At 36.0% G+C, this 230686-nt stretch carries 250 protein-coding genes, 11 tRNA genes and 2 pseudogenes (2 of these 263 running past the window's edge); 111 read left to right on the top strand and 152 right to left on the bottom strand.

From position 1 onward, the window contains the following. The 3 genes in view from CM19_RS06040 to CM19_RS06030 are tightly spaced (at most 6 nt apart) and all read right to left on the bottom strand, a layout consistent with a single transcriptional unit that may run on beyond the window. Window positions 1-1378: the 5' portion of an ATP synthase subunit A gene (locus tag CM19_RS06040; protein ID WP_048099518.1), read on the bottom strand. Its footprint begins 398 nt before the window's first position; only the first 1378 of its 1776 coding nucleotides appear in the window; it begins with the start codon at window positions 1376-1378; its stop codon lies beyond the left edge, outside the window. Further along, window positions 1379-1954, bottom strand: coding sequence for a V-type ATP synthase subunit E (locus tag CM19_RS06035; protein ID WP_048099517.1), 576 nt, complete (start codon window positions 1952-1954; stop codon window positions 1379-1381). Between the two features lie 6 nt (window positions 1955-1960). Further along, window positions 1961-2263 (bottom strand): V-type ATP synthase subunit F, encoded by a 303-nt coding sequence (locus CM19_RS06030; protein WP_048099516.1) that lies wholly within the window; start codon window positions 2261-2263, stop codon window positions 1961-1963. A gap of 61 nt (window positions 2264-2324) precedes the next feature. On the opposite strand from CM19_RS06030, the gene CM19_RS06025 reads away from it, so the two are divergent. Beyond that, window positions 2325-4487: a V-type ATP synthase subunit I gene (locus tag CM19_RS06025; RefSeq protein WP_081801222.1), complete on the top strand. Its 2163-nt coding sequence runs from the start codon at window positions 2325-2327 to the stop codon at window positions 4485-4487. Here the strand turns inward: CM19_RS06025 and metG are convergent. Then, window positions 4476-6191 carry a methionine--tRNA ligase gene (gene metG / locus CM19_RS06020; RefSeq protein WP_048099515.1) on the bottom strand — a complete coding sequence of 572 codons (1716 nt, stop codon included), beginning with the start codon at window positions 6189-6191 and terminating at the stop codon, window positions 4476-4478. The genes CM19_RS06025 and metG overlap by 12 nt on opposite strands. 51 nt (window positions 6192-6242) lie before the next feature. Between metG and CM19_RS06015 the strand changes: the two genes are divergently transcribed. Next, the gene (locus tag CM19_RS06015) at window positions 6243-7160 is read left to right on the top strand and encodes a hypothetical protein (RefSeq protein WP_052349465.1); all 918 of its coding nucleotides are present in this window, start codon (window positions 6243-6245) and stop codon (window positions 7158-7160) included. Here CM19_RS06015 and pgsA read toward each other — a convergent pair. Continuing rightward, window positions 7130-7705, bottom strand: coding sequence for an archaetidylinositol phosphate synthase (pgsA, locus tag CM19_RS06010; protein ID WP_048099513.1), 576 nt, complete (start codon window positions 7703-7705; stop codon window positions 7130-7132). The two genes, CM19_RS06015 and pgsA, sit on opposite strands and share 31 nt — an antisense overlap. A gap of 543 nt (window positions 7706-8248) precedes the next feature. Between pgsA and CM19_RS06005 the strand changes: the two genes are divergently transcribed. Genes CM19_RS06005 through CM19_RS05995 form a run of 3 tightly spaced genes read left to right on the top strand, consistent with a single transcriptional unit; the run spans window position 8249 to window position 9515 of the window. Next, the gene (locus CM19_RS06005) at window positions 8249-8563 is read left to right on the top strand and encodes a hypothetical protein (RefSeq protein WP_048099512.1); all 315 of its coding nucleotides are present in this window, start codon (window positions 8249-8251) and stop codon (window positions 8561-8563) included. Between the two features lie 23 nt (window positions 8564-8586). Continuing rightward, the gene (locus tag CM19_RS06000) at window positions 8587-9072 is read left to right on the top strand and encodes a protein-lysine N-methyltransferase (protein ID WP_048099511.1); all 486 of its coding nucleotides are present in this window, start codon (window positions 8587-8589) and stop codon (window positions 9070-9072) included. After that, window positions 9069-9515 (top strand): DUF2286 domain-containing protein, encoded by a 447-nt coding sequence (locus tag CM19_RS05995; RefSeq protein ID WP_048099510.1) that lies wholly within the window; start codon window positions 9069-9071, stop codon window positions 9513-9515. Before CM19_RS06000 ends, CM19_RS05995 begins: the two co-directional genes overlap by 4 nt. Before the next feature lie 943 nt (window positions 9516-10458). Here CM19_RS05995 and CM19_RS05990 read toward each other — a convergent pair. Beyond that, window positions 10459-13080, bottom strand: coding sequence for a DNA-directed DNA polymerase I (locus CM19_RS05990; RefSeq protein WP_048099509.1), 2622 nt, complete (start codon window positions 13078-13080; stop codon window positions 10459-10461). A gap of 1307 nt (window positions 13081-14387) precedes the next feature. On the opposite strand from CM19_RS05990, the gene CM19_RS05980 reads away from it, so the two are divergent. After that, window positions 14388-14462, top strand: a tRNA-Arg gene (locus CM19_RS05980). Window positions 14463-14495: 33 nt separating this feature from the next. On the opposite strand, the pseudogene CM19_RS12755 reads toward CM19_RS05980, so the two are convergent. After that, window positions 14496-14654 (bottom strand): annotated as a pseudogene (locus tag CM19_RS12755) (putative integrase); the annotation flags it as partial. Window positions 14655-15007: 353 nt separating this feature from the next. On the opposite strand from CM19_RS12755, the gene CM19_RS05975 reads away from it, so the two are divergent. Further along, window positions 15008-17317, top strand: coding sequence for a hypothetical protein (locus tag CM19_RS05975; RefSeq protein WP_048099507.1), 2310 nt, complete (start codon window positions 15008-15010; stop codon window positions 17315-17317). A gap of 832 nt (window positions 17318-18149) precedes the next feature. Here the strand turns inward: CM19_RS05975 and CM19_RS05970 are convergent. The 12 genes from CM19_RS05970 to CM19_RS05915 form a co-directional block, all read right to left on the bottom strand. Beyond that, window positions 18150-19202 (bottom strand): inositol-3-phosphate synthase, encoded by a 1053-nt coding sequence (locus tag CM19_RS05970; protein WP_048099506.1) that lies wholly within the window; start codon window positions 19200-19202, stop codon window positions 18150-18152. Next, on the bottom strand, window positions 19199-20584 hold the full coding sequence (gene nuoN / locus CM19_RS05965) for an NADH-quinone oxidoreductase subunit NuoN (protein WP_048099505.1): 1386 nt from the start codon (window positions 20582-20584) through the stop codon (window positions 19199-19201). Before nuoN ends, CM19_RS05970 begins: the two co-directional genes overlap by 4 nt. Further along, window positions 20585-23992, bottom strand: coding sequence for a proton-conducting transporter transmembrane domain-containing protein (locus CM19_RS05960; protein WP_048099647.1), 3408 nt, complete (start codon window positions 23990-23992; stop codon window positions 20585-20587). A 22-nt stretch (window positions 23993-24014) separates the two neighbouring features. Then, window positions 24015-24302 carry an NADH-quinone oxidoreductase subunit NuoK gene (locus tag CM19_RS05955; RefSeq protein WP_048099504.1) on the bottom strand — a complete coding sequence of 96 codons (288 nt, stop codon included), beginning with the start codon at window positions 24300-24302 and terminating at the stop codon, window positions 24015-24017. 2 nt (window positions 24303-24304) lie between these two features. Next, window positions 24305-24805, bottom strand: a complete 501-nt coding sequence (locus CM19_RS05950) for an NADH-quinone oxidoreductase subunit J family protein (RefSeq protein ID WP_048099503.1) — start codon at window positions 24803-24805, stop codon at window positions 24305-24307. Beyond that, complete coding sequence (gene nuoI / locus CM19_RS05945) at window positions 24789-25295, bottom strand: NADH-quinone oxidoreductase subunit NuoI (RefSeq protein ID WP_048099502.1); 507 nt, start codon at window positions 25293-25295, stop codon at window positions 24789-24791. The genes CM19_RS05950 and nuoI overlap by 17 nt, the downstream gene beginning before the upstream one ends. Then, the gene (gene nuoH / locus CM19_RS05940) at window positions 25283-26341 is read right to left on the bottom strand and encodes an NADH-quinone oxidoreductase subunit NuoH (protein WP_048099501.1); all 1059 of its coding nucleotides are present in this window, start codon (window positions 26339-26341) and stop codon (window positions 25283-25285) included. Before nuoH ends, nuoI begins: the two co-directional genes overlap by 13 nt. Next, entirely contained in the window at window positions 26341-27519 is a 1179-nt protein-coding gene (locus CM19_RS05935) for an NADH-quinone oxidoreductase subunit D (protein WP_048099646.1), read from the bottom strand. The genes nuoH and CM19_RS05935 overlap by 1 nt, the downstream gene beginning before the upstream one ends. A gap of 4 nt (window positions 27520-27523) precedes the next feature. Continuing rightward, window positions 27524-28006: an NADH-quinone oxidoreductase subunit C gene (locus CM19_RS05930; protein ID WP_048099500.1), complete on the bottom strand. Its 483-nt coding sequence runs from the start codon at window positions 28004-28006 to the stop codon at window positions 27524-27526. Next, complete coding sequence (locus CM19_RS05925; protein WP_048099499.1) at window positions 28003-28392, bottom strand: NADH dehydrogenase subunit 3; 390 nt, start codon at window positions 28390-28392, stop codon at window positions 28003-28005. Before CM19_RS05925 ends, CM19_RS05930 begins: the two co-directional genes overlap by 4 nt. Before the next feature lie 219 nt (window positions 28393-28611). Then, window positions 28612-29370: an FAD-dependent thymidylate synthase gene (gene thyX / locus CM19_RS05920; protein WP_048099498.1), complete on the bottom strand. Its 759-nt coding sequence runs from the start codon at window positions 29368-29370 to the stop codon at window positions 28612-28614. A gap of 47 nt (window positions 29371-29417) precedes the next feature. Continuing rightward, window positions 29418-29753, bottom strand: a complete 336-nt coding sequence (locus CM19_RS05915; protein ID WP_048099645.1) for a DUF2175 family protein — start codon at window positions 29751-29753, stop codon at window positions 29418-29420. Between the two features lie 44 nt (window positions 29754-29797). Here CM19_RS05915 and CM19_RS05910 point away from each other — a divergent pair, with 44 nt between their 5' ends. Then, window positions 29798-30946: a hypothetical protein gene (locus tag CM19_RS05910; protein ID WP_048099497.1), complete on the top strand. Its 1149-nt coding sequence runs from the start codon at window positions 29798-29800 to the stop codon at window positions 30944-30946. Here CM19_RS05910 and CM19_RS05905 read toward each other — a convergent pair. Genes CM19_RS05905 through CM19_RS05895 form a run of 3 tightly spaced genes read right to left on the bottom strand, consistent with a single transcriptional unit; the run spans window position 30936 to window position 33356 of the window. Beyond that, on the bottom strand, window positions 30936-31616 hold the full coding sequence (locus tag CM19_RS05905) for a Rossmann-like domain-containing protein (RefSeq protein WP_048099496.1): 681 nt from the start codon (window positions 31614-31616) through the stop codon (window positions 30936-30938). The genes CM19_RS05910 and CM19_RS05905 overlap by 11 nt on opposite strands. Further along, window positions 31613-32692: a nucleotidyltransferase family protein gene (locus tag CM19_RS05900; protein ID WP_048099495.1), complete on the bottom strand. Its 1080-nt coding sequence runs from the start codon at window positions 32690-32692 to the stop codon at window positions 31613-31615. The genes CM19_RS05905 and CM19_RS05900 overlap by 4 nt, the downstream gene beginning before the upstream one ends. A gap of 31 nt (window positions 32693-32723) precedes the next feature. Further along, complete coding sequence (locus tag CM19_RS05895; RefSeq protein ID WP_048099494.1) at window positions 32724-33356, bottom strand: superoxide dismutase; 633 nt, start codon at window positions 33354-33356, stop codon at window positions 32724-32726. 428 nt (window positions 33357-33784) lie between these two features. Here CM19_RS05895 and CM19_RS13455 point away from each other — a divergent pair. Both CM19_RS13455 and CM19_RS05890 read left to right on the top strand, forming a co-directional pair. Continuing rightward, window positions 33785-33935 (top strand): annotated as a pseudogene (locus tag CM19_RS13455) (DUF4322 domain-containing protein); the annotation flags it as partial. 240 nt (window positions 33936-34175) lie between these two features. Then, window positions 34176-36023: a hypothetical protein gene (locus tag CM19_RS05890; protein ID WP_048099493.1), complete on the top strand. Its 1848-nt coding sequence runs from the start codon at window positions 34176-34178 to the stop codon at window positions 36021-36023. Here CM19_RS05890 and CM19_RS05885 read toward each other — a convergent pair. The 4 genes from CM19_RS05885 to CM19_RS05870 form a co-directional block, all read right to left on the bottom strand. Further along, complete coding sequence (locus CM19_RS05885) at window positions 36015-36236, bottom strand: sulfurtransferase TusA family protein (protein ID WP_048099492.1); 222 nt, start codon at window positions 36234-36236, stop codon at window positions 36015-36017. The two genes, CM19_RS05890 and CM19_RS05885, sit on opposite strands and share 9 nt — an antisense overlap. A gap of 94 nt (window positions 36237-36330) precedes the next feature. Continuing rightward, window positions 36331-37113 carry a thioredoxin family protein gene (locus CM19_RS05880; protein ID WP_048099491.1) on the bottom strand — a complete coding sequence of 261 codons (783 nt, stop codon included), beginning with the start codon at window positions 37111-37113 and terminating at the stop codon, window positions 36331-36333. A gap of 1 nt (window position 37114) precedes the next feature. After that, complete coding sequence (locus tag CM19_RS05875; protein WP_048099490.1) at window positions 37115-38731, bottom strand: helicase C-terminal domain-containing protein; 1617 nt, start codon at window positions 38729-38731, stop codon at window positions 37115-37117. After that, on the bottom strand, window positions 38722-39009 hold the full coding sequence (locus CM19_RS05870; RefSeq protein WP_048099644.1) for a hypothetical protein: 288 nt from the start codon (window positions 39007-39009) through the stop codon (window positions 38722-38724). Before CM19_RS05870 ends, CM19_RS05875 begins: the two co-directional genes overlap by 10 nt. A gap of 743 nt (window positions 39010-39752) precedes the next feature. Between CM19_RS05870 and CM19_RS13090 the strand changes: the two genes are divergently transcribed. The 3 genes from CM19_RS13090 to CM19_RS05865 all read left to right on the top strand — a co-directional run bounded on the left by CM19_RS13090 (window position 39753) and on the right by CM19_RS05865 (window position 40776). After that, on the top strand, window positions 39753-39899 hold the full coding sequence (locus CM19_RS13090; RefSeq protein WP_160164871.1) for a hypothetical protein: 147 nt from the start codon (window positions 39753-39755) through the stop codon (window positions 39897-39899). Window positions 39900-40135: 236 nt separating this feature from the next. Next, the gene (locus CM19_RS13085; RefSeq protein WP_160164870.1) at window positions 40136-40279 is read left to right on the top strand and encodes a hypothetical protein; all 144 of its coding nucleotides are present in this window, start codon (window positions 40136-40138) and stop codon (window positions 40277-40279) included. 215 nt (window positions 40280-40494) lie between these two features. After that, window positions 40495-40776 (top strand): Rieske (2Fe-2S) protein, encoded by a 282-nt coding sequence (locus CM19_RS05865; protein ID WP_171714783.1) that lies wholly within the window; start codon window positions 40495-40497, stop codon window positions 40774-40776. On the opposite strand, the gene CM19_RS05860 is transcribed toward CM19_RS05865, so the two are convergent. From CM19_RS05860 to CM19_RS05815, 10 genes are read right to left on the bottom strand one after another with little or no spacing between them, the layout of a single operon-like run. Next, a complete protein-coding gene (locus CM19_RS05860; RefSeq protein WP_048099489.1) occupies window positions 40763-41389 on the bottom strand; it encodes a type I 3-dehydroquinate dehydratase in 627 nt (208 codons plus the stop codon). The two genes, CM19_RS05865 and CM19_RS05860, sit on opposite strands and share 14 nt — an antisense overlap. After that, window positions 41386-42558 (bottom strand): 3-phosphoshikimate 1-carboxyvinyltransferase, encoded by a 1173-nt coding sequence (locus CM19_RS05855; RefSeq protein WP_048099488.1) that lies wholly within the window; start codon window positions 42556-42558, stop codon window positions 41386-41388. The genes CM19_RS05860 and CM19_RS05855 overlap by 4 nt, the downstream gene beginning before the upstream one ends. Further along, a complete protein-coding gene (locus CM19_RS05850) occupies window positions 42548-43318 on the bottom strand; it encodes a shikimate kinase (RefSeq protein ID WP_048099487.1) in 771 nt (256 codons plus the stop codon). The genes CM19_RS05855 and CM19_RS05850 overlap by 11 nt, the downstream gene beginning before the upstream one ends. Next, complete coding sequence (gene aroC / locus CM19_RS05845) at window positions 43291-44463, bottom strand: chorismate synthase (RefSeq protein ID WP_048099486.1); 1173 nt, start codon at window positions 44461-44463, stop codon at window positions 43291-43293. The genes CM19_RS05850 and aroC overlap by 28 nt, the downstream gene beginning before the upstream one ends. Continuing rightward, window positions 44441-45232: a shikimate dehydrogenase family protein gene (locus tag CM19_RS05840; RefSeq protein ID WP_048099485.1), complete on the bottom strand. Its 792-nt coding sequence runs from the start codon at window positions 45230-45232 to the stop codon at window positions 44441-44443. Before CM19_RS05840 ends, aroC begins: the two co-directional genes overlap by 23 nt. Continuing rightward, entirely contained in the window at window positions 45223-46263 is a 1041-nt protein-coding gene (aroB, locus tag CM19_RS05835) for a 3-dehydroquinate synthase (RefSeq protein WP_048099484.1), read from the bottom strand. The genes CM19_RS05840 and aroB overlap by 10 nt, the downstream gene beginning before the upstream one ends. After that, window positions 46260-47249 carry a 3-deoxy-7-phosphoheptulonate synthase gene (gene aroF, locus CM19_RS05830; RefSeq protein WP_048099483.1) on the bottom strand — a complete coding sequence of 330 codons (990 nt, stop codon included), beginning with the start codon at window positions 47247-47249 and terminating at the stop codon, window positions 46260-46262. The genes aroB and aroF overlap by 4 nt, the downstream gene beginning before the upstream one ends. Continuing rightward, window positions 47224-48285, bottom strand: a complete 1062-nt coding sequence (locus CM19_RS05825) for a chorismate mutase (RefSeq protein WP_048099482.1) — start codon at window positions 48283-48285, stop codon at window positions 47224-47226. The genes aroF and CM19_RS05825 overlap by 26 nt, the downstream gene beginning before the upstream one ends. Then, window positions 48282-49220, bottom strand: coding sequence for a transketolase family protein (locus tag CM19_RS05820; protein WP_048099481.1), 939 nt, complete (start codon window positions 49218-49220; stop codon window positions 48282-48284). Before CM19_RS05820 ends, CM19_RS05825 begins: the two co-directional genes overlap by 4 nt. Further along, window positions 49189-50004, bottom strand: coding sequence for a transketolase (locus CM19_RS05815; RefSeq protein WP_048099480.1), 816 nt, complete (start codon window positions 50002-50004; stop codon window positions 49189-49191). Before CM19_RS05815 ends, CM19_RS05820 begins: the two co-directional genes overlap by 32 nt. 65 nt (window positions 50005-50069) lie before the next feature. On the opposite strand from CM19_RS05815, the gene CM19_RS05810 reads away from it, so the two are divergent. The 11 genes from CM19_RS05810 to CM19_RS05760 all read left to right on the top strand — a co-directional run bounded on the left by CM19_RS05810 (window position 50070) and on the right by CM19_RS05760 (window position 56229). Next, complete coding sequence (locus tag CM19_RS05810) at window positions 50070-50936, top strand: HesA/MoeB/ThiF family protein (protein ID WP_048099479.1); 867 nt, start codon at window positions 50070-50072, stop codon at window positions 50934-50936. Beyond that, window positions 50937-51881 carry a lysylphosphatidylglycerol synthase domain-containing protein gene (locus CM19_RS05805; RefSeq protein WP_052349464.1) on the top strand — a complete coding sequence of 315 codons (945 nt, stop codon included), beginning with the start codon at window positions 50937-50939 and terminating at the stop codon, window positions 51879-51881. After that, window positions 51850-52863: an SSO0295 family DNA-binding domain-containing protein gene (locus CM19_RS05800; protein ID WP_048099478.1), complete on the top strand. Its 1014-nt coding sequence runs from the start codon at window positions 51850-51852 to the stop codon at window positions 52861-52863. The genes CM19_RS05805 and CM19_RS05800 overlap by 32 nt, the downstream gene beginning before the upstream one ends. Further along, entirely contained in the window at window positions 52853-53131 is a 279-nt protein-coding gene (locus CM19_RS05795; RefSeq protein ID WP_048099477.1) for a KEOPS complex subunit Pcc1, read from the top strand. The genes CM19_RS05800 and CM19_RS05795 overlap by 11 nt, the downstream gene beginning before the upstream one ends. A 2-nt stretch (window positions 53132-53133) precedes the next feature. Continuing rightward, window positions 53134-53664 (top strand): 50S ribosomal protein L16, encoded by a 531-nt coding sequence (locus tag CM19_RS05790; protein ID WP_048099476.1) that lies wholly within the window; start codon window positions 53134-53136, stop codon window positions 53662-53664. Further along, on the top strand, window positions 53661-54659 hold the full coding sequence (gene dph2, locus CM19_RS05785) for a diphthamide biosynthesis enzyme Dph2 (RefSeq protein WP_048099475.1): 999 nt from the start codon (window positions 53661-53663) through the stop codon (window positions 54657-54659). The genes CM19_RS05790 and dph2 overlap by 4 nt, the downstream gene beginning before the upstream one ends. A 2-nt stretch (window positions 54660-54661) precedes the next feature. After that, window positions 54662-55228 carry an exosome complex RNA-binding protein Csl4 gene (locus CM19_RS05780; RefSeq protein ID WP_048099474.1) on the top strand — a complete coding sequence of 189 codons (567 nt, stop codon included), beginning with the start codon at window positions 54662-54664 and terminating at the stop codon, window positions 55226-55228. Continuing rightward, window positions 55218-55490: a DNA-directed RNA polymerase subunit L gene (locus CM19_RS05775; protein WP_048099473.1), complete on the top strand. Its 273-nt coding sequence runs from the start codon at window positions 55218-55220 to the stop codon at window positions 55488-55490. The genes CM19_RS05780 and CM19_RS05775 overlap by 11 nt, the downstream gene beginning before the upstream one ends. Then, window positions 55487-55732: a hypothetical protein gene (locus CM19_RS05770; protein WP_048099472.1), complete on the top strand. Its 246-nt coding sequence runs from the start codon at window positions 55487-55489 to the stop codon at window positions 55730-55732. The genes CM19_RS05775 and CM19_RS05770 overlap by 4 nt, the downstream gene beginning before the upstream one ends. 25 nt (window positions 55733-55757) lie before the next feature. Next, window positions 55758-56096: a transcription factor S gene (locus CM19_RS05765; protein WP_048099471.1), complete on the top strand. Its 339-nt coding sequence runs from the start codon at window positions 55758-55760 to the stop codon at window positions 56094-56096. Between the two features lie 44 nt (window positions 56097-56140). Continuing rightward, window positions 56141-56229 (top strand) — tRNA-Arg (locus CM19_RS05760). Between the two features lie 500 nt (window positions 56230-56729). On the opposite strand, the gene CM19_RS13080 is transcribed toward CM19_RS05760, so the two are convergent. The 4 genes from CM19_RS13080 to CM19_RS05740 form a co-directional block, all read right to left on the bottom strand. Further along, window positions 56730-56894, bottom strand: a complete 165-nt coding sequence (locus CM19_RS13080) for a hypothetical protein (RefSeq protein WP_160164869.1) — start codon at window positions 56892-56894, stop codon at window positions 56730-56732. 852 nt (window positions 56895-57746) lie between these two features. Further along, complete coding sequence (locus CM19_RS05750) at window positions 57747-59696, bottom strand: class II glutamine amidotransferase (RefSeq protein WP_048099469.1); 1950 nt, start codon at window positions 59694-59696, stop codon at window positions 57747-57749. Then, a complete protein-coding gene (locus CM19_RS05745) occupies window positions 59693-61825 on the bottom strand; it encodes a glutamate synthase-related protein (RefSeq protein ID WP_235185630.1) in 2133 nt (710 codons plus the stop codon). The genes CM19_RS05750 and CM19_RS05745 overlap by 4 nt, the downstream gene beginning before the upstream one ends. Window positions 61826-62297: 472 nt before the next feature. Beyond that, window positions 62298-62373 (bottom strand) — tRNA-Gly (locus tag CM19_RS05740). 415 nt (window positions 62374-62788) lie between these two features. On the opposite strand from CM19_RS05740, the gene CM19_RS05735 reads away from it, so the two are divergent. Next, window positions 62789-62875: transfer RNA gene (locus tag CM19_RS05735), tRNA-Ile, on the top strand. 59 nt (window positions 62876-62934) lie between these two features. Further along, the gene (locus CM19_RS05730; RefSeq protein ID WP_048099467.1) at window positions 62935-65214 is read left to right on the top strand and encodes an STT3 domain-containing protein; all 2280 of its coding nucleotides are present in this window, start codon (window positions 62935-62937) and stop codon (window positions 65212-65214) included. Here the strand turns inward: CM19_RS05730 and CM19_RS05725 are convergent. The 8 genes from CM19_RS05725 to CM19_RS05690 form a co-directional block, all read right to left on the bottom strand. Beyond that, window positions 65211-65381 (bottom strand): RNA-protein complex protein Nop10, encoded by a 171-nt coding sequence (locus CM19_RS05725; protein WP_048099466.1) that lies wholly within the window; start codon window positions 65379-65381, stop codon window positions 65211-65213. The genes CM19_RS05730 and CM19_RS05725 overlap by 4 nt on opposite strands. Beyond that, the gene (locus CM19_RS05720; RefSeq protein ID WP_048099465.1) at window positions 65381-66163 is read right to left on the bottom strand and encodes a translation initiation factor IF-2 subunit alpha; all 783 of its coding nucleotides are present in this window, start codon (window positions 66161-66163) and stop codon (window positions 65381-65383) included. Before CM19_RS05720 ends, CM19_RS05725 begins: the two co-directional genes overlap by 1 nt. 2 nt (window positions 66164-66165) lie before the next feature. Continuing rightward, a complete protein-coding gene (locus tag CM19_RS05715) occupies window positions 66166-66363 on the bottom strand; it encodes a 30S ribosomal protein S27e (RefSeq protein WP_048099464.1) in 198 nt (65 codons plus the stop codon). Beyond that, window positions 66360-66647 carry a 50S ribosomal protein L44e gene (locus tag CM19_RS05710; protein WP_048099463.1) on the bottom strand — a complete coding sequence of 96 codons (288 nt, stop codon included), beginning with the start codon at window positions 66645-66647 and terminating at the stop codon, window positions 66360-66362. The genes CM19_RS05715 and CM19_RS05710 overlap by 4 nt, the downstream gene beginning before the upstream one ends. Window positions 66648-66653: 6 nt before the next feature. Then, on the bottom strand, window positions 66654-67052 hold the full coding sequence (gene gins15 / locus CM19_RS05705; RefSeq protein ID WP_052349463.1) for a DNA replication protein Gins15: 399 nt from the start codon (window positions 67050-67052) through the stop codon (window positions 66654-66656). Window positions 67053-67086: 34 nt separating this feature from the next. Then, window positions 67087-68067 (bottom strand): DNA primase small subunit PriS, encoded by a 981-nt coding sequence (gene priS, locus CM19_RS05700; protein WP_235185629.1) that lies wholly within the window; start codon window positions 68065-68067, stop codon window positions 67087-67089. Beyond that, entirely contained in the window at window positions 68036-68770 is a 735-nt protein-coding gene (locus CM19_RS05695) for a DNA polymerase sliding clamp (RefSeq protein WP_048099460.1), read from the bottom strand. The genes priS and CM19_RS05695 overlap by 32 nt, the downstream gene beginning before the upstream one ends. 355 nt (window positions 68771-69125) lie before the next feature. Next, window positions 69126-69887 (bottom strand): ATP/GTP-binding protein, encoded by a 762-nt coding sequence (locus CM19_RS05690; RefSeq protein WP_048099459.1) that lies wholly within the window; start codon window positions 69885-69887, stop codon window positions 69126-69128. 52 nt (window positions 69888-69939) lie between these two features. Here CM19_RS05690 and CM19_RS05685 point away from each other — a divergent pair, with 52 nt between their 5' ends. Further along, window positions 69940-70815: a ribose-phosphate diphosphokinase gene (locus CM19_RS05685; RefSeq protein WP_048099458.1), complete on the top strand. Its 876-nt coding sequence runs from the start codon at window positions 69940-69942 to the stop codon at window positions 70813-70815. Window positions 70816-70891: 76 nt separating this feature from the next. Here the strand turns inward: CM19_RS05685 and CM19_RS13305 are convergent, their stop codons facing one another. Continuing rightward, window positions 70892-71068, bottom strand: a complete 177-nt coding sequence (locus tag CM19_RS13305) for a hypothetical protein (RefSeq protein ID WP_235185628.1) — start codon at window positions 71066-71068, stop codon at window positions 70892-70894. On the opposite strand from CM19_RS13305, the gene CM19_RS05680 reads away from it, so the two are divergent. Both CM19_RS05680 and CM19_RS05675 read left to right on the top strand, forming a co-directional pair. Next, window positions 71055-71738, top strand: a complete 684-nt coding sequence (locus tag CM19_RS05680; protein WP_235185627.1) for a TRM11 family SAM-dependent methyltransferase — start codon at window positions 71055-71057, stop codon at window positions 71736-71738. The genes CM19_RS13305 and CM19_RS05680 overlap by 14 nt on opposite strands. Then, the gene (locus tag CM19_RS05675) at window positions 71735-72601 is read left to right on the top strand and encodes a ribonuclease Z (RefSeq protein ID WP_048099456.1); all 867 of its coding nucleotides are present in this window, start codon (window positions 71735-71737) and stop codon (window positions 72599-72601) included. Before CM19_RS05680 ends, CM19_RS05675 begins: the two co-directional genes overlap by 4 nt. Here CM19_RS05675 and CM19_RS05670 read toward each other — a convergent pair. Further along, the gene (locus CM19_RS05670) at window positions 72598-73032 is read right to left on the bottom strand and encodes an RNA-binding domain-containing protein (RefSeq protein WP_048099455.1); all 435 of its coding nucleotides are present in this window, start codon (window positions 73030-73032) and stop codon (window positions 72598-72600) included. The genes CM19_RS05675 and CM19_RS05670 overlap by 4 nt on opposite strands. Next, entirely contained in the window at window positions 73029-73553 is a 525-nt protein-coding gene (locus tag CM19_RS05665; protein ID WP_268744936.1) for an AAA family ATPase, read from the bottom strand. Before CM19_RS05665 ends, CM19_RS05670 begins: the two co-directional genes overlap by 4 nt. A 39-nt stretch (window positions 73554-73592) precedes the next feature. On the opposite strand from CM19_RS05665, the gene thpR reads away from it, so the two are divergent. Genes thpR through CM19_RS05650 form a run of 3 tightly spaced genes read left to right on the top strand, consistent with a single transcriptional unit; the run spans window position 73593 to window position 75980 of the window. Further along, window positions 73593-74144 (top strand): RNA 2',3'-cyclic phosphodiesterase, encoded by a 552-nt coding sequence (thpR, locus tag CM19_RS05660; protein ID WP_048099453.1) that lies wholly within the window; start codon window positions 73593-73595, stop codon window positions 74142-74144. Continuing rightward, window positions 74137-75381 carry a CCA tRNA nucleotidyltransferase gene (gene cca / locus CM19_RS05655; RefSeq protein ID WP_081801220.1) on the top strand — a complete coding sequence of 415 codons (1245 nt, stop codon included), beginning with the start codon at window positions 74137-74139 and terminating at the stop codon, window positions 75379-75381. The genes thpR and cca overlap by 8 nt, the downstream gene beginning before the upstream one ends. Further along, window positions 75369-75980 carry a serine/threonine protein kinase gene (locus CM19_RS05650; protein ID WP_048099452.1) on the top strand — a complete coding sequence of 204 codons (612 nt, stop codon included), beginning with the start codon at window positions 75369-75371 and terminating at the stop codon, window positions 75978-75980. Before cca ends, CM19_RS05650 begins: the two co-directional genes overlap by 13 nt. Here the strand turns inward: CM19_RS05650 and CM19_RS12750 are convergent. Beyond that, entirely contained in the window at window positions 75945-76157 is a 213-nt protein-coding gene (locus CM19_RS12750; RefSeq protein WP_081801233.1) for a hypothetical protein, read from the bottom strand. The two genes, CM19_RS05650 and CM19_RS12750, sit on opposite strands and share 36 nt — an antisense overlap. Before the next feature lie 175 nt (window positions 76158-76332). On the opposite strand from CM19_RS12750, the gene CM19_RS05645 reads away from it, so the two are divergent. Then, window positions 76333-76429 (top strand) — tRNA-Pro (locus CM19_RS05645). 688 nt (window positions 76430-77117) lie between these two features. Here the strand turns inward: CM19_RS05645 and CM19_RS05640 are convergent. From CM19_RS05640 to CM19_RS05630, 3 genes are read right to left on the bottom strand one after another with little or no spacing between them, the layout of a single operon-like run. Next, window positions 77118-77894, bottom strand: coding sequence for an ABC transporter permease (locus tag CM19_RS05640; RefSeq protein ID WP_048099451.1), 777 nt, complete (start codon window positions 77892-77894; stop codon window positions 77118-77120). 12 nt (window positions 77895-77906) lie between these two features. Then, a complete protein-coding gene (locus CM19_RS05635) occupies window positions 77907-78959 on the bottom strand; it encodes an extracellular solute-binding protein (RefSeq protein WP_048099450.1) in 1053 nt (350 codons plus the stop codon). 41 nt (window positions 78960-79000) lie between these two features. Continuing rightward, window positions 79001-79735, bottom strand: coding sequence for an SDR family NAD(P)-dependent oxidoreductase (locus CM19_RS05630; RefSeq protein WP_048099449.1), 735 nt, complete (start codon window positions 79733-79735; stop codon window positions 79001-79003). A 644-nt stretch (window positions 79736-80379) separates the two neighbouring features. Here CM19_RS05630 and CM19_RS05625 point away from each other — a divergent pair. From CM19_RS05625 to CM19_RS05610, 4 genes are all read left to right on the top strand, one after another. Next, on the top strand, window positions 80380-81114 hold the full coding sequence (locus CM19_RS05625; protein WP_048099448.1) for a hypothetical protein: 735 nt from the start codon (window positions 80380-80382) through the stop codon (window positions 81112-81114). A 290-nt stretch (window positions 81115-81404) separates the two neighbouring features. Further along, complete coding sequence (locus CM19_RS05620) at window positions 81405-82619, top strand: phosphoglycerate kinase (RefSeq protein WP_048099447.1); 1215 nt, start codon at window positions 81405-81407, stop codon at window positions 82617-82619. Beyond that, the gene (locus CM19_RS05615; RefSeq protein ID WP_048099446.1) at window positions 82616-83638 is read left to right on the top strand and encodes a phosphorylating glyceraldehyde-3-phosphate dehydrogenase; all 1023 of its coding nucleotides are present in this window, start codon (window positions 82616-82618) and stop codon (window positions 83636-83638) included. The genes CM19_RS05620 and CM19_RS05615 overlap by 4 nt, the downstream gene beginning before the upstream one ends. Beyond that, complete coding sequence (locus CM19_RS05610) at window positions 83635-84045, top strand: universal stress protein (protein WP_048099445.1); 411 nt, start codon at window positions 83635-83637, stop codon at window positions 84043-84045. The genes CM19_RS05615 and CM19_RS05610 overlap by 4 nt, the downstream gene beginning before the upstream one ends. On the opposite strand, the gene glyA is transcribed toward CM19_RS05610, so the two are convergent. From glyA to speD, 6 genes are all read right to left on the bottom strand, one after another. Next, a complete protein-coding gene (gene glyA, locus CM19_RS05605; RefSeq protein ID WP_048099444.1) occupies window positions 84038-85333 on the bottom strand; it encodes a serine hydroxymethyltransferase in 1296 nt (431 codons plus the stop codon). The genes CM19_RS05610 and glyA overlap by 8 nt on opposite strands. Before the next feature lie 26 nt (window positions 85334-85359). Then, window positions 85360-86601 (bottom strand): hydroxymethylglutaryl-CoA reductase (NADPH), encoded by a 1242-nt coding sequence (gene hmgA, locus CM19_RS05600; RefSeq protein ID WP_048099443.1) that lies wholly within the window; start codon window positions 86599-86601, stop codon window positions 85360-85362. Then, on the bottom strand, window positions 86588-86995 hold the full coding sequence (locus CM19_RS05595; protein WP_048099640.1) for a Zn-ribbon domain-containing OB-fold protein: 408 nt from the start codon (window positions 86993-86995) through the stop codon (window positions 86588-86590). The genes hmgA and CM19_RS05595 overlap by 14 nt, the downstream gene beginning before the upstream one ends. A 5-nt stretch (window positions 86996-87000) precedes the next feature. Continuing rightward, on the bottom strand, window positions 87001-88086 hold the full coding sequence (locus CM19_RS05590) for a thiolase family protein (RefSeq protein ID WP_048099442.1): 1086 nt from the start codon (window positions 88084-88086) through the stop codon (window positions 87001-87003). After that, window positions 88086-89132: a hydroxymethylglutaryl-CoA synthase gene (locus CM19_RS05585; protein ID WP_048099441.1), complete on the bottom strand. Its 1047-nt coding sequence runs from the start codon at window positions 89130-89132 to the stop codon at window positions 88086-88088. The genes CM19_RS05590 and CM19_RS05585 overlap by 1 nt, the downstream gene beginning before the upstream one ends. A gap of 94 nt (window positions 89133-89226) precedes the next feature. Continuing rightward, complete coding sequence (speD, locus tag CM19_RS05580) at window positions 89227-89613, bottom strand: adenosylmethionine decarboxylase (protein ID WP_048099440.1); 387 nt, start codon at window positions 89611-89613, stop codon at window positions 89227-89229. A 747-nt stretch (window positions 89614-90360) separates the two neighbouring features. On the opposite strand from speD, the gene CM19_RS05575 reads away from it, so the two are divergent. Continuing rightward, window positions 90361-90449, top strand: a tRNA-Arg gene (locus CM19_RS05575). A gap of 6 nt (window positions 90450-90455) precedes the next feature. Here CM19_RS05575 and CM19_RS05570 read toward each other — a convergent pair. From CM19_RS05570 to CM19_RS05495, 16 genes are all read right to left on the bottom strand, one after another. Beyond that, window positions 90456-91079, bottom strand: a complete 624-nt coding sequence (locus tag CM19_RS05570; protein WP_048099439.1) for a DUF434 domain-containing protein — start codon at window positions 91077-91079, stop codon at window positions 90456-90458. Next, complete coding sequence (gene alaS / locus CM19_RS05565) at window positions 91045-93762, bottom strand: alanine--tRNA ligase (RefSeq protein WP_048099438.1); 2718 nt, start codon at window positions 93760-93762, stop codon at window positions 91045-91047. The genes CM19_RS05570 and alaS overlap by 35 nt, the downstream gene beginning before the upstream one ends. Before the next feature lie 78 nt (window positions 93763-93840). Continuing rightward, complete coding sequence (rpl12p, locus tag CM19_RS05560) at window positions 93841-94152, bottom strand: 50S ribosomal protein P1 (protein WP_048099437.1); 312 nt, start codon at window positions 94150-94152, stop codon at window positions 93841-93843. A gap of 42 nt (window positions 94153-94194) precedes the next feature. Next, a complete protein-coding gene (locus CM19_RS05555) occupies window positions 94195-95187 on the bottom strand; it encodes a 50S ribosomal protein L10 (RefSeq protein WP_048099436.1) in 993 nt (330 codons plus the stop codon). 6 nt (window positions 95188-95193) lie between these two features. Continuing rightward, a complete protein-coding gene (locus CM19_RS05550; RefSeq protein WP_048099435.1) occupies window positions 95194-95850 on the bottom strand; it encodes a 50S ribosomal protein L1 in 657 nt (218 codons plus the stop codon). Next, window positions 95850-96362, bottom strand: a complete 513-nt coding sequence (locus CM19_RS05545; RefSeq protein WP_048099434.1) for a 50S ribosomal protein L11 — start codon at window positions 96360-96362, stop codon at window positions 95850-95852. Before CM19_RS05545 ends, CM19_RS05550 begins: the two co-directional genes overlap by 1 nt. Window positions 96363-96372: 10 nt before the next feature. Beyond that, window positions 96373-96828, bottom strand: a complete 456-nt coding sequence (locus CM19_RS05540; RefSeq protein ID WP_081801232.1) for a transcription elongation factor Spt5 — start codon at window positions 96826-96828, stop codon at window positions 96373-96375. Window positions 96829-96833: 5 nt separating this feature from the next. Then, window positions 96834-97019 (bottom strand): protein translocase SEC61 complex subunit gamma, encoded by a 186-nt coding sequence (locus tag CM19_RS05535; protein ID WP_048099432.1) that lies wholly within the window; start codon window positions 97017-97019, stop codon window positions 96834-96836. A gap of 30 nt (window positions 97020-97049) precedes the next feature. Then, window positions 97050-98012: a signal recognition particle-docking protein FtsY gene (ftsY, locus tag CM19_RS05530; RefSeq protein WP_048099431.1), complete on the bottom strand. Its 963-nt coding sequence runs from the start codon at window positions 98010-98012 to the stop codon at window positions 97050-97052. 122 nt (window positions 98013-98134) lie between these two features. After that, window positions 98135-98587, bottom strand: a complete 453-nt coding sequence (pfdA, locus tag CM19_RS05525; RefSeq protein WP_048099639.1) for a prefoldin subunit alpha — start codon at window positions 98585-98587, stop codon at window positions 98135-98137. A 5-nt stretch (window positions 98588-98592) separates the two neighbouring features. Continuing rightward, window positions 98593-98853, bottom strand: a complete 261-nt coding sequence (gene rpl18a / locus CM19_RS05520; protein ID WP_048099430.1) for a 50S ribosomal protein L18Ae — start codon at window positions 98851-98853, stop codon at window positions 98593-98595. Window positions 98854-98858: 5 nt separating this feature from the next. Next, complete coding sequence (locus CM19_RS05515) at window positions 98859-99527, bottom strand: translation initiation factor IF-6 (RefSeq protein ID WP_048099429.1); 669 nt, start codon at window positions 99525-99527, stop codon at window positions 98859-98861. Next, a complete protein-coding gene (locus CM19_RS05510) occupies window positions 99524-99790 on the bottom strand; it encodes a 50S ribosomal protein L31e (RefSeq protein ID WP_048099428.1) in 267 nt (88 codons plus the stop codon). Before CM19_RS05510 ends, CM19_RS05515 begins: the two co-directional genes overlap by 4 nt. A gap of 3 nt (window positions 99791-99793) precedes the next feature. Then, window positions 99794-99949 carry a 50S ribosomal protein L39e gene (locus CM19_RS05505; RefSeq protein ID WP_048099638.1) on the bottom strand — a complete coding sequence of 52 codons (156 nt, stop codon included), beginning with the start codon at window positions 99947-99949 and terminating at the stop codon, window positions 99794-99796. Then, the gene (locus tag CM19_RS05500; RefSeq protein WP_048099427.1) at window positions 99946-100299 is read right to left on the bottom strand and encodes a DNA-binding protein; all 354 of its coding nucleotides are present in this window, start codon (window positions 100297-100299) and stop codon (window positions 99946-99948) included. Before CM19_RS05500 ends, CM19_RS05505 begins: the two co-directional genes overlap by 4 nt. Before the next feature lie 7 nt (window positions 100300-100306). Further along, the gene (locus CM19_RS05495; protein ID WP_048099426.1) at window positions 100307-100765 is read right to left on the bottom strand and encodes a 30S ribosomal protein S19e; all 459 of its coding nucleotides are present in this window, start codon (window positions 100763-100765) and stop codon (window positions 100307-100309) included. A gap of 54 nt (window positions 100766-100819) precedes the next feature. Here CM19_RS05495 and CM19_RS05490 point away from each other — a divergent pair, with 54 nt between their 5' ends. Next, window positions 100820-101980 (top strand): nicotinate phosphoribosyltransferase, encoded by a 1161-nt coding sequence (locus tag CM19_RS05490; protein WP_048099425.1) that lies wholly within the window; start codon window positions 100820-100822, stop codon window positions 101978-101980. Here the strand turns inward: CM19_RS05490 and CM19_RS05485 are convergent. Both CM19_RS05485 and CM19_RS05480 read right to left on the bottom strand, forming a co-directional pair. Beyond that, entirely contained in the window at window positions 101967-103016 is a 1050-nt protein-coding gene (locus CM19_RS05485; protein ID WP_048099424.1) for a phosphate signaling complex PhoU family protein, read from the bottom strand. The genes CM19_RS05490 and CM19_RS05485 overlap by 14 nt on opposite strands. A 50-nt stretch (window positions 103017-103066) precedes the next feature. Next, window positions 103067-104062 carry a DUF711 family protein gene (locus tag CM19_RS05480; RefSeq protein WP_150111391.1) on the bottom strand — a complete coding sequence of 332 codons (996 nt, stop codon included), beginning with the start codon at window positions 104060-104062 and terminating at the stop codon, window positions 103067-103069. A gap of 61 nt (window positions 104063-104123) precedes the next feature. Here CM19_RS05480 and CM19_RS05475 point away from each other — a divergent pair, with 61 nt between their 5' ends. The 4 genes from CM19_RS05475 to CM19_RS05460 all read left to right on the top strand — a co-directional run bounded on the left by CM19_RS05475 (window position 104124) and on the right by CM19_RS05460 (window position 106382). Beyond that, window positions 104124-104525 (top strand): DsrE family protein, encoded by a 402-nt coding sequence (locus tag CM19_RS05475; RefSeq protein ID WP_048099422.1) that lies wholly within the window; start codon window positions 104124-104126, stop codon window positions 104523-104525. Next, window positions 104522-104743, top strand: a complete 222-nt coding sequence (locus tag CM19_RS05470; RefSeq protein ID WP_048099421.1) for a sulfurtransferase TusA family protein — start codon at window positions 104522-104524, stop codon at window positions 104741-104743. Before CM19_RS05475 ends, CM19_RS05470 begins: the two co-directional genes overlap by 4 nt. 89 nt (window positions 104744-104832) lie before the next feature. After that, on the top strand, window positions 104833-105714 hold the full coding sequence (locus CM19_RS05465; RefSeq protein ID WP_048099420.1) for a pyridoxal-phosphate dependent enzyme: 882 nt from the start codon (window positions 104833-104835) through the stop codon (window positions 105712-105714). Continuing rightward, window positions 105711-106382 (top strand): BUD32 family EKC/KEOPS complex subunit, encoded by a 672-nt coding sequence (locus CM19_RS05460; protein ID WP_052349462.1) that lies wholly within the window; start codon window positions 105711-105713, stop codon window positions 106380-106382. Before CM19_RS05465 ends, CM19_RS05460 begins: the two co-directional genes overlap by 4 nt. On the opposite strand, the gene CM19_RS05455 is transcribed toward CM19_RS05460, so the two are convergent. Beyond that, the gene (locus CM19_RS05455; RefSeq protein WP_048099636.1) at window positions 106362-106550 is read right to left on the bottom strand and encodes a hypothetical protein; all 189 of its coding nucleotides are present in this window, start codon (window positions 106548-106550) and stop codon (window positions 106362-106364) included. The two genes, CM19_RS05460 and CM19_RS05455, sit on opposite strands and share 21 nt — an antisense overlap. Window positions 106551-106584: 34 nt before the next feature. Here CM19_RS05455 and moaA point away from each other — a divergent pair, with 34 nt between their 5' ends. The 4 genes from moaA (at window position 106585) to CM19_RS05435 (ending at window position 110372) form a co-directional block, all read left to right on the top strand. Next, a complete protein-coding gene (gene moaA, locus CM19_RS05450; RefSeq protein ID WP_048099419.1) occupies window positions 106585-107547 on the top strand; it encodes a GTP 3',8-cyclase MoaA in 963 nt (320 codons plus the stop codon). After that, on the top strand, window positions 107507-108568 hold the full coding sequence (locus CM19_RS05445; RefSeq protein ID WP_048099418.1) for an aminopeptidase P family protein: 1062 nt from the start codon (window positions 107507-107509) through the stop codon (window positions 108566-108568). Before moaA ends, CM19_RS05445 begins: the two co-directional genes overlap by 41 nt. 253 nt (window positions 108569-108821) lie before the next feature. Beyond that, window positions 108822-109454: a GTP cyclohydrolase I gene (gene folE / locus CM19_RS05440; RefSeq protein ID WP_048099417.1), complete on the top strand. Its 633-nt coding sequence runs from the start codon at window positions 108822-108824 to the stop codon at window positions 109452-109454. A gap of 21 nt (window positions 109455-109475) precedes the next feature. Next, window positions 109476-110372 carry a MarR family transcriptional regulator gene (locus tag CM19_RS05435; protein WP_048099416.1) on the top strand — a complete coding sequence of 299 codons (897 nt, stop codon included), beginning with the start codon at window positions 109476-109478 and terminating at the stop codon, window positions 110370-110372. Here CM19_RS05435 and glnA read toward each other — a convergent pair. The 4 genes from glnA to CM19_RS05415 form a co-directional block, all read right to left on the bottom strand. Continuing rightward, on the bottom strand, window positions 110369-111784 hold the full coding sequence (gene glnA, locus CM19_RS05430; protein WP_048099415.1) for a type I glutamate--ammonia ligase: 1416 nt from the start codon (window positions 111782-111784) through the stop codon (window positions 110369-110371). The two genes, CM19_RS05435 and glnA, sit on opposite strands and share 4 nt — an antisense overlap. Before the next feature lie 120 nt (window positions 111785-111904). Next, on the bottom strand, window positions 111905-112510 hold the full coding sequence (locus CM19_RS05425) for an ATP-binding cassette domain-containing protein (protein WP_048099414.1): 606 nt from the start codon (window positions 112508-112510) through the stop codon (window positions 111905-111907). Beyond that, complete coding sequence (gene trxA / locus CM19_RS05420; RefSeq protein WP_048099635.1) at window positions 112507-112902, bottom strand: thioredoxin; 396 nt, start codon at window positions 112900-112902, stop codon at window positions 112507-112509. The genes CM19_RS05425 and trxA overlap by 4 nt, the downstream gene beginning before the upstream one ends. Continuing rightward, window positions 112895-114256: a class I adenylate-forming enzyme family protein gene (locus tag CM19_RS05415; protein WP_048099413.1), complete on the bottom strand. Its 1362-nt coding sequence runs from the start codon at window positions 114254-114256 to the stop codon at window positions 112895-112897. Before CM19_RS05415 ends, trxA begins: the two co-directional genes overlap by 8 nt. 34 nt (window positions 114257-114290) lie before the next feature. On the opposite strand from CM19_RS05415, the gene CM19_RS05410 reads away from it, so the two are divergent. The 4 genes from CM19_RS05410 to CM19_RS05395 are packed head-to-tail and all read left to right on the top strand — an operon-like array spanning window position 114291 to window position 117662. Next, window positions 114291-115151 (top strand): beta-ribofuranosylaminobenzene 5'-phosphate synthase family protein, encoded by an 861-nt coding sequence (locus CM19_RS05410; protein WP_048099412.1) that lies wholly within the window; start codon window positions 114291-114293, stop codon window positions 115149-115151. Window positions 115152-115177: 26 nt separating this feature from the next. After that, window positions 115178-116179, top strand: coding sequence for an RsmB/NOP family class I SAM-dependent RNA methyltransferase (locus CM19_RS05405; protein ID WP_048099634.1), 1002 nt, complete (start codon window positions 115178-115180; stop codon window positions 116177-116179). A 2-nt stretch (window positions 116180-116181) separates the two neighbouring features. Continuing rightward, window positions 116182-116697 carry a gamma carbonic anhydrase family protein gene (locus CM19_RS05400; RefSeq protein WP_048099411.1) on the top strand — a complete coding sequence of 172 codons (516 nt, stop codon included), beginning with the start codon at window positions 116182-116184 and terminating at the stop codon, window positions 116695-116697. Beyond that, on the top strand, window positions 116694-117662 hold the full coding sequence (locus tag CM19_RS05395) for a radical SAM/SPASM domain-containing protein (RefSeq protein WP_048099410.1): 969 nt from the start codon (window positions 116694-116696) through the stop codon (window positions 117660-117662). Before CM19_RS05400 ends, CM19_RS05395 begins: the two co-directional genes overlap by 4 nt. A 3-nt stretch (window positions 117663-117665) precedes the next feature. Here the strand turns inward: CM19_RS05395 and xerA are convergent, their stop codons facing one another. The 4 genes from xerA to CM19_RS13415 form a co-directional block, all read right to left on the bottom strand. Next, window positions 117666-118493 carry a site-specific tyrosine recombinase/integron integrase gene (xerA, locus tag CM19_RS05390; protein ID WP_048099409.1) on the bottom strand — a complete coding sequence of 276 codons (828 nt, stop codon included), beginning with the start codon at window positions 118491-118493 and terminating at the stop codon, window positions 117666-117668. 47 nt (window positions 118494-118540) lie between these two features. Beyond that, a complete protein-coding gene (locus CM19_RS05385) occupies window positions 118541-119308 on the bottom strand; it encodes an oxygen-binding di-iron domain-containing protein (RefSeq protein WP_048099408.1) in 768 nt (255 codons plus the stop codon). 25 nt (window positions 119309-119333) lie between these two features. Next, a complete protein-coding gene (locus CM19_RS05380) occupies window positions 119334-120107 on the bottom strand; it encodes a hypothetical protein (protein ID WP_048099407.1) in 774 nt (257 codons plus the stop codon). Window positions 120108-120364: 257 nt separating this feature from the next. Further along, window positions 120365-120709, bottom strand: coding sequence for a zinc ribbon domain-containing protein (locus CM19_RS13415; RefSeq protein WP_081801217.1), 345 nt, complete (start codon window positions 120707-120709; stop codon window positions 120365-120367). Window positions 120710-120796: 87 nt separating this feature from the next. On the opposite strand from CM19_RS13415, the gene CM19_RS05370 reads away from it, so the two are divergent. After that, window positions 120797-121699, top strand: a complete 903-nt coding sequence (locus CM19_RS05370; protein WP_048099406.1) for an ornithine cyclodeaminase family protein — start codon at window positions 120797-120799, stop codon at window positions 121697-121699. 140 nt (window positions 121700-121839) lie between these two features. On the opposite strand, the gene CM19_RS05365 is transcribed toward CM19_RS05370, so the two are convergent. Beyond that, window positions 121840-122358: a cob(I)yrinic acid a,c-diamide adenosyltransferase gene (locus CM19_RS05365; RefSeq protein WP_048099632.1), complete on the bottom strand. Its 519-nt coding sequence runs from the start codon at window positions 122356-122358 to the stop codon at window positions 121840-121842. Between the two features lie 45 nt (window positions 122359-122403). Between CM19_RS05365 and CM19_RS05360 the strand changes: the two genes are divergently transcribed. Beyond that, the gene (locus CM19_RS05360) at window positions 122404-123240 is read left to right on the top strand and encodes a TatD family hydrolase (RefSeq protein WP_081801216.1); all 837 of its coding nucleotides are present in this window, start codon (window positions 122404-122406) and stop codon (window positions 123238-123240) included. A 769-nt stretch (window positions 123241-124009) separates the two neighbouring features. Then, window positions 124010-124082, top strand: a tRNA-Gln gene (locus CM19_RS05355). Between the two features lie 779 nt (window positions 124083-124861). On the opposite strand, the gene CM19_RS05350 is transcribed toward CM19_RS05355, so the two are convergent. The 11 genes from CM19_RS05350 to gcvT all read right to left on the bottom strand — a co-directional run bounded on the left by CM19_RS05350 (window position 124862) and on the right by gcvT (window position 132621). Then, window positions 124862-124947: transfer RNA gene (locus CM19_RS05350), tRNA-Thr, on the bottom strand. A gap of 258 nt (window positions 124948-125205) precedes the next feature. After that, window positions 125206-125293 (bottom strand) — tRNA-Met (locus CM19_RS05345). Window positions 125294-125333: 40 nt separating this feature from the next. Beyond that, the gene (locus tag CM19_RS05340) at window positions 125334-125459 is read right to left on the bottom strand and encodes an aCcr1 family cell cycle regulator (protein WP_048099405.1); all 126 of its coding nucleotides are present in this window, start codon (window positions 125457-125459) and stop codon (window positions 125334-125336) included. A gap of 78 nt (window positions 125460-125537) precedes the next feature. Further along, window positions 125538-126671, bottom strand: coding sequence for a SufD family Fe-S cluster assembly protein (locus CM19_RS05335; protein WP_048099404.1), 1134 nt, complete (start codon window positions 126669-126671; stop codon window positions 125538-125540). After that, a complete protein-coding gene (sufB, locus tag CM19_RS05330; protein ID WP_048099403.1) occupies window positions 126672-128111 on the bottom strand; it encodes a Fe-S cluster assembly protein SufB in 1440 nt (479 codons plus the stop codon). A gap of 100 nt (window positions 128112-128211) precedes the next feature. Beyond that, window positions 128212-128952, bottom strand: coding sequence for a Fe-S cluster assembly ATPase SufC (gene sufC, locus CM19_RS05325; RefSeq protein WP_048099402.1), 741 nt, complete (start codon window positions 128950-128952; stop codon window positions 128212-128214). Between the two features lie 21 nt (window positions 128953-128973). Continuing rightward, entirely contained in the window at window positions 128974-129972 is a 999-nt protein-coding gene (locus CM19_RS05320) for an AbrB/MazE/SpoVT family DNA-binding domain-containing protein (RefSeq protein WP_048099401.1), read from the bottom strand. A gap of 79 nt (window positions 129973-130051) precedes the next feature. Further along, the gene (locus CM19_RS05315; RefSeq protein WP_048099400.1) at window positions 130052-130411 is read right to left on the bottom strand and encodes a hypothetical protein; all 360 of its coding nucleotides are present in this window, start codon (window positions 130409-130411) and stop codon (window positions 130052-130054) included. A 5-nt stretch (window positions 130412-130416) separates the two neighbouring features. Beyond that, window positions 130417-131163, bottom strand: a complete 747-nt coding sequence (locus CM19_RS05310) for a proteasome assembly chaperone family protein (RefSeq protein WP_048099399.1) — start codon at window positions 131161-131163, stop codon at window positions 130417-130419. Further along, complete coding sequence (gcvH, locus tag CM19_RS05305; protein ID WP_048099398.1) at window positions 131164-131574, bottom strand: glycine cleavage system protein GcvH; 411 nt, start codon at window positions 131572-131574, stop codon at window positions 131164-131166. It abuts the gene before it with no gap. A 9-nt stretch (window positions 131575-131583) separates the two neighbouring features. Continuing rightward, the gene (gene gcvT / locus CM19_RS05300) at window positions 131584-132621 is read right to left on the bottom strand and encodes a glycine cleavage system aminomethyltransferase GcvT (RefSeq protein ID WP_048099397.1); all 1038 of its coding nucleotides are present in this window, start codon (window positions 132619-132621) and stop codon (window positions 131584-131586) included. A 39-nt stretch (window positions 132622-132660) separates the two neighbouring features. On the opposite strand from gcvT, the gene gcvPA reads away from it, so the two are divergent. Together gcvPA and gcvPB are read left to right on the top strand one after the other, a co-directional pair. Next, complete coding sequence (gcvPA, locus tag CM19_RS05295; RefSeq protein ID WP_048099396.1) at window positions 132661-133998, top strand: aminomethyl-transferring glycine dehydrogenase subunit GcvPA; 1338 nt, start codon at window positions 132661-132663, stop codon at window positions 133996-133998. A 2-nt stretch (window positions 133999-134000) separates the two neighbouring features. After that, window positions 134001-135488 (top strand): aminomethyl-transferring glycine dehydrogenase subunit GcvPB, encoded by a 1488-nt coding sequence (gene gcvPB / locus CM19_RS05290; RefSeq protein ID WP_048099395.1) that lies wholly within the window; start codon window positions 134001-134003, stop codon window positions 135486-135488. On the opposite strand, the gene CM19_RS05285 is transcribed toward gcvPB, so the two are convergent. From CM19_RS05285 to CM19_RS05275, 3 genes are read right to left on the bottom strand one after another with little or no spacing between them, the layout of a single operon-like run. Then, on the bottom strand, window positions 135481-135906 hold the full coding sequence (locus CM19_RS05285; RefSeq protein ID WP_048099630.1) for a signal peptidase I: 426 nt from the start codon (window positions 135904-135906) through the stop codon (window positions 135481-135483). The genes gcvPB and CM19_RS05285 overlap by 8 nt on opposite strands. Continuing rightward, window positions 135887-136231 (bottom strand): hypothetical protein, encoded by a 345-nt coding sequence (locus CM19_RS05280; RefSeq protein ID WP_048099394.1) that lies wholly within the window; start codon window positions 136229-136231, stop codon window positions 135887-135889. The genes CM19_RS05285 and CM19_RS05280 overlap by 20 nt, the downstream gene beginning before the upstream one ends. A 21-nt stretch (window positions 136232-136252) precedes the next feature. Further along, window positions 136253-136537 (bottom strand): hypothetical protein, encoded by a 285-nt coding sequence (locus CM19_RS05275; RefSeq protein WP_048099393.1) that lies wholly within the window; start codon window positions 136535-136537, stop codon window positions 136253-136255. Between the two features lie 37 nt (window positions 136538-136574). On the opposite strand from CM19_RS05275, the gene eno reads away from it, so the two are divergent. Further along, window positions 136575-137822 carry a phosphopyruvate hydratase gene (gene eno, locus CM19_RS05270; protein ID WP_048099392.1) on the top strand — a complete coding sequence of 416 codons (1248 nt, stop codon included), beginning with the start codon at window positions 136575-136577 and terminating at the stop codon, window positions 137820-137822. On the opposite strand, the gene CM19_RS05265 is transcribed toward eno, so the two are convergent. Further along, complete coding sequence (locus CM19_RS05265; protein ID WP_150111390.1) at window positions 137819-138070, bottom strand: hypothetical protein; 252 nt, start codon at window positions 138068-138070, stop codon at window positions 137819-137821. The genes eno and CM19_RS05265 overlap by 4 nt on opposite strands. Before the next feature lie 163 nt (window positions 138071-138233). On the opposite strand from CM19_RS05265, the gene cdvA reads away from it, so the two are divergent. Genes cdvA through cdvC form a run of 3 tightly spaced genes read left to right on the top strand, consistent with a single transcriptional unit; the run spans window position 138234 to window position 140856 of the window. Next, a complete protein-coding gene (gene cdvA / locus CM19_RS05260) occupies window positions 138234-138950 on the top strand; it encodes a cell division protein CdvA (RefSeq protein WP_048099390.1) in 717 nt (238 codons plus the stop codon). An 18-nt stretch (window positions 138951-138968) separates the two neighbouring features. After that, window positions 138969-139742, top strand: a complete 774-nt coding sequence (gene cdvB, locus CM19_RS05255; protein WP_048099389.1) for a cell division protein CdvB — start codon at window positions 138969-138971, stop codon at window positions 139740-139742. A gap of 4 nt (window positions 139743-139746) precedes the next feature. Then, entirely contained in the window at window positions 139747-140856 is a 1110-nt protein-coding gene (gene cdvC / locus CM19_RS05250) for a cell division protein CdvC (protein WP_048099388.1), read from the top strand. A 26-nt stretch (window positions 140857-140882) separates the two neighbouring features. Here the strand turns inward: cdvC and CM19_RS05245 are convergent, their stop codons facing one another. From CM19_RS05245 to CM19_RS05220, 6 genes are all read right to left on the bottom strand, one after another. Next, complete coding sequence (locus CM19_RS05245) at window positions 140883-142883, bottom strand: DNA topoisomerase I (protein ID WP_235185624.1); 2001 nt, start codon at window positions 142881-142883, stop codon at window positions 140883-140885. Beyond that, window positions 142880-143158, bottom strand: a complete 279-nt coding sequence (locus CM19_RS05240) for a DNA-directed RNA polymerase subunit K (RefSeq protein WP_048099387.1) — start codon at window positions 143156-143158, stop codon at window positions 142880-142882. The genes CM19_RS05245 and CM19_RS05240 overlap by 4 nt, the downstream gene beginning before the upstream one ends. A gap of 114 nt (window positions 143159-143272) precedes the next feature. Continuing rightward, the gene (locus tag CM19_RS05235; RefSeq protein ID WP_048099386.1) at window positions 143273-144388 is read right to left on the bottom strand and encodes a pyridoxal-phosphate-dependent aminotransferase family protein; all 1116 of its coding nucleotides are present in this window, start codon (window positions 144386-144388) and stop codon (window positions 143273-143275) included. Next, window positions 144385-145356 carry a D-2-hydroxyacid dehydrogenase gene (locus CM19_RS05230; RefSeq protein WP_048099385.1) on the bottom strand — a complete coding sequence of 324 codons (972 nt, stop codon included), beginning with the start codon at window positions 145354-145356 and terminating at the stop codon, window positions 144385-144387. The genes CM19_RS05235 and CM19_RS05230 overlap by 4 nt, the downstream gene beginning before the upstream one ends. A gap of 189 nt (window positions 145357-145545) precedes the next feature. Further along, complete coding sequence (locus tag CM19_RS05225; RefSeq protein ID WP_048099384.1) at window positions 145546-146154, bottom strand: N-glycosylase/DNA lyase; 609 nt, start codon at window positions 146152-146154, stop codon at window positions 145546-145548. Continuing rightward, window positions 146087-146608 carry a hypothetical protein gene (locus CM19_RS05220; RefSeq protein ID WP_048099383.1) on the bottom strand — a complete coding sequence of 174 codons (522 nt, stop codon included), beginning with the start codon at window positions 146606-146608 and terminating at the stop codon, window positions 146087-146089. Before CM19_RS05220 ends, CM19_RS05225 begins: the two co-directional genes overlap by 68 nt. A gap of 307 nt (window positions 146609-146915) precedes the next feature. Here CM19_RS05220 and CM19_RS05215 point away from each other — a divergent pair, with 307 nt between their 5' ends. Then, window positions 146916-147134, top strand: a complete 219-nt coding sequence (locus CM19_RS05215) for a hypothetical protein (protein WP_048099382.1) — start codon at window positions 146916-146918, stop codon at window positions 147132-147134. Next, window positions 147131-147424, top strand: coding sequence for a hypothetical protein (locus tag CM19_RS05210; RefSeq protein ID WP_048099381.1), 294 nt, complete (start codon window positions 147131-147133; stop codon window positions 147422-147424). The genes CM19_RS05215 and CM19_RS05210 overlap by 4 nt, the downstream gene beginning before the upstream one ends. Here CM19_RS05210 and CM19_RS05205 read toward each other — a convergent pair. From CM19_RS05205 to CM19_RS05195, 3 genes are read right to left on the bottom strand one after another with little or no spacing between them, the layout of a single operon-like run. Continuing rightward, entirely contained in the window at window positions 147385-147693 is a 309-nt protein-coding gene (locus CM19_RS05205) for a hypothetical protein (protein ID WP_048099380.1), read from the bottom strand. The genes CM19_RS05210 and CM19_RS05205 overlap by 40 nt on opposite strands. A 2-nt stretch (window positions 147694-147695) precedes the next feature. Continuing rightward, entirely contained in the window at window positions 147696-148073 is a 378-nt protein-coding gene (locus CM19_RS05200; protein WP_081801215.1) for a hypothetical protein, read from the bottom strand. After that, on the bottom strand, window positions 148054-149031 hold the full coding sequence (locus CM19_RS05195) for a geranylgeranyl reductase family protein (RefSeq protein ID WP_048099379.1): 978 nt from the start codon (window positions 149029-149031) through the stop codon (window positions 148054-148056). Before CM19_RS05195 ends, CM19_RS05200 begins: the two co-directional genes overlap by 20 nt. A gap of 107 nt (window positions 149032-149138) precedes the next feature. On the opposite strand from CM19_RS05195, the gene CM19_RS05190 reads away from it, so the two are divergent. Continuing rightward, window positions 149139-151544, top strand: a complete 2406-nt coding sequence (locus CM19_RS05190; protein WP_081801214.1) for a valine--tRNA ligase — start codon at window positions 149139-149141, stop codon at window positions 151542-151544. 27 nt (window positions 151545-151571) lie between these two features. Here CM19_RS05190 and CM19_RS05185 read toward each other — a convergent pair whose 3' ends face one another. From CM19_RS05185 to CM19_RS05145, 9 genes are read right to left on the bottom strand one after another with little or no spacing between them, the layout of a single operon-like run. After that, window positions 151572-152762 carry a pyridoxal phosphate-dependent aminotransferase gene (locus CM19_RS05185; protein WP_048099377.1) on the bottom strand — a complete coding sequence of 397 codons (1191 nt, stop codon included), beginning with the start codon at window positions 152760-152762 and terminating at the stop codon, window positions 151572-151574. 14 nt (window positions 152763-152776) lie between these two features. Next, window positions 152777-153523, bottom strand: coding sequence for an indole-3-glycerol phosphate synthase TrpC (trpC, locus tag CM19_RS05180; protein WP_048099376.1), 747 nt, complete (start codon window positions 153521-153523; stop codon window positions 152777-152779). Between the two features lie 4 nt (window positions 153524-153527). Continuing rightward, window positions 153528-154112, bottom strand: coding sequence for an anthranilate synthase component II (locus CM19_RS05175; RefSeq protein ID WP_048099627.1), 585 nt, complete (start codon window positions 154110-154112; stop codon window positions 153528-153530). Between the two features lies 1 nt (window position 154113). After that, the gene (locus tag CM19_RS05170; protein ID WP_048099375.1) at window positions 154114-155367 is read right to left on the bottom strand and encodes an anthranilate synthase component I; all 1254 of its coding nucleotides are present in this window, start codon (window positions 155365-155367) and stop codon (window positions 154114-154116) included. Next, complete coding sequence (locus tag CM19_RS05165) at window positions 155364-155957, bottom strand: phosphoribosylanthranilate isomerase (RefSeq protein WP_048099374.1); 594 nt, start codon at window positions 155955-155957, stop codon at window positions 155364-155366. The genes CM19_RS05170 and CM19_RS05165 overlap by 4 nt, the downstream gene beginning before the upstream one ends. Next, the gene (gene trpD, locus CM19_RS05160; RefSeq protein ID WP_048099373.1) at window positions 155954-156988 is read right to left on the bottom strand and encodes an anthranilate phosphoribosyltransferase; all 1035 of its coding nucleotides are present in this window, start codon (window positions 156986-156988) and stop codon (window positions 155954-155956) included. The genes CM19_RS05165 and trpD overlap by 4 nt, the downstream gene beginning before the upstream one ends. Further along, a complete protein-coding gene (gene trpA / locus CM19_RS05155; protein WP_150111389.1) occupies window positions 156978-157715 on the bottom strand; it encodes a tryptophan synthase subunit alpha in 738 nt (245 codons plus the stop codon). Before trpA ends, trpD begins: the two co-directional genes overlap by 11 nt. Then, on the bottom strand, window positions 157706-158983 hold the full coding sequence (locus CM19_RS05150; protein WP_048099626.1) for a TrpB-like pyridoxal phosphate-dependent enzyme: 1278 nt from the start codon (window positions 158981-158983) through the stop codon (window positions 157706-157708). Before CM19_RS05150 ends, trpA begins: the two co-directional genes overlap by 10 nt. Before the next feature lie 47 nt (window positions 158984-159030). Further along, window positions 159031-159303: an acylphosphatase gene (locus CM19_RS05145; RefSeq protein ID WP_048099371.1), complete on the bottom strand. Its 273-nt coding sequence runs from the start codon at window positions 159301-159303 to the stop codon at window positions 159031-159033. A gap of 93 nt (window positions 159304-159396) precedes the next feature. Between CM19_RS05145 and CM19_RS05140 the strand changes: the two genes are divergently transcribed. Together CM19_RS05140 and CM19_RS13410 are read left to right on the top strand one after the other, a co-directional pair. After that, on the top strand, window positions 159397-160476 hold the full coding sequence (locus CM19_RS05140; protein WP_048099370.1) for an inositol-3-phosphate synthase: 1080 nt from the start codon (window positions 159397-159399) through the stop codon (window positions 160474-160476). Beyond that, window positions 160473-160604, top strand: a complete 132-nt coding sequence (locus CM19_RS13410; RefSeq protein WP_268744930.1) for a hypothetical protein — start codon at window positions 160473-160475, stop codon at window positions 160602-160604. Before CM19_RS05140 ends, CM19_RS13410 begins: the two co-directional genes overlap by 4 nt. Window positions 160605-160697: 93 nt before the next feature. On the opposite strand, the gene ppsA is transcribed toward CM19_RS13410, so the two are convergent. Then, the gene (gene ppsA / locus CM19_RS05135; protein ID WP_048099369.1) at window positions 160698-163043 is read right to left on the bottom strand and encodes a pyruvate, water dikinase; all 2346 of its coding nucleotides are present in this window, start codon (window positions 163041-163043) and stop codon (window positions 160698-160700) included. A gap of 85 nt (window positions 163044-163128) precedes the next feature. Next, window positions 163129-163788 carry a cell division protein CdvB1/B2 gene (gene cdvB1/B2 / locus CM19_RS05130; protein ID WP_048099368.1) on the bottom strand — a complete coding sequence of 220 codons (660 nt, stop codon included), beginning with the start codon at window positions 163786-163788 and terminating at the stop codon, window positions 163129-163131. 75 nt (window positions 163789-163863) lie between these two features. Here cdvB1/B2 and CM19_RS05125 point away from each other — a divergent pair, with 75 nt between their 5' ends. Then, window positions 163864-164139 carry a hypothetical protein gene (locus CM19_RS05125; RefSeq protein WP_048099367.1) on the top strand — a complete coding sequence of 92 codons (276 nt, stop codon included), beginning with the start codon at window positions 163864-163866 and terminating at the stop codon, window positions 164137-164139. Here CM19_RS05125 and CM19_RS05120 read toward each other — a convergent pair. Further along, window positions 164114-165556 (bottom strand): UbiD family decarboxylase, encoded by a 1443-nt coding sequence (locus CM19_RS05120; RefSeq protein WP_048099366.1) that lies wholly within the window; start codon window positions 165554-165556, stop codon window positions 164114-164116. The genes CM19_RS05125 and CM19_RS05120 overlap by 26 nt on opposite strands. Before the next feature lie 95 nt (window positions 165557-165651). On the opposite strand from CM19_RS05120, the gene thrC reads away from it, so the two are divergent. Genes thrC through CM19_RS05095 form a run of 5 tightly spaced genes read left to right on the top strand, consistent with a single transcriptional unit; the run spans window position 165652 to window position 171031 of the window. Further along, entirely contained in the window at window positions 165652-166836 is a 1185-nt protein-coding gene (gene thrC, locus CM19_RS05115) for a threonine synthase (protein ID WP_048099365.1), read from the top strand. Next, window positions 166823-168157, top strand: coding sequence for an aspartate kinase (locus CM19_RS05110; protein WP_048099364.1), 1335 nt, complete (start codon window positions 166823-166825; stop codon window positions 168155-168157). Before thrC ends, CM19_RS05110 begins: the two co-directional genes overlap by 14 nt. Continuing rightward, complete coding sequence (gene asd, locus CM19_RS05105; RefSeq protein ID WP_048099363.1) at window positions 168145-169188, top strand: aspartate-semialdehyde dehydrogenase; 1044 nt, start codon at window positions 168145-168147, stop codon at window positions 169186-169188. Before CM19_RS05110 ends, asd begins: the two co-directional genes overlap by 13 nt. Further along, complete coding sequence (locus CM19_RS05100) at window positions 169185-169799, top strand: PHP-associated domain-containing protein (protein WP_048099362.1); 615 nt, start codon at window positions 169185-169187, stop codon at window positions 169797-169799. Before asd ends, CM19_RS05100 begins: the two co-directional genes overlap by 4 nt. Continuing rightward, a complete protein-coding gene (locus CM19_RS05095) occupies window positions 169796-171031 on the top strand; it encodes an Nre family DNA repair protein (RefSeq protein WP_048099361.1) in 1236 nt (411 codons plus the stop codon). Before CM19_RS05100 ends, CM19_RS05095 begins: the two co-directional genes overlap by 4 nt. Here the strand turns inward: CM19_RS05095 and argF are convergent. Then, window positions 171008-171931 (bottom strand): ornithine carbamoyltransferase, encoded by a 924-nt coding sequence (gene argF, locus CM19_RS05090; protein ID WP_048099360.1) that lies wholly within the window; start codon window positions 171929-171931, stop codon window positions 171008-171010. The genes CM19_RS05095 and argF overlap by 24 nt on opposite strands. Window positions 171932-171961: 30 nt before the next feature. Here argF and CM19_RS05085 point away from each other — a divergent pair, with 30 nt between their 5' ends. The 5 genes from CM19_RS05085 to CM19_RS05065 all read left to right on the top strand — a co-directional run bounded on the left by CM19_RS05085 (window position 171962) and on the right by CM19_RS05065 (window position 175744). After that, window positions 171962-172567, top strand: a complete 606-nt coding sequence (locus tag CM19_RS05085) for a DUF4443 domain-containing protein (protein WP_048099359.1) — start codon at window positions 171962-171964, stop codon at window positions 172565-172567. Between the two features lies 1 nt (window position 172568). After that, window positions 172569-173633, top strand: coding sequence for an ATP-NAD kinase family protein (locus CM19_RS05080; RefSeq protein ID WP_150111388.1), 1065 nt, complete (start codon window positions 172569-172571; stop codon window positions 173631-173633). A gap of 135 nt (window positions 173634-173768) precedes the next feature. After that, window positions 173769-174404, top strand: coding sequence for a helix-turn-helix domain-containing protein (locus CM19_RS05075; protein WP_216604150.1), 636 nt, complete (start codon window positions 173769-173771; stop codon window positions 174402-174404). Between the two features lie 184 nt (window positions 174405-174588). Beyond that, window positions 174589-174927 (top strand): hypothetical protein, encoded by a 339-nt coding sequence (locus CM19_RS05070; protein WP_048099357.1) that lies wholly within the window; start codon window positions 174589-174591, stop codon window positions 174925-174927. 19 nt (window positions 174928-174946) lie between these two features. Then, window positions 174947-175744: a hypothetical protein gene (locus CM19_RS05065; protein ID WP_048099624.1), complete on the top strand. Its 798-nt coding sequence runs from the start codon at window positions 174947-174949 to the stop codon at window positions 175742-175744. Here CM19_RS05065 and CM19_RS05060 read toward each other — a convergent pair. Then, the gene (locus tag CM19_RS05060) at window positions 175686-176282 is read right to left on the bottom strand and encodes a ubiquitin family protein (protein ID WP_150111387.1); all 597 of its coding nucleotides are present in this window, start codon (window positions 176280-176282) and stop codon (window positions 175686-175688) included. The genes CM19_RS05065 and CM19_RS05060 overlap by 59 nt on opposite strands. Before the next feature lie 221 nt (window positions 176283-176503). Here CM19_RS05060 and thsA point away from each other — a divergent pair, with 221 nt between their 5' ends. Further along, entirely contained in the window at window positions 176504-178198 is a 1695-nt protein-coding gene (gene thsA / locus CM19_RS05055; RefSeq protein WP_048099355.1) for a thermosome subunit alpha, read from the top strand. 9 nt (window positions 178199-178207) lie between these two features. On the opposite strand, the gene CM19_RS05050 is transcribed toward thsA, so the two are convergent. Beyond that, window positions 178208-178567 carry a hypothetical protein gene (locus CM19_RS05050; RefSeq protein WP_048099354.1) on the bottom strand — a complete coding sequence of 120 codons (360 nt, stop codon included), beginning with the start codon at window positions 178565-178567 and terminating at the stop codon, window positions 178208-178210. A 108-nt stretch (window positions 178568-178675) separates the two neighbouring features. On the opposite strand from CM19_RS05050, the gene CM19_RS05045 reads away from it, so the two are divergent. Continuing rightward, complete coding sequence (locus tag CM19_RS05045; protein WP_048099353.1) at window positions 178676-178975, top strand: regulatory protein RecX; 300 nt, start codon at window positions 178676-178678, stop codon at window positions 178973-178975. A gap of 2 nt (window positions 178976-178977) precedes the next feature. Here the strand turns inward: CM19_RS05045 and CM19_RS05040 are convergent, their stop codons facing one another. Continuing rightward, a complete protein-coding gene (locus CM19_RS05040; RefSeq protein WP_048099623.1) occupies window positions 178978-179364 on the bottom strand; it encodes a hypothetical protein in 387 nt (128 codons plus the stop codon). Next, on the bottom strand, window positions 179351-179545 hold the full coding sequence (locus CM19_RS05035; protein WP_048099352.1) for a hypothetical protein: 195 nt from the start codon (window positions 179543-179545) through the stop codon (window positions 179351-179353). The genes CM19_RS05040 and CM19_RS05035 overlap by 14 nt, the downstream gene beginning before the upstream one ends. A 54-nt stretch (window positions 179546-179599) precedes the next feature. On the opposite strand from CM19_RS05035, the gene CM19_RS05030 reads away from it, so the two are divergent. The 4 genes from CM19_RS05030 (at window position 179600) to CM19_RS05015 (ending at window position 184915) form a co-directional block, all read left to right on the top strand. Next, entirely contained in the window at window positions 179600-181456 is a 1857-nt protein-coding gene (locus tag CM19_RS05030) for an arginine--tRNA ligase (RefSeq protein ID WP_048099351.1), read from the top strand. Between the two features lie 10 nt (window positions 181457-181466). After that, a tRNA-Arg gene (locus tag CM19_RS05025) sits at window positions 181467-181541 on the top strand. Between the two features lie 480 nt (window positions 181542-182021). After that, window positions 182022-184502: an adenosylcobalamin-dependent ribonucleoside-diphosphate reductase gene (locus tag CM19_RS05020; protein WP_048099350.1), complete on the top strand. Its 2481-nt coding sequence runs from the start codon at window positions 182022-182024 to the stop codon at window positions 184500-184502. 47 nt (window positions 184503-184549) lie between these two features. Continuing rightward, window positions 184550-184915, top strand: a complete 366-nt coding sequence (locus CM19_RS05015) for a transcriptional regulator (protein WP_048099349.1) — start codon at window positions 184550-184552, stop codon at window positions 184913-184915. Here CM19_RS05015 and CM19_RS05010 read toward each other — a convergent pair. The 5 genes from CM19_RS05010 to CM19_RS04990 all read right to left on the bottom strand — a co-directional run bounded on the left by CM19_RS05010 (window position 184905) and on the right by CM19_RS04990 (window position 189337). Then, a complete protein-coding gene (locus CM19_RS05010; protein WP_048099348.1) occupies window positions 184905-185306 on the bottom strand; it encodes a hypothetical protein in 402 nt (133 codons plus the stop codon). The two genes, CM19_RS05015 and CM19_RS05010, sit on opposite strands and share 11 nt — an antisense overlap. A gap of 128 nt (window positions 185307-185434) precedes the next feature. After that, window positions 185435-185902 carry a hypothetical protein gene (locus CM19_RS05005; RefSeq protein WP_150111385.1) on the bottom strand — a complete coding sequence of 156 codons (468 nt, stop codon included), beginning with the start codon at window positions 185900-185902 and terminating at the stop codon, window positions 185435-185437. Window positions 185903-185943: 41 nt separating this feature from the next. Then, window positions 185944-187842 (bottom strand): Glu-tRNA(Gln) amidotransferase subunit GatE, encoded by a 1899-nt coding sequence (gene gatE, locus CM19_RS05000; protein WP_048099346.1) that lies wholly within the window; start codon window positions 187840-187842, stop codon window positions 185944-185946. Continuing rightward, window positions 187829-189148: a Glu-tRNA(Gln) amidotransferase subunit GatD gene (gene gatD, locus CM19_RS04995; protein ID WP_048099345.1), complete on the bottom strand. Its 1320-nt coding sequence runs from the start codon at window positions 189146-189148 to the stop codon at window positions 187829-187831. Before gatD ends, gatE begins: the two co-directional genes overlap by 14 nt. Window positions 189149-189181: 33 nt before the next feature. Then, window positions 189182-189337: a 30S ribosomal protein S30e gene (locus CM19_RS04990; protein ID WP_048099344.1), complete on the bottom strand. Its 156-nt coding sequence runs from the start codon at window positions 189335-189337 to the stop codon at window positions 189182-189184. 65 nt (window positions 189338-189402) lie between these two features. On the opposite strand from CM19_RS04990, the gene CM19_RS04985 reads away from it, so the two are divergent. The 5 genes from CM19_RS04985 to CM19_RS04965 are packed head-to-tail and all read left to right on the top strand — an operon-like array spanning window position 189403 to window position 193809. Then, a complete protein-coding gene (locus tag CM19_RS04985) occupies window positions 189403-190647 on the top strand; it encodes a C/D box methylation guide ribonucleoprotein complex aNOP56 subunit (RefSeq protein WP_171714464.1) in 1245 nt (414 codons plus the stop codon). Window positions 190648-190681: 34 nt separating this feature from the next. Then, complete coding sequence (locus tag CM19_RS04980; RefSeq protein WP_048099342.1) at window positions 190682-191380, top strand: fibrillarin-like rRNA/tRNA 2'-O-methyltransferase; 699 nt, start codon at window positions 190682-190684, stop codon at window positions 191378-191380. Next, window positions 191380-191793 carry a DUF61 family protein gene (locus CM19_RS04975; protein ID WP_048099341.1) on the top strand — a complete coding sequence of 138 codons (414 nt, stop codon included), beginning with the start codon at window positions 191380-191382 and terminating at the stop codon, window positions 191791-191793. Before CM19_RS04980 ends, CM19_RS04975 begins: the two co-directional genes overlap by 1 nt. A 2-nt stretch (window positions 191794-191795) precedes the next feature. Further along, window positions 191796-192743: a helix-turn-helix domain-containing protein gene (locus CM19_RS04970; protein WP_048099340.1), complete on the top strand. Its 948-nt coding sequence runs from the start codon at window positions 191796-191798 to the stop codon at window positions 192741-192743. Beyond that, on the top strand, window positions 192679-193809 hold the full coding sequence (locus CM19_RS04965; RefSeq protein WP_048099339.1) for a tRNA (guanine(10)-N(2))-dimethyltransferase: 1131 nt from the start codon (window positions 192679-192681) through the stop codon (window positions 193807-193809). Before CM19_RS04970 ends, CM19_RS04965 begins: the two co-directional genes overlap by 65 nt. Here the strand turns inward: CM19_RS04965 and CM19_RS04960 are convergent. The 3 genes from CM19_RS04960 to CM19_RS04950 form a co-directional block, all read right to left on the bottom strand. Next, window positions 193795-194163: a transcription factor TFIIIC gene (locus tag CM19_RS04960; protein WP_048099622.1), complete on the bottom strand. Its 369-nt coding sequence runs from the start codon at window positions 194161-194163 to the stop codon at window positions 193795-193797. The genes CM19_RS04965 and CM19_RS04960 overlap by 15 nt on opposite strands. Before the next feature lie 71 nt (window positions 194164-194234). After that, complete coding sequence (locus CM19_RS04955; protein WP_048099338.1) at window positions 194235-195113, bottom strand: transcription initiation factor IIB; 879 nt, start codon at window positions 195111-195113, stop codon at window positions 194235-194237. After that, complete coding sequence (locus CM19_RS04950) at window positions 195110-195394, bottom strand: H/ACA ribonucleoprotein complex subunit GAR1 (protein ID WP_048099337.1); 285 nt, start codon at window positions 195392-195394, stop codon at window positions 195110-195112. Before CM19_RS04950 ends, CM19_RS04955 begins: the two co-directional genes overlap by 4 nt. A 189-nt stretch (window positions 195395-195583) precedes the next feature. On the opposite strand from CM19_RS04950, the gene CM19_RS04945 reads away from it, so the two are divergent. Together CM19_RS04945 and CM19_RS04940 are read left to right on the top strand one after the other, a co-directional pair. After that, window positions 195584-196489, top strand: a complete 906-nt coding sequence (locus CM19_RS04945) for a coiled-coil protein (protein ID WP_048099336.1) — start codon at window positions 195584-195586, stop codon at window positions 196487-196489. Next, the gene (locus CM19_RS04940; RefSeq protein ID WP_048099621.1) at window positions 196461-197516 is read left to right on the top strand and encodes a DUF373 family protein; all 1056 of its coding nucleotides are present in this window, start codon (window positions 196461-196463) and stop codon (window positions 197514-197516) included. Before CM19_RS04945 ends, CM19_RS04940 begins: the two co-directional genes overlap by 29 nt. On the opposite strand, the gene CM19_RS04935 is transcribed toward CM19_RS04940, so the two are convergent. From CM19_RS04935 to CM19_RS04925, 3 genes are all read right to left on the bottom strand, one after another. Continuing rightward, window positions 197511-197720, bottom strand: a complete 210-nt coding sequence (locus CM19_RS04935) for a DUF5622 domain-containing protein (RefSeq protein ID WP_048099335.1) — start codon at window positions 197718-197720, stop codon at window positions 197511-197513. The genes CM19_RS04940 and CM19_RS04935 overlap by 6 nt on opposite strands. Before the next feature lie 31 nt (window positions 197721-197751). After that, a complete protein-coding gene (locus tag CM19_RS04930) occupies window positions 197752-198318 on the bottom strand; it encodes a TATA-box-binding protein (protein ID WP_268744935.1) in 567 nt (188 codons plus the stop codon). Between the two features lie 127 nt (window positions 198319-198445). After that, complete coding sequence (locus tag CM19_RS04925; RefSeq protein ID WP_048099333.1) at window positions 198446-199192, bottom strand: metallophosphoesterase; 747 nt, start codon at window positions 199190-199192, stop codon at window positions 198446-198448. A 39-nt stretch (window positions 199193-199231) separates the two neighbouring features. On the opposite strand from CM19_RS04925, the gene dph5 reads away from it, so the two are divergent. Together dph5 and CM19_RS04915 are read left to right on the top strand one after the other, a co-directional pair. Then, window positions 199232-199993 (top strand): diphthine synthase, encoded by a 762-nt coding sequence (dph5, locus tag CM19_RS04920; RefSeq protein WP_048099332.1) that lies wholly within the window; start codon window positions 199232-199234, stop codon window positions 199991-199993. Beyond that, the gene (locus CM19_RS04915; RefSeq protein WP_048099331.1) at window positions 199981-200649 is read left to right on the top strand and encodes a DUF357 domain-containing protein; all 669 of its coding nucleotides are present in this window, start codon (window positions 199981-199983) and stop codon (window positions 200647-200649) included. Before dph5 ends, CM19_RS04915 begins: the two co-directional genes overlap by 13 nt. Here CM19_RS04915 and CM19_RS04910 read toward each other — a convergent pair. The 4 genes from CM19_RS04910 to gatC are packed head-to-tail and all read right to left on the bottom strand — an operon-like array spanning window position 200646 to window position 204122. Continuing rightward, window positions 200646-201305, bottom strand: coding sequence for a DUF120 domain-containing protein (locus CM19_RS04910; RefSeq protein WP_150111398.1), 660 nt, complete (start codon window positions 201303-201305; stop codon window positions 200646-200648). The genes CM19_RS04915 and CM19_RS04910 overlap by 4 nt on opposite strands. Next, window positions 201305-202378, bottom strand: coding sequence for a 4-demethylwyosine synthase TYW1 (twy1, locus tag CM19_RS04905; RefSeq protein ID WP_048099330.1), 1074 nt, complete (start codon window positions 202376-202378; stop codon window positions 201305-201307). The genes CM19_RS04910 and twy1 overlap by 1 nt, the downstream gene beginning before the upstream one ends. Window positions 202379-202413: 35 nt before the next feature. After that, on the bottom strand, window positions 202414-203829 hold the full coding sequence (gene gatA, locus CM19_RS04900) for an Asp-tRNA(Asn)/Glu-tRNA(Gln) amidotransferase subunit GatA (protein WP_048099329.1): 1416 nt from the start codon (window positions 203827-203829) through the stop codon (window positions 202414-202416). A gap of 2 nt (window positions 203830-203831) precedes the next feature. Further along, a complete protein-coding gene (gene gatC, locus CM19_RS04895; protein ID WP_048099328.1) occupies window positions 203832-204122 on the bottom strand; it encodes an Asp-tRNA(Asn) amidotransferase subunit GatC in 291 nt (96 codons plus the stop codon). Between the two features lie 86 nt (window positions 204123-204208). Here gatC and CM19_RS04890 point away from each other — a divergent pair, with 86 nt between their 5' ends. Together CM19_RS04890 and CM19_RS04885 are read left to right on the top strand one after the other, a co-directional pair. Continuing rightward, window positions 204209-204583 (top strand): hypothetical protein, encoded by a 375-nt coding sequence (locus CM19_RS04890; protein WP_048099327.1) that lies wholly within the window; start codon window positions 204209-204211, stop codon window positions 204581-204583. Next, entirely contained in the window at window positions 204543-206174 is a 1632-nt protein-coding gene (locus CM19_RS04885; RefSeq protein WP_048099326.1) for a DEAD/DEAH box helicase, read from the top strand. Before CM19_RS04890 ends, CM19_RS04885 begins: the two co-directional genes overlap by 41 nt. On the opposite strand, the gene CM19_RS04880 is transcribed toward CM19_RS04885, so the two are convergent. From CM19_RS04880 to albA, 3 genes are all read right to left on the bottom strand, one after another. After that, complete coding sequence (locus CM19_RS04880) at window positions 206141-206626, bottom strand: hypothetical protein (protein ID WP_048099325.1); 486 nt, start codon at window positions 206624-206626, stop codon at window positions 206141-206143. The two genes, CM19_RS04885 and CM19_RS04880, sit on opposite strands and share 34 nt — an antisense overlap. Window positions 206627-207073: 447 nt before the next feature. Beyond that, entirely contained in the window at window positions 207074-207394 is a 321-nt protein-coding gene (locus CM19_RS04870; protein WP_048099619.1) for a hypothetical protein, read from the bottom strand. 76 nt (window positions 207395-207470) lie between these two features. Beyond that, window positions 207471-207764 carry a DNA-binding protein Alba gene (gene albA, locus CM19_RS04865; protein WP_048099618.1) on the bottom strand — a complete coding sequence of 98 codons (294 nt, stop codon included), beginning with the start codon at window positions 207762-207764 and terminating at the stop codon, window positions 207471-207473. Between the two features lie 116 nt (window positions 207765-207880). Here albA and rgy point away from each other — a divergent pair, with 116 nt between their 5' ends. After that, the gene (gene rgy / locus CM19_RS04860) at window positions 207881-211324 is read left to right on the top strand and encodes a reverse gyrase (protein ID WP_048099323.1); all 3444 of its coding nucleotides are present in this window, start codon (window positions 207881-207883) and stop codon (window positions 211322-211324) included. Here the strand turns inward: rgy and CM19_RS04855 are convergent. Then, window positions 211289-211558 (bottom strand): ribonuclease P subunit p25 family protein, encoded by a 270-nt coding sequence (locus CM19_RS04855; RefSeq protein WP_048099322.1) that lies wholly within the window; start codon window positions 211556-211558, stop codon window positions 211289-211291. The two genes, rgy and CM19_RS04855, sit on opposite strands and share 36 nt — an antisense overlap. Before the next feature lie 97 nt (window positions 211559-211655). After that, window positions 211656-214412 (bottom strand): DEAD/DEAH box helicase, encoded by a 2757-nt coding sequence (locus CM19_RS04850; protein WP_048099617.1) that lies wholly within the window; start codon window positions 214410-214412, stop codon window positions 211656-211658. 85 nt (window positions 214413-214497) lie between these two features. On the opposite strand from CM19_RS04850, the gene CM19_RS04845 reads away from it, so the two are divergent. From CM19_RS04845 to CM19_RS04825, 5 genes are all read left to right on the top strand, one after another. Continuing rightward, window positions 214498-214737, top strand: coding sequence for a hypothetical protein (locus tag CM19_RS04845; RefSeq protein WP_048099321.1), 240 nt, complete (start codon window positions 214498-214500; stop codon window positions 214735-214737). 372 nt (window positions 214738-215109) lie between these two features. Beyond that, window positions 215110-216558: an RtcB family protein gene (locus CM19_RS04840; RefSeq protein ID WP_048099616.1), complete on the top strand. Its 1449-nt coding sequence runs from the start codon at window positions 215110-215112 to the stop codon at window positions 216556-216558. Continuing rightward, window positions 216555-217490, top strand: a complete 936-nt coding sequence (locus tag CM19_RS04835) for a deoxyhypusine synthase (RefSeq protein WP_048099320.1) — start codon at window positions 216555-216557, stop codon at window positions 217488-217490. The genes CM19_RS04840 and CM19_RS04835 overlap by 4 nt, the downstream gene beginning before the upstream one ends. A gap of 29 nt (window positions 217491-217519) precedes the next feature. Further along, window positions 217520-219106, top strand: a complete 1587-nt coding sequence (locus CM19_RS04830; protein WP_048099319.1) for a DNA topoisomerase VI subunit B — start codon at window positions 217520-217522, stop codon at window positions 219104-219106. Then, complete coding sequence (locus tag CM19_RS04825) at window positions 219103-220263, top strand: DNA topoisomerase IV subunit A (RefSeq protein ID WP_048099318.1); 1161 nt, start codon at window positions 219103-219105, stop codon at window positions 220261-220263. The genes CM19_RS04830 and CM19_RS04825 overlap by 4 nt, the downstream gene beginning before the upstream one ends. Before the next feature lie 44 nt (window positions 220264-220307). Here the strand turns inward: CM19_RS04825 and CM19_RS13205 are convergent, their stop codons facing one another. Then, on the bottom strand, window positions 220308-220457 hold the full coding sequence (locus CM19_RS13205; protein WP_171714668.1) for a hypothetical protein: 150 nt from the start codon (window positions 220455-220457) through the stop codon (window positions 220308-220310). Window positions 220458-220585: 128 nt separating this feature from the next. Between CM19_RS13205 and CM19_RS04820 the strand changes: the two genes are divergently transcribed. From CM19_RS04820 to CM19_RS04805, 4 genes are read left to right on the top strand one after another with little or no spacing between them, the layout of a single operon-like run. Then, complete coding sequence (locus tag CM19_RS04820) at window positions 220586-220981, top strand: translation initiation factor IF-5A (RefSeq protein WP_048099317.1); 396 nt, start codon at window positions 220586-220588, stop codon at window positions 220979-220981. Then, window positions 220982-222331 (top strand): signal recognition particle protein Srp54, encoded by a 1350-nt coding sequence (locus CM19_RS04815; RefSeq protein ID WP_048099316.1) that lies wholly within the window; start codon window positions 220982-220984, stop codon window positions 222329-222331. Beyond that, a complete protein-coding gene (locus CM19_RS04810; protein ID WP_048099315.1) occupies window positions 222315-223343 on the top strand; it encodes a pseudouridylate synthase in 1029 nt (342 codons plus the stop codon). Before CM19_RS04815 ends, CM19_RS04810 begins: the two co-directional genes overlap by 17 nt. A gap of 2 nt (window positions 223344-223345) precedes the next feature. Then, the gene (locus CM19_RS04805) at window positions 223346-224218 is read left to right on the top strand and encodes an NAD(P)-dependent oxidoreductase (RefSeq protein WP_048099314.1); all 873 of its coding nucleotides are present in this window, start codon (window positions 223346-223348) and stop codon (window positions 224216-224218) included. Here CM19_RS04805 and CM19_RS04800 read toward each other — a convergent pair. Continuing rightward, window positions 224184-225224, bottom strand: coding sequence for a glycosyltransferase (locus CM19_RS04800; protein WP_048099313.1), 1041 nt, complete (start codon window positions 225222-225224; stop codon window positions 224184-224186). The two genes, CM19_RS04805 and CM19_RS04800, sit on opposite strands and share 35 nt — an antisense overlap. A 26-nt stretch (window positions 225225-225250) precedes the next feature. On the opposite strand from CM19_RS04800, the gene CM19_RS04795 reads away from it, so the two are divergent. The 8 genes from CM19_RS04795 to CM19_RS04760 form a co-directional block, all read left to right on the top strand. After that, entirely contained in the window at window positions 225251-226021 is a 771-nt protein-coding gene (locus CM19_RS04795) for an SDR family NAD(P)-dependent oxidoreductase (RefSeq protein ID WP_048099312.1), read from the top strand. A gap of 108 nt (window positions 226022-226129) precedes the next feature. Next, window positions 226130-226309, top strand: a complete 180-nt coding sequence (locus CM19_RS04790) for a chromatin protein Cren7 (protein WP_048099311.1) — start codon at window positions 226130-226132, stop codon at window positions 226307-226309. A 30-nt stretch (window positions 226310-226339) separates the two neighbouring features. Continuing rightward, window positions 226340-227011 (top strand): UMP kinase, encoded by a 672-nt coding sequence (gene pyrH, locus CM19_RS04785; RefSeq protein ID WP_048099310.1) that lies wholly within the window; start codon window positions 226340-226342, stop codon window positions 227009-227011. Continuing rightward, window positions 227008-227292, top strand: coding sequence for a hypothetical protein (locus tag CM19_RS04780; protein WP_048099309.1), 285 nt, complete (start codon window positions 227008-227010; stop codon window positions 227290-227292). The genes pyrH and CM19_RS04780 overlap by 4 nt, the downstream gene beginning before the upstream one ends. 75 nt (window positions 227293-227367) lie before the next feature. Next, a complete protein-coding gene (gene lysS / locus CM19_RS04775; protein ID WP_048099308.1) occupies window positions 227368-228750 on the top strand; it encodes a homocitrate synthase in 1383 nt (460 codons plus the stop codon). Between the two features lie 33 nt (window positions 228751-228783). Continuing rightward, window positions 228784-228877: transfer RNA gene (locus CM19_RS04770), tRNA-Leu, on the top strand. 336 nt (window positions 228878-229213) lie between these two features. After that, a complete protein-coding gene (locus CM19_RS04765) occupies window positions 229214-229495 on the top strand; it encodes a DUF4898 domain-containing protein (protein WP_048099307.1) in 282 nt (93 codons plus the stop codon). Between the two features lie 890 nt (window positions 229496-230385). Beyond that, window positions 230386-230686, top strand: the 5' portion of a protein-coding gene (locus CM19_RS04760) for a hypothetical protein (RefSeq protein ID WP_048099306.1). 227 nt of this gene lie beyond the right edge of the window; the window shows 301 of its 528 coding nt (coding positions 1-301); the start codon lies at window positions 230386-230388; the stop codon falls past the right edge of the window.

Below are 230686 nucleotides of genomic sequence, written 5' to 3'. Positions count from 1 at the left end.
CTCTAATTTCCTTCCATTGAGGATTCACGTTTTGATCCCACCACTTACTTACTAGATCCGTATAAGCGGAGAAACCTTGAAGCCAATTAACTGCAGGGAAATGCCTAGCATGAGCTAAAGATACATCCAGAGGCCAAAAGACCTTTACAAATCTTAGAGTATTGCTAGTTACTGGTTCTGTAAAGTCTCCACCAGGAGGAGATACTGCAGAAGCTAATGTAACTGAGCCAAATCTATCTAAATTACCTAACGTTCTAACCTTTCCTGCTCTTTCATAATACTCCGCTAATCTCGATGGCAAATAACTAGGAAATCCTTCTTCTGCTGGCATTTCTTCCATTCTTCCTCCTAAATCTCTTAATGCTTCTGCCCAACGAGTCGTAGAGTCTGCTACTACTAAAACATCGTATCCTTGATCTCTGAAGTATTCTCCTATTGTAACTCCCATGTATATACTTGTTTCCCTTGCAGCCACCGGCATATTGCTTGTGTTCGCAACCAATATAGTCCTTTCTAGCAATGGCCTTCCTGTCCACGGATCCTTTAAGGTTGGGAAAGCTCTGAGCTCATCAGTGAGCTCGTTTCCGCGCTCCCCGCAACCAACGTAGATTACGATCTTAGCGGAACTCCATTTTGCTAGGCTTTGCAATGTAACAGTTTTTCCAGCGCCGAAAGGACCTGGGATCGCAGCAGTACCTCCCTTTGCCAAAGGAAATATAGTATCTAAAACCCTTACACCAGTTAAGAGTGGCTCACTAGGCTCAAGTTTTTCCTTAAATGGCCTCGGAATTCTAGCCGGCCACTTTTGTATCATCGAGACAGGTACTTCATCCCCGTTCATATTAACTATACCAATATTTTCCTCTACAGTATATTCCCCTTCGCTTGCAACTTCCTTTAGAGTACCTTGAACATTTGGAGGTACAATAATTCTATGCTCTATAAGCTGAGTCTCTTGAACTGTTCCTAAAATATCCCCAGGATAAACCTTATCTCCTTTCTTAACCTTAGGGACAAAGTGCCACTTTTTCTGTCTATCTAAAGAAGGAACTTTAACGCCTCTTTGAATAAACGGGCTTTCACTGATTTCCGCTATACGCCCTAACGGTCTCTCTAAACCATCAACTATTTGCCCAAGGAGTCCAGGGCCTAGCTCTGCTGACAAAGGCGCTCCCGTGCCTAAAACTGGCTCACCAGGCTTTATCCCGCTAGTATCCTCATAAACTTGAATGTAAGCCCTATCTCCCTCAATTCTAGTTATTTCCCCAATTAGTCCTAGATCTCCTACTTCTACTACCTCAAACATTTGAGAGGCTTTCATTCCCTCTGCTACAACTAGTGGGCCATTTACTCTTAATATTCTCCCTTTTGTTGGCATTTAGTCCTCACCAAATAAAATTGAAACTATTTTAGGCTTAACAGATTCAAAAACTTGATCTAAAATTAAGTTTAAGGAATAATCCATTGTCAGTCCCTGATCAGGGTAAGTTATTTTTATCCCACCAATCACTGAATTGTCTATTTGGATATTTGCCTTAATTTTAGCCGACTTTACTAAGCTTCTTATAAGGTCTTGATCTCCACTGTTGCAGTAAATAATAGAACTATCCTTAGCCTTATCAGAGATTATTTTCCTGATACCTTCTGTATATTCTGAGGAAGATGTAATATCTCTAGCTCTTTTTAACACTTCACCATATACTTTCTTTATCCAAAAATCTTGCTCATTCAGTAAAGTTCTCTTATTTTCAACCTCTATTTTTGCTTTTTCTCCCCCTATTTCCTCTTCTCTTTTTGAGATCTGTTCTTTTATTTTATCTGAGTACTGAGAGAGAATGTCATTGTATTTTTTATCTAAATAAGAATTTGCCTCCTCAACTCCCTTAGATAGATCACTCTTTATTTGTTGAAATATATCTTCTATTTGATATTCAAGTAATTGTTCAAACTCCACTTTTTATCACCCAAAACCTAAAGCTCTTAAAACCATTTTCCTTACATCCATTGGAGCTGATTCACTATATGGAGAAGGAATTACTGTAATTAAAGGTTTTGTTTGACCACTTATAACAGGATCTACCTTTTCCCTTACAGGATCATAGATATCCTTTGTAACAAGAACTAGATCAACATCTTCTCTTTTTTTCAAAGAGATCAGGGAGTTCTCGAGTTGATATGGATCTTCAAGTATTATCCCCTCAGCTCCCATTATTTCAAATAATGAAACAGTATACTTATCCCCTACTAGTACTATTTTACCCATTGGGAATTCGTAATGTAGATTAAAATTTTAAGCGTTTGTGACTATCATAGAACGATATATAGTGATCTTTCCAGAGAATATGGTTAAGGCCGAAATATTCTTTCAGAAAGAAAAAATAGACGACATAGTAACTAGTATTCTAAAATTTGGAAAACTCGAGCCAATAGAGGCAAACAGCTCAATACAAGGAAGAATGGAGGAAGCTAGAAAGGAATTAGGTACAGTTCAAGAACATGTAAACAAAATTAAGATCATCATGGATATAGGAAAAGTGATAATAGAACCTAAGGGAAAACTTACAATTTCTGGAACATGGATAGACATGGCAAAGAAAGTTAATGAGAAAGCTACAGAGTTAGAGGGGAAATATAGGTTCCTTCTTGAAGAGATCGGAAGAATTAGAAGTGAGATAGAAATTCTAAGAGCCCAAGAGAAGGAAATTCTGCCTTTCAAGGAGATAACTGTAGATCTAAGCTCTCTATACTCTCTAGAGCTTTTTGATGTTCTGCTAGGGACAGTTAATGAAACAAAAATAGATAAGCTTAGACAAGAAATAGCTGTAGTAATATCAAGTAAGATAGATCAAAACAAGTACGCTGTAATGCTTATAGACAAAAAAGGAAAGATTAACAAAGAGAAAATCCAAAGAGAATACGGAGTAAGGATATTAGAGTTACCTGAGAATAACTCGCCACATGAGATCTATGTCGATATAGAAAAGAGAATATCGGAATTACAAGATATTCTAGAAAGGAGTAGAACAAAATTAGCAAAAAGTTTACAGGAGTCCCAAAACGAAATTAAGGAAGTATACGGACAATTATTAACCATAAGAGACGCATTAACCGTAATGTCAAAGGCAAAACTTTCTGATTATTATGGTGAAATTCAAGGATACGTACCAGAGAAAGACATAAAGAATCTTAAGGGACTACTTGGAGATAAGGCTTTTCTTAGTTATAGAAGACCTAAATATGGAGAGAAAGAAGAACCTCCAACTTATATAAAGCTTCCTAAAAGAATGAAAAGTATAGAATCAATTATCGAACTCTATGGTTCTCCTTCTTATTGGGAAATCTCGCCTATGATTTTCCTTGTATTTACATTTCCATTCCTGTTTGGCTTAATGTTCCCCGATTTTGGAAATGCTTTGGTTCTTTTAATTTTCGCTATATGGTTCTTCAAATATGGAAAGAAAAAAGGAAGCCTAAACACAATTAATCTATCGTTAGTATTAATATATTCTAGCATCGCTGCTATGATAACTGGACTATTAGCCAGAGAGTTCTTCGGACCTCTTCTAGTTGGTGGACCTAGGGAAATATTAAATAGCAACGCTTATCCTGTAGGACCTCTGTACTACGTTTGGCCAGTTCCAGTAAGTGTATCAAACGCATTAAAATACATTCTACCATTTGGGCACTACACTGTACTTTCAACAGAAATTGAGAATGCAATGATACTATCAATTCTTCTTGGTGCAATCCTCCTTTTTGCAAGTTCCTTAATAGGGGTAATTGACGCAGTAAAGAAAAAAGATAGAGAATTCATTTATTTTGAGAAGCTTCCGCTTGTTATACTTTACACAGTTCCACTAATTATATTCGGATACGGCATAACTAACTTTTCCAACTACTTTGGACAAGTTGAGAATCTGCTGGGAGCTATATTGTACAATCTCTTTCATTCCTTTTCACCAAATCTTTCTACACCTACCTACGCCTTAGCTTACATTTTACTGTTATGGGTTGAAATAGGACTGATTTACAACTGGGGAGCAAAGACTTTACTTGCAAAGAGACATGGCGGAGTAAGCTTAGGCGGGGCTGTAGGTATAGGCTTTGTAGAGGGAGGATTTGAGGCTGGAATTTTATTGCTTTCAAATACGATATCCTTCATAAGGGTCTTAGTATTCGCGCTGTCTCACTACTACATTTTATACGCTTTCTCATATATGGGACTTCTAGTGTTCTCATATAAGGGATTACCATTTGCAGTCGACGCAATTATTGGAGGTATAATAGTTGTGTTAGGAAACTTGCTTGCAATCGCACTAGAAGGATTAATTGTCTTTATACAAGACATGAGGCTTCACTTCTATGAAATGTTTAGCAAATTCTATGAAGGGAGAGGAAAGAAATTTGAACCAGTCGCAGCTTACGTTGTTCTTGAAGAAGGAGCTGAAAAACAAAAACTTGAAGTTCCAGTAGTTCTATCTCAATAAAGTTGGTCTTGTTTTTTCCAATTCCTTTCTTATACTACTTAGTTTCTCTTGAACTTGCTTCTCAAAATCCAAGTCTATCTTTTTGAAGAGCGGAGAGGCCTTTCTCACCTTATGTCCAGGTTGCAATGACAGAGAGAATATATTATCCCACATTTCTTCTTCAATGTTAGTCAAATTCAGATGCGAGTAGATAATCTTGGCATAAGATGGGATTATTGGATAAAGCATTATAGCTAATTCTCTAATTAAATTTATACCTATATATAAGGTATTTTCTGCAATTTCTTTTCTATCTTTCACCCTATCCCAGGGCGCTTTTAGGTTAAGGTATGCGTTTCCCTCCCTAGCTAGTTCAAGAATATAATCGGTCCCAGATTTTAACCTTCCTCTTTCAAACTCTAGTGACACCTTGGATGGAGTATCTCGCATTAAAGCAAGGAGTTTCTTGTCATGTTCATCCTCAAGTTCAACGTGATATCCAGGAACAACTCCTGAAAAATAACGATTTATCATACTTAAAATTCTATTTTCGAAGTTTCCAATATCATCATTAAGTTCAGTATTAATTATCCTTAATGTTTCTCTCCAGAGGAAGTTAGTATCCTTCTCTTCTGGTCTTAATCTTACTAATACAAATCTCCAGTACTCAACATCCATAATTTGAGGCGCCTCGTCTATCCAGATACCAATTTTCCTGCTTTTGCTAAACTTCTGTCCTTCATACATTAAGTATTCAGTTGCGCTGATAACTGAAGGAAGAACGTAGTTCTTTTCCGACGCTAATAACATAGCTGGAAAGATAACAGCGTGAAACGGTATGTTGTCTTTTCCTATGAAGTAAAAGCTCTTTACGTTTCCAAACCAGTAATCTGACCACTTCTCATTATTTCCATTATTCTCAAAATATTCTATAGTTGCGGATACATAGCCTAATAGAGCCTCAAACCAAACATAAATTGTCTTTCCTTCCGATCCCTCGAATGGAGCTTGAATTCCCCATGAAGTATCTCTAGTTAAACTCCTTGGTTTTAGACCTTCTTGAATCCAACTTAGGGCCACTGATTTCACATTTTCAGGCATTGTCTTTGAAAGGCTTAACCAGTCCTTCAGTTTTTCACTGAACTGAGATAAATCAAAGAACCAATGTTTAGTTTTCTTATAAATTGGTTTACTTCCACATATGGCGCATTTAGGATTTATTAGTAATTCAGGTGAAAGGAGCCTTCCACATCTGTCGCACTGATCTCCTCTCGCATCTTCAAACCCGCAATACGGACAAGTTCCCTTTATAAACCTATCTGGTAAGAATATTTTATCATTCTCACAGTACGGTAATACTTCTTCCTTTACTTTTATATATTTCTGAATGGAGAGAAGAAACTCTGAAACAAACTTCTTATGTACTTCCGATTCTGTTCTAGTATAGTTGTCAAAACTAATTTCCCACGTATCCAAAAACAACTTTTTAACGTATTCGTGAGCTTGGCTAGTAAGTTCTTTTGGGTTAACTTTCCTCTTAATAGCTTCTATCTCAATTGGAGTTCCATGTTCATCGCTTCCGCTTACAAATAAGACGTTTTCCTTGCCATATTTTAACCTCGCATATCTAGCAAATACATCAGCCGAAAGTATAGATCCTATGAGGTTTCCGAGATGAGGAACTGTCTCAACATATGGCCAGGCTGAGGCAACAAGGACTTTCATACTGAGGTTATGGTAGTAGCGGATATATAAAGAGTAACCTAAATTATATCTGTGATTAATCCCTCAAAATACCCTTTTCTGGTTCCAATAGAGAAGGTACTAAAAGATCAGGGAGGTATTAGTATTTTCGATATAATATCTGTTGATGGAGATTCTTTGAAGTCTGCTAAGGAAAGAATTTCATTAATAATAGAAAATAAGAGACCTATACCATCCTACAACTCATATAGAAATCCTAACTTAGTGTTCTATTCTTTACTTCTAATCCTATCCGTACTTTACGACAGAAGACTAATGAAAAGAATAATCCAAGAAGAAAGCGAAATGTTTGTAGCTGAATTAAAAAAGGAGAGTGAGGATGATTTACTTTCAATGGCAAGTTACTTGGGAGTAAAAGTAGAAAGGAGGGAAATATCTTATTGGGAAAAAAATAGAAAGAAGATTTTGTCATTTACATTACCTTTCTTAAATTACATAAGAGATTTACCTAAAAACATCGAAGATCTTAGGTTATGCAACCAGATCGTAAAAGATGGATATGTTTATATTGATAAGGTAAGATTAGTGGAATTATTAAAAACCAAAATTCAAGAAAAAATCCTCTCATTAGTTAAGCCTATATCTCTATCTAAGATACCCGACAGCATAAGGGATATACTTTCTCTTAAAGGCGGAAAAACGCCACCCTGTATTGAAGTTATCATGAGAAAAAAGGAACGAAATCCTGAAGAAGTAAGAACTTTAGTAGTGTATATGATTGATATAGGAATAGACAGAAGTACTATTTCTTCCACAATTAAAGACAACATTGAAAATCCAGACGAGTTCATTAATTCATTCCTTAAAAGAAAGGAAAAATTTATAATTTATTCATGCAAAAAAATGAAAGAATTAGGGCTTTGTATAGATGACTGTAATGTAAAAAATCCATTACAACTTTACTTCGGAAGAGCCGAAAGGACTAGTTGAAACCTTTGAATAACGGTCACTATTGATAAAATGATAAAGATGTAAAACATGTATTGAGCCAAGTATGGAATAATTATTAGCATAAGAAGTAGTATAACCACAAAAATTAGCCTTTCCCCTCTCTCTATAATACCTCTTCCCTCAGCTCTAATTCCTAGAGATTCAGCCTTTGCCCTTAAGTAAGGTATAGTCAAAGATATTCCTACAAGTAATGCCACGAGAATTGGACTGAAGTAAAGACTTAAGGGAGATATAAATAGTGCGTCTTCTAATCTATCAAAAGAGGAATCAAGAAAAGCTCCTCTAGACCCAGCTTTATGGGTAATTCTGGCTACTTCTCCATCTAGAGCGTCTGATAGGGAAGAAAGTATCATTAAAATTAAAGCTATCAATATATCTCGTGTAAAGTAAAATAATACAAAATATGCAATAGAAAGTAAAAGACCTACTGTGGTCAACGCATTACCGGTTAGACCAAATTTAGCGAGACCTAGGGCTAAAGGAGTTAAAATACGCTTAGATTCTTTTCTAAGTCTAGTGATCAACTTTTTCCAATACGGTAAAAGTTATTCAGAGTTTAATATTTTCCCGTGACGTCCTAACACAACTGAAGTGTGATGGAACTCATTCTGAGTGAGGTTACGAGAATCGGTGTCACTATCTCATCACACCAACTTATGTCCTTCAAGGGCATAACAGGTAGATCCTGCAAGAAGCAGAATTTAAAGTGGAAAGAAAACTCCGCAGGTGATCTAGGATTTTTTGTAAAATACCACGTCGTTGTTAGGATAGAAAAGAAAGAGAGTAGTAGTTCCCTTAGATCTTTTCGTCTATTTTCTTTAACTCTTTATAGGAGTCGAATTCAGCATCAGTTGCATTAAAATTGTGTGTAACAATGATTTTAGTTGGCTTAGTTAAGAGAATCATTATATTTATTATATATAGAGAAATAGTCAAAATTTTTGCGTTAAATTATACCTCCTCTGGAGGGGGATTCTTGACGGATAATCCTAAAATCTCTGATGTTTTCATTTAACCTCAACCACTACTGTTTTTAACTAGGTAAGATAGTGTGAATTAGAGCCCATATGAAGGCAAAAAAGTTGATACTTGTGACATCAGAAGCTCATCCAATGAATAAGGCATTCATAAATATTACCGAAGAGTTATCCAAAGAAATAGGAGTTGAAAAAGAAGTCAGGAATGAGGATTATGCATTCTTATCAGACTATGGAGAAAAGGATGAGTTCGGTATGTCTTGGCTACCTCAATTGTTTCTTGTTTTAGATGATAATAGAGTATATCCAATATTAACGCAGATGCCACTTGGACCAGACTTAAAGGCTGATCCTGAAAAAGGTAAAAAAGAAGCTCTTGATAAAATTAAAAGTCTTGTATCCTAACAAAAATAAGAAGTGATGAAAAAGTGAGTTATATTCCACACGTACCATACGTTCCTACACCAGAAAGAGTAGTAAGGAAAATGCTCGAAATCGCGAAGGCTGGTCCTGAAGACGTTATTTACGATTTAGGATGCGGAGATGGAAGAATAGTAGTCACGGCAGCTAAGGACTTTAACGTTAAGAAGGCTGTTGGAATAGACATTAATGATGAAAGAATAAAGGAAGCTACAGATAATGCAAAAAATAACGGTGTAGAAGGCAAGGTTAAGATACTTAAAGCAAACTTCTTTGAAACCGATCTTTCTGAGGCTACAGTGGTTACGATGTTCCTTCTAACTAACGTAAATGAAATGCTTAAGCCAAAACTAGAGAAAGAGCTTAAACCTGGGACTAGAGTTGTTTCCCATGAATTCGAGATGAGAGGATGGACTCCAAAAGAAGTTATTAAAGTAGAAGATGGGAACATGAATCATATAGTTTATCTATACATTATAGGTGAGCATAAGTGACTAGCGTAATTGTTCTTAGAAGTGAAAGCGGGAAAGTAACATCGGAAAAGGTAATAGAAGGGGATATTGGCGACGTAGTTCGTAATACAGCAGCACAAGCGTTGAAGGAATGGAATGACATGATATCTGACTTCATAATCATGAAGGACTCACAGGAATGGAGAGTCCCCTTACCACTTAAACCCAACGACTATGAAAGATTAAAGAACTTCTTGAGCGGAAAAGAGAAAAACGAGGCCATATTAAAGTTGCCCATCTATATAATTAGCTTTGACAATCAATGGTCAGGAGAAGATTTTCAGGATAAGAAGGTTTACGTTGTTTCCTATTATCTGGATGATGAAATGAAGAAAGAATTAACAACTTACGCTATAGATGTAACATCAGAGAATAAGGGAGAAAACGAAGGAGAAGAAAGTGAAGAAGGAGAGGAGGAAGAATAGAAATTAATTAGATTAAAAATAAAATTAATAAGAAAAGATTATTCTCCTTATCTATTTACGCATTCTATTATTGCGTAGTTTATTTACTCTATTAGGTTAAGGATAGACAGCCTACTTGTAGAAAGCGCGGAAATTTTTCCTGCAATAATTATATGTTGATTGTATCACTCTGTTTCGAACTTATGTAGGTGAACATGATGTTAAAAGCAAAGCTGAAGTTAACTTGTGAGATTTATAACATACTGTTGAAGGTATCGCTTCTATGAAGGGAAAAAGCTAAAACAGGAAGAGTTAATCTAGCTAGTTTTTCCCACTCTTGTTTAACTTGACAGAACTAGTTTTACCTTATATTGAGAAATTTCTAACGTCTCCTTAACTTGAATTTCTCCAATAGGGAGGTATAACCTTAATCTTCCTAAAATGATTTATTAATCTACATGATAGAAAGAGAAATTCGCCTTTTTCCTTAGGAATCTAACCACTCTTTAAAAACCTCTCTAATTTATGAGAGCTATAAGCCAAATGCTTTGAACAAACTGAGAGCGGAGTTGTTAATTCCTTGTCTTGTTTTTTGTTTAAAGTTACTGGACTTTCTTAGTGAAACATGCGTTTCCTCAAATAGAAAAAGGAATTTTGCTACTCTCTAATTTCTACTGTGGTTGCGTTCCTAATTGTTCAATGTACAGTATTGTCAAGGGAGAATAACATGAATTAAACAAAGATCTCAACATACGCGTAGTAAGGGAGCTAAAAATTATCGTTTTGAACCTTAAGGAAAAGAAGTAAGCCAAATCCTTTTAACTTTTCTTGAGTCATTTAGTAAATCTAAATTCAGTAAAGCTCTTATATTTTGATATTTTTGCTATACCAAGTTTTAGTCTAAGGTCATTGATAAGAACTCTCAATCATAATCTCTCCTTCAGATATAGAAAGAAAAAGAACTTCAACTCTTTGCTTGAAAATAGGACTCTATTGAAGTAGTTGATTCGATTTCGTCCCAACTTATTCCTAATGACTTAAGCATCTGTTCAAATGTACTTCTTACCGCATCGTAATATTTATCTACGTCAATCCCATCTAGTCTAGCAAGCTGTACAGGCTTTACTCCTTCTTTACTTTTCACTTTTACAAAGCTTACTATGTCTCTTGGTAAGACTTGAATTCCCAACGAGGCTAACTGTTTTGCAGCCTTTACATGTTGAGGAGTATTCTTATCATACGAAGATATATCCTTAGATAGCATAACTCTAAAGGCTAGTTCGTCTAGGTTATATTCCTTGTTCCTTAGCTTTTCATAGATTTCCTTTACCTTGTCCATAACGCTTTTCTTAGCTTTTTCCACATCTTCTGGACTATTTATAGTCCCCATTAGATCCCTTACTTCCTTAAACGCTTTCTTAAGGAATTCTGGAGTATTTCTCTTCTTTGCTAACATACCTTTTATATCAAATTTAGAATCAGTAAATACTCCGAAGTAATTTTTCTTCAGACCAGAAAATGCTACAAACCTATAACTCTTATCTAACTCTAGATCTAATCTGAACTTCTCTTTTACCCAGTTAACTACCTGGTCTAACTGTTCCTTTGTTGGATTGTAAATAAATAAGGAGTCAGTATCACCATAGAGCACCGTTAACCCCAACTCTCTGGCTCTCTTAACAGTATTGGTAATAACGAACCTCCCTAACGCCGTTACGCTTTCAGCAACAGCAGGGGCATAAAGTGGGAAACTTTCTGCTCCAAACACTCCATAAGTGGCATTTATAAACACTTTCATACCTCTCTGTACCACATCATATAGCATTTTACGTTCCTCATCACTAGCCTGTTTCGCCTTCTTCTTGTATATCTTTACTCTAAAGTCTCTTAGTAATCCTGTTATAACTGCAGTAATTCCTGGTTTTTCCATACATACCTGATGAAGTTTTTCACCTGTTTCATCATTTATATTCGCAAATTTTTTACATTCCTTAATATCTACAGTCTCATAGCTTAGATTCCAGTTTCTAATTATTGATGGATACAGGGAGGCAAAATCTAGTACAGTCACATTAAAAAATAAACCGACAGGAGGATCAATAACAACCGCCCCTTTATATCCCTTGCCTTTAATTATGGCTGCAGTCTTCAAGGCTGAAGATCTCTGAGAGATATCCTCCTTTAGAGGAATTAACCAATTTCTCCTTCTATGTTCCCAGTAATATAAGTTCTTCACCCATGCAGATATCTCTGTCCTAGTCATTTCCTCTATACCTAGCTTAGAAATCCTAGCAAATAGAATTATTAGCTTCCACGTCAGATCATTATTAAAAGTAGTTAATTTTAGAGTTATTTCAGAATCTCTGAAGTTATATTGTATTAGCTTACTCACATCTAAATCGCTAATCGTTGAATCAACCTTTACCTTTGACATACCTAGTATAGCTTGTGCAACAGCATCAAGGCTATATTCGCTGTACTTACCTTCGAAGGCGTAATTCCTTACCGCTTTATTAAAGAAGAACCTGTAAAGATCTACATGTATTCCAGGGAGAAAAGTAGTTGAACTTTCTCCTTGCTGGAAAGGTATCTCCTCTGGAGAAAAACCGAGTTTATAAGCTCTTATTATCAGATAAGGTATATCAAAGTCATCTCCGTTAAACGTTAAAAGCAGTGGATAGTCCTTAATTTCTTCAAAAAAGGATCTCAGCAATAATGTTTCAGAATCATAATATTGAACTAATATTCCTTCATTTTTTACACTACCTAAATCTACATCTGGCCTCTTTAATACGTAAACTTTCTTCTCGCCATCACTTCCAGCCAAGGCTATACTTATAACAGGAAATTCAGCTTTTTTTGGGTCAGGAACTCTTCCCTGCATAGGAGTAAAAACCTCAATATCGATAGCAGCTCTCTTTATTCGTGGTATATCGCTCTCAAAGAGTGGTGCCCAAGCTATTGCCATTTCCTTTGTCATCTCGTCAGATTCGGAAAATGCCTTCTTTACTTCATCTACCTCTACCTCAGGAGTAACAGGAATAAGCCTTCCCTTGGAAACTTTGTAAGGCATTCCTGGGATTAGACCTAGGTCATAAATATAATTGTTAAAATACTTAATATGAGCTTCATATGCCTTTGGAACGTGATCTCTCATCCTCCTTACAGCTAGAGGATCCTTAACCACAATTTTAGTCAAAGTAATCTGCTTTCCAGAATAAGGATCAATTTTAGGTACTGTTTCCAGGTGATCAAAGGATTGATCCTTGATCACCTTATTTATTTTCCTAACTTTTTCCGGTTCAATATCTACGAGAAAGTAAGGTTTATGCCCAGTTTTATCATAATATACAGCAAACTCATGTTTATCTGGGTCGTAAAGTTTAAGTATGGCTTTATTGGACTTACCGTCATAGTCAGCGGATAGTAGAAAATAAGTCCTTCCCTCAACCGCTTCAGTAACCCATTCCTTTTTCTTCATTTTCCTTTCTGGCTCTGTGACTTGAATTTTTTCTTCGTCCTTTTGTTGCTTGTTAGTTGATTGTGATGGTGCAGAAAAATCAAAGAGAGTAACTTGCTTAGCCACGTTTTATATTTATATAAACGATCTGCTATAAGCGTTAGGGTTATGAATGCGTAAAATAAATAGTAAACGAGATACTATAGCCAAGTGAGATATTTCCAGAATGAACTATCTCAGCTATTGAAAGCAGTTTCACTTAAATTGTAACTTTTTTAAGTATTTCATGATTTTCCCCTTTTTAAAATACTTATATTTTTAAAACACAAATTAATTTGTCTCATGGAAGAATATTGTAGACCTGAAGGGACTACAAAGGAGTAAAGGATTAGAAACTAAAGTATGCGGTTTTCCGACAGTTGCTTCAATGATGTAGGTTTGGGTTATTCAGCTAATGGATCGTGATGATGGGAACAGAACATGGTGAAGCCCAAAGGTTTTATGAACAAAACAATAAATGTCCGTAAAACCCGAACCCCCGTTTTTCTAACAGTTGCTTCACTTGAATGTCCTTTCTCGTTAGAGTATCATATTTTCACCAAAGTATTCTCCTAACTTGAACTACGGATTTTTACTGAACTCCTTAATTAGCATAAAGCTTGCGATCTTCGACCTTGTCGGCTCAAAGCTCTTTGAAATCTCCTTCTTGGAGAGAGATTATTGGATCCAATTAAATCTCTTTAATATTCTCTCGTATATTCTAGAGTTTTCTACGTGTTCACTATCAGAGGTTATGATCAGTCTATATACATTTATATCTATACTTAGGACTTTACCTGTCTTTCTGTAGAAGGGAACCTATGGTCATCTAAGAAAACCGCATAGGTTTTCTCATTTGTTTAACTTGACAGAACTAGTTTTACATTATTCAAACGTCTCCTTAACTCTAATTTCTCTAAGGGAGAGGTATAACCTTGATCTTCCTAAATACTAATTTACATAGTAGAAAGGGAAATTCACCTTTTTCTCTAATTTATGAGAGCTATAAGCAATGCTTTGAACAAACTGAGAGCGGAGTTGTAAATTCCTTGTCTTGTTTTTTGATCAGATTTAGCTGTCTTAACTATATTCCTGTTTTAGCTTTTTCCCTTCATAGAAGCGATACCTTCAACAGTATGTTATAAATCTCACAAGTTAACTTCAGCTTTGCTTTTAACATTATGTTCACCTACATAAGTTCGAAACAGAGTGATACAATCAACATATAATTATTGCAGGAAAAATTTCCGCGCTTTCTATAAGCGGTTCATCCTTCTGATAGGGCCATTTTACCCCCTTAAAAATAAACATGAGTTGATAGGAATATTTGATGTTAATTCCTGATAGGAAGAGAATGAGTGGACTTTTAATCGTAACATTAATTAATAGTGTATGGATCCGTAGCTCAGCCAGGACAGAGCGCTGGCTTGCGGAGCCAGTGGTCCCGGGTTCGAATCCCGGCGGGTCCGTTCTGGGAGATACCCCCAGACCCCAGATTCCATTTTCAATTTTTCGTAAGATTTTATTACGTCAATTAAGGGAGCGACGTAAGTCTCCCTTTCATCAGCATTTACATTCTCTAGCTTACAGACATAATACCGACCTTTCTTTTGACGGATTATTATGCCTTCAAAATTATAATACGTCTTCTTTTCCGTCATTTTAAGATATAGTTACCGACTTAGATTTATAAGAACTGGCAATACGTCAAAAATTACCGACTTTTACGGCGTAAGTAACGTTAGCCGGTAAAAATTCCACACGTGTGTATAAAAAACTTGACGTACAAACTGGTAATAACTTAAGGGTACTCGACATTATATCAATCTATTTTACCGCTTTTTATTGTGGGGATTTGTCTTGGAGCCCCTTAAAAACAAACTGGAAATACACGTAGGATTTAGGAAGTTAGGACAAGAGAAAGATACGTAAAAGTAAAAATCTCAAAATCATAAAAACGAAAATTTGGGTAAATGCTTATAAATACAAGATAATCACCTATGAACGAAGGAAAATGGCAGATACAAAAATAATAGGTTTTGCAATAATTATAATTGTCCTTCTAGTTGCAGCAGCAATAGGTTTTTATGAGTATGCCTCCGTCTCATCAAAATACACAGGTCTTGAGAGCTCTTACTCTTCTTTAAGCAGTAGTTACTCCTCATTAAACAGCAGCTACTCCTCTCTCTCAGCGGACCTGAAGCAAGCGCAATCCAATGCTTCTTTATACATGAAACTTGCAGAATCTAATTACTCGGAGTATCAGAGTCTATTAACAAAGTACATGACCTTAGAATCAATGTATAAAGAGCTAGAACAAAATTACTCTCAGTTGCTCTCACAGAAGGTTCCTGAACAGTATAAGGAGGGGTCTTCTCTTGATACTGCTTACTTAGTGTGGGATGGAATAGCGATAGAATCACCTAACGATGTTACCCCTTACTTGGCTCCTAACTTTACAGCAGAAATAAAAGGAGTTCCGTTCCCTGGAAGCTACAACTACCAGACATTTAACAGTACTTGGTTATCCAACTTCTTCTCAGAATATGAGACTGTATACTTCTATACTACAGCATTACCGACTGTAACCTCATTAGGGGGAAATACTTATATGATATCAGCTGTGTTACAATACTTTGTCGCACCGACTGACGACCCAATATATCTTCAAGTATTTAATTCATCAGTGCAAATCACAGTCCAAATAATAAATGGAAAGCCTCTCATAACATCAATGATATGGAATGGAAATGAAGTACCTCCGTCTGCAGTTATATCTGGATATCCATCTCAACACTCCCTTCAAGCAAATCAAGTTTCTAGTGAAATACTCTCTGAAATAAATGGCTTAGGAGCAGAATTTCCAAATTCTACTATTGCACAATACTTTAGTCCCAACGCACAATTATCTATATCTGGCCCGTTACCTGGTATCCTTAAGAATGGAACTTATTCTGGAATAAGCAATATAGAGCACTTCTTCTCTAACTGGGATACCTACTTCATATTCGTAGCAGAGTACTCACAAAACCTTCTACCTAGTGGAGTAGCTGTACCACCATCAATATCTGTTACTCTAACCCCAAATATGACATCAGCAATGGTAGTAGCAAATGTAACACCGTTTATAGGATTTGTAAACCAAGGAGAACCAGGATTTCCAGCCATATACGACATTCACGTAAATATGGTAGCATATCTTCAGTATAACGCTACTGTATCATCATGGCAGATAACCAAGGAAACATGGAACGTATCTACCATACCTATTATGCAAGATACAATGTTCTATAACTTAAATCAACCAATATTCAAGGTAATTAATGAGACTACAGTAACGGTAAATGCTTCACAGGGTGCAGTTCTACAAGCTGGAAATATAGTAAGTATCATTCAACCAGGAACTTACGCTGAGCTTCCAAACGGAAGCTTAGAATCAATATATAACTTTTCGCTAGTGGTATTTAGCGTCCAAGCAGTATTCCCTCCAGCTGAAGACTTCTATAACTTAACTCCGAGCTACGCATTCGCGTTTGCAATCAACGGACATATATCCCCTCTTTACTCGATGGTTACAGCAAGTAAACTAGCCTCTCCTGCAATAACTATAGTCTATGGTTCTGATACGTGGACTTCATGGACCTGGTTCGGTGGTACATTTAATGGCACGGCGTATATAGGAGGAAGCTATAAATTTGCAGATAATTGGATATACGGAAACAACGTTTTAGTAAATTATCAATTCTTCAAACCAGTTCTATGGATATTTGAGAACTCGCAAAGTCCGATAAAAGCACCTCCATCTCCTGTTAACGTAAGTGTTTCCCAAGCCTATGGTCTAACACCAGTAAACGCATACTCGTACGAAATAAACGGAAAGAATGGCGGTGTAATAGTAGCTGGAAATATAATAACAGTAATTAAGCCTGGTACATTTATAATGACTGGAGCCCAGAACCTAACAATGTATAACTTCTCAGTTGTATATTATGCAACATCTAACTTACCATCGCCTACTACTGGACAGGAACCGTTCTTAGCTTTTGCATACGCTATTAATGGTAATGTAACCTTCAGTTATACAGCCTCCCAACCGTTTATCACTATAATAACAACTCCAGATCATGGAGCACAGATGTGGACCTGGGGAGCTAAGGGTTATATCTTTAAGGATCCGATAGTACTAGGTAATGGAATAGTGATAAACTTAACTTTTATCAAGCCTGTACCTTGGATATTAACTTTACCAGAGATAACATCTACTACAACATCCACTACAACATCTTCAACTTCTACAACATCGTCATCATACTGGGGAGCATAAATTTTTATATTATATTTTTTTTAATATGATCTTAATTCATTCTCACGCTTACACTATTTCTCCTCCTACCTTATTCTAAAAAATATGAAGAGTTTTTCAGACAATTTCTTGATACAACTCAGAGATCAGTCTGGTGAAGATGCTCTGAACCTCAAGAACTAGGAAGTTAAGTCAGTACGCTTCGAGATCCCATAACTTACGCATCACACGAGATTAATGAAACGTTTCCATAAAGGATACTTTTACAGTGGTGATAGGAAGTTTAGGTCTGCAGAATGGATTAGAACTCTACCATTAAAAATGATTTTCTAACTCAGAATAGGAAATGGTTTCTATACCCTAGAATTCGAAACAGTTTCACGACCCCAACCTTTCAAGGTAATAAAAATTTTGTAATGAGTCCTACTACTGTTTGTTCATAGAGGGCTTTAGTTAGTTTAGTGTGTTTTATTTCATAAGGACTTACTTCTTTTCCATGCATTTAAGTGTAGCATTGCTAGCTGAAATGCCGGATTATAGAGACCCGGAACAATAACATGTATCTCTTTAGATCTTCTATCACTGAGAATCTCACGTCATCACTAAAGGCTGAAAGTACAGAATGAGAGAATTGATTAAATCTCTCGAAGATCGCGGATTATGTACTAGCCTACAATTGCATATTTTCTCTCATTCTACTATAATATTATCTATAATTAAAGATTTTTCTTGTAGTTCAAATTTAGTGCATTTTATCGTTTGATACTTTATAATAAAAAAAATTATCTATATCCTCTAAGTGATCTCAAACCTTACCATCTATGAAATAAACTTCAGTCCTCACACGGTCGCATCACGTATCAGACCGGGGTTCTATCATCACTTTCTTAAGCCATTCCATAAGATTTCTTTTGGCTTCGTCTATAGAACTATATCTATTCTTAGAATTCTTAAAGTAAGTCCCGCATATTTCTGGTATTGGGCCACCTATATTTCTTATCCTAGCAATACTAGAAAGTCTTACTAAATCTAAAAGAGGTTGAACCGCATTAGGACCATCCAAGCTTTTCATTGACACGTCTATTCTCACTATATTCCCTAAGCCATATTCACCCTCTATTACCATATAACTTACCCTTCTATCTCCCAAAAATTCCACATAATCTGAGGTACCAGCCACTATTTCAGCATTTTCAGATCTTCCAGAAATAAATGATGATTTTATTTTCTTCTTTAGGTCCTTTCTATTTTCTTCAAGAGTTGCATAAGTTTCAGTGTTTCCACCTATATCAACTTGATATGACCTTAAAACTTTCACTCCTCGCTTCTGAAGGAATTCTATTAGTCCAGAGTGTAAGGCAGTTCCCCCTATCTGACTAAGTAAATCATCTCCGAAAAGAGGTATTTTCCTTTCAGTATATTTGTCTCCCATTAATTCCACAATAGGTGATGGAGCAACATTTATGAAAGACGATCCTGATTCTAAGCTTTGCTCTGAGTAAAATAGACTAGCCTTATCTGACCCCACAGGGAGGAGATTTAATACAACGTCAACGTTTTCGCCCTTTAAGACGTCTACTACATCAACAGCAGATTCCTCCGACTCGTCTATAATTTGTGAGAGATGAACATCCAAACTATCTAAAGTTGGACCTCTTAAAACAGTTACATCGCTCTTAACATCAAAGAAGCGAGGAACTACATTTGGCTTCTGGAAAATTGCTTCTGATAGCTTCTTACCAACTTTTCTTTTATCGACATCAAATGCGGCAACTACATCTATTTCATGAAAAGAAATCGGTAGATCTAAGGTCCCATTAATTTTAACCCCAACTTTTACCATCTCTAAACCTTGAAGAAAAGCTGAGGCTACGTTACCTACTCCTATTATTGCAACTCTTATCATAATATCACCAAGAGTAGAGGAGATATTAAACCAATCCCTATACTTAAAATAGCAGCCATTATAACACTATCTCTCTCATCACTTTTTACGTATTGAGAGTTACCTTCTCTAAACATTTCTCTAATTATTGGAATGTAATAACCCGAAGATATTGCACTATTTATTACTGCTATTATTATAAGCCAAGGAAAATCGAAGGCTGATTCAAACAAGAAAAGCTTCCCCCAAAAACCTAGTATTGGAGGAAGACCCAATAAGCTAAGCAAGAGAATAGTTGAAGCTGCAGTAAGACTCTTATCACTTTTCGATAGTCCTCTGATTCCTTCTAACCTTGAAGTCCCAGAAACCTTTTCTACGTGATTTACAAGGTTGAATAACCCAGCCTGAGCTAACACATATGCTAGACTCTGAATAACCAAACCTGCTTCTGCTAATTTAGGATCTATCTCAATTGTAGCGAAACCAATTGCTATAAAGCCCATTTGAGCTACACTGCTAAAGGACAGAACAGATGCAACGTCATTTCTTGAGAAAGCAATTACGTTTCCTACAGTCATACTAGCTATTGAGATTGCGGAGAATAGAACTACTGTTAATATAATCAAACTATGAGTAGGATCGCCTAAAGAAAGTACCTTGACTAACGGTATTATACCAATTAATTTCCCTATACTAGATATAAAAGCCACGGATATTCTGTCAGCTTTTGTGTAAACGTCTGGCAACCATCCTTGGAAGGGGAACGCACCAATTTTAAATAAGAAAGAAACTGCGAGAAATGCTATAGCCATGAACATCAATGAGGAATACTGCACTTGATAATGAAGAGATAATGTACCGGTAGCTACTATATAAAATGCAAAACCTAGAATCATAAATGACGATGAAACTAATCCCATAATTAAATACTTTATGCCCGCACTAACTGAATTTTCGTCCTTCCTAAGCATAACAATTGCGTAAGATGCTGCAGACGATATCCCCCAAGCGGTCAATATGACCAGTACATTATATGCGAACGACATGTAAATAATTCCTAAACCGCTAAGTAATAGAAGCGAAAGCATTGATGATCTAGTCTTCCACTCATGTATATGTTGAGATAAGCCAACTAGAACAACAACTAGACCTATCAGAGATGATATTGCAAATAGGTATCCTAATTGATCGACGTAAATGGTATTGGAAAACAAGGTGAAACCGTATACACCATAACTCCATAGAAAGATAAGCGAAAACAATGCTAGAATCGACGATATTATTGCAACTTTATAAGCATTGGAAAATCCCTTATCACTTCCATTATCAAGATACAAAATTGAGATTGAACTTGCAAGTAAGAAAATTGAGGGCAAAATTAGAGTCAGGTAATCTAAAATCATTTACAACACCTCTATAAGAACAAGTATTATGAGAAGAATTATTGCTAAACCAGCCATATAATATCCTAGGTAGTCCCTTAAAACTCCTGTCTGTATTCTGCTGAAAAGCCTTGAACCATAGCTAATTATACCACGTGGAAGCTTTACATTTAAAGAACTATCTATTATCCCTGTTTCGACGTTTCTATATATTGCTTGAGCTGCGTTAAAGGAAATAGAACCAAATTTATCCGTTAATGGATATACGTACCAACCATAATAAAGAAAATCAATCACAGGTCTTAGATACCTATAATAATTAGCTTCGGAAGTAAAAGCGACAAATGCAATAGCTATTCCCACAAGAGAAGCTAAAAATTCAACAGAATTAAACACAAATAGCGAAGATGGAGCGAAGAACTCTACCTTAAAGAATGAGACTAGATAACCTAATACGCCAACCAATATTATGCTAATTGCAATTAGTATTGCAGGAGAAACTAACATGATAGAACTTATATGACCTTCTCCGTGACCTTCTCCTTTTCCGTACATAAATACCTTGGCAACATATCTAATTATGTAAATTGATCCTGCAAATTCAAGTAATAAATAAAGAATATCAATATACGGAAAGTATGCGGTCATGTATGAGATAAAGGAGTGAGCCCAAAATCCTATAAATATGGGGATATTCGCCAGGTTTAGAGCTGCAAATAACTGAAGAATGAAGACGGCTTTAAGTTTCTTATAAAGATTCGGAAAAGAGGCTACATATCTACTTTCGGTATAATGAATTACCGAACCAGCATTCATGAACAGAGAGGCTTTATAGATCCCATGTGCTATCATCTGAATCAAGGCAGCAGTTATTCCTGCATAAAGAAAGAGAAGATTATTCATGTCTAAAGCTAACAATGAGCCAAGACTTACAGAGAATATTGCTAGGCTTATTTGATCAGCAGTGGAGTTTGCGAGAATAACCTTTTGTTCGTTTGAAACAAGAGCGTTTAAGCTAGTATATATAGCTGTGAACGCTGTTACCCCAATAATTATCTCTAGTAGTTCCTTTACTGCGAAAACGGGCTGAACAACTAGAAAAGGATAAGTTATTAATGAGAAGATTATTCCAAGATTAACCATAGTAGCAGCGTGAATTAGTGCACTAACTGGAGTAGGACCTGTCATTGCAGTTACTAACCATTGAGTAAATGGAAATTGAGCGCTCTTTGATAAACCTCCAAGATACAATAAGATTAGTATCGGAAGAGCAAATGGAAGAACAGATAACGCTGAAAGTGATATGAAAACCCCGGAATAAAGGGCAGAGTTAGCTGTGAAAAGAGAACCTCTAGTTAAGAAAAGCAGGTAGCCAAAAGCAAGGAACATTGCTACGTCAGCGACTCTAGTAAATACTAAAGCCCTTATTCCACTTGTTGTTGGCTTTGATAAATACTCCACACCTAAGACTTTCCTCCCTGGATCTCCTACAACGTTCTTCATATCATCATTTAACCAATAACTTATTAGTCCGTAAGATGCAAGTCCAGTACCTTCCCATCCAGCTAGGAATAGGAACAAGTTGTCAGAGAGAACAACGGCCAACATAGAAGTGACAAAAAATCCAAAGAATCCCCAATAACGTCTAAGAACAGTATCCTCTCTCATGTAACCTATACTGTAAACGGAAATAAAGAAGGATAATCCTGACACAAAGAGAGCTAATAGCGCTTGTAGAACAGAAGAACTAAATGAGAAGTAAGTAAAAGATGTATACTCATAGACTGGTACGTAAAAACTTGTATGGGGAAGAGATAAGGTATAGTAAAGATTGTAGGCTGAAAGTGCAGTAGAGATCCCTATTAGAGCAACCACTATAGACCCTCTTAGATCTTGGTTCAGTAATCTTGGAGTTACAAGCGAAATTAGAGAACCTATAGCTGGAAGAAATACAATTAAAAATGGAATATAGTATGTTCCCGACAAAATAGTTATAAAATTATTTAATGAACTAGAAAGAATGTTCGGGAAGAAGAAAAAGAGCATACTAAGTAAGGCCATAAGAATCATTGGAATACTATACTCTACAGCTTTGTCCATGCTGATATCATGCCTAGATTTACCACCATAAACTTTCTTGAATAAGTATGCTAAATACGAGGAAGATATTCCAATCCCTATTGCTATAAATAAGGCCATAGCGATAAACAGAGGTATTCCAATTTTACTAACAGTTTCTCCTACAGCAAGTAAAAGTAATGCTTCTCCAAAAAAACCTACTGTTGGAGGCATACCAAGTAAGTTTAATACGCCAATAAAAGAGAGGCTAGAATGCAGGGAGGAGTTCATATACAAACCACCTAAATTGTCTACGTTTCTCTCATGAAGTTCCGTTATTGATGCCCCTGCACTCATGAAGAGAATAGCTTTGCCGAAACCATGACCAGCATATATCAGAATAGAGGCTAGAATTCCTAAAGGTAAGGCTATTGCGTTATTAGGCAGACCTAATAAGTAGGCTATAGAGGACCCTAGTAACATATAACCCATTTGAGAAACAGTTGAATATGCGAGAAATCTCTTGAAATCCTTTTGAGATATCGCGTTAAGACCTCCATATATCATTGTTATTATTGCCCAGATTATGAAAATACCTGCAATAAAAGTATAGATTGGAAATAAATAATAGTAAATTATTATTACAAAAATCCCTAATCCAACTAAATTAGGACTTAGAAGTATTGATATAGGTGTAGGGGCTTCTCCATGGGCATAAGGTAACCATATATTGAAGCCAGCTTGAGCGCCTTTTACCATCATTCCAATTATCGCCGAAATAAATATTAATAAAGAGAATGGTATTGTTGAATAATGATAAAATGTACTAAAGCTAGAGTAAATATTCATTGTTCCAGTCTCTATACCTATTAGGATTATAGACGCTAAGAGAAGGATTGTACCTACATGAGTCCAGATAAAATACATTAAGCTAATTCTCCTTCTATCGCCATAACCGTAAAGCATTATAAGAAGAAAGGATGTAATTAAAGATATTTCCAGGAAAACATATATCTCCAAAAGATTTATTGAAAGTACAACATACATCATTGAAACAGCAAATAAGGAGTATAGACCGAAGTAAAGTCCCCAATTCTTTCCAGTTTCAGCAAATCTTTCTTCCATATATCGCGTAGAGTAATAAGCTGTAACTGCAGTTACAGACAGAATAACAATTAAGAAAGCAAAATTAAGATCATTTACTGTAAACCCAAAGTCTCCGACATCAGTGGTTACGTAAAACTTCTCAAATGAACCAAGCCTAACTAAAAAGTAAGAGTTAATTAAAATTGCTATAATTGAAGAAACAAATGAATTCCATTTTCCTTTCAAGAAGAAAGTAAAAGAGGCAATTATTATGGATATTATCATGATTCCTATCTCTATAAGCACCTCATTCCACCTCTAGAGAACCTTTAACTCTATAATATAAGATTATTGAGGCAAAAGCAACTACAACCTCAGTTAAAGCCATACCTATAGCAAATACAGAAAAAATAATTGGATTATATACTTTCCCTATCAAACTAGATAAGGAAAATACAAAAAGAATTGATGAATTAAGTATTATTTCAGATGAGAGTAAGATCCTTATTATATTTTTGCTATTAAGAAGACCATAAGTTCCTGCTCCTACTAGAATTATTGAAAGAGCTATACCATAATAAGAGACAAGGATCATTATTATTCCCTCCTGGCTAAAGCTATAGCCTCTACTAATGTTGTTAATAGACCTACAATTAGAATGAACGCTGGAAACCAATAGGTATTAAGTACGTCCTGAGCTAAAACGACGAGATTTACTGGCTTAGGTTCGACAGGAGGAACGTTACTGAGTGACGCTAAAACTGCTACAAACACAAAAGCTACAACTATTAGAGAAACCACTGGAGCCCACGATATTCTCACTTCTCTAACATCTAAACCTCTAAACATTACTAAAGAGACTGAAAGAAACACAACCGTTGCCCCAACATAAAGCAGAACATGGAATACTGAGTATATAGAATAGGAAGATGGATCAAGTAATGCGATATCTGCAGCTATACTAATCCCAAGGATAGCTAAGGAAATCGCAGAGTAAAAGACGTTCTTTGACGAGACTATGAATATCGATGCTGCAACAGAAGATATAGCAAAAATTGAAAATAATGTTAACTGCAGAGCTTCAGCTATCTGGTACATATCTTATCCCCTTTTTCTCGTCTACCTCGGCCCTAACTTTCCTTACAACTCCAGTAAATGGAACGTCATAATTTTTATTAAATTTATCAGGATCAAAGATTAAATCTCTCCTATTAGAGAATGCTACGTCATGTACTCCTGTTTCCTTTAACGCATCTACAGGGCAGATATCTACGCAAAATCCACAAAATACACATCTACCATAATTTATTATAGGCAATTTCTTTCCTTCCTGAGTCATCATCTTCATAGCATCTGCTGGGCATATCATAGCACATAAAGTACAACCGATACAAACGTCCTTGTATAGTCTTATCAATCCCCTATAACCCGTGGGTAAGCGAATGGACTCTTCTGGGTACTTCAGAGTTATTCTTTGAGGTTTAGCAAAGTACTTAAGTCCAGTAGCTATTGCATTTAAATGATCTCCAAAAAGACCGATCGGATTTTCTTTTTTATATTCTTTAGGTTCTTTTTTTACGCTATCCATAGGAAACCCACCACCATACCAAATATTAATGCAAAAAGAGAAAGAGGGAATAGATATTTCCAACTTCCCCTTAGAGCTTGATCTAATCTATACCTTCCATATACTGATCTCATGAATACGGAAAAAAATAACACAATTACCGCCTTTAGAGCGGTATAAGCGGCTCCAGGAAGACCAGTAAATGGCAACCAACCACCTAAAAATAGATCTACGAAAATAAATGAGTAGATGAAGTTACCTATATATGCAGGGGCCATCGTTATTACAAACAGAAATCCGCTATATTCTGTTGCTGGGCCTACTACTAGTTCTGTCTCAGCCTCGACTATGTCAAATGGGAATCTAGAGCTCCCTATCAACATTCCAATAAAAAATACTAGAGCTGCAAATGGATTTGCTAGTATACCTGGTATACCTCTTTGAACAATTTGGGCAATATCTAGGGTATGAAATTCTAGCGCTAAGGAGACCGTTGCCATAAATATTAATACATCATAGCTTACTGATAGCATCGTCTCCCTTACTGAACCTAAGATAGCAAATCTGTTATTTGTAACCCAGCCCATAAATATAATGAAAATAGGATATATCGCTTCAAGGGCTAACACTAGAACTAGGTTGTATTGAGTGAAAAATCCTGACAACACACCCATTCCTATATTCGGATCGTAAAAGTCGTGAAAGTATGGTGAGAAAATTGAACCTGATTTGGGTATTATAGACACTGGAACTACGGCAAAAGGCAATATAGAAATCATTAGGAGTAGTGCTGGGGCTAACACAAAAAGCGTTGGGTTAACTTGATCTGGTATAATCATTTCAGAGAAGACAAACTTAAGAGCATCAGCTACCAGTTGTAGAAATCCTCCTGATCTCTTAGAGGCATAATAGGGACCAACTCTCATTTGAACTCTGGCCGCTGCTTTTCTTTCAAACCATATAGCAGTTAACAATATAACTGCAAATAATATTAATCCTGGAAATATTATTATATCAAAAAAAGATGGATAAAAGAAATAAAATCTTAATATTGATATGAAATCCATCACCTATCTGCCTCCGGAGGGAAATAATCTAGGCTACCGTAAATGGATACGACATCTGCATATCTAACTCCCTTACAAAGATTCTTAAAAACATAAATTAGTCTATAGGAAGGTGTTATCATTCTTAGCCTATACGGTTTCGCAGATCCGTCGCTCATGACGTAATACATTAACTCTCCTCTTCCTGCTTCTACCCTCGATGTAGCTTCGCCCTTTGGAGGTCTAAATGAGGCATAATAACCTGGAAGGACTATCCTTCCTTGTCCTTCTACCCACTTTTTCATTCTGGTAGGAGGTATCTGTTTGAGAAATCTCTCACTAAGTATTGGACCTTGAGGTATATCCTTTATTATTTGCTCTAAAATTCTCATGCTTTGTTCTATCTCTTCTAATCTCACCATTGATCTTGCATAACCATCTCCCTCTTTGTAAACTGGAATATCAAAGTCTAGCTTAGAGTAAGCAGCGTAAGGTTCAGCCTTTCTAACGTCAAAGTAAACTCCAGACGCCCTAAGGTTAGGACCTACAGCTCCCCAAGCTATCGCCTGATCTTTTGTCATAACTCCTACATTTTCGAGTCTAGCCCTAATTGTCGGATTGTTGAAAAAGATTTTTTTCCAATCATTTAATTTTCTCCGTGTGTAAGAAATTGCCTTTTTTGTCATCTCAATAATTGATGGTGAGATATCTCTTCTTACTCCTCCAGGGATAACATAGGAGTTTGTAACTCTTGCCCCAGTTAATGCCTCTAATATGTGTACCCAAATCTCCCTGTCCCCAAAACCCCACATAAAGGAGGTTGAGTGACCTAAGAAAATTCCTAGTATTCCTATTCCATAGAAATGGCTTGCTATTCTATTAACTTCAGCGGCAAAACTCCTTAAGTATAGAGCCCTTTCAGGAACGTCGACATTAATTATTTTCTCCACTGCCATAACATAGCCCATGTTCATGTGTACTGAATCGAGTATCGCCGGTCTTTCCACTAAAGGTATCAAATGCATGTAGTTTCTATTCTCTCCCAATTTTTCTACTGCTCTATGAACATAACCTACATCAAGTTCTACATCGTCAACTATATCACCACTTAGCTTTACTAATATTCTCATATGTCCAGATCCTGGATGCTGAGGACCTACATTAAGCTCGCCTGTAACTGGAACTACTTCTACATCCATAAAGTCATTCTGATTTGTCAACGAACAATCCCTCCAACTTAATCTTAAACTCTTTCCTTAGAGGATAAACTCCATCAAAATCTTCTGGTAAAAACAACCTTCTCATATCAGGATGTCCTTCAAAATAGACACCTAACATTTCATGAGTCTCTCTTTCACCTGTCCAAGAGCTTTCCCAAACTGTAATTAGACTAGGCATAACACAATCCTTGTAGGAAGTAAAGCTCTTTATCTCAAATATAATATTGTATAGGTTTTCTGAATATGAGGATACATGATATATCAGTTGAATTTTCTCTTGTTCGGGAAAATCTATTCCAGTAACAGCTTTAACGTGATCAAAGCCCAATTCCTTTAACTTCTTTGCGACTTCCACAATTCTATCTTTAGGAACTTCTACATATCCTCTTGTATCGCTTTCCGCTTTTGCACTTACCTTCATCTTTTGTAATTCTGTTACTATTAGATCTATTGCTCTCTGAGTCATCTGTTCAACACCCAATTTAAAACAACATTTATTTGTTTTATGGAATAATACAAAACTGGATATACAAGTACAATAAACGAACCTACTACTACAAACAAATTTCTAAATTCTATAAAATTATTGTAAAATGGAGCATATGCTATTAAAAATAAGAGGACTATTATGGGTTCTATAGTAGTATAGATTAACAAGTATCCATAATATTGTAGAGGAAACCAAATTCGACCTAAGCCTGTAGGTATATTTCCAGCCTCAAATCTACTCATCTTTACTGGTGTTCTCTCGCTTGGGACAACTAGAGAGAGTAGTTTATATCCTCCATAGCCTGCCCCTAGAGTAAGGACTATTAATAAACCTAAGGATACAAGAGGCTGTGTTAATGCCATATTAGTAGTTAAACAACTTATGCTCCTTAAATATTTTTCTTAACAGAATTTAGACTTGCTTATAATGTATATACAATCTAATTTTAGATAAGGACAATTTAATTTGTAAAAAAGAAAACATAATTTACTTCCACTTTTATGAGAATTGTTTAACTTTATGATATAGTTCTGTTGATTTTATCAACTGAAAAAATGTGATCTATGTTAAAGCGTTAAGTATCATAAAGGAGTAAGGGAAATTTGTCTAGCATTTAACACGCATTTAGGAATACCGTCCCTTTTTACACCTTCTATACATCGTTCAGAGACTATCTTTTTACTAGAAAGCTCGTCCAAGGTTATTGGTTCTTCTCTAACGAAGTTTTCATGAATTAAGCAGTTAGGCCCAGCGTACTTAAAGAGGATAGGGTGGACTTTTTTTACTTCCTCAAGCATCTTCCAAGCTACTTCTCTTATTTCCCACTGAGCCCTACTACACAGACGTAAAGCAAAGAAATTATACAACTCTCTAGCATTCATTGTCACAACAACGTTTGTGTTTACCCCGTTTGGTAAGACGTACCTAGCGTCTTCTTCTGGGACTCCTTCTTCCAAAAGAGAAAAATAAGCTTCGTAAGCTGAATTATACGCCTGTTCTGCCTGTTCTGATCTCTTTTTTATAGATGGCGGGATGACTGGTTTGTAATACTCATCAACAGGTTTAGCGAAACGGTGGCTCATCTGTGTATATGATGCTATCCTATGTCTAACAAGCTGATGTGAAGCGACCCTAGAAATCCCTTCTATAGAAAAAGTGTAAGAAGAGTGTTCTAAAACGCTCCAATAACCGTGAGTAATAGCGTCACGAATCCAGACCTCTATTTCTTCCTTTGGCATTTGCTGATGAGAATCCCATCCTTTCCTTGAACGAGACATCTTTGAGGCAATAGCTATAACCTTCTCCCCATCAGAAGTAAAAGAAACAAGCTCGACTTTCATTTAAAAATCTATTTATCCTAAAATTAAAAAAGTGCTTGGAGTTGATGTTACTCTAGAACTCTGGATAGTTTCTCTACAGCTCTCGTTAACATCGCTGAGTTTTTTTCAGCGTCTTTCTCTGCTTGTTCCATAAACTTCTTTACCTCTTCATCAGTCACTAGTGGAATTCTCTGCTTATATAAAGTAATCATCTTAAGTTCGTCCTCTAGAGAGTCAACTATAGCTCTAATCTGTTTTTCATCAATTTTAGTAGTTTTTAATGCTTTATCCTTAAAACAATTGAAATGCACTACATTTTTCTTTGACGTATATGTGAATAATTCGTCCCAATATATGGCGTTATTACATAGATCACATTTCCATTTTGTAGGAGCTCTACTCATAGGCAAAGAGTAGAATTATATACTAAATAAATATTACGCTATTGATGATAGACGAAAGACTTTTCCAAGATGCAAAGTTCTATGATAAACTAATAGGACTTTTCATGACAGCTGACGAGTGTGACGAATGTGAAAAAGTATTCAATGAATTATCAAATCTTCCTATATTTGGCAGATTTTATACTAAACAAATAAATCTTAACGAATACCCAGAATACCTTTCTAGGTTCAACACTTATTATGTACCATCATTCGTTATATTATCTCCAGAGGCTAATCTTTTAGGCATTATTCAATCTAGTGATGCTAAATTTATTGAAGATAAAACTAGGGAAATTGTAGAAGCGTACTTAAAGGGATATAACGGAGAAAAACTCAAGGACTATATACCGACACCAGAAGAACCTGTTAAACAGGAAATAATATACGAAGTTATCGGAGACATACTTAATGGAATTCCAGCAGATCATAGAGCTATACAGCTATACAGATTTATAGAAAAGTTAGATGAAAAATATAAGTCAGGAGAAAAAGAAATAAAACCGTTAACTCCTGAAGCTAAATTTCTAATTAATGGAGATGAATTACAGCCTAGTCCTTACGCACAGAACATAGCTTTTTCAGTTGAAGCAGGGAAAGAAAATGGAAAAGTTCTCTTTGAGTTAATCAAAGAAGGATCTGTTTTTAGAAGCAAAAAAATGGAGAACAAGGGTTTGCTTATAGATGAAGCCTCAGTAGGGAACGCCTTATTAACAGAATATGAAAGAACAGAGGATCAAGAATTTCTTTCGAAGGCATTGGAAATCCATCAGTATATAAAGCAAAACCTAACCCATGAAAAAGGTTTTAAAGATTCTCCTCCAAAAGACAGGTTAACACAAGTAACTTTCTTAGAACCTTTAGCTAACGCAGAAGTTTCAATATTCTTAGCTAGGCTTTACGCTATTACGGGTGAACAAAATTACGTAGAAGAGGCAAGAAAAGCAATAAATTGCGCTTATGCTGGTTCAAGAGATCTCAAGGTTTTAGCTAGAATAGCTATATCTCTCATAAAGATAGAGGATCTAGTCAAGACGAGTAACAAAGGACCATATACTGACATTAGGTTAGAGTTCGTTAAAAATCTCGAATGTAGATATAAAAGAGGAGATAAGTGTTACGAGAAATTAGAGGATATACAGTTTATAATTTAATGAACATTCTTGTAATATATTTTGCTAATTTTCTTGAAGTTCCACCCTCACAAATTGACCTAAAAGCTTTGTACTTATCTACAGGTATAACCTTACCTATAGCTTCAAAACCATACTTCTTTAACGTAATAGGCGCTTCTACTGAGGAGACTCCTTCTAATATTAAATGTTCAGCTTTAACGTTCTTTACAATCTTATCTATAACGTTAAGAACTAGTGACGAACCAAATATTACTGCGACATCGCATGTCTCACGAGTAAACGACGAGAATGCCTTAGCTTTTTCCATAGGTTTATCAGAAAAGTCATAAGTTATTATTTCTTTAAAATTTGCAGTTATTGAAGGAGAGTAGCCAAAGACACAGAGAGTTTCACCTGAATATAGGGATATGGGATCTCCTGGATTTAGCTCCATAAAATTTAGGGCATTTAAAATAGCAGTAGATATACTTCTTTGAATTGGGGTATCTATCTGTGAAGCTAAGTCGTACGCAGTTTTTCCTATAATCTCTCCCGAATATTCTATTTCTCCCTCATTTATTGTATTCGAAACTCCCATAGTTTGGTTATCTAACAACACAGATGTATAGTTAGTACCTACACATACATTAATTATCTTCCTTTTCTTAAGATCAAATGATAATTCTTCTATTATCTCATTTAAAATCATAGAATTATTCTTCCCTCCTTATATATTGATTCTGTAACTTCTTTATTTGGGAGTATGATTGTGTCTCTATTACACATAATGCCATCATAAGTTAAAACTTCCTCTCCAAGTATTGTGCCTTCGCTTATTCTATTCCACTTACCTATCTTGCACTTATCAGCAACTATAACACCGCTCAAGTAACTACTCATTCCAATTTCTACATCATCCATTATTATACTTTCCCCGACATATGAACCCATATCAACCCTTACCCTTCTACCCAAGACTGTATTTGAATCTATATAGGAGTTTTCTGTTACTATCGAGCCTTCAGATATATAATACGGAGGAGTTAATTCTGCCTTCTCACTAACCTTAGCTTCGGTCGATATAAACCCCTTCGGGAATTTCTTAGATAAAAGCTCAATATTTAACCTCATATAATCTCTTGGTACTCCAATATCTGCCCATATACCATCATATTTATAGACTGAAATACACATAGAATTGAGGGCTTTGGGTAAAACATTTTTACTTATTGAAGGTCCATCTATTTTGTCAAGGACGCTTTTTTTAAACGCATAAACTCCAGCGTTAACTATATCTGAAACAGGATTCTTCGGTTTTTCTATTATCTCTTCTAGTTTATCATCATCGTTTGTAACTAATACCCCATATCTTCTCGGATCTTCTACCTTAGTTCCCATAATTGTTATTGGACATTCGTGTTCATCATGAAATTTCAAAAAATCATTAAAGTCTACTTCACTATATATATCTCCATACACTACCAAAATTGTATCGTCCAAACGATTTAAAGAATTCACATATTTTAGAGCTCCTGCATCACCTAGAGGTTCACTTTCTACAGCTATCTTAGCTTTAATCCCTTTAGATGCAATATAGTCATTTATCTTACTATACATTACTCTCAAGGAAAAATGAATATCTTCAATTTGTGCTCTCTGTAGTCCCTCTAATATATATTCTATTATAGGTTTACCTAAAACTGGAAACAATGCCTTCGGTTTAGTTAGGCTTAAAGGTCTTAATCTTGTCGCATATCCACCTGCTAGAAGTATTGCTGAAACCATATAACAATTACGAAAAGGTATAGAAAAAAGTTTACTTTATGTAGTTCTGCAGTTTCTTGTCAGCAAAATCCCAGTTTACTACATTCCACCAGTTATTGACATAATCTGCTCTCTTGTTTTTATATTGCAGATAGTACGCATGCTCAAACTCATCTAATATTAACAGAATAGGTAACTCAGCTATATGGTTCTGGAAATGGTTCTCAAAGGTCATTATCTGTAAATTTCCATTCTCTACATCATAGTAAAGAACCGTCCATCCTGTTCCTGGAAGCGAGTTAGCTGCCTCCGTAAATATTTGCTTAAACTTTTCGAAACTTCCATATTGTTTATCTATCAAATCAGCTAATGAACCGCCGGGCTTTCCACCACCTTTACCTGATGGGGTCATATTCCTCCAGTAAAGATCATGGAGCTTATGTCCATTTATATTAAATACTAGACCTCTCATTAATCCCATCATATCATATTGTCCTGAGGCTAATTCTCCTTTTAGAACTTTGTTTACTCTATCTAGAAAGGCGTTAGCACCATTTACATATCCCTTATGATGTCCATTATAATGTACATCTATAATGTCCTTACTTATGTATGGTTCCAATGCATCTAGATTATACGGAAGGGGTGGTAATTCGTATTTTTTGAAAGAAATTCCGGAACTCATATCAACATTTAAATCGTAGTTACTTTTATTTCTTTCTGACGTAAATATGTCTTCCTTTTGGAATAATATACGAATATATATTTCTTAAGGTGAGAAAACTACTTATCCTTTAGAAAGGATTTTTCATATTTACTCTCTATATTTATTCCAATTAGGATGACATAAGTCATCAGATATTTTGTGAAGAGTACTACTGTAGGATCTACCTCGCACTTTACCTTAGATCTAAAATCATAATGGTAAAAAAAGATCTGAACAATAAAATTTAATATTTAAAAAATTTAGATTTTAATTAAACAATTAAAGAAAACTTGAGAGGGTGAGGGGAATTGGTATTACCAAGGGGATTAACATGAGCAAGAATAAACTCTCCCTAACCGACGTATAATAAGAAAAATAAATAATTTTTTCACCTTGAAGTTCGAGGGAAGGGGAGAGAAGTAGGAAAAACCCTTGCACAAGCGCTCTTAGCAAAAACGTCAGTTGAAAGGATGTCAAAAGTATAACGTATCACCAAAAACAGAAAGGAACTACGTTGAGGAACAAGGGTTAGAAAATCCGGAGAAAATGATTGAGGAGACAATAAGAAGATAAATAATCATGTAAAAATGGACAAATGGTTATAGTAAATAGGGGGAACATGATAATTTCGGATACCACAGTCCTAATAAACTTCATCGCTATAATTAAACTCTATATTATAATTTATCCTAACTGAATATGGTAAAAACAACAATGCTTTTTGTACAATGGCAAAAATTTCACTTATGACTAGACGAAGTTTTATAATCTTATAATTCTCATATTTAAGCGTAGGCTATGAGCAAAGACAACCTCGCAGAAGAAGTAACAATTAAAGTTGAAAAGTGGATTGAAAGAGTAATAGTAGCACTACTTAATTCATTGCTGATTTACCTGATTCTTTTACATTTCGGCCTAACTAACTATATATATCTTGGGATACCTCTTATTGCGATAGTTTCAGGAGCCTTACCTCAAATTATGGCGCCTGCCATGGTCTTATTTATATCAATTCAATACCTTTATCAGAATTTTAATACAACAATTGAGGGATTACTATATGGTGTTATATTTATTATTTTAGTGTTCTTAGTACCTCTCATAGTAGAAGTAAAATTTAACACTGTTCAAGGTTTTATTACAGCCCTAGCTATTTTTAGTATACCTCTAACTCCTTTTCTCTTATTATCTGGTATATCTGAGAAAAAACAGAGCATAATAAACCTCGTTTCTTCAATACCTTTCATTTACCTAGCATTAAAAGATATAAATCCAAATAGTATAGATATAACTTCACCACTAATTTATTCCATAATTAGTATAGCTCTCCTATTCATAGCTTCTATTATATTTGGGCTAAGGAACTATTTCAGCATTGTAGGAATAATTCCTAGTATATTTGGTGCTTCACTCTTGCTGAATACTACATACGTTCCTAATCTGACAGTTATAATAATCTCAATAATTGCTTTAGTTATAAATACAATTTTTATATCTGTTGAATTACTATATAAAAATAAAGTTACTCGAGAAAAAGTATCCTTTGAAACTGAAAATTTAAGAGAAGAAATAGAGGATTACCTAACACAACTAGGAAGAATAAAACTAATTAGTGAATTCGAAGAAAATGTAAAAGATATAGTTTCGCAAGGTCAAAACAACTTAATTGCAGCTGAAAAAGAAATTGAGGAATGTAAAGATATAAAATGTATATCAGCTCTAAATGATAAAATAAATAATGAGATTTCAGACATCGAAAAAAGTATAAATGACGTTATTTTCAGTACTGTCGTAGAATATAATAATATAGTTGTTAAACTAAAAAAAGTAGGTATTCTGATGGATGAATTACAGTATCCGAAGGACAAATTTAAATTAAAGGAGGCAGGGATAGATTATATTCAAAGATTAATCTTAGAGATTAATAAGAACGTAGGCTTTGCTCTTAATCAAATAAATACAGCGGTTGAAAACTTAGAGAAAATAACCGGAAAGAAATTTAACAAGTTCTATATAGTCGATTATAGGGCACTTGGTGACATAGTACCTTTATTTTCAGATAAGCAACTTATGAATGAATTGATCTCATGTCATAATGCGGAAATTCAAGTAGTTAGCGTTATAAATATGCCTGGTAATGAACAAAAGAAACTCGAAATATCTAAACGTATAAACGATATTCATCAGGATAATTTTGCTATTCAGGATTTAAACAAACTTTATGAAACGATGAAAGATCTGCTTTCTCTAATAGGGGAATATACTGATTATCTTATTAATGAACTAGAGAAGATTATTAAAAAAGGAAAATTACCATCTATATCATCTTCACTAGAATCATGTAAGACAATTAAAGAAAATCTATCAGAAGATTCAACACTTTGTGATAAGATGTTATTTGTAATGAACCTTTCTGCAAAATTGAACGATGCCTCGGATATAATTAAAAATAAAGAAGCAATAATAGCACTTCTTGAGATATTAGAGGATAATACTGAACTTCTAACTGATAAGCTATATGAAGAGAAATGCATAAGCCTTGAAAACATCGGTATTAATTCTAAGCTTTCAACATACGTGTCAGAGTGGTTTAATGTTAAGGGGACAAAGACAGTTATAAAAGGGGAAAGAATTTGCCTACCTTAATCTCCTTATAATTATCTCTGCATGATCACCCTTAATATCCCCCTTAAATAAATATCGGGGAGCATTACGTAAGAGCTGATGCGTACATAGTATTCTATCGGGATCCGTTATTACTGTTATTGATTCTCCTGGTTTAAGAGATATCAAATACTTTGATAGTTCCATTATGAATTCGTCACACGATTTCCCTCTCAAATCAAGCTGAGTTGACATAAAATGAGATTCGCTGGATAGATTTTAAAAGTATTTATAATATGATTTAGAAATAACCAACTTAAGAAATCTTAACATTTTAAACGAACAAGAGTTATAATGATAAATACCTTTCAGCCTCCTTTGGTGAAATCGCATCCTGTTCTTTCTTAACTTTTTCCCATAACGTATCATAATTAGTTAGCGTGAAAATGTAAATCTTTTTTACTCTTTCAAGTAAATCTTTTTCTGTTAAATTATGAATTCTAAGGCCCACTCTTCCTACAGCCCCTCCTCTGACCATTAACCAATGAGCAAAGGTTTCAAGAGGATATTTCTCCATCACTTCCTTAACGTTTAATTTTATACCATAGAGCCAATAAAGCTCTCTAATAAAATTAGACGAAATATTCCTTATCATACGTTCCTCCCACTTAGATAAGTACTTTTCACCTTCTTTTATCATGATATTTCTTAGATACTCATATGCCTCATCATTATTCTCTACTAAGACTAACCCAGTTACTGCTTTAACGAAATCCTTTTGCGCCATAAACGAGTCAAAGTCTCTGTTAACGTAAATCCAGGCTGTTGCAGCGAAAGAATCCGTTATCCCATACATTAGTTTATCTGCTAAATCTTCCTTGTCTATTCTTTTTTCTACCTTATTTCCAGAAAGTAAACTTGCAAATTCTTCAAAATCTACAGTGCCAGCGTAGATAAGTTTTCCATCAATAAAAACTGATGGGGTCGATATTACTCCTCTCTCTAATGCTATGAACGGATAAAGTTCAGTATCAATTACCTTTACTTTTCCTAACAATCCTTTCTGTTCAAGAAATTCTAATAGAAGACTACATTCAGTACAGTTTTTATGAGTAAATATTTCCACATTCACATTATAGTCTTACTTTTTTCGGGTTAAAGCAATTTACTTTTCCTTTCCACCAAGTAGTCTCATATCTTTTGTCTAAAAGCCATACATTAACTCTATCTGATGGATCTCTAATAGCCCTTCCTATGGCTTGCTTGACTGCTATCACTGCTTGAGTTCTTATTACTAAGTCCGTTATATCAGTTTTAGTTATCCTTTTTATTGCATCGGCCTGCATCTTAAAATAATCGTCTATGGAAGGATAAGGGATGCCTGCTAAAATTACGTCTGAAATTAAGCTCTTCCCTTTATCCGTTATCTCTATTCCTTCAGTCAACTTACCTCTAGCTACTGCAGCAATGAGAGTTTTCTCCTTTAAATTAAGTACTTGTTCTATGTTACTTCTTTCACCTTCAACAAATTTCGGAATTGATAAAAGGCTCATTACATCTTCCATTATGCTATAGCTAGGGAAGACTGAAAGAACGTTTTCTTTAGCCTGGTAATATATCTTAAGAAGATAACTGGCGTATTTCTTCCACATCTCTTTCCCCCTTCTGGAGAAAGCTGAAGTTACATCGGAAGCAATAAAACAATCATGTGTTCCTGTAATTCTTTCCCTTACCTCCTTTTCAACATCCACATAGTATATTTTTCTTGTTATTCCAAGAACTTTTTCAAGATATTCCTTTGGCTGTAATGTACCAGACATCAGTAGAACTGATACTTTCTCGTCATTAAGAAAGGAAGTAAAAACTGAAGATAGGATCTCTTTTTTAACTAAACTACCCTTGTAGGAGAATATTTGCCCCTGCTTTTTGAAAAACTTAAGAATAGAACCGACATAAATCTTTCTTATTTTTTTCTCTTTTACCATCTTATCCCTAATACTCTCATATTCTTCCTCAAAGAGTTCTAATACATCCTCGTCTAACGTTAATGGACTATCTATCTTTATATATTTTTCGTCGGGATACACAAGCTTAGACACTTGGGACTTTAGTTTATCTAAATAACTTTTGACAGTATCATTGCCGGATTGTTTTATTGCACCTTCTATTGTCCCATGAGTTAGTCTGACTTCATCTAGATCATTTACCTTATCCAAATTATGAGCTTCATCTATTATTAAAACATATTGTGAAAGATCAAGACTTAAGGATTCTCTTAACCTAGGGATAAATATATATGGATAGGTCATCGCAATTACTTCAGCTTGTTCCATCGAAGAAAATAGCGAATAATAAGGACAAAATCCTTCTTTAATACCATTTTCCTTTAATTTATTCAAAAAACTAAACGGTGGTTGATCCACATATACATTTGTTGAGGTGAATAATTCACAATATTTACAATTTATATCTTCAGGATCAACATCTTCTGAGGCTAAAGGGCAAGCAGTAGTTTTACCTACAATGAAGCTAAACCTTCTACCTAGTCTAACTGTCTCTCTATATGCAGGGTAAATCTCGTTTTGAGTTCTAACAAGATATAGTACTTTATCCTTAACTTCTAGAGAAACAAGAATTGAAAAGAGAGACTTACCACTTCCTGTAGGCGCTTGTAAGGCTACTAAAAATCCTTCTTTTAATTGTACCTTTACTTTATCTTTTAACTTTGCTTGCCAATTCCTTAAATCCACTCTTCGTTCTTTACAAGTATTTCATCTAACATAATATAAGTTACGAATTCTTTTTCCGCTAGACTTACAACGTCTTTAGCCTTTCCCCTCACTTTTATGGTTTGCATAAAATTAAAGGTCTTTTCTACTTTGACATCACCAACTTGCTTAATAATATCCTCTGAGGGTGGAGAATTAAGGATAACAGTAGCTAAAATCTCTGTACTAGGAGAACTATTAGCGATTTCCATAATTCTATAGTCAACCTTTGATTTGTAAACTTCTTTTATACTTGACATTCTGAATACCACTAATATATGTAACTGTTTTAACATTATAAAATCTTATCTTCAAATGGCTTATGTAACTGAGGAAGAATTATAACTTAGTTAATAACTAAGTTATATACGTAAAACATTAGTTTTCTCTAAAATAGTAAGAGCTAGAAACATAAAAATAATATTTTCTATTAATATTAAAAAAATAAAGATATAAAAAACAATCAATCTAATGTCGTGCCAAATGAATGCTAAGATTTAGGACTTTATGGAAAAGAGTCAAGAGTACCCCCTCCCACGGAGGGATGAATTGACGCGAATTTATAAGCTATTTTTAATTTGATATCTGCGTCCACTGTAGCATTCCGGTTTGGATCTTATGCGGATGGAAAACATTAAGGATGTTAAAAGCCTGGCCAGTTTGCGCGTGAGATGTATAATACATTAACGTGGGTATCATTCTACTTCTATAAACGAGGTGAAAAGGGATTAAGCAAGACAGAACTAAAACAGATAGCTCTACACCTGAGAGAAACAGTAGAATGAATGTCAAAAACTTTTCTCTCAAGTAGCGCAAGCTGTTGCTGAGTGTTTTTCATGAATCACTAGAAAGGTTCCTAGAGAGATAAGCGAATTTTCCAGAGGAAAATACTCTGGGTAAGTTTTACTCTCTAGTTTACACCCGTAAAGCGGTTGGAAATTTAAAGACAAAAAGAAAGTTAAATATCCTTCACCTATCTCATCTAGGTGACTTCAAAGTTAGAGTGAACAGAGACATTTTAATAAACAAACGCTTTGGTAGTGATGTTGGTGTGTATAGACTACTCACAAAATCAATAATTACGTGGAAAACCATGGAAGGCATGAGAAACTATCAGAAAGTTGAAGATACTTCACAAATCACTACCTAGGAAAGTTAAGGGATCTAAAAACTTTGAGAAAGCGAAAGTAAAAATAACCAGGACTTTTGAATCAAGTTAGCTTCCTTCGTGACTTAACTTCGAGATAGGGAAGTATAACGCTAAGAACTATAACACGTTGGCTATGGAGAATATAAAAAGTTAAGTAAAAACTTGTTTCACGTTCTATAAGTCTCTTTTACCTTCACTTACTGACATCGGTTTTTACGAGATGAGGAGATATTCACTTGATAGATGAAGAATGGGAAGAGGTGAAATTGGTTAATCCTGCAACTACTCTAGAACTTATTCACGTTGTGGTTACATGGAAAAATGAAATTCCTCTTTCGCAGAGGACTTTCGTCTGTAAAAGGTGCTGTTATAACGCCTGACCGTTTTCTATTTGGTTTTCTAAACGTTTTTCCGCGGTAGTGGGAGTCACATTAGATCCTGTGAAGTTGACCCCTTGACCTTGACCAAGGCAAGAATTAACGATGAAGTAGAAGCCCAGACATTTATGTTAGGGTAATTCATAATAGAATTTTTTATCCGTGTATATATCTCTCCTTAATTGGGATATCCATTGATTGCGATAGCTAAACCAGAAATGAAGCCAGGGGAAAAGAAAAAGATCAAAACAGAAGAGGGGGAAGTTTTACTCATATATCTCGGTGGAGATAAATATATTGCGACTGAAGCAAAATGTCCACATTTAGGTTGTGATTTGGAAAAATATGGAGTCCTAATAAGAGAAGAGATTGTATGTCAATGTCACTTCTCTCACTTTTCCATTTTAGATGGAAAACCAATAAAGGGTGCCTCAAAGAAATCACTAAAAATCTTTAAGGTAATTACAGATGGAAATTTATTAAAAATCACTTCGAGTTAAATATACATGATAGAATTCTATTAACTGTGCAATAATCCATCTGACCTGGAGCAGTTGATTCTCCTGCATGGGCATAAATTAGTTTCGAGTTCAACAACGAAAAGGCTATCCTTTCTATTGGATCTACACCCATTGGAACTATTGTAACATTATCAAAACTTGAGACCTTACCTAAAAATTCCCTATAGTTATCTTTACCTGTTATTGCTACCTTTACTGTAAAAGCGTCTTTACTGTATTTTTCCAAGATTTCCTTTACCTCTTGGAAATTAGGCACTGTATTAAAGTAGTGTACAGAAACTACTTTTCCCTTATAGTTAACATTATTCCTCTTTAAGAAAGATGCCTCAACATCATAAAGTACTCCTAGTTCATCAAGCGATCTTAAAATTTTCCTTTTCAACTCGTCGCTAATGGGATTTACACCTCCTTCATTTTTATCTCTAATTGTTACCAACAATTTCCTTAAATGCCCTTTAATGAAATCAGTATCAACATACGGTTCATTCATATAGTCTAGTCTTAACTCTACTAAATCAGAATTTATTTGATCAACCTTACTGAAATCCGCCCTTGTCCTAATAGGCAAAGAAGCTACTACTAAAGGCTTCATGCAATGTTTATTTTGCCTCCAAGCATTATTAAGTCTTCCCAGAACTTTGGATTGCTTTTGTTCACACATTCAGCTTTTTCTATCTCCCCACCGCTAAGTAGCGAAAGATCTCCTCCCATCATAGCTATCCTATGATCTTTTGGACAAACTATAGAAGCAAACTGGGGCTTTCCACCGTGTACTATGATAGATTCCTTATAGGAAGCGCAAATGTTAAATGATTTAAGAGTTGAAATAATAGTAGATATTCTATCGCTTTCCTTTATTCTAAGTCTTTCAACTCCTTTAAGTTCTGATACACCTTTAGCAATTGAAGCTATTGTAGCTATTGATGGAGCAAGATCGGGAGCATCATTAACGTCAACCGTTACCGGATAATATATCGGACTGGATTCAATAATCCATGAGCCACTATAGAAACTCTTGGCATTCATTTTTGAAAGAATCTTAACAATGCTATGATCTCCAAAGTAGTTAGGAGGTTCATAAAGCCCTGTTATTTCTAATTTTCCTCCAGTTAACAAAGATGCTATAGCATAAAACGATGCTAAGGCAAAATCTCCTGGAACATACCCATTGTACTGTTCAAGGTTTCCTGGATTTACGTATATAATGTTATCTTCCATTTTTACGTCTGAACCTAGTTTATTGAATACATCAATTGTCATTCTTATATAACTTGTCGAAGATAGTGGTGGGTTTATCTTTATCATGCCTCCACCTAGAATATGGTAGGCATATATTAGACCAGAAATATATTGACTACTTTCCCATCCATCTATTTCTATTTCTTTTTCAAGCTTTCCCTCTAAAGTAAGAGGGAGTGAAGTGGAGGAGAACTTTACTCCCTTTAATGCTTTAAATATTGTTACGAGAGGTCTTCTCCTAAGTGTTTCGTCTCCATCAAGAGTAACCTTCTTTCCTAATGCTGAAACTATTGGAATTAACATCCTCAACGCGGTAGCTGAACCGCCAAGATATATGTAATCTCTCCCTTGTTTAATCGCGTTGACTGCCTCAAGTGCAACCTTAATATCATCTGAAGGGTTTTCAATCTTTATATTAACTTTAGTCAGAAGCGATAAGAATATCAGTCTTATCCCTATGCTCTTGGAAGGAGGAGCCTTTATTTTGCCCTCAATTAAGGAAGGATGAACTTTAACCTTCAAGGGTAACTGCCCTAGTTACAATCACTTTACCCATGGTATTTAATACTTCTATTACAGGTCCTTCATCTCCCTCCTTAGTAACTGCAAAATAAGAAGGGCCATTTCCAGAGATTCCAGCAGCAAGAGCTCCTTTTCTCAACAACTCATCAACTATATTCATTGAATATCCTAGTATTTCTCCTACAGCGATTCCATTTAACCTCATTGCTTTCAATGGATCATTTAAGGATATTCTAAAGAACTCCCTAAAAAGGGTTGAATAATTCCTGAATGCCCACGGATTAAAATTAGGCCTATTCCCTTGAGGCAAGACTAAAATAGCTATATCCTTTGGTGGATTAGCCTTTCCTATAACTTCAAATCCCTTATTATACGTATATGAAATACCGCCAAAGTATGAGGATATTGCATCATCTAGTGCACCCGTAAATGAGACTCCTGCCTTTATTGAGAGTATTGCAGACATCTTTGGAATATCAATCTGTATATCATATTTTTTGCTAACTTCTGCAAGCAAGGCAACAGAGACTGCGCTACTTCCCTTAAGTCCACTCTTCTGAGGTATCTCAGAATTAATCTTTACGTCAAAATTAATACCATATTTCTCATTAATAAATCTAACAATTTCCTTAATTAATGAACTATCTCCTTTATATTTTCCTGGTTCTATAGACACATCTACCTTAAGATCTATTGCCATCGAAGAACCGTACCATGAGGGTAACGCATTAACTACCGAGATTCCGCCGTATGCCCGCATACTTTAACATACCTCTCCCAACGTTCTTGAATGCCGGTAGCTTGTTCTCTGCTTAACTTTACTAACGGAATAATACCTGACCTCATTGAATGATCGACTAATACTAAGGCAGCCATTGCTTCAGCTACAGACACTCCCCTTATAGCGACAGCAGGATCATGTCTTCCTATAACAGAAATAGTAGTTTCTTCCCCAGTCCTTAAATCAACAGTTTTCTGCAGTTTCCTTATAGAGCTAGTTGGCTTAAACGCGCATCTAAAGACTATTGGCTCACCATTCGTTATTCCTCCTAGAATTCCTCCAGATTTGTTTTCCTTCCATCCTAACCTACCTTCCTTATTCACTATTTCATCATTAGTCTCGCTTCCCTTCATTTCGGCAGCCTTAAAACCTAACCCATATTCAAAACCAACAACTGCTGGTATAGAAAGTATAGCTTTAGCTAAATCTGCCTTAATTTTATCAAAGACTGGCTCACCAATTCCGATAGGAGGATTATTGACAACTACTTCCGCAATACCTCCATAGCTATCTCCTTCAATTGTTGCCTGTTTTATAAGTTCTTTGAATTTCTCTTCCAAGTTAGGTGTACTAGCTCTTACCAAACTATATTTAGAGCAAAGTATTGAGTTAAAATCTACTTTTTCTTCTAGTTTAATTGGGCCAAGAGCTATAAGATGCCCACCGACTAGTGTGTCGGAAATCATTAGTAGCTTCTTAGCTATAGCTGCAGCTGCTACTCTTCCTACAGTCTCTCTTGCACTTGATCTCCCACCCCCTCTATAATCCCAGTTCTCATAACCAAAACGCATAATAAATGGAAGGTCAGCATGTCCAGGCCTTGGCTTGTACTTAATTTCTTCATATAAAGAAGATATTACATCAGAATTTCTCACTACTACTGCAATTGGAGATCCTGTTGTCTTACCCTCAAACACTCCACTTAAGATCTCTGGTTCATCTTTTTCTCTCCTACCTGAAACTAAAGATCTTCCAGGCCTTCTAAACGATAGTTCAAACTTTATATCATCCGTTGTAAGTGGCAACCCTGCAGGGACTCCGTCAATTATTACCCCTACTGCAGGACCATGACTTTCCCCAAATGTGGTTACCCTAAATAAGTTACCGAACGAGTTTCCTGGCATATAAGTAATTCACCACTTCCTCTTCGTTTATTGACTTTCCAAACCAAATCTTTTCTGCTTCAATAGCCTGAGATACTAAAATTCTTAGTCCGTCGATGGTCTTCAGGCCTCTTTCCATAGCCATTTTCAAAAATGGAGTAATAACAGGGTGATACACGAAGTCCAATGCAATTTCTCCTTTTATACACTCGCTAGGAAATGAAGAAGGATCTGGAGTCGCATTGACCACAAGATCAAATTTTAAGTCACAACCCTTAACTACGGTTGCATCGTATCCCAACCTCGTTAATGAGCTAACTAAATTCCTAGCTTTATCTACCGTCCTATTTATGATATATATTTTCCCTCCAAGACTACCTATAGCATAAGATGCTGCCTTAGCTGCACCTCCTGCACCAAGAACTAACGCATCTACTTTACCTCTAGATAACTCTAAAATTAGCTTCCTTACCGCAATATAGTCAGTATTATACCCTCTTTCCTTATATACAGTATTCACGGCACCTATTTCTTCTGAACTCTTGTCCAAACTGTTTAAGTGCGGAATTATCTTTTCTTTGTAAGGTATAGTGATGTTAATTCCCTCACTAACCTCTAGGATTCCTTCTATCCCTTTGTCGAATTTATCTTGGTCTTTTATATCAAACGCTAAGTATACTCCGTTTATTCCCATTTTCTCGAAGGCAAAATTGTGTATTGCTGGAGAAAGAGTATAACTAATGTTTTTTCCAACTATTGCAAAGAGTTTTGTTTTGTAATCTATAAACATTGAGATACAAACCCCATTAGAGTGTCTAGAGGTACATCGACAGCTTTCCACTCTCCTATTCTAGTAGGAAAAGGCATCATAACTTTGCTTCCTCTAATCTTTTTATCATGTTGAATTGAAGAAATGGCAATTTCCTTAGAAACTGGAAATCCAAGTCTATCCACAGATAATGGAAGTCCATAGAGTTGAAGCAACCAGATTGTATCTTCTACTACTCCTTCTTCTGAGTATCCCATTTCTTCAGCGATCTTGGACTCACACACCATACCTACAGATATTGCATGACCGTGGGGAATCTTAAAACCAGAACCGGCTTCTATCGCATGACCTACTGTATGCCCGAAGTTTAGAACTATCCTAATTCCCTTTGTCTCCCTTTCATCCTGCTTTACAATGGTTAACTTGTCCTTTATAGACTTATATATAATCTCCTCCATTGCAACTGGTTCCTTAGATAAGATTTCGTTCTCATGAATAGAAAGATAGTCGTAAAGTTCCTTATCTAGGACTATCCCGTACTTTATCACTTCAGCTAATCCCTTTCTAATCTCTTCCTTAGGTAAGGTCTCAAGAAAGCCTAAATCGGCTAGTATAGTTGACGGCTGATAAAAAGTACCTAATACGTTTTTTATTCCCGAAAAATTAACACCGTTTTTACCCCCAATGCCTGCATCTACCATTCCTAATAACGTCGTAGGAACATTAACTAGGTTTAGTCCTCTCATGTAGATTGACGAGGCAAAGCCTACCATATCTAATACGGTTCCTCCTCCTACTGCAATAACGTAATCTCCTCTATCAAATCCGGCTTCAAATAATTTTTTTACTAATACTAAAACATTGTTTATATCCTTTGTCTCTTCTCCATCTTCAACCGGCAATACTAAATCGGCCTTAGGATTTAATCTAAGATTTTTTGAGTATATTACAGCTATCTTTTTCCCATGAATAGATGATAAGAAATCCTCTATTCTTTCTCCGATTATTACATTTACTGAAGAGCAACATATATTCTCCGATAAATTTCTCATACTGACCTACCTATAGCAGACGCTAAGGCTTTTATTCTCTCCATAAGTAGTGCAAATGACTCTGGGGTTAATTGCTGTTCAGAATCACTTAATGCTTTTTCAGGATTTGGATGAACCTCAATGAGTAGCATATCGGCTCCAGCTGCAACTGAAGCTAATGCAAGAGAATGAACTAACTCTCTTTTACCTGCAGGATGACTCGGATCCGCACACATTGGTAAATGCGTCATGAGCTTAGCTGCGATCATCCCACCTACGTCAAGGGTAAACCTTGTTGCTTTCTCAAAAGTTCTTATTCCTCTTTCACAAAGCACTACATTTCCATCTCCTTCAGAGAGAAGATATTCTGCACTTTGCAACCATTCATCTACAGTATTTGCTAGTCCTCTTTTAAGAAGGACCGGCTTTCCAAGCTTTCCTACTTCTTTAAGCAAACTAAAGTTCTGAGCGTTTCTGGCTCCTATCTGTATCATGTCAACATAATTTCTGAATAGTTCTATATCTTTAGTATCCATTATCTCAGTAACTATAGGAAGACCAACTTCGTCTCCGGCTTTTCTCAAAAGCTTAACTCCTTTCTCTCCTAATCCTTGGAAGGAATACGGATTAGTTCTGGGCTTATACGCTCCTCCTCTAAGAATGGAGGCTCCAGAACTTTTTATAGCTTTAGCATCTGTTATAACTTGTTCCTCATTTTCGATCGCACATGGTCCAGCTGCCACAACAATCTTATCTCCACCTATTTCGACATCTCCAACTCTAACTCGTGTGGGTTCTTTCTTCCACTTGTTACTAACTAATGGATATGGTTCCTTTACTTTTACCTTGATTTCTATTGCTGGATCGTCTATTGTTTCTGTTTCAGTGTCTGGCCATGCTAGGATTACTTCTTTACCGTAGAGATTTAGCTTTTTATATGATGCTGAGGAGCTATTTAACTTTTCTAGAAGAAGAGAGTCGTTACCCTTTACCACGAATAGAATCATTTTTATCTCCCTTTAATTCAGAGAAAAGGTTATTTAATTCTACCAATCCAGTATCTCTCGCCATCTGTGAATATGGATTTGTTTTCTGTATCTCAAGAACCACGCCCTTTATACTGTTTAATCTTTCTATTAGCCGTAGTACTTCCTTGAAATTAGTAGTCTTGAATTTCTCATAGTCTATTCCAAGCTCTTTAGATAGTTTCTCTATTCCTAAGCTTAATGCCAAAAGGTAGAAATGGGGTAAAACTTGAGCTACTGCCATAGCTTTGTCATGCTCGTCTACCGTAGATCTCACTGGAACTAATCCAAGATCTTCAACAAAACTTTCTACTTTTGAAATGCATTCATTAGATGAAGTTCTTGAAGGAATAATCACAACCTTTTCGCCTACAGGAAAAAGATAAGGACCAAAAAGGGGATGCAAAGATACGTAGGAAAAGCCATATTTTATTGATTGTTCTTCAATCCTACCAAAAGTGCCACTTTTTGTTGATGATATATCGCTTATTATTTTTCCTTTTGCATAAGACATCAATTTATTGGAAAAATCCGAAAAGATTGCGTTTGGAGGCAAAGTAAAAATAATGAAGTCTCCCCAATTTATAGCATTTTGCGGATCCATATAGACAAGATTAAATTCGTTAACTAGTCTCTCTGCCTTATCCTTATCCCTTCCAGTTATTACTACCTCTTGTTTTGCTAAGCTTAAAAGGGAGGAAAGGGATTTAGCCATCCCACCATAACCTATAACAACAACTCTCCTCTTCTCTTTGGGATATATTTGAAATGTCTTAGAATAAGAGAAGAGAAGGTTGAGAATAGAGTCTATAAAGGGCTCAGGAAAACCTAACTGTTTAGCTTTCTGCAACCACTTTTCTCTAACAATTATTTCCCTTTCTTCATTCGTAATAGGTAGCCCTCTTTCTTTTTTTATTTTCCCAATTTGTGAAGAAATCTGAAATCTAGAAAATAAAAGTCTTATTATACTTTCGTCTATTTCATCTATCTTTTTCCTTAAATCCTCTATTTCATTCATCTGATCAACTCTAAAACTAGACTCTCTATCGACTTAGGAGTTAGTCCAAAATAATCTAGTAAATCTCTTTGGCTTCTTGCAGATCTACCATATCCTGTTGCACCTAAAAACCTCATTGGTACTGGATACTTCTTTACTACGACCTCAGATATAGCTGAACCTATTCCTCCATATATGCTGTGTTCTTCAACTGTAACTATTCTACCAGTTTTTCTTGCATAATATTCTATTGCTTGCTCATCTATTGGCTTGATAGTACTAACATTGATAACAGCTGCCGAAATTCCCATCTTTTCTAATTCTTCTGCAGCCTTCAATGCATCCCAAAGGAGAACTCCGGCTCCCATAATTGCTATGTCATCTCCTTCTCTTAGAACAGTAGCCTTACCGATCTGAAAGTTATAGTCCATGGAGGAAGTAATAGGAGGAGAGTAATCTCTGCCTATCCTATAGTATAAAGGACCTTGAAGTTTAAGTACCTCTGGCAAACTTCTCTCTACCTCTGCTGCATCAGCTGGAACTACTACAGTCATATTAGGTAAAACTCTCATAAGAGCTATATCCTCTAATGCTTGGTGGCTAGAACCATCTCCACTATCGCTGTAACCGGAATGTGTGACCATTATCTTTACGTTGACATTCATTCTAGCTATTGTATTTCTTATTTGTTCCCAGGCTCTCATAGCAAACATGGCGAAGTCAACAACTACTGGTTTTTTACCTACAGTTGCAAGTCCGGCGGCAAAGTTAACCATATCTTGTTCTGAAATCCCTACATTGAAGTATCTATCGGGATGTTTCTCCTTAAAGTAGGATGCTCTACTAGAATCTCCAACATCAGCTGTAATCACTATGATATTTTTGTCGTCTTCTCCTAGCTTGGTAAGAGTCTTACCAAAAGCTTCACGAGCTGAAGAGAAACTCCCTCGTAACATCTGGCGTCGCCCTTTGCTTCTTTGAGTTTTCTATAGGTGTAAATCCTTTTCCTCTTAAGGTTTTAGCGAATATTACTGCTGGTTTTTTTGCCTTTTGAGCTTCCTCCACTGCATTAATTATACTTAAGATATCATGGCCATCGCAAGAGAAAGTTCTCCAACCTACTGCTCTCCATACTTCTTCTAGAAACTCTTTAGGCTTTACATTACTAGTGCTGTCATCTAATTGGTATCCGTTAATTTCTATGAATGCGATAAGATTATCTAGTTTTCTAGCAATTGCGTGAGTCATCGCTTCCCAAATCTCTCCCTCATCCTGTTCTCCATCCCCCATCATAACAAACACTCTTCCGCTTCCTCCTGCCATCTTTATACCTGTAGCCACTCCGATACCGAAACTTAGACCCTGGCCTAAGCTTCCGGTAGACATATCAACACCAGGGATAAAGATCTCTGGATGACCTTGTAACAGACCGTCTATTGACTGTATCTTCCACAGCTCATCTTCCTTAATCAATCCTTTTTCATGTAGAACAGAGTAAAGAGCTGGAGCTGCATGACCTTTGCTTAAGATTAACCAGTCTTTGTTTATCTTGTCCTGACTATCTCTTATATACCTAAACAATAGCACAGTCAAAATATCTATACTGCTTAATGAAGAACCTACATGTACAGATTGATCATAGAACTGCATCTTAATTACGTTTTTCCTAGCCCTTTCAGCTATTGCTTTCATTTTATTTAACTCATCTATTGATATTGGAATTCCATCACGCTCACCCATTGGTGGGACATCAAAACCCCCAAAAATAGCTAATTTCTTATTTTTTAAGCTTTTATGTTACTTGAATGGAGAGGTATTCTAGGCAATTACTCGCCCTCGGAATAGATGTACAAGAAAGAATAATGGAAAGTAAAGTAGCTGTAGTTGGATGTGGAGCTTTAGGTAGCTCTTTAGCTGAGCTATTAGGAAGATTAGGAGTTGGAGAGATTACTATTATTGATGCGGATATCGTTGAAATGTCTAATTTACACAGGACTCATCTATTTACGGAGAAAGACTTGATGAGACCTAAAGCTATAGTATGCAAAGAAAAGATTGAGGAAATAAATTCTGAAGTAAAAATCAACGCTGTCCTCGATATAGTTGATCAAACAAATGCCTTAGATATTGTTAAAGGAAAAGATATTGTGTTTGATGCGCTAGATAGTGTAAATTATAGATTGATCCTAAACGATGCCTGTGTAGCTAATAAAGTTCCGTTAATATACGCAGGGATTTCTGGGGAATATGGAACTGTTAAGCTTATAGTTCCAGGCAAAACCTCTTGCTTATCATGTTTTATGACTCCAGGAGAAGGAAGTAATTCATGTGAGATAATTGGAACTACTTCCATCGTTCCTACTGTTATGGCTTCACTTCAGGTTCAACTTTATTTAAATTACTTAAGACGAGAAGTCCAAGACGAGATGATACTCTTCGACTTTAGAACAATGAATATGGAAAAAGTCAAAATAAATATGAATCCGAACTGTGAGGCATGTGCTTTACATGAATATATTTACATTAAAGAAAATATTTCTCAGAGCTGTGGCATTTCAAGAATAAGTAACGAGACTCTGTCAGAAGATAGTTCATCAGAAATAAAGATTTCTAAGACCCAGGATGGGTTAACAATATGCTATGGAAGTAAGTGTTTTAAAAAAAGAGTATGAATGGATTTGTCAAAGATGAGAGAAAAGAAATGGCTGTTGATATTTTTACCTATAATTGTCCTTCTAGTATATTCTGAAATATTCAACTTAAATATAGTTTTGGCTCTGGAAAAGATTAATCCTTCAGCTATATTATCATTTTTAGGTGGATACTTCGCCCAAATCATAATAGTGTCTTTTAGAGATAAGAAAATAGTAGATACTGATCTTAAAACAGCGTTTAAGGCAAGATTTTTAGGATATGCAGTGGGGCTAATTGTTCCAGGATGGGCAGGGCAAGAGCTAACAAGGAGTATTGTCTACAATCGTAACGGAAAAGCCTTAGTAGAAGGATTTAGTTTGTCAGTTACAGAAGCATCGTTTGACGTTATAGCTGGCTGTATCCTTTTTATTACACTACTCCCAATTAGGTTTTACATAATAGACGTTATTTATATTCTTGTAGCTTTAGGAAATATAGTTGGCTGGAGTACTGGAATAGCTTACCTCTACTCTACCGCCGGTAAAACTGTAAAAATAGAGGTTAATCTACTTAAGCTACTTAGAATGGATAAATATTACTATATCCTAGAAAAGACCAAGAAAAGTATAAAAGTTGCCCTAAGTATTTCTAGGGCACTCGCGTATTTAGGGATTACAATCTTAGGTTATGTTATTTTCTCTCTAGGACTTTTCCCTCTTTTGCCTAACGTTTACCTAGATTTACTTGTGGCAATGAGCTATTTCGTTTCAACTCTTATTCCTATACCAGGTGCCTCAGGCGTATCTGAGTTAGCTCTCGCAATCTTTCTTCCTCCTTCTCTAGTATTTGACATTGTTACACTGCAACTCTTTGCCTATAGTCTTGGATTTTCCCTTATAAGAGAAATAGATCTTAATGAGCTTAAAAAGGAACTTGATAAAATAAAAAGAGATGGAGAGTTACATCAAGGACCCTTCTCCTGAAGAGGCTAAAAAGCTCATAGAAAGCATCAATAGAAACAAGGAAATTTGCATTTCTACTCCTTATGACCCAGACGCAATGATGTTTTCAGCTCTAATTTTGAAGTACATGGAGTCCCAAGCTGGAGTATCTTTCTCTTCAACTGATTGTGAAGTTACAGTTGCAATCACTCCTCAAGGAAGAACTATAAAGTATAACAATTCCGAAGTATTTATAGGTCAGTCAGCTCTTACCTCAGTTTTGCCATTTACAGCAGAAGATATCCTTCCAATCTTAGCTGGAATAGGAAGTAGCGTGTTCCTAGAGAGGAGAAGACTTACTGAATGGGAAATTTCAATGTTAAAAAAAGCTGAGAACCTTGGAATAACAATAGAGAAGAACTTTAGAATACCTTCTTACAAGGAGCTACCTCTATTTCTCTCCCTTATGGAGTCAATTGATCTCTTCATTCCGGAAATTACAGGAAATAGAGATAACGCAATAAGAGCAGTAAAAGAACTAGGTGTAGATGAACTAACCAAATTAGAGGAACTTAATGAAACTCAGCTGAATACCTTACTTTTCAAGATAATAACGTTGATTATGAAGTTTAACTCGAAGGTCAATAGAGATGATATAATCTCAGACAGGGTCTTTTACTTAAACTATGACTTGATAGAACTAGGTATAGTAACAACATATTTCATGGATGTGGTTGGTTCTAAAATAATTTTACAATCTGCCTTATCTCCTTCAATATTTAGTATATTAATTGAAAAATTTAGAAATGAATTGAGCAAAGGATTTTCATTTGATTTAACTGAAGATAAGAAGTTTTACATTGTTGAAGGTAATCTCAAATCACCAAAAATAGCTCAAGTAATTCTCTTACAGTTACAAAAGATAAAGAAGGAAAAACCTATAGCTATAAAGATAAAAAATGAGCTATTGACCTCCAGATTTTTTATGGATGGGAAAGAGGGATTAAAGCAAGTTGAAGTTTAAACTGACTATCTCTATAGATACAAAGTTCGCTAAGGAAATAGAGGAGAGTCTTAATGTAGATAATGTTAACTTGCCAGAAGGCATGGAAATTAAAACTTTTTCAAGTTCAGATAGGCTCATAATTGAGATTTCAATTATGTACAAATCTCCCAGCTCCCTACTAACGCTAAGAAATACTGCTGATGAAATACTTCAGCAGATTGATGCGAGCATGAAAATTACTAACACTATTAGAGATAGCTTAAATACTAAGAAAGATCATGTTTAGTCATGCCTCTAAGACCAGGTAGATGTTATAGGCACTTCTCTGGGCCTCCTTATACTAGGAAAGAATACATACCAGGAGTTCCAATGCCAAAAATAACTAAATTTACTATGGGAGATCCTAGAAAAGAATATGACTATGAAGTTAAATTAATTCTAAAACAAATTGGACAAATAAGGCATAATGCTTTAGAAGCTGCTAGAGTTATAGCGTTTAAGCAGATTGCTAAGATGATTGGAAATGAAACAGACTTCTTCTTATGGGTTCTAAAATATCCGCATCACGTCATTAGAGAAAATAAGATGATGGCTTTTGCTGGAGCTGATAGACTGCAAGACGGAATGAGATTATCTTTCGGAAAACCCATAGGTACAGCGGCTAGAATACTAAAACAAGGAGATACTTTAATGGTTCTAAAAGTTAAAAAGGAACACGTGGAATTTGCCAAGAAAGCGTTTAAGGTTGCGAGCTCTAAATTACCTATCGATACAGAAATAATAGTCTCTCCACTTAAGGTAGGGGCAAAAAGTCAGTGAGTTATTTCTTTGAACAAGAATTCATTATCAATGAAATAGTGAAAAGAGGTTCAAGGAAAGTTCTTTTACAATTTCCAGAAGGTTTAAGATATTTTTCTACTGAGATAGTTTCAACTCTAGAAAAATCTTTGCCAGATGTTCAATTCATAATATCTGGAGAACCTAGTTGGGGTGCGTGCGATATAGCTGAAGACGAAGCTCAAATTCTAGGAGTAGACCTAATTGTTCATTTTGGTCACACACCTTACACTTGGTATTATCCAAAGTTTCCGACTCTTTTCGTAAAAACAACAAGCAAAATAGAAATTAATGAGAGATGGATAGATGAAATTTTAGGAAAGGTTAGGAAATATAATCCTAAGGTAATATCGCTTTCAAGCACTATTCAGCACTCTACTTTACTTAGTGAAATTAAGGAAAGGTTAACGAATAACTTTCGGATAATTATCGGAAAACCCTCAAATCCTTTCATGATGGACGGACAAATATTAGGCTGCGACTATAAGGCAATACCACAAGATGTTGATTTACACTTAAATGTATCAGGAGGAGTGTTTCATCCAATTGGAATAGGATTAACAACTGGCAAGCCAGTAATAAACCTTGATCCATATTCAGGGAAAGTAGAAGATCTTACGGAAGAAATTAGGAAAATCCTCAAGATAAGATATTCGAAAATTATGCAAGCTTTTGACGCTAGAACATGGATAATAATACAGGGAATTAAAGTAGGTCAAAATAGACCCTTGATGGTAAAATATATGGAAAAGAAGTTAAAAGAAAGAGGAAATACTGTATATATTATGAGTAATAAGGTACTTAATATTGATACTTTAAGGAACATAGACAGGAAATATGTTGACGCATACATTGTAACATCATGCCCTAGACTACCTACAGATGACTTATTTAGCTTTGAGAAGCCTGTTTTAACTCCAGGGGAAGCTAAAATGGTTATAAATAATAGCTTAGAACCTTACATATTCCCGTGGTAATATTGAGGACTCAGGGAGAGATAACTTTTCCAGGGGAAGAGCTAGGAGTAATAGAAGAGTTTATTCCAGGGGAAAATACGTACGAAGAAGACGGATTTATAAGATCTGCGTCCGTAGGAAAAGTATTCTATGATATGATAAATAGAAGAAGTAACGTAATTTCCACAAAAAAATCAGCGATAAGCGGATTAAAAAAAGCTAGATATGTCTATGGCACTGTAATATCCATAAAAGAGGATTCAGCGTTAGTTAACATATCATCTATAGAGGATAAGTTCGTTACATTAATATCTGGAATTCTTCACGTAAGTCAAGTTTCTGGAAAGTATATAGAAACAATTACAGATGCTGTCAAGTTAGGAGATATAATAAGAGCTAAACCAATTACGTTCGCCTCACCAGTGTATTTAACTCTAAAAGGAAAGGATTTAGGAGTTGTGTTGGCTTCGTGTTCAATATGCGGTCATTTAATGATTAAAGCTGATGAGGAACACTTAAAATGTCCAAACTGTGGAAATGTAGAAAAGAGAAAGATAGGAAATTACATGGTGAAAAGGAATGGAAGTTAAGATCCTTAAGTCTACAGATTCTTATCTAGAACTCGAGATACAAGGAGAAGATCATACCCTGGGTAACTTGTTAGCTGGATATTTAAGGAGAATAAATGGAGTAAAATTTGCCTCTTATTTTCAGCCTCATCCGTTATTAACTAATATAATACTCAAAATATTAACTGACGGCAAGGTAAAGCCTTTAGATGCACTAAAAACTGCAATAGAGATGGCTGAAGAGGATAACAATAAATTTATTTCAGAGATATCTAAAATATGAAAGAGGAAAGTAGAACTGCCATTTTTTCGAATTATGATGGGATATTTGGGATTTGTGTCTTTAGAGGAAATTATTTAGAGCATATATTTTTTGGATTCACTGAAGATGACGTAAAGAAGAAATTCGAGGAAAGTACAGTCTTTCAGGAAGTTTCTACTATCAAAGCAGATCAAGCAAGGAAAACAATATGCGATCTTATAATTAGAAGAGTAGGGCAAAAAATAAATAAAATAAAATCGTAGTTTATGCTATTGTCGGGCGATATACATGAAGTTCTGTCCAAAGTGTAATTCCTTAATGACTCCAAGAAGAATAAATGGCAAATCCGTACTTAAGTGTGTTAAATGCGGTTACGAGATTGATGCTAATGCTGGAGGAAAAAAAGACGTAGTAACTACAAAAGTACAGCACGCCGAGTCAGAAAAGATCTTAGTTATTGATGAAGAAGTTCCAGAAAGGGCTCAAAAAGTAAAAGGAGTTGTATGTCCAGCATGTAAAAACGACGAGGCTTATTTTTGGATACTTCAGACAAGAAGTGCTGATGAACCTGCTACAAGGTTCTATAAATGCACAAGGTGTGGAAAAGTATGGAGGGAATATGAGTAACCCATAGTAAATCTTATTTAATCTTCTTCTTGTATAGGTATTGTGGACCCGTAGCTCAGCCAGGATAGAGCGCCGGCCTTCTAAGTAGGAGGTCAGTCGGTGGTCGCGGGTCCGAATCCCGCCGGGTCCGCCACACCATGCAGGCTAAACAGTAAAGGGCCCAGAAACACATTATATTGATAATGATAAAAATTTTGAATTTGTTGGTGCTTATGGATAAACTAATGACTTGGCTGTCTATTATTAGGATTATTAATAACGAAATGCCAAATTAGGAGTTAAATTTTGCTTATGTAATATGAAATATTAAAATTGATAAAATTTAAATTATAATTAATACATATACCCACTTACTCTACCAAAGAACACAACGAAGACCTTCAAAATGTTGGGAGTTCGCACGATCTTAAAGGAACATTTACCCCAACGTTTAATCTATGAACACCTTCAACCAATACCATCATCAGCAGTTTCACTTTAATCATGACATTTTTATGCATTTCATGATTTTCCCGTATGTATCTAACTATTTCACCTCTCTGAGATGAATTTATACAATTCATTGTAGATTGTGAAGAATATTTTCATCCCTTGTTATTGTCTCCTTTGTTGACCTCGGTTTGAAGTGTTTATCTATGCTAGCCTGTGCTTTACAATCCTAAACGCTTGTCCTACCGTGTTCCTTATCTCGAATTTCTCGTGTTTGATACCTCTTGTCAGCATGTTATACCAAGGTCCCTTATCGTATGTGTAAAGTATGTCTTCCTCTAGTTGGCCTATTGTACACGTTAATACCACTTCACAAACCCGTTATGTAGAAGCTTGTCACTTTCCTCGTATCTAGATCAACTATTACCCATAAGTAGTATTTTCAATTAACGTTTTGTCTCGTCAACCCTCCTTGGTTTTTGTAATTACTTGAAGTATTTCTCTGTTTTGCGGAAGTAGTAGTATATATGCTGTACTATGTGGTAGTTTTATCTTGTAAAATGAGTGCAAGGTAGTATGATGCAAGGGAATTAGCTATCCTCAAGCGTGTAAAAACGTGGGGGAAACAATTATTTATGTTAGAACAGTTAACATAATCTGGTTAATGGAACAGAGAGTTTTCATCTTTCCTCATTTTCTCCAAGTATTACTCCCCTTCCCTTAAAATCAGCAAAAATTGGATAAATATTATCCAAACAAAATTGTTGGATACACTTTTTCCCTTCAAAAATACTTACTAACAAAGAAACAATATAAATAGCCCCAAATGTTGGTGTATAGACCTGAAGAAGGGACAAAAAGGGTAAGGAATTAAGGATGGATGGGTTTCCTCACACCTTAGTGGGTGGAGTTATCCCACTAAGAGGGCGGAACGCGATGATGATCTTTGTTCAGAACGTTGTAAAGTCCAAGGGTTTCACGAACAAGACAATAGATGCCCGTAAAGCCCAAACCCCTCCTAATACTAAGACCTTTTTGAACCTAAACTTAGGCCTACATATCGACGTCTGACCCACATATCTATACCAGGAGGTTTAAGGTAAAAACTCTGTTAACAACGTCTAACAGCTATTTCCATAAATAAATATCATAAATTAACTAAAAAACATATTCTTAGAAAAGATAAAGGTACTTTTCTGGTAAATTGAAAACCAGGAAAAATCATTTCTTCGAACTGGAAATTATGGTAAACTTCTCGCTTAAAAGATCGCTATACTTTCCTCCTATATCTGCCTCAAATTCCTCTACTATTGGCATTAGCTCCTTTATTTCTCCCTCGTTAAGCTCCCTATACTCATAGTCTGGTATCCCTATTTTTTCCTCAAACATCCTTCTAGCGTATTTTTTAGCCTCTCCTTGAAGTCTCTTCATTATTTCTACATATGGCCGATCTATATATTCTAGATATTCTTCCTGCGTAATTAACTCTTCCATTACTAGCGCTTTTAAAAACCTAGTTAACTCATACTTATTTGGTTGTAGGCCTATCTTCAGTGGATCTACTTTCCCCCTTATGTAAATTCTACCTCCAACCATCCCAGTTCCTACAAAGTTACCAACAGGTTCTCTTCTTACTCCTTTTCCTAAAACTAGTATAACCCCGCCAGCCATATACTCTCCTAAATAATCATCTGTGACACCGCCTATTACTAAATATGGTCTCCTATCTTGATATTCCCTCATCTGAATTCCTACTCTGTTTCCTGAATTACCTTTTACAAATACCTTTCCTCCCTGCATTGCTTGTCCAATCACATCTCTAGCGTCTCCATGTATAACTACTTTACCACCTTGCATAGTATCACAACAATCATCAGCGACATTGCCATAAACTTGAAAAATATTTTTCTCATTTAGATTTGCCATAGCGTTCCCAACAATACCATATAGCCTTAACGTTAATCCTTCTCTAGGAAAATTAATGCCTATAAACCTATGTCCCATTACGTTAGCTATAGTTATATCTCTTTTTATCTTAGCAAAATTTAGAATTTCTTTGTTAAGATCTTTATAACCCACATTACTAGCATCAATATCGTAATTACTTGGGATAAAAATAGGAATTGAGTAATTTTTTACGATCTCCGGATCACGACCTAAAGATATTACACCACGATTAAGAGATGCAATGAAATATCCTCCAGGCGTTAAAGTCCAAACTTTAGCCTTAGGATTAAAGAGTCTAATTTGAGTCTCCTCACTTGCAATATAGAAGTTATTTTCATCTTCCCCAATAATTGCTGGTCTAAACTTGGATCTGTCAGCTATTCCAATAAGGTAAAGATCGTCTCCAGAATCATATCCTATCACTGCAGTAAAAGGACCGTCAAGTCTCGCATTTCTATATAAGTAATCTTCGTGAGATGACAATATCCTCTGTCTTCGTGGTGGATTCAACAGCATCTTTACTGCTTCCTCTACGCTTAAGCCATCATTTATTAATTCCTCAAATAAAAATGCCATTACCTCACTATCTGTACCTACAAAGCCTTCCCAACCACGAGATCTCAAGAACTCTACATTGGCTCCGAAAGAGCTAACATCTCCGTTATGAACTATTGCGATATCAAACGAGGAAAACGGATGAGACCAATAGGGATAATGACCTGGAGAATTAGTAGGTTGCCTAGTATGGGCTAACCACATATCTCCATCCATCTCATTTACGTTATAAAGTGAGGCTATATCGCTAGGATATCCAACGCCCTTATATACTTGAAGAGACCTTCCAACACTATACACCCTTCCCTCCATATCTTTCCACATTATTTCGTTAAGATTTCTAACAGCCTTCCTCAGAGAAGCTACACTAGATATCGTTATCTGAAAGTTACAATCGCATACTTCTCCTATTTCTTTTAAGCTCTTGTCTTCAATTCTTAACCCTTGTCTTCTAAGCTCTTCTTCCAATTCCTGTGAATTTCCTGAATAAAATGCTTTTACTAAATACTCATTCCTTCGATTAAGGTTAAATACCGCAAATCCTGCTCCTTTATCACTACCCCTATATCTTACAGAATCAATTGCATTAACTACTAACTTACCCTTAATTTTTCCTGAATTCCTTTTCCTTAATACTCCAAAAACTCCGCAACCAGATGGTGAAATCATAGCGAACCAGCCTGCCTTACTCTAATTTTTGAAGCAATGTAAGAGTTCAGATTTACTGCCCTCAAAATCTCTCTGTTCCCTGTAAGAGAAGATTGGACACCATACATGCCTGCTGCACCAGCCATTAAAGCAATCTCCTTCTTGAACCCAGCTATTAAGTTAAAGGCTCTTTCTCTTAAATCCCTCTTACTTCCTTCACCTATTGCGATTTCAAGCACCTTGTAAGGCATTATAACAGCATCAGAACCTAGAGATACTAACTTAAATACATCTGCGGAATCTCTTAGTTTTGAAGATTTAGCGATTATATCAAATTTGTTTCTAATTCCTAAGTCCTTTAATTTGGTATCTAGTTCAGATACTAGAACTTCTAGATCTTCTCCAACAATATCCTCATCCAATATAAAACCAGGAATTCCCTTTTCATTACTCAAGGATTCTGCCTCCTCCAAAGACCTAGCGATAACGTATTTCCCTTCTGACGGAGTATAACTCCACGTCATAACTCCTTTGCCATCGGAAGTAAACGAAACATCCTCGAACCCTTCAGGAGTTTCTGGGGAGAATATCATAGAACTTAAAGCTAAAGCTGCCCATCTAAGAGGTCTAGAAAACTCCTCAGGGGATCCAGTTATGTCAAATATAACTGGAAGAGAGAGGTAAACTTTTCCTCTATTAAGAAGAAAACTAGTATCTATTTCCTCCCTATATGGATCTATAGAAGGTCTAGTAACTTGCGCTCCGTCTACTCTAAGCCAATCAACTATTCTTGCAGGAGTTTCCACATCTGGAGGAGCTACACTACCCATGCTAGTTATCACAGGTTCTCCTAAGTTTATGAGTTCATGAAGATGAAACTTTCTCCTTTTGTTCCAGAGTTCGCCCATTTTGGGGTTTATCTCTTCCGCTTCTCCTCTTATTCCTAAGATATCGATCAAATCTCTAGAAAGTCCTTTTGCAAAAAGTAAATCTCTTTTTCCGTGAAGTTCCTGTATCGATGATATACCCAGATTATCTAATATATTGGCTAATTCTAGACTAAAACCTCTTATGAAATTAACCATACTTTTAACCCCAAATTCTACTTCTAGATCTCTGGTTCCATCTATTTTGTTGGTAAGAGCAGTAGGACATGAACCTATATGACATTTATGGACCATAACACAGCCCATAGCTACTAGTGCAGCTGTTCCAACGCTAACTACATCAGCTCCCAACGCAATAAGTTTAGCTGCATCAAGGGCATCAGCTACTCTTCCAGCTGCAATTATAGTGAAGCCTTCTCTAAGACCTTCCGTCTTGAGTGTTGAATCTGCTGAAGCAACTGCAAGCTCTGTCGGTATTCCTAGATTATCTCTAATTACTTCAGGAGTAGCCCCTGTACCTGCTCCATGACCATCAATTATAATTCCAGAAGCTCCCATTCTAGCTACACCTGAGGCTATATAAGGAATATAATTAGTTGCTGCTACTTTAACAAAAATTGGTTTTCCTGTTGCCTCTTTTAAAGCTTCTATTCTTTGCCCCAGGTCTTCAATTGAGTAAATATCGTGATGAGGAGCAGGTGAAATTGCATCTATACCTTCAGGAATCCTCCTTGCTTTAGATATAGGATGAGTTACCTTACTTCCAGGAAGATGACCTCCTATTCCTGGTTTTGCACCTTGACCTATCTTTATTACTATACCTAAACCTGAAGATAGAGTGTCAATATCAACTCCAAATCTAGCAGAAGCCCATTGAACAAATATTCTTTTGCTCTTGGCTACTTCAGGATGTAATCCCCCTTCTCCAGTTCCTGCTAACGTTTCTGTCAATTCTGCAGCTTTTGCTATAGCTATATTTGGATTACCGCTAAGTGCACCATAAGACATATCCCCTAAATATAAGGGAGACGACATTGGTATGCCAGCGACATACGTCTGTAGATTCGCTTTCGGATTATTAGTTAGATCTTGAGCTATGTTCAAAAATTGAATCTTATCTAAAATTCTTAGGCTATTCTTATTCCTTGGAAGTTCAGTAGGTAAACCGTTTATAGCCAACTTTCTGATATGTTCAATTCTTTCTAATGTCCAAAATTCAGAGTCAGTCTGTTTAGGCAAAGGTATGTAGTTTCTTATGATCAAATGAGACCGCAGAGATATTTTGTTAAAGTTATTATATATTTGTTTATGAAGATGAACTACGTCAAAATGAGTTTTTTCTTATGATATTAGTGGTTTAACTTTAGAATTAAATGGAACGATCTTTCCATATCAATAGTTGATAGAAACGTATAGATATGTTATACTATGGGTTTGGCTAAATGTTTTTAAAGGTTATACGTTAGATAATGAACATTGTTAAATCATGCATGAAAAGGTAGAGGTTAAAAAGAGATAGTGTATCATTCAAACTAGTCTCCTTTTTAAGAAACTGGAAAAAATATAAGTAATAACCTACATTGATACTAGTTATTAATATGTCGTAATAATTACATTAATTATAATTAATTATGCTTACAGTTAGAGGAATAAAGCTATTATACTACTATTTTTCTATGCGCAATGTAATTACTCCACTCGTCTCTAGGTTTACATAAGATTACAAAACAACATATGCGGCCGCCGGGATTTGAACCCGGGATCATCAGCTTGGAAGGCTGACGTCCTATTCCATGCTAGACGACGACCGCACATATCAATTAGAGAAACCTATCTTTAAAGTTTACTTTGTTTCGACATTATGTGTCCAGTTCTCTATCTCGAGTTAAAAAACCAGGAAAAAGTTATAAAAATTCTTGTATACTATAAGAAGCTCATAAATTTTTCTTCAGAAAAATTTATTAAATTGAGTAATATATCATCACAATTTATAATGTTCTCTTAAAAGTTATTAATTCCTTTTTAAGTGATTAATATTAAATAAAAGACCAAAAAACTAAATAATTTGATAGATTGTTATGAAGGTCTTAATTTAAAGACAGATCTTTATACTAATAAGTATTATATTCTCATTTAATTCAAAGAATATATTAAAAATTAATTTTTCTACAATGACCTAGAGATACGAAGTTAGATTTTAAAATATATAGAAACACTAAAGTAAGAGGGCCCGTAGCTTAGCATGGTTATAGCGCCCGGCTGATATTCTTACCAGAGACCGGGAGGTCGAGGGTTCAAATCCCTCCGGGCCCATCATTCGAAAAGGGAGTATTTGGAATAAGATTTATATTAAGACCGTTCAGTAAACCTTTATGCAATCTTTAAAAAAATCCTCAACGATTCTGAGAAAGAGTAACATAGTTGACGCAACAATTGTCGCAGCCATCTCGCTAGTATCAATTCTGATAAGAGGTGTAAGCGCGTCCTATCCTCTTACAATAAATGGATTTGACTCGTGGTACCTGTTTTATAATGCCTTATTAATTGCCCAAGCACATGGAAACTGGTATGCGGTACCTCCTGACGTTCATGCTTGGTTTCCTTATGGATATTTTATAGAGCTAGGAGATACAATAGGTTTGCCATTCCTAGTTGCATTATTTTCTTTGCCGTTTTTCTCAGCATTTGGCGCTAATGCTGTATATACTGTGACAATATTCTTTGATATAGCCTTAGCTGGATTAGGTGTAGCAGCAGCGTATATTTCCGTAAGTGGGATAACAAAAAGTAGAATTGCAGGCTTTATTGCTGCAGCCGTAATTGCAGTATCACCAGCACTAACTTATAAGAACATTATAGGTGGACTTCCAAAGGACTCTTGGGGTGGTGTGTTTGTCCTCTTCTCCATTTATCTTCTTAATTATGCAATAGAGAAAAAGAAACCACTATATGGAGCAATAGCAGGAGTACCGCTATTCTTAGCTGAAATAACTTGGGGAGGATCTACATATATAGACCTTAGCCTGCTGGCTGGCGCATTTCTTCTAATATTACTTAATAGAAATGACGAAACGACAGCAAAGTCTTTTACACTAATGGCTATAGTAACTGCATTCCTCACATCATTTGCACCAAATAGCATAGGCTTCTTCTCAGGCCTCGCTCATGGTTTCTCCCTTCTGCTAATTGGAGCTTTACTTTTCTTTGATGTATATCTAAAGCAGATTATTCCTAGAGAAATTTCAGAGTCTAGAACGCTTATCCTAACAGCAATTATTGTCTTGATTATAGTTATTGGGATACTGGGTCTTTCATTCTTAGGTATTTCACCAATTCCTAGTAGATACTATGCCATTGTAAATCCTTTCTTCCAATTTACAGTACCCATCGACAGAACCGTAGCCGAGTATATTCCCCAATCTATAACTTCTATGATTCAAGATTTCGGAGTAGCGTTATTCCTTTCTATCGTTGGAATGTATTATTTATTAAGGCAAAGTAGTCTTGCGGGATTATGGTTACTTGTATTAGGAGTCCTTAGCATTTATGGAACTTCTGAACAGCCATATTTATTTAACTATACTGCTTACATGATTGCTCCATTGGCTGGAATTGGAGTCTACTTTATCGTAAACAAGGTTAGGGAGCATGGAAATAAGCTAATACCTTTGCTAATTCTTGGAATAGTAGGAATTTCTTTAGTAGCAGATGCTAGTGCAGCGATAGTTTATAGTTACGAACCAAATGAAATACTAACATCTGCATCTCCGTATCCAATCACCAATTATGCGTGGGTATCAGCACTCGATTGGTTAAATTCTAAGACGCCAGAGCATTCGTTTGTAATGTCTTGGTGGGACTACGGATATTGGGTAGAAGTAATAGGAAATCGGAGCGTGATTGATGAAAATAATACACTTAATGGAACTCAAATTAAGTTAATGGCTGAGATGTTCCTCAACAATGAATCTTTTGCAGCTACAGTATTAGAGAAAGACTTCCACTTAGCACCATATGGAAGCCCAAATTATACTATTCCCGCCTATATAGTGGCTTATGACGCCGTGACTCTAGTTAACTCCTCAACTGGAGATGAGTGGTTTATCGGATATCCAACTGATCTAGGAGGAGAATTCCTAGGCTATACGACTTCTCTAGGAGACATCGGAAAAGCCTTTGGGGCAATGACTGTAATAGCTGGCTATCCAATAAGCGAGTATCTAAACTCTAGTCTAATACTTCAAGAAGAGGAAAGTCTAAACTCTTCTCTTGCTCCCTTAGCGCAAACTAATCCTTCTGTAGCAAGCGAGTTAAGCACACTAGAAAGCTATGTAGGTAGCGCATATCCCTTCGCATGGACACAAAAGGCTTACCAATCGCTTATCGCAAATATGTTTATAGAAGCACTTCAAGGATATAATGGATATCCAGTAATAGCTCCGTTTAGTAGTTCCTTATCTATAACAAGTTCAGGCATTCAAAGAACTCCGGGAACTCCACTAGAACCAGTTCACTTAATGTACTTCCAACCAGTTTATGTATCTCTATATCCTTGGATTACAGGACCTGACTATCAGACTTACATTATGGTAATGATATATCAGTTCGTTCAACCAGGGACAATAATAAACACTACTTATGTTTATGGCTAACAATCTAGTTTATGCCCTTTTTTTAACTCTATTCTATATTTTACATACTTATCTACAGGAGAGAATCTCGGTGGATGAGAAAAAACGGTTGGTTTCCCACATATAGGGCAGTAATCCCTTAATGTATATGTCCCATCATTTGGACATTTTCGTATTTTCCATCCCATTATTTAGACTCCCCTACTTCAAGACCTTCTTTCTTTCCTTCCTGCACCAATATTGATAAAACATTAGTAAGTTTTTCTGAAACATCCTTGGGGTCATTCCCTACTACTTCTATTCTGTATCTAGGCGCACCTATAGTGTATACTCTTATCGAAAAACCGTCATTAGTTTTAGTTACTAGATCTACAAGGTGCTTTATTTTTTCAATACCAAGAGAATCCTTACATCTAATAGAAATTATTTTACTGTCCTTTACCTTCTTCTCCTCACTAAATTTACTAGTCTCTTCTACAATAGGTTTAATCCAAATCTCTGGTACTCCAGCATCCAATAAGATCTTTTCTCCTTCCTTGGATGACTTTTGCATAGCGATATAAACATCTCCATATTTATCCTCTAGTCTCCAAGCTACTTGCTCCCAAGCCTCCTTCTCTGTCTTACCTAGTTTTTGAGATACTATTTCTAAGATCTTGTCTACTTTTTGAATTTTTTTCCATTCTGCATTTTTCTTTCTTCTCTCGTCGTCATTTACTTTTTTTAAGGAAACATCTACAGTGCCTTTCCTCTGATCTACCCTAATTACTTTAACAATGACCTTTCTACCCTCTTTTACCACATCCCTAATATTCCTTACCCATCTAGTACTAATCTCACTCCAGGGAAGAAAAGCTTGCATTCCTCCATATTCATCTAGAGTTACATAACTACCGTAATCAAAAATTTGTTTTACGGTTGCTATTAAAATATCTCCTTCTCTAGGTAACCTGTGCCTGTTATAAATCATTTTTAGCCAAGTTCCTTTAACACTTCAGCTATTATTTTTGCTTTGCCCCCATTAGGATAAGCTAATTGCGTACCACAAGCTAGACACCTCACTGGAAATGTCGGATGGCTAAATATTACTTGTTCATTCCCACAATTAGGGCATTTAACTCTTATGAATCTGCTTTTTTGCTCTGGAATTAAAACTCTAAGTTTCCTCATTTGATCACCTCAGTAATTTCAACTTTCTTTAACCTTATTCCTGGTTTCATAATAACGTACCCGCACTTAGTACACTTTAGATCCAAGACTACTTTCTTTGTAACTTTAGCAAACTTATGTTGTTCAGGCTTTCTCTTTCCTCCATATCCAATATTCTTTCTATCATATCTTCTTTGTCCCTCTGCAATTGTCCTTCTTTTTCCAGATTTATATTGAGACACACTATGATCAGTATAAGTCTTACATTTAGGGCAGTAAACCCTCATTGTCTTAGGAACTTTCATAGCAATCTAACTTATTTTATACGGAATTATATATTCAGCGATCAATAAAGCAGACACGTTTCTCAAGTCTAACATTACTATATCTCCTGGATGCATTATTCTGCTCCCTAATGTAAAAGGTTTTTTAATTTCGCATAAGACAAAGTGCCCTTTTAATATGAGGTTTCCTGTCATCATAGAGATATAAAATTCCTTTATCTTTTTCAGAAAGTCAAAAAGAAACGAATCTAATGAACCGCCATCCTTTCCGCTCTCAATATATTTTCCGACTCTCATCTCAAAAATCGATTCCGCTAACTCCTCATAGACCTTTATTTCCCTTTCATGCAAGTCATCGTTATACTTTAACCTTAATTTTCTTAAAACGGATGACTGTCTTTCTATATCATCTAAGGTTATAGTCACAGGGTCTTCAGATTGTAATTCCCTACTTAGAATATCATCTAACGTAAAGCTTCACCTCTCCCAATCCTTTTAGATGAGCGTAAATTGCCAAACATACATCCAACTTAATAGGATCACCTCTTATCATTTTAACCTTTGAATCTAAAAGTTGAAACTCTCCTGTTATTAAGGGGAAAAATATTGCAGAACCGGCAAAAGGACATAGAGAGGAATCAAAAGAAAAATTATTACTCTCTACCTTCTTAACTATTAAACCGGACTTCCCGTGAATTGAACCTGGTATTCTAACTAACCTCTTTACATCTATTGTTACCTGCTCGTCAAAAACTGTTTTCTCTATACCCTTTGCTAATCTTCCAATCCATCCAGGATCGTTTTCTCTGCCTCCCTTGAACTTCTGCGAACACTTTCCAGAAATATAATCAACAATCTGCTTTCTCTCTTCAGAATCCATTAATGCACAATCACCAGAACATTCTACATATACGTGAAATCCTCTATTGCCTGAAAAGTAAATCTTTGAATCTAAAGCAAAGTCATCCTTTAGAATATCTTTTATGGTAAGAGCTTGTTCTAATGCCTTACTTAGACATTCTCCTGTTATTTCAGAAAAAGTGGTAGCCATACCGTGCTCTTCACACTTAGAATTAGTTAATACCTTACCGCAAATTGGACAAAAACTTATAGTCTTAGGATTACATATTTCATCAGCGTCAATATCGAACTGAAGATCTGCTCCAATCCAGCCTTTAAGTTCCATGTCATCAGCGGATGGAATCTGATATTTAGCCGAAGAGAAGAAGAGATGTAAGGGTATATTGTGAGTTATATAGTCAAGCAATTCCTTCTCCGAACCAAAAGAGAGATGTCTAACGTATGTATCCTTCCCAAAAGGTTGGTAGGCAAATTCTCTTAATTCCATATCGAAAGGTAATTCGAGTTTTGACCTAGAGTAGTAGTCCTTAAAAAGAAGGGTAATTATCTTATTCAACTCTTGGTGCGACGTAAAAGTCACCGTATCCCTCTTGAGGTAACTCATAGTGAAGTTTTATAGGTATTTGTGAACCGAATGATACCTCAAGTATATCTGAACTGGATTTCATTTTAGATATTTTTGTTATGTAATATATACTATACGTACTGCTAGCATCTGAACCTTGAGAATCAACTAAGTTTCCGCTTTCTGTAGATAGCTCTACTTTAGAAGTTCCCATATCACCTTCAACTGAAATGTAAAGCTTTCCTCCCTCTGACGTAAAAGTTACAGCTTCCCCCATATCTTCCATTATACTCATGACATCTGAAAATGCAGAAGTTAATATTCTAGCCTTAAAAGGAAACTGCAGATTTAATGTAGGGCTCTTCTGCTCTTCTGGGTTGATTAAAGGTAATGAAAAACTTCTTTCAAATTCTCCTTGTAATGTAAAATTTATCTTACCTTCGTTTGTCTCAACAATTAAACTGTCTTCTTTAGTTGTTCTAGAGAGGACTGCAGAGACATCAGATAATTTAATTCCAAGGTATTCATCACTTGTCAACTCAAACTCTTCAAAGTACTTTGATGGAAGAAAAATGTCTATGAAAGCAACTCTAGAAGGATCTATTCCCCCCATTTTGATACCTTCTTTCGTTACAATTATTGTTACCGTATCCATGAACTCAGATAACACATCAAAAATTGTGGATAGTGCCTTTGCGTCTATAACTTTAAACTTCATAATTATCACCTATCTAAAACAGTATAAAACTTCAAAGGGGTTTGGGTTTTTACGGACAAATATTGTTATGTCCGTAAAGCCTTTAGCTTCAACATATTCTGGGTAAACGGTCATCATAACGATCCATTAGCGAGGTAACCTCACAATATCCTTGAAAGTCTTATCAAAGACCTAAGAGATGTTGGAAACCCGTACATTCTTAGGATATTTACACTCTTTTTATTCCCTAATTCGGGTCTACATACATATATCTAGTGCAAATTAATATTGTTCTTTTCAATATATAACCGTTTTAGGAGGAAAAACATGAAATATATAAAAATGTCATAATTTAAGTGAAACCACTATTAACGGCTTATCTAGGTGAATTCTCTTCTGTATAGTAATCCTCTCCTCCTGCCAGAGTCCTTTGGACTTCAGCGTAAAGTTCATCCATTCCTATCCCTTCAGTAGCTGAGACCGGAATGGGTGATGTATCTAAGCTTTCAACAAGAGTTCTTACAAGCTCAAAGGAAAAATCATCAATTTTCCCTAGATTATCAATAAGTTCTTCTCCTTCTCCCCACGCCTTTATTTTTTCTAGTTCTGCATTTGATAGTAAATCTATCTTTGATAAGACGTTGATCTGTGGTAACGACATTCTAAATCTTATTGAGCTTGAAAGAAGGAGAAGCGAAACGTAACTCTCTGCATCTCTAGCTAGAAACGAGTCTAGAAGAAAGATATTTATAGCCTTACTTTCTCCGACTATTAACGAAACTAATAACCTGGATGTATCCCTATAAGCAAAAAGCTCTACCTGTCCAGGAGTATCAATAATAACGTAATTGGACTCAATCTCTCCAAGATCTTTCTTTACCTCTGAGGCTTTAGACATTAAGAGATCCATAGAGACGATGAGAGAAGAATTTGGTCCAAGACCGTATTTTTCCATAACTTCTCTAGCATCTACATAGTCTCTAATGTCAAGATCAGGTGTGTAAGGTAAACGCTCTACTGCTGGGTCAAGGTTTATCACTGCTGCATCCATCTGCTGATCTAGTAGGTATTGCTGAAACTCATTAACCATTGTAGTCTTTCCAGAACCAGCAGTACCTGTAAAGAAAATGTAATACATCTTTAACTTCTACGATTTTAATCTTAAAAACCTCTTCCATAAGTATATTCAAATGATAGTAATAGGTGGAACTGCATCTAATAGTATTGATGACAAAGTTGCTAAGATATTGGGTTCAAGGAGCAGTAAGGTTGAATCTAAGTTATTTCCAGACGGTGAATCATATATAAGGATACCAATAGAGGTAAAGGGAGAGGAGGTTGTTATAATTCAGTCAACTTATTATCCACAGGATAAGCATTGGATGGAACTATTCTTCATGATAGAGACATTAAAGGACTTAGGAGCAGAAAAAGTAATATCTGTTATACCATACTTGGGCTACGCTAGACAAAACAGAAGATTTAAAGATGGAGAGGCACTAAGCCTAAAAACAGTTTTAGATCTTCTTTATCGCTCAGGATCAGATGAGCTAATAACAGTTGAACCGCATGACTATGATACTGTAATTTCCTTCTTCAAGGGAAAAGTTAAGATAGTGGATCCAGTACCGACCTTAGCTAAGGAGCTAAAGAAAATCACATCTAATCCATTTGTAATCGCTCCAGATAAAGGGGCATTAAGTAGAGCGGAAAGAATGGCTAAGGAGCTTGAGGCACCGTTTAGTTTTATTGAAAAGGAAAGAGATAGAAATACTGGAGAAGTTCGAGTAAAATACTCACATATTTCTGGAGTAGAAAACAAAGACGTCATAATTGTAGATGATATAATAAGCACTGGAGGAACAATGGCGCAAGCGAGTAGAATAGCGTATGAAAAAGGAGCTAAGTCCGTAATAGCCAGCGCAGCACACGTACTCTTAATTGGTGACGCTAAAGATAAACTTAGTTCAGCTGGTATAAGGGAAATCATTGGAACCAACACAGTTATACCTCCAGAAACGGTAAAGGTGGTTGACGTATCAGAGCTAATAGCAGTAAGGATTTAACGTATGCAATACTTTCGGCCGATGAGATATTTTTATCTATAGCAGAACTTGAAGCTTTAGCTAGAACTAAAATAACTTATTTTACTGGGGTCGGGATAATTGAGGGAAATAGGCCTGGAATTGCACGAATATCAGCTAACATTAAGGCAACAGGAAGAGTTATCTCTATCTCCAATGATCCTCTGGAAATTAACGCGGAACTAAGAGGAAATTGCTTTAACGTAAAACCTAACGTAATAATGAGATCAAACAAGGATAAGTTTATTGCATATTACAACGAAATAAAGAAAGGAGTGATAATAAAAAAGGAATGCCCTATCCTAGATCTTCTCTTTACAGATGGAATAATAATAGCAGGAAAAAGAGAGGAAGAAAGAGATTCAAGGAGTTTAATGTTACACTCAAAAAAACCATATTCCCAGTCAGGGACCATGGATCCATACACCGCTAGAACTATGATAAACCTTGCTTTAGCTAGAAATAGCATCCTAGATCCCATGTGTGGAGTAGGGTCAATCTTACTTGAGGCTTCGTGGATAGGAATTCGTTGCATTGGAGAGGATATAGATAGAGTTATGCTGAAGAAAACTAAGGAGAACTTAGACTACTTTAGTTATTCTTGTGACCTAGTTCAGTCATCTATAACAACGATGCCCATACGTAGAGTTGATTCCATTGTAACGGATCCGCCATATGGGAGATCAGTAAATGCCAGAGAAGTTGATTTTGAAAGACTTTATGAGGATCTTTTCCAATATTCTGCAGAGGTTCTTCCTAAGGGCGGAAGACTTGTTTTTGCTACTGACGCTAAGTTAGATTGGAGAGAAAAAATAAAGGAAGCAGGTTTAAAGCCTATACAAGAGCATTTCATTTACCTTCACAAGAGTTTATCTAGGTCAATTTACGTGGTGGAGAAGCCATGATTAATGTATTCTTTATAGGAACAGGTGGAGGGGCGCCAAGCGTTAGAGGTCTTCCCGCTTACTTAGTTAGAAAAGAAGGTATAAACGTTCTTTTAGATTGCGGAGAAGGAACTCAGATCACAATGATAAGACACGGGATTAATATTATGTCCATTAAAGTTATAGCAATAACTCACCTTCACGCAGACCACGTTCTTGGTTTACCTCCACTTATTCAGACGCTAAGTATGTATGGAAGAAAGGAAAAACTCTACATACTTGGTGATGTAAAGAAATTACTAGAGGAGAGCTTTGAAGACACACACTTTTCACCAACGTTTGAAATAAATTACGTTAATAGCTACCAGGATACCTCTATAAAGATAACCCCTTTTCCCACGTGTCATGTAATAAAGTCACAAGGCTATATAATCGAAGAGAAAGAAAGGATAAATGTAGATGCGGAAAGGTTAAAAAAAGAAGGAATAACGGATTGGAAGATACTAAGATCGTTAAAAGAGGGTAAAGAAGTAGAATATGAAGGAAAGAAGTTAATTCCTGAGGATTACGTGATAAAGAAGAAGGGATTAAAGATAGCATATACTGGTGATACAGCAATCTGTGAAAGGGTGATTTCTGCAGTAAGTAGTTCAGATCTGTTGCTTCATGACTCTACGTTTACTATGGATATAAACGCATCGGATTATGGTCATTCAACTGCGAGTGATGCGGCAGAGGTAGCTATAAATTCTGGGGTAAAGAGATTAGGTCTAATTCACATAAGCGGAAGGTATAAGAGCGCAGAACCTCTGTTAGAGGAAGCAATGAAAAAGTTTCCTAAATCCTTTGTTCCAAACGATCTATCATATATTATCCTTCATTAATCCTCAGGTATAGGGTTTTCCCATAATGGATGGCCATGTGAAGTTCTTGGAGTAAGCCAATCTATAATCTCTCTCGGATTCCTACACTCTATTGAGAAAGTTATTGGCCCTAAAGGGGATTCTGTCGGATCGTCAACAAAGGCTAGAACACCTGATGCTGCTGCTTGTTTATGTATCATGAAAAACAGAGAATTATCGGATATTCCTCTGAATAAGTGCTTCCTAGCAGCATCCAATATTCTCTCTTCTCTCAATGCTCTATGTAACTTTACTAAACTTCTTAAAGTAGTTGAATTTCCTACAATAATCTCCCATTCTCCTCCTTTTTCTTTAGAGATCATTTCAAAGTCAAAGAAATTTACTATTGCCTTAATTACTTTGTCTTGATCTTCTGATGGTCTTAATTCCGCGGTAACTACTATCTTTGTCATAGCTTATTCAAGATATCTTCTGCTTGCCTTTTAAAATCCTCTATTGTCCCGGTATTTAGTATAACGTAATCAGCCATCGCTATGACTCCACCTATTCCTATGGCTATTTCTTGATAATCCCTCCTTTTTAGTTCCTCAATTTTAGTTGAATCATCGCTTCTCTGCCTAGCCATTAGTCTACTATACCTTAATGATGGCGGTGAGTGAACCGATACTACTATAGGATTTCCTAGTCTTGCAAATTCCTCAACTTCAGCTAAACTCCTAACTCCTTCGAAGGCTACTCTCTTAGCTTTTGGATCTACTTCTTCTAAGCTTAATCTTGCTACAACGCCATCTCCATAAATTTCTCTAATTCTCTTCGCATAATCCATTAGTCTTTCTCCTATTTTTGCATCTTTCTCATATCTTTTCCTTAAAACGTCGCCCATTGAAACGACTTGATATCCTCGCTCTTTCAATATATTTCCAAATAACGTTTTTCCAGATCCAGGCATTCCAGTTATAAGAATTACATTAATTAGTGACCACCTTACTGTTCAACATAGAGGCTTAAAAACATGAGGCTATTTATTGCTATTAAAGTAAATCCTTTTCAAAAAATTTTAGATCTCACTAATAATATTAATTTAAGTGGAGCTGATATAAAACCTGTTGAACCAGACAATATACACATTACTCTAGCGTTTCTTGGAGAAGTCAATGAGTATAGAATTAAGGATGTGAACGAAGCGCTTTCCTTACTAAAGTTCAAAAGGTTTAAAATAACTCTTTCTGACACTGGCGCATTTCCCAATAATATTAAACCTAGAGTAGTATGGGTTGGAATTAAAGAAGGATTTCAAGAATTAAAAAACTTAAGAATACAAATTTTAAGAGAATTATCAGCTAGAAGAATACATGTTGAAGATGAGAAGGAGTTCTTGCCTCATGTAACTGTAGCTAGAGTTAAGAGCTTAAAAAATTTACAAAATTTAATAAAACTTTTACAAGAAAATATGTCTGAATACTATGGAGAGGAAGAAGTAGATAGAGTTACACTTTTCAAGAGTACGTTAACTCCTAAAGGTCCAATTTATGACAAAATATATGAAGTGAGGAGCATTGATTGACGAAATAGAAAAGGAAGTTTTAGAGAGAATAAAACCTAGCAAAGATGATTTTGAAAAAATTAACAACACGGTAGAAGAAGTCTTAGAAGCACTAAAAGGATTTGAAGCAGAAGTTCACGGATCTTTTAGAAAAGGAACATGGTTAAAAGGGGATACGGACGTTGATATTTTTGTGTTTTTTCCGAAAGAATTAGGAAAAGAATACATGCCTAACGCTCTCAAACTAATAGAAGATAGATTAAGGAAATTTAATTATCAAATTAACTACGCTGAACATCCCTATATTATAATAAAAAATAATGGGATGGAAATAGATGTTGTTCCAGCACTAAGAGTAGATAGCGGAGAAAATGCAGTAACTGCAGTTGACAGAACTCCTTTCCATACTGCATTAATAAACTCTAGTTTAACTGATGAACAAAAAGATCAAGTTAGACTACTAAAGAGATTTATGAAAGGGATAGGAACTTATGGAGCAGAAATAAAGGTTAAGGGGTTTTCAGGTTATGTCTGTGAGTTACTCATATTAAATTATGGTTCCTTCAGGGAAGTTCTTAAGGCCTCATCTGATTGGAGACCTCCAGTTAAAATTCTAATTAGACAACCTACAGTAGTTTTCGATTCTCCATTAATTATTGTCGATCCTGTGGATCCAAGAAGAAATGCAGCTTCTGCAGTATCGCTAAAGAAATTGGGAGAATTCTCCATCGCATCAAAATTTTACTTAGAAAAACCTTCAATTGATTTCTTCTTTCCTCCCGAAGTTAATGAGGTAGACATAAAAGGAGAAGTCCTAGTTAGTGAGATACTCCTTCAAGAAAATGTCTCACAAGATGTTCTCTGGGGTCAAATCAACAGTAGTGTGACAAGGATAAGAAATCAGCTTAAAAGTAAGGGATTTGAGGTAATCGACGTTCAGGCATATGGGAATGACAGGAAAATTATAATAGCAACACAAATATCCTCTAGGTTTCCACCACAATATTACCTTAATCTAGGACCTCCTTTTTACGTTAATGCAAAGGGATTTTTTAAGAAGAACGAAAACGTATGGGTAGGAGATGATGGTAATTTATACAGTATAAAGAAGAGGGAAATAACTCCAGCAGAAGATGTAGTCAAACTTTCTATTCAAGTAAAACATAAGTACTCCCTAAGAGAGTATTGGCTTAGTGAGAGGCCTAAGGATCCTTGTCTGAAACAGTTCCTCAGAAAGACCCCAGCATGGTTAAAATAGATAAGATCATCTATCCAAGATTCGACATAGAAATATACAATGAACTTAAAAGTAACGGAATAACTGAATTTATTTCATTTGGAAAAACTTTTGTGAACGATACAAGAGTATTAGGAAAAGGTAAACAAGGTGTAATAGCCTTACTTGATGATAAAAAAGTGATAAAAGTAAGAAGAACAGATTCGCCTAAAAATGACATGGAATTAGAGGCTAAACTACAAATGAAGGCCTATCCTGCGTCACCAAAAGTTTTCTCTTTTGGAAAGAACTTTATTATCATGGAATATATTAATGGCGAACACTTGAGAAATAAGTGTATTCCCTTAGATCTATTATTTAAGGCAAGATATCTTGAAGAGAATCATATACAACATATGGAGATCTCAAGACCTTGGAAGAACGTCTTAATTTTCGAAAAGAGGGCTTATATCATTGACTATGATTCAGCATCAATAAGGGAAAGAGCGTTTAATGTTAATAAGATACTTAGTGCTTTCAGAATGTATGACTTAGCATACCTTTACAAGACGAATAAAATTAGCTTCGACGAACTTATCTCCATTTTAGGCCATAAGCGTAGTCTTTGCTCCTTTCCTTAGCGTAACTCCTATCTCGCTAAGAGTAGGAGTCTCGATTGCATGCCCACACTTAGGGCATCGACCACCATAAATAGACCTTATTTCTGAAGGTGTTCTGACACCATAGAAGTCCTGCCCAACTTTTTCAAATCTGTATAGCTCGAAACCACATTTTTTGCACGTGTACCTTACAACCATAACAATCAACACTATAATGTCTGAATATAGATAAATGGTAATTCCTCGGTTATACTTTGTTTTTACCGAAAATTTTACCTTACTGAGACAGGCGTTCAAACACTTTCGGACCACTCTCTCCTTCAGTATTATAACCACAATAACTTTTAAACTTAGAAAAGGGGAAGTCTTTTATGGGGCCGTAGTCTAGCTTGGACTAGGATGCCAGCCTGGGGATGCTTCCCTAACCACCAGTTCGCTGGTGGTCCCGGGTTCAAATCCCGGCGGCCCCATTTTTGTATTTTTATAAAAATTTTACTCATTTGATAAGATATTGAAGAGAAGTGAACTAAATTGACCTTTTGGTTAATCTTTCTACTTCACAGTCAACCTATACCAAAAAGAGCCGGTTATAGAGTCTTTATAATTTAACTTCATTTGTCTTTTTCAACCGAGGAACTCATAACCTTTAATGACTAACTTTACAAGGAGTTTTTTACACTCCTATGGCTTGATAACAACCCGTTTCACCTTGTCTGGAATATCTATGTGTTTTCCCTCACGTTGATTACTCATGTGGGCGTGAAGGATCTTTTTTTAGGTATTTTAACTTTTTTCCAACCACTCCCTAGTTTTGTGGAATATCTTTTCTCTCTTTTCCGTTTGGAACTACCTTGAAAATCATATTCAGAAGTTTTTTTTTGGAATACCTGAGAACGTAGTTGCTGGTAGCCTTTACCTTTTTATGGATTTAATTATTGCGTTGTTTAACCTTTCCATTCCTTTAATGGATTAACTCACAAGTTAGCAGGATATAGATCGCTTAACTAACTTTTGACATTTAGCGTTTTGATCGTTAAGATAAAAAACTAGAGTAAGCCTCTCTATTTTTCATATGAAAAATAACTTATATATTTCCAGAAGGGGTTATACACTCTCGATCTTACGCTCTTCTGTCCCCTAATCCCTAGGAAGATAAAATCAGATATTCTTCGTCTTATATTGTAATATTCTTATAGTTGTTAATACAATAATTCCAATTACTATCATAATAGCTGATGCCGTAACTGCTACATCAGTTCCATAGTAACCGTACCATTCATAGATCAATATTGACGCTGGACTAACTCCAGCAAAAGGACCGGAAAGTACATAGTAGGCTATAATAGCTATAGACCCAAATTCGCTCATGGCTCTCGACATACTTATTAATGAGGAGGATATTATTCCCCTAAACGAATTCCTTAACACGACTCTAAGGAATATCCTGCCTGTACCTCCTCCAAGAGATCTTGCATATTCCTCATAAATTCTAGGCATCGAATCAAAGAAGTTTTTCATTGATCTAATAAAAATAGGGGCTGATACTATTACTAAAGCTGCTACAAGGCCTGTGTATGAATCAAAAAAGTTTATTCCTAAGCTAAGCAAGAATTTCCCTATTGGTGTATATGGACTATCTAAGAAAACTAGAGCTATTCCAACTACTGGATGTGGTATTGAGGCTGGAATGTCTACCAAACTATCAGTAAAGAAGTCATTAAATCTCGATATATAATAGGCCAAAGGTGTAAAGAGAGCAAAGTCCACAATAGCTGCAGTAGCTGAGGAAACTAGGGAGAGTTCAACGGCTGACATAAATTGAGTCGAAAATGCTTGAGGAGATCTAAATACAAAGAACCCCATATAAATTAGGAGAAAGACAGGCACTACAAGAACAATTGCTAAAAAAATTCCGATTATCTTGAACCATTTCATAGGTTTTCCTCCTTACAAATTACCCCCCTCTACTAATTTACCTTGCGAGATCAATGATGCTATCTGAGAAGGAACTGTAGTTGAGTTAAAAAGGATTGCAGGTTGTAATGGTGCTACCCCATATTTACTTAAAATGTTAGAATTATTAACCACGAAAGTTATGAACTGTATAGCTTCTTGGAAATTATTTGTATTTTTAGGTATGGTAATAAACAAGTAAACAGGTGATCCTTTAACAAGACCAGTTGACAGAGTATAATTGAATTTGGCATAGAACTTAGCATAGCTCACATTACCTAAATTTAGCATAGAAGGTAACTGAATATAGTCCAATCCCTTCGCTATTGCGGCAGATCTATAGATATAAAGAAAGTTTATAGTCCCTGCTTCTAGAGGTGAAACTAACTCGGCTGCACTCGTAGCAGTTACATTGCCCTTATTATTAAGCATTGCATTATAGTAATAATATGTATTATTTTTGAATAAATAACCAGCAATTTCCAAGTTTATCCATGCTCTAAAACCTGCAGGGTCTGTGTTAGGATCTGATATACCAACCTTAACTTTACCAGATGTTAAAATATCATAAAACCCTGTCCAATTGCCTGCTTTAGCATCTTTAACTGCTATCATAGCGTATTGATTATCGCTTACACTCTTGTTTGTATATGCTATAGTTAATTGATCTGCAATAAAAGCAATTGCCCATCCAGGATTATTATTACCTAAATCAGAGATAGCTGAGAGAGCGACTGGCATAAAAACTGTAACTACACCAGAATTACTTGAAATTTCTCTGGCTAATGCAAAAGATCCGCCTGCCTTTACTGGAGCTACAGTGATTCCGTTTTGAGTTCCGAAATTAGTTGCTAAGTCGTAAGCCTCTGCATAATATGCATCAGCTACCCATACAGCTAAAGGAGACTTAGTCTGGACTGAAGATGTGGGCGAAGTAGTTGTATTAGGTGTGACCACGGTATGTTTTGGCATTAATGCCATATATCCTACAACTCCTATTATGAAAATTATTACAACTATTATCCCTATAAGTATATTTCTATTCATGATCTCTATACACTAGTACATATATCTATTTAAAAATATTTCTATTCGAAAATTTTACTTACAATTCTATACGTGATAGATTGCATAATATATGAGAACTTTAGAAAATATGGATCAAGAAAAATCTTTGAGGGCACATAAATCTCTCTCTTTCCTGTCTTAATTGCCTTAATTACTGCCCTTGCAACTTTCTCTGGCTCTACAGAAAACCGTGAAAATGAATCCTTTGCGTCCTTAAAAGATGGATGTGAAGTAAAATTAGTCTTAACTGGACCTGGATAAATACCAGAAACTTTGACCCCATATTTCCTCATCTCTGCCCATAAACCGTTAGTAAAAGAAGCTAAGGCTGACTTAGTTGCTGAATAGACAAGAAGTGTTGGAGAAGAGACGTATGCTGCTTCAGAAACTACATTAACTATAGAACCACTGCGCCTACTAATCATTCTAGGTAAAATTAATTTTGTAAAGTATATTGGGGCTAGGAGATTTGTTCTAACCATATATTCTTCCTCTTCTAGAGAAGTTTCTAGAAAAGATCCGTAAATTCCAAAACCTGCATTATTAACTAAGACATCTATATCTTTATACTTTGATATAATATCTTTAACAAATAGCAATACTTTTCCCTTATCTGCAACATCTAGTGCATAATTTTCATCCCCACTATCCGGTTTTGTCCTAGATATAGCTATTACAGTATATCCTTCTCGTTTAAGAAGGGAAACAGTGGCCTTTCCTATTCCTTTAGACGCTCCTGTCACTAAGGCTATCATGAGAAAATAAGTCCAAATCACAAAATTAAGGTTTTAGTAAGATTTATGTGTAATAAGAATCATTAAGTAAACTATCCAGACCTTTCGGGATCTTATTACTTAGCAGTCAAACTAGCCTTGTTTTTGTAGCTGTCAGCAGTTTTACTTAAATCGTGACATTTTTATGTATTTCATGATTTTTTCCTATCAAAATACTTATGTTTAGAAACACAATATCAATTTGTCCTCAATGTAGGTATTGTAGATCCGAATTAGGGACTACAAAGGAGTGAAGACTAAGAGGAATTAAGGATGTGTGGGTTTTCCCACATCCCGATTCGGTAGTGTAGATAGGATTAGCTCACTAATGGATCGTGATAATGGACTTTGTTCAGAACGTGGTGAACCCAAGGATTTCATGGACAATAAATTTCCGTAAAGCCCAAACCCCAAGAGTCCTCTTTTCTTCAAAGAATGGAATTCTTAGCGTGCTATCTTAAACGTGATTAGACTTTGTAAGTCTTTTTTGCTCAAAAGACCCACAACTGTGATATATCAGTAAGAGCCCTAAGTGAAGGATCTACTTCTCTAAAAGGGCTAAGAGAAAGTCACTTATCGGAATGATTTAAAGTTTGTATTAAATAAATATCTTGAGGTAATGAAACTTGTTTAAGGTATTTAGAAGGAGAACCAGCGAAAGGTTTCATAAAGACGACTTTGGGGAATGGATTCTAGTAAACGGCAATGCTAAATTATCTCTTATGGACTGGGCATTACGAAAGGCATTTAAAAAAGCTGGCTGTAACTCCTTCGATTTCTATGTATTGCACTTTGAAGCAGACGAAGAGTTAAACAGCTTACTCGGAATTAAAGGGATGACAATAACTAAAATAAATATAAGTAATGACAGTTTTTCAAAAGCTATTTCACAAACATTAAAAGACTATGGAGTAGTTGGAGAGATCAGATTAAACAAACTAAGAGCATGTGGAAATTATTATACTTTCTTTTCCTTCGATTTACTCTTGAAGAGATTACGAAAAGTTAATTCTACTGTAAAGCTATTATTACCTCCTTTGGGCGTAAATTCACGAGAGATTCCTTATACTCTGGAATCTCTATTTACTTCAATTCTAGAATATGGGTCTAACGCTATGTGTAAATCAGGATTTGAGATGAATGATGAACTAACTAAAATAAACGCAATATGTAACGACTATATAGGAGTAGATAATTTCAATTATTCTCTTTCATATTTTTCTCAAGATGATTTTAGAGTATTTGTGAAACGCATGAGTTCCAGGTCTATTGAAGTTCAAGCAACTATTAAGAACTTCAATAAAAAGGCATTAATACCTTTACTTTGGGATAATTTCTTAGCTACTTACGTTTCTTGTTAAATTTTGCTCGACGATTTAACGAGTGTAGTATCAAAAATTCTATAATTATAAGTAAAATACTAAATTTAACTTAACGATATTAATCTATTATATATGATTTTCTGATAAAAATTAATATATGATTTATAAATATTTATTATTAATAATAATGCCATCTGAACCATAGGAGAATATAATATCTTTAATAAAAATAATTGGAAAAATGTAGATTGACGTTAGTTGATACTGTCATTTTTATAAAGCATTCTCGCTATAGATCTTGGGGATGCGTTCTGATTAAGATTAACGAAATGGAGATTCCAACTCTCGATGATCTTCAGTTTTCAGAGAAAAAGGTTCTTGTTAGAATAGATATTAATTCACCAGTAGATCCAGAGACAGGAAAACTTCTAGATTATTCTAGAATAAAGGCATATTCGTCAACGATAAAGGAACTCATTGAAAAGGGAAATAGCGTAGTTCTTATGTCACATCAGGGTAGGCCTGGAGATAATGACTTTATATCCTTAGAGGAGCACTCTAAGCTACTCAACAAGTATTTGGGTGCATCAGTAGAGTTTGTTGATGATGTTATAGGTCCTTATGCGAGGGAAAGGATATCTAAGCTCAAACCAGGCGAAATTTTACTTTTGGATAATGTTAGGTTGATTTCGGAAGAACTCATAGAGGCTTCTCCCTTGCAACACGCGAAGAGCTTCTTGGTAAGAAGATTATCTCCCCTATTTGACGGATACGTAAATGACGCCTTCGCTGCAGCTCATAGAAGCCAAGCTAGCTTAGTCGGGTTTCCTATGATCCTGAAATCCTCTGCAGGAAGAGTCATGGAAAGGGAAGTTTTAGCGTTATCTAAGATCTTTAATCCAGACGATTCACCTAAGGTTTTCGTTTTAGGTGGGGGAAAAGTTCTAGATAGTTTAAGAATAATAGAAAATTTGGTAAAGAGAAAATTAGCGGATAGAATCTTAACAGGCGGGTTGATAGCTGAGCTTTTTGCGGTAGCAAAAGGAATAGATCTTGGAAGGGATAACATAAATATCCTTGAAAAGAAAGGGCTATTATCATTAATACCTAGAGCTAGAAAGATTTTACTTTCAGGTGGTCCGATAGAAATTCCTGTTGATTTTAGAGTGGAAAAGGAGGGAAAAGTGATAGAGGAACCTAGTAGTAAAGTGACAGGAGCAATAAAGGACATAGGACTTACTACTATGAACATATATTCATCGTTCATTAAGGAGGCTAAAGTAATTGTAATGAGAGGTCCCATGGGTATAATAGAAGATGAAAGGTTTAGAGAAGGAAGTAAAGAGCTTTTAAATAACGCGTTAGAGAGTCCAGGTTACGTTATAATTGGAGGAGGACATATGATAAGTATGCTTGGTTCTAGAGATATTGAATCAACTAAAATTCATGTTTCTACAGGTGGAGGTGCGCTTCTTCTTTTCTTAGCAGGAGAAAAACTGCCAGCCTTAGAAGCATTAAACATGTCGAGGGGTGTAGGAAAGTGATACGAGTATCTGTTAATGGTTATGGGACTATAGGCAAAAGAGTAGCAAGCGCTATATTGGCTCAACCTGATATGAAGCTTCTAGGTGTTGCTAAAACTACCCCTAACTATGAAGCTTTTACTGCAAGTAAACTTGGAATAAACCTATACGTTCCTGAGAGTTCAATTAAGGAATTTGAAGAGGTTGGGTTAAAGATAGCTGGTACAGTAGAGGATATGGTAAGGAATTCTGATGTAGTAGTTGATGCTACACCTAATGGTGTAGGGGCTCAATACAAACAACTTTACCAGTTATCTAAAAGAAAAGCTGTATTTCAAGGAGGAGAAAAGAGTAATGTTGCAGATGTGTCGTTCTCAGCTCTATGTAATTATTCTGAGGCTTTAAATAAGGACTACGTTAGGGTCGTTTCTTGTAATACTACAGCCCTATTAAGAACCATATGTAGTTTAGGTAAGGTTTCTAAAGTTCAAAAAGTAAGAGGAACTATTGTTCGCAGAGCAGCAGATCCGAAAGAAGTAAAAAAAGGACCTATAAATTCTTTAGTTCCGGATCCAGCAAGTGTCCCAAGTCATCACGCTAAAGACGTCAATACTGTGTTAAAAGACTTAGATATTGTTACTATGGCTATAATAGCTCCCACTACATTGATGCATATGCACTTGCTTAATGTTACTTTCTCAACTAAGGTTTCTAGAGAAGATATACTTGAAGTTTTTAAAAATACTCCTAGAATAATTCTGATAAGGTCTAAGACAAAAGTGAACTCTACAGCAGAAATACTGGAAGTTGCAAGGGATTTAGGCAGACCAAGAAACGATATCCTAGAGGTTGCAGTATTTGAAGATTCAGTATACACTTCTGGAAATGAGGCTTTTGTAATGTATGCTGTTCATCAAGAATCTATTGTAGTTCCAGAAAATATTGACGCAATAAGGGCAATGACTGGGTTTAATGATGTAGATACATCAATAAAAATAACTAATTCGACTCTAGGAATAAGAGGGGGGTACATTATATGAACTATGAGCCAACATATACAGTAAGTTTATGGTTTAGAAAAATTTTGGTTCCAATTGATGGATCAGAGAATAGCTTAAGAGCTTTAGAACTAGCTACAGATTTTAGCTTAAGATATGGTTCTAAAGTGTCTGTATTATACGTTTGTTCTACATGTGAGGATATAGAACACATACGTAAGAAAGTCGATGAGAGAGTAGGGAAAAAAATTGAATATGAGTTCAAGGTAATTAAGATTCAGAAGGAAAGTAGTGTTTCTAATGAAATCCTAAGGACAGTAAACGAAGACACATATGATGCTATATTGCTCGGTTCTAGAGGTACTAGCGTAAATAGTGACATAAACATTGGTTCAGTTGCTCTTTCAGTAACAGCTAACGCTTCTGTAACAGTGATAATAGTCAGATAATCATAGGAATACTTTTTGTAGAATATGATGATAGATCCACGTTGAATGTATATTTTATATCAAGATATTGTTTTCTGAATTCACTAACTTTCTTTTTCATTTCATTAATGTCCCTATTTTCCACTACGATCTGTTTAAATAAATCGGCAATTTCTTCCATTTCTCCTTCTTTCATTCCAAATCTGGTCATTTCTTGAACTCCTATTCTTATTCCACTAGGATCATTTACTGATTCTGGAGAATCATAAGGAAGTAAGTTCTTGTTAACAATGATATTAGCGCTCTCAAGAAGCTTCGCTACTTTAGCTCCACCTCCGAATTTTCTCACGTCAACTGCGGTTTGATGGCTTTTTGTGTACCCTAAATGTTCTCCTATAACATTAAATCCCCTTTCAGCTAAAGCCTCAGCTAACTTTTTTGCATTTTTAATAATCTGTGTTGCATATTCTTTTCCATAGTACTTCATTTCAATCAAAGCTACTGCAGTTGCAGGTAATCTATGTAAATGATGATTACTAACAAACCATGGAAATATTGTCCTTGAAACTTTCTTAAAGTCCTCTTCGTTATTAGAGAGTATAGATCCGCCTTGAGGTCCAGGAAAAGTTTTGTGAGTAGATGTAGTCATGTAGTCTGCTCCTTCGTCTAATGGATTACTCCAAACCTTCCCAACTATTAAACCATAAACATGGGCAGCATCATAAACTAGCTTAGCGTTGACTGACTTAACGTACGGAGATAATTCCTTAGTAGGATGAGGAAATAGATATAAACTTCCACCAAGTACAACGAACTTGGGTCTAATTTCCTCAATCATTTTACCAGCTTTGTCTACATCAACGTTCATTCTATCCTTATCATAAGGCATCTCTATATGCTCTATACCTAAAGTTCCTAAAGTTCCAAACTTAGTGTGACTAACATGAGAACCTGCTTGAACTGGGGCTATTAACGCTTTATCTCCAGGATTACCCAAGACCCTAAACACTGCTGCATTGGCTATGGTACCGCTAATTGGTCGTAAATCGGAAAACTTTGCAGGCGTTATATCATTCATTAAGTTCATAGCTAAAACTTCTATCTCATCTGCATACTTTGTTCCTTGATAAAACCTCTTGTATGGTTTTCCTTCAGCGTATCTAGCCATAAAATCACTCATATACACAGCTTCTGCAGTAGGACTCATTACGTTTTCAGACGCAATTAAGTTAATTGTCTCAGTCCTACGCCATTGGTTTTCTTGTCTTGTTATGTTAATTACTTCCTCTAGTTCTTTTGGAATATCCATAGCTGTTATATTAATTGAGAAAGAAATTAAGTTTTGATGTTTCGACCTAATGCTTTATGAGCTCTTCCTAACTCTTTATTAGCTAGAGCAGAAAGAAGGTTTAGTTCAGCGCTAAGCACAGCAGAAGCTATTATTTCTGCAAATTTCTTCGCATTACTTCCTGGAGGATTTCCTCCTCCTCCTACTCCCATTATAGACAATGCTTCTATCTGAGTAGGAAGTCTAGTTCCTCCTCCTACTGTGCCTATCTCTAATGACGTTAGTGTTACGGTTATGTACAAGTCAGATCCTCTTACCTCTGTCCACGTGTAACCTGAACTACTTTCAACAACTTGAGCCATATCTTGTCCAGTTGCCAAAAATATCGCAGCTATAACATTAGCAAAATGAGCGTTAAACTGATAAGAGTTTCCAGCTCTAGCACTACCTAACAAGTTTTTCCTTAAGTTCACATCATGTATTTTTTCAGCAGTTGTATGGAGGGTCTTTTTGAGAACTTCTTCTTTGATAATTGCTTCAGCTACTACCGTTTTCCCTCTACCAAGTAAGGAGTTAACCATAGATTGCTTCTTATCAGTACACATATTTCCGCTAACTGCAACACATTTAGCTCTTTGAAATTCTCTTTCTATCATACTGCACACATTCTCTGAGGCTATAGTGGCCATGTTCATCCCCATTGCATCGCCCGTGTCAAAAACTAGTCTTATCCATACATTATTACCTAAAATAAATGGTTTGATTTCTATAAGTTTTCCATGGACCGTAGTCAAGTTAGCAGTTTCTTTAATCCTATCCTGGTTCTCTTCTATCCACTCCAAGAATTCCTTGACATCTGCTATACTTTTTAAGTAAAAGAGAGGCGATCTTGCCATACCATCAAAGATTATTTTTGTATTTGTTCCACCACTGTCCGTTATTGCTTTTGCACCTCTATTTGTACTGGCTATAAGAGCACCTTCTGTTGTTGCCATGGGCACATAGAATTCACCTTGAGCGTAATCTCCATTCACCTTTAGCGGTCCTATTACGCCTACAGGTACTTGGATTCCTCCAATAACATTTTCTGCATTTCTATTTTTTATTTCTGAATAATCAAGAATAGTGGAACCTATTGAAGGTAAAGAAATATTAAGAATCTTTTCTAACGCAATCCTTCTAGCGACCATTGCAGCATTTGCTTCAAGATAATTGTCCACTTCATGAAGCTTTATCTCTCCAGTAACAATCTTCTCTACTATCTCTGTTATTTTATCATTTATCTCCATCCTTTATCAGCCTAAATTTAGTTCCGTAAACTATTAGTCCGTTATTAGAGTCGCTCTTTATTCTTCTTATTACTGCCTCTACTTTATCTCCTTCTTTTAGTTCTCCTTCATCTACATCAGTTAGTGGTGCTATGATTTCTGGTCCTTCCTGTAGTTTTATTAAGCCTACGTATGTCGGCTGAGTTTTTTCAAAGCCTGGTCTATGTTGGTATGTAACGGTATATTGAAGCAATATACCTTTTCCGCTTAGCTTAATTTTTGATACAGATGTGGACCCGCATTTATTGCAGACTGGAGAATACGGAAAAATAACGTTTCCACAATTACATTTTCCTCCTATTAGTCTATACAGTGTTTCCTTTTCTCTCCAAACTTGTGGTGGAAATACATTCATCCTTCTCACCTCTCAAGAAGAATTGTATAAGCAGAAGTACCTAACTCGTCTGTTGAAATTACTAATCCTTTATTTCCACTAATTCTATGTCCTGGGAAAACTCCTAAAAGTTGCTGCGTAATTTCTGAGACCTGATATATACCTGTTGCTCCACCAGGGTATCCTCTAGACTTAAGTCCTCCGCTTGGATTAACAGGTATTTCATTTAAGTTATCGAGAGACTTACCTCTTGGATAGCCCATTTCTTCTAAGATTAGAGCAGCATTAATAGAGAAGGAATCGTGAATCTCCATTAAATCAGCTTTTACATCACCTAAGGTTTTTAAAGCTCCGTGAACTGATGGTATTTCACCTATTCTGAACTCAGAGGTGGAGAAACCTACAGCTTTGACTTTCACGTAATTCTCACTGATCTTCTTTCCTAATTCCTCATTAGTCATTAAAATTGCTGACGCGCCATCTGCTCTTGCTGCAGTATCAAATATTCTTAGAGGATCAGAAACGAGCTGTGATTCTTTTACTGTCTTTAGGTCTACCGGGAACTTAAGGTATGCATATGGATTTTCCGAACCGTATTTGTGCATGTAAACAGGCCATTGAGCAAAGTAATCATAAGTTACTCCATACTTTTTCATATACTCTTTCATTTGAATAGCAGAAAACGATTGTGTGGTTAAACCGACTTTTTCTTGATACTTTTCGTTTAGATTCTCAGAAACTATTTCATTCAGATAGCTGGCTGGAAAATCACCCATTTTTTCAGCTCCTACTATTAGGGCAGACTTAATTTCACCTGACTTCAATAAGTAATATGCGGTTGAAACTGCAGCGCCTCCACTTGCATCTCCATTTTCTATTCTTATCGGCATAGCTGATATTCCTAGATTATTACAGAGCTTAGATGCTAAGGAAACTTGACTTACTGTTTTTTCTGCATATGTATTAGAAAAAATAACAACATCTGGTTTTATGTTTTCATTGGTTTTTTCTAGTAATTTAACAACTGCCTGTGTTGCTAGATCCATTAAGTCGTACTCGTAATACCTGTCTATTTTTATCATTGAAGTTGCTGAGATTAGTACGTTTGGCATTACTCATACACCTTGAATTTGTTAGTTTGTTTAGCATATTCGGCATAATTAACAAGTTTTTTATTATTTATATAATACTCTGTTGTATGAGTTAATTTTTGCCTTTCAGTTATTTCGTCAGTTATAGTAAAGCTAAAAGCGTCAGCTCCAGCTCCGCTTCCAAAAGGAGCTACTAGGATTCTTTCTCCAGGTTTAGCAATATCTAAAACCTTGGCAAATCCTAAGAGAGCTGAAGCATTATATGGATTCCCTATGAATGGTGAAACTAGACCTGACTTTACTTTCTCTTGAGGAACTCCTAATTTTTTGGCAACTTGTATTGGGAATTTACCATTAGGTTGATGAAAAACAAAATAATCAAAATCCCTTACTGTAAAACCATTGTCCTGCATTAACTTGTCAACAGCTGATATTATATGGGCAAAATATGCTGGCTCTCCAGTAAAAGCCTCACCATGTAATGGATATGGTGTTCCATCTCTTCTCCAGAAATCCGGAGTGTCTGAGGTAAAAGATGCCATGGCTTCCAGTATAGCTGCCGATTCATCTCCTCTTCCAACCACAAAAGATACAGCTGCAGAAGCTGAACTAAGTTCGAGTACATCACCTGGATTAGACTGAGCAGTATCAGATCCTATAACTAATCCATAATTTATTCTTCCGCTCTCTACCATTGCTAGTTCCATCCCTAATCCAGCTGATGCAGCTTTGCATGCAAACTCGAGATCAGCGCTCATTGAGTAATTCGAAATTCCCAGAGAGTCTATTACTATCGAGGAAGTTGGCTTAACAGCATATACCTTAGATTCGGATCCAAAGAGAACTATCTGAACATTCTGAGGTTCAACCTTAGCCCTAATCAGAGCATTTCTAGAAGCTTCAATAGCCATAGTTGTCGAGTCTTCATCTGCAGATGGAACAGATTTTTCCGTTAAGCCAAGGGACTTTATGATCCCGCCTTCTTTTCCCCATAGGGACGCTATATCCTTTACGTTAATTCTATATTTAGGGATATAGGATCCCCAACCCACAATACCTGAACGCATCTTTTCATAACTTATTTCAATAATTTAAAGGTTTTCTGTACTGTCTATAGGGTATATAGACAAAAGACTATTGAAAAATTTTTACTAATAAAAATTAATCTGAGCTTCTATCAGCATAGAAAGATTGGTAGCGTTTAGGTTTTAATTTTTCCGTTATATAATTAAACGCCTTTTGTGGTTCACTGTTCTCTCCACAAGTATAGACATCGATAGTTGCATAATTGTACTCATTCCATGTATGAAGAGCTATATGGCTTTCCTCTATAAGGGCAAGCACGGAAACACCTCCTTTCTTGCCCCCGAAACTCCATGCCTTAGCCTCAACTAATTTCATGTTAGCTATATTAACCGCTTCTAGGATTACGTTCTTTAGGAAGTCTTGATCGTTTAGAATTCTAGGATCAATATCATAAAGATTTCCGAAAACATGCTTTCCAATTATCCTATCCTTAGGGGTTTGGAAAGTTAATTGCTCTTCCATCTCCTGTTCTTGTACCCTCCACGCAACTCTTTCATTAATGATTTATAAGACTTATTGTGGTTATCTTAATTGGATTATTTTAATACCCATAAATTAGGCATATCCCCTAATTCCCAAATAAAGGAAAATCATAATATGGCCGATAATTGATTTATATAAATATATTAATATTAAATTATGCCCCGTTATATAACAGAAAAATCATTGATTCTACAGAAGTCATTATAGTCAGAAGATATCGAGAGAGATCAAGATTAAAAATATGTTAATTAAAATTATTATTTTAAAGTACTATCTAAAAACTAGTTGAATTATTATAGTATTCTTATAAATTGTAGAATTTTTGTTTAACTCCAGTGAGTACTAGATCTAAGTTAAGTTTACATTAGCACACTATGAGAATGTGAGTAAAACTCTTAAAACTCATTATTTTTATTAATTATGTAACTTCCCTAAGTTACTCATATCGTAGCTAAAACTTACACTCACAACAGTATAGCTTCTTAGTTTAAGAAAATAGTTATGAGATTTCCTTTTTATGTCAAAGGACGCAGTAGAGAATTTTTTCCATGTACATTGAAAGATCTTCATTTCGTGAAAGCTTCAGCATATTAATTCCGTTTTTACATCTGTTTATCATTTCTCGATCATAAGAACTACTCTTAATGTTTTATCTTGAAGTATCTAATAATCTCAAACACCTAAAAAGAGTAAACCTTTTTTGATAGCTCTTTTACTTGTAACTGTGGACCCGTAGCTCAGCCAGGATAGAGCGCCGGCCTCCTATAGGTCGAGTTAGTCGGTGGTCGCGGGTCCGAATCCCGCCGGGTCCGCCACACCATCTATATATCATCTGGAATCTTAACGAGTCTTACGCTAAGCTTTTCTAAAACGCGCAGTGTTAGATTGTAGATTATTTTTGCAGAATTTAATACAAGAAAGTCATTAGTGGAAATTGGTATCGATGAATGAATTAGTAAGCTGTCAACTGTCTTTGCGGTATTAGCCAGAACTCCTCTTTTTCTTAATTCTGAAGCAATTTCTCCACTGTGGGAAATTTGTGCATCCAGTAAGATCTCACATTTAATTTTAGTATCAGTAGCGTATTTAGCGATCAAAAACAGGGTATCTAATATTCTCTTATCAAATTTCTTTTTACCTAATCCCAAATCTCTTACAAATCCATCATCGCATAGAAATGATTCATCGTTATCTCTTGCATTAATTATAGTTATAGCAACGTTATATCCATCCACTAAAATCTCGTCAGGATGTTCTATGATCTTGGATCTTAGATCTTGTATCTCTTTATCTGAATGAGTACATCTGTAGAGCAATAGCTTTTCTGAGGAGGATAAAGAATATCTAGATGTAACAGCTTCCAGGGCAATTTTCCTTGTATATCCACGATTAAGAAAATATTTATAATCACTAAATGCTTCCCTTAAGTCCCTTCTTAATAGCATCTAGGATGTCCTCTATTTTCATCTCGTTGAATCTGATACTACCAAAAGTTCCTTTGCCTCCTCCTTTACCGCCTAGTTTCCTAAGATTATCTATAATACTATCGACTTTGATATCCTTCGAAGTCGCTATATCAACTATTATTGAATTCTTATCTTTCATAAGGCTTATCGCAACTGTTTTATTATCTGAAGTTAATCTTCTCATTATTTCCTTAGAAGAATCCTGGTCTAATGGATTTATGATACTATAAAATCTTATGCTATCGATATTTTCTGCCTTTAATTCAGCAAGAGTATTTTCTATGTAATATCTCTTTAATGTAAGAACTAAATCTTCCTTTTCCTTTATCTCTTGTGTAAATCTGTGAACTCTTTTGTTTAATTCCTCTGAAGACGTCCCAAGGGTTTTTGCTACGTCGTTAATCCTTTCCTCTAATTCTCTAGCATATTTTGATACTACATCACCTGCAACATACTCTAGTCTAATTACCCCTTCTTGAATTTTCTCAACATTTATTATTTTTACTCCACCTATTTCGCTAGTGTTTGATACATGTGTACCTCCACATCCCTCAATATCCCAGTCCTTTATCTCCAATAAACGTATGTTAGCTTTTTCTGGAACTCCTCCTTCATATATAGAGACTCCGAATTTTAGCTCGGCTTCTACTCTTCCCATCTCAAACGCCCTTACAGGTCTTCTATCATTAATTATATAATTTGATATATCCTCAATTTTTCTGATTTCTTCTTCTGTTAGCATTTTATAATGAGTAATGTCGAGTCTTCCTTTATCAGGAGTTTTCTCAGCTCCAGCTTGCCACACATGATCACCTAATAGTTTCTTAGCAGCACCTAAAATTACGTGAGTTACAGTATGATGTTTCATTAATCTATATCTTCTTTGCCAATCTATCTCAGCATGAACCTTATCTCCAGGCTTAAGTCCATTAGCAGTTTCTAAAACATGAACTATTACATCACTAGAGACTTGAGTGTCAAGGACATCGTACTCTTTTCCATTTACTATTATTTTACCCTTATCGCCTAATTGTCCTCCACCTTCTGGGTAGAATGCTGTTCTGTCTAAGATCACGAAATTATCCTTAACTCCTAGAATTTCAGCGTCAAAATCCCTTAAATATTGATCTTTATAATACAATTTTTCAGTTGGTCTAAAGTTCTTTGCAAATTTTATAATTTCTGATGGTAATTTTGCTTTCTCCTTCTCGGCTTTGAGTGGTGCTGTTTGATGTCTTCTAGCAACAAGAGCATAAAAATTCGAGGGGATATCAAGCTGGATACCGTCTCTTTTTTTCAGTTCTTCACTAAGTATGTCTGGAGGTATTCCGTTTGTATCATATATTTTAATAAGCTCTTCTTCTTCTATTTTTCCCTTCTTTTTTGATATGGTAGATATAATTGAAGGTACTCTTTGTATAATTTCTTGAAATTTCTCCTCTTCATACTCTACAGCGTCGAGGATATAGTCCTTGTTCCTTAGCATTTCGGGAAAGTCTTCTTTCCAGAAATCTATCTGATCTTTCATTAAATCAATTAATCTTACATTAGAACCTAGTAGTTTTATTACTCTAAGGGCTCTTCTTATAAGAAGTCTTCCTAAATATCCCTCTCCAGAATTAGAAGGTACAAGTCCATCAGCAAGCATAAGCCCTATTGTTTTAGTATGATCCAAAACCTGAAATACCCTAGCAGCTCTAGTTAGCTCTTCTTTCACAACTTCCGCATCCATGTTAAGTGTTTTAGCAACCTCTAGCCTATGCAGTTCTATAGTCTCAGGTTTATCCGTATCTATCCTCCCGGCTAATCTTGCCGCATGTTTGAGCATTTCCTCATCGACGTATTGTTGTCCTAGCTTTCTGAAGAACGTGTATACTAAGTTTCCATATATTGCATGAAAAGAAGTTGGCGTCTTTTGAGTAAACCAAGCTAATCTTTCTATTCCATAACCAGTGTCAACTACTTTAAGCTTTAGTGGTATGTATTCACCATTTAGAATACTATATTGCATAAATACTAGTGTTGCTAATTCAAGACCACCTACAGTAACTTCGAAGGAAGGTCCCGCATTTCCTCCTCCTTCCCACCAAGACTCCTTAAAGTTTAGCATTTCTTCAGGTATTTTCATCTCTTCTACAAAGAACTCTTTCGATAATTCTAACGTTTCGTCTTTCCAATAGATGAACTTATCTGGATAGTTAAATGCATGATGACCTCCCATTTCGAAAGTAGTAAGATGTCTCCCAAATGTTATACCAACGTTGTCTACATCTTCTAATCTTATACAAGGTTGAGAAATCACTAGCGGATTAGCAGGTGGTGGAACTATACCACTAGTCACATGAGGCTGAAAATCAACTATACTAGCTATAGTTAGATAAATGTCATTTCTCCATCTTGCTAATACTGGTTTTGGCGGAATTATTTCATGTCCGTGTTTATTGAAAAAACCAAGAAATCTTTTCCTGGCTTCAGAAACTGACCAGTTTAACTTAGATATGTTACTATCTAAAAAATAGTAGTCAGAACAAGGAATATCTGCGCAGTTATCTCTATTAGGTTCTGTAGTCCAAAACGGAGTTCTGCATACTTTACATTCTTTCCTAAGATATCCATTATCTTTAAAGAACTTAAGTCTATATTCTTCCTCGCTTACTTTCATCGTTATATTACAGAATAAAGGAAGTAAAAAGACTATATGTGAACTTTTGTTAATAAGAGAGATTCAAAAAAAGCTTTCTTAACCGAATAGTGAGGATAGTCCGCCAGCGATTTCTTCTTCGCTTGGTCCTTTCTTCTCTTCCTCTTCCTTCTTCTCTTCCTTCTTTTCTTCCTTTGCTGGTTGCGCAGCTGTGGCTACTGCAGCTACCGGAGCTGCAGCCGCATTCTTAAGCACTTCATCTATATTAACTTCCTTTAGCGCAGCTACTACTGCTTTAACTCTCGCATCGTCAGCCGATATTCCAGCAGCAACTAGTATATTCTTTAAGCTATCCTCAGTGATATCCTTTTTAGCTGAGTGTAGGAGCAAACTTGCATATATATACTCCATTTTTATTCACCCATTTTTAGTTCATGGAAATTAAAAGCTTTCTTAACCGAATAGTGAGGATAGTCCTCCTGCTATCTCTTCATCATTTGGTCCTTTCTTCTCTTCCTCTTCCTTCTTCTCTTCCTTCTTTTCTTCCTTTGCTGGTTTAGGCACCTGTACTTGTATTCCTAGGTCAACTTTGTCTCCTATCGCTGAAGCTAAAGCTAGAGCTTTAGCCTGTGCACTTGATATAACGAACTGAGCATTGTCAGGAGTTAAATAGCCAATTTCGGTGGATAAAGACATAGCATTCCTCATAGCTTTCTCAATACTAATCTTCAGTACTTCTGGAACTGGATATGCTATTTCAGTAGCTAACGCCATAATGTTTCTGTATGCCTCTATTACCTGAGTTCTATAACTGTCTAGGTTTATCTCTAACTGACTTCCTTCTATCAGTAGTCCTTCATCATATGCGGCCTTGAATGATAGCTTAACGTAAACTGGCATTATCCCTAGCTTCTGAAGTATAGGTACAGCGTCAGCCGGTATCTCTTCTCCTGGTTTAGCTATAGTGGTATCATTTATCACGTGAATCTTTCCATCTTGGACTTTTGTTTTGATCTTTAACTTTCCGAATACGCTTAACATAGGTCCAGCTGCTATCCCTGTATCTCCGGCCGGAATCACCACTTCTTCGTCAGCCTTATCGCCTGGAATTGCATATCTCTTTAGCTTAAATTTAGACAGCATTATTGAGATTTCGAACGGATTTCTGTTCGTAAATATGAATGCATTAGTTCCCGTTAAGTACTTTGAGAGTAACTCTGTATTTATTCCAGAATTCTTTGCCGCAATACTGAATAATGAGTTCTTTGAAACCCTTAACTCTGCTATATCTCTTAGGTTTTTCCTAATTTCATGTAGCTTATCAGCTGGGAATCCCTGTAAGCTAGCTATAATTACGCTTTTACTCTTCTTTATAATCGCCTCTAGTTCCTTCACTTCCTCTATTTTCCAATCAGGTATTTTTCTCTGTTGTGTAACAAGGCTCATTTTACATCACTTTAGTGAGATTTGAATTGGTTTTCCCATAGTTGTCTTTACATATAATGCCCTTATAATAGATGCGCTTCTTATTTTTCCCTCTATAACGTTAAGTACTGCAAGAGCATTCTCTGCTAGGTCTTCAGGTTTTTGTTCTTCAGAGCCAATGAAAGTTTGAGTGTGGGGTTGATCTTTAGTCTTCACCAGAGTTGATCTCATAAATCTCTGGACGTACTCTGAAATATCAGGTGTTGTAGGTAAGGGTGTAGGGAATTTCCCTCTAGGACCAAGGGCCGGTCCTAAAATTCTACCTGCTATTGACATAGTATCCTGAGATATAAGGAACCAGTCATTTTTTGTTGCAAGCTTCTTAATAGCTCTCTTTTGCCCTTGAAGCTTTTGTAATTCCTCTTTTGAAAGAAGAACGTTAGGCTGAACTTTTTTTGCGGATTCCATTTGCTCTAAAGATGGAACAACAAGTACGCTCTTCAATTTACTTGGTTGTTTAGGTAGGACGACTATCTCTCTGAGTTTTACATCTCCTCTTTTCATATTTACTTCCTTAAAAGTGACTATTAGTTCTACGCTTTGGGTAAACCCTCTCTTTGGGTTATTTTTTTCAGAAAGAGCTTCTCCTATTGCTTCACTTATTTTATCTTTTTGTGCTATCATCAAGCCTCACTCCCGTTCCACTTGTCTACATATTTAGATATTATTTCGTCATATTTACCCTCTTCTATCTCTTTAACTAAGGATTTAGGTTCTTTATTATCAACGGTTAATCCTATAGTATGTGCTGTTCCCAATACAGATTTAATGGCTCCTTTTAATTCCTTTGAGGTGAGTGAGGGTTTTTTTGTTATACTTACCTCTATTACATCATCTAGGCTTACGTTTCCGACTTTCTTATGTGAAGGATCTCCAGATGGACCTTGAGCTCCGGCCTTTTTAAGTAAAAGCGAGGTGGTGGTCGGAATTCCTACAGAAATCTCATACTTTTTCGTGTCAACGTCAACATTAATAGTTACTGGAACAGTCATCCCCTTAAAGCTAGCCGTTGCATCGTTTATTTTTTTTACAACTTCTCCTACGTTTAACTTGAGCTGTGAGAGAGTAGGCCCAAGCGGGGGACCTGGTTTTACATTTCCCCCTTCCACCACTATTTTTATAGTTTTATTAGCCATATTTTACACCTTATTTTTTACTTAGTTTTACTTGATCCACAGGTATAGTAACCTGCAAAGGAAAAGCTGATTCCAAAATATTTAACACTACTTCTCCCTTACTTTCATCAACACTCACTACCTGGGCCTGCATACCTCTAAAAGGTCCAGAAGTCACTTCTACCATATCTCCTACCTTTAGAGTAGGACCAACAGATTTCTTTGATATAATCTTTAAAATATCGTCTCGTGAAATTAGTCCTTGAGCCATTCCCCTTACATGTCTTATTCCAGAAATTAGAATCTTTACCGCAGATGGACTTATTGCTTCAACAATTATATATCCTTTTAGATTTGGTAGTGCGATAATAGAATAGATTTCGTTTATCTGATTAGTTTTTATTCTTTCTTCTAACATAAGGCTTACGCCTATTTCTTGGCCACCAGTTACTTTGATAGCATAATAATTTCTTACTTTAGCTTCCAATAAATTCACCCTACTAAGTGAAGTGTTGATACAGCTAATTGGATTAAAAACGCTATGAGTCCAACAAATGCCATAACGATCAATGTTACTTTAAGATAAAGATTGAATGTGTTTTTATCTGGTTTTTTTGAGACACTAATTATCCTTCTCCAGTCGTCTGGAAGTCTCTTTATCCTATCAACTAAGCTCATGAGTGAATATCGTATATCTAAGAAATTAATTTAACTGAAAAGTCTTTCCATAATCCATTCAGGTGTAAAGGGTATCAAATCATCATATGTTTGTCCTATCCCTATATATAAGACTGGTTTTTTAAGTTCGTAGGCTAAAGATATTGCTATACCGCCTTTTGTGTCTGCATCAATCTTAGTAAGAATAACTCCATCATAATCTACAACCCGTTCAAAATACTTGGCTTGCTCTAGCGCATCATTACCAGCTAACGAATCTAATACTAGGAGCTTAAGATCGGGCTTAGATATTCTAACTATTCTTTTTAGTTCTTCCGTAAGATCCTTGTCAGTGTGCATTCTTCCAGCGGTATCTATTAGTACAACGTCAAATCCTCTACTTTTCGCTGACTGAATCGCATCAAATGCTACTGATGCAGGGTCTCCTCCATATTTACCTCTAACTAGTGGAATTTCTAGTTTTTCACAATGAATAGCTAGTTGCTCCTGAGCGGCTGCTCTAAACGTATCTGCTGCTGCAACAATCACTTTAAGACCTCTCTTCTTTAACATATAGGCAAATTTGGCTATAGTCGTAGTCTTTCCTACGCCGTTAACTCCAAAGAACATTACTACATATGGTCTTTTTATCTTAACTCTTTCCATAACATCTAGGTAAGAGTTATTTTTTTCTAAAATTTCTTTTATTGATTTTTTTAGAGAATCTTTAACTAACTCTTCTATATCTTCTCTCCTAGAAATTTTTTTTCCTATCAATGAACTTTTTAAATCCTCAAGAATTTTTTCTGTAATATCGTAGGAAATATCACTCTCTAGAAGTTCGGTTCTTAATTCCTCTACTATATCCGATACATCATCTTCTTTTATTTCTTTGTATTTGAAAAAATTAAGAAAACCAAATCTTTGTTCCTTTTCCTTCTTTTCTCCTTCAGTATTTAGAGAATAGCTAGTAGTGTCTTCTGATACTTTTCCTTCACTTGATTTTTCAGGAATAGTAGATTTTTCTTTATCCTCTTTCCTTTCCTGATTCTCTGGTAGAGTTTGTAATTGTTGATCTGTATTTTCCTCTGATTCTTTTTGTGTTAGCTTATTAGCAAATGAAGAAAATGCTTTCTTTATTCTGTCGAAACAGAGCTATCACCTTTACTTTGTTCTTGTATATTCCTCAATATATCTGCTATTCTTTCATACATCGTAGCTGCATCTGATAACCTCTTAGCCACTTCTTGTAAAGCTTCATTAACCTCATTTTCTCTTGAATCTAGTATCTTAATTGCGTTATCAATATCAGTCTCTGCATAATATGAAAGACCTAGATAAACTAAAACCTTTTGAAGGGGTTTCTGTTCAACTGTAAAAATTAGATAACCCTTCTTATCACCACTAACCATTACCTCTTGTTGCGCCTTTAGCTCTTGAATAACATCCTTTGCAGACTTTATAGAAAGAATGGTTTCAGTTAATTCATTTTGTGTTTTCTGCAAATCTTCAATTTGTTTTTTTAGCAAATCTGCTTGTGCTAGAAGATCCTCTAGAGTTACTGTGACTCTTCCTTGCTGATCAGACATAATTATCACATTATTATCTTTGTTATCTTTTCCATTTCTTTTACTTTTCTATCTTTAACTTCCTCTGGAGAGACTTCCTTTATCTCTTCTATCCTTATGTTACCTCTCTTTATTTTGTTTTTAGTGCCTAAGGTGTTGTAAACGTATTCCTTAGCTTGATTTTCATTCAAAGCTCTAACATATTTGGTGAATTTCTGAGGAGTCGGAAAGTTACTTTCGTTAAACAAGGCCGTTCCTCTTACTAAGTAAAACTTTACTTCTGTCATCTCACTTAACTCAAAGCGTTTTGAATTCTTAAAATCTCCGGACCTGTAGTTGACGAACCTATTAGTACTCCATTACTGTTAGCTACTAATCCGCTCCTTATGAAAGCGCTACCGAAGTTTACTGTACCTATATCTATCTTAACTTTGAACAAGTTTTCTAAGCTTTTTATTTCCTCCTCTGTCGCATCAATATGTACTACTCCTCCCTTTTTTGTTACCACTCCGACTGAACCTACTACAGAAACATGAGCTATTCTTCCCTTAATTACATTGTCCATGTTTAGTGCTTCTTTTATTTTCTTTAATTCAACTTCAGAAAAATCTGGATAAATTAGAGCTCCGTTATCATTAGTCAATATAGTATTTCCTAGCGCAGTAGCCTTTATATCAATAACTTGAATTCTTGAATCTTTTGCAATCATTTTTATCTTACTCACCTCATCGTCCCTTACACTTCTAGGTAGTAGAATAGAGTCATTGTTCCCGCATATCAGAACTCCTAAAAGGAAACTATCAGATACTGTCGTCTCTATTATTTCTGTTTTTAAATTTTCTTGGATTGCTTCTTTTACGTCTTTATCCAAGCCAGGAGGAATAAAAGAGTACTTATCATTAGAAAACATGTAAACTCCTATATTATCTGTGCCGAAAATACTAATTCTTTGGACATTCATTCTTGCTTAATTGCTAACTTTACCAAATATGTTTTTTCATCTATTTTGCTCGTTATAACCCTTACTCTACTAACTACTTTATCGTATCCATTAGTTGATATTGCATTGGCTAATACAGGATCTATTATTACTTTCTCTGCACCAAAGTGTCTTGATATAATTTCCTTTATTTCACGTAAGGCTCTTGGGGCTCTTTTTGTTCTCTTCCCAGTAGCTATTTTTCTCAGATTTATTACCATTTCGAAATTATCTTTCTCTTTCATAAATCACACCTTTAACTTACTTCTTCTCCAGTTTCTCTTAAGGGGATTTGTCTTTAATTTTGCTCCAGTTCTGAGGATTACCCAGGCTGGAATTGCCTTATTGGAATTCATCGCTTTTCCAAGCCTGTTCTTTTTTCCTGATGGTTTATTTCTACTCATTTCCATCCTCTTTCTCTTATTTGTATCTTAAAGTCTCTCTTTTCTTGATCTGCGAGTTGAGAAAGGATCTCCTTTAATTCGTCATCGGTAACAGGTATCTTAATTCTTCTAGCTTGAGCTAGAGCTATTAGCTGATCTTCTAAGGACTCGACTATTTCTGGTCTAACTAGTTTTACGTTATTTAACCTTTCTCTAGCTTCAGGAGTTAATATTGCTCTTAATAAAGCATCCTTTCTAGCTTCCATTTCAGCTTTTTTCTGTCTCTCTTCAGCCATTCTTCTATTTTCTGTTTGAGCTTTCCTTGAAAGTAGAGCTTGAAGTTCCGGATCATTCATATAGTCGTCTGACATAGAACATTCACCCCAGGTATTTTGTCAAAGATGTATTATGTGATGCCAGCTCTTTAAATATTTCGTATGAAATAGTATCTAACATAGACCTTCCCTTAGGCGAAAGTACCCTACCTTTCTTTGTCTTAGTTACTAGCCCAGCTTTTTCTAATTGATGAAATATGAGCCTAGTTGAATGTCCTGGAGCTTTTACTGATCTAGGACGTATAGACCCTCTTCTTTTGCTTCCAGAATATTCTATCTTTGCCTTTTCTACGCCTAAACTTCCTTTATATAGTCTACTCAGCAACGATGCAGTTCTCGTATACCACCAGTTTTCTGCGTTATCTGGTAACCGTTCTTTATAGCTAGCAGTTTTTGTTAATAAGGACCACTCAGGTGGCTGAATCTCCTTTACGTTTTGTTTAATGTATTCTGAAAGTCTCTCTATCAATAAGTTTGTTGGAACCATATTTGCAGTAATCATTTCTATACGAAGATGAGTTTTAAGGTTTAAAAATTATCTACAGATTTGAGATCTATGCGATTTTACTTAGCATCGGAAGAGGACATAGTAAAAGGTAAAATAACTGATGTATATTTTGAAAGAACTCTAAAAGTATTGGATAAGTTAGGTCTAGATAATGTTATGGTTAGAATGGAAGTTCATTCTTACGGTTTACCAAAAGGATATCAGTGGGCAGTTTTCTCTGGATTGGAAGAAGTTCTAAATTTGTTTGAGGGAAAACCAATTAGTATTTACGCTATGCCAGAAGGCACACTTTTCAAAGAGGTAGAACCATTAATGATAATTGAGGGCAATTATAGAGATTTTGGCGCATATGAAACTGAATTCTTAGGAATATTAAGGCATTATAGTAGTGTTTCCACAAAGGCTGCAAGGATAAAGTCTTTAGCAATGGATAAGAACGTACTATTTTTTGGCTTAAGGTCTGCTCATCCAGCTATAGCTCCAATGTTAGATAGGGCAGCTTATATTGGAGGGGTAGACGGTATATCTGGTGCATTTGATAAGGAGGCCTTCGATATAGAGCCTTCTGGTACAATGCCACATGCACTTATGTTAACTGTGGGGGATAACGTCAAGGCTTGGAAAGCATTTGATGAAGTGGTTGAAGATAATGTACCTAGAATAGTTTTGGCGGATACATTTGAGGATGAAAGGACCGAAGCCTTAAAGGCTGCTGATCTTCTAGGGGACAAGTTAGCAGGAATTAGGCTCGACACACCTTCTAGCAGAAGAGGAAATTTCAGGAAAATAGTCCAAGAAATTAGATGGACGCTCAATATTCATGGCTATAATCATGTCAAAATTTACGTTAGTGGAGGGATAGATGAGGAACAAGTTTTAGATCTGAGAGATTATGTTGATGGTTTTGGAGTAGGCACATCAATAGCTTTTCCAGAAAGCGTTGATCTTAGCGCGGATATAGTGGAGAAAATGATAGATGGGAATTGGGTTCCCTATACTAAAAGAGGTAAGTGGCCAGGAGCAAAACAGGTTTATAGATGCGGAAAACTCGATGATAAAATTACACTTATAAATTCCCCCCCAATAGAGGGCTGTAAGCCTCTTTTGATCAAGTATATGGAAAATGGAAAAATTGTGTCGAAACTACCTAGCCTAACCGAAATAAGGAACTATGTAATTTCTCAATTAAAGGAAATTACTCAAGGCTAATTTCCTTAAGATTTTCTACGCTTCTATTAAATGCTATTTCTGCTATTGGCTCCATTCTTCTTATCGCGTTATACAATCTTAGATTAAGGCTCTTGAAAACTACTATGACTCTAGGCGAACCTGTCTTCTCGACCTTTTCCTCAGTTATTAGAGCTTCAGTCATTAGCACTCTTCTAAGTGTCCTAAGTTCCTCTAGAACCTCATTAACTAGTTTTACATCTTCCTTATTAAGGACCTTAACAACGTGATCTATTACTACTGTAGTTTGATCAAATATCATGTCTATTCTATCCCATGAGTACTTCATGATTTCTAGATCTTCTGGATGCAAAGATAAGAGATCAGATACCGCTTCGCTTATCTCATCTGCAGCTTCCTCTACTGCCTTCATTAATATTCTATTGCCTACTATCTGAATTCTTTTTACTCCTATCATGTATGCAAGGCTCCTATTAACCTGAGCTAATAGCAACTGTCTGAGAGAAAGATAGTAAAGCCTATCGATCTCTTTTTCCAATTCTAAAACCTCTTGTAAGAACGTTCTGCTAGCTTCTTTTATTCCTAGGTTTAGATAATGTAACATTTGCTTTAACGTATTGCTTAACCTAGTCACTAGGCTGGACATATTGTACTTTGTAGGGTCTAGGAAAGACTGGATCTGTATCGTACTTAAATCTTGAGACACTATCTCTAAACCTATTAGGCTTCTAACAGTATCCTTTATCTTTCTTAATATATCCTCATTAAAAGGTCCATCACTTTTTTCTATAATAACTCTATCAAAACCTAAAATATAAAGGCTATATATTATTCTGCTAACTAAATCTGCATTAGATGAAGATTTTAACGAAACCTTCATTTCTTTTGTAGAACCCTCTGTCTTTAGATTTGGTGGATATACCTTTAGGCTGCCATCTTCATCAACTTCCAAATAAATACTTTCTCCTGGATTTAATCCTACTTCTTTTACCCAATCAGCGGGTAATGAAACCATAAGTGTAGATTTGCCAAACTTTTGAACTCTTCTAACTTCCATACTAATTCACTATATGTTACTATACACCATAAAACAAATTTAAATCTTTTCTATACGGCTTTAATGGTTGGTATAATACCAAAATCATTTGTGTATATTTTTTCCTCTCCCCGTGATGGAATTAATCTTATACCGTAAGGTTTTCTTTTACTAAATTGAACTGCTATTGAATCTTTAATTATTTTGGAATACAGTTCTTTGTTTTCATGAACTCCTATCATATCTATTCCTGCAACACAGCCAAAAGTCATCTGAAATAATCCATTTAGGTCTAGTGATCCATCAAGAACTCTTTCTCTTAGTATATTATCCTCTGCAACTGGTAGCATCACTTCAGAAAATCCTATTGGTTTTACTCTCGAAGACCATGTGTCTTGAAATATCTTTTTATTTATATTACTTACTGTAAATATATTACCTCTAGAAAATATCCTTTCGCCTTCTTGCTCTATAATCTCTCCTACACTTTCCTCCATCCAAGGAGATAACGAGACATCTATTCCGAAGTACTTTATACCAGTATCTTTTTCGATCATTTTTCCTATTTGATCAGCTTTTTCAAGAGCCTGTGTACCTTTACCTTCCTTAAAATCCTTGACGTAAATTAAGGAAAGAGCAAACATATTCCTAACAGCAACTGACGTAGATGTTGGAAAATACGGCGTCATAAGAAAGTCCTCATTAACTAGTAAGGCAAATCTGGTTGCTTGTTCTGGATCTAAATTTAAAATGAGCTTTACTATTTCGTCTATATCTGGATTCCTAACAAGAACATTGGCGTAGACCCTTTTATCTGAAGACAGAATATCTTTTATTTGATTTATTCTTTTATCATTTTGTCTTAGACTAGCAACACTAAATATTATATCATTACCTTCAGGAAGTAAATCTAAAATCTTGCCGAGATCAGTTTCCTCATGAGTTTCTGGAAAAGATATTCTCTTTGTAAATGTATCATATCTTATACCTTTTAACTTTAAGTATATATCGTTAATCATATCTTTACTTATTTTAGATAAAAATATTGTAACAGATCTCGTTCTCAAACCTGATCGTGTTTAAATTTGCTTACTTGGTTTTTATAATCCACTAAGACTAAATCATAGTATGCCAAAGTTGACTATCTTGCTTGCAGATAATTCTATGGATAAATTTTACCACGGGTTAGTTTTAGCAATAGGAGGAAAAGCCTTAGATTGGGAAGTCAAGTTTTTTGTAACTTCTCAAGCTGTTGTTCTCTTTACTAGAGAATATAAAGGAAAATCTAAGATGAAGATGGGGGCTCTTTCCAGGTTTTTCGTGACTTGGCAAATGCGAAAATTAAAAATACCTGACACGACAAAAATGCTAGAAGATGCGCTAAAGGAAGGAGTTGACTTTTACATAGACGAGGCTGGTTTAAAGCTAGCCGGAATCCAATCTTCTGATCTGATGGATGGTGTAAAGCTTTCAGGAAGTATAAGTTTTCTGCAAGAGGCCAAATCTTCTGACGTGGTGGTGACTCTATGAAAGTAATAGATAGTAATGATATATGTCCAGTAGTTATCCTGACAGTTATGAGGGAGTGGAAATCAGTAAAAGATGAAGAAGAGATCGAAATTATAACACCTTGGGAGGCTGTTGCACAAGAGCTAGAAAAATGGTGTAAAGAAACAAACAATGAATTCTTAGGTTATTTTAGAGATGGAGATAAGATAAAAATAAGATTAAAACTGCTGAGGTATTGATTCTGTATTAAATTTAAGTTAAGTAAGTGGCTAACTAAAGCTTACTCTTTTATATTCTATTTCATAGTACTACAAGGTAGATGCGTATTGTGTCAAGAGATCTTCACGTATTCGAAGATCCAATATCCCTACTAGAGGATATGTGGCCAACTCCTATATTAAGATTAAAAATAGGTAAAGACGTATGGGGAAAACTAGAATTCTTTAATCCATTTAGCAGAAGCATAAAGGATAGAACTGCTTGGTTTCTGTTCAGAGAAGCCTTAAAGTCTGATTCAAAGGAAATTGTAGAAGCCACTTCTGGAAACCTTGGAATAGCTCTCTCAAGTTTTTCATCAATTTTTGAAAAGAAGGCATCTATTTTCATACCATCTAGTGCACCTCTAACCTTTAAGGCAGCAATGAGAATTCTTGGAACTAACGTTGTAGAAATGGGAGGAAGCACTTCAGAACTAGTACCTCTAGTAAAAATGTACTCTAAGAATTCAGGAGCTTATCATCCAGATCAGTTTAACAACGAACTCAATTATATGGCTCATTATTATACTACAGCAAAGGAAATAGATGATCAAATAAATTCACTAGGAAAAATTCCTGAAAGGATAATTGCCACAGCAGGAACAGGTGGTCACTTAGCTGGAATATCCAAGTTCTTTAAGGAAAAATATGGGAATAAGGTAGAAATAGTAGGCGTACAGCCAGCAGAAGGCGAGAGAATACCAGGAATTAAGAGGCAAGATGGAAAAGGTCTTATCTCTCATGCTGAAATAGACATTATGATTGATATCACTACGAGAGAGGCAATGGATGGAGTAATTGCTATTGCGAGGACTAGTGGAATAATTATAGGAATAAGTTCTGGTGCTACAGTAGCTGCGTATAAAAAATTTTTAGACGATAAAACAACAGTCCTAGTATTTCCAGATGATGGATTCAAATATATAGTTGATGGTCTAGTGAACGAAAAATGAAACTAGAAGATATTATAAAATCCTTTTATTGGCAAAGTAAAATAGTCAAAATTGGAGATAGCAAATACGTACTTAAATGCTATAGCGCAAACGCTGGAATAAAGTGGTACTTCATTTCGTCTTTATTTAGTAGGTCTTATCCATATTCCGCAGATCCTCTGCTAAGGATGAGAAGAGAAGTAGATTTCCTAACTTTTCCATGGAAAAAGATAACTGTTCCAAAATTAATTGATATTGATTATTATACTAATTGCATAATTAGGGAGTTCTCTGAAGGTAGAGAACCTTCTACAACAGATGACTTTTATGGTATAGGATATGGCCTGAGAGCTATTCATGATAACGAGTTTGTTATGGGAGATACAAAGCTTGAGAATTTTTTACTATCCAATGAAAAAACATCTGTAATAGATGCGGAGCAAGCTATTAAAAGTAATAACGTTGAGTATAAATCTTGGGACATTCTAGTTTTTAGCCTTTTTCTTGCATATAAATATATGAACGATCTTAAGGGATTTGATGAGATGATGCTTAGCTTTTTAAGAGGATATGGCCCTTCTAGTGAGATAACAAAGAATATTATAAGTCTTAGAAATTTAAATTTACTATCCTTTTTTCCAGCTTTTCATTTGAATAACTTAAAAAAACTAATTCATAACTTTAATTAGTACAGAGCTGTTTTCTCCTTTCTTTATTTCTATTGTAGATCCTATAATTTTAGTTCCACAGGCCGGGCATCTATAAAAGTACTTTATCGTTTTTCCATCATTACCTGTTTCTGCTTCAGCCATGAATTCCATTTTAACTCCGCATTTTGGACAAAGAAGTTCTTTCATTGCATTTATTAGGGCTAGGTACAATTTAAAAGTAATGAAGGATAGATATGGTAGAGAGTTAGAGGATATAAGAATAACGCTTACTCATGCATGTAACTTTTCTTGCTTCTTTTGCCATATGGAGGGAGAAGGCGAGAACTATATAAATGGATTATCAAGCCAAGATATAGCTTTGGTATCAAACGTAGCAAAAGAGTTCGGAGTTAAGTATGCTAAGCTAACTGGTGGAGAACCAACTTTGAGGAGAGATTTAGCTACAATTATCTCTAGTCTAAAAGATATAGGTTTGGAAGTTTCTATGACTACTAATGGTTTTATGCTATATCATATAGCATCTAAATTAAAGGAAGCTGGACTGGATAGAGTAAATATAAGCCTTCATTCTCTTAGGAGGGAAAGATTCAAAGAAATAACCGGTGTTGATGGATTAGACAAGGTAATTGAAGGTATAAAAGAGGCAGTAAAAGTTGAACTAACACCAGTAAAATTGAACTTTGTTGTGACTAGGAAAAACGAGGACGAAGTGTTTGATATAATTAGATTTGCTGAGGAAGTTGGTGTTAACGCATTACACCTCATAGAAATGCATCCAGTCGGTTTGGGTAAAAACGCTTTTAAATATCACGAAAGGTTAAGCGAAATCGAAAACAAAATAAGTGAGATGAGCGTAAAGAAAAGTGTCAGGAATAAGCATTTGAGACCTAGATATTATCTTTCTTCAGGCTTAGAGATAGAGGTAGTTAAGCCTTTTGCAAATCCATTATTTTGCAGCGGATGTAATAGAATAAGACTAACAGTGGATGGAAAATTAAAGACGTGTCTATATCGTGAAGATAAAGTAATAGATATTAGCGATATTTTTAAGGCAAACTTAAGCCTGCAGGATAAGACTGAGCTAATTAGAGAGGCATTTAGGATAGGAATGTCTATAAGAGAGCCAAACTTTAAATACAGATATGAGACTGGAAAAGCTCAAGAAGCTCTCGGAGGAACTTAATTCTTGCATAGTTATTTCTGGAGAGTCCAATCTTTTTTACTTTCTAGGATATGATGGGGTAGGCTCATTAATTTACTGTGATGGTATACCAACTTTAATTGTTCCTGCACTAGAGGAAAATAGAGCATCATTAATAAAGGGAATTGATACAGAAATATACTTTCCTATTAAAATTTCTGATAACTTTATACAATCCTCTTTAGTTTCTATAATATTAGATAAGATAAGGAATGCTAGCAAAGTATCATTAGACGCTAACTGGTCCTCAATACCCTTCTACAAAGCTATAGAGTCTAAGTTTCCCGTACAGGATATTTCCGAAAACATATTAAAAATTAGAGCAGTAAAAGATGAGGATGAACTAGAATTCATTAAGAGATCTGGAGATATAACGGCAGAAGCTATGAAAGTAGTATCAGAGAGGTTATCCGAAGGAGTTGAATTTTCTGAGAAATTCTTGTCAGGAATTATAGATTATACAATGAAAATTAGCGGAGCAGAAGACTATGCTTTTCCGTCAATAGTTGCAGCTGGGCCTAACTCTTCTAAGCCACACCATGTTCCTACAGACTATAAAGTTGCTAGAGGAGATCCAGTAGTCGTTGATATTGGAGCAAAATATAATGGTTATTGCTTTGATAGCACTAGGACATTTTTAACAGAAAAAAGGGATGAGGTAAGAAAGATCTATGAAGTAGTCTTAGAGGCTCAGTTGGAGGCGATAGATGCAGTCGTCGCAGGAATCCAAGCCTCTGAGATAGATAAAATTGCTAGAAAGGTTATAGAGAAAGCTGGTTATGGTAGGTATTTCGTTCACTCTACTGGACATGGAGTAGGGATTGAGGTTCATGAATATCCGCCAGTATCGTTTAATTCTAATGCCATTTTAGAAAAAAATATGGTAATAACTGTAGAACCTGGAATATATATTGGTGGCAAGCATGGCGTAAGGATAGAAGATACCATGATAGTAACAGAAGGAAAGCCCATAGTTATAGAAACTATATATAAGCTTCTCTAATCTACTTTCCTTATCTATAATTTTCCATTTTTTTCTTTAAACGATAAAGTTATAATTTTTCATTGTTTACGGTCGATATCACTTGATCTATTAAATAATAATTAAAATTAAGGTCATAGTTATAGAAACTTTCTAACTTAAAATGTTAATGCAAAAAATCTCGTTCTTCTAACGTGTAAATTAGCTTAGTGTCCAAATGTTAGACTTTATATAAAAATATTTTTTATATTAAGTGAATCCACTATACATTGTTATGGAAACATCAATAAACCAGGAAAACGTTGTTTCAGAGATTGCTAAGAGAGTTAAGGAGATCTTATCTCTATTGGGTGAAGATACAGAAAGAGAAGGACTAAAGGAAACTCCAGAAAGAGTAGCTAGAGCACTTATAGAAATGACTTCTGGATTGAGAGCATCTCCACCTCATATTAAGGTATTTAGCTCCAATGATGTTAACGCTCAGATTGAACAAAACGGTTCAATAGTAGTAATAAGAGATATACAATTTTCATCGTTATGCGAACATCATTTGCTCCCATTTTTTGGCAAGATACACGTTGCATATGTTGTGAATGATGAGGGTAAAGTGGCCGGTTTCAGTAAAATAATAAGGATAGTTAACTATTACTCAGCTAGACCTCAAATTCAAGAGAGGTTGGTCTCGCAAATTGCTGATGCAATAATGTCAAGCGAAATAAATCCTAAAGGAGTTATGGTAATAGGTAACGGTATACATACTTGTGCTTACGTTAGAGGAGTAAAGGATAAAGAGGCAAAATTAGTTTCCTTAGCTACTAGAGGTATATTTAAGAATAATAGGGCTATGATAAATTACGTGTTCAGAATACTTGATGTTTCATCTAAAAATAATATAAACTTAATATGACGTTTTTTAAGTTTAGATCATATGGATGGCAAAAAGAGGATACTAGATATCATTAAGCTTTACGGTCAATTACCTCAGACTGATTTAGTTAGACTATCTGGTATATCGAAAAGCAGAACTTCTGAAATTTTGACTGAATTAGAGAAGAATGGGATAATAATTAGGAAAAAATTAGCTGGAAAAAACTTAATGGTATCATTTAATGACAATAAATTCTTAAGAATTGGAATAATTAGGGCTGCTGAATACCCATTTATTATGCCGTTTATAAAAAACTTAGAGCAAAGGGGCTTTTACGTAGAAGTAAGGATTTACGATAATGGAATAGATGTGACAAGAGATATATCGTTAGGTAAAATTGACATGGGTTTTTCTCCTGTAATTTCTCAAATAATTTTTTCTAAAGTCTTTGGTATAAAAATAATTGCTGGAGGAGCTAGAGGAGGAGCCGGGATAGTTGGTGAACCTTGTAAGGTAGGCTCAACTGTTATGTCTAGTATGGAACTATGGACAATGCTTGACTTTAGGGATGCCACTATAGTACCCTTCAGTTCACCTAAGAGCTTAATTGATGGTTTGGGGAAAGGGGATATAAAAGCAGTAGCTATTTGGGAGCCTTATCTTTCAATTTTGGAATCTAAAGGAAATAGAATCTCGCACATCTTTGACCCTATTCATTGCTGTACTCTGGCTATAAGAGATGGATTAGATGAAGAGAAAATTAAGACGGTCTATGAGAATTCCTTTTCTGAGTTTATGTCATCTAAGGAAAGGTGGATATCAAGTTATGCGAATCTACTTGGGGAGGATTATCAATTATTGGAAAAAGCATCAAAAAGATACGTGTTTGATAGTTATCTTGATATAAATGAAATATATAATTACTTAAAAAAAGCGAATGTTTATCTTCCCTCTTAAGAGTCGAGATAATAGTATAATTCCATAGGATGCGGATACATTTGCATAGCCTTTGTCTCCTCCCTCTTTAAGTCTATATATACATCAAGTAGACTGCTATTGAATACGGGCTTTAGAAACTCCTTATCTGCCTCTAGTTCATCAAGTGCCTCATCAAGAGATCTGGGTAGCTCTCCAATTCCTAGTTGTTTTCTTTTCTCTGCGGTTAAATGATAAATATTCTCATCGATTGGATCGCCTGGATCTATTTTATTCTTTACGCCATCTAGAGCTGCCATTAATAATCCTGCAAAAGCTAAATATGGGTTACAAGATGGATCTGGAGCACGATATTCAATCCTCTTAGCTTTTTCTATCCCTTTGAAATATGACGGTACCCTTATTATTGCGCTTCTGTTTGATTTGCTCCACGCTATGTAAACTGGAGCTTCAAAACCTGGAACAATTCTTCTATAGCTATTAGTAGTTGGAGAGACTAAAGCTGAAAGCGTTCTAGCGTGTTTAAGAATTCCTCCAATTACATATCTGCCGGTCTGACTTATTTCTGCGTATTCATCATTTGGATCAAACATTAGGTTCTTTTTACTATCTTTTGTCCATAGACTAAAATGTGTGTGCATTCCAGTTCCATTGTCGCCAAACATAGGCTTGGGCATAAAAGTTGCTACCATACTATGTTTTGCTGCAACGTTCTTTAGTACGTACTTTAACGTTTGAACCTTATCAGCTGTATCAGCTAGAGTAGAGAATCTAAAGTCTATCTCACCTTGTCCTCCAGTGGCTACTTCGTGATGTGTGGCCTCTAAAGTAAATCCAAAGTACTTCTGAAGAGTTTCTACAGCTTCAAGTCTAACATCCATTAACTGATCGACAGGTGGAGCTGGATAATAGCCTTCCTTATATCTTATTATAAATCCACCATTGCTAGACCAAGGAGCTTCTCTAGCATAAATCTTATATCCAGTTCCGCTTTGAGGGGTAGCTACATCAAGTGAGATTTTATCAAATATGAAGAATTCTAATTCTGGCCCAAAGAATGAAGTATAGCCCATTTCAGATTGAACTCGCTCAGCCTCTTCAGCTACAAACCTAGGATCTCTTTCAAATCTGCCTTTACCTCCTCCCCAAAATACCCTTGTTAAGACTCTAGCTACTCCTGGACTCCACGGGATTAGACTCAGTGTATTATATACTGGTTGCAATACCATATCACTTTCATATATCATTGTAAATCCTTTTATGCTACTTCCGTCAAGTTTTCCAAACCCCTCTTTGACGCTACTTTCATCTACTTCATCAATGGGTATTGTTATATGCTGTAGCCTACCAGGTAGATCTGTGAATTGGAGATCTAACCAATTTACTTTGTTATCCTTTATAAATTTTAAAAAATCTTCTGCAGTATATGGCATGAAGAACCATCTATTAAAGAGTATAAAAATTTTAATGGTAATTATAGTTAAAACTTATCAAATGTTAATATATATTTATAATTACTTTTTATCTTCATATCGAAAACATAAGTAAGAGTTTTAAAAAATTTTTAACAGTTTTCCGCCTTCCATTTGAAGATGAGAATTGGCAAATACGCTATCTTTTTCATCCTGTGATATAAATATCATTTCAATGTTGTATTTATTAAGCAAATATACTAGATTTTTTATAAATTCTTCTTTGTTGTTAATATTGGCAAAAACTTCATCTATTAGGAGAAGTCTAGGCTTAGAAAGTAAAGCCGTAGAAATAGCTAATCTTCCCTTTTGACCTAAACTCAACTTATCTGAATTTCCATTGAAGTTTATGCCTAATAGTTCCTTAACTTCTTCAATTTCGTTATCTTTTAAATCAACCTTTCTAATTTTAGCACCCCATAGAAGATGTTTCTCTACACTCATTCCAGGGATAATAGATCCTTGAGATATAAGGACTGTTTCTCTTTTTTCTGGTTCTTCTTTTGTTATATCTTTTCCATTTAACTTAATATAACCTGAATCCTGTGGTAAAAATCCTGCTATTATTCTAAGCAAAGTCGTTTTTCCACTTCCATTTTTCCCTGTTATTGAAATAATTCCTTTTTCTTTCATTGATGCAACTAGATTAAACTCGCCTAACTTTTTTTTAATATCTACTTCAATCATATGTATTTACCTAGCGCACTCTCCAATGTGTTAGCATCTATAGCCCCAACTAACGTCTCCTTAACTTCGCCATTAACTATTATAAGTGTAGTAGGGATATTCAATACACCGTACTGATCGGCTAATTTTTGATTTTCGTCTACGTTAATTCTTCCAAAGAACGCTGTATTACTATATTTACTTGCTACTCTATTGAAAGTTGGTTCATATAAGTGGCAAGGAGCACACCAAGGAGCCCAAAAATCTAAAACCACTATTTTATTTTTTGAGATTATATCACTAAAATTTTGTTCATTAACTGTTTTTGGTTCCTCCTTTGGTTTAGTTATTTTTTCAGCTCTTTCTTGTAACTTAGACGAGATTTGTTTGATTAAAGAATCTACTTCACTCAAGTTTATCCACAATATAGACTCTCTTTAGCCTTTTATAAAATGCAACTTTACTATTGACGTAGTTGAGCAATTCTGTCTCTAATCCGTCTCTTTTTTTCTTTACAACTACTTTAGCCACTGGTTGGACTCCTGCATTACCAGCATCCTCTCCAACAACTAAGACCTTTGCTACATCTGGGTGAGTTATTAGGATGTCTTCTAAATCTCTCGGAAATATTGGATAGCCCTTATATTTTAACATTCTTTTCTTTATTCCCTTAAAGTAAAGTAAGCCTTCTTCGTCTTGTGCTACTAGATCCCCAGTCTTTAGCCACCCATTCTCAAAAACCTTTACAGATTCCTCAACATCCTTATATCCAAGCATGATCCAAGGCGCTTTTACCCATAATTCGCCTGTCTCACCTGGATTTGCGTCTTTTCCATCATTCTTTATAACTTTTATTTCCACTTCTGGTAAAGGTTTCCCTATGGTTATTTTTGAAGCGAACATAGGATCTTGATAAGTCATTACAAGACCTTCAGTAAAGCCGTATTGTTGTACAATATCTTTTCCATATTTTTCTTTAAATAATTTTATCGTCTGTGGGAATAAAGGTGCTGCTGAACTGACGCAGATCTTAAGCGGATCAAGTCTTCCATTCTCTGAATTTAAAGCATCATAAATCATAGGAACAGTAGCTAAGTAATTTATGTTATTCTCATTTATAACCTTCATGAGAGCTTTTACATCAAATTTCTTCATGATATACATTTGGCCTCCATCTTCCAAGGATACTCCTAAGACACTATTTCCCAATACGTGAGCGACAGGAACTGTTAGCACTGTAGATATTCCTTTTATGTTGATGGCCCTATAGAGAGATGCAGCGTTTAGCTCAACTCGCTTAGCGCTATGGAGAACCTGCATTGTCTTACCCGCTATACCAGCATAATAGTAGATTAGGCCAACTTCGTCTTCTCTATAGGAATAAGGTCTCATAAAACCTTGAGTTGAAGGAGGCTCTGTAATGATCTTATATCCCTTGAGTACTTCTTTTTCTCTATTTGCTATTTCGTTATCTGTAAATACTAGTGACGGATTAGAATCTTCAAGGATAAAGCGCAAATCTTCGGCTGAAGTTAAAGGATCGACTGCAACAACTTTTCCGCCAGCCCAGTATATCCCTAAGTAGGAAGTTACTGACATTGTGGAGTTGAACATTAGATGAACTATCGTCTCGCCTGGTGAGACTAGTGTAGAAAATCTATATACTTCATTGATTGCTTGTTCATAAGTTAATGTTCTATCCCCATTCAAGAATACCTTTTCTGGATTTACTTTACCTTTTTCGTAAAGCAATTCCGCAAGACTCATTTATCTTTAATTCTTCAACACTCTTTAAATAAAGATAATGAGACTTATAGGTCTTTCAAGGATACACATTACTCTATTTGATCTTGAAGGAAAATACGGAAGATTAGATGGAGGTATGGGTATTGCTTTGGCATATCCTAGGATAGTTATTTCATCAGGTAATTGTAATTTTCTAAGAATTGATGAGATTCCTAATGTTAACTATTGTATAGAAGAGGATTATGAAGAACATGTTGGGTTGGGACACACAACACAACTTCTTTTATCTGAGGGAAAATTTGCATTTGAGTATAACTTAATTCCGAAGGATGTAGTAGAAATAGCCAAGATAGTTAAAAGAGGTTCAACTTCTGGAGTAGGAGTTTTCGCATTTAAATATGGAGGATTTGTTGTAGATGGTGGTCACTCTAAGAAGGTAAAGATAGAAGCTCTTCCTTCTGATTTCTCTGAAGCTCCTCCTCCACCTTTAATAGCTAGGATAAACTTTCCTTGGTATATTTACGTTAATATAGGTAACGGAAGAAGGATATTTGGAAACGAGGAAATAAAAGCGTTTAAGGAAGCTAAACTAGACGGAATAGGAGAGCTAGCCAGGATAGTACTCATGGAGTTTATTCCTTCAGTTGCTGAAAAAGATCTAGAAGGAGCTCTAGATGGTTTAGATAGAATACAAAGTTTAGGCTTCAAGAAGATTGAAGTTTCCTTACAATCTGATAAAGTTAGAGATCTAATGAGAAGAATGAGAAGCAAAGGATTTCCAGCAGGTCTCTCTTCGTTCGGACCTGCAGTATTTACTTTTCTGAGATCAAGAAGAGAAGGAGAAGAGTTAGTTTCAACATTTGGTGGTTTTATATCGGATCCAAATAACACTGGAGCTAGAGTGATATGGGATTAGATTATGATAAATTTATTCTAGACGATTTGCATGAAGTATATGGATGCTATATAGATAGCTTTTTAGAATCAGTTAAGAAGCCTAATTCAAGGCTTTACGTGAGAGTTAATACTCTTAAGGCTAGCGTTGAAGATGTACTTGAAGAAATGCGAGACTTCAAGAAGGATGAGGATTTTGAGGAGGCAATATACACTGAAGTGAAAGGACCAAATAAACTAGAAATGAGGGAAACTAAAGTTATAGTTGATAAGAGAACTGCAGAGAGCGTAATGGTAGGAGCAGATGCATATAGACCTGGCATTAAGAGGGTTGAAGGTAAGGGAAAGGAGGTCTCAGTAATTAGCGATAATGGAGTTCATGTTGGTAACGGAATACTAGTAAGAGATGGGGAAGGATTTAGAGTAAGAGTCTTAGAGTCGATCTATACTTCTTCTAAAATATCAGAGTCAAAACCTTTTCTTTCGGGGAAAATATATAGCCAAGGTAAAGCCTCAATGCATGTAGCTAGAATACTAGATCCACAGCCAAATGACATTATAGTGGACATGACAGCTGCTCCTGGAGGAAAGCTTAGCCATGTATATCAACTTCAGCCTAAAGCGAGAATTATTGGTTTTGATCACACTGAAAAGAAAATACAAAAAATGAGGAAAATGCTAGAAATTCTAGGAGTTAAGGCAGAGCTTTACGCTCATGATTCTAGATATGCCTCAGATTTTAACATTAGAGCTGATAAAGTTCTAATAGATCCTCCGTGTTCTGCGATGGGAGTTAGACCAAAATTATATGATACTAAACAAAAAACAGATATAATGAACTTTCATTCCTACCAAAGGCAGTTCCTAAACTCAGCTTACTCAATACTCAAGGATGGGGGTGAAGTAGTTTATTCGACGTGTACCGTAACAACATGGGAGAACGAGAAGGTTATTGATGATTCTAGATTTGAGTTGGAATATATGATAAGATTCCATCCTAACGTTCATGATACCACAGGATTCTTTATAGCCAAGCTAAAGAAAAAATAAATATGCCTATAGAAGAATACATGGGTAAAAAACCTAGAGTGTCGGAAAAAAGTTACATTCATCCTTCGGCTTATGTTATAGGCGATGTGGAGATTGGAGAAATGAGCAGTTTATGGCCGTTTGCAGTGGTAAGAGGAGATAATGACTCAATAGAAATAGGTAGAAATACTAACATCCAAGAAAACTGTTCTGTCCATACAGATTATGGGTTAAAGGTTTTCTTAGGAGATAATGTTACAGTTGGACATAATGCAGTTATTCATGGTTCAAGAGTTTCGTCTAATGTTTTAGTAGGAATGGGAGCAATACTTCTAAACGGAAGCAAAGTAGGCGAGTACTCTATTATAGGAGCAGGGGCAGTTGTAACTCAAAACACTGAAATACCTTCGTATAGTCTAGTCTTAGGTATTCCAGCAAAAGTCATAAGGAAATTAAGGGAAGAGGAAATTGAAATGATAGAGAAAAACGCTTTAGAATACGTGAGGCATGTAAAGTACATAATGGAGGGTCGAAAATGAGAAGAGATATCAAAGCAATAAACTGGTTTATCAAAACTCAGATTTTAAGAGATCCATTTAATCCAGCATATGCAACGTTTAAGGTTACTTCAAATTGTAACCTGAGGTGTACCTTCTGCAATCCTAGTTATTATAATGGAGAATTAGGTGAGGGAAGCACAGACACTATAAAAAAAATAATTGATAACTTAAGAGATTCCTCAATAATAGTTCTCTCCTTTGAGGGAGGAGAGCCAACAACTCGAGGAGATATACTTGAACTCCTACAATACGCACATGACGGATCTTTTTACGTTATGCTAACCACAAATGGATATAGGCTTGGCGATGAGTCATTCCTCTCAAAGGTTGCGGATAATATAGATTTTCTCCATTACTCTATCGATGAGTATCACTGGAACACAAAAGCACTAGATAACCTATGTAGGTTTAGAAAGTACGGACTAAAGGTTAACGTTCAGACCGTTGCGACTAGGTATAACTTACATAAACTTGAGGATAAGGTAAAGAAAGTAAGAGAATGTAATTATAAAATCCTTATATTGCCGGCTGTGGACTATCCGGATTCAAAAGTTAAGTTAGCCCCAGATAATCATGAACTTTACAATGTTCTTTCTGAACTGAAAAAGAAGTATTCCTCTACGCTTAACAACTCTTGGGGATTCATAGAGGCTTTAAGAGGTAACGTTAATGGAAGACTTGTTAGCTATTCTATATCGATTTACCCTAACGGTGATTTACCTTATCCAGATGACATAAACGGAGAAGTTATAGGAAATTTATCTCAAGAAAATCTTAATGACTTGCTTAAGAAACCACGCGTAAAAGAGCTCCAAAAAAAGATGCTTGAACAGCAGGCTAAGTATGAGTACCTTCATTTGCAGACAGCATCCTTCAATAGTATTAAGGATCTCGCCGAATACGTTTCAGAGATGGTAAAGTGGAGATTTACTGGAAAAGCTTAGAGTTCAAGTAAAAGCGTTTCTATATACCCTCTCTAGATCTTCTGTAACAAGATGAGTATATATCTGAGTTGTTTTTATATCCTTATGTCCCATTAATCTCTGTACTGCAGGTAAAGGAACCCCTTTTCTTATCGCTGTTGTAGCAAAGGTATGTCGGAGCATGTGAGGTCTAAGTCCTTCTATTCCTATCCTTTTCCCGCTTCTTCTGATTAATCTATATAGTGCTTGATAACTAAGGTTGAATAGCTTTTCTCCATTTTCCTTTCTCATATATCTTTCTAAGAGATTTTTTGTTTCTACTGTAAAGAAGACTATTCTTTCTTCCCCGTTTTTTGTCTCTCTTACATGAATAGATAATCTTTCCATATCAATGTCATTCTTAGAAATGCTAAGAAGTTCCTTAGAACGTAATCCAGTTTCCAAAAGAAGTCTGATTATGACTTTGTCTCTAAGCCTTTTTGTGCTATCAATTAGTTTTTTAGCTTCCTCCTCTCTTATTGCTCTAACCTCTTTCCTCCTAGCTCTTGGTAAGACAGGAGTAATGTTTACGCCTAGCCACCTTAAGAACCTTCTTATTGCTATTGTATAATATCTTAAAGTTACGCTTCTGGATCTTTTATCCTTAGCTTGTGACATTAGCTTGACTATCCATCTGTTTATATCATCTTGTGTAACTTTTCTTGGATCTTTCTCTACAAAATCCAAAAAGCTCTTTATAGCTGACGTATAAAGTTTTACTGTTCCTTCACCAGCACCGGCAGCTTGGAGAGCTATAATAAATGATGAAAAGGGATCTCCATCAGAAGGTGGAGAACCTAGTTGTAACTTCACAAGATCTCCATTTAACTTCTAAGAATTAAAAAGACGAAGCTTTAATATTATAACAAATCTATACCAGTCTTATCTAATTCTCTTAACCATTCTATAAATTTTTTCACGTTTTCGCCTTGAAATATCGAACCGTGCTGTGGAGCTATTATTTGTATATCTAAATCTTCTATTAGCTTTAACCAGCGCTGTATGGCTTTAGCACTAGCAATATATCTTCTATGAAATCCTTCCATTAGCTTTACATGTTCGTCAAAATTATCTACAAACAGATACCACTTACCCTTAGGAAATACAGCTGCTCCTAAGTCTCCAGAAAAGTAAATCCTTGAAACGGGATCGTAATAGTGGAAATTCCCAGGTGAATGCATAAAGTGAGCTGGTATAGCATTAATTCTCATGTTACCTAATGGAATTTCCATACCTTGATCAGGAATATCGATCATCCTTCCTGCTGCGTCAAATCCAAGATGTGGAAGAAATCTTTCCCATAGCTCTGAAACGTAGATTTTAGCGTTTGGTGCAACATCAATCCACAAGTTAAGTGAGCCTATAACATCCGGATCCTGATGAGAGAATAGAAGAAGTTTTACTTTACTAGGCTCAATGAACTCACTGACATTTTTATATACCCTTTCAAAGACAAAATATCCGCCTGCATCTAATATAGCTGCCTCATTGCCGTCTATTATTAAATATTGGTTGGTTAATATACCTTTTTCGTGTTCTGACTCGTCTAAACCTAACCACACAAACTTGTGTTTTCCTTCTTCATAAATAACATATGGATTATGTATTTTTAAATTCTCAATGCTCATAATCTCACCTCAATTATCTTGGAAATCATTGCCCTATTCTTCCTCCTAGTTCTTCTTGTAATGTTTCTACTGCTTTAGGAGTTATCGATACATAAACGTTTATCTTGAAATGACCTTGGAGTTTATTTAGACTTTCTTCATTATATGTATCTTTTCCTTCATTCATTACATATACTCCTTTTAGTTCTCCTCCAATAAAGACTGCTCTAAATATGCTACTTCCAGATCCAGATACGTATATCATTTGATAGTTTTTGAAATCTGAAATTGTTTGTTGGATATAATCTGGAACTTGACCTAAGGTTAATTCAACATCCTCAGTTTTTACCAATTTTGATTTCATTATAATTTTAGAAATCATAGAAATCTTGGATAAAGCGGTTGAGAAGTCCATCGTGTTGTTTGGTTCCATCTTTACGTTTTTTATCTCCTTTTCGATATTATTTGTTATTTGTTCCACAATAGTTTTCAATGATTTCCCTACAACCCACTCTTTTTCTCCTGAATACCCTATGGATATTTTAATACCTTTATCATATTTGGAGAAAATTATTTTTATTTCATTTTCTTTATTATCTATTAATTTATATTCAACCATTCCAGATCCAAGGAAAGATGGTTCTAGAAGGAAATCAGATTCAAGAGATGCAAAAATAAATCTAGTAAATTTTAGTCTAATTATATTGCCATTTATTCCTATAACGTTAGGAATCGCAGATATTACGTTAGAAGGATCCTTAGTCCAATTCATAATGAAATCGTTAAGCTTAGTCTCTATCTCTTCGCTTATCTCACGCATAACTACTCATAACATTATGTCTGCAATACAATGTTAAATAACATTTTATTCGAATAACTTTGTTTTCTGTGTATAACCCTGTTAACGTTAATACAGTATCCATATTCATGAATAGTTTATCTTTAAGGAGGTTAATTGGGCTAACGAAACGGTTCTACAAAGGAAACCTCCTCCTTAGTGATGGATAGTTAGAGTCTGGAGGATGAAGTACTGACCTCCTCCCCGCTCTAAAGAGCGAGGGTTCCCCTCAGAGCGGTTCATAGGTTTTGGTCCATACGTTTCACCCTCATAGAATCATAGCTAGCTGGTACTACCAGCCCCGATCCTCTCGTCCACGTATAGACCAGTGGGGTGGTCTTACCCCAACTTATCCCTATCCCTCTGGTGATCCCACCATCATTAGGACTCAGGATTATGGATATATTAAACGCACCGACCAAGTCCGCGCTATACACCTTGTTAGATGTTGTACACTTAAATAAACCCCTTGAAACTCTTTTCCCGCATCCATTGCCGTGGATGGGACAAGTAGTTGAAGTATATGCCTCGTTAACAAACTCAAAGGAGTAAAGGCATAGAGTCTTAAACCATAATTGATCAATTTATAACATTCTTTAGATATAAATACTATGATACCAGGTACTATATAGAGTTATTTTAATATTTCACAGCTCTACACTTAACTATATATGCTAGTTATCAATCGAGAAGAATTGGAGAACATCTTAAGACCAAAAGATGTAGTAGATGCAGCGAAGGATGCGTTTATAGCGTTTTCTCAGGGTAAAGTTAAGCAACCGGAAAGACAAGTTCTGAACGTAAAAGGGAACTGGTGGGGTATAATGCCTTCTTATACTGATAAGGCATTTTCGGTAAAAGTCATTAGCGTAATAAATGAGAACAAATCGCGGAATCTTCCAACTGTTCAAGGCACAGTCCTTTTGATGTCTCCAGAGACAGGAGAAACGTTAGCTCTTATCGATGGAACTATTTTAACTGCTATGAGGACAGCTGCTGCTAGCGTTTTATCCACCGAACTTACGATGGGGAGAAAAATTCATACATTAGGAATAATAGGTGCTGGTACAGAGGCTTACTACCACGCAAAAATAGGTATGGGATACTTGTCAGTTTCTAGGTTATTAATAACCGCAAGAAAAAGTCATTTCCAATTAGCCAGTAAAGTAGGCGGAGAAGCTGTTGATCATATTACGCTATTAAAAGAATCCGATGTTATATTCTCCACAACCTCTTCTTCCGTACCAGTAGTTCTTGGAGATTACCTTAAGGATAATTTTCATGTTTCTTCTATAGGTGCCCATACGCCGGATTCTAGAGAAATAGATGACAGAGCTATATCCAAGGCAAAAACGTTTTTAGTAGACTCTATTGACGCTGTTTCTAGAGAAGCAGGGGATTATATACAACCGATGAAGAAGGGATTAATTAAGAACGTAATAGAGATAGGGAAGGCAATTCTAGAAGGAAATAAAATAAGTACTCCCTCTATTTTTAAGACTGTGGGTATAGCCGCTCAGGACAACTTCGCTTCGTATTATGCCTATAAAGCCGCTATCTCGCGTAAACTTTGACGATCCGTTTTGCTGAACAAATAATTAATGTGAAATAAAACTTTAAAATTAAGGATTAATTTATCTAGTTATAAAATACTTTACACTAAAATGGTTCAATTAATTAAAAATCTCAATTAATCGGCAAAGTAACAACCAGTTTACGGTCTCCAGATTACGTTTTGATATCCAGTTTTCTTATTAATCCATAGCGCTAACACGAATAAAAGAGTTGATAGCCTGTTAAGATATTTTACATGATTTTCATTAGCCTTTCCATCCTTATATATTGATACAACACTCCTTTCGGCTCTTCTACATATTGTTCTAGCTAAGTTTGTAAATGATGAGGCTAAGTGTCCGCCAGGAAGCACAAAGTTCTTAAGTGGACCTATTTCATTTCCGTAATTTTCTATGAGTTTTTCAAGTTCCTTTACTCTTTCCTGGTCGAAGCCCATATTATATCCTGCAATCTCAGAGGAAATTCTGAACACGTTGTCCTGTATCTTTTCAATTAGTTCTGAAATCTCTGGAAACGCAGAAGAAATTACGCCTAAAGCAGAGTTAAGTTCGTCAAGGTTTCCAAACGCCTCAATAATTTTATCATCTTTCCACACTTCCCCAGAAGATGGAGCTTTAGTTTTTCCTTGATCACCCTTCCCAGTATACCACATGAAAATAACCATAGAAAAAAGGATAATATAGACTAAAAACGTTAATACGGTATGCTATTTGATGCACACTGTCACTTATCTCTCCTAAAGAAGACTTACCCTCAGGTGTTCATAGCTGCAGTCTCTATGGATTTCGCAAGTTCTCTTGATACAATTTCGCTAAAGAGCGACACCGTTTTAACAGGCATAGGTCTTCATCCTTGGAATGCGAACAAGGAAAACCTCGAAAAATTCGAATTATTATTAGATAAAGCAGATTTTATAGGTGAGGTTGGGCTAGACTTCAAATATTCTAATGCTGATAAAGATACACAAATTGGAACTTTTAATTTCTTTTTAGAGAGGACTTTTAAGAAAACTATAAATGTTCACGCCTTAGAAGCTTGGAAAGAAGCGTTGGACATATTAAAAGAAGCTAGTGTAGAAAGAGCACTCCTTCATTGGTATTCTGGCCCGCCAGAACTTCTTAAAAATATCCAGGAGCTAGGTTACTTTATTTCTATAAATCCATCTGTAACTTTTCAAGAGAAACATAGAAAAATAGCGCAGTTGGCTCCTCTTGAAATAATCGTTACTGAGAGCGATGGTGGATATGAATATAAGGGAAAAATCCTTGAACCAACACAGATAAATGATACAATAGATTTTCTATCTCAACTAAAAAAAATTGATAAGGAAGAAATTAAAAAAATTATAGAGAAAATTTTAAAAAATTATATAATATATGATAATTTTATCTATCTAGAGGTTAATGAGGCAGAAGACTATAAGGGTGGGATTGATAGCTCTATTCTGAAAACATATAAACCTCACTTTGACTTTGCGGTTTGGGCTTTACGGACATTTATTGTCATATCCATAAAACCCTTGGACTTCACCACGTTCTGAACAAAGTTCATCATCGCGATCCGTTAAAGGGCTAACCCAACAACCTACACCACGAAGCGGGTGTGCGGAAACCCGCACATTCTTAATTCCTCTTAGTCTTCACTCCTTTGTAGTCCCTAATTCGGATCTACAATACCACATTGAGGACAAATTGATATTGTGTTTGCAAACACAAGTATTTTGATGGGAAAAATCATGAAATACATAAAAATGTCACGATTTAAGTAAAACTGCTTTCAGAGGCTAAGATAATATAAAACATCAAAAATGAAGATGATTAAAGAAATACTCTAGCTAATAACTACTATATCCTAGTCAGGAAGGACACCCAATTGAAACAATTGTTCAAAGATTACTAGGATCTTATGTCTCCAGTTATACAATGTTGGATTTTACTAGATAAAGGAGATACTAAACTGACAAATAGGAAAAAGCAGGGAAAGAAATCAGAAGTTAATCCAACATATATACTTTTAGGACTTATCGGTGTTGTAGATATGTTAAAGAGGATCTCTCACTTTTAAAGAGAGTTTTGTTAGCTAGAATGACACTGTCATAAAGCTGACCTAGACTTCTAGATTTCCTTAACATCCCATCACGTGCTGATTGGAAACAATACATAGAAACCTATTAGTTGAATCCTCTACCTTGGAAAAGACAAACAAGAGTTAACTGTGAAGTAGGAAGATCGAGCTAAAGGTCGGAGTAGCTCACTCTAAATAAGGACAATTAAAGAAAGCTTTTTAGCTTATCCATCTAATCATAATTTAGCCGGGTAGTCTAGTGGCCAAGGATCCAGGGCTTTGGCCCCTGGGACCCCGGTCCGAATCCGGGCCCGGCTACTATAAGACGCTTAGCATAAAGTGCCAAGAATCTCTTCTGAAGATCTTAGACCTAATTAAATGTCGTGAAAAACGAATATAACCACCCTTATGGGATAATCATAAAAACTGATTAATTAATACATTATGAATGAATAAAATAGCTATAAGGAAATAATATAATAAAGCTAAAATGAAGCAAGCTTACCTCTACATAACATAATTTATAAAAAATATCCAATATTTCAATAAACATAACAAGAGCTCGTAACCAACAATTTCATTTTGCGGTAAAAACTCATTAAACTTTAAATTTAACCAATAACTCTCTAAATGAAGAAGTTCTTCATTAAGTAAACTCTTGCCTTCAATAAATTATTAAATTAATGTTAATATTGTAGAATTTTTTAATGAAAACAGTATTTACTGAGAGAAAAATATTGTTGGATAAACACGAAGAGACAACTAAAAACCTTTAAACCTTTAGGAAAAAAATCATAAAAACTTGAACTATACTTAACAAATCTAAAAGGAATAAATGAGAATAGTCAAGGGAAAATCGAAACTCCTTAAGTTGAAGTAAATCAAGGGAAAACTTTACATCGTTATAAAAACCTATATTTTACGGCGTTATAAGGTTGAAACTTATGTATAAATTTTATAGATTAAGGTAAAACTGTTAGTGAGAGCTCCTTGTTTTGGTTAATAATATCTTCTGTATGTTGAATCGAAGCAAACTAAAATGAGATTCCTTTACACTTATTTTATCAAGTACACTACAGCGCCATCCATAATCATTGAGCCGCCGGCGGGACTTGAACCCGCGACCGCCGGCTGTCTAGATACCCTTACAAGGCCGGCGCTCTGCCAGCTGAGCTACGGCGGCATAAATGATCTGGAAATAACCAAATTAAAAATTAATGAAAATAGAGCCCACAGCTATTTTCTTATCAATGGAGTTATTGATATTCCTACCCCATTTTCTTAATTATGCTAAATAGTTTTAATATGATCCTGTTTAGTCCTTTTCATCTCTCATAGAAAGACATGTATGCTTGCCATAACTTATTGCATACGTTGCGTGCCAACCTCAAACTGAGCTTTAGACATTATTAACATCTCATTATTTGATATTCTAAAACGCTGCCGCCGCGGGGATTTGAACCCCGGACAACCGGATATCCCCTAGACCGTATGAGTCCGGCGCTCTGGCCAGGCTGAGCTACGGCGGCATATATAAAAAATAGTAGAGAGTCTAAAAATTTTCTCTCACTAATCTTCTAGATACTTCTTTATTGCATCCCTAATTATTTCGCTTCTTGAAAGTCTATTATTTACAGCGTATAGATCTAATCTTTGGAGCAACTCCTCTTCTGCCTTAAAAGTTATTACTCTCATGCTCTCTGTATTACCTTCTTATAAGCTTTATATAACAACGTTGTGTTACTAAAGTTTTAGGGAGAGAGTTAACTGAAACTAATATCCTAGCCTAGTTATTATATCTTCTATCATATTCCTTACGAGGTCGTTATCTCCCTCATCCTCTAAAAATCCCCTTATTATTAAACCCTCAGCTGACTTTCTATCAAATCCTCTATTCATTAGATAGAAAATATAGTCGTCTGGGACTCTTGAAATAGCCGCAGAATGTTTTGCTGTTATTACTTTACCTGTTCTGACTTCTAACATAGGAGATACTGCAGCTTCAGAGTCATTCCCAAGCATTATTGCTCTTCCAATTATTGAAGTTGAAGAATCTACAGCATTTTCGTCAATCCTCGCGTCTCCTCGAATTACTACAAACGAGTTTTCAGCACCTACCGCTTTCATGAATCCATTACTAACGCTTTTCTTTCCTTCATGGTATACGTTCGTTTTAATATCGATTTTATTGTCCCTTACTCCTAAAGCTCGTGAACTAAAGTAGGCTTGTGCTCCCTCGTCTAAGTGAGAATGATATTCAACGTGAGATTCCTTAAAACCCGTAGATATGATATATACATTTACTGAACCTTTAATAATAGTCTTAGAAAATACAAAGTTGTAAGAAGATGAACCTTGATTAACTAGAAAAAGATTAAGTGAGGAATCTTTATCAACAGTAGCTGACAGTACAGCTGAATTCATAGACTTCTCAAATGATTCAGAGTAATAAACTATATCCATAGAATTACCTTCACTTACCTCTACTTCTATATTTAGAGGTGAAAAAATATTCTGATCATTATAATGATGGATAAAGAACTTTCCAGACCTATCTAATCTTATTTTACTGGATAAAGCCAAAGTTAAGGCTACTAATTTGTGCTCTTCAGGCTTTACAATTTTATTAAATGGAAAATCCTCTATGTTCCCATTTTCAATTTTATTATTGATTATTGAAATAGTGGTATATCCTGGTAATTCCTTTTTTCCATGATCTGAAATACCTTGTTCAATTCTAAGGTTTAGAGAATCTAAATCTTCCCAAGGTGTGTAATGCTTAACTGTAGGAGAGTCATTTATAAGCTGATAAGGCAATCTTTCAAATGTTAACAAAAGATCCTCTCTATCAGATTTATGACCCATTTTCTGAATATAAGACTTGGCACTATCCACATCAATAATCATTCATGCCACTGCTCCTAACTTCTCTAACTCCAGTCTTATAACCTTGTTTAACATTGTCGCGTATTCAAATGGTAATTCTTTCATTATCTCATCTATAAATCCTAATACTAACATAGATGTAGCTTCTTTCTCTCCAATTCCTCTATTCATCAAGTAAAACAACTGATCTTCGCTCATCCTAAATGTATGGGCTTCGTGAGCTACCTCCGAGCTATCTTCGAACACTTGATTATGCGGAAAAGTATATGCTTTAGTCTTCTCATCTAACATTAATGAATCACATTTTACAAATGCTCTAGAGTTAGACGCACCTTTATTAACCTTTACAAGGCCTCTATAGACATTTATTCCTCCATTGAATCCAATGTTCTTATTAATAACCCTGCTTTTAGTGTTAGGAGCTGCATGAATCATTTTAGAACCACTATCCTTCCAGTCACCTTCAGAAGATGCTAAAGTTACAACTAGACTAGTTGAAGAAGCGTTCCTACCTCTAAGTATTGTAGATGGATACACAAAACTATACTTAGAGCCAAGGGAACCTTCTACCCACTCTACTGTTGAGTTCTCATCAGCCCATGCTCTCTTATTATTGAAATTTATCACGTCTTTACTCCAGTTTTGAATAGTAGTAAACTTAATATGGGCGTTTTTCTTTGCGTATAGCTCTACCATACCATCATGGAATGAGAAGTTCTTAAATTGAGGTGCACTACATCCTTCTATGAAGTGTATGTATGAGTCCTCGTCTGCTACTACCAAAGTGTGCTCAAATTGTCCTTCCATTTCTGTCCCTATGACAAAGAATCCCTCTACTGGATTAGTTATTTTCACACCTTTTGGCACGTAAACAAAAACTCCTCCACTCCATAAGGCAGCGTGTAACGCTGCAAATTTATGATCAGATGCAGGAAATATCTTCATAAAGTAAGCCTTGAATAGGTCTGGATACTTCTGCACTGCTTCCTCTGGAGACATCATTATTACACCTTTTTTCTGGAGCTCTTGCTTTACGTTATTGTAAATAGGTTCAGATTCGAATACTGCCACAAGTCCTCCAAGGAATTTCTTTTCCGATTCTGGAATTCCAAGCTTATCATAATATTCTTTAACTTCCTTAGGAATTTCGTCCCAATTATCCGTCCTTTCAATGTCAGGTTTAACGTAAAGCTCTAGATTAGATATATTAAGTGTATTTAGGACTTCAGGAAGCCAATTTGGAGTTGGAAGTTTTTCAAAAAGTTCTAATGCCTTAAGTCTTAATCTAAGCATCCACTCTGGTTCCTTTTTAGCCTTTGAAATTGTCTCTATGGTACTTCTTGAAAGGCCTGACTCAACAACTCTTCTATGAAACTCTAATTGACTTATTCTATCATATTTAGCCTCAATTGAGGCATTTATGATCTCGTTTATATCAACTGATAATCTTTCGTCTGTCATCTTACTTCTCCATCTTTAACATTGTTAAAGAAACATTTAAACCTTTCTAGTAACCAGTTTATTTTTGTAATAACAAAAATGTTAAAAATACTTAAAAATATTAATTCTTGATAACTGCATCATATCCCTTTTCATCTATTAGTTTTGCTAGTTCCATAGAACCACTAGCTACGATCTTACCTCTATATAGAACATGAACTTTATCCGCATTTATATAGTCAAGTATCCTTCTATAGTGAGTTATAACAAGAAATCCAGTGTTAAGATCTCCTCTTAGCTTCTTAATCATATCAGATATGATCTTTAGACCGTCGACATCTACTCCTGAATCTGGCTCATCTAGAATAGCGAATTTGGGCTTTAGAATAGCCATCTGTAGAATTTCTATCCTCTTTTTTTCACCTCCACTAAATCCTTCAAATATTCCTCTATTTAGGAGAGATTCTGAAACACCCAACTCCTTTGTTAATCCTTTAACATTTGAAAAGGCTTCCATAATTGGTGTATTAGACCCATAAACTCTATTATATTCTGCAATAAGGAGAGTAGATAACTTAACTCCACCAATCTCAACTGGATTCTGAAAAGCCAAGAAAAGGCCATGCTTAACTTTTTCGTCAGTTTCTAAGTTAGTTATATCTTCATCATTAAGCAGTATTTTCCCCTTTGTAATTTTATATTTTGGATGCCCCATTAAGGCTAATGAGAGCGAGGTTTTCCCACTTCCGTTAGGCCCCATAAGAGCATGTATCTCGCCACTATTCATCTCAAAAGAGATCCCCTTTATAACTTCCCTACCTTCAACTTCAACGTGAAGATCTTCTATTCTAAGCGTCGACATATTTAGACCTATTTTATCATTTTATTTAATACTATTAAAGTTTCTTTCTATCCATGGCATATCTTCCAAGAACAATGTACAAGAAGAATTATCAAGAGCCATTTCTAAATTAGAAATAAGTACCTGGATATAAACTAAAAGTGCGGAATTCTGCAAAGATGAAATAGAAGATATGGTATTCTTTATTTGGGATATAAGACCTAAACCGTTTGAAACTCTCTTTATACTTGGGAAAAGTATGGTCATGACAACCTCGTCCAAGAGATCGTTTATCCTCTGCATAACACTACTAACCATTGATAGCTCAACTTCGGATAGTTTACTTGATGTCACTAACGTGAAAATTTCATCTATGATCTTGGACACATTAAGCAATAGAGTCGCGTTTTCAACAACAAGGAAATTCCTGCTCATATTTTTCGTCATATTATATCTACTTCCCATTGTATGACGAAGCAACATTAAGTAAACCTTTCTAAGGTCCTCAGTACTTATTCCATTATTTTTACGTTCTTCAGAAGAAGCATATGAAACTATGTCGTCTATCTTCTTTGAAATAATGTTTAGCATTCTACGTAAAAGAGACTCTACTCCAACTTTCTCTGCATCAAGTAAGCACTCAACCTTAATCTTATTTTCTGATGCTTCAGTAACCTCAGCTCCAACCATTTGTTTAGTTACCGTTATTATATCCTCTATATCTTTCTGAATTATGGACTTCTTTGAAATAAACACTATTTCGTCATAACCGAGGGAATATAGACAAGGTATTATTCCTGGAATGGGTTGCTTAAAAAGATCAACGTCAATCTGAATAGACTTTCTATTAGAAAGGAGCCTGGTCTTTTCTGCAAGGAGCTTAAGAGAGCCATCATCTGACACTTCAATCAAGATCTTGTCCCCAGGCTTTATGCTCCACCTATTTATCCATTTCTTTGGTAAAACAATGAAAAGCGAAGAAGATCCTAATTTCTGGACTTTTCTGGTCTCTATGTCCTTAGAATTGTCTACATCTTCCAAAAATCACACCCAATTTCATATCTTTAACGCCGTTTATAAAAGTATTATAACTTTATCATAGGCTTTTGAAAAGCTATTTTTAACTAGTTCTCCTTAGGAGAACGAGCTTTATAAAACCCTTATTTCTAATTACTTGAACGTCATAACTTGAAATGTCCTCTTTTACATGAATTAGGAGGCTATGTTTTCTTTTCATCTTATCCTCACATTTAAGCTCTATTTTTTTATTCTCGACTTTAACGTAAAGAGTATTTGGGTCTAAAAATGGAACGTCAATAACATAATATATTTTTTCATTTTCCTCAGATCGCGTGTAAAGTGGTTCCTCAAATTCTCTTTCAATTTCTTCTCTCATTTCTCTTTCAATCTCTTCAACCTTTTTCTCCTCTCCCTCAATCATCCTTTTTACCATGTCATAAAGATCTCTGTATGCTGGCATGAAGATCACGCGTAACTCATTGGTCTAGAGGATGAGTAGGACGGAAGCTCCTTCTTTGTCTGTTCCATAAGCCCTTTTATCTTAGACCTTATATCCTCAGCTTCTTGGAGAAGAGAACTTACATCAATAGAGAATCCTATATACTTTGAAATTACGTTCAAGGCAACAGCTGAGGCTTCAGGATCAGGAATATCAAGAAATGATTCAACAACAACAACAAAATTTCTTAGACCTTTTAAGGATGAGACTTGGAGTATTGGAGCATAAGGACCAGAGATATAACCGTCTCCAAATTTTTTCATCAGGTCAGATTTTTCCAATTCCGTAGACACATCAGAACTATTTGCAATCCAATACGCTGTGGGTTTCTCCACATCAAGTCTATTAGGTATTGGGACTCCGGTTATGGATATTATTGTCCCTACATTATATTTTTGTGCATAGTCTGTTATAAATTCTGCTATAGGATACATGGAGGAGGCTGGTAATGCAGTCCAAGAATGTAAGACAATAAAGTTCGAACTATGATAGAGTTTTACAGGTGACCTCGCTACACCGCCTTCTACGTGCATTATTGGTGGGATATACTTCCTAGAATACAAGTAACCAAATTCCCTTAGATTCATTTTTTCTATAAGAAACTCAGTTGCGATCTCACCAACTAGTCCTGCATCAGGTATCCCAATTAATAAGTAATTTGGCTTAGATATTGACGGTATGTAATCTTCTTTTACTTGAAATTCGTCAGGCAATTAATCACCCTTTATCCTATCTACATATTTGTCATAAGTTAATAGTTTTTCCTTCTCTTTATCATCATCCAGTTGTATTTTAAAAATCCAGCCTTCATCATATGGACTTTTATTTATTTTTTCTGGCTCCTCTGTTAAAGTGTAGTTGACCTCTATAATGGTCCCAGAAAGAGGGGAAAATATATCTGATGCAGCTTTTACAGATTCCACAGTGGCTACTACATCACCTAACTTTACCTTTTGACCAACTTTAGGTAGATCAATACCTACTATGTCTCTCAACTTTTTCTGAGCGTAGTCTGTTATTCCAATGATAGCTATATTACCATCTATTTTAACCCATTCATCTGTATCCGTGTAAAATCTATCAACCAATACTATGTATTTACCTACCTTAACCTCCGAAGACATTAAATTCACCTATATTAATGGAAAATCCGACACTTTAACGTTATACTCTTTGTCCCTTATTACTACCGAGAGACTATAGCCAAAAAGAGCATGAGAGGAATTCACATATCCCATTCCAATTGTCCTGGAGAGATATGGAGAGTATGTAGAGCTAGTAACATATCCAACCTCAGTATCTAATGCCTTTAATTTGTAGCCATTTCTAGGAATAGTTCTAACTCCCTTCTTGAGCTTAAATCCAATTCTTATTTTTCTAACGCCATTCTTTAGAATCTCAACTAATTTTTCCTTACCGATAAACTCCTTACTTATATCGAAAACCCAGTATCTTGCCTCTATGGGATTAGTTTTGTCATCGATATCCTCTCCATAAAGCACAAAACCCATTTCCTGCCTTAAACTATCTCTAGCTATAAGTCCTGCAGGCTTAATATTCTTATTAAGTAATTTTTCAAATATTTTTTCTGCAGTTTCCTTAGTAGCCCAAACTTCTATTCCATCCTCTCCTGTCCATCCAGATCTGCTTAATAGAAATACGTTCTCATCTAAAAACTTTGTATTTAACTGAAAATTTAGGAACTCTAAATCCGGTTTCTGAAGATAATCCCATATCTTCTTTCCTTGAATGGCAATCATGACGTAGTTAAAGGTTAAATCTTCTACATTAAGAGATGAGTTATCTGTTATCCACTTTATATCCTTCTCCCTGTTTATTGCATTAGTTACTATAAGAATCTCGTCATCAGAAACTTTATACGTCATTATGTCATCAACAAACCCGGCATTATCGTTAAGAAATGCCGTAGGACCTATCATTTTACCTTTTTCTGTATTAAGTGATCTACAAATGAGTTTTTCCATTTCTTCTCTCTTTCCCTTTACCCTTAACCTGCCCATATGTGAGAGATCAAAAAAGGCAACCTCTTTTCTTACTGCTAGATGTTCTTCTAAATAACTAGTAAAGGCTAATGGCATATTCCATCCAGCGAACTCTCCTATATTAGCTCCAAACTTTTCCTCAGTTTTAAGTAAAGGTGTTTCAAACATTATTATCCCCAAGCGTATATTTCATTACTGTCAGTTAATATGGATCGCCACCCTTGGTTACCAAACCTCGGACATGTAGAGGAGATGCTTAAAAATATAGGAGTTTCCTCAATAGACGAACTGTTTAGCGATATACCGGAAGAAATTCTTTTAAAAAAAGGACTAAACATAGGTTTTGGTAAACCTCTTTCTGAATATGATATAGAAAGAAAAGTGAAAGAGATAAGTGAAAGGAACTTAAAACTTAAGTTCCCTCCTTTTACGGGAGGAGGAGTTTGCCCTCACTATGTTCCTAAAGCCGTAAAGGCAATAATAGGGAGATCTGAGTTTTATACTTCATATACACCTTATCAACCTGAAATAAATCAAGGACTTCTTCAATCTCTCTTCGAGTATCAGAGTCTGATGGCTGAAGTTTTAGAAATGGAGGTAGTCAACTCATCGCTATATGATTGGGGGACAGCACTAGCGGAAGCAGGTTTGATGGCTTATCGACTAACAGGAAAGAAGAAGATTTTAGTTTCAGATCTTACAAATCCTTATCACTTAGAAGTATTAGAAACTTGGTCATCAGGTTTAGGTTTAGACATAATAAAAATACCACATAATACGAGAGGAGAGATTGATCTTCAAAAAGTGGAAGAGTTTATGACAAGTGATACTGCTGCAGTCTACGTTGAACAACCAAACTTCTATGGAATCCTTGAGACTGAACTAGAGAGTATAACAGATTTAGCAAGAAAGAAAGGGATAATTACGATTTCAGGGATAAAACCGATAGCTCTAGGCATAATAAAACCCCCTGGGGAATACGACTTTGACATAGCAATAGGAGATGGTCAAGAGTTAGGTTTACCACTGAATTTTGGAGGTCCATATGTGGGCATAATGGCTACGAAGTGGGACGGTAAACTAGTTAAACAAATGCCAGGCAGAATTGTCGGAATAACAGAGGATGAGAAAGGAAATAAAGGTTATACCTTAATTCTACAGACTAGGGAACAATTTATTAGAAGAGAAAAAGCCACATCTAACATAACTACTAATGAAGCGTTAATGGCAATAGCAAATGCGGTTTATTTATCATTATTAGGTAAAGAAGGACTCAAGGAACTAGGTAATGAAATATATAGAAGAGGACACTACATGGTTAAAAAAACTGAGAACCTAGGAATAGCTAAAAAGGAATATAGTGGAGATTTCTTCGAAGAGTTTTTATTGACATTTAATAAGGACTACATGAAAATACATGAGTCTTTATTAAGAAATGGAATCCATGGCGGCTTACCCATAGAACAGAATAAAGCATTATTTTGCGTCACTGAAATGCACGCAAGAGAAATGATAGATGAAGTGATCTCCTTAATGGGTGAGTAAATATGTGGGAACAAGCAAAATGGAACGAACCATTAATATTCGAGCTAAAGGGAGAGAAAAGGATAGGAATGCTAATACCCAGGGAAGAATTAGACGTTGAAGTTGAGTTGCCCAATAGCTTAAGACGTAGTCAAGATCCTGAACTACCAGAACTTAGCGAACTCGAAGTTGTAAGACACTTCACTAGATTGTCGGAAATGAATTTTGGAGTAGATTCTGGAATGATGCCATTGGGTTCATGTACTATGAAATATAATCCTAAAATTGAGGAAATTGCTTCTTTAGTTACAGAGGATATCCATCCCCTTCAAGATGAAAATACTACTCAAGGTTCAATGGAAATGTTATATTATGTACAGAGTTGGTTAGCAGAAGCAACTGGAATGGATGAATGTAGCCTTGCAATACCTGCTGGAGCATCCGGAGAGCTAGCAGGATCACTTATGATAAGAAAGTACAATAAAAATAGAGACGAGATGTTAGTTGCAGACACTGCCCACGGAACTAATCCAGCAAGTGCGTCTATGGTCGGTTTTAAAGTAATTTACGTTAAAACGAACGATAAGGGCACAGTAAACCTTAATGTGCTTAGAGAATTAGTTTCTGACAAAGTAGCCGGTTTTATGTTAACAAATCCTAATACTCTGGGTATTTTTGAGGATGAAATTCTAGAAATTGCAAAATATATTCATTCAGTAGATGGTGTTCTATACTACGATGGGGCTAACCTTAACGGTATACTTGGGGTAGCTAGACCAGGTGATATGGGATTCGATATAGTTCATGTAAACTTACATAAGACTTTTGCTGTGCCTCATGGAGGTGGAGGACCTGGAGCTGGAGCTGTATGCGCCAAGGGTAAAATGGTTGACTTTTTGCCCTATCCTATAGTAGGGAAGAAAAGCGATAAATTTGTGTTCATAAAGCCTAAGAACTCTATTGGAAGAATTTCTACGTATAATGGCAATGTAGGAAATATAGCTAGAGCCTTTACATATATGGCTGGATTAGGACCTCAAGGAATATCAATGATCGGAAAAATGAGTACACTTGCAACAAATTATCTAGTTTCACTTTTACGCAATGTTGAAGGATTATATTTACCTTTCCCACAGAAATATAGAAAACATGAAGTGGTTTTCAGTGCAGAACCAGCTACAGATTGGGGAATAACTGCGCTCGATATAGCCAAGGCTTTAATAGATAGAGGATTCTATGCTCCTACAGTCTATTTTCCTTCTATTGTTAAGGAGGCGTTAATGATAGAACCAACTGAAACTGAGCCTAAGGAAGAAATTGAGAAATTTGCGTTCAATTTAAATGAAATCCTTAAAACAGCAAAAGCAAATCCAGAAGACATTAAGAAGACTCCTACACATACTTCAATAAGAAGACTAGACCAGGTTAAGGCTAACCATCCAGCTACTATAACTCCATCATATAGAGTGAAAAAACTTAGAGAAAAGGACATTATCAAGCTTCTTAAATGATGCTTGAGAAGATTATTGATAAATATCCTAGATAAGGTATAGAAATAATATAGCCATCTACTTCAGCAACCTTCCCTACTACATCACTAATTGGTATGCCGGATGGTGGTTCTAACCCAATCCTATTATCTGGAAGAGGATTAGAGATCTTATCAACTCCTTGGGTTATATAATTCGTGCCATCTATCGCTATAACTCTGTGAATTACATAAATCCTATATATAGGGGATTTATAAATAATTATATTATGATAAGTTATATTAACTGGCGAAGTATAAAATGTCAACGCACCGTTTTGGAAAACAGGGTACATAGAAACTCCTTCTACGCTTGCTGAACTTACTATATTTGTAAAGAATAAGATGTAAATAGCTACAATGAATATTATTATTCCAATATCACTCTTCCTCATCCAAATCACTCAGATCTAACTCTATGATCTCTCCTTCGTCCTTCTTTTTATCCTCCTTCTTTCCCTCATCTCCTTTTCCCTCATCTCCAAACTTCTTTACTCCTTTCTTTCCCTCTACTTCTACAGTGGAGCCTCCAGCTCTAATTTTTGAAACCACTCCTCTCCATTTATATCCACAGTTAGGACATACAAATGAACCCATTACAGTAATTGTTATTCTACCTTGAGAATCGGGTAAAGGAGACACTAAATTCCACGTTTTGATTGGCTTATCGACCTTAGTGCCACAATTAGGACATATGTCTATCTCCTTTTGTTTCTTCCTTGCCATATCTCATTCTTAGGTAAGCTTTTATAAAAGCTTATAAATAATTTCCCATAATATCCCTATGGAAATTAAAAGTAAACCATTTTTCACGTAATTAAATAATTTTGGTAGAAATATTATGTAAATGATATTAATTACTGATAGGGCTATGATATATATTATAGTAGAGAAAAAGTAAGAAATTAGAAATGGCGATGAAACCCACACGGACCAGAACCCTCTCTCATTACTAAGTTTTCCTTTAAGTGCAGTGTAATACAGTGGACTAGAAATTCCGTATATCAAGAAAAGCAATGGAGGAATAGACATTATAATCATGGTATTCTAGATTCTTTGGGTTATTAATTTGACAGATTTTGAGATAACGGACGTAAAAGGATTAGAAATCTTGGACTCTAGAGGAAACAGAACGATAAGAGTTTTCGTAAAGACTGAATATGCGGAAGCATCAGGAGATGCACCTGCAGGTGCATCCAAAGGAAGTAGAGAAGCTTTAGAGTTAAGAGACAAAAATGGATCAGCGCTACCTGCAGTAAGTTCAGTAAATAATTTCATTAAATATGGAATAATTGGCATGGATGTCAGAAACCAGGAAGGGATAGATCAAACAATGATTTCGATGGACGGAACACCCAATAAGTCAAGACTGGGGGCTAATGCCACGATAGCAACATCAATAGCTGTAGCAAAAACAGCATCAATGGCTTTAGGAGAGGAAATATTCGAATATATAGGAGGACATAGAAGACATGAAATGCCTATTCCTCTTTTAAACATATTGAATGGTGGTCTTCATGCTGGAAATGGACTGAAGATACAGGAGTTCTTAATAGTGCCTATCGATTTTGATACTTTCTCTGAGGCACTGTTTGCAGCAGTAGATGTCTATAAAGAGCTGAAAAATCTAATTGCAGAAAGATATGGAAAGATATATACTGCATTAGGGGATGAAGGAGGTATTTCTCCTCCTTTGTCCAATACAGAAGATGCTCTAAGCTTGGTATACACGGCTATAAAAAATTCCGGTTATGACGGAAAAATTTTTATGGGAATGGATGCAGCATCAAGCGATTTTTATAACATAAAAGAAAATGTATATGAAATAGATGGAATAAAGAAAAACGATGAAAATATGTTAGATTTTTACGAGGATATAACGCAAAGATATCCGATAATTTATATTGAAGATCCCTTTAATGAAAATGATTTTGATAATTTCTCTAAACTACAACAACGGTTAAAAAACATTATTGTCGTAGGAGATGATCTATATACAACTAGCGTTAAGACTCTAAAAGAAGGAATAAAGAAAGGTTCCACAAAGGGAGTCATAGTAAAACCAAATCAAATAGGAACACTTACGGAAACATTTGAATTTTTTGATACTGCAAGAGAAAATAATATAAAGACAATAGTTAGCCATAGAAGCGGAGAAACTGAGGATAATTTCATAGCAGATTTAGCTGTTGGGCTAAATAGTGATTTTATTAAAACCGGAGCTCCATCAAGAGGAGAAAGAACTTCGAAGTATAATAGATTACTAGAAATAGAAAATATATATAACTTAAGCTATAGGGGAAGATTCCTTCATTAAGGTAATATTATGCCTATAATTATCATCGCTATAGCCAACATAACAAGGAATAAGATGAACTGCCTAGTTGACATTGAAGGTAACGCCTTAAATGCCTTAAACATACCATAACCTATTGCTGATACCAAGACTACTAAAATTATCACAAATCCTGCAATTAGTAATACGTCTGAGATTGTATTGGCTTGCATATGGAAATGGCTAAATATTTGCGATGTAGTGTTTAGGAATTCGTTTAATGCCATCAATACTTAACTCGTATCATAAAGGTATTTATGCATTATAACACAATATTTTTCCAATTCCCATGATGAGGGTTAAAAGCGCTGAATTGTGAAGAAAAACATTACTGAGGAGCCTCAATCCTTTTAAATTATTCCAAAGAACTCTACATTCTGAGGAGTATTACCCATGGTAGTATCATCCGAAATAATAATGAAATACATTGGACAGAAAGTAAAGGATCCATATGGCAGAGACTTTGGATACTTAATTCACGTATATACAGAAATAGATGGAACTGTTACTGGTATTGAGATTGCTCAGGGTTCGAATTTTAGCACAATAGATCCTTCCAGGATCAAGGTTGATTCTGAAACAGTATATGTGCTTCCTGAGTGGAAGGCAGAGGCTATTAAGTCTGTACTCCTTATGGAAAAAGTAAGGAAAAGGCAGAGAGCTCTTGAAGAACTATACAGTAAGCAAGAAATACCTAAATCTAATTACGACGATATGAAGAGAAAGCTAGATTCAGAAATGCTCAAAATTAGAGATAATTATAGTAAGGTCAAATCAATGTTAAAACAGAGGCTTAACGAAGTGGAGGATCAGCTAGCTCAAGTAGATAAGGCTATGATATCAGTGAAAATGAGTTATATAGCTAATGAAATGAGTGAAAATGCTTATAAGGGTTCAATTGAGGTTCTGAGACAAGCAAAAGATGGTTATTCTGCAGAAAAGGATGATATAAGGAAAACATTAGATAAATTAGATTTACTAGATAAGGAAGGGATGGACTTAAAAACTCCAAGTCCCATCAGTAATTCTAGTTCACAGGACAGTAAGAACGTTCCAGAAAAGTCGGACATACCAGTCCCAATACCGGTAAAGGTAATAAATACTCTTTGACCAATTCAGTGAAATAGGATGTTTGATAAGTTACCTTTAATTTCTAGGTTTAATTCTGACAAGAAGAAGAGGGTCCAGCTCGGGAGGCTTCTAACTGAGATATCCCTAAAGCTGAAGGATCAGCAGACTAAGCTTGAAGAAGCAATTCATAGGCTTAAAGAAAGGGATAAGGAGCTCTTTGAAAAGGTAGTAAGAACTCAAATTGACGGAGATACTGCTAGAGCTACAATTTACGCCCAAGAAATATCTGACATAAGGAAAATGATTAAGATTATTTATACAGCATTCCTAGCGATAGAAAAAGTTAGACTAAAGTTAGATACTGTTCAAGAACTTCAAGGGCTATCCTTAGTGTTATTCCCTGTACAAAAGATTCTTGAAGAGATAAAGCCCCAATTAAAGGGAATAGCTCCTGAAGTAGCTATGGCGCTTGAGTCTATAACTAGTAGTGTTAATAATATCGCAATAGAAACGGGAGTCCTTAACGACAAGTCAATAGTACCAGCAGTTATCGATGAACAGGCTAAGAAAATTATGGAAGAGGCACAGAGAACTGCAGAAAGTAAAGTTAAAGAGTTACCTGATCTTCCTCATCCTCCAAAGAATACAATACAGACTAGTGTAAAATTGGAAGTAAAGCTTGACGAAAACATTCTCTTAGATTATATAAACAGAACAGGTGGTTTCTTAGACCTAGATTACATAACAAGGATGTACGGCGTAGAAAAAGATGATGTACTTAATGCTCTACGAAATTTAGAGAACAAAGGCTTAATCAGCATAGAGGGATAAAAAATTGAGCGCGCCTATAGTCCTTGAAGAAATGGCCAGAAAATACGCTATAACAGCTGTAAAGGCAGATAAGGAGGGGAAAAAGGATGAAGCAATAAGTTTTTACCGTAAAGCAATAGACGTCTTAGTTCAAATAGTTGCGTTATATCCTAATGCGCCTACTAGACAAGCCTATGAACAAATGATAGAGGAATACAAAAAAAGGATAGAAACACTAGATAGGATGCTCCCGCAAACTCCAGAAGAAAAGGAAGATAATATATCAGATGATATGATCATGAAGGAAAAGCCGAAGGTGAAGTTCTGCGAAATTGTAGGCTTAAACGATGTTAAAGAGGCTCTAAAAGAAGCAATAATTTATCCTTCAAAAAGACCTGATCTATTTCCTCTTGGATGGCCTAGAGGTATACTCCTATATGGTCCTCCTGGATGCGGGAAAACTATGATAGCGGCAGCAGTAGCAAATGAGATCGACTCGTATTTTATTCACGTTGACGCTGCATCGATTATGTCAAAGTGGTTAGGAGAAGGTGAGAAAAATGTGGCAAAGGTCTTTAGAACGGCTAGGGAATATTCAAAGAAAGATGGAAAACCAGCAATAATATTCATTGATGAGTTAGATGCTCTTCTTGGAACATATTCCTCTGAAGTAGGTGGAGAAGCGAGAGTGAGAAACCAATTCCTAAAAGAAATGGACGGTATTATGGATAAGAATGAGATGGCAAAGGTTTATGTGATAGGAGCTACGAATAAGCCATGGAGATTAGATGAACCATTTCTCAGGAGATTCCAGAAAAGGATATACGTAAAGCTACCTGACTTTCAACAACGCATAGCACTTTTCAAGCATTACACTGAGAAGGTTAAAATATCTGACGTTAAGCTTGAAGATCTGGCAAACACTACAGAAGGATACACAGCAAGTGACATAAGGGATATAGTGCAATCCGCACATATGAGAGTGGTAAAGGAAATGTTCGAGAAGAATTTAAATGAACCTAGATCTATTACTTTTGACGTATTTCAAGAAGTTATAAGGATGAGAAAGCCTAGCGTTAATCAAGAGTTATTAAAGGCCTATGATGCATGGACTGAGAAATTCAAAGCCCTGTAGTCAGATACCTCAGTGCTCTTCACTGTTCAGCGAGCATGTCTCACATCATCTTTCCATTTATTCTCAATTATATCTTTTATTAGTTTGCCCGTAGTCTTAAGTTTAGCAATTCTTTTTATAGCCTCTTCTTCGCTTATAGCTGATCTATCTTCCCATATAATCTTTATCTTCTCTAGTTGCGCTAACGCCATTCTATGATATTTACATAGCCCATCTTTCTCTACCTCTAGATCGCAGTAAGCGCATTTTTTATATTGTATTAATCCCAGTCCCTTAGCTATTTTTTCTCCAACTTCTTTTTCTGCAAATCCTTCTACTTGCTTTGAGATCCTTTCCTTTACCTCTTTTATAACATCGTCCTTATTTTTCTTTCCATATTTAATAAGTTCTAACTCACTCTCCATCTCTGAAGTCATTTTTACGCTAGTCAGATCTCTAAAGTAGTAATCTAAAACCTCCCCCACTGTTAAACCAAGAGTTGTAGGGATTATATAGCCTCCTTTTAGCTTAACATATTTCCTTAAGAAAAGTGTTTCAATAATTTTTCCACGAGTGGCTTCAGTACCTATTTTCGATTCTTCCATCCATTTTAGTAGACTAATTCTAGAAAGACCTACAGATGGCTTTGTTGTATACATTACTACATTCACACCTAATACGCCTACTTTATCGCCTTTTTTTACATTAAAGAGATCTTCTGACTTGAGATCTCTAGGATATATTAAAGTCCACCCTTTTTCTATTACCGATTGTACACCCACCGAGAGAGTATAACCATTAGCGAATCTGAGCAGAATGTCCTGTTTTCTTACAATAGCATCTAAGGAGGCAGAAGCTAGAAATCTCCTCACTATTAAATCATAAAGCCTATATGCATCCTTTGATACTCTTGTAAAATAACCTGTAGGATATATTGCTGGATGAGCTGGATCGTCTCTTTGCCCTTGCCTAATCCTAGGTCCTTCTGCCACAATAGAGTCAAAAACTTGAACATATTTCTTTAGTGGCCCTTCTCTTAAGCCCCTAATTATTTCCCCTACATTTATACTTGGCGGAATCTTCTGACTATTTGTCCTTGGATAGCTTATCATTCCATTAAGGTATAATTCTTCTGCGAGTCTTTCTGTCTTATATGGAGAGAAACCAAAGAATCTTCCTGATTCTACTTGTAAATCGCCTAAATTAAATGGTACAGGTCTAGGTATCCTAACATCTGCTTGCTTTACCTCTTCTACCTTGAGTTCTTCTTTCTTAATCCTTCTAGCTACACTCTTAGCCTCTTCTTTATTCTCAAAGTCTTGATCTAAATAGGCATATATTTCCTTACCTAGGTCTAATTTTACTCTTATCTTAAAATAAGGTAATGGGACAAAAAGAGACCTATCAATGTCATTTTTGATAATTTGAATTAATGAAGGAGACTGAACTCTTCCCGCGCTTAATATAATTCTTTTAGATGTAGCTGATTTAACGGCTTTCATAAGTGCTCTACTTACATTTATTCCCCAAATCCAATCTACAAGATGTCTGGCTATACCTGCTTCTACCATATATATATCTAGTGGCTGAAGATCGCCTATGGCAGTTATTATTTCTTGCTTGGTCAACGTTGAGTACTTCATTCTCTTCGCTTTCCTTAAATCTCCAAAAGTCTTAATTATCATATAACCTATAACAGAACCTTCGATATCGTAATCACAGGCATTAATAAATTGTTTTGCATTTGAGCTAAGCCATCGAAGTAAGTCATAGTACTTTTTAGTGTAGTAAGCCTTCTTGTTTATCTCGTAAATTGGTCTCCATTCTGCCTCAAATACGGGGAAACCAGATTTCCCATTTAAATCAAATAAATGTCCAACTGCTGAGGCGATAACTACAGGAGAACCGTTCCATCTTACAATCCAATAATAAGCCTTTCCTTTATTACATTGCTGATATTTAGAAAAAGCCTCAACTATCTTCTTAGCAGCCTTAGGTTTTTCAGCTATTAATAATGTGTAATCTTTTGGTGAGCAGGATATGCTCACTCACCGCTTATATCTTTAATTGAAACTATATCATATCCTCCATCTGGAAATCTACGCCTAATAGTTATTGGGAGAATACCTCTCTTTAACTCCTCTTCTGCAATTTCCATTGACGTAACGTCCTTACTTAAACTATTCATGTCTATTAATGGTACTGCTCCCATAGCTAACTGGAGCGTTCTAGCACTTATTATCCTTGCTTTCTCGTAAATAGTTAATCTCCTTCTCCAACTCAAGATATAATTCCCGTTGGGTCTATCACTAAGCTCAGACATGCATATGGTATAGAAGTAGTTAATAATTAAACTTAACCTATTGAGATTTGAAGTCCTTTAGACAAATAGTTTAAGCTTAAATATTAGACGTTTTTCTCAAAAATAAAAATTACTTTACCACTCTACATCAGACCTTAGAAAATCAGGGAGTTTACACTCAGGCGGTGCAACTGAAACTAGATCCTTTCTCAAAATATCTGAAAGCGTTACTAAAAGCCTACTAACTGCTCTATCATCTACTACGCCTAGTATCCCAATCCTTACTATTTTACCCTTCAATTTTCCCATTCCTCCAGATATTTCTATACCTCTTTTCCCTAGCTCATTTATAAGAGTCCCAGGATCTATAGGAGAAAAGCCAGCAACAACTGTGTTAGAAAAGTTTGTATCATTACCTAATAGAGAGAATTCAGCCTTCTTTAATGAGTCTCTTAAGAAATACGCACACTTCTCATGTCTTCTCCATCTTCTTTCAATTCCTTCTGCCTTTAGTATTTCTGCAGCTTTAAGAGAAGCATAAAAAACACCAGTAGCTGGAGTAAATGGCGTTTCCCCCTTATCCTGAAACTTCAGACTATTGTTTAAACTTAAATAGTTAGGTACATCATCATTTATCTCACCTAATGCCTCATCTGATACTCCCACGAATCCAATTCCAGGTACAGAAGCTAAGGCTTTCTGACTACCAGTAGCCACAGCGTCAATTCCCCATCTATTAACATATAACTCATATGCGCCAAAACCTGATACTGAATCTACTAGAAATTTCTTTCCACTTCCCTTAACTACCTTTGCTACTTCGTTCAGATTTCTAAATGCAACACCAGTACTTGTTTCATTATGAACTAGTGCAACGGCATCAGCATCTTTTTCCCGTTCTATTATCTGTTTCACCTCATCTAACGTGAATAATTCCCCATAGTCTTTCCTAAAGACTACAGGATTAGCCTTTCTTCTCATTACTGAATCCAATAATCTTTCGCTAAACTCTCCATAAGTTAATACTACTACTTTCTCTTTTTCCTTAAGCAAAGAGAAAACCATTGTTTCAACTGCCAATGTCCCAGAACCTGTTAACAAAGCTGTCCTTGAGGAATCAAAATGTTCATTCATTAGTCCTTCTAAGGATTTAACTACTTCTCTAAAACGATCAGATCTATGATTTACTACTTTTGTAGCTTCATACATTACACTCTTGGGAACATTTACAGGACCTGGAATTAATATCAAATATTAACACCTAATTCTTTCAATGCAGAAATAATATTTTCTGTTGTAGTTACAGCAACTCTATATTGGGCCTCAGTAGTTTGCGCACCTATGTGTGTAGTTATAACCACACGTTCATGCTTTAGCAATTCCATTTCCCACTCCTCCTTTGGAGGTTCATGCCAGAATACATCAGTAGCATAAGCATAGACTTTGCCTGCATTTATGTACTTTAATAGAGCCTTTCCATCAACAGCTACAGCCCTACTAGTATTAACTATCAAGACGTTATTTTTCATAATTTCGAAAGCCCTATCATCTAATATCGGTTTAGCATTATTTCCAACCGTTACATGAATAGCTATAACATCCGATTCTTTTAAGAGCTGGTCTAACGGTACTTGTTTTGCCCCTACGCTCTCTGCACGCTCCCTGACATCCATTACGTCGTAAGCCAAGGGTTTCATACCCATTGTCTTAGCTATTAATGCAACTTTTGTACCAATTCTTCCGAAGCCTATAACTCCTAAAGTTTTCCCTGAAAGCTCTATGCCTTCCAGTTTCTTAAATATGGAAGACTTAGCGAAGTTCATAGAAGTATACATTTTCCTTGCCCCAGCAACCATGAGGCCTATAGTTAACTCTACTGCAGAATCTGTAGATGCACCAGGAGCATATACGATCTTGATCCCTTTTCTAGACGCAATATCGACATCAACGTTATCTAATCCTATACCTGCTCTTGCTATAATCTTGAGGTTCTTTCCTTTCTCTATAAGCTGATTGTCTACTCTAGTTCTGCTCCTAACAACTATGACGTTATAGCTTTCAATTATATCTAACAATTCTTCCCTGGATATATTAGGTCTATAATCTACATTAAGACCATGAGATCTAAGAGTTTTCAGCATATACTCGTGAATTGGATCTGTTATCAATATTTTTACATTTTCTTTAGACATAGAATACATATCCTTTACTCCTTGCATAAATCTCACCACAAGAGAGAATTTTAAATTACCATGATGAACATGATGATGAATAAAGGGAATAAACAGTAGAGAAAGAAGAAAAGACTAACATAAGAGGAGAATACACATAGAACTCGCGTTTTATCCCCGTTGTATTCATCATTTTAACCATATAAAAAACTATAACTGGGGTTAATATATTTTATTTTATTTTACTATCATTTTTGTTTCCTCATACCATATAAACAAATCAAGTAAACCGACTTCTATATTAAAACTCTTTGAAATCGATCTCAATACAGACTCTAGATAAATATATTTTCGTTTTGTTAGTGAATTAGGTAAATTTATATAATAGGAAATAAAATTCAGGATATGTCTATCAATAATTGCTAGATCAAAATACCCAACATTTCTTAAGAAGTGACTTGCCTCTTTCATTCCTATACCTTTAAGCTCAAGGAGATGTTCTCTAGCCTCTAATTGATCTTTTTCTGCAATAGGGAAAATCGTAGCTCTAATCTTCCCGTAATATCTTACAGCGTTAAAAATGTATTTTGCCTTTAGCCTATAAAATCTATATCCTGAATGTTGAAGAGCTCTAGAAATTCTCTCTTCATCAAGGTAAAGGACATCTCCAATTATTGTTTGAAGAGCTTGATAAGCACCTATAAAAGATGAATTAGCTGTCAAAATACAGAGGAGAAGTTCCCTAAACCATACATCTTCTCCCGCTATTCTATTTAGATTAAACTCGTCTGCCCTTTCTAGAACTCTTGCCCTTAATTTTACGTTTTTTACTAGATCTCTTAGCACGTTTCTTCTTAACTTTAATCTTCTCTTTATTCTTGTTTTTCTCTACAATAGCAGTCATTTCCTTTAAGTTGGACTCAGAAATTATATGTGTTCCATCGTCTGCGTCTAATAAGATAAATGGAACTTCCTTAGAAAGAAATAAGTTAACACCTATTATTGGATAATCTATTACAACAGGTGTATACTCAATCTTGACATCATTCCCTTCAATTTTAGGCAAGCCTATTCGATACACTTTTACTGGAAAGGGAAACTTATACATTACGTCTAACTTTGAGTTAATTGATACATTATCTTTTGCCTTTACTATAGTTACTTTTCTCTCACTGAAAATATCATCAGCCTTTGTGTCTTCAATATCTTTCTCTTCTTCTTGAATTTTTTTTAAGGCTAAAAGATCAACTTGTCCTACTTTAATAGTTAATGGCTCATAATACTCAACTAATGCTTTCATCAGTATCTACTTTAACTTTGCGATTATTAAATGCTCATATTGGTCTTTAAAGTAGAACCCAGTAGTATTATAAGCTGGGAATAAATTTAACCCTAACTTCCATTAATAGTTTTAGGACAAGGATTTCACCTATTTAAAAATTAAGTATTATTAGTAAAATATTAATATACCTTTCTAACCTTCACTATAAAGGTTATACTATTATAGCATGGAGTTTACGCGTTATCCTTGTTAAGATTATGAACTAGGACGTTAAATAAGTTAGGAAAAAATTTATACGAGAATAGAAATGGGATAGAAGAGGAATATGAGTCTAAAGGCAAAAGGTAGTGAGGCTTACGGTCATTTAGGTTGGTTTCAAGTAAAGTGTAGAATTTGTGCTACAACGTTAACAGTTGGTATTGAAGTCGTATATAAGTGTCCTAAATGCGAGAAAAAATATAACGCTTACTTCTGTGAGGCAGATAAGAGAACATTAAAGGGCAAATGCCCATACTGTGGAACAGAATTGGTAACTGCTATATGATATCAAGATATTTTTTAAATGGATCTTTTATAATTATACTAGACCAGGAGAATATAGCAGTTGTAGATCTTCAGATAAAGACAACAAAGTATTCAACACAAGTAATGACACATATAGATGTTGACTTTCCACTTTCTTTCGGTAAAATTGTAAAATTAACGGTATGTAATACGACTTTAGGGAATTATATCTGTAACGGAATTATAAAACTCTATAAAAAGATAGAAGGTCAAAATGATGCAGAAATTCTCTATAAAGAAATCTTAGAAGAGGTTAGCAAGGTAGCGTGAATACCGTTATTTTTAAATTTGGAGTTTATTTTCCTTATTAATTCCATTAGTTCTCCTGCTCTTTCACTCTCAAGCTTTACGTAAATCGAGAACTTAGGCATTTCTTCAACCAGCGATATAGTTATCAAACAAGTCTCAGATGGAGAACATACATAAGAGGCTCCTATTCTTTCCGGAGAACAGATATCAGAAAGAACAGTGTTCATGTTAAGAAATATATCCCTTATCCTTTGTGGATCTTCTAAAATATTAAGAGTTAACGAAAACATATTCACTTCAAGTTAACTCTTTTTACTGGCACCTTTAATAAATCGAATACTGCCTTTACCTTATCGTAAAATGAAGGATCTCCTGATGTTCTCTTTAGCTTCATTTTCCTATATTTTAATGTTAAAACAGTATTGTCATTATTTATAACAACTATTCTACCTGTTACACGATTCTTGATATTCTTGACTAGTCTAATGTAAACAATAGTTCCCTTATCTTTTATGGTGACCATTTCGGCCTGACCAAATTTGTAGGTAGAGATAACACTTTTTCCTGATGGTTTAAGCTCCATGGGTCTGTCATCAACTTTATAGATTATTGTCCTTATTGCATGTTTTCCAGATTTACTCTTAGAATTCTCAACGTATAATTCCACCATCCTTTATCAACCTCAGCGATTCAGATATTCCATTAATATCTAGTTTATCCTCAAGAAACGAATCAATTAAAATATCATTCTTAAAGAAGGTATTGAAAAGCATTCTGCGTAAAGGCAGTTTTGTTCGCACGTAAATATTCAGCAGAGTCCTTTGAATTTCAATCCTTCTTTCAATTGTCTCCAAGTTTTTTGACATATAGGAATTGAAGTCTTTTTCCCTATCTATAGCTTTTGCAGCTATTTCTGCGGATATTGAGGATGGCCTTATTCCCTCTCCACTCATTGGAAAGACTAACCCTCTAGACTCACCAATTCTCCACGATTTATTCCCGGCCTTTCCTATTGAAATTGGAGCTCCCCTTACATCTTCAAGACTAAATGATCTAAACTTTTTTGCCAAGTAATCCATTAATAGAGCTTTAGAATTCTTATTTTCAAGAAAACCTGCTCCTACGTTATATACGTTTTCTGAGTCAGGAAATATCCAATAAAAACCAGTGTATCTGCTATCAAACTCTAATATAGCCTCATCATTAAAATCCTCGACTCTTATCATGGCTCTTGTGGTATATACAACATCCCTATCCATATCATAAGGCCCCTTTGCATCAATAACATAGTCATAATCATTTCCAGGCTTTACGTTTCCAATAACTTGATTTTTGATTTCTCGTCTCATGGAATTGATCCAGCCAGACTTATCTATACTTATCCACTTAGTAGTTCTATAGGAAACATCATATACTCTTTTACCATCTAAGTAAAAGGCAAAGTTCTTAATCCGAAACTTAACAGACCATGGAAATGGAGGAGAATAGACGTTAGGCACGACGTCTCCACACGGCTTAAAATAATTGTCTTTTATATCATAAAGTGTAACATCATGCCCTTTGTTTTGCATAATTAGCGCAAACAGAGAACCGCTAACTCCACCGCCAACTACGGCGATCTTTGCCATATATAATACCTCGAAGAAAACTATAAAAGAGCCTTTGCTTTATTTACCTTAACAACTTTCGTAGTGGTGGGCAGTTATTGTTAAGTCAAGAATACGTAACAAATAAAATGAATGAGTGGCCTAAGCATTATTCTCCTAAAGAAATTGAGGAAAAATGGCAAAAGGTATGGCTTTCTGAGGATTATTGGGAAAAGGCAATCAAGTTCAGAGGAGACGGAAGACCTGTTTACGTTATAGATACACCTCCTCCTTTTACTAGTGGAGAACTTCATATGGGTCAAGCTTACTGGATAACTATAGCTGATACAATAAGCAGATCCAAGAGAATGCAAGGATATGATGTTCTTCACCCACAGGGCTGGGACACTCAAGGTTTACCAACTGAACTTAAAGTTCAGTACAGACTCAAAGTACCAAAAGAGAATAGAGAACTCTTTCTAAAGAAGTGCATAGAATGGACAAACGACATGATTACTAGGATGAAAACTGTAATGATAAGGCTTGGATATAGACCTGACTGGGAAGAATTCGAGTATAAAACGTTCGAAAGGGAATATAGAATAACTATACAGAGAAGTCTAATTGACATGTTCAATCAAGGTCTAGTAAAAATGACTGAAGGACCTGTATACTGGTGCCCAAAATGTGAAACTGCAGTAGCTCAGAGCGAAGTAGGATACCTTGAAAAGGAAGGTATTCTAGCCTATATTTCCTTCCCTTTAAAACAGGGAGGGGAAATCCTAATCGCGACCACTAGACCCGAACTTCTAGCTGCTACACAAGCGATAGCTGTTAATCCAGAGGATGATAGATATAAGGACCTCGTAGGAAAAATAGCAATTGTTCCCATATTTAATAAGGAAGTAAAAATTATAGCTGATGATGCAGTAGAGAGAAGTTTCGGGACCGGTGCAGTAATGATTAGTACATACGGTGACCCACAGGATATAAAGTGGAAGCTTAAGTACAATTTACCTTCAACGGAACTGATAGATAACAAGGGTAAAATGAAAGGCACAGGGATATTAGATGGTCTAAAAATAGAGGAAGCTAAAAAAAGGATGATAGAAATACTAAAGGAAAAAGGCTACTTAAGGAAGGTAGAAAAGATTAAACATAACGTTATTTCTCATACTGAGAGAAGTGATTGTCTATCCCCAATAGAGTTCTTAACTAAGAAACAACTTTACATAACTGTCCTGCCCTTTAAGGAAAAGCTAATTGAGTATTCAAAGAAAATGAAGTTTAAACCAGAAAGAATGAGATACTATCTAGAGGATTGGATAAAAAGCCTAGAGTGGGACTGGAATATAAGCAGACAAAGAATTTACGGTACTCCTTTACCTTTCTGGTATTGTGACAACGGACATTTAATTCCAGCAAAACCTGAAGACTTACCTGTTGATCCTACTAATTCAAAGCCTCCAGTGGATAGATGCCCACAATGTGGACTAGAACTTAGGCCAATCAGCGATGTAGCTGATGTGTGGATAGATTCAAGCATAACAGTATTATACCTTACTGGATTTTACAGTGATAAAGAACGGTTCTCAAAAACTTTCCCAGCATCTCTAAGATTGCAAGGCACTGATATAATTCGAACGTGGCTCTTCTATACTTTCTTTAGAACCTTAATGCTTACCAATGATGTGCCTTTCACTAACGTCCTTGTTAATGGACAAGTTTTAGGACCTGATGGGAGCAGAATGAGTAAAAGTAAGGGTAATGTAGTATCTCCTTTGGACAGAATAGATGAGTTCGGAGCCGATGCAGTAAGGATGAGCCTGCTAGATGCATCAATAGGAGAGGACACGCCGTTTAAATGGGATTCAGTTAAGGGTAAAAAACTTCTCTTACAGAAGCTATGGAATGCAAGTAGACTAGCTTATCCATTTATTGTAGGTAAAAGTTCTGAAAAGCCTGAAACGTTAAATCTTCTAGATAAATGGGTTCTTGCTAAGCATAAGGAATTTGTAAAGAAATGTATAGATGCATATAATTCCTTTGATTTTTATGTAATAAATCAAGAATTATATAGCTACTTTTGGGAGATAGTTGCCGATGAGTACCTAGAGTTAATAAAGCATAGACTCTTCCAAGAAGATAAGGCAGCAATATATACTTTGAAAAGAGTACTAAGGGATGTTGTCCTGATTCTACATCCAGTTGCTCCTCATATTACAGAAGAAATTTACTCTAGGCTATTTGGTGAAAAGATGACAATTCTCGTAGAGAATTTTCCTACGGTTGATGATATAGAGATAGATAATAATGCAGTAATTCTTGGGGATAATATAAAGAAATTTAATTCCATGGTTAGAAGGGCAAAGATAGATAATAAGATCTCTATTGTGGTTCCTGTGTCGGTAAAACTTTATGGTAACCAAGACTTACTAGATAGTGTAAAAAAGGTAGAGGTTGACCTGAAAAAAACATTAAAAATAACCTCGATTGAATACGTCAATTCACAAACAGAAAAGGTGGAAATACAAGTTCAGTCCATGGGAGTATAGCTCACCAGTCGCTCTAAATCTTTTTCATCAACTTTTGTCTAATGTTTCTTTTATCCTTCTTATACCCTCTTTAATTTTTTCCTCGTCTATAGCGAAGCTAAATCTAATGAACCTCTTTCCTAACTCTAATGGGAAAACTTCTCCTGGTATAGTAATTACGCCTGCTTCCTCGATTAGTTTTATGGATAACTCCTTTACGCTAAGCTTTGTTCTCTCAAGAATTCCTCCTACGTCCGGAAAAATATAGAATGCTCCTGAGGACTTGTAAACCTTAATACCGTCAATTTTACTTAATTCCTCAAACATCACGTCCCTTCTTCTCCTAAAAAGGGATATCATTTCCTCTACATGATTAAACGTATTAAATGACTCTATAGCACCCTTTTGCGCAAAGCTAGTTGCGCATGTATATATATTTGACGCTAAAATTCCCATTTTATCAATTATCTCCTTTTTTGCGACTATATATCCAAGCCTCCAGCCTGTCATACTAAACGTCTTGCTAAATCCATTCAAGTAAATTGTATTTTCTCTCCACTCTGGATCTTCTAGAACACTTCTCATTTTTCCTTCATAAATGAAATGATCATATATTTCATCAGAAAGTAGTAGAATGCCTCTCTCCTTTGAGATTTCTTGAATTCCTTGTATTTCACTAGGACTAAATACCATTCCTGTAGGATTATGAGGACTGTTCAGAACTATCATTTTTGTCTTAGAATTTATCTTTTCTTTCAGATCTTCCAAATCTATAGAAAATCCAGATTTTTCGTCAAAGTTTACATTTAAGTAGACTGGATTACCTCCTAATAACTTTACTACTTCAGCATAGGAATAAAAGGAAGGATCAAAGAGTAATACCTCATCTCCCGGATTTATATAAAGTAAAAAGGAAAGAAAAAGAGCAGTTTTAGCTCCAGGAGTTACTATTACTTCCTCTTTTTTAACATCTGAACCTTTGTACTCTATCGAAAGATATTCTGCTATTTTCTGTCTTAATTCATCAATTCCCTTTGCGGGAGTATATGAGGTAAAGCCCTGATCTAATGCTTCCTTAGCCTTATCCCTTATTTCTTTAAACGTTATTACATCAGGCTGGCCTATTCCGAAGTTTATTGTTTTTATTCCTCTTTCTTTTTCTACTCTTCTAGCTATATCTTGATAAAGAAGTGTGCTTTCGCCTGTTAACTTTCCGATTGAGTTTGAGAATTGAATCATTAGAAAGAAGTGTGCTATATTAACTCTTTAATCTTAGCTGGGTCTTTCATCAGCGTTGAACCAATTAGAAAGGCATCTGTTCCTATTTTCTTTAGTTCGTCAATCTCTTCCCTAGTTTGAATTCCGCTTTCGAAAACCTTAATTTTATCTTGAGGAATTAAAGAAATGAGTTTCTTTGCTTTTTCCTTGTCTATATTAAATGTAATCAAATCCCTTGAATTAACACCTATGAGCTTAGCTCCAACATTAAGAGCTATATCTAATTCCATTTCGTCTGTAACCTCAACTAGAGGCTCCATTTTATAGGATCTACAGTACTCAATTAAGCTCTCCAATTCCCTTTCAGTAAGTATTTTGACTATAAGGAGAACTGTATCTGCTCCTAGATTATATGCATTATCTATTTGTCTTTCAATTACAACAAAATCTTTCATCAAAACAGGTAAGGAGACTGCATGAGAAATAGAATAAAGATAAGCGTAAGATCCTGAAAAGAATTTATCTTCTGTAAGAACGCTTATACCTGCAACTCCTGCACTTTCCATGAACTTACTGTACTCTACTGGATCTCCATTGGCTGAAAAACCTGATGGTGAGGATCTCTTAAACTCGCTGATTATTGCATTTCTGTTTAATGACTTGATTTCCATTATCCTTGAAATTATGGAAAAGACTGGTCTATCTCTAGGTTTCTGAACATATTCCCTTTCAAAAGAATGATCTACAACTTCCTTTAACCATCCTTGAAGATATCTTGGCATCTACCTATATTCTATTTAGGAAATTATAAAATATCTTCTGTCCGACATCTGTTCCTATACTCTCCGGATGGAATTGAACTCCATATACCTTTAGTTCCTGATGATGTATTGCCATAATCTCATTATCCTCTCTAGATCTTGCGTCAATCTCTAGAGGAGACTTAACGTCATCTATTACTAAGCTATGATATCTTGTAGCCCTAAATTCACTTGGTAAACTATAGTAAAGATTCGAAGTAGAATTAGAGAGAATAATATTACTTAACTTTCCATGGAAAACAACTCTTGCTCTTCTAATCCTAGCGCCAAAAGCATAACCAATCATTTGATGACCAAGACATATACCTAGAATTGGAATCCTCTTTCCTAGAACCTTTATAACGTCTATTCCTATGCCTATATCCTCTTTCTTTTCTGGAGTTCCCGGACCTGGAGATATTACTACTCTATCTGGGTTGATTCTCTCTACTCCCTTAAGCGATATCTCATCGTTCCTGACAACTATAGGATAGCTACCTAGTTCACCTATCATTTGTGCAATATTATAAACGAAGCTATCATAATTATCTATAATTAGTGTTAAGTCCAAATTAAACACCCATTGCTACTTTTAATGCCTTCATCTTATGTTCAGTCTCATAGTATTCCATTTCTGGAATAGAGTCATACACGATCCCTGCTCCTGCTTGTATTCTAGCTAGTTCATCATTTAAAAATGCAGATCTTATAGCAATGGCAAACTCTGCAGAACTATTAGATATAAAACCAACTGCGCCAGCGTAAGGACCTCTTTTATATGGTTCAAGAGTTTCAATAATATTCATTGATATTGGTTTTGGCGCTCCACTTACAGTACCTGCTGGAAAGGTCGATTTCAATACATCAACTGTGCTAAAGTTCCGCTTTAAAGTTCCTACAACTCTACTGACCATATGTTGAACATGGCTATACTTTTCAATATACATAAGATCTGGAACCTTCACTGTTCCTGGAGAACATACCTTTCCTACATCATTTCGGGCTAAGTCCACTAACATCAGATGTTCAGCCCTTTCCTTTTCAGAAGATAGAAGATCCTGCTCAAGCTGAAAGTCTTCCTCTTGATCTTTTCCCCTCGGTCTGGTTCCAGCTATTGGATAGCTTTCCACTACTCCCTTTTGCACTGAATACAGAAGTTCAGGACTAGAACCTATTAATTCTCTTTTATCAAACTTTAGGTAAAACATGTAAGGTGAAGGATTAATTTTTCTAAGGTTTACATAAAGAGACATAGGATCTCCCTTAATTTCATATCGATAGAACCTAGAGAGCACTACCTGAAACGCGTAGCCTGACCTTATATACTCTAAGATTTCTTCAACAGACTTTTTATATTCTTCCTTTCCCATAGATTCATCGTAGAGCTTAAATTCCATAGAAATCTCTTTGCAGTTTCCCTTTGGGATCTCTCCATTAACATAAACCTTACCGCCATTATGATCGTAAATAATCATGTTATTAGGAAGAAAGAATTCTCCATTAGGCCACTTTTCTGCTTGTGGAACCACGTCCTTAATATTTTCCCAGTACCTTACCGCATCATATGATATATAACCTACATAAGCATCAAACATTGGAAGATCTACGCCTTTGCTCCTTTCTATTGCTCCATAAAGATATTCTGCAATATCTCCACCTCCGGAGTTTATGTAGTCTCTGTGCCCCCAAGCTATGACGCTATATCTCGCCTTATTTTGTGGTCCTGCTACGCTCTCTAGCATAGCAGAGAACTTCTCTTCTTGTTTTACACATCTAAACACCTCATAAGGTTGAGGAAACGATGTAATTGGGAAAACTTTAGTCATTTCTTTACCACCTTTAACATCGCTTTTACTTTTTCCATGTCTTTCTTACCTGGATAGATCTCTACTCCACTAGAAACGTCTATCCAAGCTGGGTTAAGATCTACAAAACTTTCAATGTTCTCCATCGTTATGCCTCCCGCAATACCTACCCACGGATAATTCTTAACCCATAGTTTTAGCAAGCTAAGATCTACTACCTTTCCCTTTCTTGGCGAGTCAAGAAGGATAAACTTCGAATATTTAGTAACCTTATTTAAGTAGACCTCTTGATCTTTTTCAACTGGAACGTAAAGTATAATCCTTTTCCTTTCAATTGTAGTAAGTTCTTCAAGTTCCTTGTCAGACAAAGGTCTATGAATCTGTAAGTAATTGGCGTATTTCAAGCCATTAATCATTTCGCCTAAATTCCCATTAACCTTAACTTCTACTATAGGCTTTGCAGACATTAAACTGGCTAGCCTGAGGAACTCGGAACTCACATATCTCTTACTTATCTTATCTGTTACAATGCCTAAAAGATCCACATCTGTTCTGGAGAGTTCCTCAATATCCTTAAGTGTGGAAATCCCACAAACCTTAAATCTAATCAAGTAACCATCCCCAAAAGAGACTTAAATCTATCAATATTTCCGCCCTCTTGGATTATTTCCTGAATCTTTCCTAATCCGGTCATTGCTAGTTGAGTGGAAATCTCATATGCGTCATCATAGCTTTTAGCTTTTCCTGCAGCGTAAAGGGCAACGGCAGTATTAATCTTTATAAACTCTAAAACTTCATTATCCTTACCTAATAAAGCTCTTAAGCTCTTAATAACAGATTCTTCACTATTCTTTACGATGAGATTCTCCATTTTGACTTTCCCATTGATAAGTTCAGAGAAATCAACAGAATATTTCTCTATTTTATTTTCAGAAATTTCATAAATAGTTGTAGGTCCAACTGGACTAACTTCATCAATCCCTGGATGACCATAAACTAACAGCAATTTCTCATATCCTAACATGACTGATGCTTCGGCTATCTTATCCATGAAGTTCATAGAAAATATACCCATTACCTGTCTTCTCGTCATAGCTGGATTTGTTAACGGACCAAGGAGGTTAAATATTGTTCTTATTCCAAGCGTTTTCCTTACGTTAGCAACATTTCTCATTGCAGGATGATACAGTTGAGCAAATAGAAAGGTGAATTTCGTCTTCCTGAAAACTTCAGCGCTTTTTTCAGGAGACATTGTTATATTATAGCCTAAAGTTTCTAGAAAATCAGCGCTTCCACTGCTACTGCTAGCGGCTCTATTTCCATGTTTAATTACTGGATAAACCTGGCTTACCAAGATCGCTGAGATTGTACTAACGTTTATTGTGTGCATTCCGTCCCCTCCAGTACCTGCAGTATCCAGTGCGTCCCCTAAGTATATTTTTACAGCATGATCTCTCATTGAACTGACAAAGCCTGCAATCTCTTCTGCTGACTCTCCCTTGGTTTTTAATGATGTCAGTAGCGCAGAAATTATGATATCGTTTAATTTTCCTTCCATTATCAGATTTGCTACTTCCAATGCTTCCTGCTTACTTAGATCTTGTTTTTGCGTTAACTTTTCTAGATATTGCCTAAAACTCATTTAATATCTCCCTATACTGCTTTACTAGCTTTATTGCCTCATCTACTCCTCCTTTTTCTATCGCCTCTATGTACGCAGTTCCTATAGCTATCCCATCTGCTCCTGCTCTCATTGCCTTCCTCATATCCTCTGTATCCGACAATCCAAAACCTACTACAAGTTTATTTGAAACTAGGATTCTTACTCTAGTAATAAGAGAGTCAACGCTTACAGGTATTGGTACACCAGTAGTAGGTCTTACTCCATAGTATAGAAAGAGATCAGAAATCGTTGATGTCTTTTGAATTAAGGGATCTGGAACAGAGGGGGCAGTAAATATTACAGCCTTAAGCCCAGCGTCCTTTATCTTCTTTACATATTCCTCATAATCATCTATATAGTCTATTAGCAAGTCAGGGAAAAGTAATCCATCAATTCCTATGGAATATAACTTCGCTAGAAAGTCGTTTAGAGTAGGTACCCAATCCTCTAGGTAAGTTAGAATAACTATTGGAATCCTTACCCTCTCTCTGGTCTCCTTAAGTAAGCTCCATATGTCTTTAATCTTACCTGAAACAGTTTTATAACTCTTCCTTATTACTGGTCCATCATATTTAGCGTACTTAGGAGGGACACCTATCTCAAGTATATCTGAACCTTCTTTTACAGATCTCTCAACGAACTCTAAGTATTGTTCTTCTTCTGGATAACCTAGAGTCATGTAAGAAACTAACATCTTCATTTCGATAACCTTTTCATCATTAATTCATAGTTAGGCAAGTCCAACAGACCATGACCACTTAAATTAAACGCTATAACCTTTTTCTCTCCTTCTTTTTTAGCTTTTAATGCCTCATCTATAACTGCCTTTATAGCATGAGCTGATTCTGGCGCAGGGACTATTCCTTGAGCTTCGGCAAAGATTTTAGCTGCCTCAAATATCTCTGGTTCACTATACTCTCTCCACTCTACAATTCTCTCCTTTAATAGCAAACTGAGTGAAGGGGCTGCACCGTGATATCTTAATCCCCCAGCGTATATAGGAGGTGGCACGTAGTCCTTTCCCAAAGTTACCATCTTAACTAATGGAAGTAAGCCTGCGCTATCTGGAAAATCGTAGATATAATTACCCTGACTGAATTTTGGAATCTCATAAGAACCTACGGCTATGAACTTTTTACCTATTTTTGAACCTAAGAAGGGAAATGCAAACCCTCCAAAGTTACTTCCTCCTCCTACACAGCCTATTAATATATCTGGGTCTTCTCCATATTCCTCAAACTGAGCTAATGACTCTTGACCTATAACGCTTTGATGCAGTATAGCGACATCTAATACACTTCCAACAAGGTATCTATAGTCGTTGTTAAGAGCATACTCAATGGCCTCACTCATTGCTATCCCTAAAGATCCTGGATGAGACGGATTTTCGTCTAAAATTTTTCTACCAAACTCTGTAAGCTTAGTTGGACTGGCATATACTTCTCCTCCATAAAGTTGCATTATGGTTCTTCTCTGAGGTTTTTGTTCGTAGCTTACCTTAACCATAAAAACTGTAGATTTCATTGAAAACATACTTGCCGAAAGAGCTACTGCTGTCCCCCATTGCCCAGCTCCAGTTTCAGTCACAACATGTTCTACTCCCTCATTTTTTGCAAAGTATGCTTGAGGCATAGCAGTATTTATCTTATGGGAACCTGTAGGAGTTGCTCCCTCAAATTTAAAGTATATTTTAGCCGGAGTTCCTAACTTTTCCTCTAATCGCTTTGCTCTTAAAAGGGGAGTTGGCCTTCCTATATTAAGATACCCGTTCCTTACCTCTTCTGGAATCTTTACGAATCTCTCCACAGTGAACTGTTGCCTTAAGACCTCTTTTGGCATTATTTTCCTTAACAGATCTATCCTGGAGAACTCGGCATCTGGTGGATCTCTAGGTGGAGGGAGAGGTTTAGGTAAATCTGGTATTATATTATACCAGTACTTTGGTAGAATTTCTTCCCTTCTATCTACAACCATTGGTGCAACAATAACACCGGAAATAAATAAATGCAATAGTTTAAAAGTTAATATGTATCAAACGAATCGAATTCTCCTTTATACTCTGTGAATTCAACTTCAGTTCTTGTAACCTCTGACATAGGAGGACCTTGTTTTATCTTTTCCAGCAATTTTGCTAGAGATTCCTCATATCCCTCCGCTATTACCTCTACTGTTCCATCCTCCAAGTTCTTTGCATACCCTTTAACACCTAACCTAACTGCATTTATCTGAACAAAATGCCTAAATCCAACTCCTTGAACCGTTCCATAAACTATTACCCTCATACGCTTTAGCATAAAACCACCTCAGTGTCGCTCCACTTCTTCACTGATCTGACTTATCCCTTTCATCACAACATATTTTTAACTTCATAACTCCTTTAAAAATCTATGATTAGAGTCGCAATTGCTGGACTTGGAAACTGCGCATCAATGTTAATTCAAGGTATAGAATATTATAAGAAAAGAGAAGGTTCTTATAACGGTTTAATTACACCTATTATAGGTAATTATAAGGTAACAGATATAGATGTAGTAGCTGCCTTTGACGTATCTAAGGAAAAAGTCGGTAAAGACGTATCTGAGGCTATATTTCAGAAACCTAACATAACTCCTAGAATTACAGACATTGAAAGAAAGGGAGTCAAAGTATCTGCTGGACCATTATTGGATGGAGTAGCTAAGCATATGGAGACCACGTTTAACCCAACTGATAAGGGAAGTTTAGAGTCTGTAATTGATGAGTTAAAGAATAGTAAAGCAGATATATTGATAAATATGTTACCAGTGGGTAGCGAACAGGCTTCTAGGGCATACGCTAATGCAGCACTTTCCGCTGGTACAGCTTTTATTAATGCAATACCAGTTTTCATAGCAAGCGATCCCACCGGTAAGTTTCCTGATCTCTTTACACAAAAGAAAATACCACTAGCTGGCGATGATATAAAAGGGCAAGTAGGTGCAACAATATTTCATAGATCTATAACATCTCTGTTTAGGATGAGAGGAGTTAAAGTAGATGAGACTTATCAGCTTAACGTTGGTGGAAACACAGATTTCCTTAACATGAAAACTGAGGAAAGGCTATTTTCTAAAAGAGTGAGCAAGACTAAGGCAGTCACAAGTACATTAAACAATCAAGAAGAGATAGAAAAGGAAGGAAAAGTAAGAATAGGTCCTAGTGACTATGTACCTTTTCTAGGAAATACAAAAGTAGCATATATATATGTGAAGGGTACTGGCTTTGCCGGAATGCCAATTAAAGTTGAGGCAAGCCTAGAGGTAGACGATAAGTCTAACTGTGCAGCAGTTTTAGTTGACGTTATAAGAGCTGTTAGACTAGCTAAGGATAGAGGAATGGGTGGCCCATTACCTGCGCTATCCGCTTTCTACTTTAAGCATCCTCCAGTTCAGGCAAAGGATGATGAGGAGGCGCTTAAATGGTTTGAGCAATTTGTGCGAGGTATGTGAAGAAAAAGAAGCTAAGTATGTATGTAGTAGATGTGAAAGAAGAGTCTGCGAAGAACACTTTGATAAGAATAGTAAACAATGTATTATTTGTAAAACTAGCTTATGTGAGATATGTGGAAAAAATCTAGCAATAGGTTACTGCGAAATATGTGGGAGACTGATATGCGAGGAATGTACTTCACATTACGACGGATCCAGAAGGGTATGTAAAAAATGCGCTATTACTTCCTTAACTTCTCTAACATAATTTTTTGTTCTATGCTTGCTACAGAGCGCCTTGTCGAGATTACAGCGTCTGGGTTAACGCTTATACTATCTATCCCAGATCGAACTAGATATTCTGCGACTTCTGGATATATACTTGGGGCTTGACCACATATAGATACTGTAGCGCCGTATTTATGTGCTGCAGTTATTAGATTTTTCATTGATCTTAACACGGCAGGGTCTCTCTCGTCGTAGTATCCCATTCTACCCAAGATTTCACTGTCCCTATCAACTCCAAGAGTTAATTGAGCTAAATCGTTACTACCTATACTGAAGCCGTCAACTATTCTAGCAAATCTTTCCGCTAATATAATAACTGATGGCACCTCAGCCATTATCCACGTCTTAAAGTCCTGCGTCCTTCTAAGTCCCTCATCTTCCATAATATGGATAGCCCTCTTAAGTTCTGATTCTGTCCTTACGAATGGAAACATTACCCAGACATTCTTAAGTCCCATTTCCTCTCTGGCTTTCCTTATTGCTCTGACTTCAAGTCTGAATGCGGGTTCGTATTGAGGACTTATATACCTTGAAACACCTCTCCATCCAAGCATTGGGTTTCTCTCTTCTGGTTCGTATTCTTCTCCTCCCTCAAGCCTTCTATATTCGTTAGTTTTAAAGTCCGAAAATCTAACGACCACTGGTCTTGGATATATTGCTGTAGCTACCTTAGCTACCCCTTCAGCTAGTTTATCAACAAACTCTTCAGGTTTTCCTATCTTAATCAAGTAAAGTGGATGTCTTTTTATCCATTCTGATACAATGAACTCTATTCTCATTAGTCCTATTCCGTCAAATGGAAGATCAAGGTATTTGTCTATAACATCAGGCTGTCCAAGATTCATGTAAATCTTTGTTGCGGTAACTGGGTAAAGACTTAACACCATGTCTCTGCTTAGACCAGTAGAACCTTTTTGTTCCTCTATTTTTTCTTCCTCCACTATTTTACCTTGATATACTATACCCCTAGTTGCATCAACAGTAATCTCTTCTCCGTCTTTTATCACTTTAGTTGCCTCATTTGTCCCTACAATTGCTGGAATTCCAAGTTCTCTAGAAACTATAGCTGCGTGACTGGTTATTCCTCCTTCATCTGTAACTATTGCAGAAGCAATCTTCATTAGAGGTACCCAATCCGGGTCTGTCATCTTAGTTACTAGAATATCTCCTCTCTTAAACCTTCCAGACTCCTTACTACTCAAGATTATTTTAGCTACCCCGCTAGCTATTCCAGGGCTAGCAGCTAAGCCCTTAACTAATACTTTTCTTTCTGCTACTTCAATTCCCTCAGATCTTTGAGGGACTTTTTTCTTACTACTCCAATATGTTTCTGCTCTAGCTTGAACTATAAACACATCGTCTGGAAACTTAAGATCTGAATCAATAGCCCATTCAATATCCATTGGAATACCGTAATGTTCCTCAATTTTTAGGGCAAATTTAGCTAGTTCTATCGCTTCCTCATCAGAAATACTAAACTGATCCGCCTCTGGACTGTTACTTATATCAATCTCCTTGTTTGATTTAGCTGATGAATCGTAAATGAACTTAAGGTTTTTATGAGATAACTTCTTTTCAACTATTTTTAAACTGGACTTTTCTATAACTATTTCGTCAGGAGTTACAAGTCCTCCAACAACAGATTCACCTAAACCCCAAGACGATTCTATAACTATAAAGTTCCTATCACCATTACCAGGATGGAGTGTGAACATGACTCCAGCAGACCTGGAATTGACCATCTTTTGAACTACTACAGCAATTTCAACCTTTGTTGAATCAATACCTTTACTCTTTCTATACTCTATTGCTCTCTCATTAAATAAGCTAGCCCAAACCATCTTAACTTTCTGTATCAACTCGGATCTATTCACATTAAGGTAAGTATCCTGTTGTCCTGCAAAGCTGGCGTTCTCTAGATCTTCTGCCGTTGCTGATGATCTAACCGCAACTAATATTTGCTTTCCTATTTTTGAAGCGAGATCGTCATACGATGATAGAATAGTCTCTTCCAAACTTTTCGGTATTGGAGAGGAAATTATAAGTTCCTTTATTTTATTACTCGCATCAGAACTAGGTATATCCTCGTTTAATATATCATTTATTCTATCGTGAAGATTATTATAACTTAAAAAGAATGAATAAGCTTTTGACGTTATCACAAATCCTGGAGGGACTCTTATTCCAAAACTTACAAGTTCTCCTAAATTCGCACCTTTTCCGCCGGCTAAGTTTGTCATATCCTTCCTAAGCTTAGATACGTCGATAATAGCTTCCTTAAGAAGCTCTTCGACAATAATTTACCACCAATTAAATTATCTCGTTTAAACCTTAAAAAGCTACCTTGAATGTATAAGCGTTAATAAAAAGGTAATATAAATAAAATTATTTCTGACCTTGATTAGATTTCTGAACGGATGTAAGAACTGATGGAAGTTCTGGGAAGTTTTCCTTCATTCTCTGTTCCGCAATTACTGAAGCTTCCTGCAATATCTTCTTTGCCTCTGGTGAAGATGGGGCTTGTTCGACTCCACCACCAGCAAAATCTCCGGCCTCTATTACTACTTCTTGTAATCCTTCTTCAATCTCAGCTAATTCAAGGCTAAGCTCAGGCATCATCCCTTTCATGCTATCTCTTAATTCTTTAACAACTCCAATGACAGGGATTAAGTTACCGAATATATCACCTAATTCTGTTACCGTCTCAAGTCTAAGTTCTACTTGTTCTAATGCAACTTGTGTAGATATCAACTGCCTAGTAACTTTCCTGATCTCAGAAATCTCATTAGCGTACATTGCAGCCCTAGCTGTATCCTTACTTATTTGAGCATCAACCACTCTCTCGAATAGAGTTCTATCCCTCTCCTGCATCTTAGATACATAAACATCAAGTCTACTTAATGTAGTCTTAAGCCTATACTGAGCCATTATTAATTTATACCTCAATGGCTCCTTCGATTTAAAGGCTCCCTTTATTCTCTCAGATATGCTCGGCTCTTGTTTACCGTTCCAACCCTTTACAAACTCCTCTGCCTTGTTTGCCATACTAAATACTTAATTGAGAGGAATTACCCTTAAAGTAAAAACCTTAATAATACATCTTCTCTAGACAGTGATCGTATGCGTCATTTTAAAGCAAAAGTAAGTGGGGAAACGCTTATATTGGAAAATGTTTCTGGGGTTCCACTCTTAGTACGAGAATTGCTAATAAAGTACTATGTTAAGGTGACAACTGAAGATGAGAGAACAGGAATTAGAACAATAACCGATAGTATACCCCTTAACGTAGAAATAAGAGATAACATCCAAATACCCTTAAAGATAAGCGAAGTTGCAGGGGTTTCAGTAATCTTTAAGGAAGGAGAAATAACTATGAGGGAGGAAGTGACTGTGTAATTCTCTTTATGATCTCTATTGCCTTTTTTTGTATTTCGTCGGGGACAGATACTTCCTCTGGCCAGTCCCTTCCAAGCTCTTCCTTAAACTTCCTGGTAGCGTCTATTCCTATCTTACTGCCTAAAGGAGGATTAAGAGATGCTTGATCAAGACTATCATTCATAGTTCCAGGAATTATAATTACGTCTCTAACTGGATCTACAGTTGTGGCTATTGCGTAAAGTACTTGATTTAGATCATGGATGTTAACATCAGAGTCAACTATCACTATAAACTTTAGAAAGCTAAGCTGACCGCTACCCCAGACTGACATCATTAGTCTCTTAGCCTGTCCTGGATAATTCTTTCTCATAGAGAAAAATCCAATTTGAGTAAATAAACCGTATTCTGGTAAGTTCATATCCACTATATCTGGAATTATCAATTTAATAAATGGAAGAAATATTCTCTCAACCGCTTTACCTATCCAAGCGTCTTCTAAAGGTGGTTTTCCAACTGATGTTACATGAAATATTGGAGATTCTCTAATGTAAGCTTTCTCTAACTTAAATACTGGAAAGTAAGCTGGAGGAGTATAATATCCAAAGTGATCACCGAAAGGTCCTTCAAGTCTTTGATCCTCTAAGTCTACATATCCTTCAAGTATAGATTCTGCGTTTGACGGGACTAAAATTCCATTATCGAGCTCTGTAACCTCTACTCCTTCTTCCCTCAATATCCCTGAAAACAAGTACTTATCTATTCCTGGAGGGACTGGAGAAGCTGCAGTAAAAGCAATTACAGGATCTACACCGTTAACTATCGCTATAGGCATCTTAGTTATTCCCTTCTCTTTATATTTAGCAGAAGCTAAAGATCCCCTCTTAAAGGCTTGCCAATGTACTATTGCCTCTTTCTCATTAAGTATTTGGATTCGATATACACCTAGGTTATTCACCCCCGTCTCTGGATCCCTTGTTACAACCAAAGAAAACGTAAAATATGGACTAATGTCCTTTGGCCATGTCTTAATGGCAGGTATATCAGTTAATTTAATATTTGATTCTTTTGGTTTAAGCTTCCCCATCTTTGGGGATATCTTTCCTAATTTAAGAAGAGATGGTAAACTCTTAACCTTATCCATGAACGTTAGGGGAGTTTCTGAAAAAGAGGAGAGAAACCTTTTTCCAATATCCTCTAAATTTTGAGTTCCTAGAATTTCTTTAACCGACTGAATAGAGTAGAAGACATTTGATATAACTCTCCACTCTTTATAACCCCTAACTTTTGTAAATAGAACGGGTGGTAGATGCAAGTAAGTTGCCCTTCTGCTTATCTCAGCTATTTCCAAATTGACATCAACTTCATCGTCAATTTTTATAATTTTACCTGACTTGGACATAAAATTTATATAGTCTCTAAGGTCCTGAAAAGTCATATTTTATACTACAACCGTTGCACAAAGCTTATATTTATATGTAAAAGTCGTTAATGGGCTGGTGACAAGAAGTTGGAAACAAACTAGAAGGATTTATGAAATGCCTTGAATGTGGTTACGAGTCAGAATTAAGCCAAAGGATAATAACTTGCCCTAAATGCGGAGGGATTATGGAAATTAAGGTAAAAATTCCTTCCAATTTCAACTTTTCAATGCTAAGAGGTAGAGGAGTATGGAGATATAGAGATGCTATACCTGGAAATTACAACAAGACTGTGTCAATAAGTGAGGGAGGAACTCCACTGGTTAGCTCCTCATTCTCATCTTACTTATTCTATAAATTTGAAGGGGCAAATCCTACTGGTAGTTTCAAAGATAGAGGTATGACAATAGCGATAAGTTCTGCCTTGAGTGAAGGATATAAAGTTGTAGTTGCTGCCTCTACTGGTAATACTGCAGCATCCGCTGCGGCATATGCTGCGAGAGGCAAAATGAGAATATATCTCGTTCTACCTAGTGGGAAAGTTGCGTTAGGTAAACTAGCTCAGTCCATTCTATATGGAGCTACAATTCTAGAAGTAAATGGCAGCTTTGATGTAGCAATGTCAACAGTTCTAAGACTATACAAGGAATTAGGGGTTGTTTATCCGCTTAATTCGTTTAATCCGTGGAGACTTGAAGGACAGAAGACAATAGCCTATGAAATTGCTGAGGAAATAGGGGTTCCAGATAACGTCGTTGTTCCTGTTGGAAATGCAGGAAACGTTTACGCAATATGGAAGGGTTTCGTAGAACTAATGGAGGCTGGGGTTACATCAAAGATTCCAAAAATGATAGGTGTTCAAGCTGAAGGAGCATCGCCCATAGCTAGAGCAATCCAAAAAGGAGAGAGTATACCAGAGTTTGTTGATTCTCCAGAAACTGTCGCTACTGCAATAAGAATTGGTAAGCCAGTAAACTGGAAGAAAGCTATCAAGGCAATAGTCGAATCTAGAGGAAATGCGCTTACTGTAAGCGATAATGAAATCTTGGAGGCTCAAAAGAAGTTAGCCAGATTAGAGGGATTAGGAGCAGAACCCGCCTCGGCTGCTTCACTAGCAGGCTATCAAAAGGCAATAGAGAAGGGCATCTTAGGGAAGGATGAGAAAACTGTACTTATACTCACTGGTCATGCCTTAAAGGATCCTGACGCTATGCTAAAGTCAGATGCTAGAAGAATCCTTGTAAATCCAGATCATGTGGACAAGATTATCCTAGGTGAGTTAGATGCTAGTAGTTAAAATAGGCGGTTCAATACAGAAGGATGAAAATGATTTTTCGCTAATAAGTAACAAAGTAAGGAAATACGTAGATGGACAAGACAAAGTGTTTGTGGTAACCTCGGCCATAAAGGGAGTTACTAATGAACTGATAAAAGCTACGGAGAATAGAGATATGGCAGTAGATATAGTTGGAGAGATCTATGATAAGCATATCAAGTTGCTCTCTAGACTTTCAGATGGACCAGTCTTTGAAGAAACATTCAAAGAAATATCAAAATTAGCAGATGAGCTATTCAAGATAGCTTGGTCAATAAGGGTACTCGATGAAATAACTCCAAAGGTGAGAGACTATATTCTTTCCTTTGGGGAAAGAATGGCCTCCCTCCTTCTTAATGCAATTCTAAAATCGGCCAGACTTGACTCTGAGGCTTACCCTGACTCTCCCCTTATTACAGACTCTAATTTTGGAGAGGCTAATGTGATAGAAAGTCTAACAATGAATGAGATAAACAAGTTGTTAAAATTAAAATCAAAAATAGTAGTTCTTCCAGGATTTATAGGTAAAACTACACTACACAGATTTACTACTATAGGTAGAGGTGGGAGCGATTACACAGCAACAATGCTTGGGAAACTGCTTAACGTAGATAAGGTAAGGCTAATAACGGAAGTTCCAGGAATAATGACGGCCGATCCAAGAAGATTTCCTGGGTCAAAGACCATTAGAAGATTGTCACTTGAAGAAGCTATAGAGCTTGCCCAAATGGGAGCAAAGAGATTACATCCTAGAACGTTTGAACCTATGATTAGTACTGATATGCAAGTAATAATTGAAGGCCTTTATGAGGAAGGAGATACAACAATATTAGGATCGTGTGATGGGGATGGGGGTTTGAAAGGAATATCAGTTATTGATGATGTAAAGATGATCTCCGTTGAAGGTACAAAGATCGTCGGTAAAATAGGTTCTGCAGCCAGAGTAATGGAAAGTGCAAAGGAGGCTGGTGTTAACATAATCTCAATTTCTCAACCTATTTCAGAGACAAAGATAAGCCTCGTCATTAATGAGAGAGATGTAAATCCACTAACCAAAAAGCTTGAAGAGCTAAAAGACGTTGACGCTATCGATGTAGAGGATGTAGCTGCAGTTAGTGTTGTCGGATGTGGATTAAAGAAATGGGAAGCGTTTAGAGAAGTTGAGAAAGTAGCTATGGGTTATGATATCTTTTCAATTTCTAGAGGACTTGGCAACGTGAGCAGTACATTTATAGTCCCAAGAAATGAAGGAGATAAGTTAGCAAGATCTTTACATGAGGTTGTTCTGAAATGGACAGGTTAAAAGTATCCCTACTAGGTTCTACCGGAATGGTAGGGCAAAAAATGGTAAGAATGCTCTCCTCTCATCCCTTTTTAGAACTAGTCAAAATTAGCGCTTCCCCCTCTAAAGTTGGAAAAACTTATGAAGAGTCAGTAAGGTGGGTGGAAGGAGGAGAAATCCCTGAATCTGTTAGAGAAATGAAAATGGTTTCTACAAATCCAGAAGATCATAAGGATGTGGACGTTATTCTCTCGGCCCTTCCTAACGAACTAGCGGAAGAAATTGAGCTTAACTTAGTTAGGTCAGGAAAGATTGTGGTCTCTAATGCTAGTCCTTACAGGATGGATCCGGAAATTCCTTTAATAAACCCTGAAGTAAATTGGGAACATCTAGAGTTAGTTAAAAAACAGCAAGAAAAGAGAAGTTGGAGAGGTCTTCTGATCAAGAACCCTAATTGTACCGCATCTATCCTTTCTATGCCTATGAAACCTTTACTTAGTCTAGTCAGCTCCAAAAAAATGATTATAACAACATTACAAGCTGTAAGCGGTGCAGGATATAACGGCTTGTCCTTTATGGCTGCGGTAAATAATATAATACCCTATATTAAGGGTGAAGAGGACAAAATTCCTAAGGAGCTCAGAAAAATGCTTGGAAGTCTTAAAGGGGAAGTAATAGAGCAGGCTAAAGTTGACGCTAGAGTAACATCAGTTAGAGTTCCAGTTAAAGTGGGTCATATGGGTATAATAAATGTGATAACAGAGGAGGTAGATATTGATGAGATTAAGAGAAAGTTACAGGATTTCAGATCTTTCCCACAGGAGAGAAACTTACCAACTGCCCCAAAAAGACCCATAATCGTAACCAAAGACGAAAGTAAACCTCAGCCAGAGTTCGATCTGAAAGGTAATGAAATGGCTACTTTTGTTGGAAGGATCAGCTATGAAAACGACGTTCTTAGATTAGTAGTTCTAGGCGACAATTTGGTTAGAGGAGCTGCTGGGATCACCATACTTACTGTTGAAGTAATGAGAGAGTTAGGGTATGTATGAAAGTAGACTTTCACGTTCATAGTAATTTTAGCGATGGGAAAGAAGATCCGAAGACTATGGTTAGCTATGCAAAGAAAAAAGGGATATTTATTGCATTAACAGATCATGACACAAGCAAGGGAATAGAGAGAGTTAAGGAAGAGGTAATTCCTGGTCAAGAGGTAACCACAGAGTTTGGCCATGTTGTTATTCTTTGTGAATTTCCTCCATCTCCACCTAGAAAAATAGCAGAACTTGTAGATTACTCCAAAGAAAACTCATGCTTTCTCTTTCCATCTCATCCTTTTGATATATTTAGAAAGGGTATAGGTGATCGTGTTTTTTCGTATAAGTTCGATGGAATTGAAGTATTTAATTCTAAGGCGCCAAAGAAGGCTAATATTAAAGCATTAACAGTAGCCAAATCCCTTGGTTTAGTTGGTTTGGCAAATAGTGATTCACATGTAAAGGAAGCAATAGGTTCAGCCTACAATGACATAGAAACAGATGAGTTTTCCCTTGAAATAATACTAGAGGAGTTAAGAAAGGGAAGAGTAAAGCCAGTTGCTGTTGGTCTTTCAGCAATAGCTAAATTAAAGATTGTAGAATGGTATATTAGGAGGAAAATTTGAGGAAGATACCTGCAGAGCTTTGCGTAAGATGTAAGGGAAACAAACATCTCTGCGGTTTATCCTCTTGTCCTATAGTTGAAAGGTTTAGGACTATTGTTAACATCACGTTAAAAGTGTCGGCTAAGGAAAGCATTGATGGTTCTACTCCTCCTAGCGTAGTAGTTGGTGAATCAAGCTATCCGAGAGTAAGCCTTCTGTTTAACGTTCCTCCAGGAGTTTCTGGAGAAGATGCAAGGGAATATGAGAATCCTAAGGATTGGTGGGGGAAAAGATCAATCTATGAGATATTGAACCTTAGATCATCAATGATTTCAAATGTACTAAAAACTAAAGTAGATGATGTATGGAAGCTTTATGAAAGGGAAATATCGCTAACTACTGTTTCCGAAAATCCAGTACTCTCTATGTCAAAGGTAAATGGAGAGATAAAGCCTAGTCTAAAGTTTGACGGTTATTTAATGCCTAGAGGTCCCAGCATAAATTCAGCCGACATAAAGGTTATAGAAAATCCAAAACTATCTAGACTAATGGAAAAAATGATTTTTGATGACGTAAAAGCATCTGAGGGCGTTATAGAGTTATATAAAAATAATCATGATCTGTACAAAATAATAAACGCTTTATCCATGGGCTTATTAGGTCGTAAGAAGTCTAGAAAGTTAGTACCAACTAGATGGGCTATAACTGCTGTTGATTCAGTAGTCGGAAAGGATCTTCTTTCTAAAGTTAGAGAATATGATAGTATAAATGAAGTGGAGGTTTATTTTCAGCAATACTTGGGTAACATATTTCACGTGATTCTATATCCTTCTTCCTATAGAGTCGCTTGGATAGAGATTTGGCATCCTCTATCTCTATGGAGTAATGAACTTGTGATTAGCGAACTTTCTGAAAATTACTGGGGGGTTTATGATTTCATGGATGGAGGTTATATGGCAGCCAGACTAGCGGTTTTAGAAAGTTTAGAGAATAGGAAGAGATCTGCAGGCGTGATAATTGTTAGAGAGATCACTAAGGACTACTTCGCACCTTTAGGCAATTGGCACATAAGGGAAACGGTTAGAAGAGCTATGCAAAATAAGATAGCGACTCTAGATAGCTTATCTAAAGGAATAGAATTCGTCGAGTCCAGGCTTTCTAAGGGGGTTAATCTAAAAAGTTTAAAAAGTGTGAATGGAATACTAACTCAAAGGGCAATAGATTCCTTCTTAGACTATCAAGGAAAACACTGACATAGCTGAATATAACCTATTTTCTGCCTGATCCCACACAACACTTTGCTTCCCATCAATTACATCTGAGTCCACCTCTTCTCCTCTTACTGCAGGCAAACAATGCATGAATATGGCTTTTGTTGAAGCGTATCTCATTAAGTCCTTTGTAACCTTATATGGCCTTAATAATTCCTTCTTCTTTTCTCCTATTTCTTCCTCTCCCATACTAACCCATACATCAGTGTAGACAACATAAGATCCCCTTATTGCCTCATAAGGATCATCAAAGAACTCTATAATTGCACCAGTATCCTCTGCGGTTTCCTCTATCAACTTCCATAAATTGTCCTTAGGTCTAAGATCCTTAGGAGTTCCAATTCTCATTTCTAATCCCATCTTCGCAACAAATGCCATTAAACTAAAGGCAACATTATCCTTTCCATCCCCTATAAAGGCTATAGGCTTATCATATGTTCCGAATTTCTCTTTAATCGTCATAAAATCAGCTAGAGCTTGAAGTGGGTGAGAAAGATTACTAAGCAAGTTTACAACTGGAAGTGAAGAATAATCCCTCAACTTCAGTAAGCTTTCATGAGACAGTACTCTAGCTCCAATCCCATTTACAATCCTTCCTAAAACTCTAGCAGTATCCTCTATGGGTTCTCCTCGACTTAGCTGTATGTCAGACTTACTTAAAATTAAGGCATGTCCTCCCAACATTGAGATAGCGGATTCAGTGCTGACCCTTGTTCTAGTGCTCGGTTTCTCGAAAATAAGCGCTACTCTTTTCCCCTCTAAAGTTCTAGGTACATTATTTGAATAAACGTCCTCTTTCATTGTAAATGATAAATTCAAGAACTTTTCGATCTCTTCCTTAGATAGATCCAACAAACATAATACGCTTTTACCTTTTAGCATGTTTTTAAAGTAATGCTCTAACTTAAAAATATGGATATATTAGCAACAGTTACTGAAGCTACTAAACCTAAGAAGGGGAATAGTCCTAAATATGATTACGCTCATGTTCTTATGGCATTGGATATTATTTCTAAAGATCAACCAATAGGAAGACCTACTTTGACTAAAAAGTTGGAGTTAGGTGAGGCAACTGTTAGAACAATGATAAAAAGACTTAAGGAGCTCGGCCTCATAAAAGTCGATAAAATTGGCGGAATGGAAATCTCAGACAAAGGAAAGACCATTTTAGAAGAATGGAATAAAAATGTGAATATAAAGCAGGAACGTATAGAAAGTATAAATTGGGATAGTGTAAGAATTGTCCTGAAAAATAAGGCTAACTTATTAGATAAATATAAAATTACAGAGCTGAGAGATATAATTATAAGAGAAGGAGCTAAAGCTACCTTAATAGTCGTAAAAGGGAAAAAAGGAGTCGAGATTCCACCAAGAACTGATGAATTTGCTTTACCCGGATTATTGGAAGAGATAAAGGAGAAATTACTTGATTGTTCCTCAGGTGATTTAATTCTATATATTATGCCTGACAATATTTACTTGGCATATAGAATTGGAATATTTCTTTTAAGTGATTAATGTGCTAAAAGTTGGGCTAATTGTAAATCCATATGCAGGATCTGGAGGAAGGATTGGACTCAAGGGAAGTGATAATATTAGAGTTGAAAATCCCGAAATACCAAGCAGAGTTGAAAGATTTCTAAGATCAGTAGGAGACTTTTCGTTTTATGTGCCAAAAGGTAAAATGGGTGAAAGCTATTTCTTAAAAATAAACAAAAAGAGAGTAATAATTGACGCAGGGGGAGATAATTCGTCAAGTGACGATACAGTAAAATCATCTGAAATTTTATCTGAAATTGTTGATATAATAGTATTTGTCGGGGGAGATGGAACTGCTAGAGACGTAGCAAAAGGACTAAAAAGGGACATTCCAATACTTGGGGTTCCTGGAGGTGTTAAGATGCATAGCGGAGTTTTTGCCTCTTCCCCAGAAACTGCTGGTTTTCTGATCTCTTTATTTTCGTTAAATGAAGCAAAAATTAAAAAAGCTGAGATACTCGACGTCGATGAGGATGAGTATAGAAAGGGCAAATACGTTACAAAACTTTTTGCAATTGCTACAACAATTGATTACCAGGGAGTTACTGTACCCTCGAAAGAAGAAATAAGAACTGAAGAAGAAGATCTGCAAGGAATAGCTGAGGAAGTCATAGCTAATATTCGTGACGCTTACTATATCATGGGTCCAGGATATACGGTGAAGTTTATTGAAAGAAAGTTAGGTTATTCTACTTCGTTTCTGAGCACTGACCTATTCAACGGTAAGAAATTAATTAAAGAAAATGTAAGTTACTCAGATCTTTTACAGATAACCGGGGAGTTATTTGTAATAGTTTCTCCTATAGGAGGTCAAGGATTTTTATTTGGAAGAGGAAACCAGGAAATAGGACCAGAAGTTTTAAGAAGATCGGGAAAAAATAATATAATAGTTGTTGCTTCAAAGCAAAAAATTGAAAAATTAAATTGCTTATGGATAGATACAGGTGATGTCGAAGTAGATAAAATGCTAAGAGGTGTATATAAAGTAATTATTGGTTATAACGAATATTATGCTATCCAAACTTGTAGTATGACTCTCGAGTGATCTTATGATATTACAAATCTAACTGATTTTGCTACACATTATATATACGACTGGAGTAATTAATCCGTGCACATTTCTGACGACGAGCTTCTTAAGATAGCTAACGAACTTAAGGGTTCTCCTAGGTCGAAGCTAATGGAGGCTATTATAGTTCTCCTTAATGCTAGACCATTAAGGACTTCTGAGATAGCCATTAATTTAGGCTATCAGACCAAATATGTAAGTAGTTACTTGAGTTATTGGAAGAAAAAAGGCCTAGTTTATCAAGACGGTGGAAGATGGTATCTAACTCCTCAAGGGGAAAACTTAGCAAAGGCACTAATTGATTCATATACTAATTCTAGATTTAAAGAAATGCTAGTTATTGCTAAACAAATGATCGAACAGGTTAAACAGCCAATAAACAACAAAAATCAACAAAAAGAAGAAAGAGAAAACATGAAAGTTTTGTCGTTTATTGACTCAAAAACCAGTAAGCTATCCAAAAAACAACAAAAATCGGATCCAGAGGAATGTTTGAAAGATGTTTTAGCCAAATTAGATAAAGATGAGAAAGAATTATTATTATTCATAGTAAAGAGATATAAACAATGGGGTTCTACTTACGTTTATGCAGATCAGCTCCAAGAAGAGTATAATGCTGATACAGGTTGGTTATTCAAAGTACTAAGACAACTCCAGACAAAGAGAATTATCTACCTATATCAAGATCCAAAATTAGGCCTAAGAATAGGTTTTTCAAGATCAATTAAAGAGAAACTGGACTGTTAAAGAGACTGAATAATATCTTCTACTCTTATGAGTTGATTTCTTGTCTGTTCTTACGCCAATGTCATTCTAATTATACAAACATCGCATTATTTCTAGTTGAATAGGAAACAAAAATTTAGACCGGATAGTAGTAGTAATCTATTTAACCAATAACCATCAACTTTCAACCATGAGGTGAATTTGATTGTCATCTAATAAGTCAGTAAAGATGACTGAAGATGAGATAAGCAAAGCGTTAGCAAAGGCGGAAAAGGAAGCAGAAAAAAAAGATCATAAAAAGATTTGGATGGATAAAATGATGAAAAGCGCCAAGACATACTATAAACTATGCCCTTATTATGATAAGAAGACTTCAAGTTGCTTTTTATCAACTAGTAATAGGGGAAACAGGGAGAAGTGTAACAGAGAAGGAAGATATGAAAATTGTCCTATATTTTTAGGATTTCTAGATGAGAAATATCAAGACTACACATCCAAGAAGAAAATTTTGCCCTTGGACTTCCTAGATCTACAGTCAATGTGAAGAACATTTCGTGAGAGAGTTGCCAAGGAAGAAAAAGGAGGATATTAAGGCAGAAGAGATAGCTAAAGGTGAACATAAATCAAGTAAGAAGAAGAAGGAGAAATATGTAGATCCTGACCAGTTATTAGAAGAATATCTAAAAGATGTAGTAGAAGGTCTTGGAATAGAATTTTTAGGTTTAACTGATGATGAATATATAGAAATTTTGCGTGAACCATTTGCGTCTGCTGTTGGACAAGTAAAGACGAAGCCTAAAGTAAAGACTATTCTAAATAGGCTTCTTTCAAATAGAGATTCTATGATGGAATATGTGGCTGTAAGGCTATATTTTTTACGGGATATAGAAAAACTTGGCGATACTCAACTAGAATTTCTTGTTTATAATATAAAGAAAGGAATTAATCAAATGATTGATAAGCTATATTCGGAATGCAAGAGAAGGAATAGAAACGATTTGATCGAAATTCTAAGATATAGTTGGAACCAGTTTGGTATTTTAACTCCATTAAGATGTCCAAAATGTGGATTTAATGCCATAATGCCAGATCTTTCTTGCAAGGTATGCGGTTACATAATTTCGATGAAAGAAGTAAAGGAACAGATAGATGTACTCGGAGAATTGAAAACATTAGCATCAATAGAATCAGCTGACTTTAAGGAAATCATAACCTCAGGCTATTTCTTTTATACTCCACAAGGTATACTTCCTCCCTCGAAGTTTGTACCATCTCAAGGGGGAATATTTTACGAAATAGTTCTCAATAAGGATGAGAAGAAGATCTTAAGCAGTATTTACATAGACCCTCAGAAGCGATAAGTGCACCACATTCCTTACAGTTTTTCATGCCATGTGTTAATAATGGAATTGTAGTTTCAAATGTATGGACAACTTCATTATCCTTAAACTGTTCGTATTCCCAATTTAGGATCTCTGACATTAAAGTGTCTTTTAGTTTCAACCCCCCGGTTATTTCAGAAAAAGCATATAGTTCTGAGATCGAGGTGGAATGTAAGGGCACCAAAAACGTTTTTCCATTTAAGGAAAATATGCTGGATTCCATAAAAAGGTAGTAAAATTGAGACAAAGAAGAAGAATATATAGTGTAAGCTAGAAGAAAATCTGCAGTTATAGGTAGAACTATTTTTTTCTCCTCTGAAGCGAGAGCAAACTTCATCATTTTCCACAGGGTCTCATTAACGTCTTCGCTTTCTTCAACCTTGAAAAGACGTATTTCTGGTAGAAAATTCTTCGTAAATGCTTCGATCATTTTCTTCAACAATTCACTAACTTCTTCAAATGGTTCCGAGTAAATTAGAAGAATTTTTTCTCTCTTTTCTTGAAGAAATTTGGACATTTTTAGCTCCTTTCTAACTCTTTTAATTATCTCGCTCCTTGCACAGCCCTCGCATAATAATTTCCCACTTAGATACACTTTCCCTTCATTAATTCCGCATTTAACACAATTCAATTCTGTTAGTCATTATCCAGAAAGAATAATAGATTAACCTAAACTTGCGAGAGGAGAAAAATTTATATATAAGCGATACTAAAGAACTGCTGAAAAGGTGTCATGATATGGCTGGTACACCAGTTCTCTTATTCAAAGAGGGTACTTCTAGAAATACAGGAAGAGAGGCAATAAAGAATAACATATTAGCTGCCAAGACGTTAGCTGAGATGTTAAAGTCAAGCCTAGGACCTAAAGGATTAGATAAAATGCTTCTCGATAGTTTCGGAGACGTAACAATAACAAATGATGGAGCTACAATAGTAAAGGAAATGGACATTCAGCATCCTGCTGCTAAGCTTCTAGTCGAAGCTGCTAAGGCACAGGACTCTGAGGTTGGAGATGGAACGACAAGCGCAGTTGTACTTGCAGGTCTTCTTCTTGACAAGGCAGAATCACTACTAGATCAAAACATTCATCCGACAATCATAATTGACGGATTCAAGAACGCATTTAGTAAATCTATTGATATTCTACCTCAAATAGCTACTAGGATTGACGTTAGTGATCTAAATTCATCATCCGTAAAACAAGAACTAAGAAAAGTAGTATATACAACAATGTCAAGCAAGTTCATGGCAGAAGGAAAAGAGCTCGACAAGATAATCGATATAGTCATAGATGCAGTCACTACAGTAGCTGAACCTCTCCCATCTGGAGGCTATAACGTTAGCCTAGATCTAATTAAGATAGATAAGAAGAAAGGCGGAAGCACAGAGGATAGTACTTTAATTAGAGGAATAGTACTTGACAAAGAAGTAGTCCATCCAGGAATGCCTAAGAGGGTAGAGAAGGCCAAAGTAGCTATCTTAGATGCAGCACTAGAAGTTGAGAAGCCTGAAATTTCAGCTAAGATAAGTATAACAAGCCCTGATCAAATAAAGAGCTTCCTTGATGAAGAGGCAATGTACTTAAAGGAAATGGTAGATAAACTTGCCTCTATTGGAGCTAATGTTGTTATATGCCAGAAAGGTATAGACGATGTTGCACAGCACTTCTTAGCCAAGAGAGGAATCCTTGCTGTTAGAAGAGTTAAGAGAAGCGATATAGAGAAACTAGAGAAGGCTCTTGGCGCCAGGATAATAAGTAGCGTAAAGGACGCTTCACCAGAAGATTTAGGTTATGCAGAACTTGTTGAGGAGAGAAGAATTGGCAACGACAAAATGGTATTCATAGAAGGTGCAAAGAATCCTAAAGCAGTTAACATACTATTAAGAGGATCTAACGACATGGCTTTAGATGAGGCAGAAAGAAGCATAAACGATGCCTTACACTCACTGAGGAACATATTGATGGAACCAATGATCGTTCCTGGTGGTGGAGCAATAGAACTTGAACTAGCTATGAGATTAAGGGAATATGCCAGAAGTGTAGGAGGAAAGGAGCAACTCGCAATTGAAGCGTATGCCGATGCTCTAGAAGAGATCCCAATGATTTTAGCAGAGACCGCTGGATTAGAACCAATAGCTAGCTTAATGGAGTTAAGGGCAAGGCATGCTAAAGGTCTAACAAACTGTGGAGTTGACGCTATAGGTGGAAAGATAGTTGATGATATGCTAGCGCTTAACGTAGTCGAGCCTGTAAGAGTGAAGAGACAAGTATTCAAGAGCGCAACAGAGGCTGCTACTGCGGTATTAAAGATTGATGATTTAATAGCTGCATCACAACTTAAAGGCGGAGAGAAAGGAGCCGGAGGATCAGCCGGTTCTGAAGAGGGAGCCGGTGGAATGCCCGGTGGAATGGGCGGAATGCCTGGAATGTAAAAATCTTTTTTATAATCCTCTTTTATATGTAATTACAGCGTCTTTATCTTCCATTTCTGTATATCCATCTATTTCCTCAAGAATTTTTTTTGCGGCGTCCTTTATTTCTTGGTAATCGTAATCCTTTATGATTTCCTCTAGGAGCTTTTTGGTAAGATCTGTTCCAAGAATGAAGGTTAATTCTGTGAAATCTGGGCTAAGTAGATAATTAACTAGTTTCTTTGGATCTCCACCATAGGAGGAAAACTTATACTTTGCCTCTGCAGCAGCAAGAAGCCTCCTCACATCATCTAGCCTTTTTAGATCTAGAGAGTTTGGACTTATTACGCGACTTGCTACGTGCCTTAGAAAGTCTGGTTGGGACAAAATTCTTTCCCTAAAAGGGTAATATTCTTTGATTCTATAAAAGGCTTAACTCATTACGTTGTTGATAATATTTAAAAAGTAAAAGGGTTATGTTAATAAAGGGTAAGTGTTATGAGTAGCAGAAAGAGGAAGAAAAAGGACGTTGGCGATACGAATGATGTAGAAAACAAACTAAAAGTTGTTTATTCAGATAAGGATATAGTCGTTATGACTGCTCCAAATGAGGAAGAACTTAAACAGATACTTTTGGATTTATTGTCGGAAAAAGCTATGAACTTAAAGGAACTTCATAGTAAACTATCAGGTATTGCAAGCGAGGATAAAATAAGGAGAGCTTTAGCTGATTTATCAGAAAAAGGGCGTGTAACTCTTCTAGAAGATGGTCGTTACGCTAAACTTGGTACAGAATAAGTCTATTTTACCCTTATAGGGCAGTTTTGCCAATATTTTCCACAATTTTTCGCATGAGATTCAGTTAATATCCTCCCTAATAAGGTGCATTTTGCTACAAACCCACTCGACGTTTTTATAAGCTGGAAAAATTCACATTCGCTATCTATTCTATCTTCTAATACGTTTACTTTTTCGTAGAATTTTATTTCCTGTTCAACTTTTTCCTCTTCATAGCTTTCTAGTCCGACTTTTTCCTCCTCTTCATCATGCTTACTTACAAAATATCTACAACTTTTAAAATTTTTAAAGCATCTATTAGCGCTTACTACTACATCTGAGGGAGAATCTAGCATAGATGAAACACAAAATCCACTTCTGTAGTAAGGACATATGTCACGCTTCGACAACATCTCTCACTACTATATGAATACCTATTATGCTATCATCTTCATCGTTCCCCTCTGGTATGTGAACTCTATTTATTACGATCTTATCAACGTTTGTTATCTTATTCAATTCATCCTCTATTGTATTGACATTGATTTTCTTCTTTTCTGACTCTACTACGAGTATATCTGCAACTTTCATGTATAATGAGTTAAGCTAAAAAAGAATTAAAACCCATTTTCCCTAATACCACCAGTGGACGTACTAGCTGAAGCTAAAAAAGAAATGGCTAGACAACTTTCTAGCTTACTGAATGTGAGGGAGAATATTATTTTAGGTAATATTGAATATCCACCCAGGGAAGTGGGGGATCTATCCTTACCTTTACCTTCTGTTACTAGAAACTTTAACTTGGAAGTTAATTATAGCGGAAAATTGATAAGGTCAATGAAAAGAGATGGTATCTTTATAAATGCTGAGCTAAATGAGGGAGAACTTTTTACACAACTATTTTCTAATTTTACTGACGACTTTGGATTAGTTAAGGTTGATCAACCTAGAAGAATAGTGGTTGAGCACACGAGCGCGAATCCAATACATCCTCTTCATATAGGTCATTTAAGGAACGTAGTAATAGGAGATTCCTTATCAAGGTTACTTAAATCTAGGGGACATCAAGTTAACGTAAGGTTTTACGTCAATGACGGGGGAAGGCAAGTAGCACTTTTGATTTATGGTTTGCATAAATTAGGGTATCCAGAACCTCCTCCTAATATTAAGAAAGATCTGTGGTTAGGTACAATATATGCTATGACTAATATAATTCTAGAAATAAGGAATTTAAGCAAAGAACTGGAATCTACAGAAGAGGGATATAAGGAAAAAATAGAAAAAAGAGACGAGTTGGTTGCTATTGCTGAAGAGCTAAGAGAAAAGGACGAGAAGATCTTTGATCTTCTAGCAGAAGAGATAAGGAAAGATGAAGATCCGGAGGCAGAAATATCTAAATTAATAAAATCCTATGAGGGGGGAGACGAGAAAGTAAAGGCTATTGTAAGGAAGTATGTTAATTACGCTTTGGAGGGATTTATGGAAAGTTTATCTAAACTTCATGTCTCATTTGATAACTTTGATTATGAAAGCGATCTTCTCTGGAGCGGAAAAGTAAAGGATATCTTATACTCTGCTTTTGAGTCTAGAGCTAAGATTAACTATAAAGGTACATGGGCACTTGACTTAGACGATTTCTTAGACGATGAAGCAAGAGAACAGGTTGGAATACCCAAGGACCTAGAAATTCCCCCTCTAGTCCTTACTAGATCTGATGGAACTTCGCTTTATACTGTGAGAGATATAGCTTACACTCTTTACAAATTTTCTTCATTTAAGGCGGACAAAGTAATAAACGTCATAGCCGAACAGCAACTTGTCCCACAGATGCAATTAAGGGCAACTCTGTATATCTTAGGTTTTCCAGAGATAGCCAAAAACTTAGTGCATTATTCATATGGCATGGTAAGCTTGCAAGGAATGAAGATGAGTGGTAGACGTGGGCAATACGTTTCGTTAGACGAAATTTACGAGAAAGTGAGCAGTGTAGTCAAGACTAAGGTAAAAGAAAAAGGCGGAGTCCTTGAAAACATAGACGAGATAGTAAATGCAGCTATAAGGTATGCCCTGCTATCAGTTTCAGCTAATAAACCTGTTTCATTCAATATTAGCAGAGTCACGAACTTTGAGGAAAATAGCGGGCCATATTTACAATACACCTATGCAAGGGCATATAACATTTTGGCTAAGTTAGAAGGAAAGCCCAAGTTAGAGAACGCAAATCTTTCTGATATAGTTGAAGATAAGAGAAAAATTCTCATCAGTATAGCAAAGTTTCCAGAGGTCTTTTCAAGTTCTGCCGATAATTTACAACCTGAGGCCATTATAGTATATCTAAGAAAATTAGCCGATCTCTTCAATTCATGGTATGATAGAGAAAGAGTATTACAAGAGAAAGATGATGGAAATAGAACTACAAGAATATTCCTCGTTAAGGGAGTGGAAACAGTAATTAGAAATGGCTTAGACGTTCTTGGTATAGTTTCATTAACTAAAATGTGACATAGATCGTGGACCCGTAGCTCAGCCAGGATAGAGCGCTGGCCTTCGGAGCCAGTGGTCCCGGGTTCGAATCCCGGCGGGTCCGCAGTGGAATTCTCTAACTCTCAATTCTGTTTTTCGATTTATAGCATGTTTCTCATATTTAGCCAAATAAGATAGTTTGAACTTAATAATTAATATACCATATATCTCTTCAGTTCATGAAATAATTTTAGATCAGTGTAGGAAAAGTTTAAAAACTATTATAAAGTCATTTTACTTAATTGATATATAATTTTACAGCCCTAAATGAGATATTCATAGTTTAGATATTGATTAATTAGTCTTAGCAAAAAAAGTCTTTATGTATTCAGTAGAGTACAAAAAACTTACCCCCCCCCCCTTAAAAGGCTAGGCTTGAGTCGTTGTCGAATGGAACCTTATTGCGACAGTATTTAGATTTAAGCATATGAAGGTGCGTTACCTTGGCTATGAGCATATGGCTATGAGCATATGAAGAGGTATTACCTTGGCCATAATTGTCTTAAATTAAAAAAGTTCTACGATAAAGATATATGATCATATAATGCAGACTAGTATTAGCCTTACAGCTATTAGTAAGGTTAAGGTCTTAAAGCGTGATGGTAGAAAGGAGGAGTTTAAGCTAGAGAAAATACTTCAGAAACTCCCCTCTCTTCCATCTGAAGTTATTGATGGTGTAGCTTCAGATATATTAAGTACAGCAAAGGATAACACTATTGATACTAGGACTGTTGCAGATATTGTTGAGAGAAATTTAATCGACTCTTATCTCTCTTATCCTAACTTACTAGAGGTTGCAAAAAAGTATGTCCTTTCAAGGATATACAATCACGTTTTTGGTAAGGGAAAATGGAAGGAAATAGACGAGAAAGATTTGTTGTTGAGTTATAACGCTTTGAAAGTGTTAGAGGCTAGGTATCTCTTGAAAGACCCGAATACGTTAAGATATATTGAAACTCCTCAAATGATGTTCAGGAGAGTTGCTAAGTATTTAGCCAACGTTGAAAAGCAATATGGGAAATCAGAAGAGGAAGTAAGAAAAATAGAAAATGAATTTTACGAGAATATGTCGTCACTTAAGTTTTTACCTAATACACCAACATTGATGAATAGTGCAACAAGGCTAGGTATTCTTTCTGCATGTTTTGTTCTACCAGTAAAGGACTCCATGACTACACAAGAAGGTGATGGTATATATGACACATTAAGAGCAATGGCTTTAGTTCATCAACAAGGTGGAGGTACAGGATTTGACTTTTCAGAGTTAAGACCTAAAGGAGACGTTGTTGCGTCAACTGCTGGCGTAGCGTCTGGCCCCGTATCTTTTATGAAAATCTTTGATGTATCTACAGATGTAGTGAAACAAGGAGGGAAAAGAAGAGGTGCAAACATGGGTGTTATGCACGTATGGCATTCTGATATTGAGGACTTTATTCACGCTAAGACTGGTGAATTAAAAGACGTTCAGCTACAGAATTTTAACATATCAGTAGGTGTTTACGATTATTTTATGGAGGCTATAGAGAAAGGGGAAAGTATACCATTAATAACTCCTAGAAAAACGAAAATTCCTAACACAGACCATGATTACTATATCGTAAGGGCTAGAAACTACATGAAGGAAGAGTGGGTTCAGGATATGATATTAAACGAACTTGAGGAGAAAGGAGGGTCAATTTGGTTAGACGATAGCAAAGTAATAACTATTGATGAGGCTTTGGCAATAGCTGAAAAAGAAGGGGCAATAACTAGATGGATTAACGCCAGATCCTTATTCGACGAAATAATTAGAGGGGCTTGGGATAGCGGAGACCCGGGTTTGCTTTTCATTGATGAAATAAATAGAAGACATCCGGTCTATTATTTAGGGAAGATACAAGCAACAAACCCATGCGGTGAAGAGCCCTTATTACCATGGGAATCATGCAACTTAGGTTCTATTAATCTAGAAAAGTTTGTTATTGAGAATAACGGTAAACCTATGGTAGACTGGGAAGGTTTAGCACAAACAGTAGAACTAGCAGTCCGTTTCTTGGATAACGTAATTGATGCTAACAGGTATCCTTTGAAGCAGATAGAAGAGGGAACTAAGAGGACAAGGAAAGTAGGACTAGGCGTTATGGGACTAGCTAGGATGTTAGCTAAACTGAAAATCCCATATGATAGCGTTGATGCTCTCTACATGTCTTACCATCTAGCGAAGTTCATATATTATCATGCGTATAAGGCTTCAGTGGATCTAGCTAGAGAGAAAGGGTCATTCCCAGCATATGATGGAAGGTATTACAGAGACATATTTGATAATGCTAGGCCTTTTGAACAACTTTTGGAGATAGCGGGAATAAAGGGAACGTTATCAGATAAGGTAAAGAGGTTAGTGGTAGACGTTGATTTTTCTCAACTAAAGATTAACAGAATGAAGTACGGAATAAGAAATTCAACTGTAGTTTCCGTAGCTCCTACAGGTACAATATCAATAATTGCCGGTACTTCATCATCTATAGAACCACTCTTTGCATTAGCTTTTGTTAGAAACGTTGCAGTAGGCAGATTCATTGAAGTAGATTCTCTCTTCCTAGAGTATTTGAGAAAGTATGAATTAGACGACCCTGAGGTTGTTAAGAAAATCGCTGAAACTGGTACAGTTGGAGAAAATGTATTTATGCCTAGAACGATTAGGGAGATATTTAGAACCGCTCATGAAGTTCCGCCTGAATATCATGTTTTGCACCAAGCTTCATGGCAGCAATGGAATGACTCTGGGACGTCAAAGACAATCAACTTAAGGTCTGAAGAGTCAACTGAGACTGTTGAGAGAGTTTACATGATGGCATGGAAATTAGGGATAAAGGGAATCACAATTTACAGAGATAAGTCAAAGTCTCAACAAGTCATTTACTTCGGTATAAAGAAGGAAAGAGAAGAGAAAGAGAAAAAAGAACAACAACAGAAAGGACTCAGGATAGAAAAGTTTGTTGAAGTAGACGAGAACTATGCTGGTGGTTGCAAGACCTGTGAGCTCTAATACGAATATATTTTTATATTCGATTAGCTAAATTTTAATTGATCGAAGTGTCAATTACTCCACCCTGTGAAATATCCGTCAAGGAGATCTTGCCGGCTATTAGATCTATAATAGCAACAAAACTGGTAAAGGATAGAGGCATGCCTATATATAGGGCTGCAATACTAATGGGTGTAACTCCTGCTGCTGTTGCTAATTATATGAACGGTAAAAGAGGTAACTTGGTTAAGGATATAATAGAGAACGATGACGAAATGATGGAAATGATAGACGAGCTTGTCAAAAAGATAGGTTCGGATGAGAATAATCTTTCTAGCTATTATTGTATCCTTTGCTCAGAAGGAAAGAAGGTTTTGAAAAGAAACGGAATGGATATACCTTTATGCATATACGAAACTTCAGTTACCCATTGACTTTCCTTTTTAGAAATTGTTCGATTAGTTTCTTTACTTCTATCCTTATCTCCTTTATTCCCCATCTCTTTATTGGAACTTTAATCCTATCAAACTCAGGTTTAATTTCCTCATCATCTGCATAGGCCTTTACAATCCTCCCAGCTATAGTCAAAGTAAAAACGACTGGAAGATCTGATAGGTTTGCTATGTCTAAAAGGAGGTTTCCTTGGTTATATTCAATCCAAAGAGGAACTATGGACGCTGGTTCAAACTTGTATAAACTTACGTTATACTTAGGCTTACAATCTGTTGTAATTAACGGATTTCTTAGTTCCCAGCTCAATCTAAAGGGCTTAGCTGACTCCCATATCTTAGTCCTTAAGATAATTACATTATCGCTTACCTTCACTTTACCAGCTTGGAATTCTACTTCGAACGGTTTTTCAGAAATGAGGGAGATTGATTCCTCAAGTTGTAAGGATAAAAAAGAAGAGTAAAAGTCGATAAAACTACTAGATTTTTGGATAAATACTGGGTTTAAAAAATAAAAATTGGATTGAAAAATCCAGTACTCAACACTTTATCCGACGTTAAAATATCTCTTTTAAGCCCTCTTTTTGGTTGAGAGGTGAATTCTCCAGGGCCTATAAGGTAGTCCATTCTTCTCTCCCATGGAGACGGGTTTATTACACCTTCACCTTCTGTGCATGGAAGTAAATCTATAGCCAAATTCTTAATTGCTTCAGCCTTTATTTTGGGAAAACTCCATGGTATCGACATTATTGTTATTGGTGTTCTAACTATTACCTTTTCCCCATCTCCCGTAGTCTCAACGTAAGATCCATCAACTCCTACGATCTTTGCGTTATATTTCCATGAGATCTGGTTAACTTTCATCCTCCTAAGAAATTGAGGGAGCTGTTCTACGTTTAGATCCTCATCACTTAACTTAACACTTTCCATATTCCTTAAAGGAAAGGTAAATTCATTATAGATTTCCGACAAATGCCTTCTCTTCATCTTTCAGGTCCGGGGGTAATTCTTCATCAATCTAGTTTTTGTAGTTTCTCCTTAATTAGCTCTGCTACTCTTTTACCTTCTGCTCTTCCTCTTACTTTGTTCATTACCCGCCCCATTATCAGATTAAACGCTTTTTCCTTTTTCAATTTTATTTCATCTATTGAACTATTTATTACTTCATCTATTATGTTTTCCAGATCTTGTTCAGAAATAGATGAGTATCTCTTAATTATTTCCTCTAGTTTAGCGCCCTTCTCTTTACTAAATGCCAAAAGTACTTCTGTAACTGAATCTTTAGCTATTTTGTCTTCAGATATCGCATTAAAAATTTCCTCTAGTACATGATCGTTTATTAAGCTTATATCTCCTCCTTGAGATTTTACGTATTTTATCGTGTTCTCAAGAGTTGATGCTATTAGAGACGGGCTTACCTTTGGGGAAAAAGTTTCAGCTAGATGTTCGAAGAGATCAATGTTAGGACTATTAATAAGTTGTTTCGCTAGTTCGTCACTGAGTCCAAGGGTTAATAATTGTTTCATTTTTTCTTCTGGAGTTGGTGGGACAATCTTTTCAGCTTTGTCTAATAGACTTTCAGTAAGTCTAAGAGGTGGAATGTCTGTCTCTGGATACATTCTAGCCGAACCTGGTTGAGGTCTTAAGAATCTTGTAGTTCCATCTGGATTGGATCCTCTAGTCTCTTTTGGAACGCCGTCAAAAGACATGATTATCCTTTCCCTAATAACGCCTATTGCCTGATCTAACTTTACTTTAGGCCCTACTATCATAATGAAGCCATCCGTTTCTTGAACATTAAGTTCCTCCTTGACTTTTTTAACATCTTTCTCAGTAATTCCATAATTTGGGAGTTCATCAGAGTGAAATATTCCTCCAAGACCGGATAGAACCTTTACGTAATCTGAGACCTCAGTCCCAAACCTTCTATTAGGCTCTAACTCAATACCGAATATTCCCTTAAATTTAGGGACCCTCATACCGTAGACCTTTCCTCCTCTTTTTATCTCGTTTCCTATTAGCTTGCTTTCAGTTTCTTCAAAGATTTTTGTTAAATCCTTTATTATCATCCCTTTTTCCACTTCGTCTTTAGTAGTCCTTTTTCTTATCTCATCTCTTATGGAAAGTAGACCTAGCTGACGTAATGCCTCGTTCTTAACTATTTCCGGTATCATGTCTAGTTCTTGAACCCCCTTAATCTCAGTTTTTACTCCTCCAGAAATTGAGACATTGAGATCTTGTCTAATAGTACCCAAACCCCTCTTTACTTTTCCAGTTAATCTTAGAGTCTGACCTATCTTGAACGCTACTCTCTTAGCTTGATCTGGCGAATGAATATCTGGACCAGTAGATATTTCTATTAGAGGAATACCGAGCCTATCTAAGTTGTATATAACTGCTTCGCGTTTATCTTCAACCTTTCTTGATGCATCTTCTTCAATAGCTATTGTCTGTATAGTTACCTTTCCCTCATCATCGTCTAGATATCCTCCTAATCCAACTATTGTAGTCCTTTGGAACCCAGAAGTATTTGAACCATCAATTACCACTTTTCTCATTGTATAGATCTCGTCTATGGGATTTCCATGAAAGGCTAAGGTCATAGCCAATCCTATGAGTATAGCCTCTTCATTAATTGAATGAGGAGGTTCTTCATCACACTCTACTAAGCAAGACGACTTTATGGGAATTTGGTAGATGTATTCCTTGTTTTTGCTCCATTCAAACAAAGCCGCAGTATCTATCTCTCCTGTTTCACTCATTACTGGTCTAAGGAATCTTGTTAACGTATACTTAAACTTCTCATCAAGTATGGTTGGGCAGTTACAGAATAGTTTATTTTTTGTGTTTAATTGTTGATGAATTTCCAATCCAACTTTTAGTCCTACTTTAGAGTAGTCAATCTCCATGATACCACCTTGGGAAGAAATCTATTTCATGTCTTGGATTTATTTCTCCTACCATGTTTTCCAACATCTTGGTTTTTATCCTTTCAATATCTTGCTCGTGTGCTAAAACCCACATAAGCTTGACTAATGCAACTTCGGGTAACATATCCTCTAATGGTACTATACCTGCTTCTTGAAGCAATCTTCCTGTAGTATAAACGTTCATGTTTACTCTGCCCATTATGCATTGCGAAGCCATTCCTACAAATATTCCATCCCTAGTGGCTTTTCTAAATATGTCGACTAATTGTGTCGACGTGTGTCCTAGTCCAGTTCCTTCGACTATAATTCCTCTAACCTTTTTTGAATTTACTAGAAAGTCAAGAAAACTGTCGTCTAAGCCTGGATAGTACTTAAGCAGGAAAACTCTATTGTCAAATTTTGCGTCTACATTTAGTTCTTTCTTAGGAATATAATCTGACCTAAGCATTTCCACTTTTTTATCCTTCCATATTACCTTTGCTAACGGTCTATCGTTTATCGATTGAAACGCATCTCTTCTACTAGTATGCATTTTCCTAACTTTCACTCCTCTGTGGACTAGGGTATAAGAATCAGAACTTTCTCCATGCATATTAACTACAACTTCTCCAAATTTCCCCACTTTAGCTAGAAGAACAGAGGAATAAAGGTTAATTGCTGCGTCGCTACTTGGTCTATCACTACTTCTCTGTGAACCTACAAGGACAACGGGACCTGGTAGCTTAAGAGAAAACGCTAAAGCTGCGGCAGTATAGCTCATTGTATCTGTTCCATGAGCTACAACTACTCCAATATTTTCATCCTTAAATGCTTTACCTATGGCGTTAGCTATAGCTATCCAGTGTTCTGGTGTCATATTTTCGCTTAATATACTAAAGAGTACTTCAGCGTCAATTTTCCCTATCTCCTTTATCTCTGGCATAAACCTTATTATCTCCTCTGTAGTTAGAGCAGGCCTAACAGCACCCGTATCATACTCGATACTGCTAACTATTGTCCCTCCGGTACTTATTATTTTGATTTCCGACTTTCCTATCTCTCCTTCATTTAATTTTTCTGTTTTAACTTTTTTCTTCTCTTTAAGGGCAACTTTGCTATCCTTTACTGATATTCCAATGTTATATCCATTATCCATTTTGATAACTATAATGTCATTAGACAAAGAATATGAAGGCATTAAAATTCCTTCAATTGATATGGAGGGTTTAATAATAACTATCCTATCTCCTATGTCTGCACCTATAGAGGATAAAATCTCTAAGGCTTTACCTTTATAACCTTCTAGCATGCAGAAAACGAATGTTAGCGTTTTAAAAAGTTTTTATGATTGTTTTTTATTACCGCTCTTTAAAACTCTTTTTTCAAATTCTTTTCTATTCCTGCTTTTTGGAGACTCCTTACTTTTCTCTTTAGGTTGTATTTTAGGAGTTTGATTTCTTACCTTTCCAGCTTTAGTTAACGAACCATGAGAAGGCATACAATATCAAACTATACTTACTAAATAAGAATTTAAGCTTTGAGCTTTAACAAAGTCTGTGTTTGATGATGAAAGTATATTTGGTAGAGCATGCCTTAGGTTCGTTTGCCTTTGACGAGAATGGAAAGCTAATAGATTTCATCCTTAATTCAAGAGATGTTGGGAATGTAGTTGAATTGCTATTAGCCAATGAGAAGGGAGATCCGTTTCCATCAACTTTGGAGTTGTTATCTAAGTTAAAGCCAAGTGAAGTATATATTGAAAATGAGACTGAGGTTCCGAAACTTCAGGCTCAAGGTTTTAAAGTGAATTTAAAGTCTCATCATCTAGGGGCTAAAGAGTTCAGGCAAAATCTTGTTAAATATGGTATAGAGACAAAATTTGCTGCAACTGAGGACGATATATATTCCTTTCTCTATAATCTTTCATTTGAATATACTAGGAGAAAACTAAGATCTGCTGCACAAAAGAGAGATTTGTTAGCAATACAAGCTATTAGGGCAATAGATGACATAGATAAGTCCATAAATCTCTTCTCAGAGAGATTAAGGGAGTGGTATAGCTTACATTTCCCAGAACTAGATAAGTTAGTCGAGGAGCATGATATTTACGCTAAAATAGTATCTACCTTTGGGTATAGAGACAACATAACTGCTGATAAGTTAATTTCTCTAGGATTAAATGAGGCTAGATCAAAGAGACTTGCTGATGCAGCATCTAAGAGTATAGGCGCAGACATATCAGAGGACGATATAAATTCGATAAAAAGTCTTTCAGATACAATACTTTCACTTTATGGAATCAGGAATAGTCTTTCGGATTATGTTGAATCGGTCATGAGGGAAGTAGCTCCTAACGTTACAGCTCTCGTAGGAGCGAATTTAGGCGCAAGACTACTAAGTCTTGCTGGGAGCCTTGAGACTCTCTCTAAGATGCCTGCTAGTACAATACAAGTTTTAGGTGCTGAAAAGGCCTTATTTAGAGCGCTAAGAGGTGGAAGTAGACCTCCAAAGCATGGAATCATATTTCAATTCCCCGATATACATAGTTCACCAAGATGGCAGAGAGGAAAGATTGCAAGAGCTCTTGCGGCTAAATTAGCTATTGCAGCTAGGGTTGATAATTATAGCGGAAGATATATAGGAGATCAGTTAACGGATCAGTTAAAGAAAAGAGTCGAAGAAATAAAGACAAAGTATGCTCAACCTCCACCAAGAAAAGCTGAGGCTGAGCCAAAGAAGGAGAGAAGAGAAGGGAGAAGGGACAGAGGCAGGAGAAGGAGAGATAAGAAAGGGAGAAGGGGAAGATAAAAATATACGCGTATAAATCTATATGGTGATAGTTATGTCAGAGCTTATTGAAAAGGTAAAAGAAACAAAGATGGAAAACGTATTTGACTGTGTTTACGCTGATGGAACAACAAGGTTATGCACTAAGAACTTTGCACCAGGTTATTCTGTATATGGAGAAAGATTAATTAATTATAAAGGAGAAGAATACAGAGAATGGAACGCTTTCAGAAGTAAATTAGCTGGGGCAATAATGAAAGGGTTAAAGGAAAATCCAGTAAGAAAGGCTATAAAAGTTCTCTATTTGGGGGCGGCATCAGGTACCACTCCTAGCCATATATCGGATATTGTGGAAAAAGAAGGAAAAGTATATGGTGTTGAGTTCTCTCCTAGAGTAGTAAGGGAGCTAATCTTAGTTGCTCAGAGACGATCTAATCTTTTCCCAATTCTTGCAGATGCCAGATTCCCTCAAAATTATGGAAGGCTTATAGAGGACGTTAACGTGTTGTATGTAGATATAGCTCAGCCTGATCAAACTGATATAGCGATATACAATGCAAGGTATTTCTTGAGGGATAAAGGGTTTATTTTACTAGCCATTAAGGCTAGAAGTATTGATGTAACCAAGGAACCTACGGAAATATTTAAAACAGAAACTGCAAAGCTTGAGAAGGAGGGTTTTGAGGTAGTTCAAGTGCTAAACTTGGATCCTTATGATAAGGACCATGCAATGGTCCTCGCAAGGTACGGATAATGTTAGATAAAATAATAAATCTAGGTTTAAGGGATATTTTATCTGGTCTTCCCTCAGAAAGGGTTTCTATTAAAGATGCAGTAGAAGGTAAGTTAGCAATATCTTTAAACAATGGGTTGGTTCATACTATGGAGAAAAAACAGGTAGAGGAATTTTCAAGAAATGTTCCTCTATACCTTTGGTCTCTTGTAAAAATTCCAATTATATTAGCAAAGCTTCCTGATCCAGGAGAGTACAGTGTCTCTGGATCTGAGTGGGATGTAAAGGCTCTCTCATATGTTTTGGGAAGGGAAATAAGTACGCTATACACTCCAGACGTTGAGGAATTACTTAAGAAGTATAGAACGCTAATCTTTATAACTCTTGGAAGTAATATATTCTCTTTAGAAGATAGCTCAAACGAAGGCATGTAACGATGGTTATACTTATCCAAGATCTTATACAGCTGTTGGATGGGGAAGGTTTAAACTATAGTATTATAAACTATCCGGAGAGAAATAGGAAATCTATAGATATCATTATAGATTTTGGTCATTCCTCAAATAAGAAGTTAATTGTTAAGACTTCTAATGAAAAGATAACTAAGGAGGAGATAAGTGACTTAAAGAAGTTTTCCTCTATTATTGGAGGAGTTCCCATAATTGTTACAGATGAGACAGAAGAGGACATTGCAATAGATAAGGGTCATGTAGTTGGTCTATCCCTTTATGGACTGTCTAGAATAATTAAGGGAGATAAAATCTTCGTATATCGAACAAGAGGTGGAATATTTGTTAAGATAAATCCTGAGGTTCTTAAGAGGAAAAGAAGTGAAATGAGCTTAAGTATGGGAGATTTGGCTAATCGACTAGGCGTTTCTAGGAAAACGATCTATGATTATGAGAATGGAGAGTCAGACGTCTCTATAGAAATAGCTGAAAAACTAATAGATATATTTGGCTCAGATATAATAGGCAATATTTGCGAATCTCCAACACAGTTACAGAACGATATGGAGATTGAAGGGAATAGCAGACATAGGGAATTAGTGGAAAAACTTCATGACTCTGGTTTTATGGTGGCATCACTAAAGTTAACTGCAATTGATGTAGTTGCAGCAAAAGGGAATAGAAAGCTAGTTGTTACTGTAGAAGATAAAAAACCAGAAAAAACTACTAAAAAATTAAGAGAAGCAAACAAAATAGCAAGTAATTTTAATCTTAGAATGGTAATTATTTCAATGTCTTCTAGTCACGCAAAGGAATTTGAAAAAGACGGATTCGAAGTTTATTTAGGTCAAAATATTGATGAGTTAGTGGATGAGATTAGTAGAAATATCAGAAGGGAAAGCGAAGATTCTAGTTCCAGATCAAAGAGAGTATGAACGAGAAGGAAAGTTTGATCCAGCATGGGCTCCAGTATTCTATAACACAAGAATGGTATTTAACCGTGATATAAGCGTTTTAGCTGTAAGCGTTATATCTCCTAAAAATATAGTAGATGCTCTTTCTGCAACTGGAATTAGAGGAATAAGATATTACTTGGAGACAACTCCTCCTCAAACACTAGTTCTAAATGACTTGGATAAGGGCGCAATTGAACTAATCAAAGCTAACTCAGAGAGAAATGGGGTAAATGCACTTGTGACGAACAGAGACGCTAATTCCCTACTTTTTGAGACTTCAGCAGATTATGTTGATGTAGATCCGTTTGGTACTCCGTCTCCATTTATTCTTTCCTCTATTAAGGCAACAAGGAATAACGGTCATGTTGCCTATACAGCTACAGATCTATCTCCCCTAGAGGGAAAGGCAAAGATGTCATGTAAAAGAAAATACGATGCAGAAAACTCAAAGTTAAGCTTCTCAAAGGAAGTAGGAGTACGTGTCCTAATAGGAAAAATAGCTAGGGAAGCTGCAATTTTAGAGAAGGCAGTTATCCCGGAAATTGCGTTTTATAAAGACTACTACTATAGAGTGATCCTAAAGGTAAAAAGAGGGGCTAAAAGAGCGGATGAATGTCTTAATAATTTAGGTTTCTATTCTGAGTGTAATAATTGTGGTTTTTCCTATGAGGGAAAAGAAAGAATAGATAGATGTCCAAAATGTGGTAGCCCAATGAAGACTGCTGGTCCGTTGTGGTTAGGTAATCTATATAACATGGATTTTCTCACAAGAATGAAGGAGGAATTAAAGACAAGGTCCTATCTACAGAATTTTAGTAAACTTGACTATTTCATTTCGCTGTTAATAAAAGAAGGAAAATACAATCAACATTATTTTAATCTTGAGTTTCTCTCATCTAAATTGAGACTTAATATACCTCCTAAGAGAAAGATATTAGAATGTCTAGGAGATGCGTCTGAAACACATTTTGACCCTAAAGGTATAAAAACAAGTAAAAACTTTCAGGAAACTCTCTCTTGTATAAAAGGATTAAACGATAGATAAGACCCACTCAGAAAGCTTAGAACAAGAGCTCGGATTAACATGGGCCCCATTATTACACTTAGATAATAACTTACAGTAAAAACAAGGTATTTCTTCAATACTCCCCATATTAACATATATTTTCTGTTTTTCAGAGTTTGTTATTGCATATAACTTAACTATGCTTTTCCCGTTTTCTTTAACTGTTTTCTTAATAATTGCTTTTTTCCCAATAAGTCTCTTAACAATAATGCTAAGTTCACGCGTTGATATTCCTACAGCCTTCATGAGCTCCTGCTGTGATATTCCTTCGCTTCCCTTTTCCATTATCTTTTCTTGAATTAAGTTTTCGTAATTTGATATATTTGATTCCATCTTAAAAACCACCTATAGTGCAAGTATATAATATTCTCGTACAAGCTTAATTACTTTTCTATTTAGCTGATCTATAAAGTAATGGTAATATCGAAATTTTTAATTATTTCTTTATATCTATTTCTTATTGTTACCTCTGAAATTCCTAATACTTCTGCTACTTCCTTCTGAGTTTTCTTTACATCCATCAATGTGCTTACAAGGTAGACAGTAGCAGCGCTCAGCGCCAAATAGCCTTTTCCGCTAGTTAATCCTGATTTATACATAACGTCAACTATTTCGGCTGCTTTTGTAGCAATTGGTTGAGGAAGTCTTAATTTATCTACTATATTTGGAATGTATTCGCCCGGTCTTATCTTTGGTTTCAGATTTTGCGATTGTTTAGAAACTCTTTGGACTCTTTGTAAAGCTTTCCAAAATTCACTTTGGGAAACGGAGTACTTACTTCTTAATTCCTGTAAATGTTTTGGTATTCCATTAACTTGGCAAGAAAAGTATAGGGCAGCAATTACAAGTGTTGTTCTGTCTATTCTTCTAGCGAAACCTGTTTCAACAAGCCTTCTTATTATGTAAGCAGCAGTTTCCTTTACGTGGTCAGGTAGTCCGAGTTTCGAGGCTTCATTATTTAGTTCTGAAAGAAAAGTAACGAGTTTTTTGTCCTTTGAAGATACTCTAATCTTATCCTGTAGTTTCCTCATCTTTAGTAATCTTATCCTATCTTTTACTCTTCCAGAACCTATCTTAGTGGAAAGACCTTGATCGTGAACTTTAAAAGTTAATGGAGAGCCGGTTCTTTCTCTCTCCATTTTATCCTGTTGCGTATAAGCCCTCCATTCTGGGCCTTGATCAATAATGTTATCCTCTAAAACATAACCACAGCTACTGCATATAGATTGACCTCTCTCCTGATCGTAGATAATGTTATCTGATGAACATACTGGGCATTTCATCTTCTATCCCTTCTTACTTTTTTTGATCTCTGGGGAAATTCTACATAAAGCTCTCCTTTAGGGGGGGAAGGTGTTATTGGGATAACAAGGGCATACGGATTTTGTACATTTCCTATGACGTCAATTACTTTACCTACTCTGTTTCCTTTACTATCTAAGACAATTCTGCCAATTGGATCATGCCTAGTATAGTCTACATCCCTACTAGCTTTAATTAACCATTTATCCTCTAGAACTTGCTTATAGAAGGTTCCAAGGTAAAATGTATTGATTTTTGTCACAAAAAATACTACTCATTCCCTGCGTTTATAAGTAAATGCTATAATACCAAGTCATTTTCTTCGTTAGTATTACTAGATGCGGACGGAGAATTATGGGGCAATTCTTTAAAAAGCATAGGTCATTCCTGTTTTTCTCCTTGAAGAAGTATTGGACAAAAATTATTAACATGGAGTAACTAATAGCATTCGATGAGCAATCAGACTAATGGCTCCGCAGACGACTCTTTGTACAAGAAAATAACTGATCTAAGAGAGGAAATTTCTAGATTAAAGGCAGTAAAGGCAAATAAAATAGACGAGTTCAGAAAATTAAAACAAAGAAAAATAGAAAAAATAGAAAAATATAAAAATATATATTCACAGATAGATACAGTAAGAAAGGAATTTAATGATAAATTAGAAAAAATAAAGGAGTTAAAATCTAGAAAGGAGATTTTAATGAACTCCTTACAAGAAATGAGAAAGGAATTTGAGGAATTCAAGTCTGCAATGAAAAAGACTGAAGGTTTAGATGCTATAGCCATAGAAAAGAGGATCCAAAACTTAGAGTGGAGGATACAAACATCATCGTTGAGTCTAGAGGATGAGAAGAAAATTATCCAGAAGATAGCAGAATTAGAGAAAAAACTAGCAGAAGCAAGAAAGGCAGTAAAATTAAAGGAAAAGGGTGCGGAGGAGAAAGCTGAGTTTTTAGCTAAAAGAATAGAGCTCTCTGCAGTGAGACAACAGCTTGCATCTCTTTTTGGTGAGTTAACTCAGAAAAGAAATCTGTTGAATTCACTTAAGGAAGAAAGAGATAAGGTTCGTTCTGAGGTAACAGAACTAAACAAACAACTAGACGATTTAAGAAAGCAAATAGAAGAGATAAACAATCAAATTAAGGTAAAGAACGAAGAATTGGGAAAGGCTGTTCAAGAGCAGAAAAACATGAGAAATCAGAAAAATAAGAGGAGTTCGCAGGAAATAGTGGAGCGGAAGAAAAAGGTTGCTGAAGAGAAATTGAAGGCGGGCCAAAGACTATCCTTTGAAGAACTCTTAATATTATATGGTGAAGATGGTAACTCAAATGGCAAGGACAATAATAATTTACGTTGATATCGATGATGATTTAGGGGTTATAGGCATTGAATCCCCAGTAGTTGGGGATAAGAGAGTCTATGAGGCGATAACTAAGGCTTCAGAGAGCTTAGCAAGCGATTCTGACTTTAATTCCATGGTAATGGCATATAATATTTTTAAAAAAATGAAAAAAGAGGGAGAAGATGTAGAGATTGTTTTTATAGCCGGTTCTCAGAGAGGTGGCCTAGAAGCACAAAAGAAACTCTCCCAAGAGTTAGAGGAAGTAATAGATAGGCTAAGACCAGAGGACGCAATAGTAGTTTACGATAGTCCAGAGGATGAAAAGGCTATTCCAATAATACAATCAAGGCTAAAAATAGCTGGAATAGAAAGAGTAATAGTAGAACAACATAGAGGAGTTGAGGAGACTTATATATTATTTAGTAAATACTTAAAGAAAATAATAAATGAACCCAGGTATTCTAGGCTATTTCTTGGCGTTCCTGGCGCAATACTTTTCATTTCTAGCTTGCTGGCAATTACTGGTTTAACCAGTTATGTAGCGCCCTCTATTTTAATGATAATAGGAGGGGCTATGATAGTTAGAGGATTTAACTTTGATGAAAAACTTGAGAAATGGTGGGAGAACTCAACTATTATGGTTATAGCAGCTATAATTTCTATTATTTCCTTAATTATCTCTGTGGTAAACGGTGTATTTACTGCCCAAGAAGTAAAAGGTGCTGTATACTTTCAAGTTTCTGCGGTTTTACTATCTATGATACCGTATATTGCTTTTTCACTGATTGTTCTATTTGCAGGAAAAGTAATTTCAAGAGCTATTGATAGAGACATCAAGTTGTGGCATGATGTAATAAAAATACTCACAGTTATATTATCCTATTACGTTATGGCTGATATTCTTAGAAATCTAGAGGAGGGAATATATTTTTTACAGTTTCAAACTCTATATTCCCTCTCAATATCATTTATAACACTTATTGCATCATATATAATTATGAACTTTATAGAAAAATACTATGGAAAGAAGTTTAGCTCATAAAAGAAAACTTTTTGACAATCTATCCCTTACTTCAACAGGTAGGTCATCTAGTTTAACTACTTTTGCTTTTCTAACCCTCCTTGATGTCCTAAATATGGGAATGTACCTATCTGGAGAGTTCTCATCTCTTTTCTTTAAAATCCTAACCTTAATGTAATATCCATTACCAACATTTACGTATATGTACTTTCCATGCTTTAACATAGTAAGCTCACTCTGATATTTAGATGAAGACTTATATTTCTAATTCTTCCTCTTCTTCTACCTGTTTTATGCAGTCCAGCTCGTTTAACTTGTCAAATATTTTTTTCACAGCTTTATACACTTCTTCTTCCCTCTTAGCTCCAGTAATTACCATTTTACCGCTGCTAAATATTAAAAGTACGACTCTAGGATCGTCCATCCTAAATATCAAACCCGGAAATTGCTCCGGTTCATACATATTATTCTCAAGAAGGAAAGCCGCTTTATCTAGATTTACGTGAACGTGCATATTAGCTGAGGCTACAATATTTTGAATCTGTATCTTAGGTTTTCCGGTTATTTTTATCCCATATTTTTTAAGCGTTTTTATTATCCTTTTTACAGATTTAATTAGTTCCTCTGTGCTCTTAGCTCCAGTTACCACCATTTTCCCTGACTTAAATATTAAGGACGTAACTTTAGGAGTCTCGAGCCTAAATATCAAACCCGGAAATTGATCAGGATCATACTCAACGTTTGGAACACTTCTCTCCATCGCATACAGGTCAAGCTGTTGATCTAAGGTAACTGTAGCGACAATATTCTCGATGCTTATAATTGGCTTATAAGTTGCAGAGTTAGAAATTCATATCACCAGAATAATTTCTTATATACCCATTTATAAACCCATTTTTAAGATGGAAAGACACTAAAATACACGTAAAATAACGTAAAAGAAATGTGGATTAAATAATTTTCTCAAGTATCCCTAATTCTGGGAATTCGATTATTCCTTCACCTTCCACTATTACAAAAGGCCTAGCTTTTTCTAAGATTGAGTGAGTCCTTATTATGGGACTCATATATGAACTATGTGATAAAGTAACGTCATTTCCAGACTGGTATATTCCAGTTGACGGTAAAATGATCACTTTACTATCTTCCTTAAGGGGGACATCTAAAAAGCATTGTAACTTCCTAGAGAAACCCAACCTATCCCTCAAACTTATCCTAGGATGCTCATGACCTATAATATAGATTTTCCCTTTTTCAATACCAACATCCTTATGGCCATGTAGAATTACTACATTATCAGCAGTAATTTGATCTAAAACTTCTACATTATCAAATTTGTCACTCACAAGCGTTATGTAGTTATCATGATTTCCCTTAACTATTTTCACCTCTGTATTATCTTCTTTAATTTTTGAGAGTATATCGTTAAGCTGTTCCCTTTCTTGTCTTCCCAAACCATTAAATTGGTGCTTAAAGTCTCCATCAATAATAATGTACTTTGGTTTGAATATATCCAATGCTTTCTTATAAATATTTAGAAATCTTTTCTCTTGAACTTTCGGTAGAAATATTCCTTTTCTAGCCATCTCTTCTTCGTATCCGATATGAACGTCCGATAACACTACAGCGTTTAATGACCTTAAATAAAGTACTGGTAAGTCCTCTTCTATTAGTATATCATGTTCAATTTCTATCATTCGCTCACCTTTATAACTCCCTAAACCCAAAATGGGTAAATGGGAGATCTTTATCTTATTGGACTTGGACTATCAAAAAGGTTTCTAACAAACGCCTCCATAGAGTCTATGAAAAGATCTGATGTTATTTTTTTGGACTCTTACACATCTCTTTCCTGCGATTTAAGTAAGGACGTATTGGAGGAGATCATAGGAAAGCAGATTAGCATAGTTAAAAGAGAGGATTTAGAACAGGGATATAGGAATATTATTGAAAGTCTCAAAACCAAGAACGTGGCTATAGCTACTGTAGGTGATCCAATGATAGCTACTACCCATGTAGGTCTAGCTGTTGAGGCTAGGAAAAACGGATATAATGTAAGAATAGTACCAGGTATATCAGTACATTGCTATATTATATCGAAGTCAATGTTATCATCTTACAAGTTTGGGAGATCAGTGACTCTAGTGTATCCGTATGAAGGGAAAACTGATATGACTACATACAACGTTATAAAGAGTAATCAAGAAGCAGGTCTTCATTCAATAATATATCTTGATTTAAGGGACGGAAAGCCTATGGATGGAAATGAGGCAATTAATCTTTTGCTATCAATGGAAAGCCAACGTAATGAAGGCGTTATAAGGTTAGATGACGTTCTTGTTCTAGGTGAAAGATTAGGTTGTGATGAAGAAAGAGTTTTTGCCTTGAGTTTTAGGGAAGCAATTAAGGTTAACTTGAATAGACCGCCATATATAATAATAATTCCGTCAAAGAAGTTACACTATATGGAGGTAGAGGCTTTGAAATGTCTTCATTGAAAGATAGAATATTGAAATATATTAGAGGAATGGACGAGCGTTTGTTACAGATAAAACTCCCTGAATATCAAAAGATCATTGATCTTGCTAGGCAGTATAAGGAGGACGCACAGTACTACCTAGAAAAGGGAGACTTAGAAACGTCAATTGTAGACATAGCCTATGCTGAGGGTCTTATAGACTCTATACTTATTGTAGCTGGGGTTGATCCCGATTCTCAAGTGTCTAAGAAGGTATTTGTAGGAGGAACTTTTGATATAATACACCCAGGGCATATAGAGTTTCTTAGAGAGGCCTCTAGATTAGGTAGAGTTTATGTATCTGTAGCCAGAGATAAGAACTCCGAGAAAGTTAAAGGAAGGAAGCCAATAAATCCAGAGGATCAAAGGCTTGACGTACTAAAGAGCATAAGATACGTGTACGATGCATTTCTAGGAGATGAGACCGATTTCCTCAAAAGTGTAGAAAAGGTTAGACCAGATATTATATTCCTTGGCCCAGATCAGAAAGTGAATGAAGATACGCTAAAAGCTGAACTAGAAAAGAGAGGAATAAAAGCGGAAGTTCAGAGACTTAAAGAGAGAATAAATAAGTGGAAACATAGCAGTACTAGTTCCATAATAAGAGAAGTTATGAATAGGTATTGTAAATCTTAGTTCATTGCGTTTATTTCTACTTCATCTCCATCTTTTAGCCCTAGCTTCTCTCTTATGTAATAAGGCGAGACTATTTCGATTACGCTTTTCGGATGGATTGATCTAAGAGGTATAACTATAGCTGCTGGTGCTACGTTATTAATTGAGGCAGGATAAGCCTTTACTGCACCTAAGACCTTGTTCTCTTCTCTATGTTCTGGGATCATTATTGACTTGCCAGATTCCAAAAAAAGTCTATTTTCAAATGAAATCTTATCATATATAACCACATTTAATGTACCAGGGTATGGAGAGAAACCTAGGAACTTTTTAAATGAGTCCATGTAATATTGCATTCCTAAAAATATTCTTCCCTCACCTAGTCCAGAGGTTACTTTTCCTAAAATTCTAATGTTATGCTGAAATGAAATTGCTTCTCTTATTGTTTCAAGGCAACTGTTTAAATATATCTCTCCTTCATCTGTAAGCCTAATGATTTCTCCTTCCTTTGAAATTGTTCTAGAGATAAGCTTTTTGTCCTCTAACTCCTTCAATTTTCTAGAGACAGACTGTTGAGACATTTCCAACTCTTTTGCAAGAAGTTGCTGTGTTATCTCTCCATTCTTTCTCATTATTGTTATTATTTTGCTTAAGATACATATTTCGCACAAAATCATTAACCCTCTGTGCATCCAGTTTCTGCTTCTTTATACTCTCCATTAATATCATCATCCATATCTTTTGTCGACCAGTTCCATCTATCTGTCCATGCATTACCTATCTGTATAGGCCTATCAATTTTACTGAGCAAAACTATTCTGCTTGGAACATGCTCAGAAATTATATTATATCCTGTGAATTTAGCTAAAATATTTGCAAACTCCTTTACCTCTGTATGTCTAGGCATCGCATCTCTAGTTAGTCTAAGTGTAGACGGTCCAACATGCATGTATGCTTTAACTTCAATATATGTGGGCATAGCAATTTTGATTAGTTCTGCAAATTCTTTAGCGTCTTCCTCGCTCATATTATATCCCTTTATCATTGTCATCCTTATTACAGTTGGTGAACTAAAGCTTGGTAAAATCTCCAGCGTTTCCATAAATAACTTCCAAGCATTAGGAACTATTGGTCTATTGATCATCTTATGCTTTCTTTCGTTTGGCGCTTGAATTGACACAAAGAGTTGAGTAGGTTCCTCTTCTAGGTTAGCAAGTACATCTGGCCTAACTCCGCTAGTGACTAGGAAAGTTGTCATGCCCTTTTTGTGGTATTCACTTATTAACTCCCCTATTTTGTCATAGAGCGTTGGCTCTCCTGTCAAACTTATAGCTACATGAGCTGGTTTAGTTGCCTCTTTAGCCATTTCTTTATCTACTTCTTCATGGCCAAAATATCCAGAAACTGCTCTCTTATGTTCCTCAATACTCCTTTCAGCTATATATTCCGGATCGTCCAGTATTGGCATTTTTGTCTCGTCCCATTCTAGGCCAACGTCTTCAGGCTCTAATCTCCAACAGTGAACGCATCTAAACCAACACCACGCAGCAGTTGGAGTCATCTGAACACATCTATGGCTTTCAATTCCGTAGAATTTACCCTTATAACAATACCTTCCTGAAGTTAAAGCTTCATGAGTCCAATGACACTTTTTGTAAGCACTGTGACTTCCAATTATGTGATACTTTTGTTTTTCCATTTCACTCATTATCTTACTAAGCGTATCAATCCTAAAGCTGGAAATCGTCATTTCAATCAATGTCAATTTAACTTTTAAGTTAAAAACTATGTTGGCGCGGTTAAATCATATAAGTTAGTAACTTTTTCCATGTATATACTAATTCCGATTAGTAGGCTGTCAGATAGGTATCTCCCCATCATCTGTACGCCTATTGGTAAATTATTGTAAAAACCTGCGGGCATTGAAAGAGCTGGAATAGCAGATAGGTTTGCTATAACAGTATTGATGTCCATAGCATACATCTTTACCGGATCATTTATTACTTCGCCAAGCCTTGGAGGTAATATAGGCATTGTCGGAGAAAGGAGTACGTCATATTTTGAGAATAGCTGATCTAAGTTACTTTTTATTAATCTTCTCACCTTTAGTGCTCTAATGTAAAATTGTTCATAGTAGCCTGCACTAAGGATAAATGAACCTAAAAGTATTCTTCTCTTTACCTCTTTTCCAAAACCTTCACCTCTATTTTTGCTGTAAACCTCAACCCAACTACCTTGATTGTATTTGCTAAAGCCGTACCTTACTCCATCATATCTTGCTAGATTGGAGCTAGCTTCTGACATAGCTATGATATAATACGCAGGAAGTGCATATTCAGCATAGCCCAGCTTGGTATAATCTATAGTTGCTCCTTCACTGCTAAATTTGTTTATCATGTTTTCAATAGATCCCTTTACAACTTTGTCTGACATTTCCATTATATCGCTTAGTACTCCTATTCTTAATCCCTTTACAGGTATTTCGTAAGGTTCCTTTTCTAGGGAAAATTTTATTGTTGTAGCATCTCTCCAATCCTCTCCAGAAATAATGGAGTATAAGATTCCCAGATCTTCAGCATTTTTTGCCATAGGTCCAATTTGTTCTAAGCTATTAGCATAGGCTATCAGACCATATCTACTTACAGTACCATATGATGGCTTTAGTCCAAACGTTGCGGTAAAAGCAGCAGGAGCCCTTATTGATCCTCCTGTATCACTACCTAATGCTAATTCAACATATCCTGCTGCGAGCGCCGCAGCGCTACCTCCTGATGATCCTCCTGGAGTTCTATCTATATCCCAGGGATTTCTGGTTGGTCCGAAGTAGCTAGTTTCTGTAGTAGATCCCATTGCAAACTCATCCATGTTAGTTTTTCCGATTATTACTGCTCCTTCTTTCTTCAATTTCTCTATTACTGTCGCATCATAAGGAGGAACATAATCGCTTAACATGAGAGACGAACAAGTTGTTCTAATACCTTTAGTTGATATTGCATCCTTTATGGCTATTAGAGATCCTGCTAATCTTCCTCCACTTTTTACTTTTTCCTCAACCTCTTTAATTACTTCCTCTTTATTTCTTAATGTTACAAAAGCGTTTACTTTTTCCTCAACTTTCTTTATCCTTTCAAAAGTTTTCTCAACGTACTCTTCTGGAGTTATATTTCCAGTTTTTAGTTTTTCTAGAATATTGGAGATCATTTTCACTCAACCGTAGAGGGGCCGATTATGTAACCGTTTTCCTTTCTCTTTACGTTACTTAAAGCCTCTTCTCGATTTAAAGAAGGTGATTCAACGTTATTTCTTAATTTACCTGATTCTATTGGATGAAATAAAGGTTCAGTTTTACTAAGGTCAAGCTCATCGATCTTATTAAAAAACTCAATTATTTCATTCAAATCTTTTTTGAGGTCTTCCTTCTCTACATCCTTAATTTCAATTAATGCGAGCCTTTCTAACCTTTTTATTAAATTATCGTCAACTATAACCTTCATTTGATTAGAGACTATTTTTTAAAGCTATAAGCGTTCTGATTCGAAGAACAGTTTACTTCTAATAATTATTAGGTGGATTTATTCTTATGGACGTTAATGTCTTATTGGACTCTGAAATCCCTGGAATTAGGGAAGCCTTAGAGTACGGTTTAGCTGAGGCACAATTCCTTGGCAAAGAGATGATAGGGCTTTCATTTTCTAATGGAGACGGAATAATTCTTTATATTAACCCATTCTCTGAACAAATCCATAAATTACTTTTTATAAGTTTTTCACAGAGAAATAATGGATTTCTTTCCCCTTTAGGCATATTTAAATATGAAGGAGGTAATACCATTTTTATTTACGAAATAACTAATTTGGCTGAGCTTCTAAAAAGTGAAGTTAATACAAGAGTAGAATCAGTAGAGGTAATTAAAGGTGTTCTTGAAGACTTTCTATTTGAAGCAATGGATCGATGAGGATACTTTCTCAAGACTTCTTACATTTTCAAGATTTCTTGGTAGAGATGATGGTGTTTCGCAGTTTGCAATTGATTTAGATAGGGCAAGATTAAATGGGGTAAAAATAGATGACATAGAATCCACATTAAAGGAGTTGGGTATTCAACTCTCTACAGAAGAGTTGGAGAAAATTAGAAATCATATTCCAAGCTATGATGTGGAGTTTGAGGTAAGGCAAGGAAGATTAATAATTATCCCACATGTTTACATCATGAACATACTGAAGGCCAAAAGTAACACAGATATAAAATACGACAAACTTACAAAGTATTTCTTCTCATCTCCTTATTATTACGAGGATTTGTTAAAGCTCTTTGAGGAAAATGGATTAAGGGTAAGGAAGTTGCAGGTGGAACATAAAGATTTCGACTTTGAACTTGACGTGAATTTAAGGAGTTATCAGATTGAAGCTGTAGAAGCTTGGAAGTCAAACAACTTTAGGGGTGTGATCTCTTTACCTACTGGCTCAGGTAAGACTATAATAGGAATTAAAGCGATAGAGGAGGTAAAAAAACCTACATTGATAATCTCTTTTACTAAAGAACAAATGTTTCAATGGAGAGACTCAATAATAAAGTTCTCAAAGATAAGGCCAGAGATAGGTCTTTTCTACAGTGATGAGAAAGTTATAAGGCCCATAACTATCTCCACCTATCAAACAGCTTATAGACATTTAGACGATTTATCAACAAAGTTTGAAGTTCTCATAATTGACGAAGTTCATCATTTACCTGCGGACAAGTTTAAGAACATTGCTTTAGGTCTTATCTCCTCGATGAGGTTAGGTCTTTCTGCTACACCTTATAGGGATGACGGTAGACATGATGAGTTATTTAGATTAATGGGTGGGTTAATTTACTATAAAAGTCCAAATGATTTAATAAAAACTGGATATTTAGCTCCTTATGATGTAATTCAAGTTAGCGTTTACTTAAGTAAGACCGAGAGACAGAGATACAAGGACTTAACGAACAAATTTAGAGTCTTCTCAAAGGGAAAGAGAGTTACTGATTTAGTCACCTTAGCTAAGAACGGCGACTACAATGCGATTAATGCACTTAAGATATATTCTGAAATAAAGAAATTAATTGGAAACGCTGAGAATAAAACGGTAAAGCTTAGGGAGATATTGGAAAAAGAGAAAGGGAAGAAGATACTCATTTTTACACAATACGTAGAACAGGCAGAAAGTATAGCAAGGGAATTCAACGCTATGTTAGTAACCGGCAAAATGACTAAGTCAGATAGAAAAGAAATACTTAAAAGATTTAAGACATCTGCTGAGGGTAGGCTAGTCTTAACTACTGTTGGAGACGAAGGATTAGATATTCCGGATGCAAGTGTTGGAATAATAGTTACAGGGACTAGTTCAAGAAGACAGTTTATTCAAAGACTAGGTAGACTTCTTAGACCTATGAATGGAAAGAGAGCTATATTATATGAGCTAATCGTTAAGGGTACATCAGAGGAATATCAAGCAAAAAAGAGGAAAACGGAGAGCCTATTAGAGGAACTTCAAAGCTCCTCAGAGTACTCTGACGAAATATAGTAAAGTAGAGAATAAGCAGCAGCTTGAAGTATAGCCTTTTCATCTATTGAGGCAACATGAATTTTACTCTTTTCTATGTATATTAATGGGAATCCATTAGCTTCTACTATAACGTTTTTTGAATTAGCTGGTTCTATACTAATTTTCTTTCCAGAAATCAACTTAGAGAGAACGTAGCCAGGAGTGAATTCTGGACTTAATATCTTTATCTTAGCGTTAACCATTATTTTACCTTTATGAAATATAATCTCTTCATTTCCCTTAACTCTTACGCCGTCAACCCAATACTTTCCCTTCAGACTTCTAGAGCACATATTACTAATTACTGAAAGAGGCGGAAATGCAATAAACTTGTCTCCAACTAATGCGGAAAAGGGTCTAACTACAATTACGTCTCTAATTTTTACCTCTTTTTCACCCGGATAACAAATACCTCCTTCTACGTAAGGCATAGGCTAAATATTCCTCGAAGAATATAGACTTATCGTGAGAGTAGTTAGTTAAAAAGGGAATGTTCTACATTTTTAACGCGAAAAGTATATAGGCATAAGAAAATGTTTAATTTAACTCCTAAAGGAGTTCACGATGAGATAACTTGTAAGGACTGATAAAGAAGTGATGACTAACCGGGCTATTGAGTGTGATGCTTATGAGATGGTTGAAGAAGAGGGAAGTTGTGATATATTTTCTACTTTATAGGAAATTTGGCTACTCTCAATTTAATTTAGGGGAAGCCTTGTATGAGCTTTCTCCTTTCTTTTCAAAGAAGGTAAGCTTAAGCGTTATTAAGTACCTTGTAAAACTTGGCTTATTGATAAGAAATAATAATTACTACTTTACATTAGTACCTTTCGAAGAATATATTTTATTAAATAGCTATGATTACTTAAAAAGAAGATCTAGTCTTCGTCGTAAAATTCAATAGTTATCTTCACTTTTACGTCTTGCTTAGAAAGTGGAGGTATATTATTTCCAAAGTCTACTCCAACGGAGATTGGATTTCCTAGAGAGTCATTAAATTTAACATCTGCCACATAGTGCTTCTGAGGAGACTGTGACATTGCGTTCATTATCTCATTATATATTCTTGAAAAAGCCATCTGTAGCGCTATTGGACTAGAGAAATCTTCTGGCTTAAGCTGTATCGAAGTTAAATTTCCCATTACTTCTCCTATCTTAGCTTTTCCCTCAAATTCTACCTTATGTACTGGTTGTGACATTCCCATCAATTTATGTATTATCTTTCCAACTATTAAAGGTAATGGAATGATATACAAAAAAGCGTATTTAGTTACCTTAAGCCTTTTTCTTTATCGTTACTTCTATTGTTGATACTCTAGACTGCTTTCCATCTTGGCTTGTTACTACTTGGCTTCCTATACCTATAGCCTTAATCTCTATTTTGTCGGGAAGGAATCTGTTTCTAACTATCTCTACAGTGTCTACAGCTTTGCTAATTGCCCTTCCTCTAGCCTTTATTACTATTTCAGGTACACCTTGGTTTAGCAGAGTTAAAGCTGCTAATACGTAGTTCATTACTGGTTTTTTACCTATTAATACTACATTACTTGGAGTTGGAGCTGTGCTCATTTTATTCACCCATGTGCCGACCAATTTACACACGAGAGAAGTTAAAAAGTTAACCTACACGGTAACATTTTGTTTTTCCTCTTATAAAGTAGTCCCACTTGTAGTTGTCATTTAGCATGGTTACTTCAGTATACCAAAAGTTCTGTCCTAACTGTGGAGGATCAATAGAGGATTTCAGGGCACTACAAGGTTTGCCCTGCACTTCTTGTCTTCCTGGTGATTCTACCGGCTTCTCTAATTTAACTCAGGCTGAAAAGATCAAATCCGTTTACCATCTTCTAGTGAAAGGAAATAAACTTAAGGCTTATTGGAACCTTTACTATTCCCTTGAGCTTTCTGAGGAGGTAATAAGGCATTTTTCCGGAGTTGTTGGCCATGAGCCATGGTCACTCCAGAAACTTTGGCTAAGACGACTGGCTGAGGGTAACAGTTTTTCAATGTCTGCTCCAACTGGAATGGGAAAGACAACAACAATAATAGCATATTCAACTTACTTGAAGGAAGGAGTTCTATACATAGTTCCTACAAAACCGCTTCTTCAACAGATATGTAAGAAAATTGGCGGAATAGTTGAAAGAGTTAACTGTGGGAACGTCGGTGATGGAATAAGTTTAGTTACTGTGAATTATATAAATAGAAATTTTGAACAAATAAAGGAGTATAGGCCAAAATTAATCGCTGTAGACGATGCTGATGCTCTAGTGAAGAGCGGTAAGACAGTTGACAGGTTAGTGACGATAATGGGTATTCCAGACGGAGTTTACGAGGATGCAATGAGGCTTGTGAGACTTCGTAGGTTGCTAGTCTTTGAGGAAAAAAGAGAGGAGGTCGAAAAAAAGATAGCAGAGCTTGAAAGAAGGATATCTAGTTTTAACAGCACAGTTGCTCAACTTGTAGTAGCTAGCGCAACTCTAAGACCAAGGGGGATTAAACAGAAGGCATTGAAATATATAACTGGTTTTGATATGGGCACAGTCCAGATATATGCTAGAAACATAATAGATTCTTATAGACATTCCCTAGATTTAGGAATAATAGATGAATTAGGCGCAGGCGGATTAATTCTAGTCTCGAGGGATTATGGAAAGGAAAAAATAAAGGAAGTTAAGGCTGAACTAGAGAGTAAAGGTTATAAGGTATCTTTAGCTACAAGCGGGAAGAAATTTCTTGAAGATTTCTCCTCTGGTAAGGTTGATTTTCTAATAGGTTCAGCTTCCTATTATGGTGTAGCTGTTAGAGGGATAGATGAACCAAAGAGACTTAAATACGTTGTTTTTTATGGAGTTCCTAAAAGTAAAATAAGAGCTGGAGATGCTATACTTAATCCGTTTACTTTATTGAGAGTTTCTAGACTATTGGGGGTAAATATAGACGAAGAGAAGATTCTTAGCCTAAATCCAGCTGAAGCTCAAGTAATAAAGATAGCTCTTTTGAAGTCTCAAAGGTTGTCCGGAAAGTTAGGCGAAGTCCAGGATTATATAACGGAAAGAGTAAAGGAAATAAGGGAGAAATTTAAGAGCTTACCCGATCAAATAATTGGGGAAACATTCGCGTTAAAGAGAATAGGAAAGGAAGTATACCTAGAGTTTCCAGACGCTATAACTTACCTTCAAGGGTCAGGAAGAAGTAGTAGACTGGTAAATGGTGGATTAACACTAGGATTATCTATTACCCTGATTGACGATGACGTTCTATATGGGATGCTAACAAAGAAACTCAAGTACTTGGTTTACGGCTTTTCTCCATCTAAGCTAGAGGACGTTGATTTGAGCTCAGTTAAGAAGGAAATTGTTAGGAGTAGGGAGGAGGAAAATAAACAGTTGAACATAACTACTGGCCTTTTGATTGTCGAATCTCCCACAAAGGCTAAAACGATCAGTAAAATGTTCGGCAATCCTGCACGTAGAGTTATAGGTGGAGTTCCAGTTTATGAGACAGTAGCAATTGATGGTTCTAACGTTTATATTCTCGATATAGTAGCTACTAGAGGTCACTTGACTGACTTAACTACAGAAGATCTAGGCTATTATGGTGTAAATATGAAGGATGAAGACTTCTATCCGTACTATTCTCCTCTCTATAGATGTATAAACTGTAGGAGAGTTATTTCTCAAGAAGTTGATAAATGTCCATATTGCGGTTCTGCCCTTATTACGACTACATTATCAAACGTTAACGCTATCAGAAAAATAGCTAGCGAAGTGGAGAACGTGTATATAGCTACAGATCCGGACGTAGAGGGAGAAAAGATAGCCTATGATGTTGCAGTGAGTGTTTCTCCTTATAATAGTAACGTTCATAGGGTAAAGTATCATGAGGTCACTAGAAATGGAATAATAAATGCCTTAAGAGATATAGGTTCACTCGATCTAAATCTCGTTAACGGACAAATAGTTAGGAGAATAGAGGACAGATGGATTGGTTTCGAGTTAAGCAAAATTCTCAAGTTGAAGTTCTCCAGTAGAAATTACGGCGCTGGAAGAGTTCAAACTCCAGTTCTGGGCTGGATAAGTAGTAGGACTAAAGAGTATAAGAATAACATGTGTTATGTTGCCTATATAAAGCTTGGGAACTACGTTCATAGAGTCTTTCTAGATAAGAGAGAGAAAATAGAAGAGGTTAACGTAGAAAAATTAGGCGAAAGAACAGAGGTTCTGCTTCCTCTACCGCCCTTCACTACAGATAGCCTACTAATAGAGGCGTATAATAAGTTTAGGCTACCAGCTGAAAGAGTTATGAGAATAGCCCAAGAATTGTTTGAATCTGGATTTATCACATATCATAGGACGGATAGTACTCATGTTTCATCTAGGGGAATAGAGGTTGCTAAGGAGTATCTCGAGAAAAAAGGCCTAGGAAAACTGGTCCCCAGAAGTTGGGGGAATGAAGGAACACATGAGGCAATTAGACCTACAAATCCAATAGACGTTGATGAACTTAAGAAAGAAATCGAGGAGAACCCGGAAATATATTTTGTCAAGTTTAGCTGGTCACACTTCGCAATATATGACCTAATATTCAGGAGATTTATTGCAAGTCAAATGGAAGGATCAATAGGAAAATATGTAAAATATAGAATAAGTGTTCTGGATCAGAAGAGCGAATTAGAACTTCTTATGGAAGTAGCTGGAGGTTACTCTGCAGTAAATCCACCTAGAACTTATACTCTTCCTCAGGGAAAGATAAAGCCTGAATATACGATCTCGAGAGGTTCAAGAATAAAGTTAATGAGCTACGCTGAAGTTATAAGGGAAATGAAGGAGAAAAATATAGGTAGGCCTAGCACATACGCTAAAACCATCCAATCCTTGAAAGGTCATGGATATATAGTGGAGAGTAAGAGAAGATCAATCTTAGTCTCTACAAAGAAAGGCATCCAAGTTCATGAATTCCTCTCATCAAATTTTGGTCCGTTAATATCTGAGGAGACTACGTCGGATTTAATGAGCAAGATGGATATGGTAGCTTCTGGTTCCATAAATCCAAATTTGGTTTTAAATAGTATATTGACTCAAATGAAAGGTCTAGTAAATCCTCTTAAGTCTGAGCAAGAGATATGATATCCTTCTTCTATCCTTTGTCTCACTTCCTATACTTGTGCCTTCAAGGGAGACTCCATCGCCTAACCTATCTTTTATTGCATTATATACATCTGCTACCTTATCTATTTCTCTCCCATAACCCTTTATCTCAACTTCTTGTGTTCCCTTGTTAAAAACCTCAAGCACGTCTAAAACGTGCTCTTCCACTGTCCTAGTTCTACTGACTACCAACTGGTAGGGTTTCTCAGCCATTTTTCTTCACACATGAAGAACTTTCTTAAAAAATAAATCTATTGTATCAGTAACACGGGCCACATTCATCTCTCATGGAAAGGGCTCTCATCACTACTTATGAATATTTCATGCTTTGTATATAAGCTACTGCATTTAAGAGGACGTATGGAGCTATTCCCTTGTTCATATAGTAAAACCTAGGGGAAAAGGTATACACAAACGGATCTACAGGATCTCCAACCCTCAACTCTCCTATTTCTTCAAAGGGAATTCTTCTTTTAATCTCATCTGGGCTCTCGAATATTTCTTTAGCCTTAAATATGAGCTCAGTAGAGACTGATCCGTTATACGGCTTTATTGTTGCAATGAAAGTTTCATTTTCGTTAACAGGGGTAAAGGAGCTATAGAAATCGCAGGATTTAGCTATTTTCTCCATTTCCTCAGCTACACACCACCTTATTTCCTTACTATCTACGTCTATGAAGTTTGTTATTCTATACTTTGAATCTGGCTTTCTCATTTGCTTTAACCTAGCCTCCAACGTCTTCGGGGATATACCAGTCATCTCCGAAAGTTCGTTAGCTGTATAAGCTCCACCCTTTAATGTATCGTATATAACTGTTTGTAGTCCACCTATCCAAGGTTTTATTGGTGCCTGTAGCATTACAGCGTATCCTAGAGGAGTAGGTTTATTGCTCTCAACTATCTTGATCTTACCCTCTTTTAGATCCTTTAAGAAACGCATAGTTCCCTTTATGCTAAAGTACCTGAGTACTGTCTGTCTTAGCGCTTCTCTTACTACAAACTTGTCCTCGTCTGGTTTTATCTTGCCTACTTTCCCGAAGCTAATCTGTATTTCCTTTAAAGTAGAGAAGAAGAGTGGAGATCTAAGAATTGACTTGATTATGAGCCCTCTTAGTTTCTTATCATTTATCTTAAGAATTTCTTCAAGTAAGTTCTTTTCATCAATCCTGCTTATGGAAAAACCGTAGATGGAGTACCTAGCATGGATGTTTAAGGAGTTCTCGGCAGCGGCTAGATATAGAAGCATGTGAGCTAGAGTACCGGAAATTCTTTCGTTAATCAGAACCGAGTATACTATCTCATCCTCTCTACGTTCTACTATTATTGTTCTAAGCGAAGGGAGATTAACATTGATATTATCGTAAGTCTGTTTGATTCTTTTAATTAATGGATTTTTTTGATTTCCCCTAAGGATCTTTGAGATCTCAATTGGTAACAAGTAGGATTTGGATATACTGTCTCCTCTCCATATCGGTATCTCTCCTTCACAATTCTCAGCTGGAGCAACATCCAAACTATTCCTACTAGTGTTTATCTTTAAAACTCTCCAAAGACGTCCTCCTACTCTAAGGATATCCCCGCTTCTTATTTGCTTATATACGTAGATCGCGTCTATTTCTCCTATTGTCTTGTCTCCCCATCTAAGGGAAAATGTCTCATCGTTACTTATTGTGGAAAAAAACTCTGAAAAGCTCCTAGACCAACTATACCCATTTTTCTTGTTAAAACTCCAGAGCTTAAAGAAGAACTTACCCAACGAAACCTTATTTCCATTTAGGGAAAGAACACCTGTTTTTGCCATGTATAAAATTAATTCTTCAAATTTATCCTCCTTTAAACCCCTAAACGGATAAGAGGATGTTATTATTTTATATATCCTTTCCTTCTCCAGCTCGCCATACTGTAAAACTATACCTATAGATTCTCTTGCAACAATATCTAGTCCTCTGCATACCTTGGTCTTTTCTAATTTACCTTTATGAGCTAACCGTTTTATGGCTAAAGCCTCGAGGATGTCAAAATCATATAAGCAGATTATTTCTCCCACTGGCCTTCCGTTTATTTTATGTCCGCTTCTGCCTAACCTCTGAAGGAATGAGGAAACTGATGGAGGAGGTCTAAACATTATTACCTTCTTTATCTCTCCAACGTCTATCCCTAATTCTAACGTTTTTGTGCAGATAACAGCTCTAGCCTTAGAATTCCTTAAATTGTCTTCTACAGCGTTTTTGCTTTCCCTAGAAATTGATGAATGATGAACATAAAAGTCGTCCCCAAACTTCTCTAACTCTTCATGTAATCTTTCAGTTATAAATCTAGAATTTGCAAATATTAAGGATGGTTTCTCTATAGAGTTAACAATTAATTTAGATGCATCCTTCCAGATATCGTCTTTTCCTTGGACTTTAGTTATGCCAAGATCGAACTCCTTCTTTTCTCCAACCCTTATTATTTGAGACTCTCTAGACGAGGAACCGAAAAGGAAAGAAGACATCAAATCTTCATCATTTACTGTAGCGGATAGTCCTATTCTCTGAAAGTCATAACCAGAAAACTCCTTTAATCTTTCAAGAAGTATAGATAATTGGGTTCCTCTTTTCGAGTTAACCAGCTCATGTATTTCATCTACTATAATCCACTTTACGTTCTTGTAGTTCTCCCTAAATCTGCTAGCCCAATCTAGGTCAATTTCTAGACCTTCTGGAGTTGTTACCACTATGTGTGGGACCAGCTTTAATCTCATATTTTTTTCCTTCTGCGGAACTTCTCCGTGCTTCCTACTAACATAAAATCCTAGTCTTGAGGCCCACCAGTTTATTCTTATAGTTAAGTCGTTTATTAACGCCTTAAGTGGGGTTATGTAAATTAAGGAAACAGGTTTTACGTCATATTTTAACATTTCATTCAATACTGGAATTAGCGCTGCCTCAGTCTTCCCTAAGCCTGTTGGTGCTATCAATAACGTATTTTTGCCCTGAAGTATGGGATCTAGAGATTTCTGTTGAACTTCTGTCATTCCATTCCAGTTCCTCTCCGCTATTAGGTTTAGTAAACGTTGGTTCAGCATATTATTTCCCTTATATTTTTGCTCCAATGCTAAAGCAACCAATCCAGTAATTTTTAAAAATTTAAATTCAGCCATCCACTTTGATATGGAAAAATACGTTTGTTTAACGTGCGGTAGACCATTTAATGAAGGGCAAGGTATAATACTAAGGATAGGCGAGAGGGATCTAACGTTCCATAGTAAGGCATGTGCGTATAAGTTTTTGAAAGAGGTTTTACAAAACGCTGACAGTGGATGTATCTCAAGTCCTTTAAGGGAGATTTATAGGAAATATGATGAAATAAGGGAAAAAATTGAAGAGAGAGCCAAGAAGAAAAAGATCTAGGGCAGAATTAAGAAGATCCGCAATAGGTTTTTCCTCACTTTTCAGTGTCCGCCACACTCTTCATTCATTCAAGGTTATAGAACAAGAATTTATACTTTACCTCTATTCACTTTGTTAAACAATTAGCTTTTAAGATAAGAATATATTTTGATATTATACCTTAATTAATAGTTATTTATGTTTTACATTAAATATTGTAAGCTGAAAATTGGTTAAATATTACTATTAATAATAAATATTAAAATATTTATTCTAGTTAGACTAGAAATTCTTGATAAAAATCTTCCTAATCCTTATAGTTACTTATATGTAAAGTCAGTATCATTAAGTAGATTTATAAATCAAAAAACCCGTATGAAACTTTGGAAAGTTATGGTCGTTAACGTTAAACGCATAGGCTCATACGAGTGGAGAATAGAAAAGACTGAACAGTCCTGCATGAGAGTACCGGTTACAGTGTTCGCGGACGATGTATTAATAGAGAAGATGAAACAAGATCTTACTTTAAAACAAGCTACTAATGTAGCATGTTTGCCTGGAGTAAAAGAGGGCATTTATGTCCTTCCAGATGGACATCAAGGATACGGTTTTCCAATTGGTGGTATTGCTGCTACATCAATAGATGAAGGAGGAGTTGTCAGTCCAGGTGGAATAGGTTACGACATAAACTGCGGAGTTAGATTGCTTAGGACTAACTTGGATTATGACGATGTTAAGCCAAAGCTAAACGAACTAGTTAATGAAATTTATAGAAACGTACCGAGTGGAGTAGGCAGTGAAGGAAAGGTTAAGCTTACTTCTTCTGAGCTTGATAAAGTACTTTCTGAGGGAGTCAAATGGGCAACAGAAAAAGGATTTGGTTGGTCTGAGGATATGGAGAATATTGAGCAAAGGGGAAGTTGGGATCTAGCAGAGCCAGATAAGGTAAGTAGTATAGCCAAGAAACGTGGATCAGCTCAACTAGGAACATTAGGAGCAGGAAATCACTTCCTTGAAGTTCAAGTTGTTGACAAGATTTACAATGAGAGAATAGCTAAGGCCTTAGGAATAACTCATGAAGGACAGGTAACGGTAATGATACACACAGGTTCTAGGGGGCTGGGTCATCAGATAGCAAGTGATTATCTGCAGATAATGGAAAGGGCAATGAAGAAGTATAACATACAAGTCCCTGATAGGGAGTTAGCGGCAATACCTTTTAGTACTAGGGAAGGACAGGACTACTTCCATGCTATGGTATCAGGAGCAAATTTTGCATGGAGTAATAGACAACTAATAACTCATTGGGTTAGAGAGAGCTTTGGAAAGGTCTTTAAAGTAGATCCAGAAAAATTAGACCTTCACATAATTTACGATGTTGCGCACAATATAGCTAAAATCGAAGAGTATGATGTTGATGGAAAGAGGGAAAAACTCCTAGTTCATAGGAAAGGTGCAACTAGGGCATTTCCTCCAGGAAGTCAAGAAATTCCCGTAGAACATAGGGAGACTGGACAAGTTGTCCTAATACCTGGAAGTATGGGAACAGCTAGTTATGTTATGACTGGAATACCTGAAGGTAGAAGAACTTGGTTCACCGCTCCTCATGGTGCAGGCAGATGGATGTCTAGAGAAGCTGCGGTAAGGAGCTATCCAACTAATACAGTAGTAGAAAACCTTGAGGAAAAGGGAATAGTTGTTAAAGCAGCTACTAGAAGAGTTGTAGCTGAGGAAGCTCCTGGAGCATATAAGGATGTAGATAGAGTAGCTAAAGTAGCAGATGAAGTAAACATTGCTAGACTTGTCCTAAGGTTAAGACCAATAGGGGTGACTAAGGGTTGAATAGGGATGACATTCTTAAGGAGGAAGTGCAGGATATCACGTTAGACGATTTGAAGGGGTTAAATAATTACTTAGACATTTTAGCGAAGATTCACGGGTTTACGGCATCCTCGGTCTTTCTGGGCTCTAGAATTTTGAAGGATATGGTTAAAGATGCAGATCTGAGGTTTATTTCATTTACTGCAAATCTAGTATCTACTGGCCTGCGAGGCTTATTTGCTGACATGATATCTAGAGGATACTTTAACGTAATCATAACAACTGGTGGTACAATAGATCACGACATTGCCAGAAGCTTTGGCGGTAAATACTATAAAGGTATCTTTGAGTATGACGATAATATGTTAAGGGAAATGCGTATACATCGGTTAGGTAACGTCTTAGTTCCCTTTGAGTCCTACGGGAAAGTGGTGGAGGATGTAGTGAAGGAGGTACTTGATGATGTGATCAAGGAAAAGAAGGAATGGCCTGTCTATGAGCTTCTTTGGGAATTTGGCAAGAGAATCAAGGATAATAACTCAATACTTAGATCTGCTTACGAGAAGAAGGTGCCCATTTTCGTTCCTGGCGTAATAGATGGAAGTTTTGGGACAAACCTTTTTATTAGATCTCAGTTTAACGGTCTTAGGATTAATCTGTTTGAAGATATGAGAAATGTAAAGGATATGATATTTTCCTGCAATAAGTCTGGGGCTCTCATTATAGGTGGTGGGATAAGCAAACATCATACAATATGGTGGAATCAGTTTAAAGACGGTCTAGATTACGCAGTATACCTAACTACTGCTCAAGAGTATGATGGAAGTTTAAGTGGGGCAAAGCCAAGAGAGGCAATATCATGGAATAAAATTAAAGAAAATGCAGAAAATACAGTAATTTATGGGGATGCTACAGTTATTCTTCCTATATTGGCTTCAGTCTTATTAAGCTAATTTCTTAATATTTATTCTGCGGTGGACTATTGTTGTCAGAAAAGTTTGTCAGCATTTCACCTGCAGAGTTCTTTAAGCGAAATCCCGAGTTAGTCGGATTCTCAAATCCAGCTAGGGCTCTCTATCAAACAGTAAGAGAGCTTGTAGAGAACTCTTTAGATGCTACCGACGTCCATGAAATTTTGCCAAGTATAAAACTCGTAATAGACTTAGTTGATCAACAAAAACAAATATATAAGGTAACTATAGAGGATAATGGAATAGGAATTCCACCTCACGTTGTCCCAGAAGCATTTGGGAGGGTACTTTACAGTTCTAAATATGTTATAAGACAGACTAGGGGAATGTATGGTCTTGGAGTTAAGGCTGCAGTGCTCTATAGTCAGATGTACCAAGAAAGACCTCTTGAGATAATTACTTCACCACTTAACTCCAAGAGGACTTACTTTTTCAAGCTTAAGATCGATGTAACTAAAAATGAACCTGTAATTTATGAGAGATCTTCCTCTTCTAACGAAAAGGGATACCATGGTACATCAGTAAGCCTCTACTTAGTTGGAGACTGGCAGAGATCGAAGCAAAGGATTTACGAGTACGTAAAGAGGACTTACATAGTTGCCCCCTACGCCGAGTTCTTTTTCAAAGATCCTGAGGGTAATGTGATTTATTACCCTAGACTAACAAATAAGATACCGAAACCACCAGTTGAAGTAAAACCTCATCCATATGGTGTAGATATAGAACTTCTTAAGAACATAATAGCTAAGCAAAGGGATAACTACACTGTAAAGGACTTTCTAATTAAGGAGTTTCAGGGAGTTGGCGAAATAACCGCGTTAAAAGTCCTAGAGATGGCTAACCTAAAGCCTGAGAGGAAGATCCAGAGTTTAAAGGATGATGAACTTTCAAGGCTTACTGAGGCAATGAAGAAGTTTGAGGGTTTCAGACCTCCATCTCCCGATTCCCTTTCAGTTATAGGATCCGATTTGATTGAATTAAGTCTTAAGAACGTGTTTGCTCCGGAGTTTGTTAACGCTATAACTAGAAAGCCCAAGGCTTATCAAGGTCATCCTTTCATAGTTGAGGTAGGTTTAGCTTATGGTGGAAATATACAACCAGGAGAAGAGCCTCTGGTTTTGAGATATGCTAATAAGATACCTTTAATTTATGATGAGAAGTCTGACGTAATATGGAAAGTGGTTGAGGAAATTGATTGGAAGAGATACGGAGTGGAGGAAGATCTCAAACCTCTAGTTGTAATGGTTCATCTTTGTAGTACCAAGGTTCCATATAAGAGCGCTGGAAAGGAGAGCATAGCAGACGTTGAGGAAATAGAGAAGGAGGTAAGGAATGGAATAATGGAAACTGCTAGAAGGCTCAAGATCTTTATGGCAGAGAAGAAAAAAGAAGAAGAAGCTAAAAGAAAGATGTTAACTTACTTGAAATATGTTCCAGAGGTAGCTAGATCTCTTTCAGTCTTTGCAGTTGACGGAAATAAAGAAGAGGCAGTAAAAGTCGAAAAGGAAATAGAGGAAAGACTTTTTGAGGTAGTTAAAAGAAGATTAGACCTAAAAGATACAGAGGAATATAAGATGTATAAGGTTGAGGCACTATGAGCGAGTTCGTTTCTAAGGTAGATAAAGAGGCAAGGCAAAGGGCTGCTGAAATTCTAAAGAAAAAGTTTCTTTCAATATTAGATCAGATAAATAAGGGAGAATCCCTAGTTTTAGAAATGCCTAGGAGGACGTTGGAGAATACAGTTTATGACGAGCAAAGAAAGCTTCTTCTATTAGGTGAAAACAAGGTAAAGAGGAACTTTCTAGACTTGAATGAAGCAAGGAGATTCATGCAAACCACGTTGATGGGTAGTATAATATATGACGCTTTGATAAATAACGAGTATCCAACAATTCGTGACCTCTACTATAGGGGAAAGCACTCAATTGTACTAAAAGCTCCTAATGGCAAAACATATGAGGAAAATACCTGGGATGAGCAAAAGGAGTCAGATAGTGTGATCGTTGACGTGGAAGTCTTGACTTCTCTGCTTAGGGAAGATATGCTAATTCTTAGCAAGGAAAAGGGAAAACTTGTAGGTGATATGAGGATAAGAAGCGGTAACGATATTATAGATTTGAGTAAGATGGGGCACGGCGCTTATTCTATTGAGCCTACTCCTGACTTAGTGGATATAGTGGACATTAAGGCAGACTACGTCCTAGTTGTAGAGAAGGACGCAGTTTTCCAGCAGTTACATAGGGAAGGATTTTGGAAAAAATATAATGCAATTCTCGTAACTAGTGCTGGACAGCCAGATAGAGCAACAAGAAGGTTTGTCAGGAGGCTAAACGAAGAGTTAAAGCTTCCAGTCTACATACTCACAGATGCGGATCCTTATGGATGGTACATTTACAGCGTTTTCAGAATAGGTTCAATAAATCTATCTTATGAAAGCGAAAGACTTGCGACATCTCAAGCTAGGTTTTTAGGCGTATCAATGGGGGACATATTTGGGACTCCTAAAAAGAAGGCGTATTTAACTGAAAGGGAAAGAAACAACTTCATTATAAAAGCAAAGGATTACGACATAAAGAGAGCTATGGAGATTAGGAATTACCAGTGGTTTAAGACTAAGAATTGGCAAGAAGAGATTTCCTACTTCTTACAGAAAAAGGCTAAGCTAGAGATAGAGGCTATGGCTAGCAAAGGTTTGAAATTCTTAGCCTTTCAGTACATCCCCGAGAAGATACAGACTGGAGATTTCATAAGTTAGTCAGACGAGACAGGTTATTTCATCGCTCAAAGTTATTGGGTTCTTCATTCCTCTACATATCCGAGTATCTCATTAAAAGTGTTTTTCTTGCAAACTGGACAATAAACGTAAATAGTCTTTTGTTTTCCTATGTCAAAACTGATGTTTAAGTTTCTCTCTGTACCGCACGAGGTACACTTCACTTTCCAAGTCATAACTACTTTTAATCCTTAGATAAATAATAAGCTTGCTGTGAAGAGAGTATGGTACTGATGAGTGATGAAGGGCCAAAGCTCGGAGCACAAGAGTTAAAAATTAATGTGGAAACTTTCAAGGGATACTCATGGGAGTAAATTACGCTAAAGTGGGCGACTTAAAAGAAGGTAATTACGTTGTAATAGATGGAGAACCTTGTAGAGTAGTTGAGGTCTCTAAGGCTAAGACTGGAAAACATGGCGCGGCTAAAGCTAATATAGTCGCAATCAGCATCTTTACTGGATCTAAGAAGACTCTTATGGCTCCGGTTGATGAGCAAATAGAGATTCCAGTCATAGAGAAACATGTGGGTCAAATTCTAGCTGATATGAATGAGAAGATTCAATTAATGGATCTAGACACTTACGAAACTTTCGATATTGAGAGACCAAAAGAGGAAGACTTAGCCTCAAAAGTAAGACCAGGAGCAGAGGTAGAGTATTGGTCTATAATGGGGAGAAGAAAAATTGTAAGGGTAAAGTAAATGTTAGATAATTTAAAGGATTCTGTAAGAAAATTTTTAACTGGATCTTCTTCTTATGATAAAGCCGTTGACGATTTTATAAAAGATCTGCAGAAGTCACTAATCTCTTCTGACGTTAAAGTACAACTAGTGATGACGTTAACAAACAAGATTAAGGAAAGGTTAAAGAATGAAAAACCGCCTTCTACAATAGAGAGAAGGGAATGGTTCATAAAAGTAGTTTATGAGGAACTATCTAATCTCTTTGGAGGGGATGTTGAGCCCAAGGTAATTCCGGATAAAATTCCTTACATTATCATGTTGGTTGGAGTTCAAGGCACCGGAAAGACAACTACGGCTGGAAAATTGGCATACTTTTACAAGAAGAAAGGTTTTAACGTAGGAGTAGTGGGAGCGGACGTATATAGACCTGCTGCTCTAGAACAGCTAAAGCAAATAGGAGATCAAATTAAAGTAGATGTATATGGTGAACCTGGAAGCAACGATGCTGTTGGTATATCTAAAAGAGGTTTAGAGAAATTCCTTCAGGAAAAGAAAGAGATAATTATTGTGGACACTGCTGGAAGACATGGTTATGGAGAGGAAGTTAAGCTCCTAGAGGAAATGAAGAATATTTACGACGCAATAAAACCTGATGAAGTTACTCTGGTTATAGATGCGTCAATAGGTCAGAAAGCCTTTGATTTAGCCTCTAGATTTCATCAAGCAACTAAAATCGGTACTATAATAATAACTAAAATGGATGGAACTGCAAAAGGTGGGGGGGCTCTTTCTGCAGTTGCAGCTACTGGAGCTATAATAAAGTTTATTGGAACTGGAGAAAAGACGGACGAATTAGAAGTATTTAATCCTAGGAGGTTTGTTGCTAGAATACTTGGTATGGGCGACGTAGAGACAATCCTAGAAAAGTTCAAAGAGATTGAGAACTACGAAAACGTACAGAAAAAAATGGAAGAAGTGATGTCTGGTAAGGGAAAACTAACTTTTAGAGATTTGTACGATCAGATTAACGCTTTAAGAAAGATGGGACCTCTATCCAAGGTTTTCCAGCTCTTGCCAGGTTCTGGAATCTTTGGACAAGTATCTGACGATCAGTTAAAGATTGGGGAAGAAAAAATGAGGAAGTGGATCGCGATAATGAATTCTATGACGTATCAAGAACTCGACGATCCGTCTTTAATGGACAAGTCTAGAATGAGGAGAATAGCAATTGGAGCTGGAGTTGAGGTTGAAGAGGTTAAGGAAATGGTAGAGCACTTTAATATGATGCAAAAAACTCTTAAGATGATAAGGAGGAGGAAGAAGGACGTCGAAAAACTCTTCGGAAAACTTTCTGGACAAGGCGTTTGATCTACTCAAGAGGTATCCCCTTTGCGATAGCTGTTTAGGCAGATGCTTTGCGAAGTTAGGTTATAAGCTCTCAGATAAGGAAAGGGGAAAAGCGATAAAGATTTCTTTGGTAATGGAATTGGACAGGAAAATAAAAGATCATGAGTTTGGCGACTTAGAGGAACTTAAGGATGTTTTCTATAATATTGGGAGAGATTATTCCGGCGTTTATGAGAACTACTTCTCCGATTCTTTTCAAAACAGGTCTTGTTATTTGTGTGGGTCTTTTATAAAAGAGTTCGAAGAAGACTTCTTTATAAAGGCTTTATCCTACCTTAAGGAAAGTAAAGTAAATTATGTATTGGGCGTTAGGTTATCCGACGAACTAAGGGAAAGGGAAAGAGAGTTTGCCATGGAAAATAGTTTAATTTATTACGAGAGCATTAAGAACGAGATAAGAAGAGAGGTAGGTAAAAGGCTTTCAGCTGAGGGTTTTCCTCCATGCATTGATAACGCTGATGTGGAGATAGTTTATGACGTCGAGACAAGACAAATTTACCTTGTAGAGAAAAGGAGGCTTAACCTTTACCTTTACTCTAGGCTGAGCAGAAGGGTAACTATCTCTTCGTGGTACTCAGATACATCATTAGAGGAAGGACTTAAATCCAAGGTTATGGTCCCATTTGTTGAACCTTCAGAGGTCAGAATTCTTGACAAATATCCTATCATAACTGAAAGAAATGAGGACTCGATAGAAGTTAGTGGATATATTATGAGGAAGGTTAGGGAAATCTCAGGGAGGGAAATAGGAGTAATTATGGGGATGAGACCAATAAAGAGGGTTTACAGACTTCTGGTTTACTCGACTGAACCAATCGGAGAAAAAGTGTATGAAAAACTCTATGACGTTTACGTAGAGGCGAGGGACTTCCAAGAACTAAGGGAGAAGTTGTCATCTATTAAAGGGGAAGTGTTACTAATAGACCTTGTCAAAAGCGAAGGAAAACACAAAAGCTTGGAATCGATATCTTAAGTATGAACGGTCTTATAGGACTAGGAGTAATGGGTTGGAGAATAGGTGCAAACCTAGCAAAGGACGGAGTTCTAGGCTTAGTTTGGGATAGGACAGAGGACAAAGCCAAAGAATTTTCCAGGCAATATAAAGTCAAGTTTGGAGGATTACAGGAAATTGCGAACGAGTGTGAAATAGTTTTGACGATGCTTTCAGACGATGATGCAGTAACGACAGTTGTTGAAAACTTGATCCCTCACTTAAAGGGTAAGATTCTTGTTGACATGTCAACAATCTCTCCTTCAGTCAGTTTAGCCTTAGCTAAGAAGGTAAAAGAAGTTGGAGGCGTAATGTATGACGCCCCTGTTATAGGCACTTCCGTTTTTGTAGAACAGAAAAAGTTAGTTGTTATGGTTGGAGGGCCAGAGGATCAGTTCTCTAAGGTGAAAGACCTTCTTTCCCACACTTCTTCTAGCGTGATATATATGGGAGATAATGGTATGGGACTTTACGCAAAGCTGGTTAATAATCTTCTACTAGGCGTATACGCCACAGCTATGGCCGAAGCTTATAATTTTGGCATTTCTAGCGGATTAGATAAGGAAAAGGTAGCTAAAGTCTTATCTGAACTCAGTAGCGCTAGATCTCCTACAACCGAACTAAAAGTTCCTAAGATGGTCTCAGAGGATTACTCCACCCAGTTTGCTGTTAAACATATGAGGAAAGATCTAGAAATTATTCAAAGAGAATCTCAGAGGATTAGAGCATTGACTCTAACATCGTCTTTATCTCTTCAACTATATAGGATGGCTGAGGCGTTGGGTCTAGGCGAAAAGGATTTTATAGGTGTTCTAGAAGTCTTTAGGAAGCTCTCTCCAGGATCGACAAAAGAGTAGCTTCAAATTTCTTAAAGGTAAACATTTCTGCCCTTTTCTTAACTTCAAGGGAAGATTTAGACGCCTCAATTAATGAGTTTACTGCCTCTTCTTTGCTTGAATAACCAAAACCATACTTTCCCTCATCCACAATATCCATCCAAGTTCCTCCACTCTTATGTACAACTGGTATAATTCCTGCAGACATTGCCTCAACTACAGATATGCCAAAATGCTCTTCTATCTTAGGGTGGAAGTAAAGTTTAGCCTTTCCCATAATATCAAGTAATGTTTTATCATCAAAGTTTGTTATTACCTTTAGATTATGTAAACTTTCAGCTTTTCTTAAAACTTCCTGCAAGTATCTTCTGCTTCTTCCTGAAGATCCTAGAAGGTAGAAATTGAAATTTTTTAATTTTTCAGCCACATAAAATAGATTGTCTAAATCCTTTTCTGGAGAAATCCTACTTATCGTTAATACAGTTCTAGGATCTCTTTCTTTTCCTCCTACTTGGGAATACTTCTCAACGTCAACTGGTGGATAAACGACTTGATATTGGAAACCAGCTTTTCTCAATATTTCTCCTGTCCACCTTGAGTTAGCCAACATTTTTCCACCATTCTTAATTTTTCTGTGGAATACTTTGTATGGCAAGAAGTAGATCCTTTTTGTCCCTTTGTAAACCTTAATTCCGGCCACTTCTGAGATTGACCAAGGAAAATGGATGTAATTATAGTCACAGTTTGTTATGTCACCTATTGTACTTATAGTGTTTCCTCTTACAGTCCTTAAAGAAAGATAAAGAGCTTTGTATAGACCAAATTTAAGCGGAAAGTTTACCCTTATAACTTCGTCTGGTTTAACGTAATTTCTATCCCATGCATATATCTTGTCGTCTGGGGGGACTAGAGTAACTAATCTAACTTTCATGCCCAAATCTTTAAGAACTCTGATCACTGCTACTGCAACTCTTTCACTACCTCCTAAAACTTCAAAGGAGTGATGGTAAACCGTGAAAACGGACATATAATCCCCATTGCAAAGCTTAATTTATGAGGTTTTTGATTACAGCCTCTACAGAAGGAATAGGTATGGGACTATCTAAGTTTTTCCTAAAGAGAGGTAATAGACTAGTGATCTCCTCTAGATCAGAGGACAAACTTGACTCAGCGTTATTGTTCTTGAGGAGAATTTCTCCAGCTGTCTGGGGTAAAACCTCAGATCTAACAAATAGACAATCATTGATAGACCTAGTAAAATTCTCCGAAGAGATTATGGGAGGTATAGATGTCCTTATTGTAAATTCTGGAAATCCTAGGAAGGAACCAGCTCTATTTGAAGAAACTTCGTATGAGGACTGGGAAGAGGCAGTTAAACTATATTTGTTTAGCGCTGTAGAGTTAACAAGGCTAGTTTTGAATGGAATGAAGGCTAGAAAGTTTGGAAGAGTGATTTACCTTTCTTCATGGACAGTCAAGGAACCACAGAGCATTTTCGTATTAGCTGACGTTTCAAGGTCTCCTTTAATGCAATTGGCAAAGATTCTTTCTAGAGATTACGGAGAATTTAACGTTACTTTTAACGTTATTCTAATGGGCAGCTTTGACACTCAAGGAGCTAGAAGAGGTATTAGTAAGCTCGCGCAGAAAACTAATAAGTCATTCGAAGAGGTCTGGAAGTCTGAGGTCATAGATAGAACTGCTATTGGCAGGATTGGAGATCCGGAAAAAGATCTTGGGCCGGTAATACAAACTATTGTATCTTCTCCATACATTACAGGTTCTTCCTTCTTAGTTGATGGAGGGACAAGCAGATCGCTGTAATACATTAAGGGAATCCTTCAACATCAGTCATTGAAGATCTGATGGTATTATCCATTAAAAGAGTCATGGAAAGACTTATAATGTGAATCCTTCAATAGATTTACTGACATGACCTCTAAGAAAACTGTAAAAGTTAAGACTCCAAGTGGGAAGGAAGCAGAACTATCGCCTGAAAAGGCTTGGTCTTTAGCTCCAAAGGGTAGAAAGGGAGTAAAGATAGGCTTATTTAAGGATCCTGATACTGGGAAGTACTTTAGGCATAAACTACCAGACGATTACCAGATTTAAACTTTTTTACTTTTTTCGCTCTTAAAGAGGATGAAGATAATTCTAAAGATAAGTGGGAAGATTTTTGATGAGGATTCCTCTAGACTAATTCAGCTTAGAGATGCAGTAGTTAACCTAGTAAGTAAAGGGTATAGAGTTGGAGTAGTTATTGGAGGAGGACAAACTGCTAGGAGATATATTGAACTCGCAAGACGTATAGGTTCAAATGAGGCCTATCTAGATCTTCTAGGTATATGGACGTCTAGGCTTAACGCTTACTTGGTTGTATTTTCCCTACCTGAAGTTGCATACATGAAAGTCCCAGAAAGTTTAGAAGAGTTTATTCAAGCTTGGTCCTATGGTAAAGTAGTTGTAGCTGGTGGATTTCAACCAGGGCAGTCTACTGCGGCAGTAGCTTCGTTGGCAGCTGAGGCTTCTAATGCAGATCTTTTGATAATTGCAACCAATGTAGATGGCGTTTACGATAGCGATCCTAGAATCAATCCTGGAGCAAAGCTAATCAGAAAGATAAAAATAGAAGACCTGAAGAAAGTTTTAAATAACTCTCATGTACAGGCTGGGACTTATGAGCTTCTTGACCCCATGGCTTTAAAGATAATTGAAAGATCTAAGATAAGGGTTATAGTGATGAATTATAATAAGCTAGAAAAGCTAAGCGACATTATATTAGGAAAAGAAGTATCAACACTGCTAGAGTGGTGATTATTACGTCAGTTCTGGACCAGAAGGAATTTGAGGATCTTAGAACATTTAGGGGAAAAGTTAGCAAAGAAGAAGTAAAAAAAATTCTAGATTTAGTTGAGGAAAATATACTAAAGGGAAATAGCTTAAAGTCAGCTATAATTTTTGCTTATACTGATTACATTGAAGAAGTTAGAGGGAAGAAAGAAGTTTACAGCCTAATCTCAGAGATCTTGGAGAAATATTCGCAAAAACTTGGCTTGGAAAATGTATCTCAGTTGATACTTAATACCCTTGATTAGTGAGAATATCGAACCACCAATTATCTGGAATCTTAATAAGTAAGTTACTATTGATGAATCGAATAGGTGCGATTTTTGAAAGTAGGCATATTGGATTCTACTCTTAGGGAAGGAGAGCAAACTCCTGGGGTAGTATTTACAATAGATCAAAGAGTTGAGATAGCTAAGGTTCTCTCAGAAGTAGGCGTGTCCATGATAGAGGCAGGGCATCCTGCGGTATCACCTGATATATACGAGGGAATAAGAAGAATAATGAAGCTAAGAAGGGAAGGAGAAATAGGATCAGAAGTAGTTGGGCACAGTAGAGCAGTAAAGAGCGATATAGAAGTAAACGCTGAACTTGAGGTAGATAGAACAGCAATTTTTTACGGAATAAGCGATATTCATCTAAAAGCTAAGACAAAGAAGAGTAGAGAGGAGGCACTCCAGATAATTGCTGATACAATTTCTTATGCTAGGACTCACGGAATGAAGGTTAGATTTACAGCTGAAGATGCCACAAGGGCCGATTTAGGTTATCTTGTTCAAGTAGTCAAAACGGCTAGAGACGCTGGAGCAGATAGAGTAAGTCTCGCCGATACTGTTGGAGTTTTGTATCCTGAAAAGGCGAGGGAGCTCTTTTCCTATATTTCCTCTCAGGTTCCTGGAGTGGAGCTAGATATTCATGCTCATAATGACCTTGGAATGGCTGTAGCTAACGCGTTAGCGGCAGTTGAGGGAGGGGCAACAATAATTCATACTACTGTAAATGGCTTAGGGGAAAGAGTGGGAATAGTACCCTTACAAGTAGTTGCTGCAGCAATCAAATATCACTTTGGTATTGACGTGGTTAAGCTTGAGATCTTACCTAAAGTCTCCTCTCTGGTAGAGAAGTATAGTGGGATTTCAATGCCTCCAAACTTCCCAATAACTGGAGATTACGCATTCGTTCATAAGGCTGGAGTGCACGTAGCTGGAATACTTAGCGATCCTAAGACATATGAGTTCATGCCTCCGGAGGCTTTTGGTAGGAGTAGAGATTACGTAATAGACAAGTACACTGGCAAACATGCCTTGAAGGATCGTTTTGATAGACTAGGAGTGCAGTTAAATGATGAAGAGTTAGACCAAGTTTTAGCGAAAATAAAGGCAAATCCCTCAGCAAGGTTTTACAGAGACGTTGACTTGCTAGAAATAGCCGAAGAGGTTACAGGCAAAATCTTAAAGCCTAGACCACCTGAGAAAGTAGAGGCTGTAGTTTCAATAAAATGTGACTCAAACGTTTACACAACCTCAGTTACTAGGCGACTTTCAGTGATCCCAGGAGTAAAGGAAGTAATGGAGATTTCAGGGGACTATGATGTAGTTGCAAGAGTTGAAGCTAAAGATAACATAGAATTAAATAATGTAATAGAGAGCATAAGGTCGATCAAGGGAGTTACATCAACATTAACCTCATTAGTCCTCAAAAAGATGTGAAAGTTTTTTTACTGTAATCACGATTTCTAATTTGCGGGAGTGCCCGAGCGGACCAAGGGGGCGGACTCAAGGCCTGTAAGATATCCGCTGGCGAAGGCCATCCGGGGTTCAAATCCCCGCTCCCGCAAACTAAGAATAAGATAAAGCATCAGGAATTCCATCGAGGAAAGGTTCAATATTTAACTTCTTGTTTTGTGTTTTCTAGCTTAATAGTTTTTAGAGATTTATAAACACCTAAAAATATCATATATTCAAATTTGTTGTTATTGAGTTTCTAGTTCAAATTTGTCTTAATGGTGTCGTGAAACTGTTTCGAATTCTGTTCTGAACATGATTCCTCCAAAAGAACTTTAGAGTTGTCCTAACAGGCAACTTTAGATAAAGATTTATATAGAAGCTTATTATATAAAATATAGGCAAATGAAGAGTAAGGTTTTTAAGTTTGTTAAGTTAATACTCACTAATGCAGATGTTTGAAGAGATTACATTAGAAGCTTCTTTGTTGGATTTGCTTAGGGGTTATCGTGCGTGGAAGGCTATCCCTTTATCGGCTGTGGGGAGCTTTGACAAGTACTTGAACTTTATTCTTCCTAAAGAGGTTGAAGAAGTAGCATTTATTCTTCCTGTGTCTTTGACTGACAGAACGGAGGAGGTCAAACTGGCTGTTCTTTCCGTAAGGCCTTCTGTTTTAGTATCAGTTTACTTTAGTGGGAAGATAGAAAAAGTAATGGTTTTCTGGAAGTAAGTTATTTATAATATAATTTACTATCTATATTTTAAAAAAAAAAAGGAAAGGTAATAAAATGATGTAAAGTTATCTCTATAGGAATTTAGCTTTCGTTATTTTTTCACCTTTAGATATTTTTTATAAATGAGTTATTGTCATAGGAACTGATATTATATCTCTTTACTTAAATAAAAAAAGTTAAGAAAATCTTTCTTGTAAACAAAGATCGCCTAAATATTGAGTTCTCATAAACGCGATTTCAAACCAAAATTAAGGAAATCGATTACCTATTTTATTTGTTGCTTTAGCGAATTGCACAAGAAATTTAAAAGAGTTCTTCTGAAAATTATTCCTCTAAAAGAAGTTTAGTTTGTTCCATAAAACAGTAGAAAAATGGTATATTAACTATAAAATACCCAAGCTTTCGATTGAACACCCTTTATAGTAAAACCTTACCAAAAAAAGAAAGAGTTAGCCTTAACAAGATCTAAGAAGATTTCCAACAAGTGCGTAATGATAAGTGAGCCTAAATATAGCAAACAGAAGCGTGATCAACTTCTCACAGAAAAAGCAATCTATGAAAATAGCTTGTACTTCAATGTCCACATTGCGAAGTGTATTCTGGATTAACTTCTGAGTTCTTAGCCGTTTACCTTTGCCATCTAAGTACATCTAACATTTTGAAAGATTCGCATCATGTAAATGAAGGCGAAGGATATATACTCAATTTAAACTTCGTCTAATCGTCTTTCTGCTATCATGTTACTATTTTTTAAAGTATTTCTCTCTATAAGGAAGCTTTCCATCTCTACCCTAGTGAATTTTTTTGTTCCTGAATCCTAATTGTTTGGTTTTATTTTCTCTTTCTAAGGGAAAGGTTTTAATATCATTCAATGCTAAATCTCTCAATGCCAGTAAAGAAAAAGAAGTTTTTAGGAAGGACTTTGATTGCTATTGATGATGACGTGAGAGATGATTACTGGCCTCTTCTTATCCAAGCTAAACAAGATAGAAAGGTAAAAGACCTTGGAGATCTTGCAACAAAGGTCTTAAAGGCTGTTAGACCTCTTTGTAGGCCTGAAGATGTGTCTGATGATTTTAGGTCCCTTTACGATTTGGTTAATCTTATAAATTCTGGTTTACTGGCTAGCGTGATAGACGAGAAAGGTTTGGTGGAACTAGCGAAGCAATACTACCCTGGTCGTTCTA

The sequence above is a fragment of the Candidatus Acidianus copahuensis genome, assembly GCF_000632495.1.
GTDB classification, from domain to species: domain Archaea; phylum Thermoproteota; class Thermoprotei_A; order Sulfolobales; family Sulfolobaceae; genus Acidianus; species Acidianus copahuensis.
This window is presented reverse-complemented; position numbering and strand designations above follow the sequence as displayed.

Excerpts from the sequence above, each read along its gene's own strand:
- CM19_RS04845 (WP_048099321.1), top strand. The coding sequence starts at position 214,498 with ATGGAAAAATACGTTTGTTTAACGTGCGGTAGACCATTTAATGAAGGG.
- CM19_RS05725 (WP_048099466.1), bottom strand. The coding sequence starts at position 65,381 with ATGGGATGGAAAATACGAAAATGTCCAAATGATGGGACATATACATTA.
- CM19_RS05200 (WP_081801215.1), bottom strand. The coding sequence starts at position 148,073 with ATGGTGGAATTATACGTTGAGAATTCTAAGAGTAAATCTGGAAAACAT.
- CM19_RS05910 (WP_048099497.1), top strand. The coding sequence starts at position 29,798 with ATGATAGACGAAAGACTTTTCCAAGATGCAAAGTTCTATGATAAACTA.
- argF (WP_048099360.1), bottom strand. The coding sequence starts at position 171,931 with ATGCTAAAAGGTAAAAGCGTATTATGTTTGTTGGATCTATCTAAGGAA.
- CM19_RS05240 (WP_048099387.1), bottom strand. The coding sequence starts at position 143,158 with ATGTCTGAGCTTAGTGATAGACCCAACGGGAATTATATCTTGAGTTGG.
- CM19_RS06030 (WP_048099516.1), bottom strand. The coding sequence starts at position 2,263 with ATGGGTAAAATAGTACTAGTAGGGGATAAGTATACTGTTTCATTATTT.
- CM19_RS04820 (WP_048099317.1), top strand. The coding sequence starts at position 220,586 with ATGGGAGTAAATTACGCTAAAGTGGGCGACTTAAAAGAAGGTAATTAC.
- CM19_RS04840 (WP_048099616.1), top strand. The coding sequence starts at position 215,110 with ATGGTCGTTAACGTTAAACGCATAGGCTCATACGAGTGGAGAATAGAA.
- CM19_RS04800 (WP_048099313.1), bottom strand. The coding sequence starts at position 225,224 with ATGTCCGTTTTCACGGTTTACCATCACTCCTTTGAAGTTTTAGGAGGT.
- CM19_RS05765 (WP_048099471.1), top strand. The coding sequence starts at position 55,758 with ATGAAGTTCTGTCCAAAGTGTAATTCCTTAATGACTCCAAGAAGAATA.
- CM19_RS05205 (WP_048099380.1), bottom strand. The coding sequence starts at position 147,693 with ATGTTTTCGTTAACTCTTAATATTTTAGAAGATCCACAAAGGATAAGG.
- CM19_RS05840 (WP_048099485.1), bottom strand. The coding sequence starts at position 45,232 with ATGTTTATAGATTACAAAACAAAACTCTTTGCAATAGTTGGAAAAAAC.
- gatD (WP_048099345.1), bottom strand. The coding sequence starts at position 189,148 with ATGCTAGAAGGTTATAAAGGTAAAGCCTTAGAGATTTTATCCTCTATA.
- CM19_RS04975 (WP_048099341.1), top strand. The coding sequence starts at position 191,380 with ATGTTAGATAAAATAATAAATCTAGGTTTAAGGGATATTTTATCTGGT.
- CM19_RS05670 (WP_048099455.1), bottom strand. The coding sequence starts at position 73,032 with ATGACAAAGATAGTAGTTACCGCGGAATTAAGACCATCAGAAGATCAA.
- CM19_RS05680 (WP_235185627.1), top strand. The coding sequence starts at position 71,055 with ATGAGATCAAACAAGGATAAGTTTATTGCATATTACAACGAAATAAAG.
- CM19_RS04795 (WP_048099312.1), top strand. The coding sequence starts at position 225,251 with ATGAGGTTTTTGATTACAGCCTCTACAGAAGGAATAGGTATGGGACTA.
- CM19_RS04790 (WP_048099311.1), top strand. The coding sequence starts at position 226,130 with ATGACCTCTAAGAAAACTGTAAAAGTTAAGACTCCAAGTGGGAAGGAA.
- CM19_RS05415 (WP_048099413.1), bottom strand. The coding sequence starts at position 114,256 with ATGAGTCTTGCGGAATTGCTTTACGAAAAAGGTAAAGTAAATCCAGAA.
- CM19_RS05975 (WP_048099507.1), top strand. The coding sequence starts at position 15,008 with ATGGCAGATACAAAAATAATAGGTTTTGCAATAATTATAATTGTCCTT.
- CM19_RS05960 (WP_048099647.1), bottom strand. The coding sequence starts at position 23,992 with ATGATAATATCCATAATAATTGCCTCTTTTACTTTCTTCTTGAAAGGA.
- sufB (WP_048099403.1), bottom strand. The coding sequence starts at position 128,111 with ATGACAGACGAAAGATTATCAGTTGATATAAACGAGATCATAAATGCC.
- CM19_RS05445 (WP_048099418.1), top strand. The coding sequence starts at position 107,507 with ATGAGACTGGAAAAGCTCAAGAAGCTCTCGGAGGAACTTAATTCTTGC.
- hmgA (WP_048099443.1), bottom strand. The coding sequence starts at position 86,601 with ATGGAGATAAATGATAAAATAACAGAGATAGTAGAGAAGATTGTTACT.
- CM19_RS05815 (WP_048099480.1), bottom strand. The coding sequence starts at position 50,004 with ATGGGTGAGCGTGATGGAATTCCAATATCAATAGATGAGTTAAATAAA.
- CM19_RS05620 (WP_048099447.1), top strand. The coding sequence starts at position 81,405 with ATGGAGATTCCAACTCTCGATGATCTTCAGTTTTCAGAGAAAAAGGTT.
- gatC (WP_048099328.1), bottom strand. The coding sequence starts at position 204,122 with ATGAAGGTTATAGTTGACGATAATTTAATAAAAAGGTTAGAAAGGCTC.
- CM19_RS05210 (WP_048099381.1), top strand. The coding sequence starts at position 147,131 with ATGATATCAAGATATTTTTTAAATGGATCTTTTATAATTATACTAGAC.
- aroB (WP_048099484.1), bottom strand. The coding sequence starts at position 46,263 with ATGAGAAATTTATCGGAGAATATATGTTGCTCTTCAGTAAATGTAATA.
- glyA (WP_048099444.1), bottom strand. The coding sequence starts at position 85,333 with ATGGATATTCCAAAAGAACTAGAGGAAGTAATTAACATAACAAGACAA.
- CM19_RS05925 (WP_048099499.1), bottom strand. The coding sequence starts at position 28,392 with ATGGCATTAACACAGCCTCTTGTATCCTTAGGTTTATTAATAGTCCTT.
- CM19_RS05950 (WP_048099503.1), bottom strand. The coding sequence starts at position 24,805 with ATGTACCAGATAGCTGAAGCTCTGCAGTTAACATTATTTTCAATTTTT.
- CM19_RS04970 (WP_048099340.1), top strand. The coding sequence starts at position 191,796 with ATGGTTATACTTATCCAAGATCTTATACAGCTGTTGGATGGGGAAGGT.
- CM19_RS05860 (WP_048099489.1), bottom strand. The coding sequence starts at position 41,389 with ATGAAGCCTTTAGTAGTAGCTTCTTTGCCTATTAGGACAAGGGCGGAT.
- CM19_RS05675 (WP_048099456.1), top strand. The coding sequence starts at position 71,735 with ATGATTAATGTATTCTTTATAGGAACAGGTGGAGGGGCGCCAAGCGTT.
- cdvA (WP_048099390.1), top strand. The coding sequence starts at position 138,234 with ATGGTAGTATCATCCGAAATAATAATGAAATACATTGGACAGAAAGTA.
- CM19_RS05710 (WP_048099463.1), bottom strand. The coding sequence starts at position 66,647 with ATGAAAGTTCCTAAGACAATGAGGGTTTACTGCCCTAAATGTAAGACT.
- CM19_RS05850 (WP_048099487.1), bottom strand. The coding sequence starts at position 43,318 with ATGCGGGCATACGGCGGAATCTCGGTAGTTAATGCGTTACCCTCATGG.
- metG (WP_048099515.1), bottom strand. The coding sequence starts at position 6,191 with ATGAAAGTCCTTGTTGCCTCAGCCTGGCCATATGTTGAGACAGTTCCT.
- CM19_RS05805 (WP_052349464.1), top strand. The coding sequence starts at position 50,937 with ATGGATTTGTCAAAGATGAGAGAAAAGAAATGGCTGTTGATATTTTTA.
- CM19_RS05790 (WP_048099476.1), top strand. The coding sequence starts at position 53,134 with ATGCCTCTAAGACCAGGTAGATGTTATAGGCACTTCTCTGGGCCTCCT.
- nuoI (WP_048099502.1), bottom strand. The coding sequence starts at position 25,295 with ATGGATAGCGTAAAAAAAGAACCTAAAGAATATAAAAAAGAAAATCCG.
- speD (WP_048099440.1), bottom strand. The coding sequence starts at position 89,613 with ATGGAAGAGCAATTAACTTTCCAAACCCCTAAGGATAGGATAATTGGA.
- CM19_RS05185 (WP_048099377.1), bottom strand. The coding sequence starts at position 152,762 with ATGATTCAATTCTCAAACTCAATCGGAAAGTTAACAGGCGAAAGCACA.
- CM19_RS05935 (WP_048099646.1), bottom strand. The coding sequence starts at position 27,519 with ATGGATGTAGAAGTAGTTCCAGTTACAGGCGAGCTTAATGTAGGTCCT.
- thyX (WP_048099498.1), bottom strand. The coding sequence starts at position 29,370 with ATGAAAGTCGAGCTTGTTTCTTTTACTTCTGATGGGGAGAAGGTTATA.
- CM19_RS05495 (WP_048099426.1), bottom strand. The coding sequence starts at position 100,765 with ATGATTACTGCAAATATGGTTCCAACAAACTTATTGATAGAGAGACTT.
- CM19_RS04980 (WP_048099342.1), top strand. The coding sequence starts at position 190,682 with ATGTCAGAGCTTATTGAAAAGGTAAAAGAAACAAAGATGGAAAACGTA.
- CM19_RS05570 (WP_048099439.1), bottom strand. The coding sequence starts at position 91,079 with ATGCTATTAAGAAGGGACTTAAGGGAAGCATTTAGTGATTATAAATAT.
- CM19_RS06005 (WP_048099512.1), top strand. The coding sequence starts at position 8,249 with ATGAAGGCAAAAAAGTTGATACTTGTGACATCAGAAGCTCATCCAATG.
- CM19_RS05650 (WP_048099452.1), top strand. The coding sequence starts at position 75,369 with ATGGTTAAAATAGATAAGATCATCTATCCAAGATTCGACATAGAAATA.
- CM19_RS05490 (WP_048099425.1), top strand. The coding sequence starts at position 100,820 with ATGCGATTTTACTTAGCATCGGAAGAGGACATAGTAAAAGGTAAAATA.
- trpC (WP_048099376.1), bottom strand. The coding sequence starts at position 153,523 with ATGCCAAGATATCTTCAAGGATGGTTAAAGGAAGTTGTAGATCATTCT.
- CM19_RS04805 (WP_048099314.1), top strand. The coding sequence starts at position 223,346 with ATGAACGGTCTTATAGGACTAGGAGTAATGGGTTGGAGAATAGGTGCA.
- CM19_RS05730 (WP_048099467.1), top strand. The coding sequence starts at position 62,935 with ATGCAATCTTTAAAAAAATCCTCAACGATTCTGAGAAAGAGTAACATA.
- CM19_RS05230 (WP_048099385.1), bottom strand. The coding sequence starts at position 145,356 with ATGCAAGGAGTAAAGGATATGTATTCTATGTCTAAAGAAAATGTAAAA.
- CM19_RS05215 (WP_048099382.1), top strand. The coding sequence starts at position 146,916 with ATGAGTCTAAAGGCAAAAGGTAGTGAGGCTTACGGTCATTTAGGTTGG.
- CM19_RS05515 (WP_048099429.1), bottom strand. The coding sequence starts at position 99,527 with ATGAATGTCCAAAGAATTAGTATTTTCGGCACAGATAATATAGGAGTT.
- CM19_RS05800 (WP_048099478.1), top strand. The coding sequence starts at position 51,850 with ATGGAGAGTTACATCAAGGACCCTTCTCCTGAAGAGGCTAAAAAGCTC.
- CM19_RS05020 (WP_048099350.1), top strand. The coding sequence starts at position 182,022 with ATGCAGACTAGTATTAGCCTTACAGCTATTAGTAAGGTTAAGGTCTTA.
- CM19_RS05340 (WP_048099405.1), bottom strand. The coding sequence starts at position 125,459 with ATGAGAGTAATAACTTTTAAGGCAGAAGAGGAGTTGCTCCAAAGATTA.
- CM19_RS04855 (WP_048099322.1), bottom strand. The coding sequence starts at position 211,558 with ATGGCTGAGAAACCCTACCAGTTGGTAGTCAGTAGAACTAGGACAGTG.
- CM19_RS12750 (WP_081801233.1), bottom strand. The coding sequence starts at position 76,157 with ATGGTTGTAAGGTACACGTGCAAAAAATGTGGTTTCGAGCTATACAGA.
- CM19_RS05970 (WP_048099506.1), bottom strand. The coding sequence starts at position 19,202 with ATGATAAGAGTTGCAATAATAGGAGTAGGTAACGTAGCCTCAGCTTTT.
- CM19_RS05870 (WP_048099644.1), bottom strand. The coding sequence starts at position 39,009 with ATGTCAAGTATAAAAGAAGTTTACAAATCAAAGGTTGACTATAGAATT.
- CM19_RS05610 (WP_048099445.1), top strand. The coding sequence starts at position 83,635 with ATGAACTATGAGCCAACATATACAGTAAGTTTATGGTTTAGAAAAATT.
- CM19_RS05280 (WP_048099394.1), bottom strand. The coding sequence starts at position 136,231 with ATGGCAAGGAAGAAACAAAAGGAGATAGACATATGTCCTAATTGTGGC.
- CM19_RS05750 (WP_048099469.1), bottom strand. The coding sequence starts at position 59,696 with ATGATTTCACCATCTGGTTGCGGAGTTTTTGGAGTATTAAGGAAAAGG.
- CM19_RS05550 (WP_048099435.1), bottom strand. The coding sequence starts at position 95,850 with ATGATAGCACAAAAAGATAAAATAAGTGAAGCAATAGGAGAAGCTCTT.
- CM19_RS04960 (WP_048099622.1), bottom strand. The coding sequence starts at position 194,163 with ATGGAATCAAATATATCAAATTACGAAAACTTAATTCAAGAAAAGATA.
- CM19_RS05595 (WP_048099640.1), bottom strand. The coding sequence starts at position 86,995 with ATGAATGTATTTCCACCACAAGTTTGGAGAGAAAAGGAAACACTGTAT.
- CM19_RS04985 (WP_171714464.1), top strand. The coding sequence starts at position 189,403 with ATGATGAAAGTATATTTGGTAGAGCATGCCTTAGGTTCGTTTGCCTTT.
- CM19_RS05170 (WP_048099375.1), bottom strand. The coding sequence starts at position 155,367 with ATGACTAAAGTTTTCCCAATTACATCGTTTCCTCAACCTTATGAGGTG.
- CM19_RS04945 (WP_048099336.1), top strand. The coding sequence starts at position 195,584 with ATGAGCAATCAGACTAATGGCTCCGCAGACGACTCTTTGTACAAGAAA.
- CM19_RS05075 (WP_216604150.1), top strand. The coding sequence starts at position 173,769 with ATGGAGGCTATTATAGTTCTCCTTAATGCTAGACCATTAAGGACTTCT.
- CM19_RS05590 (WP_048099442.1), bottom strand. The coding sequence starts at position 88,086 with ATGCCAAACGTACTAATCTCAGCAACTTCAATGATAAAAATAGACAGG.
- CM19_RS05720 (WP_048099465.1), bottom strand. The coding sequence starts at position 66,163 with ATGATTTATAACAGGCACAGGTTACCTAGAGAAGGAGATATTTTAATA.
- CM19_RS05400 (WP_048099411.1), top strand. The coding sequence starts at position 116,182 with ATGCCTATAGAAGAATACATGGGTAAAAAACCTAGAGTGTCGGAAAAA.
- CM19_RS05145 (WP_048099371.1), bottom strand. The coding sequence starts at position 159,303 with ATGCTAAAGCGTATGAGGGTAATAGTTTATGGAACGGTTCAAGGAGTT.
- CM19_RS05455 (WP_048099636.1), bottom strand. The coding sequence starts at position 106,550 with ATGAAAGAACTTCTTTGTCCAAAATGCGGAGTTAAAATGGAATTCATG.
- glnA (WP_048099415.1), bottom strand. The coding sequence starts at position 111,784 with ATGCCATATACTGCAGAAGATTTTTTAAAATTTATAAAGGATAACAAA.
- CM19_RS05485 (WP_048099424.1), bottom strand. The coding sequence starts at position 103,016 with ATGGAAGTTAGAAGAGTTCAAAAGTTTGGCAAATCTACACTTATGGTT.
- CM19_RS05195 (WP_048099379.1), bottom strand. The coding sequence starts at position 149,031 with ATGGCAAAGATCGCCGTAGTTGGCGGTGGAGTTAGCGGTTCTCTGTTT.
- pyrH (WP_048099310.1), top strand. The coding sequence starts at position 226,340 with ATGAAGATAATTCTAAAGATAAGTGGGAAGATTTTTGATGAGGATTCC.
- CM19_RS05425 (WP_048099414.1), bottom strand. The coding sequence starts at position 112,510 with ATGATTGAAGTAGATATTAAAAAAAAGTTAGGCGAGTTTAATCTAGTT.
- CM19_RS05895 (WP_048099494.1), bottom strand. The coding sequence starts at position 33,356 with ATGAGTTCCGGAATTTCTTTCAAAAAATACGAATTACCACCCCTTCCG.
- cdvB1/B2 (WP_048099368.1), bottom strand. The coding sequence starts at position 163,788 with ATGGCAAACAAGGCAGAGGAGTTTGTAAAGGGTTGGAACGGTAAACAA.
- aroC (WP_048099486.1), bottom strand. The coding sequence starts at position 44,463 with ATGCCAGGAAACTCGTTCGGTAACTTATTTAGGGTAACCACATTTGGG.
- CM19_RS05810 (WP_048099479.1), top strand. The coding sequence starts at position 50,070 with ATGGAGAGGTATTCTAGGCAATTACTCGCCCTCGGAATAGATGTACAA.
- aroF (WP_048099483.1), bottom strand. The coding sequence starts at position 47,249 with ATGATTCTATTCGTGGTAAAGGGTAACGACTCTCTTCTTCTAGAAAAG.
- CM19_RS05820 (WP_048099481.1), bottom strand. The coding sequence starts at position 49,220 with ATGTTACGAGGGAGTTTCTCTTCAGCTCGTGAAGCTTTTGGTAAGACT.
- CM19_RS04915 (WP_048099331.1), top strand. The coding sequence starts at position 199,981 with ATGTCTTCATTGAAAGATAGAATATTGAAATATATTAGAGGAATGGAC.
- CM19_RS05220 (WP_048099383.1), bottom strand. The coding sequence starts at position 146,608 with ATGAAAGCATTAGTTGAGTATTATGAGCCATTAACTATTAAAGTAGGA.
- nuoH (WP_048099501.1), bottom strand. The coding sequence starts at position 26,341 with ATGGATTTCATATCAATATTAAGATTTTATTTCTTTTATCCATCTTTT.
- gcvT (WP_048099397.1), bottom strand. The coding sequence starts at position 132,621 with ATGTTTGAAACACCTTTACTTAAAACTGAGGAAAAGTTTGGAGCTAAT.
- CM19_RS05395 (WP_048099410.1), top strand. The coding sequence starts at position 116,694 with ATGAGAAGAGATATCAAAGCAATAAACTGGTTTATCAAAACTCAGATT.
- CM19_RS04925 (WP_048099333.1), bottom strand. The coding sequence starts at position 199,192 with ATGATAGAAATTGAACATGATATACTAATAGAAGAGGACTTACCAGTA.
- CM19_RS04955 (WP_048099338.1), bottom strand. The coding sequence starts at position 195,113 with ATGAAATGCCCAGTATGTTCATCAGATAACATTATCTACGATCAGGAG.
- CM19_RS04935 (WP_048099335.1), bottom strand. The coding sequence starts at position 197,720 with ATGTTAAAGCATGGAAAGTACATATACGTAAATGTTGGTAATGGATAT.
- thpR (WP_048099453.1), top strand. The coding sequence starts at position 73,593 with ATGAGGCTATTTATTGCTATTAAAGTAAATCCTTTTCAAAAAATTTTA.
- CM19_RS05100 (WP_048099362.1), top strand. The coding sequence starts at position 169,185 with ATGAAAGTAGACTTTCACGTTCATAGTAATTTTAGCGATGGGAAAGAA.
- CM19_RS04850 (WP_048099617.1), bottom strand. The coding sequence starts at position 214,412 with ATGCTGAACCAACGTTTACTAAACCTAATAGCGGAGAGGAACTGGAAT.
- CM19_RS04765 (WP_048099307.1), top strand. The coding sequence starts at position 229,214 with ATGCAGATGTTTGAAGAGATTACATTAGAAGCTTCTTTGTTGGATTTG.
- CM19_RS05190 (WP_081801214.1), top strand. The coding sequence starts at position 149,139 with ATGAATGAGTGGCCTAAGCATTATTCTCCTAAAGAAATTGAGGAAAAA.
- CM19_RS05500 (WP_048099427.1), bottom strand. The coding sequence starts at position 100,299 with ATGTCAGACGACTATATGAATGATCCGGAACTTCAAGCTCTACTTTCA.
- CM19_RS05510 (WP_048099428.1), bottom strand. The coding sequence starts at position 99,790 with ATGAAAGAGAAAGATAATTTCGAAATGGTAATAAATCTGAGAAAAATA.
- alaS (WP_048099438.1), bottom strand. The coding sequence starts at position 93,762 with ATGAAAGTAAGCGAGGAAGAATATAGACTTAAGTTCTTTAAAGATAAT.
- CM19_RS05695 (WP_048099460.1), bottom strand. The coding sequence starts at position 68,770 with ATGAAGTTTAAAGTTATAGACGCAAAGGCACTATCCACAATTTTTGAT.
- trpD (WP_048099373.1), bottom strand. The coding sequence starts at position 156,988 with ATGAGTTTTAGGCAATATCTAGAAAAGTTAACGCAAAAACAAGATCTA.
- CM19_RS05385 (WP_048099408.1), bottom strand. The coding sequence starts at position 119,308 with ATGAGCATTGAGAATTTAAAAATACATAATCCATATGTTATTTATGAA.
- CM19_RS05890 (WP_048099493.1), top strand. The coding sequence starts at position 34,176 with ATGAGCAAAGACAACCTCGCAGAAGAAGTAACAATTAAAGTTGAAAAG.
- CM19_RS05640 (WP_048099451.1), bottom strand. The coding sequence starts at position 77,894 with ATGAAATGGTTCAAGATAATCGGAATTTTTTTAGCAATTGTTCTTGTA.
- pfdA (WP_048099639.1), bottom strand. The coding sequence starts at position 98,587 with ATGTCTGATCAGCAAGGAAGAGTCACAGTAACTCTAGAGGATCTTCTA.
- CM19_RS05630 (WP_048099449.1), bottom strand. The coding sequence starts at position 79,735 with ATGATAGCCTTAGTGACAGGAGCGTCTAAAGGAATAGGAAAGGCCACT.
- CM19_RS05275 (WP_048099393.1), bottom strand. The coding sequence starts at position 136,537 with ATGTCTATTCCTCCATTGCTTTTCTTGATATACGGAATTTCTAGTCCA.
- gatA (WP_048099329.1), bottom strand. The coding sequence starts at position 203,829 with ATGATCTCCAATATTCTAGAAAAACTAAAAACTGGAAATATAACTCCA.
- CM19_RS04940 (WP_048099621.1), top strand. The coding sequence starts at position 196,461 with ATGGCAAGGACAATAATAATTTACGTTGATATCGATGATGATTTAGGG.
- CM19_RS05775 (WP_048099473.1), top strand. The coding sequence starts at position 55,218 with ATGGAAGTTAAGATCCTTAAGTCTACAGATTCTTATCTAGAACTCGAG.
- CM19_RS05545 (WP_048099434.1), bottom strand. The coding sequence starts at position 96,362 with ATGGCTAATAAAACTATAAAAATAGTGGTGGAAGGGGGAAATGTAAAA.
- CM19_RS05475 (WP_048099422.1), top strand. The coding sequence starts at position 104,124 with ATGCCAAAGTTGACTATCTTGCTTGCAGATAATTCTATGGATAAATTT.
- CM19_RS04990 (WP_048099344.1), bottom strand. The coding sequence starts at position 189,337 with ATGCCTTCTCATGGTTCGTTAACTAAAGCTGGAAAGGTAAGAAATCAA.
- CM19_RS05955 (WP_048099504.1), bottom strand. The coding sequence starts at position 24,302 with ATGATCCTTGTCTCTTATTATGGTATAGCTCTTTCAATAATTCTAGTA.
- rpl18a (WP_048099430.1), bottom strand. The coding sequence starts at position 98,853 with ATGACAGAAGTAAAGTTTTACTTAGTAAGAGGAACGGCCTTGTTTAAC.
- CM19_RS05930 (WP_048099500.1), bottom strand. The coding sequence starts at position 28,006 with ATGACTCAGAGAGCAATAGATCTAATAGTAACAGAATTACAAAAGATG.
- CM19_RS05060 (WP_150111387.1), bottom strand. The coding sequence starts at position 176,282 with ATGTCCAAATTTCTTCAAGAAAAGAGAGAAAAAATTCTTCTAATTTAC.
- CM19_RS04870 (WP_048099619.1), bottom strand. The coding sequence starts at position 207,394 with ATGTCACAACCAGTACATAAGGTAGAATTTGAGGGAAAAGCTAAGATA.
- thsA (WP_048099355.1), top strand. The coding sequence starts at position 176,504 with ATGGCTGGTACACCAGTTCTCTTATTCAAAGAGGGTACTTCTAGAAAT.
- CM19_RS04815 (WP_048099316.1), top strand. The coding sequence starts at position 220,982 with ATGTTAGATAATTTAAAGGATTCTGTAAGAAAATTTTTAACTGGATCT.
- thrC (WP_048099365.1), top strand. The coding sequence starts at position 165,652 with ATGAAATGCCTTGAATGTGGTTACGAGTCAGAATTAAGCCAAAGGATA.
- CM19_RS05470 (WP_048099421.1), top strand. The coding sequence starts at position 104,522 with ATGAAAGTAATAGATAGTAATGATATATGTCCAGTAGTTATCCTGACA.
- CM19_RS05770 (WP_048099472.1), top strand. The coding sequence starts at position 55,487 with ATGAAAGAGGAAAGTAGAACTGCCATTTTTTCGAATTATGATGGGATA.
- CM19_RS05715 (WP_048099464.1), bottom strand. The coding sequence starts at position 66,363 with ATGAGGAAACTTAGAGTTTTAATTCCAGAGCAAAAAAGCAGATTCATA.
- CM19_RS05900 (WP_048099495.1), bottom strand. The coding sequence starts at position 32,692 with ATGGTTTCAGCAATACTTCTAGCAGGTGGATATGCGACAAGATTAAGA.
- CM19_RS05585 (WP_048099441.1), bottom strand. The coding sequence starts at position 89,132 with ATGCGTTCAGGTATTGTGGGTTGGGGATCCTATATCCCTAAATATAGA.
- CM19_RS04880 (WP_048099325.1), bottom strand. The coding sequence starts at position 206,626 with ATGCCTTACGTAGAAGGAGGTATTTGTTATCCGGGTGAAAAAGAGGTA.
- albA (WP_048099618.1), bottom strand. The coding sequence starts at position 207,764 with ATGAGCACAGCTCCAACTCCAAGTAATGTAGTATTAATAGGTAAAAAA.
- twy1 (WP_048099330.1), bottom strand. The coding sequence starts at position 202,378 with ATGACGATTTCCAGCTTTAGGATTGATACGCTTAGTAAGATAATGAGT.
- CM19_RS05360 (WP_081801216.1), top strand. The coding sequence starts at position 122,404 with ATGCTATTTGATGCACACTGTCACTTATCTCTCCTAAAGAAGACTTAC.
- CM19_RS04910 (WP_150111398.1), bottom strand. The coding sequence starts at position 201,305 with ATGATTTTGTGCGAAATATGTATCTTAAGCAAAATAATAACAATAATG.
- gcvPB (WP_048099395.1), top strand. The coding sequence starts at position 134,001 with ATGTGGGAACAAGCAAAATGGAACGAACCATTAATATTCGAGCTAAAG.
- CM19_RS05435 (WP_048099416.1), top strand. The coding sequence starts at position 109,476 with ATGGATGGCAAAAAGAGGATACTAGATATCATTAAGCTTTACGGTCAA.
- gcvPA (WP_048099396.1), top strand. The coding sequence starts at position 132,661 with ATGGATCGCCACCCTTGGTTACCAAACCTCGGACATGTAGAGGAGATG.
- CM19_RS05370 (WP_048099406.1), top strand. The coding sequence starts at position 120,797 with ATGCTAGTTATCAATCGAGAAGAATTGGAGAACATCTTAAGACCAAAA.
- CM19_RS05110 (WP_048099364.1), top strand. The coding sequence starts at position 166,823 with ATGCTAGTAGTTAAAATAGGCGGTTCAATACAGAAGGATGAAAATGAT.
- CM19_RS05690 (WP_048099459.1), bottom strand. The coding sequence starts at position 69,887 with ATGTATTACATTTTCTTTACAGGTACTGCTGGTTCTGGAAAGACTACA.
- CM19_RS05505 (WP_048099638.1), bottom strand. The coding sequence starts at position 99,949 with ATGAGTAGAAATAAACCATCAGGAAAAAAGAACAGGCTTGGAAAAGCG.
- cdvB (WP_048099389.1), top strand. The coding sequence starts at position 138,969 with ATGTTTGATAAGTTACCTTTAATTTCTAGGTTTAATTCTGACAAGAAG.
- CM19_RS05825 (WP_048099482.1), bottom strand. The coding sequence starts at position 48,285 with ATGAATGAAATAGAGGATTTAAGGAAAAAGATAGATGAAATAGACGAA.
- CM19_RS05315 (WP_048099400.1), bottom strand. The coding sequence starts at position 130,411 with ATGCCAGCATACAGAGATCTTTATGACATGGTAAAAAGGATGATTGAG.
- dph5 (WP_048099332.1), top strand. The coding sequence starts at position 199,232 with ATGGGAGATCTTTATCTTATTGGACTTGGACTATCAAAAAGGTTTCTA.
- CM19_RS05140 (WP_048099370.1), top strand. The coding sequence starts at position 159,397 with ATGATTAGAGTCGCAATTGCTGGACTTGGAAACTGCGCATCAATGTTA.
- CM19_RS04825 (WP_048099318.1), top strand. The coding sequence starts at position 219,103 with ATGAGCGAGTTCGTTTCTAAGGTAGATAAAGAGGCAAGGCAAAGGGCT.
- moaA (WP_048099419.1), top strand. The coding sequence starts at position 106,585 with ATGAAGGATAGATATGGTAGAGAGTTAGAGGATATAAGAATAACGCTT.
- CM19_RS13205 (WP_171714668.1), bottom strand. The coding sequence starts at position 220,457 with ATGACTTGGAAAGTGAAGTGTACCTCGTGCGGTACAGAGAGAAACTTA.
- asd (WP_048099363.1), top strand. The coding sequence starts at position 168,145 with ATGGACAGGTTAAAAGTATCCCTACTAGGTTCTACCGGAATGGTAGGG.
- CM19_RS04965 (WP_048099339.1), top strand. The coding sequence starts at position 192,679 with ATGAGATTAGTAGAAATATCAGAAGGGAAAGCGAAGATTCTAGTTCCA.
- rgy (WP_048099323.1), top strand. The coding sequence starts at position 207,881 with ATGGTTACTTCAGTATACCAAAAGTTCTGTCCTAACTGTGGAGGATCA.
- sufC (WP_048099402.1), bottom strand. The coding sequence starts at position 128,952 with ATGTCGACGCTTAGAATAGAAGATCTTCACGTTGAAGTTGAAGGTAGG.
- CM19_RS05915 (WP_048099645.1), bottom strand. The coding sequence starts at position 29,753 with ATGAGTAGAGCTCCTACAAAATGGAAATGTGATCTATGTAATAACGCC.
- CM19_RS05865 (WP_171714783.1), top strand. The coding sequence starts at position 40,495 with ATGAAGCCAGGGGAAAAGAAAAAGATCAAAACAGAAGAGGGGGAAGTT.
- folE (WP_048099417.1), top strand. The coding sequence starts at position 108,822 with ATGGAAACATCAATAAACCAGGAAAACGTTGTTTCAGAGATTGCTAAG.
- CM19_RS05635 (WP_048099450.1), bottom strand. The coding sequence starts at position 78,959 with ATGAATAGAAATATACTTATAGGGATAATAGTTGTAATAATTTTCATA.
- nuoN (WP_048099505.1), bottom strand. The coding sequence starts at position 20,584 with ATGATTTTAGATTACCTGACTCTAATTTTGCCCTCAATTTTCTTACTT.
- rpl12p (WP_048099437.1), bottom strand. The coding sequence starts at position 94,152 with ATGGAGTATATATATGCAAGTTTGCTCCTACACTCAGCTAAAAAGGAT.
- CM19_RS05535 (WP_048099432.1), bottom strand. The coding sequence starts at position 97,019 with ATGAGCTTAGTTGATAGGATAAAGAGACTTCCAGACGACTGGAGAAGG.
- CM19_RS05125 (WP_048099367.1), top strand. The coding sequence starts at position 163,864 with ATGCGTCATTTTAAAGCAAAAGTAAGTGGGGAAACGCTTATATTGGAA.
- CM19_RS05150 (WP_048099626.1), bottom strand. The coding sequence starts at position 158,983 with ATGGTTGTAGATAGAAGGGAAGAAATTCTACCAAAGTACTGGTATAAT.
- gcvH (WP_048099398.1), bottom strand. The coding sequence starts at position 131,574 with ATGTCTTCGGAGGTTAAGGTAGGTAAATACATAGTATTGGTTGATAGA.
- CM19_RS05045 (WP_048099353.1), top strand. The coding sequence starts at position 178,676 with ATGAGTAGCAGAAAGAGGAAGAAAAAGGACGTTGGCGATACGAATGAT.
- CM19_RS05905 (WP_048099496.1), bottom strand. The coding sequence starts at position 31,616 with ATGATTTTAAATGAGATAATAGAAGAATTATCATTTGATCTTAAGAAA.
- CM19_RS05555 (WP_048099436.1), bottom strand. The coding sequence starts at position 95,187 with ATGAGCCTTGTTACACAACAGAGAAAAATACCTGATTGGAAAATAGAG.
- CM19_RS05460 (WP_052349462.1), top strand. The coding sequence starts at position 105,711 with ATGAAACTAGAAGATATTATAAAATCCTTTTATTGGCAAAGTAAAATA.
- CM19_RS05380 (WP_048099407.1), bottom strand. The coding sequence starts at position 120,107 with ATGCGTGAGATAAGCGAAGAGATAGAGACTAAGCTTAACGATTTCATT.
- CM19_RS05885 (WP_048099492.1), bottom strand. The coding sequence starts at position 36,236 with ATGTCAACTCAGCTTGATTTGAGAGGGAAATCGTGTGACGAATTCATA.
- CM19_RS04890 (WP_048099327.1), top strand. The coding sequence starts at position 204,209 with ATGGACGTTAATGTCTTATTGGACTCTGAAATCCCTGGAATTAGGGAA.
- CM19_RS05120 (WP_048099366.1), bottom strand. The coding sequence starts at position 165,556 with ATGACTTTTCAGGACCTTAGAGACTATATAAATTTTATGTCCAAGTCA.
- CM19_RS05035 (WP_048099352.1), bottom strand. The coding sequence starts at position 179,545 with ATGAAAGTTGCAGATATACTCGTAGTAGAGTCAGAAAAGAAGAAAATC.
- CM19_RS05685 (WP_048099458.1), top strand. The coding sequence starts at position 69,940 with ATGATAGTAATAGGTGGAACTGCATCTAATAGTATTGATGACAAAGTT.
- CM19_RS05085 (WP_048099359.1), top strand. The coding sequence starts at position 171,962 with ATGGATATATTAGCAACAGTTACTGAAGCTACTAAACCTAAGAAGGGG.
- CM19_RS05335 (WP_048099404.1), bottom strand. The coding sequence starts at position 126,671 with ATGATTATTGATGTGGATAGTGCCAAGTCTTATATTCAGAAAATGGGT.